234 protein-coding genes, 1 tRNA gene, 1 other RNA gene, 1 pseudogene, 3 riboswitches and 1 other annotated feature (1 of these 241 cut by a window edge) are annotated in these 230686 nt (G+C 57.1%); of the genes and pseudogenes, 181 read left to right on the forward strand and 56 right to left on the reverse strand.

What is annotated here, in order from left to right:
• The first annotated feature begins 1 nt into the window (after position 1).
• From DFG60_RS13845 to rlmD, 9 genes are all read left to right on the forward strand, one after another.
• Positions 2–145, forward strand: coding sequence for a zinc ribbon domain-containing protein (locus DFG60_RS13845; protein ID WP_114570023.1), 144 nt, complete (start codon positions 2–4; stop codon positions 143–145).
• A 186-nt stretch (positions 146–331) separates the two neighbouring features.
• Complete coding sequence (locus DFG60_RS01770) at positions 332–616, forward strand: HesB/YadR/YfhF family protein (RefSeq protein ID WP_114570306.1); 285 nt, start codon at positions 332–334, stop codon at positions 614–616.
• A gap of 146 nt (positions 617–762) precedes the next feature.
• Positions 763–2307: an L-glutamate gamma-semialdehyde dehydrogenase gene (gene pruA / locus DFG60_RS01775; protein ID WP_114570024.1), complete on the forward strand. Its 1545-nt coding sequence runs from the start codon at positions 763–765 to the stop codon at positions 2305–2307.
• Positions 2308–2374: 67 nt separating this feature from the next.
• Positions 2375–3892, forward strand: coding sequence for a sodium/proline symporter PutP (gene putP / locus DFG60_RS01780; RefSeq protein ID WP_269801282.1), 1518 nt, complete (start codon positions 2375–2377; stop codon positions 3890–3892).
• A gap of 227 nt (positions 3893–4119) precedes the next feature.
• Entirely contained in the window at positions 4120–4410 is a 291-nt protein-coding gene (gatC, locus tag DFG60_RS01785; protein WP_114570026.1) for an Asp-tRNA(Asn)/Glu-tRNA(Gln) amidotransferase subunit GatC, read from the forward strand.
• A gap of 13 nt (positions 4411–4423) precedes the next feature.
• Positions 4424–5866, forward strand: a complete 1443-nt coding sequence (gatA, locus tag DFG60_RS01790; RefSeq protein WP_114570027.1) for an Asp-tRNA(Asn)/Glu-tRNA(Gln) amidotransferase subunit GatA — start codon at positions 4424–4426, stop codon at positions 5864–5866.
• A 12-nt stretch (positions 5867–5878) separates the two neighbouring features.
• On the forward strand, positions 5879–7309 hold the full coding sequence (gene gatB, locus DFG60_RS01795; RefSeq protein ID WP_114570028.1) for an Asp-tRNA(Asn)/Glu-tRNA(Gln) amidotransferase subunit GatB: 1431 nt from the start codon (positions 5879–5881) through the stop codon (positions 7307–7309).
• A gap of 121 nt (positions 7310–7430) precedes the next feature.
• A complete protein-coding gene (locus DFG60_RS01800) occupies positions 7431–8393 on the forward strand; it encodes a diacylglycerol kinase (protein ID WP_114570029.1) in 963 nt (320 codons plus the stop codon).
• A 28-nt stretch (positions 8394–8421) separates the two neighbouring features.
• Positions 8422–9786: a 23S rRNA (uracil(1939)-C(5))-methyltransferase RlmD gene (gene rlmD, locus DFG60_RS01805; RefSeq protein ID WP_114570030.1), complete on the forward strand. Its 1365-nt coding sequence runs from the start codon at positions 8422–8424 to the stop codon at positions 9784–9786.
• Positions 9787–9903: 117 nt separating this feature from the next.
• Here the strand turns inward: rlmD and DFG60_RS01810 are convergent, their stop codons facing one another.
• Positions 9904–11058, reverse strand: coding sequence for a helix-turn-helix domain-containing protein (locus DFG60_RS01810; protein ID WP_232818589.1), 1155 nt, complete (start codon positions 11056–11058; stop codon positions 9904–9906).
• Between the two features lie 126 nt (positions 11059–11184).
• Complete coding sequence (locus tag DFG60_RS01815; protein ID WP_114570031.1) at positions 11185–13509, reverse strand: methyl-accepting chemotaxis protein; 2325 nt, start codon at positions 13507–13509, stop codon at positions 11185–11187.
• A 175-nt stretch (positions 13510–13684) separates the two neighbouring features.
• Here DFG60_RS01815 and DFG60_RS01820 point away from each other — a divergent pair, with 175 nt between their 5' ends.
• A complete protein-coding gene (locus tag DFG60_RS01820; protein WP_114570032.1) occupies positions 13685–14107 on the forward strand; it encodes a CBS domain-containing protein in 423 nt (140 codons plus the stop codon).
• Positions 14108–14231: 124 nt separating this feature from the next.
• A complete protein-coding gene (locus DFG60_RS01825) occupies positions 14232–17012 on the forward strand; it encodes a putative bifunctional diguanylate cyclase/phosphodiesterase (RefSeq protein WP_232818590.1) in 2781 nt (926 codons plus the stop codon).
• Between the two features lie 66 nt (positions 17013–17078).
• Here the strand turns inward: DFG60_RS01825 and DFG60_RS01830 are convergent, their stop codons facing one another.
• Positions 17079–18791: a M3 family oligoendopeptidase gene (locus DFG60_RS01830; RefSeq protein WP_114570034.1), complete on the reverse strand. Its 1713-nt coding sequence runs from the start codon at positions 18789–18791 to the stop codon at positions 17079–17081.
• 183 nt (positions 18792–18974) lie between these two features.
• Here DFG60_RS01830 and DFG60_RS01835 point away from each other — a divergent pair, with 183 nt between their 5' ends.
• A complete protein-coding gene (locus DFG60_RS01835) occupies positions 18975–19478 on the forward strand; it encodes a PTS sugar transporter subunit IIA (RefSeq protein ID WP_114570035.1) in 504 nt (167 codons plus the stop codon).
• 116 nt (positions 19479–19594) lie between these two features.
• Positions 19595–20239 (forward strand): helix-turn-helix domain-containing protein, encoded by a 645-nt coding sequence (locus DFG60_RS01840; RefSeq protein ID WP_114570036.1) that lies wholly within the window; start codon positions 19595–19597, stop codon positions 20237–20239.
• A gap of 216 nt (positions 20240–20455) precedes the next feature.
• On the opposite strand, the gene DFG60_RS01845 is transcribed toward DFG60_RS01840, so the two are convergent.
• The 3 genes from DFG60_RS01845 to DFG60_RS01855 form a co-directional block, all read right to left on the reverse strand.
• Positions 20456–20890 carry a hypothetical protein gene (locus DFG60_RS01845; protein WP_114570037.1) on the reverse strand — a complete coding sequence of 145 codons (435 nt, stop codon included), beginning with the start codon at positions 20888–20890 and terminating at the stop codon, positions 20456–20458.
• 64 nt (positions 20891–20954) lie between these two features.
• Positions 20955–22154 carry an ABC transporter permease gene (locus DFG60_RS01850; RefSeq protein WP_114570038.1) on the reverse strand — a complete coding sequence of 400 codons (1200 nt, stop codon included), beginning with the start codon at positions 22152–22154 and terminating at the stop codon, positions 20955–20957.
• On the reverse strand, positions 22144–23037 hold the full coding sequence (locus DFG60_RS01855) for an ABC transporter ATP-binding protein (RefSeq protein WP_114570039.1): 894 nt from the start codon (positions 23035–23037) through the stop codon (positions 22144–22146). Before DFG60_RS01855 ends, DFG60_RS01850 begins: the two co-directional genes overlap by 11 nt.
• A 175-nt stretch (positions 23038–23212) precedes the next feature.
• On the opposite strand from DFG60_RS01855, the gene DFG60_RS01860 reads away from it, so the two are divergent.
• Positions 23213–24151, forward strand: coding sequence for a ring-cleaving dioxygenase (locus tag DFG60_RS01860; RefSeq protein WP_114570040.1), 939 nt, complete (start codon positions 23213–23215; stop codon positions 24149–24151).
• On the forward strand, positions 24148–24747 hold the full coding sequence (locus tag DFG60_RS01865; protein WP_114570041.1) for an alpha/beta hydrolase: 600 nt from the start codon (positions 24148–24150) through the stop codon (positions 24745–24747). Before DFG60_RS01860 ends, DFG60_RS01865 begins: the two co-directional genes overlap by 4 nt.
• Positions 24748–25010: 263 nt before the next feature.
• Here the strand turns inward: DFG60_RS01865 and DFG60_RS01870 are convergent, their stop codons facing one another.
• The 3 genes from DFG60_RS01870 to DFG60_RS01880 form a co-directional block, all read right to left on the reverse strand.
• Positions 25011–25577, reverse strand: a complete 567-nt coding sequence (locus DFG60_RS01870) for a GNAT family N-acetyltransferase (RefSeq protein ID WP_114570042.1) — start codon at positions 25575–25577, stop codon at positions 25011–25013.
• A gap of 6 nt (positions 25578–25583) precedes the next feature.
• Positions 25584–26039, reverse strand: coding sequence for a MarR family winged helix-turn-helix transcriptional regulator (locus tag DFG60_RS01875; RefSeq protein ID WP_114570043.1), 456 nt, complete (start codon positions 26037–26039; stop codon positions 25584–25586).
• Between the two features lie 127 nt (positions 26040–26166).
• Entirely contained in the window at positions 26167–26634 is a 468-nt protein-coding gene (locus DFG60_RS01880; RefSeq protein WP_114570044.1) for a hypothetical protein, read from the reverse strand.
• 336 nt (positions 26635–26970) lie between these two features.
• Between DFG60_RS01880 and DFG60_RS01885 the strand changes: the two genes are divergently transcribed.
• Positions 26971–27822, forward strand: coding sequence for a metal-dependent hydrolase (locus DFG60_RS01885; protein ID WP_114570045.1), 852 nt, complete (start codon positions 26971–26973; stop codon positions 27820–27822).
• On the opposite strand, the gene DFG60_RS01890 is transcribed toward DFG60_RS01885, so the two are convergent.
• Both DFG60_RS01890 and DFG60_RS01895 read right to left on the reverse strand, forming a co-directional pair.
• Entirely contained in the window at positions 27819–28718 is a 900-nt protein-coding gene (locus DFG60_RS01890) for a TerC/Alx family metal homeostasis membrane protein (RefSeq protein WP_114570046.1), read from the reverse strand. The two genes, DFG60_RS01885 and DFG60_RS01890, sit on opposite strands and share 4 nt — an antisense overlap.
• 100 nt (positions 28719–28818) lie before the next feature.
• Positions 28819–29547 (reverse strand): SGNH/GDSL hydrolase family protein, encoded by a 729-nt coding sequence (locus tag DFG60_RS01895; protein ID WP_114570047.1) that lies wholly within the window; start codon positions 29545–29547, stop codon positions 28819–28821.
• Between the two features lie 146 nt (positions 29548–29693).
• Here DFG60_RS01895 and DFG60_RS01900 point away from each other — a divergent pair, with 146 nt between their 5' ends.
• Both DFG60_RS01900 and DFG60_RS01905 read left to right on the forward strand, forming a co-directional pair.
• A complete protein-coding gene (locus DFG60_RS01900) occupies positions 29694–30758 on the forward strand; it encodes an acyltransferase family protein (RefSeq protein ID WP_114570308.1) in 1065 nt (354 codons plus the stop codon).
• 56 nt (positions 30759–30814) lie between these two features.
• The gene (locus DFG60_RS01905; protein WP_114570048.1) at positions 30815–31147 is read left to right on the forward strand and encodes an Asp23/Gls24 family envelope stress response protein; all 333 of its coding nucleotides are present in this window, start codon (positions 30815–30817) and stop codon (positions 31145–31147) included.
• A gap of 37 nt (positions 31148–31184) precedes the next feature.
• Here the strand turns inward: DFG60_RS01905 and DFG60_RS01910 are convergent, their stop codons facing one another.
• Together DFG60_RS01910 and secA2 are read right to left on the reverse strand one after the other, a co-directional pair.
• Entirely contained in the window at positions 31185–32009 is an 825-nt protein-coding gene (locus DFG60_RS01910; protein WP_114570049.1) for an SLAP domain-containing protein, read from the reverse strand.
• Entirely contained in the window at positions 32002–34404 is a 2403-nt protein-coding gene (gene secA2 / locus DFG60_RS01915; RefSeq protein WP_114570050.1) for an accessory Sec system translocase SecA2, read from the reverse strand. Before secA2 ends, DFG60_RS01910 begins: the two co-directional genes overlap by 8 nt.
• Before the next feature lie 197 nt (positions 34405–34601).
• On the opposite strand from secA2, the gene DFG60_RS01920 reads away from it, so the two are divergent.
• Positions 34602–36245 (forward strand): N-acetylmuramoyl-L-alanine amidase, encoded by a 1644-nt coding sequence (locus tag DFG60_RS01920; RefSeq protein WP_114570051.1) that lies wholly within the window; start codon positions 34602–34604, stop codon positions 36243–36245.
• A gap of 219 nt (positions 36246–36464) precedes the next feature.
• Complete coding sequence (gene pgmB, locus DFG60_RS01925) at positions 36465–37142, forward strand: beta-phosphoglucomutase (RefSeq protein ID WP_114570052.1); 678 nt, start codon at positions 36465–36467, stop codon at positions 37140–37142.
• A gap of 84 nt (positions 37143–37226) precedes the next feature.
• On the opposite strand, the gene DFG60_RS01930 is transcribed toward pgmB, so the two are convergent.
• Positions 37227–37904: a carbon-nitrogen hydrolase family protein gene (locus DFG60_RS01930; protein WP_114570053.1), complete on the reverse strand. Its 678-nt coding sequence runs from the start codon at positions 37902–37904 to the stop codon at positions 37227–37229.
• A gap of 190 nt (positions 37905–38094) precedes the next feature.
• Entirely contained in the window at positions 38095–39852 is a 1758-nt protein-coding gene (locus DFG60_RS01935) for an SH3 domain-containing protein (RefSeq protein WP_114570054.1), read from the reverse strand.
• 297 nt (positions 39853–40149) lie between these two features.
• Between DFG60_RS01935 and DFG60_RS01940 the strand changes: the two genes are divergently transcribed.
• From DFG60_RS01940 to chrA, 4 genes are read left to right on the forward strand one after another with little or no spacing between them, the layout of a single operon-like run.
• Complete coding sequence (locus DFG60_RS01940; RefSeq protein WP_114570055.1) at positions 40150–40554, forward strand: Rok-like winged helix domain-containing protein; 405 nt, start codon at positions 40150–40152, stop codon at positions 40552–40554.
• 57 nt (positions 40555–40611) lie between these two features.
• Positions 40612–41655: a glycosyltransferase family 4 protein gene (locus DFG60_RS01945; protein WP_114570056.1), complete on the forward strand. Its 1044-nt coding sequence runs from the start codon at positions 40612–40614 to the stop codon at positions 41653–41655.
• A gap of 55 nt (positions 41656–41710) precedes the next feature.
• Complete coding sequence (locus DFG60_RS01950; RefSeq protein WP_114570057.1) at positions 41711–42850, forward strand: DUF418 domain-containing protein; 1140 nt, start codon at positions 41711–41713, stop codon at positions 42848–42850.
• An 18-nt stretch (positions 42851–42868) separates the two neighbouring features.
• A complete protein-coding gene (gene chrA, locus DFG60_RS01955) occupies positions 42869–44026 on the forward strand; it encodes a chromate efflux transporter (RefSeq protein WP_114570058.1) in 1158 nt (385 codons plus the stop codon).
• A 55-nt stretch (positions 44027–44081) separates the two neighbouring features.
• Here the strand turns inward: chrA and DFG60_RS01960 are convergent, their stop codons facing one another.
• From DFG60_RS01960 to DFG60_RS01970, 3 genes are all read right to left on the reverse strand, one after another.
• Positions 44082–44498, reverse strand: a complete 417-nt coding sequence (locus tag DFG60_RS01960; RefSeq protein WP_114570059.1) for a GNAT family N-acetyltransferase — start codon at positions 44496–44498, stop codon at positions 44082–44084.
• Positions 44473–45531, reverse strand: coding sequence for an LCP family protein (locus DFG60_RS01965; protein ID WP_114570060.1), 1059 nt, complete (start codon positions 45529–45531; stop codon positions 44473–44475). Before DFG60_RS01965 ends, DFG60_RS01960 begins: the two co-directional genes overlap by 26 nt.
• Positions 45532–45604: 73 nt before the next feature.
• On the reverse strand, positions 45605–46246 hold the full coding sequence (locus DFG60_RS01970; protein WP_114570061.1) for a YigZ family protein: 642 nt from the start codon (positions 46244–46246) through the stop codon (positions 45605–45607).
• Between the two features lie 90 nt (positions 46247–46336).
• On the opposite strand from DFG60_RS01970, the gene DFG60_RS01975 reads away from it, so the two are divergent.
• From DFG60_RS01975 to DFG60_RS02040, 14 genes are all read left to right on the forward strand, one after another.
• Positions 46337–47515, forward strand: a complete 1179-nt coding sequence (locus DFG60_RS01975; RefSeq protein ID WP_232818591.1) for a sensor histidine kinase — start codon at positions 46337–46339, stop codon at positions 47513–47515.
• Positions 47512–48207, forward strand: coding sequence for a response regulator (locus DFG60_RS01980; protein ID WP_114570062.1), 696 nt, complete (start codon positions 47512–47514; stop codon positions 48205–48207). The genes DFG60_RS01975 and DFG60_RS01980 overlap by 4 nt, the downstream gene beginning before the upstream one ends.
• 127 nt (positions 48208–48334) lie before the next feature.
• Positions 48335–49180 (forward strand): DegV family protein, encoded by an 846-nt coding sequence (locus DFG60_RS01985; RefSeq protein WP_114570063.1) that lies wholly within the window; start codon positions 48335–48337, stop codon positions 49178–49180.
• 181 nt (positions 49181–49361) lie between these two features.
• On the forward strand, positions 49362–50549 hold the full coding sequence (locus DFG60_RS01990; protein WP_198661528.1) for a DEAD/DEAH box helicase: 1188 nt from the start codon (positions 49362–49364) through the stop codon (positions 50547–50549).
• Positions 50550–50635: 86 nt separating this feature from the next.
• Positions 50636–51184 carry a ComF family protein gene (locus tag DFG60_RS01995; protein WP_232818592.1) on the forward strand — a complete coding sequence of 183 codons (549 nt, stop codon included), beginning with the start codon at positions 50636–50638 and terminating at the stop codon, positions 51182–51184.
• Between the two features lie 204 nt (positions 51185–51388).
• Positions 51389–51610 (forward strand): hypothetical protein, encoded by a 222-nt coding sequence (locus tag DFG60_RS13585; RefSeq protein WP_157964466.1) that lies wholly within the window; start codon positions 51389–51391, stop codon positions 51608–51610.
• A gap of 35 nt (positions 51611–51645) precedes the next feature.
• Positions 51646–51894 (forward strand): flagellar biosynthesis anti-sigma factor FlgM, encoded by a 249-nt coding sequence (flgM, locus tag DFG60_RS02005; protein WP_114570067.1) that lies wholly within the window; start codon positions 51646–51648, stop codon positions 51892–51894.
• A 94-nt stretch (positions 51895–51988) separates the two neighbouring features.
• On the forward strand, positions 51989–52396 hold the full coding sequence (locus DFG60_RS02010; protein WP_114570068.1) for a flagellar protein FlgN: 408 nt from the start codon (positions 51989–51991) through the stop codon (positions 52394–52396).
• 12 nt (positions 52397–52408) lie between these two features.
• Positions 52409–53923, forward strand: coding sequence for a flagellar hook-associated protein FlgK (gene flgK / locus DFG60_RS02015; RefSeq protein ID WP_114570069.1), 1515 nt, complete (start codon positions 52409–52411; stop codon positions 53921–53923).
• Between the two features lie 7 nt (positions 53924–53930).
• Positions 53931–54857 (forward strand): flagellar hook-associated protein FlgL, encoded by a 927-nt coding sequence (flgL, locus tag DFG60_RS02020; protein ID WP_114570070.1) that lies wholly within the window; start codon positions 53931–53933, stop codon positions 54855–54857.
• 12 nt (positions 54858–54869) lie between these two features.
• A complete protein-coding gene (locus DFG60_RS02025) occupies positions 54870–55445 on the forward strand; it encodes a DUF6470 family protein (protein ID WP_232818593.1) in 576 nt (191 codons plus the stop codon).
• A 6-nt stretch (positions 55446–55451) separates the two neighbouring features.
• Positions 55452–55892: a flagellar assembly protein FliW gene (fliW, locus tag DFG60_RS02030; protein ID WP_114570071.1), complete on the forward strand. Its 441-nt coding sequence runs from the start codon at positions 55452–55454 to the stop codon at positions 55890–55892.
• A complete protein-coding gene (csrA, locus tag DFG60_RS02035; protein WP_114570072.1) occupies positions 55892–56116 on the forward strand; it encodes a carbon storage regulator CsrA in 225 nt (74 codons plus the stop codon). Before fliW ends, csrA begins: the two co-directional genes overlap by 1 nt.
• Before the next feature lie 132 nt (positions 56117–56248).
• The gene (locus tag DFG60_RS02040; protein WP_114570073.1) at positions 56249–57073 is read left to right on the forward strand and encodes a squalene/phytoene synthase family protein; all 825 of its coding nucleotides are present in this window, start codon (positions 56249–56251) and stop codon (positions 57071–57073) included.
• A gap of 39 nt (positions 57074–57112) precedes the next feature.
• Here DFG60_RS02040 and DFG60_RS02045 read toward each other — a convergent pair whose 3' ends face one another.
• The 5 genes from DFG60_RS02045 to DFG60_RS02065 form a co-directional block, all read right to left on the reverse strand.
• Complete coding sequence (locus DFG60_RS02045) at positions 57113–57922, reverse strand: endonuclease/exonuclease/phosphatase family protein (protein WP_114570074.1); 810 nt, start codon at positions 57920–57922, stop codon at positions 57113–57115.
• Positions 57923–58046: 124 nt separating this feature from the next.
• Positions 58047–58940, reverse strand: coding sequence for an alpha/beta hydrolase (locus DFG60_RS02050; protein WP_114570075.1), 894 nt, complete (start codon positions 58938–58940; stop codon positions 58047–58049).
• A 41-nt stretch (positions 58941–58981) separates the two neighbouring features.
• On the reverse strand, positions 58982–59863 hold the full coding sequence (locus DFG60_RS02055) for a YitT family protein (RefSeq protein WP_114570076.1): 882 nt from the start codon (positions 59861–59863) through the stop codon (positions 58982–58984).
• 81 nt (positions 59864–59944) lie between these two features.
• A complete protein-coding gene (locus DFG60_RS02060; RefSeq protein WP_114570077.1) occupies positions 59945–62773 on the reverse strand; it encodes a sensor domain-containing protein in 2829 nt (942 codons plus the stop codon).
• Between the two features lie 131 nt (positions 62774–62904).
• Complete coding sequence (locus DFG60_RS02065) at positions 62905–63756, reverse strand: MurR/RpiR family transcriptional regulator (RefSeq protein ID WP_114570078.1); 852 nt, start codon at positions 63754–63756, stop codon at positions 62905–62907.
• Positions 63757–63890: 134 nt separating this feature from the next.
• Here DFG60_RS02065 and gnd point away from each other — a divergent pair, with 134 nt between their 5' ends.
• The 3 genes from gnd to gntK all read left to right on the forward strand — a co-directional run bounded on the left by gnd (position 63891) and on the right by gntK (position 67797).
• The gene (gene gnd, locus DFG60_RS02070; protein ID WP_114570079.1) at positions 63891–64772 is read left to right on the forward strand and encodes a phosphogluconate dehydrogenase (NAD(+)-dependent, decarboxylating); all 882 of its coding nucleotides are present in this window, start codon (positions 63891–63893) and stop codon (positions 64770–64772) included.
• 78 nt (positions 64773–64850) lie between these two features.
• On the forward strand, positions 64851–66233 hold the full coding sequence (locus DFG60_RS02075; protein WP_114570080.1) for a GntP family permease: 1383 nt from the start codon (positions 64851–64853) through the stop codon (positions 66231–66233).
• Positions 66234–66255: 22 nt separating this feature from the next.
• The gene (gene gntK / locus DFG60_RS02080; protein WP_114570081.1) at positions 66256–67797 is read left to right on the forward strand and encodes a gluconokinase; all 1542 of its coding nucleotides are present in this window, start codon (positions 66256–66258) and stop codon (positions 67795–67797) included.
• Between the two features lie 322 nt (positions 67798–68119).
• On the opposite strand, the gene DFG60_RS02085 is transcribed toward gntK, so the two are convergent.
• Positions 68120–69277: a DUF2680 domain-containing protein gene (locus DFG60_RS02085; protein WP_114570082.1), complete on the reverse strand. Its 1158-nt coding sequence runs from the start codon at positions 69275–69277 to the stop codon at positions 68120–68122.
• Between the two features lie 130 nt (positions 69278–69407).
• Between DFG60_RS02085 and DFG60_RS02090 the strand changes: the two genes are divergently transcribed.
• The 4 genes from DFG60_RS02090 to DFG60_RS02105 all read left to right on the forward strand — a co-directional run bounded on the left by DFG60_RS02090 (position 69408) and on the right by DFG60_RS02105 (position 72904).
• On the forward strand, positions 69408–70070 hold the full coding sequence (locus DFG60_RS02090; protein ID WP_114570083.1) for a response regulator transcription factor: 663 nt from the start codon (positions 69408–69410) through the stop codon (positions 70068–70070).
• Entirely contained in the window at positions 70067–71338 is a 1272-nt protein-coding gene (locus tag DFG60_RS02095; protein WP_114570084.1) for a HAMP domain-containing sensor histidine kinase, read from the forward strand. The genes DFG60_RS02090 and DFG60_RS02095 overlap by 4 nt, the downstream gene beginning before the upstream one ends.
• A 3-nt stretch (positions 71339–71341) precedes the next feature.
• Complete coding sequence (locus DFG60_RS02100) at positions 71342–71719, forward strand: hypothetical protein (protein ID WP_114570085.1); 378 nt, start codon at positions 71342–71344, stop codon at positions 71717–71719.
• Between the two features lie 81 nt (positions 71720–71800).
• On the forward strand, positions 71801–72904 hold the full coding sequence (locus tag DFG60_RS02105; protein WP_114570086.1) for a Fic family protein: 1104 nt from the start codon (positions 71801–71803) through the stop codon (positions 72902–72904).
• 68 nt (positions 72905–72972) lie between these two features.
• Here the strand turns inward: DFG60_RS02105 and DFG60_RS02110 are convergent, their stop codons facing one another.
• On the reverse strand, positions 72973–73476 hold the full coding sequence (locus DFG60_RS02110; RefSeq protein WP_114570087.1) for a hypothetical protein: 504 nt from the start codon (positions 73474–73476) through the stop codon (positions 72973–72975).
• A gap of 164 nt (positions 73477–73640) precedes the next feature.
• Between DFG60_RS02110 and DFG60_RS02115 the strand changes: the two genes are divergently transcribed.
• The 7 genes from DFG60_RS02115 (at position 73641) to DFG60_RS02145 (ending at position 81151) form a co-directional block, all read left to right on the forward strand.
• Complete coding sequence (locus DFG60_RS02115) at positions 73641–74111, forward strand: hypothetical protein (protein WP_114570088.1); 471 nt, start codon at positions 73641–73643, stop codon at positions 74109–74111.
• 57 nt (positions 74112–74168) lie between these two features.
• Positions 74169–74999, forward strand: a complete 831-nt coding sequence (locus DFG60_RS02120; RefSeq protein ID WP_114570089.1) for a GNAT family N-acetyltransferase — start codon at positions 74169–74171, stop codon at positions 74997–74999.
• A gap of 110 nt (positions 75000–75109) precedes the next feature.
• Positions 75110–75466: a hypothetical protein gene (locus DFG60_RS02125; RefSeq protein ID WP_114570090.1), complete on the forward strand. Its 357-nt coding sequence runs from the start codon at positions 75110–75112 to the stop codon at positions 75464–75466.
• A 127-nt stretch (positions 75467–75593) separates the two neighbouring features.
• Positions 75594–76385 carry an alpha/beta fold hydrolase gene (locus DFG60_RS02130; RefSeq protein WP_114570091.1) on the forward strand — a complete coding sequence of 264 codons (792 nt, stop codon included), beginning with the start codon at positions 75594–75596 and terminating at the stop codon, positions 76383–76385.
• 68 nt (positions 76386–76453) lie between these two features.
• Positions 76454–76693, forward strand: a binding site (T-box leader).
• Positions 76694–76785: 92 nt separating this feature from the next.
• The gene (locus DFG60_RS02135) at positions 76786–78285 is read left to right on the forward strand and encodes a peptide ABC transporter substrate-binding protein (RefSeq protein WP_114570092.1); all 1500 of its coding nucleotides are present in this window, start codon (positions 76786–76788) and stop codon (positions 78283–78285) included.
• A gap of 246 nt (positions 78286–78531) precedes the next feature.
• Positions 78532–79809 (forward strand): methyl-accepting chemotaxis protein, encoded by a 1278-nt coding sequence (locus DFG60_RS02140; protein WP_114570093.1) that lies wholly within the window; start codon positions 78532–78534, stop codon positions 79807–79809.
• Positions 79810–80011: 202 nt separating this feature from the next.
• Entirely contained in the window at positions 80012–81151 is a 1140-nt protein-coding gene (locus tag DFG60_RS02145; protein WP_114570094.1) for a flagellin N-terminal helical domain-containing protein, read from the forward strand.
• Between the two features lie 395 nt (positions 81152–81546).
• Here DFG60_RS02145 and DFG60_RS02150 read toward each other — a convergent pair whose 3' ends face one another.
• A complete protein-coding gene (locus DFG60_RS02150) occupies positions 81547–82377 on the reverse strand; it encodes an endonuclease (RefSeq protein WP_114570095.1) in 831 nt (276 codons plus the stop codon).
• A 122-nt stretch (positions 82378–82499) separates the two neighbouring features.
• Between DFG60_RS02150 and DFG60_RS02155 the strand changes: the two genes are divergently transcribed.
• From DFG60_RS02155 to DFG60_RS02180, 7 genes are read left to right on the forward strand one after another with little or no spacing between them, the layout of a single operon-like run.
• Entirely contained in the window at positions 82500–82856 is a 357-nt protein-coding gene (locus tag DFG60_RS02155; protein WP_114570096.1) for a flagellar protein FlaG, read from the forward strand.
• A gap of 28 nt (positions 82857–82884) precedes the next feature.
• On the forward strand, positions 82885–84450 hold the full coding sequence (gene fliD / locus DFG60_RS02160) for a flagellar filament capping protein FliD (protein ID WP_114570097.1): 1566 nt from the start codon (positions 82885–82887) through the stop codon (positions 84448–84450).
• Positions 84451–84467: 17 nt separating this feature from the next.
• Complete coding sequence (gene fliS, locus DFG60_RS02165) at positions 84468–84836, forward strand: flagellar export chaperone FliS (protein ID WP_114570098.1); 369 nt, start codon at positions 84468–84470, stop codon at positions 84834–84836.
• On the forward strand, positions 84800–85186 hold the full coding sequence (locus DFG60_RS02170; protein ID WP_232818595.1) for a hypothetical protein: 387 nt from the start codon (positions 84800–84802) through the stop codon (positions 85184–85186). Before fliS ends, DFG60_RS02170 begins: the two co-directional genes overlap by 37 nt.
• Positions 85187–85215: 29 nt before the next feature.
• Positions 85216–85386 (forward strand): hypothetical protein, encoded by a 171-nt coding sequence (locus tag DFG60_RS13715; RefSeq protein WP_198661529.1) that lies wholly within the window; start codon positions 85216–85218, stop codon positions 85384–85386.
• 55 nt (positions 85387–85441) lie between these two features.
• Positions 85442–86584, forward strand: coding sequence for a hypothetical protein (locus tag DFG60_RS02175; protein ID WP_114570100.1), 1143 nt, complete (start codon positions 85442–85444; stop codon positions 86582–86584).
• A gap of 3 nt (positions 86585–86587) precedes the next feature.
• The gene (locus DFG60_RS02180) at positions 86588–87016 is read left to right on the forward strand and encodes a hypothetical protein (protein ID WP_114570101.1); all 429 of its coding nucleotides are present in this window, start codon (positions 86588–86590) and stop codon (positions 87014–87016) included.
• Between the two features lie 24 nt (positions 87017–87040).
• Here DFG60_RS02180 and DFG60_RS02185 read toward each other — a convergent pair whose 3' ends face one another.
• The 7 genes from DFG60_RS02185 to DFG60_RS02215 form a co-directional block, all read right to left on the reverse strand.
• On the reverse strand, positions 87041–87709 hold the full coding sequence (locus DFG60_RS02185; RefSeq protein WP_114570102.1) for a DUF2225 domain-containing protein: 669 nt from the start codon (positions 87707–87709) through the stop codon (positions 87041–87043).
• A gap of 29 nt (positions 87710–87738) precedes the next feature.
• A complete protein-coding gene (locus tag DFG60_RS02190; protein WP_114570103.1) occupies positions 87739–88179 on the reverse strand; it encodes a YaaR family protein in 441 nt (146 codons plus the stop codon).
• Positions 88180–88192: 13 nt separating this feature from the next.
• Positions 88193–89080, reverse strand: a complete 888-nt coding sequence (locus tag DFG60_RS02195; RefSeq protein ID WP_114570104.1) for a flagellin N-terminal helical domain-containing protein — start codon at positions 89078–89080, stop codon at positions 88193–88195.
• Positions 89080–89475, reverse strand: a complete 396-nt coding sequence (locus tag DFG60_RS02200) for a flagellar export chaperone FliS (RefSeq protein WP_114570105.1) — start codon at positions 89473–89475, stop codon at positions 89080–89082. Before DFG60_RS02200 ends, DFG60_RS02195 begins: the two co-directional genes overlap by 1 nt.
• 1 nt (position 89476) lies before the next feature.
• Positions 89477–89764, reverse strand: a complete 288-nt coding sequence (locus DFG60_RS02205; RefSeq protein WP_114570106.1) for an EscU/YscU/HrcU family type III secretion system export apparatus switch protein — start codon at positions 89762–89764, stop codon at positions 89477–89479.
• Between the two features lie 10 nt (positions 89765–89774).
• Complete coding sequence (locus DFG60_RS02210) at positions 89775–91541, reverse strand: hypothetical protein (RefSeq protein ID WP_114570107.1); 1767 nt, start codon at positions 91539–91541, stop codon at positions 89775–89777.
• Between the two features lie 89 nt (positions 91542–91630).
• Entirely contained in the window at positions 91631–92140 is a 510-nt protein-coding gene (locus tag DFG60_RS02215; RefSeq protein WP_114570108.1) for a competence protein ComK, read from the reverse strand.
• 252 nt (positions 92141–92392) lie between these two features.
• Here DFG60_RS02215 and DFG60_RS02220 point away from each other — a divergent pair, with 252 nt between their 5' ends.
• The 15 genes from DFG60_RS02220 (at position 92393) to DFG60_RS02290 (ending at position 111467) form a co-directional block, all read left to right on the forward strand.
• Entirely contained in the window at positions 92393–92593 is a 201-nt protein-coding gene (locus DFG60_RS02220; protein WP_114570109.1) for a cold-shock protein, read from the forward strand.
• 279 nt (positions 92594–92872) lie between these two features.
• Positions 92873–93436 (forward strand): ribosome hibernation-promoting factor, HPF/YfiA family, encoded by a 564-nt coding sequence (gene hpf / locus DFG60_RS02225; protein ID WP_114570110.1) that lies wholly within the window; start codon positions 92873–92875, stop codon positions 93434–93436.
• A gap of 281 nt (positions 93437–93717) precedes the next feature.
• Positions 93718–96237 carry a preprotein translocase subunit SecA gene (gene secA / locus DFG60_RS02230; RefSeq protein WP_114570111.1) on the forward strand — a complete coding sequence of 840 codons (2520 nt, stop codon included), beginning with the start codon at positions 93718–93720 and terminating at the stop codon, positions 96235–96237.
• A 69-nt stretch (positions 96238–96306) separates the two neighbouring features.
• Entirely contained in the window at positions 96307–97407 is a 1101-nt protein-coding gene (gene prfB / locus DFG60_RS02235; protein WP_114570112.1) for a peptide chain release factor 2, read from the forward strand.
• 168 nt (positions 97408–97575) lie between these two features.
• Positions 97576–98079 (forward strand): GNAT family N-acetyltransferase, encoded by a 504-nt coding sequence (locus DFG60_RS02240; RefSeq protein ID WP_114570113.1) that lies wholly within the window; start codon positions 97576–97578, stop codon positions 98077–98079.
• A 98-nt stretch (positions 98080–98177) separates the two neighbouring features.
• Positions 98178–99047, forward strand: coding sequence for a YitT family protein (locus tag DFG60_RS02245; protein ID WP_114570114.1), 870 nt, complete (start codon positions 98178–98180; stop codon positions 99045–99047).
• Positions 99048–99148: 101 nt separating this feature from the next.
• Positions 99149–99490: a cytochrome c551 gene (gene cccB, locus DFG60_RS02250; protein WP_114570115.1), complete on the forward strand. Its 342-nt coding sequence runs from the start codon at positions 99149–99151 to the stop codon at positions 99488–99490.
• Between the two features lie 191 nt (positions 99491–99681).
• A complete protein-coding gene (gene ftsE / locus DFG60_RS02255) occupies positions 99682–100368 on the forward strand; it encodes a cell division ATP-binding protein FtsE (protein WP_114570116.1) in 687 nt (228 codons plus the stop codon).
• Positions 100358–101257, forward strand: coding sequence for a permease-like cell division protein FtsX (gene ftsX / locus DFG60_RS02260; RefSeq protein ID WP_114570117.1), 900 nt, complete (start codon positions 100358–100360; stop codon positions 101255–101257). Before ftsE ends, ftsX begins: the two co-directional genes overlap by 11 nt.
• A 24-nt stretch (positions 101258–101281) precedes the next feature.
• The gene (locus tag DFG60_RS02265) at positions 101282–102613 is read left to right on the forward strand and encodes a murein hydrolase activator EnvC family protein (protein WP_114570118.1); all 1332 of its coding nucleotides are present in this window, start codon (positions 101282–101284) and stop codon (positions 102611–102613) included.
• A 90-nt stretch (positions 102614–102703) separates the two neighbouring features.
• Entirely contained in the window at positions 102704–104125 is a 1422-nt protein-coding gene (locus DFG60_RS02270) for a S41 family peptidase (protein ID WP_114570119.1), read from the forward strand.
• Positions 104126–104143: 18 nt separating this feature from the next.
• Positions 104144–105298 carry a PDZ domain-containing protein gene (locus tag DFG60_RS02275; protein WP_114570120.1) on the forward strand — a complete coding sequence of 385 codons (1155 nt, stop codon included), beginning with the start codon at positions 104144–104146 and terminating at the stop codon, positions 105296–105298.
• 143 nt (positions 105299–105441) lie between these two features.
• Positions 105442–107409 carry an excinuclease ABC subunit UvrB gene (gene uvrB / locus DFG60_RS02280; protein ID WP_114570121.1) on the forward strand — a complete coding sequence of 656 codons (1968 nt, stop codon included), beginning with the start codon at positions 105442–105444 and terminating at the stop codon, positions 107407–107409.
• Position 107410: 1 nt separating this feature from the next.
• A complete protein-coding gene (gene uvrA, locus DFG60_RS02285) occupies positions 107411–110266 on the forward strand; it encodes an excinuclease ABC subunit UvrA (RefSeq protein ID WP_114570122.1) in 2856 nt (951 codons plus the stop codon).
• A gap of 97 nt (positions 110267–110363) precedes the next feature.
• Positions 110364–111467, forward strand: a complete 1104-nt coding sequence (locus DFG60_RS02290) for a DUF4097 family beta strand repeat-containing protein (RefSeq protein WP_114570123.1) — start codon at positions 110364–110366, stop codon at positions 111465–111467.
• A 91-nt stretch (positions 111468–111558) separates the two neighbouring features.
• Here DFG60_RS02290 and DFG60_RS02295 read toward each other — a convergent pair whose 3' ends face one another.
• Positions 111559–111957, reverse strand: a complete 399-nt coding sequence (locus DFG60_RS02295) for a hypothetical protein (RefSeq protein ID WP_114570124.1) — start codon at positions 111955–111957, stop codon at positions 111559–111561.
• Between the two features lie 115 nt (positions 111958–112072).
• Here DFG60_RS02295 and hprK point away from each other — a divergent pair, with 115 nt between their 5' ends.
• The 11 genes from hprK to DFG60_RS02350 all read left to right on the forward strand — a co-directional run bounded on the left by hprK (position 112073) and on the right by DFG60_RS02350 (position 121225).
• A complete protein-coding gene (hprK, locus tag DFG60_RS02300) occupies positions 112073–113011 on the forward strand; it encodes an HPr(Ser) kinase/phosphatase (protein ID WP_114570125.1) in 939 nt (312 codons plus the stop codon).
• The gene (gene lgt / locus DFG60_RS02305) at positions 113008–113844 is read left to right on the forward strand and encodes a prolipoprotein diacylglyceryl transferase (RefSeq protein ID WP_114570126.1); all 837 of its coding nucleotides are present in this window, start codon (positions 113008–113010) and stop codon (positions 113842–113844) included. The genes hprK and lgt overlap by 4 nt, the downstream gene beginning before the upstream one ends.
• The gene (gene ppaX / locus DFG60_RS02310) at positions 113841–114497 is read left to right on the forward strand and encodes a pyrophosphatase PpaX (RefSeq protein ID WP_114570127.1); all 657 of its coding nucleotides are present in this window, start codon (positions 113841–113843) and stop codon (positions 114495–114497) included. The genes lgt and ppaX overlap by 4 nt, the downstream gene beginning before the upstream one ends.
• On the forward strand, positions 114481–114963 hold the full coding sequence (locus tag DFG60_RS02315) for an acyltransferase (RefSeq protein WP_114570128.1): 483 nt from the start codon (positions 114481–114483) through the stop codon (positions 114961–114963). The genes ppaX and DFG60_RS02315 overlap by 17 nt, the downstream gene beginning before the upstream one ends.
• A 30-nt stretch (positions 114964–114993) precedes the next feature.
• A complete protein-coding gene (gene kapB, locus DFG60_RS02320) occupies positions 114994–115371 on the forward strand; it encodes a sporulation phosphorelay system protein KapB (RefSeq protein ID WP_114570311.1) in 378 nt (125 codons plus the stop codon).
• Positions 115372–115458: 87 nt separating this feature from the next.
• Entirely contained in the window at positions 115459–116943 is a 1485-nt protein-coding gene (locus DFG60_RS02325; protein ID WP_114570129.1) for a tetratricopeptide repeat protein, read from the forward strand.
• 55 nt (positions 116944–116998) lie between these two features.
• Positions 116999–117964, forward strand: coding sequence for a thioredoxin-disulfide reductase (gene trxB / locus DFG60_RS02330; protein ID WP_114570130.1), 966 nt, complete (start codon positions 116999–117001; stop codon positions 117962–117964).
• Between the two features lie 120 nt (positions 117965–118084).
• Positions 118085–118954, forward strand: a complete 870-nt coding sequence (gene rapZ, locus DFG60_RS02335; RefSeq protein WP_114570131.1) for an RNase adapter RapZ — start codon at positions 118085–118087, stop codon at positions 118952–118954.
• A complete protein-coding gene (locus tag DFG60_RS02340) occupies positions 118954–119952 on the forward strand; it encodes a gluconeogenesis factor YvcK family protein (protein WP_114570132.1) in 999 nt (332 codons plus the stop codon). The genes rapZ and DFG60_RS02340 overlap by 1 nt, the downstream gene beginning before the upstream one ends.
• The gene (whiA, locus tag DFG60_RS02345; protein WP_114570133.1) at positions 119949–120905 is read left to right on the forward strand and encodes a DNA-binding protein WhiA; all 957 of its coding nucleotides are present in this window, start codon (positions 119949–119951) and stop codon (positions 120903–120905) included. Before DFG60_RS02340 ends, whiA begins: the two co-directional genes overlap by 4 nt.
• An 83-nt stretch (positions 120906–120988) precedes the next feature.
• Entirely contained in the window at positions 120989–121225 is a 237-nt protein-coding gene (locus tag DFG60_RS02350; protein WP_114570134.1) for a type II toxin-antitoxin system CcdA family antitoxin, read from the forward strand.
• A gap of 119 nt (positions 121226–121344) precedes the next feature.
• On the opposite strand, the gene clpP is transcribed toward DFG60_RS02350, so the two are convergent.
• Positions 121345–121953 carry an ATP-dependent Clp endopeptidase proteolytic subunit ClpP gene (gene clpP / locus DFG60_RS02355; protein WP_269801285.1) on the reverse strand — a complete coding sequence of 203 codons (609 nt, stop codon included), beginning with the start codon at positions 121951–121953 and terminating at the stop codon, positions 121345–121347.
• Between the two features lie 160 nt (positions 121954–122113).
• Positions 122114–122189 (reverse strand) — tRNA-Arg (locus DFG60_RS02360).
• Between the two features lie 111 nt (positions 122190–122300).
• Between DFG60_RS02360 and DFG60_RS02365 the strand changes: the two genes are divergently transcribed.
• The 21 genes from DFG60_RS02365 to DFG60_RS02465 all read left to right on the forward strand — a co-directional run bounded on the left by DFG60_RS02365 (position 122301) and on the right by DFG60_RS02465 (position 142242).
• Positions 122301–123455, forward strand: coding sequence for an RNA polymerase factor sigma-54 (locus DFG60_RS02365; protein ID WP_114570136.1), 1155 nt, complete (start codon positions 122301–122303; stop codon positions 123453–123455).
• The gene (locus DFG60_RS02370; protein WP_114570137.1) at positions 123445–123696 is read left to right on the forward strand and encodes a glutaredoxin family protein; all 252 of its coding nucleotides are present in this window, start codon (positions 123445–123447) and stop codon (positions 123694–123696) included. The genes DFG60_RS02365 and DFG60_RS02370 overlap by 11 nt, the downstream gene beginning before the upstream one ends.
• A gap of 115 nt (positions 123697–123811) precedes the next feature.
• Positions 123812–124840: a sugar-binding transcriptional regulator gene (locus DFG60_RS02375; RefSeq protein ID WP_114570138.1), complete on the forward strand. Its 1029-nt coding sequence runs from the start codon at positions 123812–123814 to the stop codon at positions 124838–124840.
• A gap of 50 nt (positions 124841–124890) precedes the next feature.
• Entirely contained in the window at positions 124891–125898 is a 1008-nt protein-coding gene (gene gap / locus DFG60_RS02380) for a type I glyceraldehyde-3-phosphate dehydrogenase (protein ID WP_114570139.1), read from the forward strand.
• A 114-nt stretch (positions 125899–126012) separates the two neighbouring features.
• Positions 126013–127197, forward strand: coding sequence for a phosphoglycerate kinase (locus DFG60_RS02385; RefSeq protein WP_114570140.1), 1185 nt, complete (start codon positions 126013–126015; stop codon positions 127195–127197).
• Positions 127198–127221: 24 nt separating this feature from the next.
• Positions 127222–127974, forward strand: coding sequence for a triose-phosphate isomerase (tpiA, locus tag DFG60_RS02390; protein ID WP_114570141.1), 753 nt, complete (start codon positions 127222–127224; stop codon positions 127972–127974).
• Position 127975: 1 nt separating this feature from the next.
• Positions 127976–129520, forward strand: coding sequence for a 2,3-bisphosphoglycerate-independent phosphoglycerate mutase (gene gpmI, locus DFG60_RS02395; protein WP_114570142.1), 1545 nt, complete (start codon positions 127976–127978; stop codon positions 129518–129520).
• A gap of 69 nt (positions 129521–129589) precedes the next feature.
• Positions 129590–130882, forward strand: coding sequence for a phosphopyruvate hydratase (eno, locus tag DFG60_RS02400; protein WP_114570143.1), 1293 nt, complete (start codon positions 129590–129592; stop codon positions 130880–130882).
• A 91-nt stretch (positions 130883–130973) separates the two neighbouring features.
• Positions 130974–131288, forward strand: a complete 315-nt coding sequence (locus DFG60_RS02405; RefSeq protein ID WP_114570144.1) for a hypothetical protein — start codon at positions 130974–130976, stop codon at positions 131286–131288.
• A gap of 155 nt (positions 131289–131443) precedes the next feature.
• Positions 131444–132415, forward strand: a complete 972-nt coding sequence (locus DFG60_RS02410) for a LacI family DNA-binding transcriptional regulator (RefSeq protein ID WP_114570145.1) — start codon at positions 131444–131446, stop codon at positions 132413–132415.
• Positions 132416–132422: 7 nt separating this feature from the next.
• Entirely contained in the window at positions 132423–133304 is an 882-nt protein-coding gene (rbsK, locus tag DFG60_RS02415; RefSeq protein ID WP_114570146.1) for a ribokinase, read from the forward strand.
• A complete protein-coding gene (gene rbsD / locus DFG60_RS02420) occupies positions 133301–133693 on the forward strand; it encodes a D-ribose pyranase (RefSeq protein ID WP_114570147.1) in 393 nt (130 codons plus the stop codon). Before rbsK ends, rbsD begins: the two co-directional genes overlap by 4 nt.
• A gap of 15 nt (positions 133694–133708) precedes the next feature.
• Positions 133709–135187: a sugar ABC transporter ATP-binding protein gene (locus tag DFG60_RS02425; RefSeq protein WP_114570148.1), complete on the forward strand. Its 1479-nt coding sequence runs from the start codon at positions 133709–133711 to the stop codon at positions 135185–135187.
• A 1-nt stretch (position 135188) separates the two neighbouring features.
• Positions 135189–136163: a ribose ABC transporter permease gene (rbsC, locus tag DFG60_RS02430; RefSeq protein WP_114570149.1), complete on the forward strand. Its 975-nt coding sequence runs from the start codon at positions 135189–135191 to the stop codon at positions 136161–136163.
• 21 nt (positions 136164–136184) lie between these two features.
• On the forward strand, positions 136185–137099 hold the full coding sequence (gene rbsB, locus DFG60_RS02435; RefSeq protein ID WP_114570150.1) for a ribose ABC transporter substrate-binding protein RbsB: 915 nt from the start codon (positions 136185–136187) through the stop codon (positions 137097–137099).
• 200 nt (positions 137100–137299) lie between these two features.
• A complete protein-coding gene (gene secG / locus DFG60_RS02440; RefSeq protein ID WP_114570151.1) occupies positions 137300–137533 on the forward strand; it encodes a preprotein translocase subunit SecG in 234 nt (77 codons plus the stop codon).
• A 100-nt stretch (positions 137534–137633) separates the two neighbouring features.
• Positions 137634–138374: an alpha/beta hydrolase gene (locus DFG60_RS02445; protein WP_114570152.1), complete on the forward strand. Its 741-nt coding sequence runs from the start codon at positions 137634–137636 to the stop codon at positions 138372–138374.
• A 14-nt stretch (positions 138375–138388) separates the two neighbouring features.
• Positions 138389–140740 (forward strand): ribonuclease R, encoded by a 2352-nt coding sequence (gene rnr / locus DFG60_RS02450; RefSeq protein ID WP_114570153.1) that lies wholly within the window; start codon positions 138389–138391, stop codon positions 140738–140740.
• A 35-nt stretch (positions 140741–140775) separates the two neighbouring features.
• On the forward strand, positions 140776–141246 hold the full coding sequence (gene smpB, locus DFG60_RS02455) for an SsrA-binding protein SmpB (RefSeq protein ID WP_114570154.1): 471 nt from the start codon (positions 140776–140778) through the stop codon (positions 141244–141246).
• A 58-nt stretch (positions 141247–141304) separates the two neighbouring features.
• Positions 141305–141663, forward strand: a transfer-messenger RNA (tmRNA) gene (gene ssrA, locus DFG60_RS02460).
• 66 nt (positions 141664–141729) lie between these two features.
• Positions 141730–142242: a GNAT family N-acetyltransferase gene (locus DFG60_RS02465; RefSeq protein WP_114570155.1), complete on the forward strand. Its 513-nt coding sequence runs from the start codon at positions 141730–141732 to the stop codon at positions 142240–142242.
• Positions 142243–142261: 19 nt separating this feature from the next.
• On the opposite strand, the gene hisJ is transcribed toward DFG60_RS02465, so the two are convergent.
• Positions 142262–143056 carry a histidinol-phosphatase HisJ gene (hisJ, locus tag DFG60_RS02470; RefSeq protein ID WP_114570156.1) on the reverse strand — a complete coding sequence of 265 codons (795 nt, stop codon included), beginning with the start codon at positions 143054–143056 and terminating at the stop codon, positions 142262–142264.
• 102 nt (positions 143057–143158) lie between these two features.
• Between hisJ and DFG60_RS02475 the strand changes: the two genes are divergently transcribed.
• The 15 genes and pseudogenes from DFG60_RS02475 (at position 143159) to DFG60_RS02550 (ending at position 154917) form a co-directional block, all read left to right on the forward strand.
• A complete protein-coding gene (locus DFG60_RS02475; RefSeq protein ID WP_114570157.1) occupies positions 143159–143980 on the forward strand; it encodes an ATP phosphoribosyltransferase regulatory subunit in 822 nt (273 codons plus the stop codon).
• The gene (gene hisG / locus DFG60_RS02480) at positions 143981–144589 is read left to right on the forward strand and encodes an ATP phosphoribosyltransferase (protein ID WP_114570158.1); all 609 of its coding nucleotides are present in this window, start codon (positions 143981–143983) and stop codon (positions 144587–144589) included.
• A complete protein-coding gene (hisD, locus tag DFG60_RS02485; RefSeq protein ID WP_114570159.1) occupies positions 144589–145803 on the forward strand; it encodes a histidinol dehydrogenase in 1215 nt (404 codons plus the stop codon). The genes hisG and hisD overlap by 1 nt, the downstream gene beginning before the upstream one ends.
• Positions 145800–146771 (forward strand): pyridoxal phosphate-dependent aminotransferase, encoded by a 972-nt coding sequence (locus tag DFG60_RS02490; RefSeq protein WP_114570160.1) that lies wholly within the window; start codon positions 145800–145802, stop codon positions 146769–146771. The genes hisD and DFG60_RS02490 overlap by 4 nt, the downstream gene beginning before the upstream one ends.
• On the forward strand, positions 146744–147325 hold the full coding sequence (hisB, locus tag DFG60_RS02495) for an imidazoleglycerol-phosphate dehydratase HisB (RefSeq protein WP_114570161.1): 582 nt from the start codon (positions 146744–146746) through the stop codon (positions 147323–147325). The genes DFG60_RS02490 and hisB overlap by 28 nt, the downstream gene beginning before the upstream one ends.
• On the forward strand, positions 147322–147885 hold the full coding sequence (gene hisH, locus DFG60_RS02500; RefSeq protein WP_114570162.1) for an imidazole glycerol phosphate synthase subunit HisH: 564 nt from the start codon (positions 147322–147324) through the stop codon (positions 147883–147885). Before hisB ends, hisH begins: the two co-directional genes overlap by 4 nt.
• Positions 147882–148586 carry a 1-(5-phosphoribosyl)-5-[(5-phosphoribosylamino)methylideneamino]imidazole-4-carboxamide isomerase gene (hisA, locus tag DFG60_RS02505; protein WP_114570163.1) on the forward strand — a complete coding sequence of 235 codons (705 nt, stop codon included), beginning with the start codon at positions 147882–147884 and terminating at the stop codon, positions 148584–148586. Before hisH ends, hisA begins: the two co-directional genes overlap by 4 nt.
• Positions 148580–149332 (forward strand): imidazole glycerol phosphate synthase subunit HisF, encoded by a 753-nt coding sequence (gene hisF, locus DFG60_RS02510; RefSeq protein ID WP_114570164.1) that lies wholly within the window; start codon positions 148580–148582, stop codon positions 149330–149332. The genes hisA and hisF overlap by 7 nt, the downstream gene beginning before the upstream one ends.
• Positions 149326–149932: pseudogene (gene hisIE / locus DFG60_RS13775) on the forward strand (bifunctional phosphoribosyl-AMP cyclohydrolase/phosphoribosyl-ATP diphosphatase HisIE). Before hisF ends, hisIE begins: the two are co-directional and overlap by 7 nt.
• A gap of 154 nt (positions 149933–150086) precedes the next feature.
• Positions 150087–150797, forward strand: a complete 711-nt coding sequence (trhA, locus tag DFG60_RS02525) for a PAQR family membrane homeostasis protein TrhA (protein WP_114570167.1) — start codon at positions 150087–150089, stop codon at positions 150795–150797.
• Positions 150794–151468, forward strand: coding sequence for a TVP38/TMEM64 family protein (locus tag DFG60_RS02530; RefSeq protein ID WP_114570168.1), 675 nt, complete (start codon positions 150794–150796; stop codon positions 151466–151468). Before trhA ends, DFG60_RS02530 begins: the two co-directional genes overlap by 4 nt.
• Positions 151469–151552: 84 nt before the next feature.
• Complete coding sequence (locus DFG60_RS02535) at positions 151553–152470, forward strand: proline dehydrogenase family protein (protein WP_114570169.1); 918 nt, start codon at positions 151553–151555, stop codon at positions 152468–152470.
• 61 nt (positions 152471–152531) lie between these two features.
• Positions 152532–153263, forward strand: a complete 732-nt coding sequence (locus DFG60_RS02540; RefSeq protein WP_157964468.1) for an alpha/beta fold hydrolase — start codon at positions 152532–152534, stop codon at positions 153261–153263.
• A complete protein-coding gene (locus DFG60_RS02545; RefSeq protein WP_232818596.1) occupies positions 153256–154089 on the forward strand; it encodes a pentapeptide repeat-containing protein in 834 nt (277 codons plus the stop codon). Before DFG60_RS02540 ends, DFG60_RS02545 begins: the two co-directional genes overlap by 8 nt.
• 12 nt (positions 154090–154101) lie before the next feature.
• Positions 154102–154917: a DUF2785 domain-containing protein gene (locus DFG60_RS02550; protein WP_114570172.1), complete on the forward strand. Its 816-nt coding sequence runs from the start codon at positions 154102–154104 to the stop codon at positions 154915–154917.
• Between the two features lie 37 nt (positions 154918–154954).
• On the opposite strand, the gene DFG60_RS02555 is transcribed toward DFG60_RS02550, so the two are convergent.
• The gene (locus DFG60_RS02555; protein ID WP_114570173.1) at positions 154955–155584 is read right to left on the reverse strand and encodes a class I SAM-dependent methyltransferase; all 630 of its coding nucleotides are present in this window, start codon (positions 155582–155584) and stop codon (positions 154955–154957) included.
• 183 nt (positions 155585–155767) lie between these two features.
• Between DFG60_RS02555 and DFG60_RS02560 the strand changes: the two genes are divergently transcribed.
• From DFG60_RS02560 to DFG60_RS02690, 27 genes are all read left to right on the forward strand, one after another.
• Entirely contained in the window at positions 155768–158185 is a 2418-nt protein-coding gene (locus DFG60_RS02560; protein WP_114570174.1) for a 3-hydroxyacyl-CoA dehydrogenase/enoyl-CoA hydratase family protein, read from the forward strand.
• A gap of 17 nt (positions 158186–158202) precedes the next feature.
• Positions 158203–159393, forward strand: coding sequence for an acetyl-CoA C-acetyltransferase (locus DFG60_RS02565; RefSeq protein WP_114570312.1), 1191 nt, complete (start codon positions 158203–158205; stop codon positions 159391–159393).
• Positions 159390–161174, forward strand: a complete 1785-nt coding sequence (locus DFG60_RS02570; RefSeq protein WP_114570175.1) for an acyl-CoA dehydrogenase family protein — start codon at positions 159390–159392, stop codon at positions 161172–161174. Before DFG60_RS02565 ends, DFG60_RS02570 begins: the two co-directional genes overlap by 4 nt.
• Positions 161175–161252: 78 nt before the next feature.
• Positions 161253–161705, forward strand: a complete 453-nt coding sequence (locus tag DFG60_RS02575; protein ID WP_114570176.1) for a DinB family protein — start codon at positions 161253–161255, stop codon at positions 161703–161705.
• A gap of 37 nt (positions 161706–161742) precedes the next feature.
• Entirely contained in the window at positions 161743–162096 is a 354-nt protein-coding gene (locus DFG60_RS02580) for an arsenate reductase family protein (RefSeq protein ID WP_114570313.1), read from the forward strand.
• A 64-nt stretch (positions 162097–162160) separates the two neighbouring features.
• Positions 162161–162544, forward strand: coding sequence for a glycine cleavage system protein GcvH (gene gcvH / locus DFG60_RS02585; protein ID WP_114570177.1), 384 nt, complete (start codon positions 162161–162163; stop codon positions 162542–162544).
• A gap of 78 nt (positions 162545–162622) precedes the next feature.
• Positions 162623–162901 (forward strand): thioredoxin family protein, encoded by a 279-nt coding sequence (locus DFG60_RS02590; protein ID WP_114570178.1) that lies wholly within the window; start codon positions 162623–162625, stop codon positions 162899–162901.
• A 546-nt stretch (positions 162902–163447) separates the two neighbouring features.
• Positions 163448–164092: a class I SAM-dependent methyltransferase gene (locus tag DFG60_RS02595; protein ID WP_114570179.1), complete on the forward strand. Its 645-nt coding sequence runs from the start codon at positions 163448–163450 to the stop codon at positions 164090–164092.
• Positions 164089–164559, forward strand: coding sequence for an S-ribosylhomocysteine lyase (locus tag DFG60_RS02600; protein WP_198661531.1), 471 nt, complete (start codon positions 164089–164091; stop codon positions 164557–164559). The genes DFG60_RS02595 and DFG60_RS02600 overlap by 4 nt, the downstream gene beginning before the upstream one ends.
• A complete protein-coding gene (locus DFG60_RS02605) occupies positions 164556–165479 on the forward strand; it encodes a PLP-dependent cysteine synthase family protein (RefSeq protein WP_114570315.1) in 924 nt (307 codons plus the stop codon). Before DFG60_RS02600 ends, DFG60_RS02605 begins: the two co-directional genes overlap by 4 nt.
• The gene (locus DFG60_RS02610) at positions 165472–166635 is read left to right on the forward strand and encodes a bifunctional cystathionine gamma-lyase/homocysteine desulfhydrase (RefSeq protein ID WP_114570180.1); all 1164 of its coding nucleotides are present in this window, start codon (positions 165472–165474) and stop codon (positions 166633–166635) included. The genes DFG60_RS02605 and DFG60_RS02610 overlap by 8 nt, the downstream gene beginning before the upstream one ends.
• Before the next feature lie 59 nt (positions 166636–166694).
• Positions 166695–166798, forward strand: a riboswitch (SAM riboswitch).
• An 80-nt stretch (positions 166799–166878) separates the two neighbouring features.
• Entirely contained in the window at positions 166879–167901 is a 1023-nt protein-coding gene (locus DFG60_RS02615) for a methionine ABC transporter ATP-binding protein (RefSeq protein WP_114570181.1), read from the forward strand.
• On the forward strand, positions 167898–168560 hold the full coding sequence (locus tag DFG60_RS02620; protein WP_114570182.1) for a methionine ABC transporter permease: 663 nt from the start codon (positions 167898–167900) through the stop codon (positions 168558–168560). The genes DFG60_RS02615 and DFG60_RS02620 overlap by 4 nt, the downstream gene beginning before the upstream one ends.
• 23 nt (positions 168561–168583) lie before the next feature.
• Complete coding sequence (locus DFG60_RS02625; protein ID WP_114570183.1) at positions 168584–169414, forward strand: MetQ/NlpA family ABC transporter substrate-binding protein; 831 nt, start codon at positions 168584–168586, stop codon at positions 169412–169414.
• 77 nt (positions 169415–169491) lie between these two features.
• Positions 169492–170718 carry an MDR family MFS transporter gene (locus tag DFG60_RS02630; protein ID WP_114570184.1) on the forward strand — a complete coding sequence of 409 codons (1227 nt, stop codon included), beginning with the start codon at positions 169492–169494 and terminating at the stop codon, positions 170716–170718.
• A 158-nt stretch (positions 170719–170876) separates the two neighbouring features.
• Positions 170877–171659 carry a Fe-S cluster assembly ATPase SufC gene (gene sufC, locus DFG60_RS02635; protein WP_114570185.1) on the forward strand — a complete coding sequence of 261 codons (783 nt, stop codon included), beginning with the start codon at positions 170877–170879 and terminating at the stop codon, positions 171657–171659.
• Positions 171660–171677: 18 nt separating this feature from the next.
• Positions 171678–172955, forward strand: coding sequence for a Fe-S cluster assembly protein SufD (sufD, locus tag DFG60_RS02640; protein WP_114570186.1), 1278 nt, complete (start codon positions 171678–171680; stop codon positions 172953–172955).
• Complete coding sequence (locus tag DFG60_RS02645; protein ID WP_114570187.1) at positions 172955–174178, forward strand: cysteine desulfurase; 1224 nt, start codon at positions 172955–172957, stop codon at positions 174176–174178. Before sufD ends, DFG60_RS02645 begins: the two co-directional genes overlap by 1 nt.
• Complete coding sequence (gene sufU / locus DFG60_RS02650; RefSeq protein ID WP_114570188.1) at positions 174168–174602, forward strand: Fe-S cluster assembly sulfur transfer protein SufU; 435 nt, start codon at positions 174168–174170, stop codon at positions 174600–174602. The genes DFG60_RS02645 and sufU overlap by 11 nt, the downstream gene beginning before the upstream one ends.
• 32 nt (positions 174603–174634) lie before the next feature.
• Positions 174635–176032 carry a Fe-S cluster assembly protein SufB gene (gene sufB / locus DFG60_RS02655; protein WP_114570189.1) on the forward strand — a complete coding sequence of 466 codons (1398 nt, stop codon included), beginning with the start codon at positions 174635–174637 and terminating at the stop codon, positions 176030–176032.
• Between the two features lie 78 nt (positions 176033–176110).
• Positions 176111–176680, forward strand: coding sequence for a dihydrofolate reductase family protein (locus DFG60_RS02660; RefSeq protein ID WP_114570190.1), 570 nt, complete (start codon positions 176111–176113; stop codon positions 176678–176680).
• A 67-nt stretch (positions 176681–176747) separates the two neighbouring features.
• A complete protein-coding gene (locus DFG60_RS02665) occupies positions 176748–177119 on the forward strand; it encodes an iron chaperone (RefSeq protein ID WP_114570191.1) in 372 nt (123 codons plus the stop codon).
• A gap of 18 nt (positions 177120–177137) precedes the next feature.
• Complete coding sequence (locus DFG60_RS02670; protein ID WP_114570192.1) at positions 177138–177980, forward strand: DUF72 domain-containing protein; 843 nt, start codon at positions 177138–177140, stop codon at positions 177978–177980.
• 16 nt (positions 177981–177996) lie between these two features.
• Positions 177997–179313, forward strand: coding sequence for a bifunctional metallophosphatase/5'-nucleotidase (locus DFG60_RS02675; protein WP_114570193.1), 1317 nt, complete (start codon positions 177997–177999; stop codon positions 179311–179313).
• Positions 179314–179370: 57 nt separating this feature from the next.
• Entirely contained in the window at positions 179371–180270 is a 900-nt protein-coding gene (gene lipA / locus DFG60_RS02680; RefSeq protein WP_114570194.1) for a lipoyl synthase, read from the forward strand.
• Between the two features lie 98 nt (positions 180271–180368).
• Positions 180369–180737, forward strand: a complete 369-nt coding sequence (locus DFG60_RS02685; RefSeq protein ID WP_114570195.1) for a YutD family protein — start codon at positions 180369–180371, stop codon at positions 180735–180737.
• Positions 180738–180822: 85 nt separating this feature from the next.
• Positions 180823–181272 (forward strand): general stress protein, encoded by a 450-nt coding sequence (locus DFG60_RS02690; protein ID WP_114570196.1) that lies wholly within the window; start codon positions 180823–180825, stop codon positions 181270–181272.
• 84 nt (positions 181273–181356) lie between these two features.
• On the opposite strand, the gene DFG60_RS02695 is transcribed toward DFG60_RS02690, so the two are convergent.
• Both DFG60_RS02695 and glpX read right to left on the reverse strand, forming a co-directional pair.
• Positions 181357–181632 (reverse strand): DUF3055 domain-containing protein, encoded by a 276-nt coding sequence (locus tag DFG60_RS02695; RefSeq protein WP_114570197.1) that lies wholly within the window; start codon positions 181630–181632, stop codon positions 181357–181359.
• Positions 181633–181661: 29 nt separating this feature from the next.
• Positions 181662–182642 carry a class II fructose-bisphosphatase gene (glpX, locus tag DFG60_RS02700; RefSeq protein ID WP_114570198.1) on the reverse strand — a complete coding sequence of 327 codons (981 nt, stop codon included), beginning with the start codon at positions 182640–182642 and terminating at the stop codon, positions 181662–181664.
• A gap of 154 nt (positions 182643–182796) precedes the next feature.
• Between glpX and DFG60_RS02705 the strand changes: the two genes are divergently transcribed.
• Positions 182797–183240, forward strand: a complete 444-nt coding sequence (locus DFG60_RS02705; RefSeq protein WP_114570199.1) for a DUF86 domain-containing protein — start codon at positions 182797–182799, stop codon at positions 183238–183240.
• A 5-nt stretch (positions 183241–183245) separates the two neighbouring features.
• On the forward strand, positions 183246–184010 hold the full coding sequence (locus tag DFG60_RS02710; RefSeq protein ID WP_114570200.1) for a TIGR01457 family HAD-type hydrolase: 765 nt from the start codon (positions 183246–183248) through the stop codon (positions 184008–184010).
• A gap of 42 nt (positions 184011–184052) precedes the next feature.
• Here the strand turns inward: DFG60_RS02710 and DFG60_RS02715 are convergent, their stop codons facing one another.
• Positions 184053–184280 (reverse strand): NifU family protein, encoded by a 228-nt coding sequence (locus tag DFG60_RS02715; protein ID WP_114570201.1) that lies wholly within the window; start codon positions 184278–184280, stop codon positions 184053–184055.
• 111 nt (positions 184281–184391) lie between these two features.
• On the opposite strand from DFG60_RS02715, the gene DFG60_RS02720 reads away from it, so the two are divergent.
• A complete protein-coding gene (locus DFG60_RS02720) occupies positions 184392–184688 on the forward strand; it encodes a DUF1462 family protein (protein ID WP_114570202.1) in 297 nt (98 codons plus the stop codon).
• Between the two features lie 54 nt (positions 184689–184742).
• On the opposite strand, the gene DFG60_RS02725 is transcribed toward DFG60_RS02720, so the two are convergent.
• Positions 184743–185327 (reverse strand): hypothetical protein, encoded by a 585-nt coding sequence (locus DFG60_RS02725; protein ID WP_114570203.1) that lies wholly within the window; start codon positions 185325–185327, stop codon positions 184743–184745.
• Positions 185328–185354: 27 nt separating this feature from the next.
• Complete coding sequence (locus DFG60_RS02730; RefSeq protein ID WP_114570204.1) at positions 185355–186407, reverse strand: NAD(P)/FAD-dependent oxidoreductase; 1053 nt, start codon at positions 186405–186407, stop codon at positions 185355–185357.
• 93 nt (positions 186408–186500) lie between these two features.
• Between DFG60_RS02730 and DFG60_RS02735 the strand changes: the two genes are divergently transcribed.
• Both DFG60_RS02735 and DFG60_RS02740 read left to right on the forward strand, forming a co-directional pair.
• The gene (locus DFG60_RS02735) at positions 186501–186734 is read left to right on the forward strand and encodes a YuzB family protein (protein ID WP_114570205.1); all 234 of its coding nucleotides are present in this window, start codon (positions 186501–186503) and stop codon (positions 186732–186734) included.
• Positions 186735–186798: 64 nt separating this feature from the next.
• Positions 186799–187236: an HIT family protein gene (locus tag DFG60_RS02740; RefSeq protein ID WP_114570206.1), complete on the forward strand. Its 438-nt coding sequence runs from the start codon at positions 186799–186801 to the stop codon at positions 187234–187236.
• A 47-nt stretch (positions 187237–187283) separates the two neighbouring features.
• On the opposite strand, the gene DFG60_RS02745 is transcribed toward DFG60_RS02740, so the two are convergent.
• On the reverse strand, positions 187284–187832 hold the full coding sequence (locus DFG60_RS02745) for an ECF transporter S component (RefSeq protein ID WP_114570316.1): 549 nt from the start codon (positions 187830–187832) through the stop codon (positions 187284–187286).
• A 226-nt stretch (positions 187833–188058) separates the two neighbouring features.
• Positions 188059–188199, reverse strand: a riboswitch (FMN riboswitch).
• A gap of 117 nt (positions 188200–188316) precedes the next feature.
• On the opposite strand from DFG60_RS02745, the gene DFG60_RS02750 reads away from it, so the two are divergent.
• From DFG60_RS02750 to DFG60_RS02770, 5 genes are all read left to right on the forward strand, one after another.
• The gene (locus tag DFG60_RS02750; protein ID WP_114570207.1) at positions 188317–188667 is read left to right on the forward strand and encodes a HesB/IscA family protein; all 351 of its coding nucleotides are present in this window, start codon (positions 188317–188319) and stop codon (positions 188665–188667) included.
• A gap of 82 nt (positions 188668–188749) precedes the next feature.
• Positions 188750–189409: an SGNH/GDSL hydrolase family protein gene (locus tag DFG60_RS02755; RefSeq protein ID WP_114570208.1), complete on the forward strand. Its 660-nt coding sequence runs from the start codon at positions 188750–188752 to the stop codon at positions 189407–189409.
• A gap of 69 nt (positions 189410–189478) precedes the next feature.
• Positions 189479–190363 (forward strand): NAD-dependent epimerase/dehydratase family protein, encoded by an 885-nt coding sequence (locus DFG60_RS02760; protein ID WP_114570209.1) that lies wholly within the window; start codon positions 189479–189481, stop codon positions 190361–190363.
• A 213-nt stretch (positions 190364–190576) separates the two neighbouring features.
• Complete coding sequence (locus tag DFG60_RS02765) at positions 190577–191266, forward strand: ABC transporter ATP-binding protein (protein ID WP_114570210.1); 690 nt, start codon at positions 190577–190579, stop codon at positions 191264–191266.
• Positions 191260–193905, forward strand: coding sequence for an ABC transporter permease (locus DFG60_RS02770; RefSeq protein WP_114570211.1), 2646 nt, complete (start codon positions 191260–191262; stop codon positions 193903–193905). The genes DFG60_RS02765 and DFG60_RS02770 overlap by 7 nt, the downstream gene beginning before the upstream one ends.
• Positions 193906–194075: 170 nt before the next feature.
• Here the strand turns inward: DFG60_RS02770 and DFG60_RS02775 are convergent, their stop codons facing one another.
• On the reverse strand, positions 194076–195071 hold the full coding sequence (locus DFG60_RS02775; RefSeq protein ID WP_114570212.1) for an NAD(P)/FAD-dependent oxidoreductase: 996 nt from the start codon (positions 195069–195071) through the stop codon (positions 194076–194078).
• A 245-nt stretch (positions 195072–195316) separates the two neighbouring features.
• On the opposite strand from DFG60_RS02775, the gene DFG60_RS02780 reads away from it, so the two are divergent.
• From DFG60_RS02780 to ptsG (DFG60_RS02800), 5 genes are all read left to right on the forward strand, one after another.
• On the forward strand, positions 195317–196528 hold the full coding sequence (locus DFG60_RS02780) for an NAD(P)/FAD-dependent oxidoreductase (protein ID WP_114570213.1): 1212 nt from the start codon (positions 195317–195319) through the stop codon (positions 196526–196528).
• A gap of 87 nt (positions 196529–196615) precedes the next feature.
• Positions 196616–196933, forward strand: a complete 318-nt coding sequence (locus DFG60_RS02785) for a YuiB family protein (RefSeq protein ID WP_114570214.1) — start codon at positions 196616–196618, stop codon at positions 196931–196933.
• 88 nt (positions 196934–197021) lie between these two features.
• Positions 197022–197879, forward strand: coding sequence for a glucose PTS transporter transcription antiterminator GlcT (glcT, locus tag DFG60_RS02790; RefSeq protein ID WP_114570215.1), 858 nt, complete (start codon positions 197022–197024; stop codon positions 197877–197879).
• Positions 197880–198101: 222 nt separating this feature from the next.
• Positions 198102–199625, forward strand: coding sequence for a glucose-specific PTS transporter subunit IIBC (gene ptsG, locus DFG60_RS02795; protein WP_114570216.1), 1524 nt, complete (start codon positions 198102–198104; stop codon positions 199623–199625).
• Between the two features lie 121 nt (positions 199626–199746).
• Positions 199747–201834, forward strand: coding sequence for a glucose-specific PTS transporter subunit IIBC (gene ptsG / locus DFG60_RS02800; protein WP_114570217.1), 2088 nt, complete (start codon positions 199747–199749; stop codon positions 201832–201834).
• Positions 201835–201890: 56 nt separating this feature from the next.
• Here ptsG (DFG60_RS02800) and DFG60_RS02805 read toward each other — a convergent pair whose 3' ends face one another.
• Together DFG60_RS02805 and ptsP are read right to left on the reverse strand one after the other, a co-directional pair.
• Positions 201891–202895 carry a hypothetical protein gene (locus DFG60_RS02805; RefSeq protein ID WP_114570218.1) on the reverse strand — a complete coding sequence of 335 codons (1005 nt, stop codon included), beginning with the start codon at positions 202893–202895 and terminating at the stop codon, positions 201891–201893.
• 123 nt (positions 202896–203018) lie between these two features.
• The gene (gene ptsP, locus DFG60_RS02810) at positions 203019–204740 is read right to left on the reverse strand and encodes a phosphoenolpyruvate--protein phosphotransferase (RefSeq protein ID WP_114570219.1); all 1722 of its coding nucleotides are present in this window, start codon (positions 204738–204740) and stop codon (positions 203019–203021) included.
• 355 nt (positions 204741–205095) lie between these two features.
• Between ptsP and DFG60_RS02820 the strand changes: the two genes are divergently transcribed.
• Entirely contained in the window at positions 205096–206529 is a 1434-nt protein-coding gene (locus DFG60_RS02820) for a leucyl aminopeptidase (RefSeq protein ID WP_332871671.1), read from the forward strand.
• Positions 206526–206684, forward strand: a complete 159-nt coding sequence (locus DFG60_RS13590; protein WP_157964469.1) for a hypothetical protein — start codon at positions 206526–206528, stop codon at positions 206682–206684. Before DFG60_RS02820 ends, DFG60_RS13590 begins: the two co-directional genes overlap by 4 nt.
• On the opposite strand, the gene ytvI is transcribed toward DFG60_RS13590, so the two are convergent.
• Positions 206675–207799, reverse strand: a complete 1125-nt coding sequence (gene ytvI, locus DFG60_RS02825) for a sporulation integral membrane protein YtvI (protein ID WP_114570222.1) — start codon at positions 207797–207799, stop codon at positions 206675–206677. The genes DFG60_RS13590 and ytvI overlap by 10 nt on opposite strands.
• 84 nt (positions 207800–207883) lie before the next feature.
• Between ytvI and DFG60_RS13595 the strand changes: the two genes are divergently transcribed.
• Together DFG60_RS13595 and DFG60_RS02830 are read left to right on the forward strand one after the other, a co-directional pair.
• Positions 207884–208060 carry a hypothetical protein gene (locus DFG60_RS13595; RefSeq protein WP_157964470.1) on the forward strand — a complete coding sequence of 59 codons (177 nt, stop codon included), beginning with the start codon at positions 207884–207886 and terminating at the stop codon, positions 208058–208060.
• The gene (locus tag DFG60_RS02830) at positions 208035–208913 is read left to right on the forward strand and encodes a MazG nucleotide pyrophosphohydrolase domain-containing protein (protein WP_114570223.1); all 879 of its coding nucleotides are present in this window, start codon (positions 208035–208037) and stop codon (positions 208911–208913) included. The genes DFG60_RS13595 and DFG60_RS02830 overlap by 26 nt, the downstream gene beginning before the upstream one ends.
• A 91-nt stretch (positions 208914–209004) precedes the next feature.
• Here the strand turns inward: DFG60_RS02830 and DFG60_RS02835 are convergent, their stop codons facing one another.
• The 5 genes from DFG60_RS02835 to DFG60_RS02855 are packed head-to-tail and all read right to left on the reverse strand — an operon-like array spanning position 209005 to position 212017.
• Positions 209005–210186 (reverse strand): aminotransferase, encoded by a 1182-nt coding sequence (locus DFG60_RS02835; protein WP_114570224.1) that lies wholly within the window; start codon positions 210184–210186, stop codon positions 209005–209007.
• Complete coding sequence (locus DFG60_RS02840) at positions 210183–210680, reverse strand: Lrp/AsnC family transcriptional regulator (RefSeq protein WP_114570225.1); 498 nt, start codon at positions 210678–210680, stop codon at positions 210183–210185. The genes DFG60_RS02835 and DFG60_RS02840 overlap by 4 nt, the downstream gene beginning before the upstream one ends.
• Before the next feature lie 5 nt (positions 210681–210685).
• A complete protein-coding gene (locus DFG60_RS02845) occupies positions 210686–211477 on the reverse strand; it encodes a glycosyltransferase family 2 protein (RefSeq protein ID WP_114570226.1) in 792 nt (263 codons plus the stop codon).
• 52 nt (positions 211478–211529) lie between these two features.
• The gene (locus DFG60_RS02850) at positions 211530–211769 is read right to left on the reverse strand and encodes a NifU N-terminal domain-containing protein (RefSeq protein ID WP_114570227.1); all 240 of its coding nucleotides are present in this window, start codon (positions 211767–211769) and stop codon (positions 211530–211532) included.
• A 14-nt stretch (positions 211770–211783) separates the two neighbouring features.
• Positions 211784–212017, reverse strand: coding sequence for a DUF1871 family protein (locus DFG60_RS02855; RefSeq protein ID WP_114570228.1), 234 nt, complete (start codon positions 212015–212017; stop codon positions 211784–211786).
• 275 nt (positions 212018–212292) lie between these two features.
• Here DFG60_RS02855 and DFG60_RS02860 point away from each other — a divergent pair, with 275 nt between their 5' ends.
• From DFG60_RS02860 to DFG60_RS02895, 8 genes are all read left to right on the forward strand, one after another.
• Positions 212293–214560 carry a ribonucleoside-diphosphate reductase subunit alpha gene (locus DFG60_RS02860; RefSeq protein ID WP_114570229.1) on the forward strand — a complete coding sequence of 756 codons (2268 nt, stop codon included), beginning with the start codon at positions 212293–212295 and terminating at the stop codon, positions 214558–214560.
• 28 nt (positions 214561–214588) lie between these two features.
• Entirely contained in the window at positions 214589–215077 is a 489-nt protein-coding gene (locus tag DFG60_RS02865; RefSeq protein ID WP_114570317.1) for a flavodoxin domain-containing protein, read from the forward strand.
• Complete coding sequence (locus tag DFG60_RS02870; protein WP_114570230.1) at positions 215046–216089, forward strand: ribonucleotide-diphosphate reductase subunit beta; 1044 nt, start codon at positions 215046–215048, stop codon at positions 216087–216089. The genes DFG60_RS02865 and DFG60_RS02870 overlap by 32 nt, the downstream gene beginning before the upstream one ends.
• A gap of 225 nt (positions 216090–216314) precedes the next feature.
• Positions 216315–216707 carry a S1 domain-containing post-transcriptional regulator GSP13 gene (gene yugI / locus DFG60_RS02875; protein ID WP_114570231.1) on the forward strand — a complete coding sequence of 131 codons (393 nt, stop codon included), beginning with the start codon at positions 216315–216317 and terminating at the stop codon, positions 216705–216707.
• Positions 216708–216841: 134 nt separating this feature from the next.
• Positions 216842–218005: an iron-containing alcohol dehydrogenase gene (locus DFG60_RS02880; protein ID WP_114570232.1), complete on the forward strand. Its 1164-nt coding sequence runs from the start codon at positions 216842–216844 to the stop codon at positions 218003–218005.
• 104 nt (positions 218006–218109) lie between these two features.
• Positions 218110–219459 carry a glucose-6-phosphate isomerase gene (locus DFG60_RS02885; protein WP_114570318.1) on the forward strand — a complete coding sequence of 450 codons (1350 nt, stop codon included), beginning with the start codon at positions 218110–218112 and terminating at the stop codon, positions 219457–219459.
• A gap of 151 nt (positions 219460–219610) precedes the next feature.
• The gene (gene ytkD, locus DFG60_RS02890; RefSeq protein ID WP_114570233.1) at positions 219611–220084 is read left to right on the forward strand and encodes an RNA deprotection pyrophosphohydrolase; all 474 of its coding nucleotides are present in this window, start codon (positions 219611–219613) and stop codon (positions 220082–220084) included.
• Positions 220056–220814, forward strand: a complete 759-nt coding sequence (locus DFG60_RS02895) for an alpha/beta hydrolase family protein (protein ID WP_114570234.1) — start codon at positions 220056–220058, stop codon at positions 220812–220814. The genes ytkD and DFG60_RS02895 overlap by 29 nt, the downstream gene beginning before the upstream one ends.
• Before the next feature lie 37 nt (positions 220815–220851).
• Here the strand turns inward: DFG60_RS02895 and pckA are convergent, their stop codons facing one another.
• The gene (pckA, locus tag DFG60_RS02900; RefSeq protein ID WP_198661532.1) at positions 220852–222420 is read right to left on the reverse strand and encodes a phosphoenolpyruvate carboxykinase (ATP); all 1569 of its coding nucleotides are present in this window, start codon (positions 222418–222420) and stop codon (positions 220852–220854) included.
• A 232-nt stretch (positions 222421–222652) separates the two neighbouring features.
• Positions 222653–222794, forward strand: a riboswitch (SAM riboswitch).
• A gap of 123 nt (positions 222795–222917) precedes the next feature.
• Here pckA and metK point away from each other — a divergent pair.
• The 3 genes from metK to DFG60_RS02915 all read left to right on the forward strand — a co-directional run bounded on the left by metK (position 222918) and on the right by DFG60_RS02915 (position 225522).
• Positions 222918–224126, forward strand: coding sequence for a methionine adenosyltransferase (gene metK / locus DFG60_RS02905; RefSeq protein ID WP_114570235.1), 1209 nt, complete (start codon positions 222918–222920; stop codon positions 224124–224126).
• Between the two features lie 125 nt (positions 224127–224251).
• Positions 224252–224737 (forward strand): GNAT family N-acetyltransferase, encoded by a 486-nt coding sequence (locus tag DFG60_RS02910; RefSeq protein ID WP_114570236.1) that lies wholly within the window; start codon positions 224252–224254, stop codon positions 224735–224737.
• Positions 224738–224817: 80 nt separating this feature from the next.
• Positions 224818–225522, forward strand: coding sequence for an alpha/beta fold hydrolase (locus DFG60_RS02915; protein WP_114570237.1), 705 nt, complete (start codon positions 224818–224820; stop codon positions 225520–225522).
• A 461-nt stretch (positions 225523–225983) separates the two neighbouring features.
• Here DFG60_RS02915 and DFG60_RS02920 read toward each other — a convergent pair whose 3' ends face one another.
• Positions 225984–226556, reverse strand: a complete 573-nt coding sequence (locus tag DFG60_RS02920; RefSeq protein WP_114570238.1) for a class I SAM-dependent methyltransferase — start codon at positions 226554–226556, stop codon at positions 225984–225986.
• Complete coding sequence (locus tag DFG60_RS02925) at positions 226553–227503, reverse strand: TIGR01212 family radical SAM protein (protein ID WP_114570239.1); 951 nt, start codon at positions 227501–227503, stop codon at positions 226553–226555. Before DFG60_RS02925 ends, DFG60_RS02920 begins: the two co-directional genes overlap by 4 nt.
• 136 nt (positions 227504–227639) lie before the next feature.
• Between DFG60_RS02925 and DFG60_RS02930 the strand changes: the two genes are divergently transcribed.
• From DFG60_RS02930 to DFG60_RS02940, 3 genes are all read left to right on the forward strand, one after another.
• Positions 227640–228818: an MDR family MFS transporter gene (locus tag DFG60_RS02930; RefSeq protein WP_114570240.1), complete on the forward strand. Its 1179-nt coding sequence runs from the start codon at positions 227640–227642 to the stop codon at positions 228816–228818.
• A gap of 254 nt (positions 228819–229072) precedes the next feature.
• Positions 229073–230110, forward strand: coding sequence for a GNAT family N-acetyltransferase (locus DFG60_RS02935; protein ID WP_114570241.1), 1038 nt, complete (start codon positions 229073–229075; stop codon positions 230108–230110).
• 50 nt (positions 230111–230160) lie between these two features.
• Positions 230161–230686 carry the 5' portion of an HAD family hydrolase gene (locus DFG60_RS02940; protein ID WP_232818598.1) on the forward strand. The gene runs 116 nt beyond the window's last position, so only the first 526 of its 642 coding nucleotides appear in the window; the start codon lies at positions 230161–230163; the stop codon falls past the right edge of the window.

Raw genomic sequence — 230686 nt, forward strand, 5'->3', positions numbered from 1 at the left:
AATGTGTTCGTCTTGCGGATCCAGAAAGAAAATGCCCCTGCATGTAAGAACGTACGACTGTGAAAACTGCGGAAACAGCCTAGACCGAGATTTGAACGCAGCGATCAACTTACAGAACTCAAAAGAATACACGGTGTTGGTGTAAAAAAGGGAGAGTAACTGCTGGTAATACAACGCAACATATACGGCTTCAAATACGGTGGGCTACATCGGAATCTACGCCTGTGGACTATGGAGAAAACTCTCACAGGAGAGACATAGGACGAAGCAGGAACTTATCTAAGACAGGACGTGAACACGTTCGTATATGTTTTTAGTAGCAGTGGGAAAGATGAAAATCAAGATCACAGAAGAGGCATTACGCTATTTTAAAGACGAGATGGGCGCACAGGCAGGGGATACGATCCGTTTCTTCGCCAAATACGGCGGTTCGACCGACCTGACACAGGGATTCTCGGTCGGCGTCCACATGGAGGACGTCCCGCGTCCGGTCGCGGAGGAAGTCGTCGACGGCATCCGCTTCGCCGTCTCCGACCAGGATGAATGGCTCTTCCAGGGTGAGGATGTCAGCGTATCGGTCCATAATGAAGAAATCATCTTCAGTCAGGCGAAATGAACGATCGGCTGTCCCGAAACGCGGGGCAGCCTTTTTTCTCGAAAAATGTAAGGTGTTGAAAATCACAGGAACAATTGCGCGCGTGCCCCTGCCTTCGGTACAATGGAGAATGTAAGCGATCATAGGTCAGCAAAGGGGGAATTGAGATGATTCCGTACAAACACGAACCATTCACGGACTTCTCGCAAGAGGCAAACAAGAAAGCGTTCGAAGAGGCGCTTCAACTTGTGACAGGGGAACTCGGGAAAGACTATCCGCTCGTCATCGGCGGCGAACGCGTGACGACGGAGAGCAAGATCACGTCGTACAACCCGGCAAACAAAGAAGAGATCGTCGGGCGCGTCTCGAAGGCGACACAGGAGCACGCGGAGCAGGCGATGCAAGCTGCACTCAAGGCATTCGACACATGGAAGTTCGTCGATCCGGCCGTTCGCGCGGACGTCCTGTTCAAAGCGGCGAATATCATCCGCAAGCGCAAGCACGAGTTCTCGGGCTACCTCGTCAAGGAAGCGGGCAAGCCTTGGAACGAAGCGGACGCGGACACGGCGGAAGCGATCGATTTCCTCGAGTACTACGCACGTCAGATGCTCGAGCTCAAAGACGGCAAGAAGGTCGAAAGCCGTCCGGGCGAGTACAACCGTTATGATTACATCCCGCTCGGCGTCGGTGTCATCATCTCACCATGGAACTTCCCGCTCGCGATCATGGCAGGTACTGCTGTCGCAGCGATCGTCGCAGGGAACACGATCCTGCTCAAACCAGCTTCGACGACACCGGTCGTCGCGGCGAAATTCGTCGAAGTGATGGAAGAGGCGGGCCTTCCGGCTGGCGTCCTCAACTTCATCCCGGGACCGGGCTCAGAAGTAGGCGACTACCTCGTCGACCACCCGAAGACACGCTTCATCAGCTTCACAGGCTCACGCGACGTCGGTCTACGCATCAACGAGCGCGCTTCGAAGCTGAATGACGGCCAAATCTGGCTCAAACGCGTCATCGCAGAGATGGGCGGCAAGGACACGATGGTCATCGACGAGTCGGCTGACCTCGAGTACGCGGCAGAGATGATCACGAAGGCGGCATTCGGCTTCTCGGGTCAGAAGTGTTCGGCGTGTTCACGTGTCGTCGCGCTCGAGTCGGTCTACGACGAGCTCCTCGAGAAAGTCGTCGAGAAGACGGGCAAGCTCAGCATGGGTAACCCGACTGACGTCTCGAACAACGTCGGACCGGTCATCGATGCTTCTGCCTTCAAGAAAATCACATCGTACTTCGATGTCGCGAAGGAAGAAGGACGCATCGTCGCAGGCGGTACAGCGGATGATTCGACTGGATTCTTCGTCGCACCGACAGTCGTCGCGGACGTCGCACCGACGGATCGCCTCATGCAAGAGGAAATCTTCGGACCGGTCGTCGCCTTTACGAAGGCGAAGGACTTCAAGGAAGCGATCGACATCGCGAACAACACGGAATACGGCTTGACGGGCGCAGTCATCACGCAGGACCGGATGAACCAGGAGTACGCGCGGAAGAACTTCCACGTCGGAAACCTCTACTTCAACCGCGGCTGCACGGGCGCAATCGTCGGCTACCAGCCGTTCGGCGGCTTCAACATGTCAGGGACTGACTCGAAAGCGGGCGGACCGGACTATTTGACGCTCCACCTTCAAGCGAAGACGACTTCGGAAATGTTTTGAGATCAACCGGGCATACCTCACCGTATGCCCGTTTTTTCTAAATCAATAAGAGAAGCAAGAGGGGGAAATGAGATTGAACAGTATGTGGTTAGCGATACTCCTCTACCTCGGCCTGATGGTCGGCCTCGGTGTGATGGCGTATTACAGAACGAAGAACATGAATGACTACATGCTTGGTGGACGGACGATCGGTCCGGTCGTCACGGCGCTGTCTGCCGGGGCGAGTGATATGAGCGGATGGCTCCTGATGGGTCTGCCTGGTGCGATGTTCGCGTCCGGCATCTCAAGCGGCTGGATCGTCATCGGCCTGCTGCTCGGCGCCTATGCCAACTGGCTGCTCGTCGCTCCGCGCCTTCGTGCCTACACGGCGCACGCGCGCGACGCGATCACGATCCCGGACTATTTCGAAAAACGGTTCCATGATGAAAGCGGCGTGTTGCGTACAGTCTCAGCCGGAGTTATCTTAATATTCTTTACAATGTACGCTTCAAGCGGCTTCGTCGCCGGCGGCCGTCTGTTCGAGGCGGTCTTCGGACTCGAGTATACGACGGGGCTCTGGATTTTAGCAGGCGTCGTCATCCTCTACGTCTTCCTCGGCGGTTTCCTTGCCGTCAGCTGGACGGACGTCGTGCAGGGGATGATCATGGTCATCGCGCTCCTGCTCGTACCGGCCGTGACGATCTCGCTCAGCGGCGGCATCAACGGATCGCTCGAGACGATCCGGACGACGGACGCGACGATGCTCGACATGTGGAAGGGGACGTCGTTCATCGGCATCATCTCGCTTCTCGCATGGGGGCTCGGCTACTTCGGCCAGCCGCACATCATCGTCCGCTTCATGGCGATCCGATCGCTGCATGAGATGAAGGCAGCACGCCGCGTAGGGATGATCTGGATGACGTTCTCGATCGTCGGTGCGATGATCACGGGACTCGTCGGCTTCTCGTACTACACGCAGTTGTCCTCTGAGCTCAAAAACCCGGAGAACGTCTTCATTCAGCTGTCGCGCGACCTGTTCCCGGGCTTCATCACAGGACTCTTGCTCGCGGCACTGCTCGCAGCGATCATGTCGACGATCTCGACGCAGCTGCTCGTCTCGTCGAGCGCTGCGACGAATGACTTCTACCAGCGCTTCTTCAAGCGCAACGCGAGCGATAAGGAGCTGATGCTCGTCGGGCGCATCATGGTGCTCGGCGTCGCCCTCCTTGCGATCGCGCTGTCGTTCGGTGCGCAAGAATCGATCCTGACGCTCGTCGGGTATGCGTGGGCAGGATTCGGTGCCGCGTTCGGACCGGTCGTCCTGTTCAGCCTGCTCTGGCGCCGGATGAACAAGGTGGGCGCGCTTGCTTCGATCGTGACGGGTGCGCTCGTGACGATCGGCTGGATCGTCCTCGTCAAGACGGTCGACGGCCTGCCGACGTATGTCTCCGGCCTCTATGAGATGGTGCCGGCATTCATCGCCTCGACGATCGCGCTTTTCGCGGGAAGCTTGCTTACGAGCGAACCATCCGCTGCGATTTACCGCGAGTTCGATGAAGTACAGGAACAATTGAAAGGGACACGACAGGAACGGAAAGTCGTGTGACTCATTCGGACATCCACGTGGGGCGTGGATGTCCTTTTTTTCGGATGCAGGAAGTGCGCCTGACACGTTTTCGGTCATGCGCAGGGATGATTTGAAGGGAGTCGTTGCGTAGGAAGGACAATATGTTGGTATTCTCCCGACGTCCTCGTCTTTTTTGTGTCTGGAAAAGGTGTTATGATAAAAAATAGTGTGATTATCTCATATAGAGTTTTCGGAGGTGGAATGACATGGCAACGATCAATGAGGAACAAGTCCGCCACGTGGCGCATTTGGCACGCCTTGCCGTGACAGATGGAGAAGTGAAACAATTCACGGAGCAGCTCGAGAAGATCCTCGAGTTCGCGGAACAGCTGAATGAACTGGATACGACTGGCGTCGAACCGACGACGCACGTCCTTGATCTAAAGAACGTCCTGCGGAAGGACGAAGTGAAACCATCGCTTCCGCGCTCGGAAGTAGAACGACTCGCACCTGACTGGGAAGACGGACAAGTCCGCGTCCCGGCAGTGTTCGAATAAGGAGGAAACGGACATGTCGCTTTTCGAACATGGCGTAAAAAAGCTTCATACCCTCGTCAAGGATGGGGAAGTGAAGGTATCTGAACTGGTCAAGGAATCCTTCGACCGGATCGACAAGGTCGACGGGAAAATCGGCGCGTTCCTCGCCCTCAACGAGGATGCATTCGAGCAGGCGAAGCGGATGGATGATCTCGCGAAGAGCGAAGGCAACCCGCTGTTCGGCCTCCCGGTCGGCGTCAAGGACAACATCGTCACGAAAGGGATGACGACGACGTGCGGCTCACAGTTCCTGTCGAACTTCGTCCCGGCGCACGACGCGACGGTCGTCGAGCGTCTGCATGAAGCGGGTGCCGTGACGATCGGGAAACTCAACATGGATGAGTTCGCGATGGGCTCGTCGAACGAGAACTCGTCGTTCAAACCGGTCCGCAACCCGTGGAACACGAAACACGTGCCGGGCGGTTCGTCAGGCGGTTCTGCTGCCGCGGTCGCAGCAGGAGAAGTCCTGTTCAGCCTCGGCTCCGACACGGGCGGCTCGATCCGTCAGCCTGCAGCGTACTGCGGTGTCGTCGGGATGAAGCCGACGTACGGTCTCGTCTCGCGTTTCGGGCTCGTCGCGTTCGCGTCGTCGCTCGACCAGATCGGTCCGCTGACGCGTACGGTCGAGGACAACGCTTACGTCCTCAGTGCGATCGCAGGACACTGCGACATGGACTCGACGTCCGCGAACGTCGAGCCGACGGATTACACGAAGGCGCTGACTGGCGACATCAAAGGTCTGAAGATCGCCGTGCCGAAGGAATACTTCGGTGAAGGCGTCACGGAAGGCGTCAAAGAAAACATCAGGGCGGCGATCGCGAAGCTCGAGTCGCTAGGCGCGACGGTCGACGAAGTATCGCTCCCGCATTCGAAATATGCGCTTGCGACATACTACCTCCTCGCATCATCTGAAGCGTCGGCGAACCTCGCCCGCTTCGACGGCATCCGCTACGGCGTCCGCGCCGAGGCCGAGAACCTCGAGGACGTCTTCAAGCTGTCACGCGCGCAAGGCTTCGGTGACGAGGTCAAGCGCCGGATCATGCTCGGGACATACGCCCTCAGCTCAGGCTACTACGATGCCTACTACAAGAAGGCGCAACAGGCACGCACGCTCATCAAGAAGGACTTCGACGACGTCCTTTCGAAATACGACGTCATCGTCGGACCGACTGCACCGTCGCCAGCGTTCGCGCTCGGCGCGCAGATCGATGATCCGGTGACGATGTACGTCAACGACATCCTGACGATTCCGATCAACCTCGCGGGCGTACCTGCGATCTCGGTCCCGGCAGGTCTTGTCGACGGACTCCCGGTCGGTCTCCAAATCATCGGGAAACACTTTGACGAAGCGACGATCCTCCGCGCGGCTCATGCATTCGAGCTTGCGACAGGCGGATTCCAGCTTCCGAAGCTTTGAGGAGGTTTCAAGATGAACTTTGAAACGGTCATCGGCATCGAGGTCCACGCCGAATTGAAAACGAACACGAAAATCTTCTGCGGCTGCTCGCGCGAATACGGCGCAGAGACGAATACGCAGACATGCCCGATTTGCCTCGGTCATCCGGGTGTCCTGCCGACGCTCAACGAGAAGGCGGTCGAGCTCGCGGTCCGTGCGGCGATGGCACTGAACTGCCAGGTCGCGGACGAGACGAAATTCGACCGGAAGAACTACTTCTATCCGGACACGCCGAAAGCGTATCAAATCTCGCAGTTCGACAAGCCGATCGGATTCGACGGCTACATCGACGCCGAGGTCGACGGCGTGACGAAACGCTTCCGTATCGAGCGAGTCCATCTCGAGGAGGATGCGGGCAAGATGAACCATACGGGCGAGAACCATTCGGTCGTCGACTTCAACCGGACGGGCTCACCGCTGATCGAGATCGTCAGTGAGGCGGACATGCGCTCACCGAAAGAGGCGGTCGCCTACCTCGAACGTTTGAAGGAAGTCCTCCAGTACGCAGACATCTCGGACGTCAAGATGGAGGAGGGTTCGCTCCGTTGCGACTGCAACATCTCGGTCCGTCCATACGGACAGGAGAAGTTCGGCACGAAGACCGAGCTGAAGAACCTGAACTCGTTCGGGAACGTCCTGAAGGGTCTCGAATATGAAGAGGACCGCCACCGCAAGCTCTTGCTGTCCGGCGGCGTCATGCGCCAGGAGACGCTCCGCTTCGACGAAGCAGGCAAGAAGACCGTCCTCATGCGCGTCAAGGAAGGCGCGTCCGACTACCGCTACTTCCCGGAGCCTGACCTCGTCAAGCTCGTCCTCGACAACGACTGGAAGGAAGCGATCCGCGCCGGCATCCCGGAACTTCCGGACGCACGTCGCGTCCGCTATCAGGAAGCGTTCGGTCTGTCGCCGTACGATGCGAAGATCCTGACGACGACGCGCGAGACGGCCGAGTACTTCGAAGCGGTCGTCGCCGAAGGCGCGGACGCGAAAGCGGCAGCGAACTGGACGATGGGTGAGGTGCAAGGCCACTTGAACAAATCGGACGACACGTTCGAGACGCTCAAGCTGACGCCTGTCAAGCTGACGGCCCTGATCGGTCTGATCTCGGACGGGACGATCTCGTCGAAGATCGCGAAGCAGGTCTTCCAGGCGATCATCGACGAAGGTGTCGATCCGGCTGCTTATGTCGAGGAGAAAGGTCTTGCTCAGATTTCTGACGAAGGCTTGCTCCGCGGCTTGATCAACGAGTCGTTCGATGCACACCCGGAGGTGGTCGAGGAGCTCAAAGGCGGTCGCGACCGCAAGAAAGGCTTCGTCATCGGCCAAGTGATGAAGAAGACGAAGGGGATGGCGAACCCGACGCTGCTCGACGAGTTGTTCTACGACGAGCTCGCGAAGCGCTGATCCGTTTCATGAGAGGGGGGTCCCCTCTCTTTTTTTTGCCCTTTGTATTGTTCATGAACTTTGTGTAAAATAGAACAGTTAATGAAGAATCGAACGGAGACGCAAAAAGGAGAATACACTTATGAGACCGAGAGCGCGCGTGATCTACAACCCGACTTCGGGTAAAGAGATGGTAAAGCGTAATCTACCCTATATATTGGACCGGCTCGAAGGAGCAGGATACGAGACGTCCGTCTACTCGACGAAAGCTGTCGGGGATGCGACATTTGAAGCGGCACGGGCCTGCGAGGCAGGATTCGACCTCGTCGTCGCTGCGGGCGGTGACGGTACGCTCAACGAAGTCATCAGCGGCATGGCGCCGTACGCGAAACGTCCGCGACTCGGCGTGTTGCCGGTCGGGACGACGAACGACTTCGGGCGTGCGATGCGGATTCCGCTGACGATCGAAGGTGCGATGGACGTCATCTGCACGGGCCACGTCATGCCGGTCGACATCGGCAAGATCGAAGGCGCGAGCGGCACGCACTACTTCATCAACATAGCAGGCGGCGGCATCATGACTGAACTGTCGTACGAGGTTCCCTCGAAGCTGAAGACAGCGATCGGCCAGCTCGCCTACTACGTCAAGGGGATGGAGAAGCTGCCGCTGATTCGTCCGACATACGTCGAGCTCGAACATGAGCACGGCACGTTCAAGGGCGAGGTCATGCTGTTCCTGACGTCGAACACGAACTCGGTCGGCGGATTCGAGAAGCTGTCACCGAATGCGTCGCTCAACGACGGCCGTTTCGATCTGTTCATCCTGAAGAAGTGCAACCTCGTCGAGCTGATCCGCGTCATGCGCCTCGCGCTGCGCGGAGAGCACTTCAACGATCCGTGCGTCGAGCACGTCACGACGTCGTTCGTCCGGATGAAGGAGACGTCTGAGATGAGTCTCAACATCGACGGGGAGTTCGGCGGCATCTGCGAAGGGGAGATGACGAATCTCCGCTCGCACTTCGAGGTCCTTACCCCGAGATTCCGCATCGACGAGATGGAAAAAATCAATGAGCTGCTAGCGAAAGAAGAAGCGAACCTCGCGTAAGGCGCGAGGTTTTTTAGGAGGAAATGAAATGATCCCAGTACAAAAGAACGAGGAGCATGTCGTCGACATCGTCGACCTGACTCATGAAGGCGCGGGAGTGGCGCGAATCGACGGATATACGATCTTCGTCGAAGGCGCATTGCCGACCGAACAGGTCAAAATCAAGATCACGAAGACGACGAAGTCCTACGGGTTCGCCCGCATCGTCCGTCTGAAGAAGAAGAGCGAAGACCGTGTCGAGCCGCCTTGCCCGGTCTACACGCAGTGCGGCGGTTGCCAGCTGCAGCACTTGTCGTATGACGCGGAGCTCCGCTTCAAGCAGGCTCGCGTGCGCGACGCGTTCCAGCGCCTCGCAGGCCTCGAGATCCCGGTCCACGAGACGCTCGGGATGGAAGACCCTTGGCGTTACCGCAACAAGGCGCAGGTCCCGGTCGCGTTCCAGGCGAACAAGCTGATGGCCGGCTTCTACCAGAAGCGCAGCCATAAGATCATCGACATGGACTACTGCCTGATCCAGAACGAAGAGAACGACGTAGCGGTCCAGGCCGTCCGTCAGGTGCTCGCAGACCTCAAGGTCCCGGCGTATGACGAGAAGAAGAACAGCGGTGTCATCCGCCACATCATGGCACGCCACGGCTACCATACGAACGAATTGATGATCGTCCTCGTGACGAAGGTCAAGCAGCTGCGCGGCGTCGAACAGATCGTCGAACGGATCCGCAAAGCCGTTCCGAACGTGACGTCGATCCAGCAAAACATCAACCCGGACGAGACGAACGTCATCCTCGGCAAGCGAAACGTCGTCTTGTACGGCCCGTCTGTCATCAAGGATGAGATCGCAGGGCTGACGTTCGAGATCTCGCCGCACTCGTTCTTCCAGGTCAACCCGGTCCAGACCGAGAAGCTCTACGGCAAGGCGATCGAATACGCACAGCTGACAGGCGACGAAGTCGTCGTCGACGCCTACTGCGGCATCGGGACGATCTCGCTCTCGCTCGCGAAGCAGGCGAAGCACGTCTATGGTATCGAAATCGTACCGCAGGCGATCGATGACGCGCGCCGCAACGCGCAAGCGAACGGCATCGACAACGTCTCGTTCGAGTACGGGGCAGCCGAAGACATCATGCCGGCCATGCTCAAGAACGGCATCAAGCCGGACGTCATCGTCGTCGATCCGCCGCGTAAAGGCTGCGACGAGGCATTCCTCCGTGCAGCGGCGGAAGTCGCACCGAAGCGTATCGTCTACGTCTCATGCAACGCCGGCACGCAGGCGCGTGACGCGAAGCTTCTCGCATCACTCGGCTACCGCCTCGTCGAAGTGACGCCGGTCGATATGTTCCCGCACACGACGCACGTCGAGAGTGTCGCGTTGTTCGTCCAGGCTGAAGCGTAAGCAAAACCGAATGTCTGAATTCAAGGCGAAGTGCATCCGTTCCAGGTGCGCTTCGCCTTTTTTGATGAACAAAAAGCGTCCGACAGGTTCTAGACTGGAGAACCTGTCGGACGCTTTCTAATGTGGCTGCCGTTGCCGATACTGCGTCGGCGTCTCACCCGACACCTGCTTGAACGCCTGGCTGAAATGGCTTTGACTCGAGAAGTGGAGCTTGTTCGAGATGTCGAGCAGCGAGTCGTCCGTCGAGCGGAGCAGCCGCTTCGCCTCGCGGATCCGCTCCCGGATGACGTAACGGGCGAGCGGCAAGCCGGTCTCCTCCTTGAACAGGACGGACAGGTAGTTCGACGAGACGTGGATCGCCTGGCTGATCGAGGAGACCGAGAGCTGTTCGTACAGGTGATGCTGGATATAGCGAATCGCAGCGAGCACGTGCGGCGAATGCTCGATCGCCTGGATTTTCTTGACCTCCTCCGCGAAGGCGACGGTGATCCGGACGTGACGGTTGCGCAGGGCGGAGATCGTCTTCGCCTCCTCGATCTCGAGGATCAGCCGGTCGCTGAGCGCGAACGCATCCTCGGGTTCGACACCGCCGCGGATGGCGGCCCGGGCGGCGAGCAGGATCGTTCCGAGCAGCAGGTTCTTCTCGGCCCGAAGCGGATCGCGGCGCGCGAGCGTCCCGAACTCGCCGTAGGCGGGTAGCGCATACGTCGTCGCCAGGCGCTCGCTCTGACCGCCGGCGATCCAGTCGATGATCTGTTGCTCGCGGTGCCAGGCGCGGCGATAGGCCGTCTCGCTGACCGGCTCCGTCCGTTCGACCGGAATGATCTCTTCCGGCCTGACTTCAGATTCATGGCGGATTTCATTCGACGCGATATGTGTCCCGTTCAGCAGGCGATGTGTCAGGCGGGCGCACTGGACGAGCCGGTCTTCGGTCGTCCGGGGCAGGGATTTATAGAATTGATGGGCTTCCTCACTCTTGATATGGGCACGGAAGAGGGCACTCTGGAGCAGGGCTGGACCGATTCGAAGCTGTCCGAGCCTTTCGACTGCGAGATAGAGATAGGCCGTCCCGTCCTCGAGCGTATAGAGGAGCGGTGTCGCTTCTGCGACAGGCCATGATTCCTCGAGCGCCGTCTGCTTCGGATGCTTCGGCGCTTCGGGAGTCAGGTGAAGGAGACTTCCGTCTGCCTTCATGAACGAGACGAAGAAGCCTGTCGTCCCGAAGAGCGTCTCAGCGATCATCTCGATGTCGGTGAAGTCTTTAGCTGGCAAGCGGTCTCAGTCCTTTCGTGTGCATCTTTGTATACAGTTTAGAACGTTTCGGCTTAAATTGCACCGGTCGCGTCGATTACAAAAAAAGATGACATCGCGCGCGAGGCGGGATGTCATCTTCAAAAATCATTTCGGGTCTTCCGGCAGTTCGGCCGGATCATCCTTTTCTTCATGGACCGGCGTTTCCGGAGCGGCTGCTTCGTCGAGGATCGACGGTTCGTTCTCTTCTGCGTCAAACGAATCGAAGACGAGCTCGCGTTGTTCCTGCGCCGTCTCGAGCTGTTCGAGCGCTAGTTCCTCTTCCGGGTCGAGCATCGTGCTCGCGACGAGATCGAGCGGCGGAGCATCCTCCTGTTCTTCTTGTCCTGCAGGGGCCTCCTCCTCCTCGTCAAGTTCGAACTCGGTCGTCAGTGCGTGGAGTTGCGTCGCGATATCTGCCAAGTGTTTCGCGGCACCCGTGACGGCCTCGATCGTCGCGTTCGTCTCCTGGATGCTCGCGGCACTCGTCTCGACGCTCGCTGCGTTTTCTTCCGTCAAGGCGAGGATCGTGCCCATCGCCTCAGACACGTCCTCGGTCGCGACCGTCAGCTCGGCGATGTTCGTCGTCAAGTCCTCGGTCCGGCGGGAGACGTGCTGGACGGATCCAGCGATATGTTCGAAGTCGTCACCGGCCGTCTTGACCGACTCGAGCGACTGCTGGAGGTCACCCATGACGCCGTTCATCGCATCCATCGCGGTCTGCGTCTCGCTCTGGATGTTGTCGAGCAGCTGTTTGATCTGTTTCGCGGACTGGTCGCTCTCCTCGGCGAGTTTACGGACTTCGGAAGCGACGACGGCGAAACCGCGGCCTTGTTCTCCGACCCGGGCCGCCTCGATTGCCGCGTTCAAGGCGAGCAGGTTCGTCTGGCTCGCGATTGATTGGAGCGTCACGAGGATCTTGCCGATTTCGCCCGAGCGGTGGCCGAGGAAATCGGACGTGTTCTGGATTTCTCCTTCGAGCGAATGCGAGTGCTGCAGAAGCTCCTCGATCGTCCGTTTCGTCAATGAGGAGCCGCGCGTCGCGGCCGTCGCGACGGATTCGACCTCGGACAGCGCCGCGTCCGCCTGCTCCTTCATCTGGATCGTCCGTTCCTTGACGGAGTAGACGGCGTTCGCCGAACGTTCCGCCTGCTTCGTCTGCGTCTCGCCGGCGACAGCGATCTCTTCCATCGTGTTGCCGATCTGAACGGAAGCGTTCTGGACATGTCCGGCGTTCGTCGACAGGTCCTGCGATGCGTCGCGGACGATCGTCGCGGAATGCGTCATCGCGTTCAACGTCTGGCGGAGCTTCGCCCGCATCTCGTCGAAGTTGCCGGCGAGGTCGGTCAGTTCGTCACGCAGGAAGCGTTTCTTCCGCGGGCGGGAACGGAGGTCACCTTTTGAGATGGCGAGTGCCTCGCGGCGAAGCGCGAGCAAAGGCTGGTTGATCGAGCGTCCGATCAGCCAGGCGACGAGCGACGCGAGAGCGAGCGCGATGACGAGGTTGATCAGCGATTGCGTCAGCATGGCATCTTTCGCCGCATAGAGCGACGCATAGTCGAGGACGACGGCGAGCTTGAAGCCTGTCTTCGACGACAGCTGCCAGATGACGACGGATTTCTTGCCGCCGACATCCATGATGGCGGAGCCGGATTCCTGTTCGAGCATCGCCTTCGGTGTTTCGAAGTAGGCTTTTCCATCCGATTTGATTTGATCGAGTTTCTGGAAGAAGAAGTCCTTCTCCGGGTGCGTGACGACTTTTCCGTCCTTCGTGTAGCTGAAGACGAAGCCCTTCTGGCCGATCTCGATCCGTTTCATGTCCTCGGACAGGCGGCTGACGCTCTTGTAGACCGACAGGACACCTTTGATGTTCGCCTGATCGTCGAGCGTCGCCTTCGAGAAGCTGATGATCGAGAGCTTCGTCGCCTCATCGAAATACGGCTCGCTCATCGTCACCGTGCTCGAGGTCTCGAGCGCCTGTTCGTACCAGACGTCCTTGCGCGGGTCATAGCCCGGCGCGACGGCCTGTTGCGGCCAGTTCAAATATCCGCCTTCCGTATCGGCGTACTGTATGTAAGAGTTCTCGATTTTCGAAGAGCCGTACTTCTCGAGTACGCTGTAGATATCCTTCGCTTTTTGTGATTCGAGCATAGGAGGGGCTGCTTCTCCTGTCTGGTCCATATACTGTGGAAGATCGCCCTTTGCGCGGGCGAACGGAAGTCCGGCGAGGAGCGCCGTATCCTTCTTCGTGTCATCGATGATGCGGGAAAAAGATTGTTCGAGCTGTTTGAGGGCAGTCTCGGAAGTAGAGTCGACGAGGTTCTCGACGGTTTGGCTCGTCTGCTGGTACTGGAACCACGTCGATCCGCCGAGCGTCAGGGCGGGCAACAGAATCAGCCCGATGAACAGACGCCGGGTAATCGTAAGGCGCATATGAAATTCTCCCATCTAATGAAATGTATGAATTCTGGCTATTCTGAATATCGGACGGGTAAAGGTAAATGTTGAGTAAAATCCCATCGAATTTCATGAGTCTAGACATGAAGGCATTTCTGTTTCATGGTAAAATGAATGAGGTGTCACACGAGTGACTAGGAGGGAATCAAACATGAATATCGCTTTTTTCTTGTTGCCAAAAGATGAAGTCAAATACTTAGATCCCGAGTCGACGGTTCGCCAGGCGCTCGAGAAGATGAAGCACCATCGCTTCACGTCGGTGCCGCTCGTCGATGATAAAGGCCGTTACGCAGGGACGATGACCGAAGGAGATCTCCTGTGGGCGATCGCGCACAATCTCGAGCACGCGGAATACGACCAGGTCCTTCAGACACGACTGACGGACATCAAACAACGGGTACGCTACAAGCCCGTCTCGATCACTGCCCAGATGGAGGAGATGATCGAGGTCATCACGGACCAGAACTTCGTACCAGTAACGGACGACGCGAAACATTTCATCGGAATCATCCGTCGTCGCGATATCATCGACTACTTCGCGAAGAAGGTCAAGCGGGAAAACTACCAATATTGAGTAGAAAAGCGTTTGGAATCGCCATTTCGGTGAGGAAAAACGCTTTTTATTGACCTCTTTTCACTACATAGGGCAAGCGTTTTGGACGATATATAGACATAACGACTATTAGGAGGACTCTATCTTGCGACGCTTACTGGCAACGAAGATGATCGAAGCGTTCCGCAAGCGCTCATATCGGAAGATGTTCTCAAGGATGATCCTCACCCTCGGTATCGTCGCGTTGATCGTCGCGTCGCAGCAGCTGTATACGAACCTGCAGGGAAGCATCAATCTTGGGAAGTCGGTCGAGGCGCTGCATGTGCTCGATGAGATCAACGAATACGAGGCGCTTGCTTCGCGGTACCACTATGCGGTGCTGAATGAACGAGTCAATCCGAACGCCTCTCCGATCAGTGACATGCTTGAGAAGCGCATCATCGCGCAAACACCATATATCCGTGAACAAACAGACTTCTACGCGACGGACGGGCCGATCAAGGATGATTTCCTGAACGTCCTTGCGACGCTCGAGACGAAAGGGATAGAGGACGCAGAGCGCTTTTTCCTCGTCACGGGCGATATCAAGAATGACCTGACGTTCCACCATCTCGGCTTCAGCCGAAAGACGGGCGACTACTATAACCTCTTCAGCAACATGTTCCTGATGGAGGAATTGTTCGGTTCGATGGGACAGACCTTCGTCAAGGCGGACGTGAACGGACGGCTCGAAGCGACGGAGATCGACCAGATCCGAAAGAAGCGGGAAGAGATCAACATCCAGAACAACCAGCTCGCTAAAGCGCTGTATGCTTTCATCCCGAAAACGGAGGAATTGAAACACCGCCGCGTCAGCGAGATGCGGAATCAGATCTACGGCTATCTCCAAACGGTCGACGCTAATGTCAGTTCACCGAACTTGCGGCAATACAGCCGGCTCGATACGTTCGCCCTCGATTACCAGTACTCGATGTACAACCTGTTCGGCAGCGCAATCAAGCAGGCGCGTGCTGAAATCGAGGCGGAGAGACAGGCCGAAGCGAAGAACGCCTGGATTTCGTTCATCGTGACGACGGGAATCATCCTGTCGCTCATGCTGCTGACATGGCTTCTCCTCCGGGCGTTCCGCGTCGATCTTCATTTGCTGAAGGCGGAGGCGACGAACTTCTCGGAAGGCCAGAAATCGTCGAGTTATGACGTGCCGTACCGAAATGATTTCTATCCGGTCGCGCAAGCCTTCCGGACGATGACGACGATCATCTCGAACCTGCTCGACCGCAATCAGCAGAAGACGATCGAGCTCGAACAGAAGACGGCCGAGATCGAGTCGCTCTTCTCTCAGAACACGGACCCGATCCTGGCGCTCTCGAGCGACTTCCTGCCGATCAGCGGGAACGAGCGGATCATCGAGCTGCTCGGGACGAGTGAGTTGCCGCAGCTCGACGAACTCATCCATCCTGCCGACATCAATCGTTTTCGCAAGGCGCTTCGAATGGCGCTCGACGGGGGGAGCGGCAGAATCCGCTGCAAGATGACGCTCGGGGAAGAGATACGTCACATGTTCGTCAACATCGTCCATGTCACGTCCCGCAGTGAGAGCGGCGTCGCGCTCTACCTGACGTGTCATGATGAGACGGACCAGATCAAGCGGGAGGAGAAAATCACGCAACTCGCCCTCTATGACAGTCTGACCGGACTGTTGAACAGGAACGGCTTCGAGCGCAAGATGACGAGCGCGGTCAACCGTTCGGAAGCAGGCGAGCTCGTCACGCTCAGTGTCCGTCAGTTCCGCCGCATCAACGACATGTATGGGCACACCTACGGCGATGAGGTGCTCCGCCAGATGGCCGGACGCCTGCGCCGCTATTTCGTCGGGACCGCGTCGGCTGCCCGAATCGGCGGAGATGAATTCGCGATCCTCGTCTATCGTCAGGGCATCGTCGACTATGCCGACTTGAAGAATCAGATCGAGCTGCCTTACCTGATCGGTCAGGAACGGATCAATGCGACGATCAGCATGAGCATGATCCGCTATCCGGACGACGCCGTCGCCGTGACTTCGCTCCTGTCATCGGCCGATATCGCGATGCAACACGCGAAACGAAAGCAGGACGGGGCGCCGGTCTGGTTCGAGACGTGGATGAGCGAGGAATATCGTGAATCGGTCGTCCTCGAGACAGAACTCAGGGAAGCGATCAAGCACGACGAACTCAAGCTCTTCTATCAACCGCAGATCAATCTGCAGACGGGGGAGGTCGAGGGATGTGAAGCGCTCCTTCGCTGGTTCCATCCTGAGCGCGGCATGATCAGCCCGGGCGTCTTCATCCCGATTGCAGAGCGCTCGATGCTGATCGAGGAGCTCGGCATCTGGGTGATCGAGCATACGGCGAAACAGGCGCTCGACTGGGAAGACGGACCGCTCAATCATCTCCGGATCTCAGCGAACCTGTCCGTCAAGGAGCTCGTCTCCGGGCGCGTCGTCGATCTGCTCGACAGTATCCGGAAACGGCACCCGGGAATCGAGGAACGGATTGAGATCGAGATCACGGAATCCGTCGGTGTCTTCTCCGACAGCCGCGTCTTCGAGGCGCTCAACGAATTGAGCGCGATGGGGTACCGCCTTGCGATCGATGACTTCGGAACGGGCTATTCCTCGCTGTCCTACTTGAGCCGCCTGCCGATTCAGCGCCTGAAGATCGACCGCTCGTTCATCAGCGGCGAGGATGCCTGCTCGAACGCGCCACTGATCGCGACGATCATCAAGCTCGCGCACACGCTCAAGTATGACGTCGTCGCGGAAGGGATCGAGCAGCCGGAACAGGGGGAGAGCCTGAAGGAGCTCGCCTGTGAATACGGACAAGGCTTCTATTATTCGCCGCCGCTCCCGGTCGAGGAATTCGAACGATGGGTCGCTGCGAGAGCGTGATACTGAACAGCAAGGCAAAAGGTCGACCTTCCCTGACGGAAAGTCGACCTTTTTGTCATGTGCGGATCAGGCTTTGACGCGATCGAGCTCTGCGTCGTCGACCTGGTTCAAGTAAGCTTCGACTTGTGCGATTGCCTCTTCAACCGTGCCTTCTGCGAACGGAGACTTGAGACCCGCGCGTTTGACGAGGGCGAGGAAGCTCTCCGATCCGCCTGCCTGGCAGAGGTCGAGGTACGACTTCCACGCCTCTTCACGGTTCTCTTGCATCCAGGCGAAGAACTGGAACGCACAGACTTGCGCGAGCGTGTAGTCGATATAGTAGAACGGGCTGCCGAAGACGTGGCCTTGCTGGTGCCACCATGCGCCGCTCTCGAGGTAGTCGTTCTCCTCGTAGTTGCGGTGCGGCAAGTACTTACGCTCGACTTCACGCCACGTGTTCCGGCGTTCTTCAGCCGTCATCTCGGGCTTCTCGTAGACCCGGTGCTGGAACTCGTCGATCGCGACGCCGTATGGCAGGAACGTCACGCCGCCGGCGAGGTGGTTGAACTTGTATTTCGCCGTCTCGTCACCGAAGAACTCCTCCATCCATGGCCATGCGAAGTATTCCATCGACATCGAGTGGATCTCGCACGCCTCGTATGTCGGGAAGCCGTACTCAGGGACGCTGAAGTGGCGGCTCTCGTACACCTGGAAGGCATGACCGACTTCGTGCGTCAGGACGTCGATGTCACCGGCCGTACCGTTGAAGTTCGAGAAGATGAACGGCAGTTTCTCGTCCGCGACGTATGTGCAGTATCCGCCGCCAGCTTTGCCGGGCTTCGCCGTCAGGTCGAGTGCGCCGCGTTCGATCATGTAGTTGAAGAACTCGTCCGTCTCCTTCGACATCTCGCGGTACATCTTCTTGCCGCCCTCGATGATGAACGACTCTTCGCCCTTAGGCGTCGCGTTGCCCGTCTTGAAGGCGAAGCTCTCGTCATAATAGTAGAGGGAATCGACGCCGATCCGCTTCTGCTGACGTTCCTTCAGTTTCGACGCGAGCGGGACGATCCGCTCCTCGATTTGCTTGCGGTACGCCTCGACCATCGCCTTGTCGTAGTCGACGCGCTGCATGCGGGCGTATCCGAGCTCGACGAACGTCGGGAAGCCGAGCGCGTGCGCGATGTCCGTCCGGACGCGGACGAGCTTGTCATAGATCGCATCGATTGCGTCGCCATGCTCCTTCAAGTAGCCGTATCGGGCCTCAGAAGCCGACTTGCGGACAGTGCGGTCCGGAGACTGCAGGTAAGGTCCGAACTGCGACAGGTTGAGCGTCTTGCCGTCGTACTCGATCTGGGCTGCTGACATCAGCTTCGTGTACTCGCTCGACAGCCGGTTCTCTTCCTGCAACTTCGGGATGATCTCCTCAGAGAACGTCTTCAGGCTCGCCTCGGCGAGGAGGAAGAGCTGTGTTCCCCATTCCTTTTCGAGTTCCGCGCGAAGCGGATGCGTCGTCAGCGCCTCGTAATATTTCGTGACGAACCCTTGATAGATTGGACCGGCCTCGTCGAAGAAACCTTGCTCCGCTTCGTAGAACGCGTCGCGTGTATCGATCGTATGGCGAATCTCGACGATTTGGCTTGCAGTTTCGAAATGGTTCCGCAGGGTATTAATCTCATTGATGGCAGCGTTCGCCTCATCGAGCTGGTCTGCTTTTTTCAAACGTGTGATGGCTTCGTTCAAGGATGCTTCTAGTTTGGCCATTTCAGGCCGTACGTATGTAATTTCTGAAAATGTCGACATGTAAGCGCCTCCTTCTGATTTCTAATCATTATCACACAAAAAGACTTGCAAAACCAGAGGCACAAACGTATGCTTTTTGTGAGAACGTGAGCGAATGCACACTCTGGTCGCTCCAATAAAAAAGACGATCTTTTTCTGGATTTCAGAGGAAGCATCGGGGACAGAAAGTAGAGGGATAGTATCATGGGTTTCTTTAAAAAATTGTTTGGTGGCAATGACGCAGGAAACGACAAGATCGCAGCGGCTCTGACAGGTAAAATCGTCAACATCGAGAACGTGCCGGACCAGGTCTTCTCACAGAAGATGATGGGTGACGGAATCGCGATCGAGCCGACTGAAGGCAAAGTCGTCGCACCGATGAACGCGACAGTAGAAACGATCTTCCCGACGAAACACGCGATCGGCCTCAAGGGCGAGAACGGGATCGAGCTTTTGATCCACGTCGGCCTCGACACGGTCAACCTCAAAGGGGAAGGCTTCACGGCACACGTCCAAGCGGGCGACAAGGTCAAGGCGGGCGACGTCCTCGTCGAGTTCGACCTCGACTACATCCGTGCGAATGCACCATCGACGATCACACCGATCATCGTGACGAACCACGATCAGTTCGTGCTTTCAGATCGTCCGGCAGAAGGTACAGCCGTCGTCGCAGGAGACACGGAGCTCTTCAAAGCGAAACATAAATGATTCATCGGCCCTCTCCTTGCGAGAGGGTTTTTGCAACTCCAAGATGATAGCGCTTTCTGCATGGATGTATCTGTTCGTTGTTGAGTGGGTATAATGAAAGAAGAGGGGTGATCAAGATGCTGGAACACACACCATACCGCGGATACGGGGACCGGATCCGGATATTGCGCGAGAGGACCGGGATGTCGGTCGAATCGTTTGCTGAGCAGCTAGGCGTCGCACCGTACTTCATCCGCCGGACGGAGCTCAGCGAGGTCTATCCGACGATGCCGTATATCGAGGCGCTCGCAGCCTCCCTTGGAATCGATGTGAGTTACCTCGCCCGTCACATCTGGACGGGTGAATCGCTCAAGGCGCTGGTACGCGAGGAGACGATGCCGATCGATGAGCTGAGACAGGCGTACGAGCAGACGATCGGTCACGACGGTGTCTCCCTCGAGGATCAGCTCGAGGCGCGGATGCGGCTGTTCGATCTGATGTACGATGAGGACGTCAAGCGGATCGAGGCCGAGCTGGACCCGACGGAACAGCGCGTCTTCCATGAGCTCGTCGATGCCGTGATGGAAGCGGGTGAGCTCCAGCGGAAGAACGGCGAACTCGAGGAGTTCCGTCTGTTCAGCGATAAGCCGCGCGCGATGACGCAGCTCGACGAATATTTGAGCCGTTTCGTCACCGGGGAGAAGACCGGACAGATGGCGGAAGTCTATGATAAGTGGAAAGATGTGGTCGATCGCTCCCGCTATCACCGGGGGACGTTCTAAAAGAAGAAGGGAGTCCTGCGTTTCGTAGTGAAACGCGGGACTCCCTTTTTGATCAGAAATCATTCGCATGGATTCGATTAGCCGAAGATCCTCCAGACGGCACGGAGGAGACTCCTCATCGCGAGCTCGATACCGATGTCTGCGACGACATCGTACAGTCCGTGTTTCCATTTCTTCTGTTTCTTTTCCGACATACCGAACCTCCTCAAGAGATGATCAATTGTGCCGAATCGGTGTGTAGTGGTTCGGATTCCTGCGCGGATGCTTTCTTCCGATGATGAATCCGATCAAAGCATTTGCGATGACGAGTACCCAGCCGACGAAGCCGAAGTTGAGCGAGAGGCTCGCGAGCATCGCTTCCCATTGCAACACCATCGCGTAGTCGCCGCGGATAGCGAATCGTGCGACGCAGACGAGCAAAACCGTCGTTCCGGCGATGAAGACGCCGATCCAGCCCCCGAACAGGCGGGAAGACCGCTTGCGGACGACGACGAATGACCAAAAGAAGAGACTGACGATAAATGTGATCCCGGCGTAGGCGAGGACGAGTTTCCACGTCTCGCTTGCCTGGGGGAACTTCGTGAACATGACGAGTGACGAGACGGCGGCGACAGCAGTGAAGATGATGGCCGCTAATAAACGAGAACGCATAAGGTGGTTCCTCCTCTGACTTTTTCAACCTAACGATAGCGGAAACGTCATAGGATGTAAACTGCTATTCGCGCGAGGCGAGGATGCGGCGGAGCTGTTTGACCGGGTTCGAACCATAGAACAGGACGCCCCCCCGGTAGAAACGTGTGCCGATGAAGACGGCGAGGGCAATGCTCGCGACCATCAGGACGAGCGACAGGCCGACCTGCCAGGCAGGAACGTCCGTCAGCATGACGCGAAGGAACATCACCATCGGAGTAAAGAACGGCACGAACGAGAGGACGGTGACGGCCTGGTTCGCCGGTGAGTTCAGACTGAACATCGAAATCATGAACGCAGCGACGAGCAGCATGATGACAGGTAGCGTCACCTGCTGTGCATCCTCGACCCGGCTGACGAGCGACCCGAGTGAAGCGAGGATCGTCGCATACAGCAGGTAGCCGAGCAGGAAGAAGACGAACAGATAGATGAAAGTGCTCACGCTGAGTGAATCGAGCGACAGGTTGTCGAGCATCCCGGTCCTTGATGCACTATAGTAGCCGAACGCGACGAAGAGCGAAAGCTGGATCAGACTGGCCGTTGCGATCGACAAAATCTTCGCGAACATGTGCTCGATCGGACTCGCTGCGGAGATGAGCAGCTCCATCACGCGCGACGATTTCTCATTCGCGACCTCAGTGACGATCATCCCGCCGTAGAGGGCGATCGTGAAATACATCAGGAAGATCAGCACATAGACGAGTCCGGAAGCAGCGAACAGTTCCTCTTCGCTCTTGCCGCCGGTCGCAGTCAACGTCTGCTTGACCGGGACGGGGTTCGCGATCTGTGCGAGGACCTCAGGAGCGATCCGCGCCTCCTCGATGATCTTTGCGTCCTTCAATTGCTTCAGCGCGGCAGAGAGCTGGGACTGGATCTCGCCTTCCGGGCTCTTGCTGAGCAGGTTGGCTGCGAACGGCTCCCCTGATATGATCGCGACGGCATCGGCTTCATCTTTCATGACGGCAGCCCTTGCCTCGCTTTCCGTATAGCTCTCCTTAACGATCTTCCCGTCGTAGCCGGCCTGTTTCAACAGCGGCGCGATGTCGGTATCGAGGTTTGAGACGACAGCGAGCGTCGGCTCGTCCTGGAACCAGTCGACGATCCGTTCGAAGTTGCTGAAGGCGGCGACGAACAGGAGCATCAGCACGGTGGTGATCAAAAAACTCTTCGCCTTCAATTTTTGAGTCAGGTTGAAACGGTACATCGTCCAAAATTTACGGCTCATAATGTTTGCCGACCTCCTCGATGAAGATATCGTTCAGCGACAGCTGCTCCCACATGAAGCGCTCGACGCGCGCACCGCTCGTAACGAGCTGACGCAGGATTGCATCCGCGTCACCCTTCGAGGCGACTTGCAGCTTGTAGCCTTCCGCTTCCTGGCTGACGGACAGGATGCCAGGGAGATGCTGCCACTCGGAAGCGTCCGCGTCCGTCGTCAGCAGGACGTTCGCTTTGCCGTAGCTGTCCTTGATGTCCGGGAGGTAGCCGGCGACGACAGGACGCCCCTTGTCGAGGATCGCCAAATATTCGCACAGCTCCTCGACGTGATCCATCCGGTGGCTCGAGAAGACGATCGTCGTCCCGCTCGAGGAGAGGTGTCTGACCGCGCCCTTGAGCTGTTCGACGTTGACCGGGTCAAGACCGCTGAACGGCTCGTCAAGGATGAGCAGGTCCGGCTTATGCAGGACGCTCGAGATGAACTGGATTTTCTGCTGATTCCCTTTCGACAGTTGCTCGACGCGCATCGTCTTGTACTGCGGTATCTGGAAGAAGTCGAGCCATTCGTCGAGCGAGGCCTTCGCGTCCTTCCGTCTCATGCCGCGGAGTTCCGCGAGGAAGACGAGTTGTTCATCGACACGGATCTTCGGATAGAGACCGCGCTCCTCGGGCAGATAGCCGATCTTCGATAGCGGGATGGCCTCACCCTTCCACGTGATCGTCCCTTCGTTCGGCCGCAGAAGGCCGAGCAGCATCCGGAACGTCGTCGTCTTGCCGGCCCCGTTCGCGCCGAGCAGACCGAATATCTGTCCGGGCGGCACCTTGAACGATAAGTCGTCGACGGCCGTATAGTCCCCGAACCGCTTCGTGATTCGTTGCAATTCCAGCATCTTGTTCACTCCTGACATTTTCTAATACTTTCCAATCTCATTATAGTCTACGGAAGGACCAGGATTTGGTTCCGAAAATCAGGGGAATCGGAAAACGATGGAGCATATCTATTTACTTTTAGTAAGTAAGTTACTATGATTGGGACATAAGCTGATTCAAGAGGAGGAAATTTCAATGAAGACAAAAGGCATTCACCACATCACGGCGATGGTCGGGGACGCACAGGAGAATCTCGCCTTCTACGGCAAGCTGCTCGGACTCCGCTTCGTCAAGAAGACGGTCAACTTCGACGACCCGGGGACGTATCACTTCTATTTCGGCAACGAATCCGGGGCACCGGGGACGATCATCACGTTCTTCCCGTTCAAAGGCATTCAGAAAGGAACGGTCGGGACGGGACAGGTCGGCGTCACGGCGTATGCGATTCCGGAAGGCAGCTACCTGTTCTGGCAGAACCGTCTGTCTGAGCATGGGGTTTCCTATGAAGAGACAGAGCGGTTCGGCGAGCGGTACATCGCCTTCGAGGATCCGCACGGTCTGAAGATCGAACTCGTCGAACGGGCGAGCGGCGAGAACAGCCGCTATGAGATCGACAGCATCACGACGGACGTCGCGCTTAAAGGGTTCGCAGGCGCGACGCTCTACTCGCATGAACCGGTCGAGACGGCCCGACTGCTGTCGGAAACGTTCGGATTGAAGCGGACGAAGCGGACCGAGACGATCGACCGCTATGAGTCGGACGGTGAACTCGGAAACACGGTTGACGTCGCTCATGGCAATCTGCCGATTGGACGGCCAGGGATGGGTACGGTCCACCACATCGCGTGGCGGGCAGACGACGAAGCGGACCAGATCGAGTGGATGAAGGAAGTGAACCGGTTCGGTTTGTTGACGACGGAAGTGAAGGACCGGAACTACTTCACGTCGATCTACTTCCACGATGCCGGTCGCATCCTGCATGAGATCGCGACGGATACGCCAGGGTTCGACGTCGACGAGCCGTTCGAATCGCTCGGTGAGTCGCTCAAGCTGCCGGAGCAGTTCGAGGTTCACCGCGGGGCGATCGAGGCGCATGTCGAGCCAATCACAGTCGAAAAGGGGACACTCGTATGATTCATCTATTCGAACAGCCAAAAAAGAACGGCGCACCGATTTTCCTGTTCCTGCACGGGACGGGCGGTACGGAGGAGGACTTGATCGGCTTGACGGAGCTGCTTCATCCGGGCGCCGGTTACCTGTCCGTCCGCGGTGAAGTGTCTGAGAACGGGATGCCGCGCTTCTTCAAAAGGCTCGCTGAAGGCGTGTTCGATCAGGAGGACCTCGCGCTTCGGACGGACAAGCTGATTAGCTTCATCAAGGAGAAGGCGGAGGAGTACCAGTTCTCCGTGCAGGAGCTGATTCCTGTTGGCTACTCGAACGGGGCCAACATCGCTGCTAACATGCTGTTCGAGGAGGCGTTGTTCGCAGAAGCGATCCTGCTTCATCCGATGGTGCCGCGGCGCGGCGTGAAGCTTCCGGACCTCTCGAGTGTGCGGGTCTTCATCGGGGCAGGTGCGAACGATCCGATCTGCCCTGCATCCGAGACGCATGATCTTGAACAGCTCTTTAAGGAGGCAGGCGCAGAGGTGACTGTCGAATGGTCGCATCACGGGCACCAGCTCGTCATGCCGACGATCCAGAAGGCGGCTGCGTGGCTGAGCAGGAACTAAGTGAAAGTGAATTGAAAGAGGGTGACTCAAAAGTCATCACTCGTCCTTCACTCGTTTTCCTCAGGCGAGACACAAGCCGCGGTTCCCAGCCCATCCTGAGCAGGAAGCCGGGTCTTGTCTGTCTCTGACAGCGCGATGAATCGCGCTTTTTCCTGCAGGAGTCGAGTGGAACGAGTGATGTCGTCTGAACGAGAAAACGGGAGTGGATTCGAAGTCCACTCCCGTTTTTCGTTTACTGATCGACTTTTGAGTCATCCTCTTTTTCATCGTACAGGATTCGCATCAGAGGCGATGCCGTCTTGAACCGTCATGCCCTCAAGCGGGCGCTCCATGATGAAGTCGATCTGCTCCTCATCACCCATGTAAAAGGAATGGGCACCGGTCCTGGTGAACCCCTTCTTTTCATAAAAACGGATGGCGTTTTCGTTCTTCTCCCAGACGCCGAGCCAGATTGTCTTTTTACCGAGCGCGACGGCATCCTCGAACGCCTTGTCCATTAACACTTTGCCGAGTCCTCGCTTCTGGAAATTTCGAAGGATGTAGATCCGTTCGATCTCGAGCGCGTCACGGCCCATCGCTTCGCTTTGAGCTGAATCGACATTGACCTTCAGATAACCGGCGACCTGATTGTCGCAGCAGACGAAGTAGAATCTTGAATCTTCTTGTGTGAGCTCCTGTTCCATCTGTGCATCGTTGAAGGCGCGCTCGAGGTATCTGGCGATATTTTCCGGGGAATTTTGCTGGCCGAACGTCTCCAGAAACGTCTCGATGCTGATTGCCTGCAGTTCCTTCAAGTCATCAATGCTGCATGTTTTGATCATCATATTCACTCCTTTTCAATAACTTCGCTTGTTCCCTTTTTTGACGAACTCCCAGTCGACCTCGATGTTACGTCGGACCTTTGTAAGGAGGGAGGCGAGCATCTCTGCTTCCTGGTCCGTCAAACCGGACAGCGCAACGCCGTTCGAGTAGGCGTTCTCCCGTTTGATGAACGGATAGGCCGACCGTCCTTTGTCCGTCGGATGGAGCTTCTTGATTTTTTTGTTGAGCGCGTCGTCACGCTTTTCAATGAAGCCGGCCGCTTCGAGCTTCTTGATGGCACGGGACGCTGTCGTCCGGTCGACTTTGATCATCTCGGCCAGCTTTTCCTGGATGATGCCTTCGTTCTCACAAATCCGGACGAGATAGGAGTACTGGCCTTTCGTCAGATCGAGCTCTTTGAACTCGATGTTGCTGATTGAATCAAGGGCCCGCGAAATCATGCCGATCTCGTAGAGTATGTCGTCCTTCATATAGGTGTTCGTCCTTTCTTTGCCAATCGAGCCACAACGGTCGTTCATAAGGAAAACATACGATGTTTTTGTTGCATTTGCAATAAAAAACATTGCGGAAATAAACCGCTCGGAGAGAGCGGCTCTTTCAAGCAGGATGATCACTCTTCGGACGGCAGTAGACGATCAGGACACCGCGTTCGACGAGGTGTTCCGCGAAATGCCGTTTCGCTTCTTCCGGTGCTTTCGTCCGTTCGATCATGTGATAGAAGAGACGGAGTTGGCGTCGCATCGGCTTGCGCCAGAGCCACATGCTGTCGACGATCAATGCCCATGTCTCGAGCGTCTCGCGGCCTACGTAGAGGGCGGTCTGGCGTTCGAGGTAATGGAGCCACCATTCGTCGCGGGCGAGCTTGAGCGCGATGCCGAGGCCGATCGCTGTGACGAGGGAGAGGGGAATCAACCAAATCAAGGACAGCGAGGAGATGAGTTGACGCGGGACGAACACGGCGTTGATGATGCCGATGACGACGGTACCCATGACGACCCAGTAACCGAAATTGAGCAAGCTGCGTTGCGTCGGCAACGCATGATGATTCGTAAATGGCGAGACCATATCCTCCACCTCCTGAGTTGAAGATTGAATTTTCTGATAATTTGTAGGTACTTCTAACTATAGTTACTTTTTCCCCGAACGTCCAGCCTTCATGCAGGGAAAATGTGTTTCTTTCTTGAAGAAAATCGTGTACCCTAATAAGAGGAAGTGAACGGTTACATTAAGGGGGAAATCAAATGGTGGATTCAGTAGTATGGATCGCTGTCGGCATCGTCGCTATCGCTGTATTCTCGGCGTCGAGCGTTGCCGCCTATATGGGCGTCAAAAACCAAGAAGACTAATACGCGAGGCCCCGTGAGCGATCACGGGGCCTTTTTTGACTTAGGGGGAATAGTTGTGGATACATTGACTCACGGTTTGTTCGGCGTTGCCATGTATGCGGCCGCGAAGACGCCGGACCTGTCGAAGCGGGAACGTCTCGTTCTCCTCGGATCGCTCGTCTTCGCGAACCAGGCACCCGACCTCGACGTGCTTGCCGGCGTGACGGAGACGGGACGGACGATGATGCAATCATGGCATCGCGGCCTGACCCACAGCATCGCGCTCGCGCCGCTGATCGCCTGGCTGATTTGGCTCTTCGCACGCCTCGGATACAAGCGGAAAGGACTCTATCCGCTCTTGCTTGGGGGCGTCGTTCTACACGACACGATCGATCTTTTCAACACGTGGGGGACCGGCTATCTCGAGCCGTTCTCCGACATCCGGGTGACGTTCGGGACGGTCCCGATCGTCGATCCGGTCATCTGGCTGATATTCGCGGTCGCATTCTTCTTAGGGCGCAAAATCGGTCAGCGGAAGGCGATCCGCGGTGCGTTCGTCGGATTGCTCGTCTGGGTCGCCTTTAGAAGCGTGCTCGGCGCCTTCTACCTGATGGAGGAGGCGAAGAGATATGACGAGGTGGCACTCGCTGCCGGCTTCGCACCGGGCGTCTATGACGTCATCGGGCGGGACGGGGACGACGTCGAGGTCGTCCGGCGAAGTGTGTTCGCAGAACGCGACGTGACGAGAAGCTTCGTGTCCGATCCGAGCGTCAAGGAAGAACTGTTCGCGCAAAACAAGAAGGCAGAGGTGCTTGCCGGCTGGTCGCCGTTCGTCGTCTACGGAAGCACTGAAGATGGTCCGTTCGTGTTCGACCCGCGGATCTGGCAGGGGGATGAGCCGCTCCTGATCGAGCGGGCGTTCGATTAACGCCGCGTCTTATAGAAGCTGAACAGGATGCTCGAGACGACGACGAGGACGATCGCACCGAGCGACACCGCGAGCGGCATCTTGTAGAAGTCGGACAGGACCATCTTCAAGCCGATGAAGACGAGCATGAAGCTCAGGCCGTGCTTGAGGTAGTGGAAGCGGGAGATCATCCCGTCGAGCACGAAGTAGAGGCTGCGCAGGCCGAGGATCGCCATGATGTTCGCGTAGAAGATGACATATGGATCGTCTGAATAGGCGAAGCTTGCCGCTACCGAATCGACGGCGAACAGGATGTCCGAAAGCTCGATGAAGAGGAGCGCGATGAAGAGCGGCGTGACGAACCATTTACCCGCCTTCTTCAGGAAGAGCTTGTCGTCTTCGAGATTCGGTGTGACCGGCAGCGTCCGGTTGAGCCACCCGATCAATTTGTTTCCTTCGAGCGACGGAGGTGCAGAGATCGCCTTGAACATCAGATAGCCGGAGTAGATCAGGAAGGCGCCGAACAGGTAGTAGATCCAGTCGAAACGCGTGAGGAGCGCGCTGCCGGCACCGATGAACAGGGCACGGAACAGGATCGCGCCGATGATGCCGTAAAACAGGACCTTATGCTGATACTGTCTCGGGATCACGAAATAGGCGAAGACGAGCGAGAAGACGAAGACGTTGTCGATCGCGAGCGCCTTCTCGATGAAATAGACGCTGAAGTATTCGGTCGCCGTCCCACTCCCCTGGTTGAAGTAAAGAAAGACACCGAACAGCACGGCGAGGGCGATCCAGATGGCTGACCAGCCCCATGCCTCACGGAGCGAGACTTCTTTCGCCTTCCGGTGGAATACGCCGAGGTCGAGCGCGAGCAGGGCGAGAACGACGAGCAGAAAGATGAACAAGAGTGTCATTGGTTTCCTCCTTTTTAGGGTCAAATGAACTTATCTATATATTGATTGTAAAAGGAGCGTCGTCCTGCCGTCAAGTGTCCAACTGCAAAAAAAATCGACCTCACTTGCTCGCGGTGAGGTCGATTTCTTCTGTATAAGGGAGGAGCGCTTTCTGCCAGCGGAGGTATCCGCCTCCGACGAGATGGATGCCGTCGTAGGTCAGACGATTCTGGAGGTATCCTTGTTCATTCGTCAATGCAGGGCGCAAATCGACGAACGGGATGTCGGCTGATTGCGCGAGCTGCTGCAAGTTGCGGTTCAACGCCTCGATCTCACGATTGACGCGAACCGAGTCCGAGTACTTCTCTGCCACCGGGATCGTCGACTGGAGGACGACCTCGATGTCGTTCTTCTTGAGCGTCGTGACGATTTCGGTCATCCGTTCCGTGATCAGCGGGACAGGGGTGAAGTGCCGGATATCATTGACGCCGCCCATCAGGAAGACCTTCTTCGGCTTCATCTCGAGAATCAGGTCGAGTCGCGTCAGGAACCCTTCGGTCGTGTCGCCTGGAATGCCGAAATTGACGATCGTCTCGTCCTTGAGGAGGATGTCCCAGTCAGCAAAATGCGTCATCGAATCACCTAACATGACAGCATTCGGAGAATCTGGGTAATCATAAGTATGGAAGAGACTGTTGAGACGGATGTAGTTCGTGTTCTTCGTGTATTGGAAGGTGCTGACGATCGGTTTCGTCGCACTTGGGACGAGCGAGCTGACCTCTTCCTTCTGGAAAAGGAAGTAGGCGAGAGCTACGTTCGCCGCGAGGGACAGATAAAGGACTTTCTTCATAGAACGGTCTTCCTTTCAAAAGGTATTAAAACGTAGTATAGCATGAGGGAGCCGTTCCGTGTAGCGGGCCGGTCCCGGTATGGAAGAAGCAACAATTCAGCTGAAAGGAAGTGAAGCGCTACCATCCGAGCGGTGGTGCGCACTCGATGAATCGTAATCCATGGTTCGACAACATCAAAGGCGTTCTCGTCATCCTCGTCGTCCTCGGTCACCTCCTGACCGATGTCCGGTTCGACTATGACGGCAAATTGCTTGAAATCATCTATCTGCTGATCTATTCCTTCCATATGCCGCTCTTCATCATCTTGAGCGGCTATTTCTTCCGCGAGAACAAATACCTCCGGGTCATCCAGCTGTTCGCCGTCTATTGCGTCTGGCAGTTGCTGATCGGCTCCTGGTATACGTTCCAGCAAGGCGAACCGCTGCTGTCCGGGCAGAACATCGGCCTCCACTGGCTGCAACCGTACTGGGCGCTCTGGTACTTGTTCGCGATGGTCATCTGGTACATCCTGACGCCGTACGTCATCCATCTTCGGGGTTACGTTCTGTTCGGATTGCTATTCGCGCTCCTGTACGGATTCGAGCTCGAGAACACCGGTTTCCTCGGGCTACGCAAGCTCGTCATGTTCTATCCGTATTTCCTGATAGGATACTATCTGTCGGAGCATGAGGTCATCCGGATCTTCGAGATGCCGAAGAACTTCAAGAAGCGGATGCGGGTCCGTGTGCTCGGGACGATCGCTTTCCTGTCGGTCATCGCGTTTCTCCTGTTCGAGTCGCTGAACGATCCGGCGAGCGACATCATCGCGCTCGCGAACGCCTTCAAGCACCGATTCCCATATGAGGTCCAGTACGCGAGCGACACGTGGATCAGCGTCATGAAGCACGCCGCGATCTATCTCATGTCGATTACGGTCGCACTCGGTTTCCCGATGCTCGTCCCGATGCGACGCCTGCCGCTCATCACACGGGCCGGCGAGCTCAGCCTATACGTCTATCTGCTCCATGTCTTCTTCGTCATGGCATGGCGCCAGTTCGTCACGGGTGCGTTCGTCCCGGAAGCGTGGCAGGCATTCCTCGTCCTGACGGCGGTCGCTGTCGGCATCGTCGCGCTGATCATCCATCCGGCGATCGTCCGGCTGATGCGTCCGTTGATCGAGATCGACATCCGGCCGATCGTCGAGGAGCGGGAAGAACTTTCAAAAAGCTGATAAATGCTATACACTTTGGTTAGACTGTATTATATAGACGAAAGGCGTGGAATAGAATGTCTTACAACTTAAACAACGAGGACGGCGCGGTCAATGTGTCACAGCAAGTGATCGAGGTCATCGCAGGTGCGGCAGTCAAGGAGACGGCCGGCATCGCATTCACGCAGGACGACTCGAAGCTGCAGGAGAAGCATATGGTGAAGCTCGTCAAGGTCGAGAACACGGACGGCGAGATCACGGTCAACCTCTCGGTCTACGTCAAGTACGGCGAGTCGATCGTCAAGGCGGCGAGCAAGGTCCAGGAGCGAATCGTCCAGGACATGGAGAACATGCTATCGTTCCAGCCGAAAGCGGTCAACGTCCGCGTCGTCGGTCTTTTGACGGCATAAGAAAATCCTCTTTCCCGAGCATGGGAAAGAGGATTTTTTAGTTTTGCGGGATATGAATCCGGTAATCCGATCCCTCGTGTTCTGCGAGCATCTCGCTCGGGAAGAGCAGTTTGATCGGTTTCGCTGATTGTGCCGGGACGGTCAGCGTCATCTTGAACTGCGCCTTCGCGAGCGGCGTCTCGCCTGCGAACAGCTCGACCGGGAGCGACTCGAGACGGATCTCCTGCTCGTACCCGTTACGGACGAGGACGGTGACGGCGAGGTGTCCTTCGGCTCTGTACGTGTGGACGAGTAGGATGTTGAGCTCAGGCGTCGTCAAGGCAGGAGTCGAATAGGCGATCCGTTCGATCCGGCGTCGTTCCTGCAGGTCGAACTCACCTCCGATGTCGATTCCTTGCGGCGTATCGAGGCTGAACAGCAGACGAATCCGTTCAGGGAAGGCTTCGCCTTCCTCGACGAAGACTTCGTGCTCCTCGAAGTGGAGCCACCAAGGCATGCTCGTCATCGGGACGAACTCGTGGATGTCCTCGTCCGTCAATTCCTTACGCGCGACGAGACGCCCGGACTCGTCGAGGACGAGCAGCGGCAAGCCGTTGACATGGAACGGACGGTCGAGCGTGTTCCGGAACAAGGCGATGATCGCGACCGGATCATCACTTTCACCGGCATCGACCTGGAGCGGCTCGACCGAGAGCTGGTTCGCCTCGAGCGGCGGCAACGCCGTCGCATGGAAGCGGAACATGTACTCGTCCTCCTTGTTGATCGCCATGTCTTCCGTGAAGACGAGGCGAGGTCTGATCTTTTTCGTCCCTTGCTCTTCGATGATCTGCTCCTTCGGCAGTGATTTCGTGCGATTAAACATCCGCCTCTTCCTCCTTGATCTCGATCTCCGGTACTTCACTCGTCTCTTCGACGTCGAACGCGAGGTATTCCTCGAGACGGCTCAGTACATAGACGACTTGGTACTCGATCTCTCCATACGTGTAATTGAAGATTTCAAGACCTTCCTTCTCATAGACGCGGGACGGGTCTTCCTGTCCGTAGCCACGGAGATGGATGCCTTCCTTGAGCGTGTTCATCGTCGTCAGATGTTCCGTCCAGTGCTCTTCGATCGAGACGAGCAGCTGGTGACGGACGAGTTCAAGTGCCGCGTCGCTCTTCATCTGTGCCGCAGCCTGCTCCGTGATTTCCGCGATCAATGGTGCGAAGGCGAGCTTGACCTCCTCGCGCGTCGTCGCATCAGCCGGGAAGATGATGTCGCGGCCCGTCAAGTGTTGCAGCTCGGTCAGAAGCTCCCTGACGTACCATTCTTCCGGTACGAGGTCGTCCGAGACATGGCCGTCGATCAGACGATGGATTGTCTTCTCGATCATCGGCAGGGTCGCGCCTTCCATGTCGGTCGAGTCGACCGCTCGGTTGCGGATTTCATAGATGACGAGACGGTGCTGATGGAGCACCTCGTCGAGTTTGACGAGCTGTTCACGGACGCTGTACCCTGTCCCCTCGCACGTCTCCTGGGCGAAGCTGACGAGGTTCGTCGCTTCCTTCACCGTGACCGGACCGTCCTGCGGCTTATTCTTCTTCAGGAACTTCTCGAGCCGGTCCTTCGCGAAGCGGCGGACGAGGTCGTCCTCAAGCGAGATGTAGAATGCCGTATGGCCCGGGTCACCTTGACGGCCGGAGCGGCCGCGCAACTGGTTATCGATCCGGACGGATTCGTGGCGTTCCGTCCCGAGGACGAGCAGACCGCCGAGTTCTTCGACGCCTTCGCCAAGTACGATGTCCGTGCCGCGTCCTGCCATGTTCGTCGCGATCGTGACCTTTCCGAGTTGTCCGGCGTTTGCGATGATGTCGGTCTCCTGGTCGACCGTCTTCGCGTTCAACACCTCATATGTCAGGTTCTCTGCGTCGAGCGCTTGCGCGACCTGCATCGACTGTTCGATCGAGGTCGTCCCGATCAAGACGGGCTGTCCCGTCGCATTTGCGTCCTTCGCCGCCATCGCGACGGCGGCGTATTTCGCATCCTTCGTAAAGAAGACGAGGTCCGGAGCGTCCGTCCGCAGACGCGGGCGGTTCGGCGGTACTTGGACGACGTCCATGCCGTACGTCTTCAGGAACTCTTGGCGCGACGTCTGCGCCGTACCCGTCATCCCTGAAATCGTCGGGTACATGCGGAAGTAGTGCTGGATCGTCACCTGAGCCGTCGTCTTGTTCTCCTCGGTCACCTCGATGCCTTCCTTCGCCTCGATCGCCTGGTGCAGACCGTCAGAAAGGCTGCGGCCTTCCATGATGCGTCCTGTGAACAGGTCGATCAGCTCGATCTTCCCATCCTTGACGATATAGTCGACGTCACGGGTGAAGATGGCATGGGCGCGGAGCGCCTGGACGACGTAATGATAGAGGACCTGGTGCTCGGCCGCGAACAAATTGTCGATCCCAAAGCGTGCCTCGACGGTCTCGATGCCTTTGTCCGTCAAGGCGACGGCCTTGATCTCCTCGTCGAGCGTGAATTCCTCGTCACGCTTGAACGCTTCGACGACCGAGCGGACGATGCGCTGAAGTCCTTCATGGACGTTCGCTTTCGCCGCCATGATGAGCGGTGTCTTCGCCTCATCGATCAGGATGCTGTCCACCTCATCGATGATCGCGAAGTGGAACGGACGCTGTACGCGGTCGCTGGCCCGTGTGACGAGATGGTCACGCAGGTAATCGAATCCGAACTCCGTGCCGACGCCGTATGTAATATCAGATGCATAGGCGGCGCGCTTCTCTTCTGGTGAGATCTCGGGTACGTTCAGTCCGACCGAAAGACCTAGGAAACGGTGGATTTTACCAATCTGTTCCACATCACGGCGCGCAAGGTAGTCGTTGACGGTGATGACGTGGACACCTTTACCGAGGAGTGCTTGCGTAAAGCTCGGCAGGGAGGCGACGAGCGTTTTCCCTTCACCGGTCGCCATCTCGGCGATATGTCCTTCGAGCAGGGCGAGTCCGCCGATCAGCTGGACGTCGTAATGGCGCATCCCGAGCGTACGCACGCTCGCTTCGCGGACGAGGGCGAATGCCTCGATGGCGACTTCCTCGATCGAGGTGCCGCCAGTGACGAGATCCTTCAACCGGATCGTCTCCGCCTTCAAGTCTTCATCGGAAAGTTGCTGTAAGCGAGGCTCGAGGGCATTGATCGCCTTGACTTTCTTCTCATATTGTTTGAGACGGCGAGCCTGTTCGCTCATCGCTTGTTTCATAAGTTGGAACACGAGGGTTTCTCCTTTCCTCAACCTAAAGATTGAGCCGCAAAATAAATTTCATTCCTCCTGATTATAACAGTTAAAAATTGGCACGAGAATAACCCCTTAAAAAATTTGCGGAAAATCATTGCCCTGGACGCTCGAAATGCCGATAAGTCTAGTGAGATCCATTTCCATTGAATTGAAAGAGAGAGGGAGGGAAGAGGATGAAGACAGTTCAACGTATGACTGCTGCACTATTGCTCGGTTGCATGTGCGTCAGTCCGCTTCAGACGGAAGCGGCGTTTTCCCCATTTACGGGAAAGGCGACCGATTCGCTTAACGTCCGCGCGACGCCGGAAATCAAATCGGGGAACATCGTCTCTCATTTGAATGAAGGAAGTCAGGTGAAACTGACGGGGGAGAAGAACGCGTTCTACAGCTTCACCTCCGGAAAGAAGACCGTCTGGGTGGCGAAGGCCTACATACAGAAGGTGGCGAAGTCACAGCCGAAGCCGAAGCCTGATGCGAAACCGCTCGAGAAGGTCTCGGTCACACCGCTCAAATCCTATACCGCGACGGTGAACGTCACGGGGACGGACCTGAACGTCCGGAGAACACCGACGATCTCCATCCCGTCGGCCGCGAACGTCGTTGCGAAGTTGAAGCATGGGACGAAGGTCGTCGTCACGGGCAAGGCGAAGGGCGACGGGATGGACTGGTTCCGGATCGAGGCGGGTACGACGAAGGGATATGTCGCAGCGAGTTACCTTCGGAAGGTGACGACTTCAAAACCGGTGCCGAAACCTGGCGCGAAACCGGAAGAGACGGTCGCTGTCACACCGCTCAAGTCGTATGACGCGACTGTGAACGTCACAGGGACGGACCTGAACGTCCGGCGAGCACCGAAGTTCCCGACTCCGATGAGCGCGAACATCGTCGCGAAGCTGAAGCACGGGACGAAGGTCGTCGTCACGGGCAAGGCGAAGGGCGAGGGGATGGACTGGTTCCGGATCGAGGCGGGTGCGACGAAAGGATACGTCGCGGCCAGCTATATCAAGAAGGCCAAGGCAACCGGCACGATCGACTGGACTGGGACGACGCTCTATTCCCGACTCAAAGGAGACACTCTGACCGTTCATGCGGCACCGAGCTATTCGAGTCCGAGCGTGGCCGAGGTGCCATACGGCGGGACGATGAAGCGCCTCAGCCCGCTTCCGATCGGAAGATACTTCTCGAAGGCTGCGAATAATTACTGGTATCAGGTCGAGGTGGACGGTGTCATCGGATACGTCAGCCTGCCGTACGTGTCGATCACGAAACCGCTCGACAAGCGCCTCGTCGTCCTTGACGCGGGGCACGGCGGAAGCGATAACGGGTCGAGCGGCAGCGGTCTCGGTGAGAAGCGGGTGACCTTCGAGGTGACGCGCCGCGTCGCTGAGATCCTCTACGGACAGGTCGATGTCCAGTTGACGCGTTTCGCTGACATACGGATGGGGGCGAGTCAGGTCGAGGACCTGCGGACGCGTCTCGAGATGACGAACGCCGTCGCGGCGGAGACGTTCGTCAGCATCCATGCGAATGCGCATACGAGCGTGACGGCTGCCGGGATCGAGACGTTCTACTCGAGCAACGGCAAGTCCTATATGCTTGGAAAAAGCATCCATGACCGGATGATCGCAGCTTTCCCGGCGGCAAAGGACAGGGGCGTCAAGACGGAGGCGTTCTACGTCATCCATGCGACGCCGCGCCCGTCTGTATTGATCGAGCTCGGGTTCCTGACGAATCCGACGGACAGCGCGCGCTTCTACTCGGAGACTGAGCTGAACAAATACGCCCGGGCGATCGCCGACGGGATTCTTGCACAGTGATTCCGAGTTCTTTCGGCAGAAGATGAGCCAGTCCGTGTCCCGCAACTGCGGGATGCGGACTTTTTTGGTGTGGAAAGGAGAAGATATCATGAGAACGCTTGCAAAAATATCGGAGCACAGGTAAAATAATCAGTGGAGCAAGTGCAATCGTTTGCGCAAATGAAACGGCAATGTGCTTGCTACCCATGCACCACGATGTGAAGGAAGGATGGATGACGAATGGCACCGACGATCGAAGCGGTCATTTTTGACTTGGACGGCGTAATCACCGATACGGCAGAATATCATTTTCTGGCGTGGAAACAACTTGGCGAGGAGCTTGAGATCCCGTTCGACCGGGAGTTCAACGAAACGCTCAAAGGCGTAAGCCGGATGGACTCGCTCGACCGCATCCTCGCACTCGGCGGGAAACAGGACGCTTTTTCCCCTGAAGAGAAGGAAGCGCTCGCGGCGAAGAAGAACGAGCATTACGTCGAGTTGATCCATCACATCTCAGCGAAGGACCTGTTGCCGGGAATCACCGATTTCCTCGACGAGATCCGCGCTGCCGGTCTGAAAATCGGGATGGCGTCTGCCTCGAAAAATGCGTTCACGGTCGTCGAGGCACTGGGAGTTCGTCATTACTTTGATCACATCGTGGACGCGGCGACAGTCGCCCAGTCAAAACCACACCCTGAAGTGTTTTTGCGGGCAGCTGAAGCGTTGCATGCGGAACCTGCGCACTGCATCGGCGTCGAAGACGCAGCCGCCGGAGTCACAGCCATCAAGGCTGCCGGTATGTATGCTGTCGGCGTAGGACCAGCCGAGACGCTAGCGGAGTCCGACTACCGGGTCGACTCGACGGATCAACTCTCCCTGACGAAGATCCTCGCGCGCGTCTCAGCGAGCGAAGCGTAAACCTTTCCCTGAAGGTGTACGCCGAACTGAATCATTTTCCATGTGCTTGAGAGGACCTCGGTCCTCTCCTTTTTTTTATGGTTGTTACTTCAGCGCCTCTTCCTGATCCGTTCGAGCTGGACTTTCGACTACGCGCACGGAGCGATCTACAGTGTCGATGATGCGGGTGCGCGTGTCGTTTTTCGAGAGTAGAATCTCGTCACCGTTCTCGTCGAAGCAATACGCGATCGGAATCGAGAAGCCGCAATTCCTGTATGAGCCGTCCGCGTGACTCGTCCCAAGTATCCATGAGTTCTGCTTGACGGCAATCTGTTTCGCTTCGTTCGTCCAGTCCTCGTACTGCTCCTCACTGAACATGCCGACGCCGATCGGGTTGAAGATGAAATTGGTCGACTCAAGGAGAGGCAAATCATCTAATCCGAGGAAAATCTCTCTGCAAAGAAGATAACCATACGTCCCGCCTTCATACTCGACCGTCGATGGGGAGTACAGGTTCACTGATTCAGGGGTTTTGGGTCTAGTGAGAAGGACATTGCCGTCTCGGCCGATGATCATCGCCTGGTCTGATCCTGCCGCGTTCTTGCTGCCGAGCACTATTTCCGTCCCGTGTGCCCGGGCAAGTTCTTGCAGGACTTCCACATCCGTCTCTGAGCAGTAACCTTCAGGATATAACACTAAGTCGATCCCTTCGATGCGCCGCAGTTCGTCTATCAGCTGTGCGCACGCTTTTTCACGTATAGGTTGGCCAATCAGGATCTTCATTTCAAAATATTCCTCCCGTCCATGATGTAAAACAGAGACTCATTGTAACATGATTAATTTGAATTTTCCGTCATTTGCAACAAGGACTTTAGTTCGCAAAATTTCTGTCAGGCAGGAATCGCCGTGATCGGCCGTGTATGCGAAAAAAGCTCGAATCCGTTTTTGGATTCGAGCTTTTCATATCGCCTGATCAGAGCGATGCAAGGATACCTTCTGCGATCGCATCTGCATAACGGTCTTGATAGTAAGGACTGACGAGCTTCGCGCGGTCGCTCGCATTCGAGAGGAAGCCGAGCTCAGCGAGGACGGCCGGGGCGTTCGTGTTGCGGAGCACCGACAGATTGCCTTGCTTGACGCCGCGGTCGACCATACCCGCGTACGAGACGAAGCGCTTCTGGATCTCTTTCGCGAGGGCGATGTCCTTCGTACCGGAATAGTAGAAGTTCTCTGCACCGATCGCCGCAGTCGCTTCCGCAGCGTTGACATGGATGCTGACGAACAGGTTCGTCGCATGTGCGTTCGACATGACGCTCCGGTCAGTCAGCGACGGATAATAGTCGTTCGTATAGCGTGTGAATGTCAGGTCGACCTTGCCTTTGAGGCGGTCAGCGACCTTCTTCGCGACAGAGAGGACGATGTCTCGTTCGTGGATGCCGTTGCGCGTCGCGCCGACATCATGGCCGCCGTGACCCGGGTCGATGACGATGAGCGGGCGGTATGAGGCGGAAGGCTGCCAGAGCGACAGGTACGTCGCGCTGACGTAACCACGGTCGCCGCCAGACGTCTCGACCTGAACGAAGTCTTTCGTCTTATGTGTGTAGTTGTTGAGGACGCGAACCTTCTCGCCGCGGGCGAGTCGTGTGATCAGCGAACCGCTCGTGCTCGCCGTCGCGCGCAGCGCAAGCGAATCGCCGATCGGAACGAGTACGTACATCGTTCCCCCCGTGTAGTCGGCACCGGATCCCGTGACGACGTTCGTCACAGGCGGGACGCTGACCGTCGTCGCCTTCTTCAGGTAGCCACCGGCGACGTAACCCGTCTTGCCGGAATACGTCACTTTGTACCACGAGCCGATCCGGTAGCTTGACGTGACCGTCTTGCCTTTAGGAATGGTGACGAGAAGCTTGCCTGACGTGCTTGCTGAAGAACGGACGTTCAGATTATCTGTCGTGACGTACTTCGTCGAAGTGAACGATGTGCCGGTGACTGTCGGTGCTTTCTTCAGATAGCTGCCGGCGACGTAACCCGTCTTGCCGCCGTATGTCGTCTTATACCAGTTACCGATCCGGTAGCCCGATGTGATCGTCTTGCCCTTAGGAATCGTCAAGTACAGCTTGCCTGAAGAGCTTGCCGTCGAGCGAAGATTCAGATTATCCGTCGTGACGTACTTCGTCGAAGTGAATGATGTGCCGGTCGCCGTTTTGACCGTTGTGATTTCCTTGATGTAGCTGCCGGCGACGTAACCCGTCTTGCCGGCATATGTCGTTTTATACCAGTTGCCGACACGGTAGCCTGACGTGATCGTCTTGCCTTTCGGGATGGTGACGAGGAGTTTCGCTGTGGCACTCCCTGAGACGCGGACGTTCAGGTTTTGAGTCGTGACGTAGGTTTTTGATGCGAACGACACGCCGGCTGACGCCTTCGTCACTGTGCTGACCTTCGTCAGATAACTTCCGCTGACATAGCCCGTCTTTCCTGAATAGGAGACTTTGTACCAGTTGCCGATGCGGTAGCTCGATGAGAGGATCTTGCCCTTAGGGATCGTCAGCAGGCGGGCTGAACTCGCCGTTGCACTCTTGCGCAGGTTCAGGTTGTCGGTCGTCTTATAGGAAGCCTTGGAGAAGGACGTTCCAGTCGCGGCTGCGGCGGACCCTTGGCCGATCGACCATGTCCCGATAAGTAAGAGGAAAACTATTGCAAGAGAGCATAATTTAGTCAGTTTGTTCATTTATTTGCCAATCTCCTTTTGAGTGGATTCATGGGTGCGATAGGATATGTCGTCAAATATGAAATACTTCTGGAATAATTTAATGAATAATTTCTATATTGAATTTCTCTCCTTTCTGTTAAGATGAAATGTAGTGAGTTCTTGCGTATTTTGACATTTTTAAATATGACAAAATAATTAAATTTATAAGAAAATTATATATTACGTTGTAAAATAATATGCGAGACAATTTCAAAAATAATACATTTGAAACATTTTTGAAATACAAATGAGAAAATTAGGAAAGTAGGGTAATGAATGGGAACGAGTGAACATATTTATCGAGAGCTGATGGAGATCGAAGAGGAGTACCGGCGTCTGCAACGGCGGGCAGAATACTTGATCGGGGAACTCAGCCGTCAAACGACATCAGATACGCACGGTGAGATCGCCGTCGCGCAAGAGCGTCCGCTCAAGCAACGCCGCGTCAATCAGCGATACCCGCTCGAAGTCTATGTCCATCAGATCAGCGACCTGATGCGTGAGCGTGAATCGATGTCGGCGCGTGACATCCAGATGGAGCTCGAGCTCCGCTACCGTCACCAAATCAGCAACATCTACCAGTTGATGGCAAAGGTCGAAGCGGCCAATCCGGCGATCAAGAAAGTCGGTCGCGGCATCTATACATATGATCCAAGCGCAGAAGTCCCGATCTTCATGTGAGCCGCTCGTCGGCTCTTTTTTTGTATGTTATAATTCGCGCAGGAGAGTGAAAAAAATATGTTATGGACTGCATCCGTCGTCTGCTTTATCGCGGCCCTGCTCGTCACGCCTGTCGTCAAACGCTTCGCCGTTGCAGTAGGTGCCGTCGACAGTCCGGACGCCCGAAAAGTACACGTACGCATCATGCCGCGCCTTGGCGGCCTCGCGATATATATCGCCTTTTTAATCGGATACTTCATGCTGCAGCCGTCGAGTCCGTATGCGACGCATATCCTCGTCGGAGGATTCGTCATCATCCTGACAGGAGCGCTCGACGACCGTCTGCAGCTCAACGCGCGGCTCAAGCTGATGGGTCAGATCATGGCAGCGGTCGTCGTCCTGAACGGCGGCATCCGGATCGAGTTCATCAACCTGCCGTTCGATCAGCAACTCTATCTCGGTTGGTGGAGCGTGCCGATCACCTTCCTTTGGATCGTCGGCATCACGAACGCCGTCAACCTGATCGACGGCCTCGACGGTCTTGCGGCCGGTGTCTCGAGCATCGTCCTGCTGACGATCATCAGCCTCGCCGTCATCCAGGGGAACGTCTACGTGACGATCGTCGCCATCCTGCTCCTCATGAGCACGCTCGGCTTCCTCGTCCACAACTTCTACCCGGCGAAGATCTTCATGGGGGACACGGGTGCCTTGTTCCTCGGTTACATGCTCGGCGTGCTGTCGCTGCTCGGCTTCAAGAACGTGACATTGTTCTCGCTCGCCGTGCCGGTCATCCTGCTCGGCATCCCGATCTCGGACACGCTGTTCGCGATCATCCGGCGCCTGTTGTCCGGACAGCCGCCCTTCGCACCGGACAAGGCACACTTGCATCACCGGTTGCTTGACCTCGGCTTCACGATGCGCCAAGCGGTGCTCGTCATCTACGGATTGTGCGCCGTGTTCGGCATGACGGCGATCCTGTTCTCCCAGACGAACTCGCTCGGCGCGGTCATCTCGCTGATTCTGCTGCTGCTCGTCCTCGAGGTGCTCGTCGAATCGCTCGGCCTGCTCGGAGAGCGTTACCGGCCGCTGCTCAACCTGTTCTCGAGATTCAACACGAAATGAACGAACGGCCGCCTTGCTCGATGAAGGCGGCCGCTTGAATATAGGGAGGAACATCATGGAAGCGACTGCTCTGAACAAACGCATCGCCTATCTCGACGTCTTGAGAGGGTTCGCGCTCTGCGGCATCCTGCTCGTCAACATGCCGACCTTCATCGGCGAACACCGGGTGCTCGACATGCCGGAGCCCGACCGATACATCCGGCTCGTGTTCGACCTGTTCATCCAGACGAAGTTCTATACGCTCTTCAGCGTCCTGTTCGGAGCCGGTTTCTATCTGTTCACGGCGCGATTGAAGGAGCGGGGCGACTCGCTCGTCATATTCGCGCGGCGCCTGCTCGTCCTGCTATTGTTCGGTCTGCTGCACCTCGCCTTCTTTTGGCGGGGCGACATCCTGCACACGTACGCGTTGACCGGCTTCCTCCTGCTTCTGTTCGTCAGGGCGGGACCGAAGAGTCTCATCTTCTGGGCCATCGTCTCGCAACTCTACATCGCCTTGCTCCAGCTGTCGCTCTTGATGATGGCGCTCTCTGAAGGAGATTCCTCGATCGTCTCGGCCGATTCCGAGCTCGCCCGCCTGAACCAGGAGCGCGACCTGTTCGGACTCCTGCTGCACCATATCCAGGTCGAGTTGCCGGAGGCGCTGTCCGGAACGGCGATCATCTGGCCGGAGATGCTGTCGCTCTTTTTGGTCGGTGCCTATCTGATGCGTCGTTTCTATCTCAAGCCGCCGAGCACGCGCTTCCTCTGGGTGACGTTCTCTGCCAGCCTCGCGCTGTCGCTTCCCTCGCTCGCCGTCATCGTGATGCGTCATCAGGATGTCGCGACGGCTGACGGGTACATCAACTACGTCTTCGTCTGGCTGTCAGGCCGGACGCTCGCCGTCACGTACGCCGCGATGATCGCGATTCTGCTGCGCAGCGGCTTGAGGCTCGGTGCGTTCGCGAGCCTCGGCCGGATGGCGCTGACGAACTATCTCGCGCAGACGGTCGTCTTTACGAGCTTTGTTTTCGCGAGCGGGAAGTTCAATGAGATTCCGCTCTGGTTCGGTCTCCTCATGTGTCTCATCTTCCTGCCGATCCAGGCCGCCTTCTCGCGCTGGTACCTCGCGCGACATGCGCAAGGGCCGTTTGAAGCGGTGTGGCGCCGTTTGACTTACGGCTCACAGCGGGAAGTGGAGAAGAGGAAAGCGAACTAATCTGAGAGAAAGAAGTGATTGAATTTGCGTCATCTGAAAGAAATCTTCCTCGTCTCGACGAAGCTCGGGCTGACGTCGTTCGGCGGACCTGTCGCCCACCTCGGCTATTTCTACGACGAATACGTCAAACGGAGGAAGTGGCTTGACGAGAAGGCATATGCCGACCTCGTCGCACTCTGTCAATTCCTGCCGGGACCGGCCTCGAGTCAGGTCGGCATGGGCATCGGGCTGATGCGCGGCGGGATTCCCGGCGCGATCATCTCGTTCATCGGCTTCACGTGGCCGTCGAGCCTCGTGCTTGCGCTGTTCGCCTTGCTTGCAGCCCAGTTCGATCTCGCGGACGCCGGCTGGATCCATGGGCTGAAGCTCGTCGCTGTCGCTGTCGTCGCAGACGCGGTGCTCGGAATGGGGATGAAGCTCGTTGCCGGGCGCGTCCAGATGCTCCTGATGCTCGGGGCGCTCGCTGTCGTCCTGTTGATTCCCCACCCGCTGACGCAGGTGCTCGCTCTCGTCGCCGCCGGGGTGATCGGCCTGTTCGTCTTCAAACGTGAGGGTGAGCCCGCGGAACGCCTCGCGATCCCGGTCTCCCGGAAGCTCGGAGCCGTGTCGCTCGTCTTGTTCGTCCTGCTGCTCGCCGGACTTCCGTTCCTCGGTGCATTAGTCGAGAAGGGACAGGTCGTCAGTGCGTTCTACCAAGCCGGAGCGCTCGTCTTCGGCGGCGGACATGTCGTCCTGCCGTTCCTGCAGCAGTCGCTCGTCCCGGACTTCATCGGCGGTGACTCGTTCCTAGCCGGGTACGCCGCGGCGCAAGCCGTGCCGGGGCCGCTCTTTACGTTCGCGACGTATCTCGGGACGGCGATCGGCGGAATAGGCCTCGGCCTGCTCGCGACGCTCGCCATCTTCCTGCCCGGCTTCCTGCTCGTCGTCGGTGTCCTTCCGTTTTGGGACCGTGTCCGCTCGAACGCGCGTGTCCAGGAAGTGCTCGTCGGCGTCAACGCGGCGGTCGTCGGGATTTTGCTCGCGGCACTATACGACCCGATTTGGACGTCGAGCGTCAAGGAGTCGGCGGACTTCGTCGTCGCACTCATCCTGTTCATCCTGCTCCGCTTCTTCAACCAGGCACCGTGGCGGATCGTCGTGCTCGGTGCGCTACTCGGCAGTTTGATCAGTCTGTGATTGAAAATGAAGAACGCTCCGCTTGTCACGAGGACAGGCGGAGCGTTTTTGGTGTTCAGTTCCGTTTTTCGAGATGAAGGATACGGATGCCGTCCCGTTCGGTGAACCAGGCTTGTTCGAAGCCGAACGACTCGTAGAGCCCGATCGCAGGCAGGTTCGCCTCGCCGGTCGAGACGAAGCGAATCGTCTCGTGGGCAAGAAGGTGCGAGACGAGCTGTCGTCCGATGCCGCGCCGGAACGCCTGAGGGGCGACGACGAGCCGTGTGATCGTCGCGTCTTCATAGGTGATTGCGCCGATGAGGCCGCCTTCCTCGAAGACATAGCCGGCGGGGCGTTCCTCCTCGATGTCGGAAAGCGTCTGCGCGAGCGGCGGAAAGACCGTCACCCCGAGGAGATCGGCTTCGATTCGGTACGAGGCGCGTTGCAACTCGAGCAACGCCTGCGCGTCACTCGTCTGCAGGGGCCGGATCACCGGATTCTCCCGGGAGGTCGGTCGTCTCCGTCTCGGCGCCGGTCGAACCGGTGTCAGCAACCAGGCCGAGCTGCGCCTTCAGTTCCTGTTTCGTCTGTTCGAGTGACGTCGGGTCGATCTGGTAATAGTAGCCGCCGTTGATCTTCGTGTCGGCACCTTTCAGTTCGATCCGCGTCACTTGGTTGAGCGACTTGATGAACGGCTGGAGCTGCATCGCTTCACTCAGCGACATGTTCGTCTGGAGGTTCTCGCCTGCGGCGTCTAGCAGACCGTTCAGCTTCGTGATCGAGCTGAGCGACGTCGACTTCTCGACGATCGCCTGGATGACCTGCTGCTGGCGCTTCGTCCGGCCGATGTCGCCTTCCGGGTCCTCGTAGCGCATCCGCGCGTAGGCGAGCGCCTCCTCGCCGTTCAGCGTCTGGAGGCCGGGCTCGAGCTGGATGCTCTGGCGCTTGTCGTTCGAGTCGAGCGTGTTGATCGGCAGGAGGACATCGACCTCGATGCCGCCGAGCGCGTCGACGATCGTGACCACGCCGTTGAAGTTGACGAGGGCGTAGTAGTCGATTGGGATGTCGAGCAGGTTCTCGACGGTCTCGATCGTCGCGTCGATCCCGCCATGAGCGAACGAATGGTTGATCTTGTCCTCACGCTCGACATACGGGATGTAGACGAGCGAATCGCGCGGTATGCTCAGCATGCTGACCTTCTTGCCTTGCTTGTTGAACGTCGCGACGATCAGGGTGTCGGCACGTGAGCTCGTGTCGCCTGGGCGGGCGTCGGTTCCTGCGAGCAGGACGGAGAAGTGGTCCTTCGTCAGGTCGACCGTCGTCTCGCGCTTGTCGGATTTGTCGCCGCGTCGCAGTTCCGTCTGCGTGCCGTTCGCCGTCTGGAACGTCTTATAGGTGACGTAGGCGAAGGCGCCGCCGCCGGTGAAGAGGACGAACAGGACCGTCCAGACGAGGACACGGACCCACGTCTTCCTCGGTTTTTCGGTTGTCCGCTTATGGCGCGAACGGGGTGTCTTAGGATCCACAGGACATGCTCCTTACTTCTTCATGAAAGTTATTAGAAAACTTTGAGATTTCTTTACCTTTCAGTATAGCAGGTCAGGAATTTATGTCACGCTCGACATATGTTTGCGACTGTGTGGAAATGTGGGCTTGACCGTTCGTCATATCCGTCATCCAGGCAGTGAAGCGTTCCGTCTCGCCTGTCTCGACCAGGACGTCGAGGGCGACCTGTTCGAGATAGTGGATCTCCTTGATCATGTGATCCGATCCGCGGAGCTCGTTCTCGAGCTTGCCGAGCCATGTGTAGTTGACGCTGACGCGGACGACGTCATGAAGGACCCGTTCGACGACGCCGACAGCGTTCAACGCTTCGGATACGCTCGACCCGTACGCCCGGATCAGTCCGCCGCCTCCGAGTTTGATCCCGCCGAAGTAGCGGGTGACGACGACTGCCGTGTCGCGCAGGTCGCGTTTCTTCAACACCTCGAGCATCGGCACGCCGGCCGTCCCGCTCGGTTCGCCGTCATCGTTCGCCTTCTGGATCTCGTTGCGCTCGCCGATCACGTAGGCGGAACAGTTGTGGTTCGCGCCGTGGTGCATTTTTTTGATGCTTTGGATGAAAGTTTGCGCCTCTTCTTCCGATGAGACACGTGAGAGATACGTGATGAATCGCGACTTTTGGATAAGGATTTCGTGGAAACCGTTTTCTTTTATTGTATAATAATGAGATAACGTCATAACTTGAGAGTTTCCTCCTTCTATAGGGGTTTTATAAAGCATACCGACGAATTGGCAGAGAGACAACTCACGAGCGCAGGGAGTGGAGGAATGAACATGACGAACGGGACGCAGGACGAGCTTTCGCTGAACGACATCGTACATAATATCATCGGTGTAGTCGAGGAGAGCCGGGAGGAGATCGTCCGGATCACGGAGAGCTCACGCGAACAGTACGCGGAGATCCAGCAGGAGCTGCAGGAGCTGAAACTGAAGGTCGAACACTATATAAAAGAGGCGGAGCGCCTTGAACGGCTGGTCCGGGACGCGAAAGCACGGCTCGTCCTCGTCAGCAAGCAGTTCTCGAGCTACAGCGAAGAGGACATCCGCAAGGCGTACGAGACGGCGAACCAGCTGCAGCTCGAGCTGTTCATCAACGAGCGGGACGAGGCGGGCTGCCGGAAACGGCGGGATGAGCTCGAACGGCGCCTGATCCATCTCGACGAGACGATCGAGCGGGCGGACGTCCTGATCGGCCGCGTCTCGGTCATCCTCAACTTCCTGACGGACGACATGCAGGCGATGAACGAGAAATACGAGAAGGCGATGATGAAACAGCAGATGGGACTGAAGGTGTTCCAGTCGGCCGAGAACGAACGGCGCCGTCTCTCGCGCGACATGCATGACGGTCCGGCCCAGACGCTCGCGCACGTGTTGATCCGGGCCGATCTGATCGAGAAGATCCACCAGCACAACGGGGCGGAGGCCGCCTTCGAGGAGATCCACCGTCTCCGTTCACTCATCCGTGACGGGCTCGCGGACATCCGCCGCATCATCTACGACCTGCGTCCGATGACGCTCGACGATCTCGGGTTCGTGCCGACGCTCGAGCGCTATCTGCGCCATATCGAGGAGATATCCGGGATCCCGGTCCACTTCACCTATCGCGGCGGAGGCGAACGGATCAACTCGACTTACGAGGTCGCCGTCTTCCGGATCGTACAGGAAGCGGCACAAAATGCGGTAAAACATTCCAAATCGACCGAGATTCGTATTATCATAGAACAATACCTCCATTCCATCCGCATCCATGTCAAGGACAACGGCGTCGGCTTCGACTACGACGAAGCGACGAAGTCGTGTGACGAATCGTTCGGACTTGTCGGCATGCGCGAGCGGATCGAGCTGATCGACGGCGAATTCGATGTCGTCACATCGCCTGGGGAGGGTACAGTCATCAAGGTAAAGATTCCGATCGAGGAATCAGACGTGAGAGGGGAAACACTGTGAATAACGAGCAAGTGAAAGTAGTAATCATCGACGATCATCAGCTGTTCCGTGAAGGGGTCAAACGAATCCTTGATTTCGAGAAGGAGTTCGACGTCGTCGCGGAGGGGGAGAGCGGGGCGGAAGTCATCGCGCTCGTCGAGGCCCATCAGCCGGACATCGTCTTAATGGATATCAATATGCCGCAAGTCAACGGCGTCGAGGCGACGAAACGACTGATGGAGGTCTATCCGGACGTCCGCGTCATCATCCTGTCGATCCACGATGACGAGACCTATGTCATGCACGCGCTCGGCGCGGGCGCGGTCGGTTATCTCCTCAAGGAGATGGCGACGGACGAGCTCGTCAACGCGATCCGTTCCGTCTACCGGGAGGGCGGGTACGTCCATCCGAAGGTCACGCCGAACCTGCTTCAAGAGTATCGCCGCCTGATGAAACTCAAACAGAGCACGGCGACGCAGACGGCAGTCGCCCGGACGGCGGAAGCTCCGCTCCACGTCCTGACGCGCCGCGAGTGCGAAGTGCTCCAGCTGCTCGCTGACGGGTTTTCGAACCGGGCGATCAGCGATACGCTCTTCATCAGCGAGAAGACGGTCAAGAACCACGTCTCCTCCATCTTACGCAAGATGAACGTACCGGACCGGACGGGTGCGGTCGTCGAGGCGATCCGCCGCGGATGGGTCGTCGTCGTGTGATCAAGGACGGAAGTGCTCCTTCCGTCCCTTTTTTCTAGTGTCAAAGTTATGCTAAAATAAATACCGATTGCAGTCACGGGGAAGCCGGCGACTGCGACGTAACTATCAAAAGCGAGGACATTTCCGAATGAGTCAGATTGAGATCTTAACGGATAGCACTGCCTATCTGCCAGCAGCGTATTGTGAACAACATCAAGTGAACGTCGCTCCGCTCAGCGTCATCTTCGATGGGACGTCCTACCGCGAAGGGCTCGACATGACGGTGCCGGAGTTCTATGAGCGGATTCAGACAGGCAGCCTTCCGACGACGTCGCAGCCGAACATCGGCGGGGTGGTCGATTTCCTCGAGACGCTGCCGGCTGGGACGGACGTCATCGCGGTCTCCTTGTCGAGCGGGATCAGCGGCACGTATCAGGCGCTCCACACCGCCAACATGATGGTCGACCAGGTCACGGTCCATCCGGTCGATTCACGGATCTCCTGCATGCCGCAGGCCTTCCTCGTGATGGAGGCGGTCAAGATGCGCGACGCCGGACATTCGGCGGAAGCGATCGTCCGTCGGCTCGAGGAGCTCAAAGGGAAGATCCGGGCGTATTTCGTAGTTGATGATCTCGAGCACCTCCAGCGCGGAGGGCGCCTCAGCGTAACGCAGGCACTCGTCGGATCACTCCTGAAGATCAAGCCGGTCCTTCATTTCGTCGACGGGAAGATCGTCCCGTTCGAGAAGATCCGGACGTTCAAGCGGGCAGTCCGCAAGATCGAGGAGATGATGAGCGAGTCGATCGAAGGGGACGGGAAGGGCTACGTCATCGGTGTCATCCATTCGGAAGACCCGGCGAAGGCAGAGGCCGAGATCGCCTCCCTGAAAGAGGCATATCCGGCAGCTCGCTTCGAGATGAGCGTGTTCGGTCCCGTCATCGGGACGCACCTCGGTCCGGGCTCGCTCGGCATCACGTGGTACTGTGAGGACTAAAAGGTCTTCTTCGACGTAACAGAACAGGAACGGGAAGGTTTCATTCCGCGAACGAGCGGGACTGAGGCCTTCCCTTTTTCGTTCCCTCAGCCGCGGGGGCGCCTGAGGACGGGCCGGCAGGCAGGAGAAGCGGCGGACTGGGCGAATCCGTCTCTTGAAGATGAATGAAAGGAGAATTCCTATGCTGAGAGGACGACTCGTCCGCCATACCGGGCCTCATCCGGGCCTCATCCGTTTCAAAGCCGTCACGTGGAGATGCCGTCGTTGCGGCGGGCTGCCGACGCCTGCACCTTGCACCTGTGGACCGTTCTGCCGCTATTGCCGCCACTGCCTGGCGCTCGGTGTACTCCGCTCCTGCGATACGCTCGCGACCGACCCGCGGCCGCTCGATCCACCGAAGCCGGCGCGGCTCATCCCGAAGGAGCTGACGCCTGCGCAGGAGCGGATCTCGAGCCGGATCGAGCAGGCGATCGCGACAGGTTCCCGCCTGCTCGTCCACGCCGTCTGCGGCGCCGGCAAGACGCCGATGCTTGACCGCGGCATCGAGACGTCGCTCCGTCTCGGAAAGCGGGTGCTCGTCGCCGCCCCGCGGACCGACGTCGTCCGTGAGCTCGCCCGTCATTTCGAAGCGGCATTCCCGGACGCCGACATCAAGGTCCTCTACGGCGGCTCGAGCGACCGCCTGCAGGTCGGCGACATCACGATCAGCACGACCCACCAGCTCTTCCATTACTACCGCTGTTTCGACACCGTCATCGTCGATGAGATCGACGCCTTCCCGTACCGGTTCGACTACCGTCTGCGCCGCGCCGTCCGCCGCGCGGCGAAGCCGGGTGCTTCCCGCATCCTTCTGAGCGCGACACCGGCGCGCCTCGACCGTCTCCTTCCCGTCGTCACCTTGTCCCGCCGCTACCACGGTTTCCCGCTTCCCGTCCCGCGCCTCCATCTCGGCTATCGTTTCGATGACGTCAAGGCGTTTATCCTCGACCATCCGGACGCACCGCGCCTGCTGTTCGTCCCGCGCGTCTCCCAGCTCGATGTCTGGCAGCGCAAACTGGCTGAAGTTGGCATCACGGCCGAGACCGTGCATGCCGCGGATCCGGCACGTGCGGAAAAGGTCGAGCGCTTCCGGACGTCTCGCGGCATCCTGCTTGCGACGACGATCTTAGAGCGCGGCGTGACGATCAAAAACGTCCAGGTCGCCGTCTGCGAGGCCGACCGCTTCACGGAGTCAGCCCTGATCCAGATCGCGGGACGGGCCGGACGGAGCACGGATCATCCGGACGGGGACGTCGTCTTCTTTGCGGATGACCGGACGAACGCCCTGTACGGGTCGATCGACGCGATCAAGCGGGCGAACCGCGGATGAAGTGCCTCCTCTGTGCGGAACACTTCATCCCGGTCTGGACGCCTGAGAACTTATTCACTAGCCAACGAACCTGTCCGGACTGTACAATGAAATTTGTGAAATCAGGGGAATGCGCTGACTGCGGAAAGCCTGGAAGAACCCTGTGCGCGGACTGCGTAAGGTGGCGTCTGAAGGGAGAAAAGCTCGTCACCCGGACGCTCTACCTGTATGATGCGGCGGGGAAGGACTTCATGCGCCGCTTCAAGTTCCTTGGCGATCCTGTGCTGATCGAGGTGTTTCGAAGCGACCTGAAACAGGTAAGAATGAAAGTGGACTGGATCGTCCCGTTGCCGCTGAGCGCGGAGCGGATCGCAGACCGGCGCTACAATCAGTCTGCGCTCATCGCGAAGCGGATTCGAGGACGGAAGCGAAATCCCCTGTCTCGAATCGACCTGCCGGCGTCGAGCGGACTGACGAAGGCGGAACGGGAAGGGCGGGAGAATCCGTTCCGTCTCGAGAGACCGTGCGCCGGAAAACGGATCCTGCTCGTCGACGATGTCTATACGACCGGGACGACGCTCCATCAGGCGGCCTCCGTCTTGCGCGCAGCAGGCGCCGCGGAAGTTTGTGCATTAACTTTGTTTCGGAGTGTTTAAGAATTCATGATTCGTGCCGATACTCTCTATGAGGTGAAGGAAATGGATGTCATGAACTGCACGAAATGCGGGAAATTGTTTGTTCGTCAATCAGGAGGCTTATGCGCGGACTGCGTACGTCTGGATCATCTGGACTTCGAGAGGGTGCGTGATTTCCTGAGAGAACGGCGAAACGTCAAAACCTCACCGAAGGATGTCGAAGTGATGATCGGCGTCAAGGCTGATACGGTCATCCGCTACATTCGAGAAGGGCGCCTCCTCGTCTCAGAGATCTCAAAGATCGAGATGGAGTGCGACAGCTGCGGCAAACCTTCGTCAGACGGCACGATCTGCCGCAATTGCCGTGATGAGATGCGACGCGAGCTCACGAAAGCGATGACGAATTCTTCTTCTGGCACTTCGAAACCATCGACGTATCGAACTTGAACAAGAATAGCGTGATCTAGAAAGCAGGTGTTCACATGCGAATTGATTCTTCGAAATGGGTGCATATGCCCCAAGCTTACGAACGAACTCAAAAAGTAGAAGGAACAGACCAAAAGAAAAGCGGCAAGGTCGACCAGGTGTCGATCTCGAGCGAGGCACGTGCCCGCTTCGAGGACACGGAGACGAGCCGCTCAGAAAAAATCAATGCTCTTCGCCAAGCGATTGAAGACGGAACTTATAAACCGGACCCAGTGAAGATTGCGGAGCGGTTTCTACGCTTGTGAGGGCGGATGAACAAAAGTTTGAGGCGACTCGGGGCAAGGATGCGCGGGTCGCTTTTTATATGAAGTAAAGTCAACGGGACAGGAGTGAGGAACGATGGAGACGATCAAGCAGTTGAACGAAGCGCACGAGGCGCTGCTCGCGCTTGCACGCGAAAAGACGGAAGTATTGATCAGGAACGATATGCCGCGGCTATCTGAAATCGTCAAGGAGGAGCCGGTGCTCGCGAAACGGATCATCAGTCTCGAAGAGGAGCGGATCGCGATGATGGGTGCCGTCTCGATGACGGAATGGCTCGCGGATCATCCGGAGAACACGGACGTCCTGCGCGACCTCGTGCGGACGCTCGGTGAACTGAAGCGGATCAACGAGCTGAATGCGGAACTTCTGACTCAGTCGCTTCATTATCTCGACTGGCATCTCCAGCTCCTCATCCCGGAGGCAGACGATTTTACATACGGGCAGTCGGCGATCGACAAAGCTCATTTCAACCGAAACGCGTAAGGAGGAGACATCATGGGATCGACATTCATGGGGCTTGAGACCGGGCGCCGGGCGCTGACGACACACCAGTGGGCGCTCCAGGCTACGGGGAACAACGTCGCGAACGCGAGCACGGCCGGCTATTCACGCCAACGGCTCATCATGGCGACGACGGAACAATTGACGCAATCGATCGGCAGCGGAAAAGTCGCGCAGTTCGGGACAGGCGTCCGCGGCGAGATGATCGAGCGGATGCGCGACTTGATGGTCGACAAACAGTACCGCGACGAATCGACGAAGGTCGGCTATTACGGCGCGAAGATCGAGGCGTTCGGCCGGATGGAGGACATCATCAACGAGCCGTCCGACACGGGCCTCGCACAAGCATTCGACGGCTTCTGGGAGTCGCTTGAGACGCTTTCGACGAACCCGCAGGACTCGGGCGCGCGCAGCGTCGTCCGCCAGAAGGCGGAGACGCTCAGCCAGACGTTCAACTACATGGCGACGTCTCTCGAGAAGGTCCAGGGCGACATCAAGTCGGAAATCGAGGTCTCGGTCAAGAAAGTCAACGACCTGCTCGAGAAGATCCACAACGTCAACAAGCAGATCCACGAGATCGAGCCGATGGGCGTCCTGCCGAACGATCTGTACGATGAGCGGGACCGCTACTTCGACGAGCTGTCGGAGTATATCGACTTCGAGAAGAAGCCGATCGACACGGAAGCGATCACGTCAGGAAACATGGGCAACGCCGTCAAGACGGCGGAAGGACGGGTTGATATCATCCTGAAGACACCTGATCCGGCAAGCGACTACGTCATCGAGCTGTCAAAAGGAGTGTCCAGATTCGACATTTCGTCGATCGGTACGGCTACGGACTTCAAAGTAGGGACGACGACACTTGCGATCAAGGACGGACTGATGAACGGCAAGCTGCGCGGTCTGCTCGAGATGCATGGATATCCCGGCAGCAGCACCGACGTCAGCTATGCGACGATGCTGACGAAGCTCGATACGCTCGCGAGTGAATTCGCGACGGCGTTCAATACGAAGCATAAGGAAAACAGTGTGATTTCCTCGTCAGGTGCAACACCGACACCTGCGTCGGACTTCTTTGCGCCTGCGACCGGGGCGACAATCTCGGCGAAAACGATCAGTCTGAGCAGCGCAATCAAGGCGAGCGTCTATAACATCGCGACATCGAAAGACGGCAACATCGGTGACAGCACAGGCGCACTCGCTCTCGCGGACGTAAAAAAGGACAAGGTAATCGACGGCAACAAGACGACGGTCGGTTCCTACTACCAATCGATGATCGGCGACATGGGTGTCGCAGCCGACCAGGTCGGACGCCTCGGCAAGAACGCGGCAGTCCTTCTTGAGAATGCGGACCAGCGCCGCATGTCGGTCTCGGCCGTCTCGATCGATGAGGAGATGACGCTGATGATCCAGTATCAGCACGCTTACAATGCGGCAGCACGAAATATTACCACTGTCGATGAGATGCTCGATAAGATCATCAACGGCATGGGACTCGTAGGACGGTGATGATTAAATGCGCGTGACACAGACGATGTTGACGAAGACGAATATCGGACACCTCTCCTCAAGCTACCAGAAGCTGAGTGTGCTCCAGGAACAACTGATCAGCGGCAAGAAGATCCAGCGTCCGTCCGAGGACCCGGTCGTCGCGATGCAAGGGATCCGCTACCGGACCGAGGTCCGGGAAGTCGACCAGTTCAAGAAGAACATCAGCGAGGCGACGGGCTGGATGGACTTGACGGACTCGGCGCTCGACGAGGCCTCGTCCGCGATGCGCCGGATCCGCGAGCTGACGACGCAGGCGGCGAACGATACGTACGACGCGACGCAGCGCCAAGCGATCCAGAGCGAGGTCGGGCAGCTGATCGAACACATCGGGACGCTCGCGAACACGAAGTACAACGAGAAGAGCATCTTCAACGGGACGAAGACGGACAAGCCGCTCGTCGACATGGACGCTTTGAAGGACTACCTGAAGAACGGCGGGGCGACGTCGTCGATCTACAAAGACGCGACGATCGCGGACCAAGCCATCGAATACGAGATCTCTTCCGGCATCAAGGTCGATATCAACGTCAAACCGGATGAAGTGTTCGGAACAACAACTTTCGAGAAGTTGAAAGCTCTCTATGACAAACTCGGTGAAAGTGTTCAAAACAATGGGGAAGAGCTTTCGGGCATGCTTGAATCGATCGATGACATCCTCGACAAGACGGTCGAGACGCGCGCCGATCTCGGTGCCCGGGTCAACCGGCTCGAGTTGAACGCGTCGCGGCTCGACGATCAGGAAATCATCGCGAAGGCGATCATGTCGAACAACGAGGACATCGACGCAGAGAAGGTCATCATGGAACTGAAGTCTTACGAGACACTTCACCGTGCCGCCCTCAGCGCCGGTGCCCGCGTGATCCAGCCGACATTGCTCGACTTCCTGAGATAAGGAGCTGATTGTTTGAACGCTCGTCTTGAGATGCGCCAAACCTACGCGCAGATTGGAATGGACAGCTCGCGTCCGCATATCGAACAGAAGCAGGCACCTGCCGAGCTGTCGATCGAGCAGCCGAGAGGCCGCCTTGAGATCGAGACGCAGGCCGCGGTCCTCGAGATCGACTCTTCGCGGGCATGGAGTGAGATCGGGCGCGTCCCGCCGCTCGAGAGCGGGAAGAACTTCGCCGAGGCGGCGAAGCAGGCCGGACGGGAAGGCACGTCGAGGATGGCCGCCGAAGGCGATCAGTTGATGCGGATCGAGAACGGCGGCAACGCCGTCTCCCGCATCGCGAAGTCCTATACGACGCCGCCCGCCGAGGTGACGCAGTTCGGCTTCACGCCGCGCAGCCTCGATCGGGTCAAGATCAACTATACGCCGGCCGAGGTCCGCGTGAACTATACGGCGGAACGGCCGCGAATCGACGTGAAGGTCAATCGTCCGGAGCTGACATCAGCGCCTTGGACGACGGACATCTACCTGCGGCAAAAAAATCAACTGGATATGTGGCCGGTCGGCGGCATATACGACGGGAAAGGGTAAAACGACATGCAAATCGAAACTGATTTTTTTGGTAAGGTCGACGTGAACGAATCGGAAGTCATCACGTTCGCCTCCGAGGTGCCGGGCTTCCCGGAAGCGAAGCGCTTCCTGCTCCTGCCGTTCGGGGACGACGTCCCGTTCTGGTCGCTGCAGTCGGTCGACCAGCCGGAGTGCGCCTTCATCGTGACGAACCCGTTCTGGATCGATGCGGGCTACGCGTTCGAACTTCCGGAAGTCGCGAAGGAACAGCTCGAGATCGACGACGCCGCGCAGGTCGCCGTCTACACGACGGTCACGCTGCGTGAGCCGTTCGACTCCTCGACGACGAACCTTCGTGCGCCGTTCGTCATGGAGACGAAGGGACGCAAGGCGAAACAGATCATCCTCGACGAGAAGTTCCCGAACCGCCAGCCGGTCGGGAAGCTCACTAAAGCGGGTGAACGCTGATGCTCGTCTTGAAACGAAAAGAAGGCGAAGCGATCCAGATCGGGGACGACATCGAACTCGTCATCCTCGGGATTGATGGTGACCAGGTCAAGGTCGGCATCAATGCGCCGCGCCATATCGATGTCCATCGGAAAGAAATCTACTTGACGATCCAGGAGGAGAACGCGGAAGCTTCCCGTTCGGCCGGATTGATGGAAAGACTTTTGAAACAGCGTTCGGAATGACTTCTTGAGGCGGATGCCTCAGGAAGTTTTTTTGTGCCGTTCATCCCGGGAAATCATGCTCAGCCGGCCGGAATCGTGTATAGTAATGGAAGAATAGTTAAGGTCATGTACAAAAATGGAGGAGTGGCGCTGATGAACGAGACGAAGCAACTGAAGAAGGACGCGGACCGCGTCTTGAAGGAGACGAGCCGGACGTTCTACATACCGATCAGCCGCTTGTCGACCGAGTTGCAGGAAGCGGTCGGGGCTGCTTACCTTGCGATGCGTGCGATCGATGAGATCGAGGACCATGAGGAGCTCGCGAAGGACGTCAAGAGCCGCCTGCTCCGCGAGACGGCGCTGCTTCTGCGTGGGACGTTCGACACTGCCGCATACGGTGCGCTCATCGCCCCGTACGCTGATCTGTTGCCTGAGGTGACGATACGTCTCGGGGACTGGGTCGACTACTGTCCGGAAGGGATCCGCTCGAAGGTGCTCGATTCGACGGCCGAGATGGCGGAAGGAATGGCAGCCTGGGCCGAGCGTGACTGGCTCGTCGAGACGGAGGCGGACCTTGACGAGTACACGTACTACGTCGCGGGACTCGTCGGCGTGATGCTGTCGGACGTCTGGGAATGGAAGGCGGGCATCGTCACGGACAAGGAGCAGGCGATCGGTTTCGGCCGCGGACTGCAGGCGGTCAACATCCTGCGGAACCAAGGGGAGGACGCGGAACGCGGCGTCGGCTATTTCCCGCCGGGCTGGACGACGGAGGACATGTTCGCCTATGCGCGGGCGAACCTCGCGCAGGCGGATGCCTACCTCGCCTCGATTCCGAAAAAGACGACGATCCACCAGTTCTGCAACATCCCGCTCGCGCTTGCGCACGGCACGCTCGACGCGCTCAGCCGGGGCAAGGAGAAGCTGAGCCGGCCGGAAGTGTTGAAGATCGTCGGCGGTGCGATGCTCAAAGGGTAAGGGAAATCGGATGAAAACAAGAAACGGATTGCTGTCCTGTCAGGAGGACACGCGATCCGTTTCTTTTTCGTGTTCTAAAGTGATGTCCGCGAACACTCCGTAATGGTCGCTCGGCAGGATTTTCACTCCGGTGACTGGCATATTCCCGAATACGTCAACCTTATCGATGGACGGGAGGTTCTCACCTTTCTTTTGACATAAGATCCAATCATAGCGGACAGGCCGCTCGAAATTCGAACCGTTCCTCAAGTGCGGATTATCGACGGGATCGAGCGTGGCTTGAGCTTTGATGCCATGCTGTTCCTCTTGAAGCTGGGCGACATCTGACCACAGATGACCAGTCAGGTAATGGTGAACCGGTGAATCCGGATCATCATTGAAATCACCACAAAGAATCTCAAACGCTGTAGTACCATCGCCTTCGAAGATCCAATCGTGTACGGATTTCATCTGTTCTTCCCTTGTCGCGGAAGAACGCCAATTGAGATGGACGTTCGTCAGACCGAATGTAATATCACCCATTTCGAAAGTGATCCTAATCGCACAGTAATTCGATTCCTTCGTATCCGTATACCAAATCGCATCTTCCGTAGAAATCGGATATTTGCTCAAAAAAGCCAGCCCCTCGTCTGGAGAATCAGGATACTCCTTGAAGACGCAAAAGGGGAAGCCGGTCTTCTGTGCGATATGCCGGGCGACATTCATGCCTTCTTCACCGTTCATATAAGTTTTGACTTCCTGGAGCGCAAGGAAGTCCGGATTGACACGTGTCACTTCTTCACAGATCGAATCGATCCGCTCAGCCCATGAGGACGGATTGTTCCAAATGTTGAAGGTGGCGATTCTCATCATATCCCTCCTTTCGCAAGGTCATTTCAGCAAAGGTTGTTCTCCCTCGTAAAGATGCAGACAATCCTAAAAAAACAGCCTCGACCCTTGTCATACAGGGATCGAGGCTGTCTGGCCTGGACGGTCAGCGAATGTCCTCGAGGTAGGTGAGCACCTTCTCCTCGTATGCCTTCCGGTCATGTTTATACGACTGGACGTGTCCGCCGTTGTTCGTCACCCAGAGGATGCTCTGGCGGGCCGCCTGATGGATCTTCTCGTTCTCCCGGACAGGGATCGCGTCGTCGCCCTTGCCGTGGATCAGAAGGACCGAGTAGTCGAGACGCCGGATCGCCTCGACCGGTTTGACGCGTTCCGGGTTCAATCCCGTCAGGAACGGCGTCACCTGCAGGATGACCGGCGTGAACGGGATGTTCGGCAGGCCGCTCCAGACAGGCAGGTTCGTCTCGAGGTAGTCCTTCAAGTCGCTGAACGGGCTGTCGGCGATGACGCCAGCGACGTCCGCTTTCGGTGCTGTGACGAGCGAGGTCGCTGCCCCCATCGAGATGCCATAGAGGACGACCGGTTTTGACGATCGCGACTTCGCGTAGCGGACGGCGGTCAGGAGGTCATCCTGTTCCTTCGCCCCGACCGTCACCCGGTCACCCTCGGACTTCCCTGAGCCGCGGAAGTCGAACGTCAGGACGTTGTAGCCCGCGTCATGGAACTTCTTGAACAGCGGCAGGACGGGGATGTCCTCCTGTTCCCGGTTCTTGCCGTAGCCGTGGGCGAAGACGATCGTCAGCTTCGCGTCCTCACGCGGAATCCACCAGCCGGACAGGCGCGTCCGGTCCTTGATCGAGCGGAAGCTGACGTCCTCATACTTCAGGTTCTCTGCCTTGAGCGGGTTCGTCGTCAGCTTCTCCCGTTCAGGCGCTGTCAGGTTGAGCCCGACGTAGGAGGAGAGACCGACGATTCCGACGACTGCGACCGTCAGCAGCGTGATGAGTGAGACGATGATTTTTTTCTTGTGTTTCTTCAAGCGGGTTCCGTCCTTTCGCGCAAGGAGCGCTTCGAATGAAATCAGTGGATATCCTTCTTCTTGAACCGTCCGCCGTGGACGTCGTGGATGTTGCCGATCGCGATGAACGCCTCCTTGTCGAAGTCGGTGACGATCTCCTTGAGCTTCGTCTCCTCGAGGCGCGAGATGACGCAGAAGATGACCTTCTTGCCTTCGCCGGTGAACGCTCCTTCGCCGTCGAGGTAGGTCAGGCTGCGCCCGAGCCGGTCCATGATGGCGGAGCCGATCTCCTCATAGTTCTCCGAGATGATCCAGACGCTCTTCGACTGGTCGAGCCCATCGATGACGACGTCGATCGTCTTGAAGGCGATGAAATAGGTGATGAGCGAGTACATCGCCCGGTCCCAGCCGAAGACGAAGCCGGCAGCACCTAGGATGAAGACGTTGAAGAACATGACGATTTCGCCGACCGAGAACGGCGTCGACCGGCTGAACGAGACGGCGAGGATCTCCGTCCCGTCGAGCGATCCGCTCGAGCGGATGACGATCCCGACACCGATCCCGAGCAACAGGCCGCCGAAGACCGTCGCGAGGAGCGAGTCGGTCGACATCGGTACCATCCCTTCGAACAGCTTCGTCGCGACCGCCATGGCGAAGATCGCGTACAGCGTCGACAGGGCGAACGTCTTCCCGATCTGCTTGTAGCCGAAGAAGATGAACGGGATGTTCAGGAAGAACAGCCAGAGGGCGAGCGTCGTGTCGGTCAGCGTCGACGAGATGATCGAGATGCCGACGATGCCGCCGTCGATGATCTGGTTCGGGACGAGGAAGCCTTTCAGTCCGAGCGCGAACAGGACGGCCCCGAGCGTCAGGAAGACGAGTCGTTTGAATATCTGTCCCTTCCGTGTCCTTCGGTGTTGTTTTAAATTCGCTGCAGCTTGCATGGAATTCCTCCTTCAAAATCATAATCTTCCTAAAGTATACCAAAAAAGCACCGGGACGTTATCGGAACGTCCCGGTGCTGCTCATTCGTAAGGTAACCGCTGGAAGTGGCGCATCAGGCGATCTGCGTCGTATTCGGACATATAGGATGCCTCATACAAGTCACCATCCTTCGATGTGACGCGGACGGAGCAACGGATGTCATCCTGCTTCGTCGGCACGACGACCTCGAACGATCCCGCTTCGATTGGAAGGAGGGCTTCGGTCGAGAAGAAGAGTTTCGTCGTACTCGTCTGATGGATCTTGATGTCGGACGAACCGATCTCGACCGGTCTCTCGTTCAGCGACTGCAAGGTGATTCGTGCCGCGATCGAGAAGCTCGGCACCTGGTCCGCTGCCAGCGAGCATGCCTCGATCGGATGGAGCACCTCGCGCGCGAGGAACTGGCAAAAAACGTTCGGCGCGACCGGGCGGCTGAACAGGAAGCCCTGGATGCCCGGGCAGTTGAGCCGGCAGAAGGCGGCGAGCTGGTCGTACGTCTCGATGCCTTCCGCGACGACCATCAGATCGAACTCGCGCGCCATGTAGAGGATGCTCTTGACGATGGCGTTCGCCTTGCGGTCCGTCGCGATATGAGTCGCGAACTGGCGGTCGATCTTGACGACGTCGATCGGGAAGCGCTGCAGGTAGGCCATCGAGGAATAGCCTTTTCCGAAATCGTCGAGCGCGATCCGGACGCCGAGCGCGCTTAAACGCTCGAGCATCTGGCTGACATGCGGGTCCTCCGAGACGAGCGTCGCTTCCGTGATCTCGAGCTCGAGTTGATTCGGTTCGAGCCCGTGCTTCTTGAGCGTCTGGCTGACGAAGCAGTCGAAGTCCGGCTGGAGGAAACGTTTCGGCGAGACGTTGACCGAGACGGGGACCGTCCGGACGCCTGCTGCCTGCCAGGAGGCGAGCGTCTTGCACGCCGTGTCGACGACCCAGTCGCCGATCGACAGATGGAGCGCGCTCTCCTCGGCGAGCGGGATGAAGTCGTTCGGCGGAATCCGGCCCCATTCCGGGTGCTGCCAGCGGATGAGCGCCTCCGAACCGATGATCGTCCCGGTGAACCCGTCGACCTTCGGTTGGAACTCGAGGAACAGCTGCTCGCGCTCGATCGCGTAATGCAGGTCCTGTTCGAGCTGATAGCGGCGGTACAGGTCGATGTCGAGGTTCGAGGCATAGAGGTGATAGCTGCTCTTGTCCTCGCGTTTCGAACGCCGGAGCGCCGTGTAGGCGTGCTTCATCAGGAGCGCAGGCTCGCTTCCGTTCTCCGGATGGCTGCTGACGCCGACCGAGACGCGGGCGAACAGGCTGTAGGAATCGATCGGGATCGGCTGCTCGCCGAGCGAGACGAGCAGCTCCGCGCAGTGGCGGATGTCGACCGTCGACTTCGTCGGGACGAACATCACGTATTCGTCGCCGCCGAGTTGGGCGAGGAAGACGTCTTCCCGTCTGATTCGCTCGAGCAGGAGACTCGTCTGACGAATCCACTCGTCTCCCGTGTCGTGACCGAACGCGTCGTTGATCTCTGTGATCCGGTTGAAGGCGACGGTGACGACGGAGAAGCGACGTTTCTCTGCGATCCACTTCTCGAGCGTCTCCGTCGCGTGTGTCCGGTTCGGGATCCCGGTCAACGGGTCGTGCATCGCGAGATGGTGCAGGCGCTGCGCATATTCCTCCCGCAGCGTCACGTCGTGCATGATGCTGTTCGTGTAGAGGAGCGTCCCTTCCGCATCGAGGACGGGGATCTGTTTGTCCTCGACCCATTTGATCCGGCCGTCCGGGAAACGGAGACGATAGGTGATCGTCCCGCCCTTCCCGTCGCGCAAGCTCTCGGCGAATGCTGCGACGCGCGCGAGGTCACGCGGGTCGATTCGTTCGGACAGGAAGTCGCCGCCGATCAGCATGTCGTCCGGAAGTGTCTCGAAAATGTTCTTGAAGCCCGGGGAATGGAAAAGGATCTCGCCCGTCGTCAAGTCGAGCTGGGAGATGGCGGCGTCGAGCGCCTCATAGATCTCCTTCGCCTGCTGGCGCTCCGACTCGAGTTCATGGCGTGCTTTTCTCACCTCAGTCAAATCATAGAGGACGACGGAAATCCGTGCTGAGCTACCGGGGTCCTTCCGGCGTGCCGCCTTCATCAGCAGGAGCTGGTACTCGCTGCTTGCGTTCAGGATTCGGATCTCACACTCGTAATGCGAGATGTCGCCGACGACGATCCGGAGAATCTCGCGGTGGAAACTGACGACGTCGTCCGGATGGATCCGGGCGAGCAACTGCTCGCGCGACAGCTCGGACAGCAGGTGCGGCGGGATGCCGAGGAACGTCCCGAGCGAACTCGAACGCTCGACGCTCTGCGTCTCCGGGTCGTAATGGAACAGGACGATCTCCGGGATCTGTTCCGTCAGCTCGAGTTGGAAACGGATCTCTTCGATATGCTCCTTCATCTGGATGTCTTCGGTCACGTCGCGTGCGATGCCGTAGACGCCGACGATTTCGCCGTCCTGATAGATCGGCATGTTCGTCAGGGCAAGCGTCAACGGATAGCCGAGCCGATGGAGCGCACGTGCCTGATAGTGGACGGTCTCGCCGGCGACAGCCCGCTTGAATTGCCTTTCGATTTCCGGAAGCTCGTCCGGATCGGTGAACGTATGGAACGACTGATAGAGCGCGTCAGCCGGATAACCGATTATCTTCGGCAGATTCTGATTGAAATGGACGATCTCGCCTTCGAGCGTGAAGAAGAAGATCGCATCCGGATGTCCCTCAAAGAAAGCGTGTGCCGTCTCGGGGCGCGAAAGTTCGAGACCGCCGATCGTCAGCGGTGAATCGGAAGAAAGGCCAAGCTGTTTCGTAGCTTTGATAAAGGTCATCGCAAAAACTCCTCTTGGTGGTTCGCTTCTTATATAGACATTATCGGTCAATGCGTGGCGGGATTCCATTTCTTCAAGAAGAGATAGACCTCTTTTCAAAAAACGCCCTCCTGGAAGGAAGGCGCGAACGGTCACATGCGTTTGATTTCGAGCGCTTGACGGATGCGCTGGAGCGATTCCTGTCCTTCCTGTCCGCGCGCCCGCATCAGGTTGACGAACAGGGCGTCGAACAGGCAGAGTTCGGCGAGGCGCGACGCCATCGCCTCCGTCCGGTAATCGGTCTCATCGGACGCCGTATAGAGGACGTGGTCGGCGAGACGGCTGAGCGGCGACTTCGCGTAGCTCGTCAGGACGATCAGCGCGACGCCGCGGACTTTCAGCAGCTCCGCGATCTGCAGCATGTCCATCGTCGCCCCGGAGTGGGAGATGACGATCGCGACGTCGCCCGCCTGGAGCTGGGAGGCGCTCATCAGCTGGATGTGCGTATCGAGCGTCGCGAAGACGGGCAACCCGGCCCGCATCCATTTATGGTAGGCGTCCATCGCGACGAGTGCGCTGCCGCCCGCGCCGTAGATCTCGATCCGCCGTGCACCGATCAACGCGCGGACGACCTGTTCGAGCGTCGTCTCGTCAAGCAGCTGTTCCGTGTCCGTGAGTGCTTTTTGCGAGGCGTGGAATACTTTGCGCGCGACCGTCCGGACGTCGTCATCCGGCGTGATCTCCTCGTGGATCTGGTGGAGCGGACTGACGATTTCGGCCGCGAGGGCGATCTTCATCGCTTGGAAGCCTTTGAAGCCGAGGCGCTTGCAGAAACGGAAAATCGTCGAGTCGGCGACCCCGAGCTGCTCGCCGAGCCCGCTGATGCTCGAATGGATGACGTGCTCGGGATGTTCGAGCAGCAGATCGGCGATCTTCTTCTCGATGTCGCTGTAGCTTGCATACCCCGCACGGACGCGCGCGAGGCAGGCGGTAGGTTCTGTCATGGTGTATGCTCCTTCACGTTTTCTCTTCCTCCATTGTACAAAGAAAAATATTTTTTTGAAAGCGGTTGCTTAAGGAAAAATATTCTGTATAATCAAGGTGTGGAAAGAAAAAAATTCGATGGCGGGTGAAGGATATGCAACTAGGATTAATCGGACTCGGAAAAATGGGACTCAACTTGGCCCTGAACGCGCACGACCACGGACACGACGTCTTCGCGTTCGACGCGGCAGGCGTACAGGAAGAGCGGATCACGGTGAAGGAGTCGATCGAAGCGGTCGTTGCGTCGATGGACGCGCCGCGAACGATCTGGATGATGGTACCGGCAGGGGACGCGACGGAGGAAGTCTTCAAGACGCTCCTTCCGCTGCTTCAGGCGGACGACATCATCATCGACGGAGGCAATGCACGCTTTACGGATTCGAAGCGACGCGACGCGGAAGCACGCGAGCGCGGCGTCCACTTCTTCGACTGCGGCACGAGTGGCGGGACGAGCGGTGCGCGCGAAGGGGCCTGCCTGATGATCGGCGGCGAGAAGGACGCGTTCGGCCGGATCGAAGGCTTGATCGCTGACCTCGCGCTTGAGAACGGCTACCTCTATACGGGACCTGCCGGCAGCGGGCATTACCTGAAGATGATCCATAACGGAATCGAGTACGGGATGATGCAGGCGCTCGCCGAAGGGTTCGAGATGCTCGACAAGAGTGAGTTCGACTACGACTACGAGCAGGTGGCCCGGGTCTGGAACCATGGATCGGTCGTCCGGTCGTGGCTCGTCGAATTGCTTGAGCAGGCGTTCAAGGAGGATTCGAACCTGGATGCGATCAAAGGCGTCATGCATTCGTCAGGCGAAGGCAAATGGACGGTCGAGACGGCGCTCGACATGCAGGTCGCAGCACCGGTCATCGCGCTCAGCCTGATGATGCGCTACCGGTCGCTCGAAGAGGACACGTTCAGCGGCAAGGTCGTCGCGGCGCTCCGCAACCAGTTCGGCGGCCACGCCGTCGTCAAGAAGTAAGAGTCACATAGCGGGCGGTGCGTGGGGACGCGCCGTTTTCCGCTACATAACAATGAAAACGTTTACGGGGGTTATTACATGTTCGATCTGTCAAATCTCGTCGGAGTGTCCAAAGAGACGCTCCTGATCCTGGTCGCAGTGGCCGGGATCTTCGCACTGTTGTTCTTCGTCATGAAGACGAAGCTGCACGCGTTCGTCGCGCTGCTGCTCGTCTCGCTCGTCGTCGGTGTCCTTGCCGGGATGCCGCTTGAGCAGGTCGTCGCGTCCGTCCAGACCGGGATGGGCGGCACGTTAGGATTCGTCGCCGTCGTCGTCGGTCTCGGCGCGATGTTCGGTCAGATGCTTGAAGTATCGGGCGGCGCGGAGCGTCTCGCCCAGACGATCATCAAGAAGTTCGGGGAAGAGAAGGCGCCATGGGCACTCGGCATCACGGGTTTCCTCGTCGCGATCCCGGTCTTCTTCGACGTCGGTTTCATCATTCTCGTCCCGATCGTCTACGGTCTCGCGAAGAAGACGGGCCGTTCGCTTTTACACTACGGGATTCCGCTGCTCGCTGGACTTGCCGTCACACACAGCTTCATCCCGCCGACACCGGGCCCGATCGCCGTCGCTGACTTGATCGGCGCGGACATGGGCTGGGTCATCCTGTTCGGTACGGTCGCCGGTATCCCGGCGATGATCCTCGCAGGTCCGATCTTCGGCCGCTGGATCGCGAAACGCATCCACGTCTCGACACCGGACTACATGGAGTCGAACGATGAGATCGCCTACACGAAAGATCTGCCGAGTTTCGGCTTGATCGTCAGCTTGATCATGATTCCACTCGCACTCATTCTATTGAATACCGTCTCCGGCGTCCTGATCGATGACAAGGAGAGCATCATCCGTCAGGTGTTGACGTTCCTCGGACATCCGTTCGTAGCCCTGACGATCGCGACGCTCCTGACATTCACGTTGCTCGGCACGAAACGCGGCTACACGCGCCAGGAAGTCCAGGACATCGCGACGAAGGCTTTAGAGCCTGCCGGGATCATCATCCTCGTCACCGGTGCCGGCGGCGTCTTCAAACAGGTTCTGATCGACTCGGGCGTTGGCAAGGTGCTCGGCGATATGATGGCGGGTTCACCGCTTCCGCCGATCCTGCTCGCGTTCCTGATCGCGATGGCAGTCCGGATCGCACAAGGTTCCGCGACGGTCTCGATGGTCACGGCTGCAGGACTTTCTGCGCCGCTGATCGACACGCTCAACATCACGGGTCCATACCTTGGGCTCGTCGTCATCGCGATCGCATCCGGTGCGACGGTCTTCTCGCACGTCAACGACTCCGGCTTCTGGCTCGTCAACCGCTACTTCGGTCTCGACGTCAAGGACACGCTCAAATCATGGACGGTCATGGAGACGATCATCGGCTTCACGGGACTCGCCGTCGTCGCGACGCTTGGCGTCATCATCGGCTACTAAGTACAACTAGGGGGAAGTCACCATGCGCTATCTGTTAGGAATCGATATCGGAACGACGAGCACGAAGGCCGTCCTGTTCGCCCGGGACGGCAAGCTCGTCCACCGGGCGGCGGCGGACTACCCGCTCCACTCACCGGAGCCGGGCGTCGCCGTCCAGGACGCGGACGAGATCTTCCGCGCCGTCCTGCTCGCCGTCCGAAAATGTGTCACGGGGAGCGGCGTCGCAGCGCGCGAGATCGGGTTCGCCTCGTTCTCGTCCGCGATGCACAGCGTCATCGCTGTCGACGCTGAAGGTGATGCCATCTCACCGGTCTATACATGGGCCGACAACCGGAGCGCCCGCTATAGCGAACGCTTGAAGCGGACGAACGGGATGGACATCTACCGCCGGACCGGGACACCGATCCATCCGATGGCGCCGCTCTCGAAGCTGATGTGGCTGAAGAGTGCGGAACCGGAACTGTTCGGCCGCGCGAAGAAATTCATCTCGATCAAGGAATATGTCTTCCATAAATGGTTCGGCGACTACGTCATCGACCATTCGATCGCGTCCGCGACCGGGATGTTCAACCTGAACGACCTCGACTGGGACGCAGAGGCGCTTTCGCTTGCCGGCGTCACGCCTGTTCAGCTGTCCCGTCCCGTCAAGACGACCGAGGTATTTCGCGGCATCCGCGCGGATTACGCCGAGGCGATGGGAATCGATGCTGATCTGCCCGTCGTCATCGGTGCGTCCGACGGCGTGCTCGCGAACGTCGGCGTCGGGGCGCTCGAGCGCGGCGTCGTCGCGGTGACGATCGGGACGAGCGGTGCCGTCCGGACCGTGACCGACCGTCCGGTGACGGATCCGAAGGGGCGGCTCTTCTGTTACGCCTTGACGGAGAACCACTGGGTCGTCGGCGGTCCGGTCAACAACGGCGGAATGATCTTCCGCTGGGTCCGCGACCAGATCGGCGTACCGGAGATCGCCGAGGCGCGGGCGCGAAACATCGACCCGTATGAACTGCTGACGGAGCTCGCTGCGACGGTCCCGCCTGGAAGCGATGGACTCCTGTTCCATCCGTTTCTTGCAGGGGAGCGTGCTCCGCTCTGGGACGCGAACGCGCGCGGGTCATACTTCGGACTCGGGCTGCACCATACGCGGGCTCATCTCGTCCGCTCCGCGCTCGAAGGCATCATCTACAACCTCTATACGGTGCTGCTCGCGCTCGAAGAGGTATCGGGCACACCGAAGCGGATCGAGGCGACGGGCGGATTCGCCCGTTCGGCCTTCTGGCGCCAGATGATGGCGGACGTCTTCGACCAGCCGGTCAACATCCCGGAGAGCATCGAGAGCTCGTGCTTCGGCGCGGTCGTCCTCGGGCTGTACGCGCTCGGCGAGATCGACTCGCTCGACGTCGGACAGGAGATGATCGGAGGGGTGCATGCGCACACGCCGGAGCCGGAGGCGACGCAGCTCTACCGCGAGCTCTTGCCGGTCTACATCCGGCTCGGCCGTCTGTTGACGGAGGAATACGCGGCGATCGCCCGGTTCCAGGAGAAGCACACGAAATCAGAAGCATGAGACGGGCGCACAGTCACTGACTGTGCGTCTTTTGATGTTTCTATACGCAGTGTCCTGTCGCTTCGACTGCCCCGCTTTCCGCGGACAAGCACCGGAGCCGCTTCGGACTTCGTCCTGCAGGGTCTCCGCTCCTTGTTTTTCCGCAGGAGTCGGGGCGTCGCGCTTCAGGACTGGATGGATCGAAGAGCAGAAAAACCAACAGACCAAAAGACAAAAAACATAAAGACCTGAAGTGACGAAAAACGGAACGCCCGATATTGGAATGACCGGCAGGACGACGCAAAAAACCAGACCACTGGGGGGAGTGGTCCGGCTGTACGTGTTAGATGGCGGTCGCTTCCGTCGCGACGTCATCGTCTGAATCCGTGCTTGAATCGGAGTTCGAGTCTTGGTGCATGCCCGGGCCGAAACCACCGTGACCTCCCGGACCGCCGTGGCCGCGTCCCGCTCCGCCGAAGCCGCGTCCTTCGCGTCCCTGAATATCGTCGTAGCTGTTTTGTTCAGCCGCGTGCTCATCGATGTGCGCCTTCATCTCGGTCGCCTGCTTCTCCGTGATTTTGCCGTCCTTGACGAGCTGGTCGATGTCCGCTTTTTGTGCTGCGACGAGTGCCTTCTCGAACGCTGCGTACTTGACGCCTTCGCTTTCCGCGAATGCATGGAGCGACTTTCCCGATTCCTCGAACTTCGCTTCATCGAGTCCGAGTGCCTTCAGGACGTCCGTTGCCGAATCACCCATCATGCCGCGCATCCCGCCGCGTCCTTTTTCCTGCTCGAGATCATCGTAGCTCGTCGCCTCGGCGAACTTCGCCTCGATCCGCTCCGTGATCTGTGCCGCCTGCTCCTCGGTGAGTTTGCCGTCCTTGACCTGCTGTTCGAGTTCCGCCTTCTGCGCCGCGAGGAGCGCCTTCTTGAAGTCGGCGAACTTCACTTGCTGGCTGCGGGCGTACTCGGCGAGCGACTTGTTCGCTTCCTCGAACTTGTCCGCGTCGAGGCCGAGTGCCTTCAGGACGGCCGGGATGATGCTCTCCCCGAAGAATCCGCCAGGGCCGTGCATCCCGCGTTTCATGTCGCGGTCGGGCAGGTCGCCGTAGCTCGTCGTGTCCGCGAAGCGTTCTGTGTGACGCTCAAGCATGTCCGCCGCCTGTGTCTTCGTCAGGTCGCCCGATTCGACGAGCGCGTCGAGTTGCTCCTTCGCCGCCGCGAGCTCCGCCTTCTTGTAATCGGCGAACGGGATGCCTTTCTCCTCTGCGAGCTCGGCGATCGTCTTGCCGGCCGTGCGTGCCGCCTCTGCCTCCGCTGTCGTGATGCCGAGCTTCTTCAGGAGAATCGTTTGGTCGAAATGTCTTCCTTTATCCGCGTGATGCCATTTCGGTGCGTTTCCTGTCGTGTCGGTCGTGTTCGATGCCGCCCAGACCGACGTGCCTCCTACTGTGAGTGCGCTGATCGCGAGTGCTGTGATCCATTGTTTTTTGTGTTTCATGATTGACCACTCCTTTCACCTTTCATATTAACGGGGCTGAAAACGGAAGTTGTGAGGAAGTTGCAAAGAATTCGCAAAGACAGGATGCGACATGCGAAAAGGCGGTACACTGAATATGGAGGGATGAACGATGAAGATACTATTGATCGAAGATGAGAAGAAGCTCGCGCAGGTGACAACGCGTTTCCTCGAACACCACGGGTACGAGGTGACCGGTGCCGAGACGCTCGCGGACGCGAAGCGCCTGCTGAGCGAGACGGTGTTCGACGCGGCGCTCGTCGACGTCCGCCTGCCGGACGGGGACGGATGGTCGATCGTCCCGCAATTGAAAGGGATAGCAAATCCGCCGGTCGTCTTCATGATGACGTCGCGCGGCGAGGCGGACGACCGCGTCTTCGGGCTTGAGCTCGGTGCGGACGACTACCTCGTCAAACCGGTCGTCTTGAAGGAACTCGTCATCCGGCTCGAACGCTGGCTGAAGATGCGCACGCTTGAGACGAAGAAGCCGGGCCTCGGCGCACTCATGCTCGACGAGCGGGCGCGCATCGTCCGGGACGGGGAGGCGGATCATCATCTCGCGAAGATGGAGTTCGAGCTGCTCAGCTATTTTCTCGAGCACTTGAACGAGGCGCTGTCGCGTGATCAGATCCTCGACGACGTCTGGGGCTATGCGTTCGGCGGTGACACGCGGACGGTCGACACGCACGTCAAGCAGCTGAGAGACAAGCTGCCGACGGTCAAAAGCCAACTGAAGACGGTCCACCGCGTCGGGTACCGTTTGGAGGCGCTATGAGCAAAGTGATGAGAAAGTTCCTCCTGGCGGTCCTCGCGCCGCTCTTCGTGATGGCACTGCTCAGCTTCGGTCTGACGGCCGTCCTCGTCAATCGCTTCGCTGAAAGCGAGCGGTACGATCAGCTCGCACGCGAGGCGAACATCATCCAGTCGGCGATCGAAGGCGACGGGGATGCCCCGCGCGAGATCCAGGCGTTCCTGACGGTCGGCGAGGAGACGCGTCTGATCGGGCGCGGACCACGGATGGCGTTCGACGCGCCGGACTTGTCCCGCTTGAAAGAAGAGGACGTGATCGAGTTCGACGGCAAGAAGCAGCTGACGTACCAGCTGAAGACCGATGACTACACGATCACGACGTTCCGTGAGGCGCCGCTCGCCGGGCGCGCCTTGAACGGTGTCTATCTCGCGATTGGCGTCGCGCTGCTCGTCACGCTCGTCTTAGCTTCACTGCTTGCCTATTTCGTCGGCCGGAACTATACGCGGCCGATCACGGAGCTCCGGACGGTCGCCGAGAAAATCGGGACAGGGGAGGCCGAGGTTACGCTGCCTGTGCGGCCGAACGACGAGGTAGGAGAGCTGATCGACTCGGTCGGGGCGATGCACGCGCAACTGAAGGAGAAGGAGACGATGCAGAAGTCGTTCATCGCAGGCATCACGCATGATTTGCGGACGCCGCTCGCGATCATCCGCAACGAGACGGAGGCGCTCGCTGCCGGCATCATCCCCGTCTCTGAATTAAGTGAGGTCACCGGCAGCATCATCGAGGAGACGGACCGGCTCGGCGTCCTGATCGACGAGACGCTGCTCTACTCGAAGCTCGCCGGCAAAGGGATGCCGCTTTCGCGCGTCGAACTGGATGTATCAGAGCTCGCGAAGCAGACGGCGGAGCGCTTAACGGAAACATTCGCTGAGAAGGGTGTGACGCTCGCGCTGCGGCTTGAGCCGTCGATTCATTCGGTCGACGAGCGGGCGTTCGAGCGGGTGCTCGTCAACTTCCTGATGAACGCGCTCGCCGCTGCGCCGGAAGCGAGCACGGTCGAGTTCGAGGTGACAAGGGACATGCTCAGCGTCTCGGACGCAGGAAGCGGCGTGCCGATCGACCAGCGCGACCGTATCTGGGAGATGTACGTCAAGCATGACGGCAGCCAGGGCCACGGGCTCGGTCTCGCGATCAGCCGTCTGATCCTCGAGAGCCACGGCTTCGGTTACGGGGTGGGCGAGAGCAAATTAGGCGGGGCGAGCTTTTATGTCAAATTCAAGGGGGAATAAGTTATGCAGACACGAAGGATGATGTTCGCGCTCGCGGCGACATTAGTGTACGCCGCGCCATATGGATTTTTTGCGCTCTATCTCGACTGGACGACCGGGACGATGATCGGATATCTCGGCTTGCTCGCGCCGCTTGCGATCGCCTATGCGAGCGGACGGGTCAAGACGCTGACGCCGCTCGTCCTCGGCAACGTCCTGTCGTACGCGATCTCCTACTATGAAATTGGACGCATGGGGGACGAATGGGCGGGCTACTTCAGTCCGCTCGCGCCGGAGACGCTACTGATCGTCCTGACGCTCTTCGGAGTGCTGATCCAGGCGTTGATTTGGCTGTCCGCCTGGTCACGCGAAAAAGTGAAGCAAACAAAAATGCCGTCCTGAGCAGGGCAGCATTCAAGATATTGAAGAATATGAGTAAAGAAAAGAAGTGATAATGTGCCTATCAATCGATTGGGAAAACTTATGGTTGAAGTAGAACTCGACAAGGCAATCAAAATCCTTGAGACGCTTGCCATGGTGAACACGAAACTTGGAAAACTGGAGAGCGAGTTTCGTCATTCTGTCGCGAGTAAGCAGCTGATTCAACTCTTCTCCCTGCAAGAATCTGTCGAGTCTTCTCGAATCGAAGGGACACAGGTCACGTTCATCGATATGATGGAACAGGCAACGGTCAAGTCGCCTCGCTCGGAAGTCGTCGAGGTCAGGAATTACTTCGACGCGCTGAACATGGGATATGAAGCAGTCCGGAATGGCTATCCGGTGTCGACGCGGATGATCAAACAGCTGCACGAAGTATTGATGGCAGGTTCTCGCGGCGAGGTTTCGTCGGCCGGGCAGTTCCGAAAGATCCAGAACTTCATCGGACCGACGAACCGAATCGAGGATGCGTCCTATATTCCAGTCCCCGTCAACGAGATCGATGCCTACATGGAAAACCTCGAAGTGTTCATCAACACGGATGCCTATGGCAGGATGTTGCCGACGAATCACTTGAAAGGAGCCAGTTATTGTTTCGATGAGGATTCAGCTCCTCTCATCAAGACAGCGATTCTGCATGCGCAATTCGAGTCGATTCATCCCTTCCTTGACGGAAATGGACGGCTTGGTCGGATTTTGATCGTCATCTATTTGCTCCAACAGAAAATCATCAACATCCCGGTCTTCTTCGTCAGCGAGGAGCTCGAGAAGGAGCAAACACGCTACTATGACATGCTGAACGGCGTGCGCGGGGAGAACCCGGACTGGGGAAGTTGGATTTTGTTCTTCTTGAATGCCTGCAGCCGCATGGCGGACAAGCTGATCCGAAAACTCGAGAACGCGGAACGGTTGGCGCAGGAAGGGAACGAACGCCTGACGAAAGAAGCGGAGCGTCTCATCTGGCTCAACTCGTTCGAGGAACCAGTCACGACGGCAGCATCGATGAGCAAACGGACGGGCTACAGCATCGCGACGACCCGCCGTATCCTGAACGATCTCGTGGACAAAGGATTGCTCTACGTATCGCCGAGCGAGATCCGCAACAGGAAGTACCGAAACTACGAGTTGATTCGTCTGCTCGCAGATTAGCAAACAAAAATGCCGTCCTGAACTGAACAGCTCTGAGGGAGCTTATCAGATCAGGGCGGCATTCCGTCTTATTTCTCTTCCTTGTCGTATGCGAGGCTCGGTTTGACGAGCGTGTAGAACTCGTCGCTCATCCCGACCTTGCTGCCGAGCTGACAGACGAGCTCGAGCGTCTCTTTGTAGAACTCCGAGACGAGGCCGTGGTTCTTTATGTGCATGTCCTTCATCGCCTTCTCGACGCCGAGGACGACCTTCGCGATCTGCTCGTCCGCGTCGTTGCGGACCGGGACCATGTTCTCAGGGAGCTTGACTTCCTTCTCGTAGTCGTTGAAGCGGAACGATGCGCCGAAGCCGAGGTGCTCGAGGAAGAAGTGCGGCAGGAGCTTGCTCGCGAAGAACTCGTGCCATGCGCTCTCCTTCATCGCTTCCATGTCGCGCTTGAACGACGTCGTCGCGAGCGCGTAGCGGTCATGCGTGTCCTCCATGAATTTCTCGATCACCGGCACCTGCATCGCGAACGCGTTCTTCAGTAGATTGTCGAGCTCTTGTTGCGTCAATTGTTTCTGTTCAGCCATCGGACTAACCCCATTTCGTTTCGATACCTCTATCGTAAGAAATTTAGATAATTCCGTCAAATCTTTTCCGAGTATAAGGTTTACCTATTTCACGAAAAGGAAATAGTTCACTATTACAAACGGCATCGTCCTGGTGAAATGGGTTACATATGGGGAGGTCCATCATGAAAAAGTTGATCAGCGGAGCGCTCACGGCAGTGCTTCTCGTACCGGGAACGGCGTCGGCGGCAGTCGCCTATCAGGGCGGCATCATCAAGAACGACAGCTACGGCTACCGCGTCAAGACGACGGCATCGATCGAGAAGGCGATTCGCGACAAGAAGGTCGTCGTCGTCAAGAACAAGGACGTCAAGTCGAAGTACGGCTACATCACCCGCAAAGGGACGTTCTCTCTATATTACAAGGTGAAGGGGCAGGACCAGATGCTCGTCAACCTCGAGTATGAGCCGAAGAAGCTCTCGAAGGCGGTGTTCAAGCGCGAGGTCGGTTACGGGACGTACCTCGGCGTCCGCGGCAACAAGACGTACTATTACGTCCTGCCGACGGGACCGGTCGAAGGCGCGCTCGGCAACGCGCGCATCGAGAAGCTGATCAACGACGTGCCAAGCATGATGAAGACGTTCCGACTGCGCTAGCATTCGCTAGTGCTTTTTCTTCGGACTGTGGATATAGTTAGGATGAGGTGAAGTGAAATGGAATGGACAATCGAAAAAGTGAAACAGAAGACCGACGTGCTGCAGTTAGAGAAGTGCGTCAACGACCATGACAAGATCGAACTGAAGGTCGCAAGCGACTGGATCGGCGAGAAGGACTACGCGATCTACGACGGCGACAGCCTGGTCGGCTACTTGCAGGCGTTCGCCTACTTGCCGACGGAGTGGGAGATCAACGCCTTCGTCGACCCGGACTACCGGAAGCAAGGCGTCCTGAAGACGCTCGTCGACGCGGCGAAAGCGGACGCGAAGGAAGCTGGCGTCGAAGCGTTCACGTTCGTCTTCGATGAGAACAGCAAGTCGGGCGGCGGCGTCCTCGAACACTGGAACGCCGAGTACCGGATGACCGAGTACAACATGACGCTCAAGAAGGCGCAGCTCTTCCTGAAGGCGGACCCGGACTTCGAGCTGCGCGAGGCGACCGACGCCGACCGTCCGTTCATCGTCGAGACGCTCGGTCTCGCCTTCGGCAACGCGCCGGAGGAGGCAGAGGCGATCTACCAGGCGATCGAGTCGGAGGACCGCATCACCTACATCGGCGTCGCGCACGGCAAGCCGGTCGGCGTCATCCGCGCCTTCCTCGCGAGCGAGACGGCAGCGAGCATCCATGCCTTCGCTGTCCGTCCGGAGGAGCAGGGCAAAGGGTACGGCAAGAAGATGCTCAAGCTGATGGTCCAGGCGTTGTTCCGGACGGGCCGGACGCAGATCGAGCTCGATGTCGAGACGGACAACGACCTTGCACTCGAACTCTACAAGGACGCCGGATTCGCCGTCGAACGCGGCTATCATTTCTACATTCTCGAAATCTGAGAGCAAGGCGAAGGGGCAGCGGCTCCTTCGCTTTTTTGTTCTGAAAAAGTGAAACCTAGTCGCACCCCGTGCGTAAAGATAGTCATGAGACAAATGAGGAGGAACAAAAGATGACGGAACAACAACGGGCGCTTCAGCCGCTCAAATGGGTCACAGGCGGGCTCGAGGCCTTCCTCGGAATCCCGGTGCTCGGCGGGCTCTTCATCATGGGGACGGGTTATACGCCGCTCTTCGTCATGCTCGCCTTCCATATCATCGTCGTCGTGTTGACGGCGCGGGCAGGGAAGGTGTCTGCCGGGAACATCGTCGGGATCTGCGCCTCGACGATCGGATTCATCCCGGTCGTCGGCATGTTTTTGCACATCTCGGCAGCGATCGTCCTCCTGATCGACGCGGCGCGCGGTCAGATGCAGCCGGTCGTCCGGGCACGGACGCAAGCGCGTCGCGAGGACGAGCATCCATTCTAAGCAGGTTCGACAGACCGTCAGCGCGTTTCGTGCTGGCGGTCTTTTCGTATGCAGTCGAAGCGTTTCGAACTCCTGCCCGGGGGAACAGACAGGAAGATTGTCAAAATCGAATGTAGGAGGAAACAGCATGGGAAAATGGATTCAATCACAAGGGACGAACATCTATGTCGAGGACGTCGGTCGCGGGGAGGCCGTCGTCTTCCTGCACGGCTGGCCGGCGAACAACGACATGTTCGAATATCAGAAGAATGCCCTGCTTGACGCAGGCTACCGGTACGTCGGGATCGACTTCCGCGGCTTCGGCCGCTCGGACGCGCCGAGTACCGGCTACGACTACGCGACGATGGCGCGTGACGTCCATGCCGTCGTCGAGGAACTGAGGCTCGAGGACTTTGCGCTGCTCGGCTTCTCGATGGGCGGGGCGGTCGCGATCCGGTACGCGTCCGAGCATCCGGTCAAGAAGCTGATCCTCGCCGGCGCCGCGGCGCCGGTCTTTACGCAGCGCGACGACTATCCGTACGGGATGAAGAAGGAGGAAGTCGACGAATTGATCGCGAGCACGAAGCAGGACCGGCCGTCGATGCTGAAAGGCTTCGGCAAGCAGTTCTTCGCAAAAGACCATCCTGAGCCGCTGCTCGACTGGTTCCACCACGTCTCGCTCGTCGCGTCTTCGCAAGGGACGATCAACGCGGCGATCGCGCTCCGCGACGAGGACTTGCGCGACCGGCTCGGACTCGTCGATAGCGAGACGCTGATCATCCACGGCAAGCAGGACGAGATCTGCCCGTTCGAGTTCGCGCTCGAGATGGAGAAGGGAATCAAAAATGCCCGAATCGTCCCGTTCGAGGAGAGCGGGCACGGGACGGTGCTCGACGAGATGGACAAGTTCAACGAGACGCTGCTCGCGTTCCTGCGCTAAAAAACTTGAGGCAAACGTGTTGACAGGTTCGATTCATGCGTGTAAAGTTGTCAACAAGTTAGCCATACGATAAATCAACGACGCGGAGTAAGTACCGGCGTGACTGCTGCCAAAGCGAGCTAGGGAAGGTGAGAGCCTAGCGCAGTAAGACGACACGGGAATGGACCGCTGAGAGCCTGTTGAAAGCAGAGTAGACAGGACGGACGCCCCCGTTACCGGGCTAGCTGGTTGTTGGACCAGCGATCGAGAGGGAGAGATTCGTTCTTTCCAATCAGAGGTGGCACCGCGCGGATACAAGCGTCCTCTATACATAGCTCAGGCTGTGTGTAGAGGGCGCTTTTTGTTGTAGCAAGAGGGCCGAACCATCCAACGCATTCATTTTTCTCAGGAGGAATCAGACATGAAGAAGACATTGATCGCGGCGGCAAGCACGGCCTTCCTGCTCGCAGGATGCTCGACAGGGGAACAAGAGGAGACGAAGACGGACAAGAAGGTACTGCACACGATGGAGAGCTATGACTTGCTGTCGGTCGACCCGGCGGACGCCATCACGTCGAACATCTTCAACCAGATCTACGAAGGACTGTACCGGTTCGACGAGAACAACGAACTCGTCCCGGCAGCGGCGAAGTCGCACACCGTCTCACGCGACGGAAAGACGTATACGTTCAAGCTCGACGAGAAGGCGAAATGGTCGGACGGCAAGGCCGTCAAGGCACAGGACTTCGTCTATGCCTACAAGCGGGTGCTCGAGACGAACTCGCCGTTCGCCTACCTGATGGAGCCGGTCGAGAAGACGACGGCGCTCGACGGTCAGACGCTCGAGATCAAGCTGAAGCGTCCGACGCCGTACTTCCTCAGCATGACGACGTTCGGGACGTACATGCCGGTCCGCTCGGACGTCGTCAAGGAACAGGGCGACAAGTTCGGCACGGATCCTGCGACGAACGTCTACAACGGACCGTTCACGTTCAAGTCGTACAAGGCGGAGCAAGGCTACGTCCTTGAGAAGAACACGCAGTACGCGGACAAGGAAAACGTCAAGATCGACGCCGTCGACGTCAAGATCATCAAGGACCCGATGCTCGCGATCAACCTGTTCGAGTCGGGCGAGCTCGACGTCGCGCCGCTCAACTCGGAGAACGTCGTCAACTACAAGGGCAAGAAGGAATACAACACGTTCAGCGACTCGCGGATGTTCTTCATCCGGATGAACGAGAAGAACCCGGCGCTCAAAAGTAAGAAGACGCGCCAGGCGATCGACGCGTCGTACGACAAGCAGGGGCTCGTCGACACGCTGCTCGGGAACGGCTCGCTCGCGGCCGACTACATCGTACCGAAGGAGCTCGACCCGAAGTATGACGAGGGTCGCGAAATCGCGCCGTCGTACGATCAGGCACAAGCTAAAGAAGTGCTCGGCAAGCAGAACCTGAAGCTCGAGATGATCATCGAGGACGACGACGTCTCGAAGAAGGTCGGCGAGTACATCCAAGGGAAGCTGAAACAAGCCGGCGTCGATGTCAAGCTGCTGCCGCTGCCGAAGAAGGAACGGCTCGCGCGTGAGACGTCAGGGGAGTATGACCTGTCGCTCGCGAGCTGGGCGCCGGACTATCAGGACGCGACGACGTACCTCAACCTGTTCATGACGGACAACCCGTTCAACATGATGGGCTACTCGAACAAGAAGTACGACGCGCTCCTGAAGCAGGCGGAAAGTGAACTCGACGCAGGCAAACGGCTCGACTTGCTGCGCCAGGCGGAAACACTGCTGCTTGACGACCAGGCGATCTCGCCGGTCTACCAGCGGAAGAACGCCTTCCTGCAGGACACGCGCGTGACGCATCTCGCACGCCACAACGTCGGGACGGATATCTCCTATAAATATGTAGAGATTAAGTGAACGATTGAAGACCAGAAAGCCGGACGCACGTCGTCCTTGCTTCCTGCAGAATAACAAGTAAGGGAGACCCTGCAGCACGAGAGTGCGAAGCGGCTCCATTGCTTGTCTGCGGAAGCGAGGGCGGGGCGTCCGGCTTTTTTTCAGGGAGATTTCTCACACCACGCGTCATCAGCCGTTCATTAAACGTTCGATAGAAGTTGCCGATAATAAATTGTAGTCATCTTATCCATGAAGGGGAGTTTCACGATGAAATTCTTACGGCAACATCTTAAAATCCGGCTGTTCGTCTGGGTGCTCGGGATCTCAGTCGTCACGGGCGCGGTCGCGACACAGCTGACGATCTACTTGATCCAGCACATGAACATGCAGGACCAGGAAATCGTCCTGATCGGCGGCGGTATCGGTCTTGTCCTTTCGTTGATCGGGGCAGGGTTGATCCAGTTCCTGATCCGTCAGCCGATCAAAGCGATCGAACAGGCGACGCAGACAGCGCGTGAAGTCGCGAGCGGCAACCTCGACGTCGACTTCGAGGAGGCGCAGCGCGGCGACGAGATCGACCAGCTGATGCACGAGCTCGAAGTGATGGTCCTCCATATCCGCAAGCAGGCGCACGAGATGGCGAACTCGAGCGACAAGCTGACGGCGTCGGCCCAGGAAATCGCGGCGGCTGTCCAGGAAGGCAACGCGTCGGGCGAGAACATCCGGACGTCGATGGAAGGACTGTCGCAGATGATGACGGACAACGTCGACCATGCCTATACGTCGATGGACGCGCTCGGTGCCGTCAAACGGACGATGGAGAACGTCCAGTCCGAGATGAACGCGGCGCTCAAGTCTGCGACCGTCATGCAACAGGAGGCGGAGAACGGCAAGGTGCTCGCGACGGATTCGGTCGAAGCGATGCATACGATCTCAAGTAAGATGGAACAATCGGCGACGCTCAACGCCCGCCTGACCGACATGACGGGCGAAATCTCGCGCATCACTGATGTCATCAGCGACATCTCGGCACAGACGAACTTGCTCTCACTCAACGCCTCGATCGAGGCGGCACGGGCCGGGGACGCGGGACGCGGCTTCGCGGTCGTCGCGGCCGAGGTCAAGAAGCTCGCCGAACAGACGGCGAATTCGACACAGGAAATCACCGACTTGATTAGCGGTGTCAAACGCCTCGTCACCGAGACGGCGACGGCGATGACGGACGTCCGTAAAGAAGTCGAGACGGGCGTCAGCCTCGTCGAGCAGGCGGGTTCTTCGTTCGAGGAGATCCACCAGTCGACGGAGCAGGTCTACACACGCGTCCAGTCGGTCGACCAATTGATCACGAAATCGGATCAGGAGATCGACAAGGTCGGCATCACGACGGCGAACATCCTCGCGATGGTCGAGGAGGCGTCGAAGGCGGCCGAGGAAGTCACGCTCGCGTCAGGCCATCAGGCAGCATCGCTCGGTGAAGTGAACGGAGCGATGGAGGAACTCGTCGCGGTCGCGGAGCAACTCCAGGCGGAGACGGTACGGCACTAAAAAATAATTCTGCACATCAGGTCAATGATGTGCAGATTTTTTTATTTTGCTGTAAACCTTTCGCTAGGGATTCCGATATATAGGGTGGAAGCAGTCATCGACTACAACCACCGCGTCACTCTTGGGCCGGCCAGGGGACGCATCTCGGAGAAGAAGGATCTTCGAAGAGACAAAAAATTCATTCCTATGGAGGGAAACTAAAATGATTATCAATCACAACATCACTGCACTTAACACGCACAACAAACTCTCGAGCGCTTCTGCAGCTCAAGGTAAATCAATGGAGAAACTTGCTTCAGGTCTTCGCATCAACAAAGCGGGCGACGACGCAGCTGGTCTTGCGATTTCTGAAAAAATGCGTGCGCAAGTCCGTGGTCTTGACCAAGCTTCACGTAACGCACAAGATGGTATCTCATTGATTCAAACTGCTGAAGGTGCTTTGAATGAAACGCACGATATCCTTCAACGGATGCGTGAACTAGCAGTTCAGTCTTCAAACGATACGTCTACAAATGATGACCGTAAAGAAATGCAAAAAGAAATTAACCAATTAGTTGATGAAATTGATAGAATTTCATCTGATACAGAGTTTAACACCCAAGCACTTCTAGATGGTAGTTTTTCAGGGAAGAAATTCCAAATTGGATCTAATGAAGGACAAGAAATGACTCTCTCTATCAGTGCGATGGGTAGTGCGAATATGGGAACTGCAGGTGTGACTAGTGCTTCTGTCACAACAACTGGTCTCGATTTCTCGACAACTAACTCAACATTGACAATCGGAGATACTTCAATTGTCATTGATGAAGATTATACTGGTGATGCAGCAGGGTTGGCGGCTCGATTGAACCAAGCATTTTCAGATACTGAGGGTGTAAAAGTAACGGCAAATGGAGCGGATATTGTTTTTGAGGGTAGTGCGGCTTTCACCGTAACTGCAGGTGCAGACAATAATGGATTCCTTGCAGCAGGAACAGCTTCAGCGGGAGCGACTACAGGAGCGGCAATCAACACCTTGAAAGATGCAGGGCTAGCTGGTGCTACAGGTCTTCAAACCCAACTAACTGCAAAAGCAGCCATCACTTCAATTGATAACGCAATCAAGACGGTTTCTTCGGAACGATCTATGTTAGGTGCATCACAAAATCGTCTCGATCACACGATCAACAACCTCAAAACATCGTCTGAAAACTTGACAGCTGCGGAATCACGTATCCGTGACGTTGACATGGCTAAAGAAATGATGAACCAAACGAAGAACTCGATTCTTGCACAAGCTGCACAAGCAATGTTGGCTCAATCGAATCAAACACCGCAGGGCGTACTTCAACTCCTTCGATGATTGATTCCACCGGGCGTCTGATCGGGTAACCGTTCAGATCATGACTGGGTGAATTGCTGGAACTCCTGAGAGCCCTGCGTACGACAACGTGGCTGGAAACGGCGGGCGTGACCGTTCTGAAAAACGCAAAGGATTGGACAATCAGCAGCCAAGCACCTGTAGGGAAACCTTGGTGAAGGTTCAACGACTAGGATAGACGGCCTAATGGATTCGTCCGATGGCTATGAAATCCGTACTCCGTAAACGGCGGGGGAAGTGCCCAGCTCCTCGATAAAGAGGATGAAGATATAGTCTTATCACTTGCGAAAGCAAGTGCGCGTAGCAAGCGAACCAACAGCCGCAAGGCGTTCTCCAGTTGCTCCGTTAATCGCAATTGGCACAATCGATTTTTCAGGTCATGGACTTCTGTCCATGGCCTTTTTTAATTGTCTGAGTTTGTAGACGACTGACCAGTAAGAACGTCCGAGGGTAGTTGCGATTTCCTGATCAGTAAGGCCTTGCTGTTTCAGTCTGGTGAGAAAGTTGCACTCCTGTTCAGTATATGGACGTGCCGGCAGAGAAGTGATTAAAGTGGAATGCGGAAAATCAGATTGAATGGCTTCGAGACGCGTCTCCCAGTCAAGCTTATATGCGAAATCAGGGAGCTCTGCGATATAACACTTCATCTTTTTTAGAAATGATAGCGTATCTTCCACTTTGGTCGTCTTTAAGAAGTGACCGTGACCGGATGGAATTCCGGAGAGCCTGAACTTCACGTCGAAGGTCTCATTCAACCATTCACTAAAAGTCACCAGTACGTCTTTAGGAAAGGACTGGAGATAAAGTGCAATAGATGGCGTTACGTAAAGCTGATTCTTTTGGTTCAATCGTTTTGAAATCATTAGTGAGCCATCATCAAGATAGAGGACAAGCAGGAAGAGGGGGTGAGTGCAGCGAGTCAATAAGTCGAAAGGAATCGTCTTTTTATCGAGCGGATAATAGTGAGGGAAAAGTTCAGTGAAGAGGGGCAATGATTTAGAGACGAGATTTTTTGTCCTTATATACAACAATTCAGGCAACGCTTGCTGTTTCCATTCCCGGTAAAAACGCTGGTTCTCACCGAAGTGTTCCCGGTAGCTGTTGTTCTTGCGCCTCGAACCCGGATAACACTTCGTGATTTCTCCGTCGGCGAGGATGCTGGCGAGCAGGATTGCTTGCTGTTCAGTCGTCAATTCATCAATCAGCATGGTCCAACTCCAAATATGTCTTTTAAATCGATTCCCTTTTTGAAAATGTTGAAAGCGTCGTTCAGAAATTGAGTGTGTTGTCCGATAAAAGAAGTAGAGAAAATTCAAGGAGGAACAAAAGCATGAATTCGATCAACACGGAAGTGCGTCTTCATCTCCCTCCTGCTGTGCTCCCTTATGAGCAAACCCGAAACGTGTTCGTTGAAGCGAACCAGACTGAACTCCAAGAAGAAGGCATCGTCGTCTTGCCTACACCTCAACACGTAACGAAACTCGAGGAAGCGATTGAGCAGGCGAACGTCAAACTGGAACTGCAACGGACCGGCTTGAAGTTCATCAAACACGAGAAACTAAATGAATACTATATCCAAGTAGTCGATACGAACAACAATGTCGTCAAGGAGATTCCGAACAAGAAGGAGCTTGACTTCTTTGCGGCCTTCATGGAGTTCAATCAACTGATCGACAAGCGTATCTAAACAAGGCTTTTATGAAAGGAATGATTCGATGGCAGGAATACGACTGAGCGGTCTCGCGAGTGGGATCGACACGGAGACGATGATCAAACAACTGATGACGGCAGAGCGTGCGCCGGTCGATCGTCTCGCACAAAAGAAACAGACATTGACGTGGCAACGCGATGCGTATCGGGAAATCAACCGTGCGTTGCTCGATTTCCGGACTGCATCGAGTGACATGTTGCTGTCAAAGAACTATATGTCAAAGGCAGCTACTTCTTCTGACAGTTCGAAAATCAGTGTGACGGCTAGTCCGTCGGCTAACGCGGGATCTTTGACTATTGACTCGGTGACACATCTCGCTTCTTCTTCTTCATTGACGATGGAACGCAATGGAGGGGCGAGTGGTACGATTACAGGCAAGACGACACTTAAGGACAGTGGAATCGTCGGAATAGATGCAGCGACACAAAAGACCAATCTAGAACTGACGACATACGCTGCGGACGGATCAGGAACGGCAAAGACTGTTAAATTGGAGCTTAGCGAAACGGCGACAATCGAGGACCTTGTCAATCAAATCAACAGCAACAAGGAACTCGGATTAAGTGCTGTGTTCAATGATTTGACTGGGAAGCTGGTCTTATCACGTCAAGCGACAGGGAAGTTGAAAGCAACAGATGAAATCGTCTGGACTGATAATGGGAGTATCGCACTTGCACCTGTGAAAACAACGCAAGCTGGGGCGAATGCGGAATACACAATTGGTGGCACAACGCTTGAACAGACAACAAACATGTTTACACAGAACGGTGTGTCAATCACATTAAACACCATTACGACAGCACCGGTTACGATTACTACAAAGAACGACATTCAAGCAAACTTCGATTCAATCAAAAAGTTCGTTGATAAGTATAACGACTTAATCGATAAGATGAACAAGAAGGTCAGAGAGGAAAAATATAGCGATTATAAACCGTTGACTGATGCTCAGCGCAAGGAGCTGAGCGAAGACGAGGTCAAGAAGTGGGAAGAGAAGGCAATGAGCGGAGTACTGCGCAATGACAGTTATTTGCGCAGTACGATGCAAGATCTTCGGAGTACGCTCTCGAATAAAATCGAATCGGGATATACTTACGTCGAAGACAACAAAACGATTGGTCTTCAATACATGTCTCAAATCGGCATCACGACGACGAGCGACTTCCGTGACGGCGGCAAGCTGAAAATCGATGAGACGAAATTGAAGAAGATGCTTGAGGAACATCCAGATGGCGTCTATAAGTTGTTCACGGCTACGGCGCCACCACCTCCGCCATTACCGGCTACTCCTGATCCGAACATCGGGAAGGATGGATTCGCTCGACAGCTTCAAACGTTTGCAACGGCATCACGTACGAAAATATCTCAAGTCGCAGGTCTTGATGGAGCTGTTGCGACAACGTATCGTCTAGGGAAAAGCCTAGCTGAAGTTGATAAAAGTATCATGACATGGGAAGACAAACTTCAACGCAAAGAAGACGCCTACTACCGCCGCTTCGCCGCGATGGAACAGGCGATGAACCAAGCGAACAGTCAGTCTGCGACGCTCGCAGGCTATCTCGGTCAATGAATCAAGGAGGAAACACGATGAACCCATATGCCACCTATCAGACGAACGCCGTCACGACGGCCACACCCCAAGATTTGACGCTCATGCTCTATGAGGGACTCATCAAGTTCACCTTGATCGCGAAGCGCAGCATCGAGCAAGGTTTGATCCAGGAGAAGAACACGAACATCCAAAAGGCGCAGGCGATCATCACCGAACTTCAGATCACGCTCAACACGTCGATCGCAATCGCGAACGAAATGAACGTGCTCTATGACTACATGCAGAGCCGCCTGATCGACGCGAACATCAAGAACGATACCGTCGCACTCGACGAGGTCGTCGGCTTCGCTGAGGAATTCCGTGAGACGTGGAAAGAAGCGATGAAGCTCGCGCGCACGCGATGAGTCCGCTCAGCCCGCTCCTGCTGAAGACGAAGCACTTGATCGATTTGCTCGAACAGGTGCCGGAGGAAGACAAATATGACGTCTGGATGGAGCGCGTTCAATCGCTATTGAATGAACGGGAACAGTTGCTCCAGGCGCACTCAGCCGACCTGACGATCGCCGATCAGGACGTCATCCGAAAACTCGTCGCTGACAGCCGCTCGATCGACTTGAAATTATCGGTGGAACACGCTAGATTAGGGGTACAGATGGGACAGATGCGTCAGACGAAGTCGACGCGCAAGTCCTATGTCGATCCTTACGACGAAGTGGAAGGCAGTTTTTCACCTTATTTCGATTCGCGTCAGTAGACTTTCCGATTTCAAAGGAGGGGAAGGGCATGGCACGACAGGAGAAGAAGGACATCGAAAAACCAATCTATCATGCAGACGGCACGTACGAGGAAATCATCGAGCCGGATCCTGAGCTCGAGTCATGGGAAGCGGCGGAGAAGCCGGTGACGGAGGAACCCGACGCGTACGAGGAAGAGAAGTACAGAAGAGAATCATGAATCGAGGCGTCGCTCAGAGATGAGCGGCGTTTTTTAAAGAGAGAAGGCGAGTTAGATGGATATCGAAGAGTTGCGGAAACGTCGGGAACAACTCAAGGGTGAAGCAGAAAAGGTCGTTTCGAAGATGGAAGCGACACGGATGGAGACGGAGCGGGTCGCAGGTGTTGCCAAAAATGCGGAAGTGCACCTGGCTGATCTCGAGCGACAGTTCGCCGCGCAGACGGGACTGAACAAGACGGACCTCGGTTTCCTGTTCTTTGCGGTCGCACTCCAGTGTGTGCGTCAGTATGTGCTGACGCCGTTCGAACAGCGGCTGAACGACGCCGATGCCGCGAAGAAGGTGAAGAACGGTGTCAAGGAGGCGAGCAACCGAACGTCCGGTCTCTATCAGCCAACGTTGCCGGAAATCATCTCGAACCCGGTCCCGTATGACGCGATCTTCGGCAGTCCGACGTTCAACTTGAACTTGAGCGGCCACTCCCATCGTTACCGGACGCTTGGCCACGATCCGCTGCTCGGCTGGGTATTCGGCACGTCGAACATCTTGACGAGCACGCTGACGACGTGGGACTTCCAGTCGTACCATGTCCGGACCGGGCGGACGATGCGGGGGGACGCGCGCGATTTGATCGCATCGCAAGCCGAGACGCTGCAAGTGCTCGACAATCTGAAACGCCAGCTGCTCGACGAAGGGAAGGAAGGCAAGGCGATGGTCGCTGCCGCGTTGATCAAGCAAGGTATCCATTACAAGTCGGACATGCATTCGACGGCAGGGATCCCGCTTCCTGTGATCAGTACGCTCTCCCCGCAGTTCGCACAGCAAGTCGCGAAGTACGGTCTCGATTTCGCGAACGTCCTGACGGTCGGGAAGCAAGCGGCCTATGCCGCGACGATCAACATGCTGATCGCGATGGTCCATCGCCTTTGCTTTGACGCGGCACGGGACGGGAGCGAGCGAATCTACGAGGTGAAGACACGGAAGATCCTCAGCTATTCGAACTTGATCGCTTCGACGAGCAATGTGCTATACGTGGCGCTCCAAGCATACGCTGGTGATAAATCACAGGTAAAATATCTCGACATCGGCGGCCTTATCGTGACGATCCATCGCCTGCTCAGCGACGCCGCTTTCATTCAGCAGGTGAAAGAAGAATTTGTGTTCGGCGGATTCAAAAATAAATTGGACGGGGTGGAGTAAATCATGGGAAGCATGAAGCGATTGATTCGGCGTGCGGCTTTGCCGCAACTGCACGCAATCGAACTTGGTCAAAACATCGTCAAGTACGGTTTCAAGGCAGGCGTGACGATACATAAGGCAGAAATGGAAGCGGACATCGAACTGGCGATCAGCAAGACGTCGCTGTACAAGAAAGGGCAATATCGAGGGAAGAAGGATGGGTATGTCGAGGCCTCGAACGCATACGCCGAAAAGTTGAAAACGCAAGCCCGCCACTTCCAAGACCATCAGGAAGTGGCGATCTCGAAGTTCACGGAGTATGAAGACTTGATCTCTGAATATGAGCGCTACATCGATTCACTGAAGCAGAAGTCTCCCGAAGATGCGGATGCCGGTCAGAAGCTTGAAGTTGCGCTACAAGACTATTCGAACCTGAAGGCGTTGAAACAATAAGAAATCAAACAAGAGACGCGTGCCTTAACTGGCATGCGTCTCCTTGTAGTCGTTCCAATGTTCCCGTGCCTGTTTGCGTGTCGACTCCGATACTTCCTTGTTCGCGAAGATCAGGCTGTACCAGCGTTTCGCGTTCTCGTACTGGTTGAGTGACGCGTAGAGATCGGCAAGGCGGAGCAGGAGCGTATCGTGCGTGATCCCGCTGCGGACCGGATCCGAGTAGTCGAGGTAAAGGGCTTCGTACTTCTCGGCCGTCCGTTCGAGCCAGAGATGCTCGTTCTCCGCGTCGCCAAGCATCCGGTAGAGCCAGGTGATCCGCATCCCGAGCATCGCCTGGATCGCGTCCTTCTGGTGCGACAGCTGCGCCGTGTAGAGGCAGAGCTTGTAGAGGTGGAGCGCCTGCTCGAGCGTCCGTTCTGTCCGCGCGTACGGCAGGAGTGGGAAGAAATTCGTCACCTTCTCCTCGAGGACCGGACGATCCTCCTTGCGCAGCTTCTCGAACGACTCGTGGAAGAGGAAGTGGCAGTGTTCGCACTGGACGGGTTCATAGAAATAGACGTTCTCGCCCGTGTAGTGGATGAAGCCGTCGAACTCCGTCTTCTCGATCCGGACATGGCGCGACAGGACGCGTTTCGTCGTCGTCTCCTTTAAGCAGTAGGGACATTTGCATTTTTTTAGAAACAGGTCAGACATAAGTAAGACATCCTTTCAAAATAAGACGGTCAGACGAAAACGTTGACGAGCATCCCGCGGATCTCGCCGACCTGGTCGAGTATGTCGAGGCGACGTGATTCGCCGGAGATGACGGTGTCGGTCAGGGCGAGCAGCTTCGCGTCGACCTGCTCGACGACCTTATAGATTTTCGTGCGGCCGCGGCGGTTGAAGCCGCGCTTTTCTTCCAAGCTGAGCGACTGGTCGAGCGCGTCCTTCAGGAAGTCCTTGATCTTCTCCTTGTAGGACTCGAGGTTCTCGATCGTCTGGCTCTCGGCGAGCAGTTCGCCCTGTTCCTGGACGAGCGTCAGCTTCTGCTGGAGGCGCTCGTAGCCTTTATGCTCACGCTTCTCCTGCATGAGCGCGGAGAAGGTCGTCGCGGCCTCGACTTCGCGCGGTCCGCTCTTCGGTGTGTCGATTCGTGATGTCTGCTGGATGCGTCGAATATCCATCGTGTTTCCCTCCTTAGTTGAGCAGCTGCAACACGCCTTGCGGCAGCGCGTTCGCCTGGGCGATCATCGCCATCCCGGACTGGTTCAGGATGTTGTGCTTCGCATATTCCATCATCTCGCGTGCCATGTCGGTGTCGCGGATCCGTGACTCGGACGCCGTCAGGTTCTCACGGCTGATGCCGAGGACAGAGTTCGTCGCCTCGAACCGGTTCTGGACGGCACCGAGCTTCGCGCGCTGCTGCGAGACGGTCTCGATTGCCTTCGAGTATGCTTCGATCGCATTGTTCGCGCCGTCCGTCGTCAGGACGCTCAGCGCGTATTCCGGCGCTGCGTCCGATTTGTTGACGAGCTCCTTCGCGCCCGTGTAGGTCGTCGTCGTCGAGATGCCGAGTTCAAGAGCGCGCATGTCTCCGATGTTCAGCTCGAGTCCTTCCATGCTGCCGGCACCGGTCTGGAAGAAGAGCGACTCTGCGCCTTCCTTGTAAGCACCCGTCAAGAGCGTCTTGCCGTTGAACTGCGTCGTGTTCGCGATGCGCGAGACTTCGTCGGTCAGCTGGTTGATCTCTTCCTGGACAGCTGCGCGGTCGCTCTCTGCAAGCGTCCCGTTGCCCGCCTGGACGGCGAGTTCGCGCATCCGCTGAAGTAGCGCGTGCGTCTCGTTCAAGCCGCCTTCGACCGTCTGGACCATCGAGATGCCGTCGAGGACGTTCTGTTCTGCCTTGTCGAGCGCCTTGAGGCGCGTCCGCATCTTCTCCGAGATGGCGAGTCCGGCCGCGTCGTCCGCCGCCCTGTTGATCTTCTGTCCGCTCGACAGTTTATCCATGTTGCCTTTGATGTTCAGTTGGTTCGCCGTCAGGTTGCGATAGGCTTTCAGCGCCTGGACGTTGTTCGTGATCCGCATCAGTAGCTCATCCCTTCGTAGATGGAGTGGTGGGCGCCTCTCGCTGCTGGAACCGTGTTCTCGCAAGCGGTGCGCCATGTATCGTGTAGTTGTGCCGCGTCATCCTGGAGCGACGCGATCGTATCCGCGTCCTTCGTCACGGCCGCTTCGACCGTCAGTTGGCCGAGGTACGTATAGAGGTAGTCGAGCTGGCCTGCGATGATGCCGCCGTCGTCGCTCAATCCTTCCTGAAGCTTGACGAGCAGGCCGTACGCCTTCTGCAGGCGCGCACTCGTCTCCTCAAACCGGTTGTCCTGCCGTGCTTTCAAGGCGCGGGCGTACTGGAGGACGAGCGCCTCAAGCATCGTCGTCGTCAGTTCCTGGGGCGTCATCGCATAGAGTTGCTGTTCGGTCATGTCACGTCCGTCCTTTCGCGTTGTCGAGTTCTTCTATCAATAATAACAGTTCCGCCATCACGTCGTAGAGCTGGGGCGGGATCGCCGTCCCGAGGTCGAGGTCGAGCAAGTGGCCGAGCAGCGACGTGTCGTGCTCGACCTGGATGCCGCTCTTGCGTGCCTCCTGCAGGATCCGCTCGGCTGCCGCGCCGCTGCCGAGCGCGACGACGACCGGCGCGTTGCCGGACGCCTCATCGTAGCGGAGGACGGCCGCCGTCTTGCGCTGTTTCAAGTCGATTTTCTGATACATCGTGTCCTCCTTAGATGCGGTAGTCGTATCCTGTTTCTTCCTGCTGCTTCGGCTTCGGAGCATCGATTGCTTCGCGCGTGAAGGCGTCGAACTTGATCCGGACGTCTTCGTAGCCGGTCGCGCGCAGCGCTTCGGTCGTCCGCTCGAGGAACGGCCCCGCGAGGCGCTCAAGCAGCGGGAAGTCGTTCTCGATCGTGATCTGCATCTTCCGGCTGACCGTCTCGACCTTGATCCCGATGTCGCCGAGCCGCGGCGTCTCGAGCTGGACGTAGAGCGTGTTGTTCTCCCAGTCGATCACTTCGTCCGGGCGCTTGTTCTGGATGTGGACGTGGAGACCCGCCGTCTGCTCGACGATCTGGACGGGCAGGCTGAGGACGAGTTGCTGGAGCTGGTTGTTCTCCGGCTTGTTGATCTGCTGTTGCGTCGTAAGAAAAGACTGCAGTCGGGCTGCCTCCGGCGTCGCTGCCGGCGTCACCTTCAGTTCGGTCGACTGGAGCTTCAGCTGCTCCGTCTGCTGCGTCACGCGCTGGACCGTCTCCTGCAGGACACGCGCGCTGTTCTCGCGCGGCTGGTAGGGGACCGGCTTGTCGTTCAGCTCTGGCAGGTAGGTCGTCCGGACGTTCGCCGGGGCGAAGCGGAACGCTTCAAGGAAGACGCGTGCTTCCGTCAGGACGACTTTCGCTTCCGCTCCTCGTCCGGCATAGGCGAGCTCTGTCCCGCGCTCGAGCTTCGAGAGCACCTGGATCAGCTGCTTCTCGTCCTTCATGCTGACGTGGAGCGTCGCGTCCGTCTGCTGGAGCGTCTGGCGAAGCCGGTTCGCCGTGCTCTCGATCACTTGCGCGACTTGGAGTGGGCGCGTCTCGACGAGCGTCTCGACCTGGCGGAGCTGGGAGACGATCGTCCGCTGGTTGCTCCGGAAGTCGTTCGTCACTTCGGCGAGCCGAGGTGTCACTTCGCGGACCTGGACGAGCTTCGGCTCGGTGATCCGTTCGTTCCGTAAGATGCTTGCCGGACGTTCTTCCGGGAAGCGGGCCGCGAGTTCGGTCCGGACCGTGTTGTCGCCGCGCTCGATTCGCGCGAGCAGCTCCGGGCGCTCATGCTCCGGCAGTTGCTGGACGAATGTTCGCAGCGCCGGTTCCGGCGCATCAAAGACGTCCTGCTTGATCGGCGTCGCCGCGCGTACGGCGTCTGCCGCGATCACGTTCGGGAGCGTCGGGTCCTGCTTCGCCGCCTTGAACTCGGGCAAATCAAGTACCTGTTCGCCGTCTGCAGCGAGCAGCTCGAGCAGCAGTTCCTTGACGTCGACCGGCAATGCGCTGTCGGACGGGCTGCTGACGAGCGCGAGCAGGACGTCCTTATGTACGCCTTGCAGGACGGCGACGAGCCGGGCGACCGTCTCCGGCGTCTTCTCGATGCCTGAGTTCAACAGGCGGGCGATCGCGTTCTTCAGCTCGGGCGGGACGTCCTCAAGCAACGCCGCTTCGCCTTTCGTCGCCGTCTTCGTCTCTTCCGTCGCCTGAGTCTCGCCAGTCTCCGCCGTCTCGGTCACCTGCTCGATCAGGTAGCCTTCCGTCGTCTGTCCCTTCACCTGGAACTGGAAGCTGCCTTCCGGGACGTCGCCTGCGAATGTCATCTCGACCTTGTCGCGTCCGACCTGGACGAGCGCCGTGTTCGGTCCCGTCTGCTCGAGGACGGTGCCGCTGTAAGTCTTGTTCGGTGCGAGCGGGGCATTCTTCGTCGCTGCTGCAGGGGCCAAGGTGTTCATCTGTACGTTCATCTGCATCCCTCCTCGATTCATCTCATCCTATCTATTATCGGCAAAATTAAAAAAGGATTGAGCAAAATCGCCCAACCCTTTCTCTTTTGTTACGATTTGACGGCATTGAAGCGTTCTTCTAATGTCATCGTGTTCAGTTGTTGATAGCGCGCCATCAGTTCTCCGGTCGCTTTCATTTGGTTGCGGACGATGTAGGGAGAAGCGTTCACAGGAAGGATCATGCCGTTGCGCGTCTTCAGCTTCGTCTGGCCGTCAGCCTCGACGATCACTTCAGTCATGTGGCTCCAAGCATACCACTCGCAATCATCACGTTTCGGTGATTTCGTAGGGAAGAATACGAGGCCAAGAGATGGTTCGATCACGACCGGCACCTTGCCTTTGACCGGCGCCACGCGCTTCGCGGTGACGATGCGCTCCTCGATCGAGCTGTTGTACTGCCGGCAAGACAGTTGGAGCAGCTGATACGGGCGAAGCGGCGTCGTGATGGTCGTCCCGTCCTCGAGTACGATCATCGACTGCTTCATCACGTCGTAGCAGGGCAGGATGGCCACGGTACGTTTCGTGATCCGGTATTTCTCGTCATTATGGAATTGTCGCATTCGACAGCATCCTCCTTAACAGGACAATGGATAAAATAGGTAGAAACTAACGATATAATACAATACATGGAACTGTAATGACAATGTAATTTTTTGAAAACCATAACAATGAATAGTTCTTCAGTAGGAGAGTGACAAAAATCATATTTGAATTGTCAGAATTTTTAATTGTCAATAATTCCTTCTTTTGATAGACTTATCCGTAGAGAGCTTGCTCTCGACTCTGGTTTTGCGAAGGGAACGTGAAAAGAGATGCAACAAGGTAAAGTAAAATGGTTCAACGCTGAAAAGGGTTATGGTTTCATCGAAACCGAGAACGCGAAAGACGTTTTCGTCCACTTCTCAGCAATCCAAGCAGACGGCTATAAGTCACTTGAAGAAGGCGAAGAAGTGGAATTCGAGATCGTTGACGGAGACCGCGGTCCACAAGCGGCGAACGTCACGAAGCTCTAATCCAACTGCAGCCACCACCGTTTTTAGGCCATCCGCCTAAAAGCGGTTTTTTGTTTTGAATGGATGCACTGAGGGTAATACTCCTAATATCCAAAGCACGAAATATTATAGTACGTAAGCATTCAGGAAGATGTTCAACGGATGGTCACCATTCACGTTTCATCTGACCGCTTATCGTGGTATAATAATCATGAATCAAAAGAATTCAAAATCTTCTGAAGGAAACGGACGAAGGATGGAGAATTCATAGGTTCAACCGGTCACTAAGGAGGAGTTCACATGATTTACAACATTCGCGGTGAAAACTTGGAAGTCACAGACGCTCTCAAGGATTACGTCGAGAAGAAGCTTGAAAAGTTAACTCGGTATTTTACGACTCCTACGGAAGCGCAGACAGCATACGTCAACCTGAAGGTGCACAACGAGAAGCAGAAGGTCGAAGTGACGATCCCGATGCCGAACCTCCTGCTCCGCGCAGAGGACATCAACGGAGACATGTATGCAGCGATCGATCTCGTCGTCGATAAGCTCGAGCGCCAAATCCGCAAGCACAAAACGAAAATCAACCGTAAGAGCCGCGCGAAAGAAGGCGGCATCGGCGAGTACTTCAAGACTCTGGAAGGACCGGAAGCAGACACGGCCGTCTATGAAGAGGACGAGGCAGAACTCGAACTCGTCCGGACGAAGCGTTTCACGCTCAAGCCGATGGACACGGAAGAAGCGATCCTCCAGATGGATATGCTCGGCCACACGTTCTTCGTCTTCGCTGACGCAGAGACGGGCAACACGAACGTCGTCTACCGTCGTAAGGACGGACGTTACGGCTTGATTGAACCAGAATAATGAAATCGACAGGGGCGCCTCCTTCGGGAAGCGCCTCTTTTAGTTATGCTTATAAACTATTATCCGCGAGAGAACCTGAAATTCGGCGTGACGTCCCTGGCGCTCCCCGACACAGAGCTGACACATTTCAGGTCCGCCGTAAGACTTCCGGCGGCGGATTGACGGGCACGGTACGGCGCAAGTTGAAATTTGACCCTATCTTCGATACACTGGATAAAGGAAAAATCTCGGTATTCTGACTGGCGTCAATGCCAGTAGAGGAAGTAAGGGGACTAGCAGGCATGGCTAACTTTTTGAAAGAACTATTCGCACCGACGAAGCGCGTCTTGAAGAAGGCGAACGCGGCGGCAGACGCCGTCGAGTCGTTCGCTGACGAGATGGCCGCATTGTCGGACCAGGCTTTAGAAGAGAAGACACTCGAGTTCCGTTCGCGCCTTTCTGCCGGCGAGGATCTCGACGACATCCTGCCGGAGGCGTTCGCGGTCTGTCGGGAAGTCTCGACACGCGTGCTCGGCATGCGCCACTACCGTGTCCAGCTGATCGGGGGATACGTCCTCCACAACGGAGACATCGCGGAGATGAAGACAGGGGAAGGGAAGACGCTCGTCGCGACGCTCCCGGTCTACCTGAACGCACTCGCTGGCAACGGCGTCCACGTCGTCACCGTCAACGAATACCTCGCGAAGCGTGACCGCGACATCATGGAGCCGCTCTATGCGGCGCTCGGCCTCTCGGTCGGGCTCAACCTGTCGAGCATGTCACGCCCTGAGAAACAGGCGGCGTACGGCTGCGACATCACGTACGGGACGAACAACGAGTTCGGGTTCGACTACTTGCGCGACAACATGGTGCTCTACAAAGAGGACCGCGTCCAGCGTCCGCTCAGCTATGCGGTCGTCGATGAGGTCGACTCGATCCTCGTCGATGAGGCGCGCACGCCGCTCATAATCTCGGGTTCTGCCCAGAAGTCGACGGCGCTCTACGCGCAGGCCGACCAGTTCGCGAAGATGATGAAGATCGACGAGGACTACACGGTCGACATCAAGACGAAGTCCGTCCTCTTGACGGAGCAGGGGATCGACCGGGCCGAGAAGTACTTCGGCATCGACAACCTGTTCGGTCTCGAGCACGTCGCCCTCAACCACCACCTAAGCCTCGCGCTCCGCGCGAACGCCGTCATGCACCTCGACGTCGACTACATGATCCGGGACGGCGAAGTCATGATCATCGACCAGTTCACGGGCCGCGTCATGGAAGGCCGCCGCTACTCGGAAGGGCTGCACCAGGCGATCGAGGCGAAGGAAGGCGTCGAGATCCAGCGCGAGTCGATGACGCTCGCGACGATCACGTACCAGAACTTCTTCCGCATGTACACGAAGCTTGCCGGGATGACCGGTACGGCGAAGACGGAGGAAGAAGAGTTCCGTAACATCTACAACATGCACGTCGTGCCCGTCCCGACGAACAAGCCGATCGTCCGCGACGACAAGCCGGACTTGATCTTCAAGTCGATGAACGGGAAGTTCGCGGCCGTCGTCAACGAGATCGAACGCGCCCACCGCGAAGGCCAGCCGGTCCTCGTCGGTACGGTCGCCGTCGAGACGTCCGAGCTCCTGAGCGGCCTGCTCAAGAAGCGCGGCATCAAGCATGAGGTGTTGAACGCGAAGAACCACGCCCGCGAGGCGGAGATCGTCGAGAACGCGGGGCAAGCGAACGCGGTCACGATCGCGACGAACATGGCGGGCCGCGGTACCGACATCAAGCTCGGGGACGGCGTCCTCGAGAAGGGCGGCCTCTACATCCTCGGGACGGAGCGCCACGAATCACGCCGGATCGACAACCAGCTCCGCGGCCGTGCCGGTCGTCAAGGTGACCCGGGACGCTCGCAGTTCTACCTCTCGCTCGAGGATGAACTGATGCGCCGCTTCGGCTCGGATTCGCTCCAGTCGATGATGGACCGCCTTGGGATGGACGACACGCAGCCGATCGAGAGCCGGATGGTGTCACGCGCCGTCGAATCGGCCCAGAAACGGGTCGAAGGGAACAACTTCGACGCGCGGAAACAGGTCCTCGGATACGACAACGTCATGGCCGACCAGCGGAAGGTCATGTATGGCGACCGGGCGATGATCCTGGATGCGGAATCGGTGTCGGACATCGTCAAGACGATGATCGAACGGACGATCGAAGCAGGCGTCTACCAGTACACGCCGGTCGAGTTCGTGCCGGAGGAATGGAGCATCGGCGCACTCGCCGACTGGTCGAACCAGACGCTCGCCCTCGAGACGCCGGTCTCGGAGCAGGAACTGTTCGGCAAGGAGCGCGAGGAGATCATCGAGCTGCTGCATGAGCGCACGTTCGCGCACTACGACCATAAACGGAGCGAAGTGCCGGATGCGGCCTTCAACGAGTTCGAGAAGGTCATCGTCCTCCGCGCCGTCGACCAGCACTGGATGAACCACATCGACCAGATGGACCAGCTGCGCGAAGGGATCCACCTCCGCGCTTACGGCCAGAACGACCCGCTCCGCGAGTACCAGTCGGAAGGTTCGCAGATGTTCGACGCGATGAACGCGGCGATCGCCGAGGAAGTGACGCAATTCGTCCTCCGCGCGGACCTCGACCCGAACCTGAAACGCGAGAAGGTCGTCAAGGACGAGGTCGCGGTCTCCGGCAAGGAAGACAAGGCCGTCAAGAAACAGCCGGTCAGAAAGAACGCGAACGACCAGATCGGGCGCAACGACCCGTGCTGGTGCGGATCAGGCAAAAAATATAAGAACTGTCACGGGCGCCAAGCGTAAGCCCGTTAGGAATTGACTGAGAGAGGCAGGGCTTCCTGCCTCTTTTGGCGGAAAGAGATGGTGAGTTACATGGAATTAGCAGAAATTCGCAACCAGGCAGAGTGGATGGCGAAGAAACTCGAGGAATACAAGGCATCGCTCGACCTCGAAGCGAAGATGTCACGGATCGAGGAGCTCGAGAACGAGATGACGTACCCGGACTTCTGGAATGACCAGGAGTCGGCGCAGAAGGTCATCGACGAGTCGAACGGACTGAAGACGATGGTCGACAAGTACAAGTTCCTCGAGGACGGGCATGAGAACATCGCCCTGACGTACGAACTGATCAAGGAAGAGCCGGACGCGGAGATGCAGGAGGAGCTCGAGAGCGAGTTGACGGAGCTCAAAGGCAAGTTCGACGAGTTCGAGCTCCAGATCCTCTTGAACGGGGAATACGACGCGAACAACGCGATCCTCGAGCTGCACCCGGGTGCAGGCGGCACCGAGTCGCAGGACTGGGCATCGATGCTGCTCCGGATGTACCAGCGCTTCTGCGACAAGCAGGGCTGGAAGGTCGAGACGATGGACTATCAGCCGGGCGATGAGGCAGGCGTCAAGTCGGTCACGCTCCGCATCCAGGGACATAACGCGTATGGCTACCTGAAGGCGGAGAAAGGGATCCACCGTCTCGTCCGGATCTCGCCGTTCGATTCGTCAGGCCGCCGTCACACGTCGTTCGTCTCGTGCGACGTCATGCCGGAATTCGATGACAACATCGACATCGAAGTGCGGACGGAAGACCTCCGCGTCGACACGTATCGCGCGTCAGGCGCCGGCGGTCAGCACATCAACACGACCGACTCGGCCGTCCGGATCACGCACGTGCCGACCGGCGTCGTCGTCTCCTGCCAGCAGGAACGTTCGCAGATCAAGAACCGCGAAGCCGCGATGAAGATGCTCAAAGCGAAGCTCTATCAGCGCGAGATCGAAGAGCAGCAGAAGAAGCTCGACGAGATCCGCGGCGAGAAATCGGACATCGCCTGGGGCAGCCAGATCCGCTCGTACGTCTTCCACCCGTACAGCATGGTCAAGGACCACCGGACGAGCTATGAGGTCGGGAACACGTCCGGCGTCATGGACGGCGACATCATGGGCTTCATCGACGCATATCTCCGCATGATGAACATGTAATAGGGATTCGTCTTAGACCGGAACGGAAGCTGACAGCGTATGTCGTCCGCTTTCCGCGGGCAGCTCGGTCCGACTAGGCGAATAAGGCAGACATCCTGCCGCTTCATAAAACAGATCAGCGGGTGCAGCGATGCGCCCGCTTTTTTCATCCGAAGAGGAGGAAGAAACATGCAAATCAGACCAGAGAAGTTCAAGGACGCAGCAGGCATCCGCACCGTCCATCAGTCGGCGTTCGGCCAGGCGGCCGAGGCGAACCTCGTCGAGGCGATCCGCGAATCGGACGGATATATTGCGGAATTCTCGCTCGTCGCGGTCAGCGAGCAGGGGGAGATCGCCGGGCACGGCATGCTGAGCCGGATCACGATCGACGGCATCCCGTCACTCGCCCTCGCACCGGTCGGCGTCAAGCCGGCATGGCAGCGCAAAGGCATCGGCGGCGAGCTGATCCGCCGGATGATCGAGGCGGCGACGGAAGCAGGCGAGCAGCACATCATCGTCCTCGGGCACGACAGCTACTATCCGCAGTTCGGCTTCGAACGGGCGGACCGCTACGGGATCATCCCGCCGTTCCCCGTCCTGCCCGAGGTGTTCATGGTGCTCGCGCTCGAGCGCGGTGCGCTCAAAGGCGTCTCCGGCACGGTCGAGTATCCGGAATCCTTCAACACGGTATAACGGTGAGTTGTTACGACCGTCTAGGCGGCATTCCCCGTTTCCGCTAGAATGAAAAACGGAGCCTTTTTGGCATACGTATACATTTTGGGGGAATCATGATGGAGAACACACGCGGGGAAGTCGTACGCGACTACCTCTACCTACTTACCGGATCGGTCTTCGTCGCGAGCGCGTTCAGCCTGTTCCTGGCACCGAACCAGCTCGCCTCAGGCGGCGTCAGCGGCCTGTCGATCATCCTGAACGACATGTTCGGCATCTCGCCCGGGCTGTTCCAGCTCGTCGCGAACGTCGTCCTGCTCGGCATCGGTTGGATGATCCTCGGGCTCGGCTTCGGCGTCAAGTCGCTCGTCGGCTCGATCTTCCTGCCGGGCGTCATCCTGCTCTATGAACGGTTCGACGTCGCGCCGGCTGTCGAGAACCCGATGCTCGCCGCGATCTTCGGCGGAGCAGGCGTCGGGATCGGCCTCGGGCTCATCTTCAAGGGGCGGGCATCGACCGGCGGGATGGACCTGATCGCCCAGATCCTGCACCGCTACACGAAGCTGCCGCTTCACCTCTGCATCGCCCTGCTCGACGGGACGATCGTCCTGACGGCGGCGCTCGTCTTCTCGTTCGAGATCGGCCTGTACGCGCTGATCGCCTTGTTCATCACGATCAAGATGATCGACATCGTCCAGCTCGGGATCACGAACGACAAGCTCGCCTACATCATCTCGGACAAGAAGGACGCGCTCGTCAAGGAGATCTTCGAGACGCTCGACCGCGGCGCGACCGAGATCGAGGCGGCCGGCGCCTTCACACGGAAGAGGAAGCCGATGCTGATGGTCGTCGTCCGCCAAGGCGAGATCACGACGCTCAAGGAGATCGTCAAACACATCGATCCCGATGCCTTCCTCGTCGTCAGCGAGGCGCACGAGGTGCTCGGTCTCGGCTTCACGGACGACAAGCGTTACCGCAACGTGCCGTGAACAATTCGTGAAGAATTTGTGAAATCAAGCATGAAAACCCTTTGGAACGGCTATACTAGTTACATACTTAACAGCCAGACAATTCGATAGGGGGTCCATTCATGAAAACGAAGAAGTTCTTACTTGCGCTCGGTATCGGCGCGACGCTCGTCCTCGGCGCATGCGGCGGCGATGATGAGAAGGAGTCGACTTCATCCGATGAAGGCACGAAGACGGAGACGGCCATCGACGCGGAGAAAGTATTCGCGAACAACTGTGCGGCATGTCACGGCCAGAACCTTGAAGGCGGAGCGGGTCCTGACCTGACGAAGGTCGGCGCGCGACTCTCTTCAGCCGAGATCCAGGAGATCATCAAGAACGGTAAGGGAGCGATGCCGAAGGGCGTCATCCAGGACGAGGAAGAAATCGTCGCCGTGGCCGACTGGCTTGCATCAAAAAAATAAATGTGGGATAGTATGGGGCAGGAAAAGCAAGACACGGTGCGTGTCATGCGATTTCCTGCCCCTTTTCTGCGTTTTGCGCTGGGGAAATGAAACGTCGTTGTAATGGTTAGGACTTTTGAACCCTGCTATAATTGATGGCGGCAGAAACGTGCTGCCTGATCACCGATTAATTGAATAAGGATGTGAAGCAAGTGATCAAGATGCAACAAGTAAGCAAGATCTATCCGAACGGAGTCACCGCGCTCCGGGAAGTGAACCTAACAATCAATCAAGGCGAATTCGTCTATATCGTAGGCCCGTCTGGTGCTGGTAAATCGACATTCATGAAAATGATGTACCGCGAGGAGAAACCGACCAGCGGTTCATTTTTATTTAAAGGGCTCGAAGTCGGGAAACTGAAAAACCGTCAGATTCCTGAACTGCGCCGGCAGATCGGCGTCATCTTCCAGGACTTCAAGCTGTTGACGTCGTTGACCGTCTATGAGAACGTAGCGTTCGCGCTCGAGGTCGTAGGCGAGGACAAGGAACAGATCCGCAAGAAGGTCATGGAAGTGCTCGACCTCGTCAAGCTCAAGCACAAGGCGCGCAACTACCCGAACGAACTGTCGGGCGGGGAGCAACAGCGGATCTCGATCGCACGGGCGATCGTCAACCGTCCGTCGCTCGTCATCGCCGATGAGCCGACCGGGAACCTCGACCCGGATACCGCGTGGGAGATCATGGAGGTATTCGAGGAGATCCATCGCCGTGGGACAACGGTCGTAATGGCGACGCACAACCGCGACATCGTCAACAAGATGCGCCATCGCGTTCTCGCGATCGAGGGTGGAAAAATCGTCCGAGACGAAGAGAAAGGAATGTATGGCTATGAAATTTAATGGATTCCGTCACTTGCGTGAAGGCGCGAAGGGGCTCGTCCGGAATGGTTGGATGACGTTCGCGTCGATCAGCGCCGTCACCGTGACGCTCCTCCTCGTCGGTATCTTCGCGATGGTGATGTTCAATGTCAACAAGATCTCAGAGAACGTCGAGAAGGACGTCGAGATCCAGGTGTTCGTCGACCGCGAGGCAGACCAGGCGAAGATCGATGCCGTCGGAAAGCAGCTCGAGCAGATGCCGGGCGTCGCATCCGTCGAGTACAGCTCGAAGGAGCAGGAACTCGACCGTTTCAAGGAACAGCTCGGAGAAGGCTCTGAGGCGTACCAGTCGGTCGAGAAGGACAACCCGCTCCACGACCGTTACGTCGTCAAGGCGACTTCGCCGGATGAGACGGAAACGATTGCAAAATCGGTCGAAAAAATGGAAAATATAGATAGCGTCGAATATGGCGAAGACTACGTCGAGAAGATGTTCAACTTCCTTGACGGTGTCCGGGTCGGCGGCATCATCCTGATCGTCGGTCTGACGTTCATGGCGATGTTCCTCATCTCGAACACGATCAAGGTGACGATCTTCTCACGCCGCCGCGAAATCGAGATCATGCGTCTCGTCGGGGCGAAGAACGGCTTCATCCGTGCGCCGTTCTTCATCGAAGGATTGCTCATGGGTATTTTCGGGGCACTCATCCCGATCGCCGTCGTCATCTTCGGATACGAAGCGACGTATGGCGTGCTGCAGCCGCAGCTCATGTCAGTGAACGCGTCGATCTTCTCGCTCATCAAACCGAGCGAACTGTCGGCACAGATCGCGTTGATCCTGCTCGGACTCGGTGCATTCATCGGTGTCTGGGGCTCGACGACATCACTCGGCCGCTTCCTCAAAATTTAATCATGTAAAGGAGAGTTGTTCCGTATGCGTCTCCGCTTTACGCCTTTCCTCATCAGCTTGACCCTGATCGGGTCGAGCCTCCCTGTCTACGCAGTGTCGAAAGAAGAGTTGTTGAAAGAACGGCAATCGCTCGAATCGCGTCTACAGGAGAGCGAGAAAGTGCGAAGCGAGACGTCGGAACGTCTCACCTTGACGAAACAGGAACGCAAGCAGGTAGAACAAAAACTCGAGGCGGTCAACGACCGGCTCAACGTGCTCGCGCAGGACATCGCCGATCAACAGGCGACGATCGACGCGGCACGGGACCAGCTCGACGGCGTCCGGCTCGATATCCTTCTGACCGAGGACGACCTCAAGCGACGCGAGGAGCGGGTCGGCGACCGGTTGCGGGCTGTCCAGCGCAGCGGTGACGTCAAGTACGTCGAGGTGTTGCTCGGCGCGAAGGACTTCGGTGACCTGATCTCTCGTTTCAATACGGTCTCGACGATCATCGCGCGGGACGACGCCGTCCTTCGCGAATACCTCGGCGACATCAGGCGCCTGAACGAACGGAAGGCGGAGCAGGAGCGTCTCCTCGACTCGTTGAAGCGTGGACAGCTGAAGCTGCTCGGCTTGCGCCGTCAAATCGATGCGGAAGCCGCCGAGAAACGAAGTCTGCTTGAACAGCTCGACCGGGAAGTCGGTCAGCTCGAACAGGAGCGCCTGACGGAAGCCGAGGCTGCCGAGGTGCTCGCTGCTCAGGCCGAGCTCGTCTCGAAGCAGCTGAAGCAGCTTGAAGAGGCGGAGGCGCTCGCGAAAGCGAAGGCAAAAGCGGAAGCGGCAGCCCGCGAAAAGAAGGCTGAAGCAGAGGCAAGAGCCAAAGCGGAAGCGAAGGCGAAGAGCAGGGACGAGAAGCGCGATCAGCCGCCCTCTCCAGCTCCGGCAGAACAGCCGATCGAGGAGACGCGGACGTTCGTCCTACCGGTCCAAGGCTACGTCTCGAGTCCGTTCGGTCCGCGCAACAATCCGCTGTCGGGGAAATCCGAGATCCACACGGGTATCGACCTCGTCAACGCGGAAGGGACGCCGGTCGTCGCGGCCGCCGCGGGCGTCGTCCTCCGTGCCGGCAGCGCGACCGGGTACGGCAACGTCGTGATGGTGACACACCTGATCGACGGCGCGATCTGGACGACCGTCTATGGGCACCTCAGCGGGGTCTCCGTCAAGGCGGGCCAGACGGTCGCACCGGGACAAATGGTCGGCACGCTCGGCTCGACAGGGTGGTCGACCGGACCGCACCTCCATTTCGAAATCCACAACGGACAGTGGGCGCCGGGGCAACCGAACGCGGTCGACCCGGCGGCATATCTGTTCTGACATACGAGTTTTGCAAAAGATAGGGCAACCTATCTTTTTTTGCTATACTGAGAAAAATAGAAGGTCTCACACCAGAAACGGGGAATACGCTTGAAGAAATCAACGACAGCAGTGATCGCCGTCAGCACGTTCGGACTCGGGCTTGGCACCGGGGCCGTCGGGATGCTCGCGGCAGGCGGGACGGAGACGACGAGTTCGTCGAAGAGCGCCGACATGCAGGGCGACTGGCAGAAGGTCGAACAGATCCGCCAATTGATCGCAACGAACTACCTGGAGGATGTCACGGACAAGGAGCTGCTTGACGGCGCGTTGACAGGGATGGCCGAGGCGCTCGACGATCCGTACTCCGTCTATATGGATGAATCGGATACGGCCCACTTCAAGGACAACCTGAACTCGAGCTTCGAAGGAATCGGGGCGACGCTCGAACAGAAGGGCGAGGCGATCGTCATCGTCTCCCCGATCAAAGGCTCACCGGCCGAAAAAGCAGGACTGAAGCCGGGCGACATCATCGTCGAGGTCGACGGCGAATCGATGAAGGGGAAGAAGACGGACGAGGCGGTCAAGCTGATCCGCGGCAAGAAGGGGACGGACGTCGTCCTGACGATCCAGCGCGGCAGCCAGAGCCCGATGAAGATCACGATCACGCGGGATACGATTCCGATCGAGACGGTCTACTCGGAGACGGAGAACGTCGGCGGCAAGAAGATCGGCGTCCTCGAAGTGACGCAGTTCTCGGAACCGACGGCCGAAGAGTTCGAGACGCAGCTCGCGAAGCTCGAAGCGGACGGGATCGACGGCCTCGTCATCGACGTGCGCGGCAATCCGGGCGGCCTGCTTCCTGCGGTCGCGGACATGATTGCACCGTTCATCCCGAAGGAGACGCCCGTCTTCCAGATCGAGAACAACAAGGGAGAACGCCAGCAACAGTTCGGGGCGGCGAGCGACAAGAAGCCGTACAAGGTCGTCGTGCTCGAGGACGAGGGATCGGCATCGGCGTCCGAGATCCTCGCAGCAGGCCTGAAGGAAGGCGCGGGTGCCGAGGTCGTCGGCGTCAAATCGTTCGGTAAGGGGATTGTCCAGAACGCCTACGACCTCAAGGACGGAAGCGACCTCAAGCTGACGACGAGCAAGTGGCTGACGCCGAACGGCAACTGGATCCACAAGAAGGGCGTCAAGCCGACGGTCGAAGTCAAGCAGCCGGACTACTACGCCGTCACGAAGATCCTGCCGGAGGACAAGCCGCTCAAGGTCGGCTCGTACGGCAAGGAGGTCGAGAACGCGCACCTCGTATTAAAAGCGCTTGGTTTCGATCCGAAAGGGCAGGACGGTTATTACGGCGACACGATGAAACGTGCCGTCGAGGCGCTCCAGAAGGACGCGAAGCTCGACGTCACAGGGGCGATCGACGTCGAGACGGCGACCGAGATGGAGACGCGCCTGCTCAAGATGCTCGATGAAGAGAAGAACGACGTCCAGCGCAAGAAGGCGCTCGAGGTCGCAGCAAACTAACGAGAGGTAGGTCAGGACGTGGGAACACTTGAAGCAATCGGCTTCGCGGCGCTCAGTCTCGCCGCAAGCCCCGCATTATGGTTAGGAGTCTTACTCAGTTTTTGGATCGGCGCGCGCCGGATCAAGCGGGAACGTAACCTGTTCCGCTCGCGGACGCGCGGCAAACGGACGGACGTCCTCGAGACGCTCCTGCCGGGTCTTGCGATCGGTGCCTTCCTGTCGGTCGTAAGCGTCCTGCTCGGGCTGACCGTCACGCCTGTCTTCCTCATCGTATTCACTGCTGTCGCGTCACTCATCCTCCTTGCAGGAGTCGTCCGGCTGTCGAATCCGCTCTGGCCGCTCACCGCAATCGCGGTGCTGCTGATCGCGGGAGTCGCGATCCCGTCACTTGGTGAGCTCGGCGAGGTGTCGGTGTTCACGATCCTTGCGATCACGGCGCTCAGTCTGATCGGCGAGGTCCTCCTCGTCCGGATGCGCGGAACGAAGCGCCTGTCACCATCGCTCGTCCTCTCGAAACGGGGGCGCTTCATCGGTGGACTTGCCGCGAACAAGCTCTGGCTCGTCCCGCTCGTCCTGTTCGTCCCGGGCGAGTCGCTCGGCTTCCTGCCGTTCGACTTGCCGGCAGTCGTCCCGGTCGTGCTCGTCATGCCGATCGGCTTCAGCTTCCTCTTCACGGGAGACTTGCCGAAGGTGCTGGTCCGTCCACTCCTCGCCGGACGCTTCGCGACGGCAGGGCTGTCGCTGCTGCTTGCGCTCGGCGCGTACTTCCTCGACCGTGTCGAATGGCTGTACGGCCTGCCCGTGCTGCTTGCGCTCCATCTCTTCCTCCATCAACGGGCGAAGCGCCTCAACCGGCAGAAGACGCCGCTCTTCTCGAACGGCGAACGCGGCGTCGTAATCCTCGGGACGCTCGCCGGGAAACCGGCCGACTCGATGGGACTTGTCGCAGGGGAGGCGATCCACAAGGTCAACGGCGACTTCGTCGACTCGGAGCGTGCGTTCTATGAGGCGATTCAGCGGCACAAGCCGTATCTCCGCCTCGAGGTGATGAACCATAACGGCGACGTCCGGTTCGCCCAGCGTGCGTTCTATGAGCAGGACCACCACGAACTTGGGATCCTGTTCGTCAACGAGCCGGCGCACCAGCGGACGAAAATCAAACAGTTGCACTGAAAACAAGGCATGGTCTGCGGATCATGCTTTTTCGTTTTCTGAAAAAAGGGTAACCCTATTTAGAGGAGCAAAATCATCGAATGTTTGTTCGCTAAGTGGTACAATTAAAGAAGATTTTTTCAGAGAGACAGGGGGAAGTATTGATGGATTTTCAGCTCGTATCACCGTTCGAGCCGGGCGGCGACCAGCCGACGGCAATCAAGGAGCTCGTCGAGGGGATCAAGCGCGGACAGCGCCACCAGACGCTGCTCGGGGCGACCGGGACCGGTAAGACGTTCACCGTATCGAACGTCATCCAGGAGATCAAGCGTCCGACGCTCGTCCTCGCCCACAATAAGACACTCGCTGGTCAGCTCTACTCGGAGTTTAAGGAGTTCTTCCCGAACAACGCGGTCGAGTACTTCGTCAGCTTCTACGACTACTACCAGCCGGAGGCGTATGTGCCGTCGACCGATACGTTCATCGAGAAGGATTCCTCGATCAACGACGAGATCGACAAGCTGCGCCACTCGGCGACGTCTTCCCTGTTCGAACGGGAGGACGTCCTGATCGTCGCTTCCGTCTCCTGCATTTACGGCCTCGGTAACCCGGAAGAGTACAACAGCATGGTGCTGTCGCTCCGGGTCGGCAACGAGATGGGGCGGAACGAGATGTTGCGTAAGCTGATCGACATCCAGTACGAGCGCAACGACATCGACTTCCAGCGCGGACGTTTCCGCGTCCGCGGCGACGTCGTCGAGATCTTCCCGGCGTCACGCGACGAGCACTGCATCCGCGTCGAGTTCTTCGGCGACGAAATCGACCGGGTCCGTGAGATGGACCCGCTGACCGGCGAGATTATCGCCGAGCGCGAACACGTCTCGATCTTCCCAGCATCTCACTTCGTCACGCGTGAAGGAAAGCTCAAGCAGGCGATCGCGAACATCGAGGCGGAACTCGAGGAACAGCTCGAGATCATGCGCGAGGAAGGACGCCTGCTCGAGGCGCAGCGTCTCGAACAACGGACGAACTACGACCTCGAGATGATGCGGGAGATGGGCTATTGCTCCGGGATCGAGAACTACTCGCGCCACCTCAACCTGATGCCTGCCGGTGCGACACCTTACACGCTGCTCGACTACTTCCCGAAGGACTTCCTGCTCGTCGCCGACGAGTCGCACGTGACGCTGCCGCAGATCCGCGGGATGTACAACGGCGACCAGGCGCGCAAGCAGGTCCTCGTCGACCACGGCTTCCGCCTGCCTTCGGCGAAGGACAACCGTCCGCTCCGCTTCGAGGAGTTCGAGGAGAAGGTCAGCCAGGCGATCTATATCTCGGCGACGCCGGGACCGTATGAGATCGAACATTCGCCGAAGATGGTCGAGCAGATCATCCGTCCGACCGGCTTGCTCGACCCGACCGTCGAGATCCATCCGATTTCGGGTCAGATCGACTACCTGATGGACAACATCCGGGACCGCGTCAAGGTCGGCGAGCGCGTCCTCGTGACGACGCTGACGAAGAAGATGGCGGAGGACCTGACCGACTACCTGAAGGAGAACGGGGTCAAGGTCAACTACATGCACTCCGAGATCAAGACGCTCGAGCGGATCGAGATCATCCGCGACCTGCGGCTCGGCAAGTACGACGTCCTCGTCGGGATCAACCTGCTGCGGGAAGGGCTCGACATCCCGGAAGTGTCGCTCGTAACGATCCTCGACGCCGACAAGGAAGGGTTCCTCCGTTCGGACCGTTCGCTCATCCAGACGATCGGCCGGGCGGCACGGAACTCGAACGGGCACGTCATCCTGTTCGCGGACAAGATGACCGACTCGATGCAGCGCGCGCTCGACGAGACCGAGCGCCGGCGCAACATCCAGATCGCCTACAACGAGGAACACGGCATCACCCCGCAGACGATCCAGAAGGACGTCCGCGGCGTCATCCGGGCGACGATCGAGAGCGACGACACGGTCGAGAAGCTCGAGCGGTTCAACAGCCTGAAGAAGCCGGAGCGCGAGACGCTCCTCGAACAACTGGAACAGGAAATGAAGCAGGCGGCCAAGGACATGCAATTCGAGCGTGCGGCCGAGCTGCGTGATTTGATCATAGAACTGAAAGCAGGTGCCTAAGTTGGTAGAAAAGAAGAATGCAATCGTCATCAAGGGCGCTCGCGTCAATAATTTGAAGAACATCGACGTCGAGATCCCGCGCGACCAGCTCGTCGTCCTGACGGGCCTGTCGGGCTCCGGGAAATCGTCGCTCGCCTTCGACACGATCTACGCCGAAGGACAGCGCCGGTATGTCGAGAGCCTGTCCGCTTACGCGCGGCAGTTCCTCGGCCAGATGGACAAGCCGGACGTCGACACGATCGAAGGACTCAGTCCGGCGATCTCGATCGACCAGAAGACGACGAGCAAGAACCCGCGCTCGACCGTCGGGACGGTGACAGAGATCTATGACTATCTCCGACTCCTGTTCGCGCGGATCGGCAAGCCGATCTGTCCGAACCACGGCATCGAGATCACGAGCCAGACGATCAGCCAGATGGTCGATCAGGTGATGGAGCTGCCGGAACGGTCACGTCTCCAGATACTCGCCCCAATCGTCTCGGGCAAGAAGGGGACACATGCCAAGGTATTCGAAAGCCTGAAGAAGGAAGGGTTCGTCCGTGTCCGCGTCAACGGCGAGACCGTCGATTTGACGGACGACATCGAGCTCGAGAAGAACAAGAAGCACTCGATCGAAGTCGTCGTCGACCGGATCGTCGTCCGGCCCGACGTCGAGGCCCGGCTCGCGGATTCGCTCGAGACGGCACTCCGCCTCGCTGACGGGCGTGTGCTCGTAGACAAGATGGATGGGACGGAGCTGCTCTTCAGCGAGCATCACGCCTGCCCGATCTGCGGCTTCTCGATCGGTGAGCTCGAACCGCGGATGTTCTCATTCAACTCGCCGTTCGGCGCATGCAGTAAGTGCGACGGGCTCGGGACGAAGCTCGAGGTCGATGCCGACCTCGTCGTGCCGCACAAGCAGAAGACGCTGAACGAAGGGGCGCTTGTCGCCTGGGAGCCGACGAGCTCGCAATACTATCCGCAGCTGCTCGCGGCCGTCTGCAAACATTTCGGGATCGACATGGACACGCCGTTCGAGGATTTGCCGGACGAACACCGCGACATCGTCCTGAACGGGAACGCGAAGGAAGAGATCTCGTTCCGCTACGAGAACGACTTCGGGATGGTCCGCAACACGAAGATGTACTTCGAGGGCGTGCTGTCGAACATCGAGCGCCGCTACAAGGAGACGTCGTCCGACTACATCCGGGAGCAGATGGAAGGATACATGGCGAAGAAGCCGTGCCCGGCCTGCAAGGGACACCGCCTGAAGCCGGAATCGCTCGCCGTCAAGGTCGTCGGCACACATATCGGCGAGGTGACGAAGATGTCCGTCAAACAGGCCGTCGTCTTCTTCGACGAGTTGCCTGCGAAGCTGTCTGAGAAGGACCAGACGATCTCACGGATGATCGTCCGCGAGATCCATGAACGTTCGTCGTTCCTCGAGAACGTCGGGCTCGACTACCTGACGCTGTCGCGTGCAGCAGGGACGTTGTCCGGCGGGGAGGCGCAGCGGATCCGTCTCGCGACACAGATCGGATCGCGCCTGACCGGCGTCCTCTACGTGCTCGACGAACCGTCGATCGGGTTGCACCAGCGCGACAACGACCGCCTGATCGACACGCTCAAGACGATGCGAGACCTCGGCAACACGCTGATCGTCGTCGAGCATGACGAGGATACGATGATGGCGGCCGACTACCTGATCGACATCGGTCCCGGCGCCGGCGACCATGGCGGCATGGTGACCGCTGCCGGCAAGCCGGAGGAATTGATGGAGGACGAGGCTTCCTTGACAGGGAAGTACCTGTCCGGCAAGAAGTTCATCCCGGTCCCGACCGAACGGAAGGAATCGGACGGCCGTTACCTGACGATCCACGGGGCGACGGAGAACAACTTGAAGAACGTCGACGCGGAGATTCCGCTCGGCCTGTTCGTCGCCGTGACGGGCGTCTCGGGATCCGGGAAATCGACGCTGATCAACGAGATCCTCTACAAGACGATCGCGCACGAGATGAACCGGGCGAAGGAGAAGCCGGGGGCACACCGGGGAGTGACGGGGCTCGACTTGATCGACAAGGTCATCGACATCGACCAGTCGCCGATCGGCCGGACACCGCGCTCGAACCCGGCGACCTATACGGGTGTCTTCGACGACATCCGCGACGTCTTCGCCTCGACGAACGAAGCGAAGCTGCGCGGCTACAAGAAAGGACGATTCAGCTTCAACATCAAGGGCGGACGCTGCGAGGCGTGCCGCGGGGACGGCATCATCAAGATCGAGATGCACTTCCTGCCTGACGTCTACGTCCCGTGCGAAGTCTGTCACGGGAAACGCTACAATCGCGAGACGCTCGAAGTGAAATATCGCGGCAAGACGATCGCCGACGTGCTCGGGATGACGGTCGAGGATGCGCTCGAGTTCTTCGAGAACATCCCGAAGATCAGTCGGAAGCTCCAGACGATCGCGGACGTCGGGCTGACGTACATGAAGCTCGGCCAGCCGGCGACGGAGTTGTCGGGTGGAGAGGCGCAGCGCGTCAAACTCGCATCCGAGCTCCACAAACGCTCGACCGGCAAGACGATCTACATCCTCGACGAACCGACGACGGGTCTGCACGTCCATGACATCTCGCGTCTGCTCAAAGTGCTCCAGCGCCTCGTCGACAACGGAGACACGGTGCTCGTCATCGAGCATAACCTCGACGTCATCAAGACGGCCGACTACCTGATCGACCTCGGTCCGGAAGGCGGGGACGGCGGCGGCATGATCGTCGCGACAGGCACGCCGGAGAAAGTCGCCGAAGTGAAAGGCTCGTATACGGGTCGCTACCTGAAGCCGGTCCTCGAGCGGGACGCGGCGAGATTGAACAACTGACGAAACTTTTCGCAAGGACGATTCGTAGGAAGCTGTTAGGGGAAAACCCTAATGCAGCACGACCTGTTTTCCATTGAACATAAGGGAGGAATTACGGATGAAGCAAGATATGCGTCAACTGATTCTCGAACAAGTCAAGGAAGGCAAGCTGACGATCGATGAGGCGCTCGATAAGCTCGAACGGCTCGAGTCGATCGACACCCATGAATCGAAACCAACGAACAAGTTCGTCGAACCGGCGCCGGAACAATACGAGCGGGTCGACAGCTATAACGTCGAATCGCTGACGTCGAAGGTGATGTCCGCGATCGACGGACTCGTCACGCGCCTCAAGGACAGCGACATGTCGTTCAGCCAGGCGACGGGACCGAACGTCACGTACGTCAAGCGCTTCCCGTTCTCGGGCGATTCGGTCACGCTCGACCTGTTCAACGCGAACATGATCGTCGAGCCGTCGGACGACGAGGAATGCGAACTGACGGTGACGGGACGTCCGCTCCGCCAAGTATCGGAGGAACAGGCGCTCGAGCAGCTCCAGGCGTCCGTCCAGCATTCCGTGACGATGAACGCGCTGCACGTCCGCCTGAAGGACCGCCGTGTCCGGGCGACGGTCCAGCTGAAGATTCCGCGCCGCCACTATGAGTCGTTGAACGCCCAGACGCTCAACGGTGAAGTGACGGTCCATTCGCTCGACGTCTCATCGCTCCGCCTGATGACGGCGAACGGACGGATCCTCGTCCGCGACGTGATCGGCGACGACTTCAAGCTGTCGACTGGCAACGGCACGATCGAACTCGAGGCATCCGAAGCGCACAAGCTCGGGGCGAAGACGGCGAACGGTCAGATCATCGTGAGCGGCGTCTACCAGAAGACGGACCTGAAGACCGCGAACGGTAACATCCGTTGCGAGGTCAAGACGGCGCACGACGCGAAGATCGAGGCCTCGTCGCTCGCCGGAAGCGTCTCGATCATCCTGCCGCACGGCGCGGAAGTATACGGGGAGCTCGAGACGAACTTCGGCGGGCTCAACTGCAACCTCGACGACATGGAGCTGATCCGCAACCAGAAGGAGATCGCGAGCCAGAAGCTCCATTTCATCTCGGGTCGCGGACGCACGCCGAAGATCGAGGTCGAGGCGGAGACGCGGACGGGGACGGTCTCCGTCACCCACGGGACGCATCTCAGCCCGCTGACGATGTAATCTGAGTAGACGAATGAAGCGGCCCCCTCATCATGAGGGAGCCGCTTTTTGCGTCGTCTTCTGCTGGCGCGAACGCCAGAGCACGCGCTCTTTAGATATCGTAGCCATCCTGGTTCATCGGCATGTGCGGATCGTTGTAGATGTCCTCCCAGTTCGACATGTCAAAGCCGAGCTGCAGCATGAAATAGACGAGCAGGATCGTCAGGACGATCGAGGCGAGGATCAGCAGGATGCCAATCAGGCGCTTGCCGCGTCTGCGGCGCCAGTAGAAGATGATAGCGAGGATGAGCGAGATCAGGCCGCCCGTGAAGATGAGTCCGGCAAGCGAGATGATGAAGAAGAGCAGCGCGTTCTGGTCCTTTTCCCGAGAGTATGCCTTCCACATGTCGATCAGCGAGACGATCACGTAGATGAACGTCGCGAGCGCGATGACGAGTAGCAGGATCGCCGTGATTGCGAGGCCGGTGCTGCCGTTAGTTGTCATCATCATTGGTTTTCCCCCCTTTCCATTTCTAAGGCTATTCCCAGTATTCGCCGTGGTTAGTCCGACTCCTTGAAAACCGTAAAAATATGGTACAATACTTACCGTGAAAGGAGTGGTTCGCTTGCAAGCAAAAGTACGTACCGCTGAAATCGTAAAACAGTTCAATCTAAAAATCATCACGGGGGAAGAGGGGCTCCACCGTCCCATCCTGACGGCAGACCTCTGTCGGCCGGGCCTCGTCCTCGCCGGCTACTACGCCTATTACCCGGCGGAACGCCTGCAGGTGCTCGGGAAGACGGAGCTGACGTTCTTCAACAACCTGACGTACGCGGAACAACGCGAGCGGGCGAACATCCTCTGTACGGACGAAACACCGGGCATCCTCGTCACGCGCGGTTTCGAGGTGCCGAAGGCGATCATCGAGGCGGCGGAGGAGGCGAACGTCCCGGTCCTCGTGACGAAGGGGCACACGACATCGGTCGAATCGCAGATCACGAACTTCCTCGAGGCGGAGCTCGCGCCGACAACGGCCATGCACGGCGTACTTGTCGATATCTACGGCGTCGGCGTCTTCATCAAGGGGGCGAGCGGCGTCGGTAAGTCGGAGACGGCGCTCGAGCTCGTCAAACGTGGTCATCGCCTCGTCGCTGACGATTCCGTCGAGATCAGACAGACGGGCGACGGCATCCTCGTCGGGACGGCGCCGAAGCTGATCCAGCACCTGCTCGAGATCCGCGGAATCGGCATCATCGACGTGATGACGCTGTTCGGTGCGGGAGCGGTCCGCTCCCACAAGAAGATCAGCCTCGTCTGCAACCTCGAACTATGGGATCAGACGAAGGTGTACGACCGGGTCGGGCTCGACCAGGAAGTGCTCAAGATCATCGACACGGAGATCCCGTTCCTGACGATCCCGGTTCGCCCAGGGCGTAACCTTGCCGTCATCATCGAGGTCGCTGCGATGAACTACCGCCTGAAGAACATGGGCATCAACACGGCGGAAGAATTCGCCGCTCGTTTGGCGCAAGCCATCGAGGATGGGAATGGAGGCATTTTATGAAGTCGCTCGCTAGTGTCCAGCCGACGTTCGACCGTGTCGCGATCGAACTCGGACCGATCCCGATCTACTGGTACGGGGTCGTCATCGCCTTAGGAGCCATCCTCGGCCTCCTGATCGCGATCTATGAATCGAAACGGATCGGCTTCAACGAGGAATACGCGGTCGACGTCGTCATCTGGTCGATCCCGATCAGCATCCTCTGTGCCCGCATCTACTACGTCATCTTCGAGTGGGACTACTACGGTCAGCATCTCGACCAGATCATCAACATCCGCCAGGGCGGAATCGCGATCCATGGCGCCATCTTCGGCGCCCTGCTGACGGTGTTCCTCTACACGAAGAAGAAGAACATCTCCTTCTGGCAGATCACGGACATCCTCGCGCCGTCGCTCCTGCTCGGACAGGCGATCGGCCGCTGGGGGAACTTCTTCAACCAGGAAGCGCACGGGGGCAAGACGACGTGGACATTCCTGCAGGATACGCTCCACCTGCCGAAGTGGATCGTCAATCAGATGTACATCGACGGCAGCTACTACATCCCGACGTTCCTCTACGAGAGCCTCTGGAACATCCTCGGCGTCATCCTGCTGATCGTCTGGCGGATGGTCGGCAATCCGCGCCGCGGGTACATCTTCCTCGGCTACCTCGTCTGGTATTCGATCGGACGCTTCTATATCGAGGGACTCCGGACGGACAGCCTGATGGTCGCCGGAGAATTGCGGACGGCACAGCTCGTCTCGATCGCCTTGTTCGCGTTCGGCCTGATCATGATGTTCATCCGCCGTTCGGCGCCGCGTTATCTTGACGGAACGAAATTGGAGGGATCGAAGTGATCACGACACTCTTGTTTGATCTTGACGGGACGCTCATCGATACGAACCCGCTCATTTTGAAGAGTTTCGAGCATACGCTCGGCTACTATTATCCGGACCGGACGTTCTCGCACGAGGAACTCCTGCCGTTCATCGGACCGACGCTCGAGAAGTCGTTCTCGGAGATGGACGCGGAGCTCTGGCGCGAGATGGTCGCCTTCTACCGCAGCTACAACATCGCCATGCACGATGAGCTCGTGCTCGAGTACCCGGGCGTCCTCGACGGCCTGCGCGACCTGAAGGAGCGCGGGTACAAGCTCGCGATCGTCACGTCGAAGAGCGGGCGCGTCGCGCGCAAGGGACTCGAGCTGTTCGGCCTGACACCACTCTTCGACGCCGTCATCGCGGCGGACGACGTGACGATGGAAAAGCCTGCGACCGAGCCGTTCGAGAAGGCGATGGCGCTGCTCGGCGCGACACCTGAGGAGACGATCATGGTCGGGGACAACGACACGGACATCCACGGCGGCAAGAACGCCGGCCTGAAGACGGTCGCCGTCGGCTGGGCGATCAAGGGGCGTGCCTATCTCGAGGCGCTCGAGCCGGACTTGATCATCGATTCGATGAAGGATCTCGGCGACTGGCTGGAGCAGCAAAATGGCACGGCGCACTGACCGGTATCGCCTGAAGGGGGCGAACCCGCTCTGGCAGATGTACCGGACGGTCTCATTCTTCAAGGTGATGTGGTGTTTCGCCGTCATCACGATCGGCAGGTACTCGCCGTCACTCGCCTTCAAGAACGCGCTCTACCGCAACCTGCTCGGGATGCGGATCGGCAGGGAGACGGCACTCGCCCTGATGGTGATGCCGGACACGATGTTCCCGGAGAAGATCACGATCGGTGACAATACGATCATCGGCTTCAACACGACGATCCTATGTCACGAATATTTGACGGACGAGTACCGGCTCGGTGACGTCATCATCGGCAACAATGTCCTGATCGGTGCGAACGTGACGATCCTGCCCGGCGTGACGATCGGTGACGGCGCGGTCATCGGTGCCGGATCGGTCGTCCACCGCGACGTCGCCCCGGGCGAGCGTGTCTCGAGCCAGCCGCTGCGCAGTCATGAAATGTGACGAAATTGTGAGCGAAGGAGGGGAATGAATTTGAACCATATTCGTTTTACTTATAAAACAGGAAAGTATTTCGGAAGATTATTCGCAGAGCGTCCGCAAGGTCTCGTCGTCGAGGTCCTCGCCGTCGAGAAGCATCCGACGCAAGGCGATCTGCACAATCCGCGAGCGGTCGACGTTCCGCTCTTCCACGTCCGACAAGCCCTGCATGAGCACGAAAAGGTCGTCGTCCCGCCGTCGGTCGTCTATGCATACGACGGTGAGATTCCTTCCTATAAAGAGAGTCTCAAGAGCGCGTACGACAGCGCGGTCGAGAAGCTTTCGGCACAAGCGGACGGAATGGATGTTTTTGCGGAAAAATGCTTGAATAATTATCGGGAACTGGAAACGATCTACGCGAAACGCTGGTGAAAATCACCGGCGTTTTTTTGGTTGCAACGGCTGGATAGATGCGCTATCCTTTTCAATGCAACTAAGAACTGATGTGGGGGCTTGAATATGGAACTACAAGAAAAGATCAATGACCCCTTCGCGATCACGACGCGTCAGGCGGAGCTTTTTTATTTCCGCGGACGTAAGGCGCACCGGGAAGGGAGACTTGAGGAAGCCGTGTTCCATCTCGACGAGGCGACGACGCTTCAGCCGAATGACGCACGCTACCTCATGCGCTATGCACGGGTCCTGTTCGAGACAGGAGAGGTCAATCACGCGAACGACATTTTGAAGCGTGTGATCGAGATCGATCCGCTAAACACGGAATCCCTCTATTACCTTGCTAACAATTACGCTCACGTTTCACTATATGAAGAAGCAAAACGCTTCGCGCTCGATTACCTCGAAGCTGCTCCGCAAGGTTTCCACGCGGAAGCATCGGCGGCACTCGTCGAACTGATCGATCTCGAACAGGAGATGGAGGACGACGACGAGGACGAACTGATCCGTCTGCATGCACAGGCGCAGAAGCAAATCGACAAAGGCATGCTGTTCGCGGCACAGGAGACGCTCCAGTCGCTGATCACGCTCTACCCGACGTTCTGGCCGGCCTACAACAACCGGGCGATCGTCGAATTCTATCTCGGCGAGAACGAACAGGCCTTCCGGACCCTCGAGCAGGTGCTCGCAGGAAACCCCGGGAACCTGCACGCGCTTTGCAACACCCTCGTCCTGCTGCACGAGATGGGACAGGACGAAGAGGCGTACCGGCTTTCGAAAAAGCTCGAGAACGTCCGCCCGGTCCAGCTCGAGACGCGCTATAAGGTCGCCTCGACACTCGCTATCATCGGACGTCATGACCTCGCCTACACGGAACTGAAGATGCTCGAACGCCGCGGCTATCGGGGCGACCCGCTGTTTGGCCACTGGCTGAGCATCTCGGCCTTCAAGACAGGGCACGTCGAGGAAGCGACGGAGTTCCTCCAGTCGGCGGAAGCGAAAGCGCTCCGCGAGGAGAAGGACCCGTACGACATCCGCTATAACCTGCAGTTCCGCGCGGCGCTGATCCAGACGCTGAAGACGGAGGACGATATCTCCCGGATCTTCGCTGCATTGCTCCTCGCGAAGCTGAACGACGACGAGGCGCGCCTCGCGCTCTCGATGATGCCCGAGGTGACGGATAACAAGGACGTGCTTCTGCTTACGGAGCAGGTGACGCACGAGATGGACGGAACGCAAGTGGTCGTAGATGAACGCATCAACCGCGCCTTGCAAACGATCCGTCTGACGGAACGATTCATCGAGGAAGAAGACCGGATGAGTCTGGAAGGAGACTTCTACGAGCGATTCGCCCGTCTCGTCCTGAGCGGAGAGGAGTTCCGTGATATCGACGCTGCTGCCGCCGCCTTGATCTTCCTGTTCAGCGAAATTCGGGAGCCTGTGTTGATCGAGGACGTCAGCCAGCTGCTTGGTACTTCTTTCGACCGGACAGCCGGGCAAATCCGGGATTTCAAGCGGATGCTTGCCGCTGAAGCATGTGCAAAGTGTTAATCGGTTGTCTGTGATATACTCAAGTCACGAATGAAATTTCAAATGAGGTGAAAAGATGTCTCAGACAACAGAAGAAAAAATCTATGACGTCATCATTATCGGTGCAGGTCCGGCCGGAATGACGGCGGCACTCTACGCATCACGCGCGAACTTGTCGACTCTCATGATCGAACGCGGTATCCCGGGCGGCCAGATGGCCAACACGGAAGATATCGAGAACTATCCGGGATACGACAGCATCCTCGGTCCGGACCTTTCGGAGAAGATGTTCAACCACTCGAAGGCGTTCGGAGCGGAGTACGCTTACGGCGACGTCCGCAGCATCGAGGACGGCAAGGAATACAAGATCGTCCATGCTCACAACAAGGACTACAAAGCCCGTGCGATCATCATCGCTTCAGGTGCGCAGTACAAGAAGATCGGCGTACCGGGCGAGGACGAACTCGGCGGACGCGGCGTATCTTACTGTGCGGTCTGTGACGGTGCCTTCTTCAAGGAGAAGGAACTGTTCGTCATCGGCGGAGGAGACTCTGCCGTCGAGGAAGGCGTCTACCTGACGCGCTTCGCGAAGAAGGTGACGATCGTCCACCGTCGTGACGAGCTCCGTGCGCAAAAGATTCTTCAGAAGCGCGCGTTCGACAACTCGAAGATCGACTTCATCTGGAATCACACGGTCAAGCAGATCAATGAGACGGACGGCAAGGTCGGTTCGATCGACCTGATCGACACGAAGACAGGCGACGTGACGACGCATGCGATCGATGGCGTGTTCATCTACATCGGCATGAACCCGATCACAGGGTACGTCACGGACCTCGGCATCTTGAACGACCAGGGCTATGTCGTCACGGACGAAGGCATGGAGACGAAAATCAAAGGGATCTTCGCAGCAGGCGACGTCCGCGAGAAGACGCTCCGCCAGGTCGTCACGGCTACGAACGACGGTTCGATCGCTGCACAGAACGCGCAGCACTACATCGAGGCGCTGATCGAAGAACTGCAGGAATCAACAAAAGCATGAACCGATACCAGCTTCATTTGAAGGAAGAGACTTCAATGAAGCTGGGTCTTTTTTTATGATACAATCAGTAGGAAACGAAAACACACACGGGACAGTTGTCCGAATTTGGGGGTCAGAAGGATGGAAGACAATCAACCGCAATTAGTCATCATCACCGGTATGAGCGGCGCCGGCAAAACGGTCGCAATGAACAGCTTCGAGGATCTCGGCTATTTCTGTGTCGACAATCTGCCGCCGACGCTTCTTCCGCATCTGATCGAAGTCATCGGACAAGTGCGCCCGAAGATCGCCGTCGCGATCGATACGCGTGCGCGCGACTTCATCGACAGCTTCTTCGTCGTCTTCGAGGACCTGAAGAAGACGAACATGCAGATCCACATGCTCTACCTCGATGCACGCAATGACGTGCTCGTCCGCCGCTACAAGGAATCGCGCCGCTCGCATCCGCTCGCACCGACGGCGAGCCCGCTGATCGGGATCGACCGGGAACGGACGCTGCTCGAAGGCTTCCGCGACAAGGCGCAGACGCTGATCGACACGAGCGACATCAAGCCGCTCGTCCTGAAGGAGAAGATCCAGAAGGAGTTCGGCGGAGCGGAACGGATCCCGTTCACCGTCAACATCATGTCGTTCGGCTTCAAGCATGGGCTGCCACTCGACGCTGACCTCGTGTTCGATCTGCGCTTCCTGCCGAATCCGTTCTACATCCCGGAATTGCGGCCGCTGACCGGGCTTCAGGAGGAAGTGTCATCGTACGTCCTGCAGTGGCCGGAGGCGAAGGTGTTCTACAAGAAGCTCGTCGATCTGCTCGAGTTCCTGATCCCGCAGTACGAGCGGGAAGGGAAGTCGCAGCTCGTCATCGCGGTCGGCTGCACGGGCGGAAAGCACCGCTCGATCACGTTCGCCGAGGCGCTGACGAAGGAATTCAAGAATCAGTATCATGTCGTCACGACGCACCGTGACCTGCAGCTCGCGAAGGAGGAAAAGTGATGAAATGGGAACGCAAAGTCGTCGCCATCGGTGGCGGAACGGGCCTGTCGACCCTCCTCCGGGGTCTGAAGCACTATCCGCTCGACATCACGGCCCTCGTCACGGTCGCTGACGACGGCGGGAGCTCCGGCCGCCTTCGCGAGGAATTCAACATGCTTCCTCCAGGCGATATCCGCAACGTCATCGTCTCGCTGTCGAAGTCGGAGACGCTGATGGACCGGATCATGCAATACCGGTTCGAAGGCGGGGAAGGGCTCGACGGACATTCGCTCGGGAACCTGATGCTGACTGCCGCGACGAAGCTCTGCAACGGCTCGTTCGTCGACGCGATCGGCGTGATGAGCCAGCTGCTCAACGCGGAAGGGAAGGTCTATCCCGCGACGGAGCGGACGATCACGCTCTGCGCCGAGTTCGAGGACGGGACAATCGTCCGGGGCGAATCGAACATCCCGAAGGTCCGCAAGAAGATCGAACGGCTCTATCTCGAGGAAGAAGACGTCCGTCCGGTACCGGAGGCGATCCGGGCGATCGAAGATGCGGACGTCATCGTCCTCGGACCTGGCAGCCTCTATACGAGCATCATCCCGAACGTGCTGATCGATGAGATCCGCGAGGCGATCAGTCAGTCGGTCGCACCGGTCGTCTACATCTGCAACGTCATGACCCAGCCGGGCGAGACGACGTCCTATACGGCGAACGACCATCTCGAGGCGCTCGAACGCTACCTCGGACCGGACGTCGTCGACACGATCATCGTCAACAACGAGTCGATCGATGCGAGCTACCTGAAGTCGTACCGGGAGGACGACGCGGACATCGTCACCTACGACGAGGAAGCGTTCCTCCGTGCCGGCATCGAGGTGCTCGCTGACGACATCGTCGATTATAACCATCACTTCATCCGTCACGATTCAGACGCCGTCGCAAGTCTCGTCATGCGCAAGGTGCTGTCGATCCGGCGGATGCGCCATATGGAAGGAAAGGAGGAGACGCTGTGAGTTTCGCTTCCGAAGTCAAAAAAGAACTGACCCAGATCGCGATGACCGACCACGACGTCAAGGCCGAGCTCGCCGCCATCGCGCGGATGAACGGCTCGATCTCGTTCGGTCTCGGACGCGGTCTGACACTCGACATCTCGACGGAGAACGCGGCGATCGCGCGGCGCATCTACTCGCTGCTCAAGAAGGCGTATGACGTCCATCTCGACCTGCTCGTCCGTAAGAAGATGCGATTGAAGAAGAACAACGTCTACATCGTCCGCATCAAGCAGCATGCGGAGAAAATCCTGCGCGACCTCGGTATCCTCGGGGAAGGGTTCGAGATGATCCGCTCGATCAGCGATGAGATATTAAACGACGACAGCCGGGCGCGCGCCTACTTGCGCGGCGCATTCCTCGCCGGGGGTTCGCTCAACAACCCGGCGACGTCTTCCTATCACCTTGAGATCTTCAGCCTGTACGAGGAGCATAACGACGCCTTGCGTGACCTTGCGAACCGGTTCGAGCTGAACGCGAAGGCGATCGAACGGAAGAAGGGGCACATCCTCTACGTCAAGGAAAGCGAGAAGATCTCCGACTTCCTGAAGCTGACGGGCGCGACCCAGTCGATGCTCCGCTTCGAGGACGTCCGGATCCTGAAGGACATGCGCAACTCGGTCAACCGGCTCGTCAACTGCGAGACGGCGAACCTGAACAAGACGGTCGGGGCTGCGCTGCGTCAGGTCGAGAACATCAAGTTCCTCGACAAGACGGTCGGGCTCGACGTCCTGCCTGACAAACTGAAGGAAATCGCCATCCTGCGCGTCACCCACCAGGACGTGACGCTCCAGGAACTCGGGGAGATGGTCGAAAGCGGCGCCATCTCGAAATCCGGGATCAATCATCGCCTGCGCAAGATCGATCAGATCGCGGACAAGGTCCGGGCGGGCGAGTCGTTGACAGGGGTTCTCTGACAGGAGACCTTGCAGGAATTTTCATTGTCTACTATAATATATAGTCGAGCTACCAAATGGACGAATTAAGGAGTTTTGATGATATGGCTAATGAAAAAAAGCGGATTTCGCTGACAGTAGATGCAGACTTTGACCAGCTCTTGACGAAGAAGGCGAAGGCGATCGGTGTTCCTAAGAGCACGCTCGTCACTTTCGCGACATCTTTGTTCCTCAAGCAGCTTCAGGCTGAAGAGATCCTTTCGCCGAACGCGAACGGCATCTACTCGCTGATCCGCCAAAACCATGACATCGTCTCAGACATCAAAGAGATGATGGACTGACCTCTCCTTTACACGGGAAGTCGACGAAGAACGCATGCCAACGACGGCATGCGTTCTTTTTTGTCGATTCCGAATAAAAAAACGGTGTCGCCTGTTTAGGGCAACACCGTTCTAAAGATTTAAGCGCGTGCCATGACGCGGTCGATCAAGCCGTAGTCGGCAGCTTCCTGAGCAGACATGAAGTTGTCGCGCTCCGTGTCGCGCTCGATGACTTCAAGCGGCTGCCCCGTGTTCTCTGCCATGATCTTGTTGAGGTGCTCACGCATCTTGATGATACGTTCTGCGTGGATTTTGATGTCCGACGCCTGGCCTTGCGTGCCTCCGAGCGGTTGGTGGATCATGATTTCAGCGTTCGGAAGCGCGAAGCGTTTTCCTTTCGCGCCGGCCTGGAGCAGGAATGCACCCATCGAAGCGGCCATCCCGATGCAGATCGTCGAGACTTGCGGCTTGATGAAGTTCATCGTGTCGTAGATCGCCATCCCGGCAGTGATCGATCCGCCCGGGCTGTTGATGTAGAGCGAGATCTCCTTATCTGGATCCTCTGCAGCGAGGAAGAGAAGTTGAGCGACGACAGAGTTCGCGACGTTATCGTCGATCGCGCTGCCGAGCAGGATGATCCGGTCCTTTAAAAGACGCGAGTAGATATCGTAAGCACGTTCCCCGCGGTTCGTTTGTTCAATGACTGTTGGAATTAGCATAGTCTTTGCCTCCTTATGATAGGTATGTATTGCTACATTCGACTTACCCTTATCATAATCCTTTGGTCAATATTGGTCAAAAGATACGATGCGGCTTCTAAGTATTTTTCCAGAAAACGAACGCCTGAAACCTGATAGCACGCAAACAAAAAAGCAGCGGCAAGAAGCCGCTGCTTGAGTCAGTAAAATATGGTACACCCGGAGAGATTCGAACTCCCGACACCTGGTACCGGAAACCAGTGCTCTATCCCCTGAGCTACGGGTGCATGTCTGTACTGAACATTACTTAGTATAGCGACATTTTTGCAGGAAAGCAATAAGGAAACGGGAACTTCGCCCAAAAAATTTAGTACACTCAAGGTGAGGAGGGCGGGGCGATGAGACAGGATCAGCAGCAGCAACAACTGCAACAGCAACGCATGTCGATTGCGCAACAGGCACAACTCGAGGTGCTCGAGGAGACGCGGCTCGAGGCGAAGGAGCGGCTCTACCGGATCGTCCGGCGCTTTTCGGGCGGAGGGACGGGTTTGCGGGGCGCGGACTTCGACCGGATCGCGGGACGCGTCGCCTCGATCGAAGAGGAGCTGAGACGGCAGATACGTTTAGAATCAGTCAGACAGGAAATAGGATATATGGTGGAACAAATCGTAGAGTATCTCGACGCGGACGGATTGCTCCGGACGCCTGATACGGTGCTTGCACGTGCGCTCGGCGCACCGGTTGCCCTCGTCACGGAGGCGCGGGACGTCCTTAAGCGTTGCGAGCCGACCGGAATCGGGGCGCGGGACGAGTGGGAGTGTCGCCTGCTCTGTGCCGAGGAACAGGAGGATCAGTTGCTCATCAGTGTCCTCAAGGAGGTGCTTGCCGGACGGAAAGTAAAGGAAGCGATCGACGAACGGGCTGCAAACGCAAAAGAAAGAGCCTTGTTGAAGCGCAGGATCGACCTGTTGCCGAAACGACCGGCGATAGTGGAAGAGGACGCGAACCTCTATCCCGAAGCGGACATCAAATGGGACGGGAAGGCGCTCACGGTCGAATGGTACGATGAAATCGAAACGGATGCGGCATGGACGTCGCTGCCGGAAGCGAAGCACTTCCTGTCCGCGTATGAACGGCGGGGGGAGACCCTTCGTGCGATCGTCGATGTGCTGCTCGTCCGGCAGGCCGACTGGTTCAAAGGAGAGCTCTCGCTCGAGGCGTTGACGAAGCGGGAGGTGGCCCAGGCGATCGGGCGACATGAGTCGACGGTCGGCCGCGCGCTCGCGGGAAAGGCGATCCGGACGGTGAACGGGACGATCCGCTTCGACGAGTTGTTCGTCTCGCGGACGAAATCTGGGCAGTCGAGCTTCAGGATCAAAGCACGGATGGCCGAGCTGATCCGGACGCGACCCGAGATCAGCGACCAGCAACTCGTCCATCTGCTTGCCGCGGAAGGGCTTCACGTCGCGAGGCGGACGGTCGCGAAATACCGGGACAACCTCGGGCTGACACGAAATAAGATGGGAAGAGGACGAGACAGGGATGATGGATAAAAGATTGACGCTCTATATAAGGAATGGCTGCTCGCTTTGCGACGAGGCGGAAATACTGCTCGAGTACGTGCTCGAGGAGTTCCCGGGCTGGTCGTTTGCGCAGGTCGACATCGATACTGACGAGGTACTCGCCCTCCGCTATCTCTACGAAGTGCCGGTTCTTTCTTATAAAGAAGAAACGTGGATTTGTGGCAAATTCGAGACGGATGAGATAAGAAAACGCTTACTTGAAAAAAGTTGAGCAGTCGGGGTTGAAACGGTTGTCAGACATTGCTATGATGACAGTGTACCAAGTGGGACAAGAAATGACATGCGGGACAAAAAGTGTCCAGCGTTTTCGAGGGGAGCGGGAAAAGATGATTCGGCAACTGGTTCGGATCCAAAAACGAATCGTCCCTGATCTGCTTGAGGAAATGCAGACGCGGTATGACATTCTCCACTACGTCCGGCTCATGCAACCGATTGGGCGGCGGACACTCGCGGCGAGCCTCGGCTTGACGGAGCGGATCCTCAGGCGGGAAGTCGAATTCCTGAAGGATCACGGTCTGCTCGAAACAGCGACGCAAGGCATGTCGCTGACGGATGACGGCAGGAACGTCCTCCGCTCGATGCACGCCATCATGGCGGAACTCGCCGGTGTGACGGACATGGCGAAGGCGCTCAAGGAGAAACTCGGTGTACGCGACGTGATCGTCGTCCCGGGCGATTCCGACGAGACGTTCTGGGTACAGCGCGACCTCGGTCGTGCCACGGTGACGCGGCTCAAAAGGGAACTGTCAGCCGAGGAACATAACACGATCGCCGTCACAGGCGGTACGACGATGGCCTCGGTCGCCGCAATGATGTCTCCGGACAAAGAAGGGCGCAAGATGACGTTCGTCCCTGCCCGGGGCGGACTCGGTGAGACACTCGAACTTCAGGCGAACACCGTCTGCTCGAGAATGGCGAACCGGGCCGAGAGCGACTACCATCTGCTTCACATTCCGGATGAGGTGAGCACCGAGACTTTCGTCAAGATGGTCGAGGAGCCGAGCATTAAGAATGTATTACAGATGATTAGAGACGCCTCGATCGTGGTACATGGAATTGGTGAGGCAAAAACGATGGCGAAACGCCGGAGTGCCTCCCCGGAACTGCTGGCTCAGCTCGAAGCGGAGCAGGCGGTCGCTGAAGCGTTCGGCTATTACTTCGATCGCGATGGACGGATCGTCCACCGCGTCCAGACGGTCGGCCTTCAGTTGAAGGACTTGAAACGCGTCAAGCACGTGCTCGTCGTAGCGGGCGGTCATTCCAAGGCAGAGGCGATCATCGCCTATGTCAAACAGTCCCCGGACGTGATCCTGATCACGGACGAAGGGGCTGCAGCAACGATTTTGAAAGGGTAGCCCCCTTTTGAATAATAGATAATGGCTTTAATTAAAAGGAGGAAATTATCATGGCAGTAAAAGTTGGTATTAACGGTTTTGGACGTATCGGTCGTTTGGCACTTCGTCAAATCATTCAGTTCCCAGGAATCGAAGTCGTCGCAATCAACGACCTCACAGACACGAAGATGCTTGCACACCTCTTGAAATATGACACGACACAAGGCCGTTTCGACGGTGAAGTTGAAGTACACGACGGTTACTTCCTCGTCAACGGACAAGAAATCAAGACACTCGCGAACCGCAACCCGGAAGAACTCCCATGGGGCGAGCTCGGCGTGGACATCGTCCTCGAATGTACTGGATTCTTCACTGACAAAGAAAAAGCTGAGCTTCACTTGAAAGCCGGCGCTAAGAAAGTCGTCATCTCGGCTCCAGCTACTGGCGACATGAAGACTGTCGTCTACAACACGAACCACGAGATCCTCGATGGTACGGAAACGGTCATCTCTGGTGCTTCTTGTACGACGAACTGCTTGGCGCCAATGGCGAAAGTTCTTCAAGACCAGTACGGAATCGTCGAAGGTCTCATGACGACGATCCACGCTTACACTGGCGACCAGAACACGCTTGACGCTCCACACCCGAAAGGCGACTTCCGCCGCGCTCGTGCAGCAGCAGCGAACATCGTTCCTAACTCGACTGGTGCAGCGAAAGCAATCGGTCTCGTACTTCCAGAACTCAAAGGTAAACTTGACGGTTCGGCACAGCGTGTACCAGTTCCAACAGGTTCACTCACTGAGCTCGTGACAGTACTCGAGAAGACAGTCACTGTAGAAGAAGTCAACGCAGCGATGAAAGCAGCAGCTAACGAATCTTACGGTTACACTGAAGATGAAATCGTTTCTTCTGACATCGTCGGAATCACATACGGTTCACTCTTCGATGCGACACAAACGAAAGTCATGACAGTCGGCGACAAGCAACTCGTCAAAACAGTAGCTTGGTACGACAACGAAATGTCTTATACTGCACAGCTCGTCCGTACACTCAAACACTTCGCAGAAATCGCTAAGTAATTCGAGTAATTAAATAGCAATTAAATAAGAGCGGAAACGATTAAAGTCTTCCGCTCTTGTTGTGGAAAAAAGCCGAAACGGGACAGGCTCCCGTAAAGATGGAGGATGAATTGCATGAACAAGAAATCAATTCGCGACATCGATGTAAAAGGAAAACGCGTCTTCACACGCGTCGACTTCAACGTACCGCTCGAAGATGGACATATCACGGACGACACGCGGATCCGCGCAGCGCTCCCGACGATCAAATTGCTCGTCGAAGGCGGTGCGAAGGTGATCCTCGCAAGCCACCTCGGACGCCCGAAAGGCGAGAAGAAGGCTGAATTCTCACTCGCTCCTGCAGTGGAACGCCTCGGCGAACTGCTCGACCGCGACATCAAGCTCGTCGAAGAAGCATACGGTCCGGTCGCAGAAGAAGCAGTCGACGCGATGCAAGAAGGCGACATCGTCGTTCTTGAAAACGTCCGCTTCTACCCGGGCGAGACGAAGAACGACCCTGAGCTCGCACAAGGTTTCGCGAAGCTCGCAGACGTCTTCGTCAACGACGCGTTCGGCGCGGCACACCGTGCCCACGCTTCGACGGAAGGGATCGCGCACAACGTCGACACGGCTGTCGCTGGTCTCTTGATGGAGAAGGAACTTGAAGTTCTCGGTAAAGCCCTCTCGAACCCTGAGCGCCCATTCACGGCCATCATCGGCGGATCGAAAGTAGCGGATAAGATCGGTGTCATCGATCATCTCCTCGACATCGTCGATACGCTCATCATCGGTGGCGGTCTCTCGTACACGTTCCTGAAAGCTCAAGGATACGAAGTCGGGACTTCACTGCTTGAAGAAGATAAGATCGAACAGGCGAAGGAATTCATGAAGAAGGCAGAAGACAAAGGCGTCAAGTTCCTCATGCCGGTCGACTGCGTCATCACGAAGGAATTCGGCGAAGAGACATACGTCGGACCAGTCGCAATCGATCAGATCCCGGCTGACCACATGTCGCTCGACATCGGACCGAAGACGGTCGAACTGTACGCGGAAGCGATCAAGAACTCGAAACTCGTCGTCTGGAACGGACCGATGGGCGTGTTCGAACTCGATAAGTACGCGAACGGTACGAAAGGCGTGGCGCAAGCCCTCGCTGACAGCGACGCTTACTCGATCATCGGCGGCGGCGACTCGGCTGCTGCAGCTGAGAAGTTCGGTCTCGCAGACAAGATGAGCCACATCTCGACAGGCGGCGGAGCAAGCCTCGAGTTCATGGAAGGCAAAGCCCTTCCAGGAGTAGAAGCACTTAACGACAAGTAATCAGTTCACGAAGGAGTGTAGAAGATGCGTAAACCGATCATCGCAGGAAACTGGAAGATGAACCTCACCCTCAAGGATGCAGTCGCATTCGCAGAGGAAGTCAAAGGCAAGGTGCCGGCAGCGTCTAAAGTCGACGCGGCAGTCTGCGCACCCGCTGTATTCCTCGCTCATGTGGCGGAAGCGGCGAAAGGCACTGACCTTAAAATCGGTGCTCAGAACATGTACGACAAGGAAAGCGGAGCTTACACTGGCGAAATCAGCCCGGTGATGCTCAAGGAACTCGGCGTGACATACGTCATCCTCGGTCACTCTGAGCGCCGCGAGTACTTCGGCGAGACAGATGCCTTCATCAACAGCAAAGCGAAGAAAGCGTTCGAACACGGACTCGTCCCGATCGTTTGTGTCGGCGAGACGCTCGAAGAGCGCGAAGGCGGCAAATTCGAAGACGTCATTCGTGAACAGACAGCGAACAGCCTCAAAGGCCTCACTGTCGACCAGGTGAAAAACCTCGTCGTCGCTTACGAGCCTGTCTGGGCAATCGGAACAGGCAAATCGGCGACAGAACAAGATGCACAGGATTCTTGTAAGTTCGTCCGTGACGTCGTCGCGGCTGAGTTCGGTACGGAAGCTGCAGAAGCCGTCCGCATCCAGTACGGCGGCAGCGTCAAGCCGGAGAACATCAAGGAATACATGGCGCAGCCGGACATCGACGGAGCACTCGTCGGTGGAGCAAGCCTAGAGACTGCTTCGTTCCTCAAACTGTTGGAGGCGATCTGACATGAAGAAACGCCCAGTCGCGCTGATCATTCTTGATGGTTTCGGTATGCGGGACGAGGAGTTCGGGAACGCCGTCAAAGCGGCGAACAAACCGAACTTCGACCGGTACTGGGGACAGTATCCGCATACGTTGTTGAATGCGCAAGGGGAATACGTCGGTTTGCCGGAAGGTCAGATGGGGAACTCGGAAGTGGGCCATCTGAACATCGGTGCAGGCCGCGTCGTCTACCAATCGCTATCCCGAATCAACAATGCCATCAAGGACCGCTCGTTCTTCTCGCGTCAAGCGATGAACAACGCGGCAGGTCACGTGAAGAAATACGGTTCTGCCCTGCATATCTTCGGTCTCGTGTCTGACGGAGGCATCCACAGCCACATCAACCACCTGTATGCGGTGCTCGAATTCGCGAAGCTTCACGAGATCGAGAAAGTCTACGTCCATGCCTTCACAGACGGACGGGACTGTGATCCGAAGTCTGGCGCAGGGTTCCTGCGCGAGACACAAGCGAAGATGACGGAGCTTGGCGTCGGCCAGTTCGCTTCCGTCTCTGGACGCTATTACGCGATGGACCGCGACAACCGCTGGGAGCGCGTCAAGAAGGTCTATGACGCGATCACGTTCGGTGAAGGTCCAACGACGAAAGACCCGATCGCGACAGTCGAGGCGTCTTATGAGAAGGACGTCACCGATGAATTCATCGACCCGACCGTCGTCGTGCAGGAAGACGGCACACCAGTTGCGCCGATCCACGACAACGATGCGATCATCTTCTTCAACTATCGTCCGGACCGGGCTATCCAGCTCGCGAAGGTCTATAAGGAGAAGGAAGGCTTCAACGGTTTCGAGATCCCGGAGAATGCGCCGAAGAACCTGTTGCTCGTCTCGATGACGAAGTATTCGGACGCTATCGATACGGATATCGTCTTCCCGCCTGAAGAAATCAAGAATACGCTCGGCGAGACGCTTTCGAAGCAGGGTCTTCAGCAGCTTCGCATCGCCGAGACGGAGAAATACCCGCACGTCACGTTCTTCTTCAACGGCCAACAGGAACAGCCATATGAAGGAGAAGACCGGATCCTCATCCCTTCGCCGAAGGTCGCGACTTACGACCTGAAGCCTGAGATGAGCATCTATGAAGTGACGGACGCGCTTCTCCAAGCGATCGACACGGACAAGCACGACGCGATCATCCTCAACTTCGCGAACCCTGACATGGTCGGTCACTCGGGTATGCTCGAGCCGACGATCAAGGCGGTCGAAGCGGTGGACGAGTGCCTCGGCAAAGTCGTCGATAAAATCATCGGCAAAGGCGGCGCGGCCATCATCACGGCTGACCACGGGAACGCGGACATGGTCCTCAACCCGGACGGCAGCAAGATGACGGCGCACACGACAGAACCGGTCCCATGCATCATCACAGTCGATGGTGTCGAAGTGAAAGAGCCGCTTACAGGCGTGCTCGCTGACCTCGCACCGACTGTACTCCACCTGCTCGGCGCAGAACAACCGGCTGAGATGACAGGTACGTCGATCGTTTTGAAATAATCCCGTCGATCGACGACGCAACACCAGAGGCAACACAAAAATCCCTTATTCACGAAGGAGCGAATTTTCATGTCAATGATCACAGAAATTTACGCACGCGAGATTCTCGATTCACGCGGTAACCCAACGGTAGAAGTAGAAGTATATACAGAAGATGGCGGTTTCGGCCGCGCTCTCGTCCCATCAGGCGCATCGACTGGTGAGCACGAAGCAGTAGAGCTTCGCGATGGCGACAAGTCACGTTACCTCGGTAAAGGTGTCTTGAAAGCAGTCGACAACGTCAACGAGAAGATCGCACCTGAGATCATCGGTTACGACGTCTTCGACCAAACGGGCATCGACAAGAAGATGATCGAGCTCGACGGTACGAAAAACAAAGGCAACTTCGGCGCTAACGCGATCCTCGGTGTCTCGATGGCAGCAGCTCGCGCAGCAGCGGATGAGCTCGGTCTCCCACTCTACACGTACCTCGGCGGATTCAACGCGAAGACGCTTCCGACTCCGATGATGAACATCATCAACGGTGGTTCGCACGCGGACAACAACGTCGACTTCCAAGAGTTCATGGTAATGCCTGTCGGCGCGCCGACATTCAAAGAAGCGCTCCGCATGGGTGCTGAAATCTTCCACGCTCTTAAAACGGTTCTTTCAAAACGCGGCCTCAACACAGCTGTAGGTGACGAAGGCGGCTTCGCACCGAACCTCGGTTCGAACGAAGAAGCGATCACGGTCATCCTCGAAGCAATCGAGAACGCTGGATACAAAGCGGGCGAAGATGTCTACCTCGCGATGGACGTCGCTTCGTCTGAGTTCTACGACAAAGCAGCTGGCACATACAACCTCGCTGGCGAAGGTAAAGTCCTCACGACTGCTCAGCTCGTAGACTTCTACGCTGAACTCGTCGAGAAATACCCGATCATCTCGATCGAAGATGGTTGCGACGAAAACGACTGGGAAGGTCACAAACTTCTCACGGATCGTATCGGACATAAAGTCCAGCTCGTCGGTGACGATCTGTTCGTAACGAACACTGAGAAGCTTGCACAAGGTATCGAGCAAGGTATCGCGAACTCGATCCTCATCAAAGTAAACCAAATCGGTACGCTCACAGAAACATTCGACGCGATCGAAATGGCGAAAAAAGCTGGTTACACAGCAGTCGTATCGCACCGTTCTGGTGAGACTGAAGATTCGACGATCGCTGACATCGCTGTTGCGACGAACGCTGGTCAAATCAAGACAGGTTCGCTCTCGCGTACAGACCGTATCGCGAAGTACAACCAACTTCTCCGCATCGAAGACATGCTTTCAGACGTCGCTGTCTACGACGGAATCAAATCGTTCTACAACCTCAAGAAGTAATTCTTGCGGCACGACCGTCAGTCCTAGGGGCTGGCGGTTTTTTTGTATTGGTTTTCGGGAAAAGTAGGGGGAAGAAAAGGGGGCTTCGCGCATGATCATGCGTTATCTGTTTCCATCCACCGTCTCGTCGCTCAGTGATATCGGTCTGAGGATGACCTACTTCGTCGAGCTGCTGCTCTTCGTCGGTCTCTATCTGATCATCGAGGACTTCTCACGGCGCAGTCTGTTCATCAGTTTCATCCTTCTCTCCGGAGGTCTCGTCGCCTTGGTCCCGGGACTGATCTATATTTGGCGCAATGATCCGGTCGGGGCCGTCATCGACATCCCGTTTTTGCTCTTATATATCATCGAGCCGCTAGCGATCCTGTTGTTCCTCTGGTCGCTGATCAAACGAATACGCGCGTGACGCGTGACAGGCTGTCTTTCAATCAGGGGGCGGCCTGTCGCTTCGTCTCAGGTCGCTCGACCCGGAACAAAAAGTAAAAAGGGGGTTGATGTGTAACCGGTTACATATTATGATAACTTATGTAAACGGTTACACAACGAAATTGAGGTGAGGTCATGGCGACGATCCGAGAAGTGGCGAAGCAGGCGAACGTCTCTGTCGCAACCGTCTCACGTGTCATCAACCAAAAGGGTTATGTCAGCGAAGAAGCACGGACAGCGGTCCTTCAAGCAATCGAGAAGCTCGACTACCGCCCGAACCGGGTGGCGCGGTCGCTCTATCAGAAAAAATCGGGATTGATCGGGTTGATTCTGCCGGACATCACGAACCCGTTCTTCCCGCAGCTCGCACGGGCAGTCGAGGACGTAGCGAACCATCATGGGTATCAGGTCATCCTCTGCAACACGGACGAGCAGTTCCAAAAGGAGGAGGCGTACATCCAGGCGCTCGAGTCGATGCACGTCGATGGATTGATCATCACGACGAACTACTCGGACAATCCGAACTATGCGAACACGGACGTGCCGATCATCGCGCTCGACCGGGTATTGCAAGGCGCGATCCCGACGGTCTCCTCAAACGGGTATGCAGGCGGAAGACTTGCAGCCGAGTGGCTGATCGGACACGGGGCGGAAAGACTAGCGATGATCACGGGACCGGCGAAGTTCCCGACGATCCGCAAACGCCACGAAGGATTCGAGGAGGCAGCGGGCGACCGGCTCGTCGCGAGCATCGAGTCGATGTTTCACTTCCAGGATGCGCTGAAGGCGGCTGAGAAGTTGTTCAGTCAGCATACGTTCGACGGTTTGTTCGCAGCGAACGACGTCATCGCGGCAGCAGTCATCCAGGCGGCCAAGCAGCGGAACATAGCGGTCCCAGAGCAACTGCAGGTCATCGGCTACGACGGCATCGAGCTTGGCGAGATGATCACGCCGCCGCTGACGACGATCGCACAGCCGATCTATCAGATGGGCGAGATGGCCGCGAAACTATTGATCGAACGAATCGAAGGCGGACCGATCGAAGCATCGCACCATGAGCTTCCGGTCCATGTGATCGAGAGGGAAACGACAAAGAAAAAAGGGTGAGTGAAACATGAAGGACATTCGAGTCATAGGCAGTGTATCGATGGACCTCGTCGTCGAGAGCGAACGTCGTCCCGGAGCAGGTGAGACGGTGATCGGCTCCGCCTTTCACACCGTACCAGGCGGAAAGGGCGCGAACCAGGCCATCGCGATCGCGAAGCTCGGCGGAGACGTCGAGATGATCGGCTGCATCGGAGACGATGCGAACGGTGATATCATCCGGAAGAACTTCGAATCGAACGGGGTCGGCACGGCGGAACTGCGGACGGTCGCGAACGAACGGACCGGGACGGCACATATCGTGCTCGCAGAAGACGACAATTCGATCATCGTCGTCCAGTCGGCGAACCTGCATGTGACGTACCCGGAAGCCGAGCTCGCAAGACTCTTGCAGGGAGCGAAGATCGTCCTGCTCCAGCTCGAGATTCCGATCGAGACGGTCAAGGCGATCGCGCGTCACGCGAAGAGACAAGGCATCCCGGTCATCCTGAATCCGGCGCCAGCCGTGCTGCTTGATCCGGAATTGATCGAGGACGTCACGTACCTGACGCCGAACGAACACGAGTGCGAGCTGATCTTCGGCGGCGGTCCGGTCGAGAAGTGGCTCGAGGCATACCCGAACAAGCTCGTCCTGACGGAAGGGAGCCGGGGCGCACGTTTCCATGACGGGACGCAAGTCGTCACGGTCCCTGCGATCAAGACGACACCCGTCGACACGACAGGTGCGGGCGATACGTTCAACGGGGCGCTCGCCGTCGCATTGACGGAAGGGAAGACACTCGAAGAGGCCATCCGCTTCGCGAACAAGGCGGCAGGCATCTCGATCCGGAAACTCGGCGCGCAAGGCGGCATGCCGACACGAAGCGAACTCGAAGCGGAGGGAATCGAATGAAACGACACGGAATCTTGAACAGCCACATCAGCAAGGTGCTCGCGGATCTCGGCCATACGGACACGATCGTCATAGCGGATTGCGGTCTTCCGATACCGGGTGGCGTCGAACGGATTGATCTCGCGCTCAAGCTCGGGACGCCGTCCTTCCTCGACGTGCTCGAGGTCGTAGCAGGCGACATGGCAATCGAGAAGATGACGCTCGCCTCGGAAATCAAGGAGCTGAACCCGGGAGTCGAGCAGGCGACGATTGAACTGCTCGACGTTCCCGTCACCTATGTCAGCCACGAACAATTCAAGGAAGCGACGCGCGAGGCGAAGGTCGTCATTCGGACTGGTGAAGCGACACCATATGCGAATGTCATCCTGCACGCAGGAGTCATATTCTGAAACGGAGGGGAACAGATGCGCATTCAAATGAACGGAATCACGAAGGCGTTCGGGGCTGTCCCTGTCCTGAAGGGAGTCGACTTCGAACTCGCACCAGGTGAAATCCATGCGTTGATGGGCGAGAACGGGGCAGGCAAGTCTACACTGATGAAAATACTGACAGGCGTGCACGAGGCGGACAGCGGGGGCATTCAGGTCGACGACGTCGAGACGCGCTATGCGAATCCGAAACAGGCGGAAGAGGCGGGTATCGCCTTCATCCATCAGGAGTTGAACATCCTGCCTGATTTGACCGTCGCGGAGAACCTCTACCTCGGACGGGAGCTGAAGAACCGGTTCGGCGTCCTGAAGCAGGGCGAGATGAAACGGCACGCCGAGCAGCAGCTCGCGGAACTCAACGTCTTCATGGACGTCGAGCAGCTCGCGCGAAACCTGTCCGTCGGGCAGCAACAGATGATCGAGATCGCGAAGGCGCTAATGACGGACGCGAAGGTCATCATCATGGACGAGCCGACGGCAGCGCTGACGGAGCGGGAGATCCGCGCGCTGTTCAGCGTCGCGACGGCGCTTCGAGCGCAAGGCGTCTCGATCGTCTACATCTCGCACCGGATGGAGGAGATCTTCGAGCTGTGCGACCGGATCACGGTGCTGCGGGACGGTGTGTCCGTCTCGACGCACGACATCACGGAGACGACGTTCGAACAGATCGTCCGCGAGATGGTTGGCCGTGAAATCGGCGAACGCTACCCGGGGCGCACTCCCCGGATCGGGGAGACGATCCTCGCCGTCGAAGGGGCGAGCGGAAAGGACTTCGAGGACATCACGTTCGAGGTACGGGCTGGAGAGATCGTCGGTTTCTCCGGCCTGATGGGCGCAGGGCGAACAGAGACGATGCGCGGCCTGTTCGGCGTCGACCGGATGAAGCAAGGCAAGGTGCTCCTCGACGGGAAACCGGTCAAAATCAAGACGCCGTACGATGCGATCAAAAACGGTATCGGTTTCCTGACGGAGGACAGGAAGGGAGAAGGCCTCTTCCTCGACTTCTCGCTCCGGGAGAACATCTCGATGCCGGCGCTTGGCGGGTTGTCGAAAGGGTCGGTCATCAAAGAGAGTGAGGAGAAACGATTCGCACAGAACTACCTCGAATCGCTCCAAGTACGCCATCATTCGATGGAACAGCCGGCGAAGTCGTTGTCCGGAGGAAACCAGCAGAAGGTCGTACTAGCGAAATGGCTCGGGACGAAGCCGCGCGTGCTCATACTCGATGAACCGACGCGGGGCGTCGACGTCGGCGCGAAGAAGGAAATCTACACCATCATGAATCAGCTCGCCGAAGAAGGCGTAGCGATCGTGATGATCTCATCCGACCTCCCGGAGGTGCTCGGGATGAGCGACCGCGTCTATGTGATGCGGGAAGGACGGATGAGCGGCATGCTCACACGTTCGGAAGCGACGCAAGAAGGAATCATGACGCTTGCGACAGGGGGACAATGAGATGGAATTGATGCAAGGAAAGCTGGAACAACAAAAAACGAAGAAGGTCGGACTCGGCCAGAAGCTCGGACCGCTGATCGGATTGCTCGCGATCATCATCGTCGTGACGATCCTCGAACCGGGCTTCCTGACCTTGCCGAACCTGTTCAACATTCTGCGGCAGGTCTCGATCAACGCCCTGATCGCTTTCGGCATGACGTTCGTCATTTTGACCGGCGGGATCGACTTGTCGGTCGGATCGATCCTCGCGTTATCATCCGCGTTCGTCGCAGGGATGATGACGGACGGGACGTCGGCGATCGTCGCCGTCCTCGCCGGTCTGATCATCGGCGCCGTGATGGGTGCGCTCAACGGGATGGTCATCTCGCTCGGTAAGGTCGCACCGTTCATCGCGACGCTCGCGACGATGACGATTTTCAGGGGATTGACGCTCGTCTACACGGACGGGAAGCCGATCACGAGTCTCGGCGATTCATCGTGGTTCGAGCTGTTCGGCCGCGGTTATCTCTGGATCCTGCCGGTGCCGGCCGTGACGATGCTACTCGCCTTCTTCGTCCTGTTCTTCATCCTGAAGAAGACGACGTTCGGCCGCTATACCTATGCAATCGGCGGAAACGAGGAAGCGGCGAAGCTGATGGGGATCCAGGTCAACAAGGTGAAGATCATGATCTACTCCCTGTCAGGACTGCTCGCGGCACTCGCCGGCATCATTCTGACGTCCCGCCTCAACTCGGCACAGCCGACGGCAGGGACATCGTACGAACTCGACGCGATCGCTGCCGTCGTCCTCGGAGGCACGAGCCTCTCAGGCGGCCGGGGCTGGATCGTCGGGACATTGATCGGCGCCCTGATCATCGGGACGCTCAACAACGGACTCAACCTGCTCGGCGTGTCTTCTTTCTTCCAACTCGTCGTAAAAGGTCTTGTCATCCTGTTCGCCGTGCTCGTCGATCGCAAGCAAGCGAACGCATCATAATTTAACCAAGGAGGAACTACGATGAAAAAACTGCTCGCACTGCTCATGATGGCGATGATGGTATTCGCCGCCGCCTGTTCGTCGGAACAGCCAGGAAGCACGGATGAAAAGGAGACTAAGACGAAGGACTTCAAGATCGGCCTTTCGATCTCTACGTTGAACAACCCGTTCTTCGTCGCCCTGAAGGATGGCGCGGAGAAGGAAGCGAAGGCGCAAGGCGCGACGATCACGGTCGCGGACGCACAAAATGATGCGGCGAAGCAAGCGAGCGACGTCGAGGACATGATCCAGAAGAAAGTCGACTTGATCATCATCAACCCGACGGACTCGGCTGCAGTAGGTGCTGCGGTCCAAACGGCGAACGATGCGAACATCCCGGTCGTCACGGTCGACCGTAACGCAGAAAGCGGAGAAGTCGTCGCGCACATCGCGTCAGACAACGTCGCGGGAGGCAAGCAGGCTGGCGAACTCATGATCGAGCTGGTCGGCGAGAAGGCGAAGGTCGTCGAACTCGAAGGTATCCCGGGTGCGTCAGCGACGCGCGACCGCGGAGAAGGGTTCCACGCGGCAGTCGACGGCAAGCTCGACGTCGTCGCGAAGCAGTCGGCGAACTTCGACCGCGCGCAAGGTCTCTCGGTCATGGAGAACATCCTGCAAGACAACAAGGACATCAAGGCCGTCTTCGCGCACAACGACGAGATGGCGCTCGGTGCAGTCGAAGCGCTCCAGGCAGCTGGACTCAAGGACGTCAAAGTCATCGGCTTCGATGCGACGGACGATGCGATGAAGGCAGTCGAGGAAGGCAAGATGGCGGGGACGGTCGCCCAGAAGCCGGCTGACATCGGCAAGATGGGTGTCGAGGCGGCGATCAAGCACCTCAAAGGCGAAGAAGTCGAGAAGAACATCCCGGTCGAACTCGAATTGATCAAGAAGTGACGCGAAGCAATGTCGGCGCAAAAGCCGTCTGACTCCGTCAAGGGAACGAGGAAGGCACATATTTCGGCGTGATTCGCCGGATATGTGCCTTTTCTGTCCCTTTCGACAAGGGCTTGATACGTTTATAGAGAGGATTGACTTGTTCCCTTCCAGATTTTTCTCTATAATGAAGGGAGCGTATATTTGAAGGAGGAACACCGATGATCATTCAAAACGTGGCTCTTGTCGGCCTCATCATCGTTTCAGTTCTCCTCATCATCGTCGTGCTGCTCATGTCTGGCCGTACAGCTGGACTCGGAGCGCTCACTGGTGGGGCAGAACAACTATTTGGTCGCCAAAAAGCTCGTGGCTTGGATGCGGTACTCAACCGTGTGGCGTCAATTCTCGGCGCTTTGCTCTTTATCTTGGCGTTGATCGTCGCTTTCTATAAGTGAGCATCGAAACGACAGTTGCGAGTAGGCGCTGTCGTTTTTTTGTACTTGCCGGTCTAAAAAGAAATACTTTTTGGGTATAGATTTAGAGGGGGATTTTGCAATGAAAATCAGTCTACCGAAACCATTCTACTTCGAAGGCGGGGAGCGTGCGGTCCTGTTGCTGCACGGCTTCACGGGCTCGAGCGCGGACGTCCGGATTCTCGGACGTTACCTGCAGAAGAAGGGCTATTCGTCGCTCGCGCCGCAGTACAAGGGACACGCCGCGCCGCCGGAGGAACTGACGAAGACAGGACCTGCCGACTGGTGGCAGGACGTGCTTGACGCCTACGCGGAGCTCGAGGCGAAAGGGTACGCTGAGATCGCGGTCTGCGGACTGTCGCTCGGCGGCGTCCTCTCACTGAAGCTCGCGACGGAGAAGCCGGTCAAGGCCGTCATCCCGATGTGTGCTCCGGCCTACATCAAGAGCGAAGAAGTGATGTATGCAGGTGTGACGGAGTACGCCCGCGAATTCAAGAAGCGGGAAGGCAAATCGCCTGAGCAAATCGAGGCGGAGATGGCTGAGTTCGAGCCGATGCCGACGCTGAAGGACTTGCAGCGGCTGCTCGAAGAGACGCGAGACTCGCTCGGTGAGATCTATTCGCCGACGCTCGTCGTCCAAGCGAGAGACGACCATATGATCAACACGGATTCAGCAAATATCATTCACGACGGGGTGAACGCGTTCCAAAAGGAACTGATCTGGTACGAGGAATCGGGTCACGTCATCACCCTCGACAAAGAAAAAGACAAGCTCCACGAGGACATCTATCATTTCCTCGAGTCCCTCAACTGGAGCAACTAACTGGAGGTGCAACGTTGGATTTAAGAGAACGTATACTCGAAATCATCAAGGCGGACGAGCGTCCGCTTTCGATCGATCAATTAACGACGAAACTCGAACTGAGCGATACGGCTGAGTTCAAAGAACTGATCAAGACACTGAATGTACTCGAAGACGAGGCACTCATCGCACGCACGCGTTCGAACAAATATGGCACGCTGCAGAACATCGGGCAGGTCGCGGGAAAGATTTCCGTCCACCAGCGCGGGTTCGGTTTCGTCTCGCCTGAAGACGGTTCTGTCGGCGACATCTTCCTGCCTGCGAACGAGCTCGAGAACGTCTACAATGGGGACCGCGTCCTCGTCAAGGTGTTCGCCGAGTCACGCGGCGGAGACCGCCGGGAAGGCAAGCTGCTCAAGATCCTGTCACGAGGACCGGCCGATTTCGTCGGAACGTTCATCGTGCCAAAAGGCCGACTCGAGTCGCTCGCCTATATCGAGCCGGACGACACGAAGCTGAGCTTCCTGCCGGTCGTCGCGCCGGAAGAGACGCTTGGCGCCGTCGACGGGCACAAGGTGCTCGCACGGATCACGAAGTATCCGGACGGACGTTTCGCCGGTACGGCGAAGGTCCTCCAGATCATCGGACACAAGAACGACCCTGGCGTCGACATCCTGTCGATCGTCTATAAGCATGGCATCAACACGGAATTCTCGAAGGAGGCGATTGCTGAGGCGAACGCCGTACCGGATGAGATCGACGAGAAGGATCTCGTCGGACGCGTCGACCTGCGCAAGGAGACGATCGTCACGATCGACGGCGCGGACGCGAAGGACCTCGATGACGCGGTGCACGTCAAGCGTCTCTCGAACGGCAACTATGAGCTCGGCGTCCACATCGCGGACGTCTCGCATTACGTCAAGGAGAACTCGGCACTCGACGAGGAAGCGCTCGAGCGCGGGACGAGCGTCTATCTCGTCGACCGCGTCATCCCGATGATCCCGCACCGCCTGTCGAACGGGATCTGCTCGCTCAACCCGCACGTCGACCGCCTGACGCTCAGCTGCGTCATGGAAATCGACGGCAACGGGACGGTCGTCAACCATGAGATCTTCCAGAGCGTCATCAAGACGGTCGAACGGATGACCTATACGGACGTCCGCAAGATCGTCGAGCGCGAGGACGAGGAAGTGATCGAGCGCTACAAGGACCTCGTCGACAACTTCGACGAGATGGCAGCACTCGCAGCGATCCTGCGTGAGCGCCGCTCGCGCCGTGGGGCGATCAACTTCGACTTCCCGGAAGCGAAGGTCGTCGTCAACGAGGAAGGCAAGACGAGCGACATCCTGCTCCGCGAACGTTCGGTCGCCGAGAAGCTGATCGAGGAGTTCATGCTCGCGGCGAACGAGACGGTCGCAGAGCACGTCCAGCGCCAGGAGTTGCCGTTCATGTACCGGATCCACGATGAGCCGAAAACGGAACGTCTCGACACGTTCTTCCAGTTCATCGCGAACTTCGGGATCAACATCGAACGTAAAGGCGAATCGGTCGCACCGAAGACGCTCCAGAAGATCCTCGACGCGGTCGAAGGCGAGCCGGAAGAGGCCGTCGTCAGCACGGTCATGCTGCGCTCGCTCCAACAGGCGAAATATGACGTCGAGCCGATCGGCCACTTCGGTCTGTCGACGGACTACTATACGCACTTCACGTCACCGATCCGCCGTTATCCGGACTTGATGGTCCACCGTCTGCTCCGTCAATACGTCATCTTCGGAGACAAGTCGGAGTCGACTCGGGCACGTTACGCGGAGACGCTTCCTGAGATCGCGGACCACGCCTCGAAACGGGAACGCCGTGCCGTCGATGCGGAACGCGAGACGAACGCGCTCAAGAAGGCGGAATATATGGAGCAGCACATCGGTGACACGTTCGAAGGTGTCGTCAGCGGCGTGACGAACTTCGGGATGTTCGTCGAACTCCCGAACACGATCGAAGGACTCGTCCACATCCAGGCGATGACGGACGACTTCTACCGCTACGATGAAGCGAACTATCAGCTGATCGGTGAGCGGACGAAGCAGCAGTTCCGGATCGGCGACACGGTCGAGATCAAGGTGACTGGCGTCAACATCGACGAGAAGACGATCGACTTCGTCGTCGTCGGCATGCCGGAACGCGAGAACAAGCGCCGCTTCGAGTCGAAGACGATCCGCTCGAGCGGAGGACGTCCGGGTCAGAAGCGCGACGATAAGGACGGCAAGAAACCACGCGGACGCGGCGGCAAGCCGAAGGACCAATCGAAGGGCCGCGGCTTCGCGAAGAAGGATGCGAAGGACAAGCCTCCGTTCCATAAAGGTGTCTCAGGCAAGAAGAAAAAGAAGCGCTGATAAGCGCTTCCGTCAAGAAAAGTGGTGTATCTGACATGGCAAAGAACAAGGATTCGAACGTGCTCGCGAACAACAAACGGGCATCGTTCGACTACGCGATCGAGGACACGATCGAGGCAGGTCTCGTCTTGACGGGCACGGAGATCAAATCCGTCCGTAAAGGCAAGATCAGCATCGGGGACGCGTTCGTCCGGTTCGACAATGGCGAGGCGATCCTCTGGAACGCGAACATCGCCCATTTCGAACAAGGGAACCGCTACAACCATGAACCGCTCCGCCCACGCAAGATGCTGCTCCACAAGAAGCAGATCGAGCAATTGATGAGTTCCGTGACGCGCGACGGCTATACGGTCGTTCCGCTCAAGGTCTACATCAAGAACGGGTTCGCGAAATGTCTCATCGGCCTCGGGCGCGGTAAGAAGAAGTACGACAAGCGGGAAGACCTGAAGAAGAAGGACGCGAAGCGCGAGATCGACCGGACGCTGCGCGACAAGCAGAAGTATTGAAGCCGTAACGTTTTTCTGGTACAGTATAACTAAGCCGGAAGGCCCCATTTTCTATCATGGGGACGTTACGGATTCGACGGGGGTAGTTCGGTCTTCTGTGGCGTGTCGAGGGGTCGGCCTCGTTAAAACGCACCAGCCATAACTGGCAAAACTAACACACAACTCGCAGCAGCTTAATTGCCGCTACGGATCCTAGCAGCCGTCGCCTGGTCGGCTGATTTCTAGGGTCTCACTCTAAACAGGCTACGCTCGGACCTTTCCGTCTGTAGGGAATGAGAAGAGATTGAATCAGACTGGTCGGATGGACGCCTGTCAATTGGCAGCCTGACGACGAGACTTCAATAAATTGACTACACACGTAGAAGCTTAAGAATACGATGCCTTCGGACGTGGGTTCGACTCCCACCGTCTCCACTACCGAATAGGCGCTCTCGATATCGAGGGCGTCTTTTTTAGACATTCTTTTTGAAAGGGGTTACATCGATGATCAGAAAAGCGACACTTGCCGACAGCAAGTCATTCGCGGAACTGTTGCGGCGGATCGACCGCGAATCGAAGAACATGTTGCGCGAACCGGATGAGCAGACGCTCTCGAGCGAGCAGGCCGAGGCGATGATCGAGAAGTTCGGCCAGTCGCCGAACTCCTGCATCCTCGTCGCGGAAGAGGATGGACAGCTCGTCGGCTACTGTTTACTCAGCGGCAGCGACCTCGCACGGACCCGCCACGCGACCCGGCTCGTCCTCGGTGTCATGCAGGCGCATTCGGACAAAGGCATCGGGACGGCGCTGCTCAAGATGGCGGACGAGTTCGCGGCGACGGCCGGGATCCACCGGACCGAGCTGACGGTGCGCAAGGACAATGCGCGCGCGATTCACCTGTACCATAAGATGGGCTTTGAGATCGAAGGGACGAAGCGCGACTCGCTCCTGGTCGACGGTGAATATGTCGATGAACTGTATATGGCGAAGTTGTACGAAACAGACCCGGAACGCTGAATGCGTCCCGGGTCTTCGTTTACCAATTGAAATCGAAATCAGCCGCGACGTCCTGCGCGAGATGGGCGTCCGATCCATAGACGAGCGGAATTCCGAGAGACTGCGTGACCGTCAGCAGTTCAGGGTATGGATAAGGAAGGCCGCAGAGCGGTTTGCGGAATCCAGCCGTGTTGACGTCGAGTGAGAAGTCGACCTGGCGCACCTTCTTGATCGTCTCGATCAGGTTGTCCGGTTCCGCCTCGAGCGGGAAACGTTTGATGTACTTCGTCGGCAATGTCAGGTGTCCGAGACGTTTCGGCTGATGTTCGCCGAGGTTCGTCATGAGGAGCGCTTGGATGCCTTCGTAATAGCGCTCATGCGCCTTCTTGACGGAGCCCATCACCTCGACGATTTCAGCGAACGTATCGTCGCTGTAGTCGACCGAATAGTAGCGGTCACCGATCCAGAGATAGTGGAGCGAGAGGATGCCGTCAGTCAGCCGCGGCGCATAGCGGGCGATGATGTCACGCGTCCCGTCGACGTCGTTCTCGAAGTAATCGAACTCGAGACCGATCCTGATGTCGATCTGATCCTTATATTCTTCGCGAAGTGCGGTCAATTCCTCGATGTAACGTTCCGCATCCTCGAACGTCATGCCGGAATCCTTTTCCGGAGCCGGGTCGTCGAGACCTTCCGGCAGCGGGGCGTGTTCGGTGAAGCTGATCCGCTCGAGCCCGCGGTCAAGTGCGGTCTCGATGTACGATCTCAGGGAATCCTTCGTTCCGTGCGGGCAGTAGGGGGAGTGCACATGGCCATCCCATTTCGTTAGTTGCATAAAAAAATCCTCCTTCGGCTTGACAGCATGGTCCAAAACACGATATCTTATCAGTAAATATTTTAGTGTGGTAAAGTGATAATAAGTTAAAGGGGTGGGACGATGCAATCATTTTCTACGATTCGACTAAAAAGCGGGGCGACCGATCACGTCGGAAAGTCGGCTGAGCGCCTGCAGCGCGTCATCCGTCAATTAGAGGACGGCCTCCATAGTCATGACTATACCCGTTTGATCACGCCTTTAATAGAAGAAGTCGGCGGACGGGAACAGATTCGGATGGATTTCACGACGAGTGTCGCCCGAGCGCTGTCTGAGCGCGGACGTGAACAATATAAGAAGGTATTCTACAGCGGTTCCGTCTTCCAGCCGGAGGAGAAGTTCCAGGTCGGCTTCGAGGAACGGGGCGACATCGATGAGAAGAAGGCGATCAGCCTCGCCGTCGAGCTCGTCGAGGAGCTGACCGGCAAGAAGGTGACGTTGTCGATCGGGGACGCGGGGTTGATCGAGCAGCTGCTTGCGGCGCACGTCAAAGACCATCATCTGCGCGAACAGGTGACGGAGATGTTGCGCCAGCGGAACGTCATCGAACTGAAGCGCGTCGCGAAACAGCTCGGGGACCCTTTGCTCGGCAAGTTGCCGATCCTGTTCGGGCGTGAAGGCGCGGAACTGATCTTGCCGCACGTCGACGAGGAACGCTTGAACCAGGTCATCGCTCTCGCGGACGACTTGCAGGCGGATCTCGACTTCGGTCAGATGGGCTTGCAGAACTATTATGACGGGGTCACCGTCCACGGCTTCATCGACGGCGTGCCGGAACCGGTGCTGATCGGCGGACGGTACGACCGGCTGTATGAACAATTCGGACAAGAACAACGGGCGTTCGGCATCGGGTTTTCCGTCGAACGGCTCGCGGAGGTGCTGTAAATGCGGATCGGAATCACGAAAGGCCGGCTCGCGAAGTCGACCGAACGCTATCTGAAACAGGCGGGAATCGAGACGTGGGGAGAAATCGAACGTGAACTGATCGTCGAACGCGGCGGTCATGAGTTCGTCTTCATGAAAGGATCCGACCTGATCCCTTACGTGGCGCAAGGTGTCCTTGACGTCGCGATCACGGGGAGTGACATTCTGCTCGAATCGGACCAGGAACTGTCGGAACTCGCGGAACTGCCGTTCGGGCAGTGCCGGATGTCGGTTTGCGCGAAGCAGCCGCTTCAATACGAAGGCGGACGGCGTGTCCGGATCGCGACGAAGTATCCGCAGATCGCACGCCGCTACTTCAGCGAACTCGGCCTCGACGTCGACATCGTCCCGTTGAACGGTTCGGTCGAACTCGCCCCGATCCTCGGCCTTGCCGACGCAATCGTCGATATCGTCGAGACGGGGGAGACGCTCCGGGCGAACGGGTTGAATGAATACGAGAAAATCATCGATATCAGCGCCCGCTTCTTTACGAGCGAATGGACGCTGAAACGCAAGCGCGTCGAAGTGATCGCGCTGCTTGAGCAACTGACGGAAGAGGTGACGCCGTGATGGCGAAGAAATTGAATCGGGACCGCAACACGGAAGAGGCCGTCAAGGTCATCCTCGACAACGTGGCGGAGACAGGGGACGAAGCACTCCAAACCTATACTGAGAAGTTCGACGGGGAAAGCGTTTCGAACTTCCGGCTTGAGGCGGAACGGATCGAAGCGGCCTACGCCGCTGCGGACCCGAAGCTCGTTGAAAGCCTGAATGTGATGGCGACGCGGCTCAACGCGTGGCATGAACAGGAGCTGCCGAGCGACATCGAGCTCGTCGAGGCGAACGTGACGCGCCGTCAACGGTTCGTCCCGGTCGACTCGGTCGGCATCTATGTGCCGGGCGGCGCTGCGAGCTATCCGTCGACCGTCCTGATGAACGCGATCCCGGCCCGTGTCGCGGGCGTCAAGCGGATAGTCATGGTGACACCAATCACGGGACTGACGAAAGAAGTGTTGACGGCAGCGAAAATCGCCGGTGTCGACGAGATCTACACGGTCGGCGGGGCACAGGCAATCGCGGCGTTGACGTTCGGAACGGAAACGATTCAGCCGGTCGACCTGATCGTCGGCCCCGGCAACCGGTTCGTCGCCGAGGCGAAGCGCCAGGTCTACGGCATCGTCGGCATCGACTCCGTCGCGGGTCCGTCCGAGGTCGTCATCATCGCGGACGACTCGGCCCACCCGGACCGGATCGCGGCTGACTTGCTCGCCCAGGCCGAACACGACGCGGACGCCGTCTGCATCGCCTTCGTCCCGACACGTGAGATGAAGGAAGCGGTCGACGCGGAACTCGAGCGGCGCCTGTCACAGTTGCCGCGCGAGGAGATCGCGCGCGCCGCGATGAAGAACGGCGGGGTCATCGTCCTGCCGCTCTCAGAAGCGGTCAATCAGGCGAACCGGCTCGCGCCGGAGCATCTCGAGCTCGCCGTCCGCGACCCGCTCGAACTCGCGAAATCGATCCGCCATGCCGGGATGATCTTCCTCGGCCATGAGACGCCGGAGACGCTCGGCGATTACGTCGCCGGAACGAACCACGTCCTGCCGACGTCAGGGACGGCGCGCTTCGCGTCTGGTCTCTCGGCACGGACGTTCCTGCGCAGCCAGACGATGCTCGAGGCAAACGCGGCGGGACTTGCTGAACTCGCGGAAGCGGCGAAGACGGTCGCCCGCGTCGAAGGACTTGAAGCACACGCACAAGCGATAGAAGTGAGGGAATCCTTATGAGACTGCACCAGAATGAACGATTCACACCACATAGCAAACTCGGCCTCGAGAAGGTGAAAGGGCTGATTGACGCGTTCGAGCTGTCCCACTATCCGGAACAGGCGATCGAGGACCTGAAGGAATCCTACGCGCGGTATGCCGGCGTCAAGCCGTCCGAGCTCCTCGTCGGCAACGGATCGGACGAGCTGATCGGCTATCTCTGCTCGCGATACGGCGGGCCGGACGCTCCGGTCGTAGCGCCGATGCCGGACTTCACGATGTACCGGTTCTACGCGGACCGGGCACGGGCGCCGTTCATCCAGGTTCCGCTGACTGAAGGAATGGAGCTCGACGTCGAAGGGTTGATCGAAGCGCCGGGGAACATCATCTTCTTCAGCCACCCGCACAATCCGTCCGGTCTGCTCCGGACGGAGAGCGACGTTCGCCGTCTGCTCGATTCCGGCAAATACGTCGTCATCGACGAGGCATACATCGACTTCGCACTCGAACACTCGATGATCCACCTGCTCAAGGAATATCCGAAGGCGATCATCTTGCGGACGCTGTCGAAGGCGTTCGGCCTTGCCTCGCTGCGGCTTGGTCTGTTGATCGCGAGCGAAGACATCATCCGGGAAGTGTCGGAAGTCAAATCGCCGTACAACGTCTCCGAGCTGTCGGCTGCGGTCGGCGTCGCGATGATGGAAGAAGCAGAGCTTGACCAGGTCATCGATGAGACGCGGGCAAGCCGGCGCGTCATCGAACAGCTCGTCGCACCGCTCGGCAAGACCTATCCGAGCGCGGCGAACTTCGTCTATGTCGAGTATGCCGAGCCGGAACGCTTCAAGGCACGCTGCGAGCAGGCGGGCATCCAGGTGAGAGCGTTCGACGGTGCCTTCCGGGTCAGCTGCGGCTCGAACGAAGCGATGGAGATATTAGCAAAATGTGTAGAGGAGGAGCTTAGATGCGACGCGGAACAAGCGAACGGTTAAGTAACGAGACGGAGATCACGGTACAGGTCGACCTCGACGGCGGGAACGTCAAAATCGAGACGGGCGTCGGCTTTTTCGACCACATGCTGACGCTGTTCGCCTTCCAGGCGCGGATCGGCCTTGAGATCAAGGCGAAGGGCGACCTCTGGATCGACGCGCACCATACTGTCGAGGACACGGCGATCGGTCTCGGCATCGCCTTGACAGAGGCGCTCGGTGCGAAGGCAGGGATCGAGCGGTACGGCGAGGCGCGTGTACCGATGGACGAGACGCTCGCTTCGGTCGTACTCGACTTCAGTGGACGCCCGTTCACCGTCTTCAAGGCGGACTTCAAAAATCCGAAGCTCGGTGATTTCGATACGGAGCTCGCGGAAGAGTTCTTCCAGGGGCTCTCACGGAGTGCCCGGATGACGATCCACGCCGAGGTGATGTACGGGTCGAACACCCACCACATGATCGAAGGACTGTTCAAGGCGCTCGGACGAGCCGTCCGCCAGGCAGTCGCCGTGACCGGCCAAGGCGTCCCGTCGACGAAGGGACTGATCGACGGATGATCGCAATCGTGGATTACGGTGTCGGGAACATCGCGAACATCGAACGGGCGCTGAAACAGGTCGGGGAGGCCGTCATCGTCACGAGCGACCGCGAACTGCTCGAGCAGGCGGAAGCGCTCGTCCTGCCGGGCGTCGGAGCATATCGCCCGGCGATGGCGAGGCTAGAGGAGACGGGGCTCGTCGACTTCCTGAAGGAGCAGGCGAAGAAGAAGCCGTTCCTCGGGATCTGCCTCGGCATGCAGCTCCTGTTCGAATCGAGCGCGGAGGATGGCCGGACGGAAGGGCTCGGCATCCTGCCCGGGACGGTCGAGAAGCTGCCGGAGACGGTCCGGCTGCCGCACATGGGCTGGCACAAGCTGAAACAGCATCAGGAAGCCGTCTATTTCGTCCATTCGTACGGAGCAGTCTGTCCGGAAGAGATCATCGTCGACGCGGTCGACTACGGCCGGACGGTTCCGGCAATCGTCCGAAAGGGGACGGTGACGGGGATGCAGTTCCACCCCGAGAAGAGCGGAGAAGCAGGGCTTGAACTACTTAGAGAATGGAGGGCGAACACATGATACTTTATCCGGCAATCGATTTGATGAGCGGGCAGGCGGTCCGCCTGAAGCAAGGGGACTTCGAGCAGCGGACGCTGTTCGGGGATGCGTTGACGATCGCGCGTCGCTTCAAGGAGGAAGGGGCGACAGCGATCCACCTGATCGACCTCGACGGCGCGAAGGAGGGCGAACCGCGACACCTCGACGTCATCGCCGAGATCAAACGTGAGACCGGGCTGTTCGTCGAGGCGGGCGGCGGCATGCGAAACATCGGGACGGTCAAGGCGTATCTCGACGCCGGCATCGACCGTGTCCTGATCGGAACGGTCGCGCTCGAGGACGAGGCGCTGCTCGAAGAGATGATCGGGCTTGCGGGCGATAAGCTCGGCGTCGCGCTCGACGCGCAAAACGGCATCGTCAAGACACGCGGCTGGCTCGAGGAGAGCAAATGGACGCTCGAGGCGGCGATCGAGCATTTGATCGGCAAAGGGGTCAAGACGTTCCTCTACACCGACATCTCGCGCGACGGGATGATGCAGGGACCGGACGTCGACGGACTTGACCGCTTGAAGCGGGAAGGCATCGAGCTGATCGCCTCAGGCGGCGTGACGACGCTCGAGGACATCGCACGCCTCAAGCAGATCGGGATGGACGGGGCGGTCGTCGGCCGTGCCTTCCTCGACGGCTCGCTCTCCTTGAAGGAGGCGCTTCGCCTATGTTGATGAAACGGATCATCCCGTGCCTCGACGTCAAGGAAGGCCGCGTCGTCAAAGGGGTCAAGTTCCAGAATCTGCGCGACCTCGGCGACCCGGTCGCCGTCGCGAAGCACTACTATGAACAGGGGGCGGACGAACTCGTCCTGCTCGATATCTCGGCGACCCAGGAAGGGCGCGACACGATGCTCGACATCGTCGAACGGGTGGCGGAGGTCATCTACATGCCGTTCACGGTCGGCGGCGGGATCAAGACGGTCGAGGACGCGAAGCGGCTGATCCGGGCCGGAGCGGACAAGGTGTCGCTCAATTCGTCCGCCCTCAAGGATCCGAACATCATCCGTGAGGTCAGCCAGATGTTCGGTGTCCAGGCGACGGTCGTCGCAATCGACGCGAAGCGGACCGGAGATGGATGGGGCGTCTTCTCGCACGGCGGGACAGTTCCTGTCGGACGGGACGCGATCGAATGGGCGAAGGAGGCCGTCGCGCTCGGCGCGGGCGAACTGCTCGTCACGTCGATGGACGCGGACGGGACGAAGGACGGATATGACCTCGACCTGATCAGGGCGCTCCGCAAGGAAGTCAACGTGCCGGTCATCGCCTCCGGCGGCGTCGGAACGCTCGAACACTTGGCAGAAGGACTTGAGGCAGGGGCGGATGCCGCGCTCGCTGCATCGATCTTCCACGAGGCGACGTACACGATGCCCGAGACGAAGGCATATTTGAAGGAGAGAGGAGTCGAGGTCCGGTGCTGAACTTCGAAAAAGGACTTGTCGCAGCCGTCATCGTCGACGACGCGACGGGTGACGTCCTCATGCTCGGCTACATGAACCAGGAAGCATACGACAAGACGCTCGCGACCGGACTCGTCACGTTCTTCTCCCGGACGAAGGACCGTCTCTGGACGAAGGGCGAGACGAGCGGACACACGCTCGAGCTGCGCCGCATGTGGATCGATTGTGATCAGGACAGCCTGTTGATCCGCGTCAAAGCGAACGGTCCGACGTGTCACACTGGCAATACAAGCTGTTTCTACACGGAGGTGGATATCGATGCTGCACGAACTTGAGAAGACGGTCAAAGAAAAAGCGGCTGCCGGTGAGGAGTCGTCCTACACGAACTACCTGCTGAAATCAGGCAGGGAGAAGATCGCGAAGAAGTTCGGAGAGGAGGCGTTCGAGGTCGTCCTCGCGTCGGACGATACGCTTGCGGAGGAGACGGCCGACCTGCTCTATCACTTGACGGTCCTCCTGCATGAGCGCGGCGTGTCATATGACGATGTCGGGCGAATTCTCGAGGAACGCCACGGTAAGGCCTCCTCGTTCAAGGACCGCCCGGATGTCGAGAAGTGGTGAAATTGCCCTGTGCTCCTTGCGCAGGGTTTTTGTGTACAGAAAAACGGGAATATTTCACATGACAGTTTGTCAGAATATTCCCATCGCCTTTTTCAGGGGAAGAGGCGTATAATCATTTAGGTAGCATGTCTTTGAGAAGAAAGATGGTGAAACCATGGCAAATCAAACACTTAAAGAAAGCGTGAAAGAACACGCGAAAGAAACGCTGGATGAACTACTCGCCAAGGGCGATACATTGAAGGAAGAGATCGCGAGCGCGATCACGCACGGACTCGGGCTGATCTTCAGCATCACGGCGCTCGTCCTGCTCGTCGTCGCGGCGGTCGATTCCGGCAGCGCCTGGAACGTCACGGCCGTCAGCATCTTCGGAGCGACGATGATCCTGCTCTACCTGTTCTCGACGCTGATGCATTCGCTCATGTTCACACCGGCGAAACGCGTGCTCCAAATTCTTGACCACGCGGGTATCTACTTACTCATCGCAGGAAGCTATACGCCGTTCGCTCTCGTCACTTTGCGCGGACCGCTCGGCTGGACGCTGCTCGGGATCGTCTGGGGCGTCGGCATCCTCGGTATCATTTGGAAGCTGTTCTCGGCAGGCAAGTACGTCTGGATCTCGAACGTCTCGTACCTCGTGCTCGGCTGGTGTTGCTTGTTCGCGATCAAGCCGCTCTACCTCGAGCTTGGTTTGCAAGGGTTCCTTCTGTTGCTCGGCGGCGGGCTTGCCTATTCGCTCGGCGTCATCTTCTACGTCTGGGCGAAGCTGCCATACAACCATGCGATCTGGCATCTGTTCGTCCTCGCGGGTAGCGTGCTGATTTTCCTGTCGATCTTCCTGTACGTCGCACCGAACGCGATGTCATGAAGGAGCTTAAAATCCGGGATTGGTTGCCCTTTACGGTCTATCTGTCGCTCGGCGGATTGATTCTGCTCTACCTGCGCCTGTCCGGACGACTCGAGACGATCGACATCCCGGCGCTGTCGGACTGGATCGCGTCGCAAGGGATACCCGGCATGTTCCTTTATGTCCTCGTCTATGCGATTCGTCCGCTCTTTTTCTTTCCGGCCAGCCTGCTGACATTGTTCGGCGGCTATACATACGGACCGTGGCTCGGGATGTTGCTCGACGTGGTAGGGGCGGGGACGGGCGGACTGCTCAGCTTCTGGATCGCCCGGCTGCTCGGACGGCGCGGTGTCGAGAAGCTGACCGGAAACGGGCGGATGAACGACTGGGACGAGCGGATTGGACAGAACGGATTTCTGCTCGTGCTGCTCGTCCGCCTGATCCCGTTCATCCCGTTCGATGCGATCAGCTATGCGTCCGGCCTGTCGAAAATCCGCTTCAGGCAGTTCGCGGTCGCGAACTACCTCGGGATCATCCCGGGTGCATTCGTCTACAACAACATCGGGGCAAACCTCCGGGATCCCTATTCGTGGCGTTTCGCCGTCGCGATTCTTTTGTATGTCCTGTTCTTCATCGCCGGATTCTTCGTTCAGCGAAGGGTACGGAAAAAACAAAATTCAGACCATTTGTAAGCGCTTTATGTCATAATATCATTGCAAGGATGTTACCGTGTGACGACACACGTCTGAAAGTCTATTTAGGGGGAGTAATGAGTGATGGAACGAGTATTACGAGATGGATTTATCTTTTTATCCCAGAACAAGACGTTGAACGGTTTGGCTAAGAAATACGGGCTGAAGTTCGGCGCATCACGTTTTGTGGCGGGGGATTCGCTGGAGGCCTCGAAGCGGGCGATACAGAAATTGAACGCTGAAGGACTTTGCGTAACGATGGACCATCTGGGTGAGTTCATCTCGACGGTCGAAGAGGCAGAGATGATGACGCAGGAATGTATCCGTGCCGTCGAGATGATCGCGGAAGAAAAGCTGGATTCGCAGCTTTCACTCAAACTGACGTCACTCGGACTCGATATCTCGGATGAGCTGATCCGGGAGAACATGACACGCATCGTCAAACGGGCGAACGAACTCGGCGTCTTCGTCACGATCGACATGGAGGACGTCCCGCGTTGCGAGAAGACGATCGTCCTGTTCGAGGAGTTGCGCCAGCAGTTCGACAACATTGGTACGGTCATCCAGTCGTACCTCTATCGTTCGGAGGATGACATCAAACGCGTCGGTCGCTTCAAGACGAATCTCCGGATCGTCAAAGGGGCATACAAGGAGCCGGCGACGGTCGCCTTCCCTGAGAAAGAGGACGTCGATTATAACTACATCAAGCTCGTCAAGCTCCAGCTGTCGCTCGGCAACTATGCGGCGGTCGCGACGCATGACGACAACATGATCGAACAAGTCATCCGCTATACGGAAGAGAACGGCATCCCGCGTGACCAGTTCGAGTTCCAGATGCTCTACGGCATCCGGACGGAACGTCAGCTCGAGCTCTCGCGCCTCGGCTACAAGGTCCGCGTCTACGTCCCGTACGGCCGTGACTGGTACGGCTACTTCATGCGCCGTCTCGCAGAACGTCCGGCGAACGTGGCATTCGTCCTTAAAGGAATGGTAAAATCTTAATAGACAGTATGCGAACGCTCCGACGCTTGTCGGGGCGTTTTTTCGTGGAGGGATGAAGGCGATGATATATGAGACAAACCTGGGAAGGCGCTATGCGCAGACGGCGGGACCGGAAGAGGGGACGGTCGTCGTGCTCGAAGCGGGATACGGCAACGACTCGGATGTCTGGTCGGGTGTCGCAGGATTACTCGCGAAAGAGGCACGGGTGATCACCTATGACCGGGCTGGAATCGGCAGGAGCGAAGCGGTCAAGTCGCGCCGGACGAGCGGCGAGATGGTCGAGGAGCTGGCGGAACTGCTTCGCGAAATGGACGTAAAAACGCCCTATGTCCTCGTCGGTCACTCGTTCGGCGGGATCAACGTCCGCCTGTTCGCAGCACGCTATCCGGAGAAGGTGGCCGGACTCGTGCTCGTCGACGCGACGCCCGAGATGTACCAGGAGGAGTTTTTGCCGCACATGCCGCCTGCGTTCCGGGACGCTTATTTCAAACAGTTCACGCGGGAAGGGAACGCGGATGAGTTCAGGGAGAGTCTCGAGCAGATTCGGAGCAACCCGCAACCGCCTGACATCCCGCTTCTCGTGCTTTGCGCAGGCAGGAAGGATCACTACTCGATCGAGACGCAGGAACGGTGGAACAGGCTGCAACGCGAACTCGCACTGACCTCGACAAGAGGAGAATTCATCCTCTTTCAGGAGAGTGCCCATTTCATCCAGCACGATGCTCCGGATGAGTTCGTTCGCGCGGTCGGGAACTTCATCAAAAAATTGCGAGGGGGAAACCATGATGAGTAACGTTGGACAGGCACGCAGTCGACTGAAGGCGGATTGCGCGAATTGCTTCGGTCTCTGCTGCACCGCGCTCGGCTTCATGAAATCGGCGGATTTCGCGCTCGACAAGGCGAACGGGGTGCCGTGCCCGAACTTGCAGGACGACTACCGCTGCGGCATCCATCGCGAGTTGCGGACGACAGGATTCAAGGGGTGCACCGTATATGATTGCTTCGGTGCCGGGCAACATGTCTCACAGCGGACGTTCGCAGGACGGGACTGGAAGACGGACAAGGAGACGGCCGAGGCGATGTTCGCCGTCTTCCCGCAGATGGTCCAGCTGTTCGAGCTGCTCTGGCTGCTCGAGGAAGCGCAAGGCAAGACGTCGCGTCCCGAGTTGAAGGAGCAAGCCGAGCGCTTGCTCGGGAAGACGCGCGCGATGACGGACTTAAGTGCGCAGGAATTACGGCGACTGCAGATCGGCGAACACTGGCGGGAGGTCAACGATGTGTTGCTCCAAGTGAGCGAAGAAGTACGTGCCGGCATCGCTTCCGCTAAAAAACTGAACAAGAAGTTCGGGCGCGGCGCGGACCTGATCGGGGCGAAGCTGCAGGGGACGGACCTGTCGGGGGCGAATCTAAGGGGAGCATACTTGATCGCAGCGGACTTGAGAGAGACGCGTCTCGACCGGACAGACTTGGTCGGAGCGGATTTCCGTGACGCGGACATCAGGGGCGCGGATTTGAGCGGAAGCTTATTTTTGACCCAAATCCAGATGAACGCAGCTAAAGGCGACGGACGGACGCGATTGCCGGAAGGAATCGAGCGCCCGAGCCATTGGTGCGAATAAGGGGATAACTTCATGACGACGACAGGATTGAAAGAACGGTTGCAGGCGTTCGATAAGACGGACTTCGAACGGATGACGCCAGAGGAACGAAGCAGATTCACCTTGGATCTTGCCGGACAGATCGGTTCGACGGATGCCGAGTTGCGCGACAAGCTGATTTTCAAGGTGTTCTTCGAATTGATCCAGGCGGAGCTGATCGAAGAAGAAGAGAAGCGGAAGCTGTTCCGGTTCGCGACTGGACCGCAAGGCATTTTCTACAAAATCAAGGAAGCGGACGAGGACGCCGTGTTCACGCGCGCCTTCGCGAGTCTGTGGCTCGCGCTCCTGCTCTACTCGGACCGCAGCAAACCTTATCTCGGGACGTTGACCGATGGATTGAGCGAGACGTTCCTGCGCTACCTGGACGAGGAGCAGGACGTCCGCGGATTTGTCGACGGCAAAGGGTGGGCACACAGCACGGCGCACATCGCCGATGCAATCGATGAGTGGTTCCTGCATCCGGCGTGTGACCTGGAGCAACAGCAACTCGTCGAGCGCCTGGTCGCAACGGTCTGCGGCACTTCTCTCTACACGGACGAGGAGGACGAACGGGTCCTCAATCCGCTCGAGGCCCTGCTCAGCCGAGGTTATCCGCAAGAGAGGCTGATTGCCGTGATCGAGTCGCTGCCGTCGCGGGAGATGGATGGAGCGTCGACAGAAGAACGCTGGCATGCCTATCTCAACACGAAGCAGTTCCTGCGGACAGTGTTCTTCCGGTTCAAGGACTCGAATCATGAAGCGGTCGCGAAGGCGGCGGAATCGGTACTCAAACAATTGAAGAGCCATTAAAAGAAGAGGAATCCGGCGACGGATTCCTCTTTGGCTTCTAACGCGTCTTGAAGGCGAACACCGTCGAGAACGCCTGTGCCTGATCGAGCAGCCGGTCTCCGGTCAGGACGGCCCCTTCCTTCATGACGTTCTCGGAACCGAGCAGCGTCCAGCCGAGCTGACTCGCGAGCTGTTCGAGTTCCCACGGCATCATCGTATTCCCCATCGGCGCGTCCGACCCGAGCAGTCGGTCGAAGCTGTTCGCCCGCGGAGCCGCCGTCGGACCGAGCAGGCTGATGATCGCAAGCGGGGCGACGCGTGTCATCTCGTGGAGTGCGCGAAGCGGCCGGTCTGTCCATTCGAGCGAGTTGACGGCGAGGATGACGTCGAACGCCCCGTCCGAAAACGGTAAGGCGTCGAGGGATCCTTCGACGAACGTCGCGTGCGGTGTTCGCGCACGCGCGATTTTCAACATCTCATGTGACACATCGATTCCGGTCACCTCGAAATCGGTCAGCAGCCGGCAAGCGGCACCGTCGCCGCAACCGAGGTCGAGCAGGCGTCCTTGCTTGATGAAGCGGCGCAGGAACGGCAAGATCGTCTTCCGGCTGCCGCTCATCCACATCTCATCGGACTTCGCCGCCCAGGTCGCGGCGTATTCGTCCCACATCCGTATCGTTTCGTCCATGATGAACTCACCTCCACCTCCAGTCTAACAGGAAAATTCGACCATCGGAGCGATTTCCTGTTGCCACTGAATGGTTATTCATTTATGATTGAAGTGTAGAAGGGGCGATCGTTCGAACGGAAGCTTCTTTTTTTGTCAGTATAATGAATGGTTGTTCATTCAATTCAGGTCAGGGGGTAAATCATGACGAGTCAAATCGGTCAGGAGACCAAGCTACACGTGACGAAAAATATTCAGTTCGCCGTGATCATCGGTTCAGGGGTGATGGGGGCGGGGATTGCCGCACACCTCGCGAACGCAGGCATCCGGACGCTCATGCTTGATATCGTGCCAAAGGAATTGACGGCGCAGGAAGAAAAACAGGGTCTTACGCTCGAACACCCGGCAGTCAGAAGCCGGATCGCCCGCGAAAATCGCTTGAAGCTGCTTAAGCAGAACCCGGCACCACTCGCTGCGAAACATCTGATCGACTTGATCGAGGTCGGGAACCTCGAAGATGATCTCGAACGTCTGAAGGAAGCCGACTGGGTCGTCGAAGTCATCGTCGAGCGGCTCGACGTCAAACAAAAGCTGTTCACAGCAATCGAACCGTTCATTCGGGAAGACGCGATCGTCAGCTCGAACACGTCCGGCATCTCGATCGAGGCGATGTGCGAAGGGCGCTCGGAATCGTTCAAATCGCGTTTCCTCGGTACACACTTCTTCAATCCGCCGCGCTACCTCAAACTGCTCGAGCTGATCCCGACGAAGGAAACTCACGAGGATGTCATATCGTTCATGAAACAGTTCGCGGAAGAACGTCTCGGCAAAGGTGTCGTCATCGCGAAGGACACGCCGAACTTCATCGGCAACCGGATCGGGACGTATGGTCTGCTCGTGACGATGGACGAGATGGTCAAAGGCGGCTATTCGATCGGTGAGGTCGACTCCGTGACAGGACCGCTGCTCGGACGTCCGAGCTCGGCGACATTCCGGACGCTCGACGTCGTCGGCATCGACACGTTCGTCCATGTCGCGAACAACGTCCATGACCTCCTGCCTGAAGGCGAGGAGAAGGACATGTTCCGCGTGCCGGAAGCGATGCAACGGCTCGTCGCGCAAGGATCGCTCGGTGCGAAGAGTGGACAAGGCTTCTACAAGAAGGTAGGCAAGGAGATCAAGGAACTTGATCTTACGTCATTCGAATACGTCGAAAAGAAAGCGCTTACTGAACCGTCGATCGGACAGGCGAAGGCATTGCCTGGCGCGAAGAACAAGCTGAAGGCCGTCGTGTTCGCGAAGGACCGGGCCGGTGCGTTGCTCTGGCCGATCCATGCGAAGACGCTCGTCTATTCGGCGCAGCTGACAGGTGAGATCGCAGACGACATCAAGGCGATCGACGAAGCGATGAAATGGGGCTTCGGCTGGAAAATGGGACCGTTCGAGACGTGGGACGCGCTCGGTGTCGAGAAGACGGCTGCGAAGATGAAGGCGGACGGATACGACGTACCGGCATGGGTCGACGAGATGCTCGAGAGCGGACACGCTTCGTTCTATGACGCAGAAGGAAACCACTACGATTTTAAGACGAAGACATACGTGGCACCTAAACGTAATCCGAAAGAAATCAACCTGACTGCCGTCCGCAAGTCGAACGGCGTCATTCTCGAGAATAACGGCGCGCGCCTGATGGACCTCGGTGACGACGTCGCCGTCCTCGAGTTCACGTCGAAGAGCAACGCGATCGGCGTCGATATCATGCAGATGATCGAACAATCGATCGACAAGGTGGCGGAAGGACACCGCGGTCTCGTCATCGCGAACGACGGCAAGAACTTCTGCGTCGGCGCGAACCTCGCCATGATGCTGATGGAGGCGGAAGACGAGAACTGGTTCGAACTCGACTGGATCATCAACAAGTTCCAGCAGGTCATCCAGAAGATGCGTTACGCATCTCGTCCGATCGTCGTCGCACCGCAGGGCATGACGCTCGGCGGCGGAACGGAGATTTCATTGCCGGCAGCGCGTCTCCAGGCGGGGCTCGAGACATACATGGGACTCGTCGAAGTAGGAGTCGGTCTGATTCCTGGCGGCGGCGGAAACGTCAACACGTATCGCCGTCTGCTCGAGAACACGCCGGACGGTCTGCAGAACCTCGAGAAGGCTGCACAGAAGACGTTCCAGAACGTCGCGATGGCGAAAGTATCGAAGTCGGCGTTCGAGGCACGTGAGCTCGGATATGTCCGAAACGTCGACGGCATCTCGATGAACCGTGATCACCTGACGCATGATGCGAAACAGATCGTCCTCGAACTTGACCGCAAAGGCTACACGCCTCCGGCTCACGCGAAGATCCCGGTCGTCGGCCGCGTCGGCAAGGCAGCGCTCGAACTCGCTGTCTATGAGATGTTCTATGGCGGGTACGTCTCGGAACATGACTTGAAGATCGCGAAGAAGCTCGCCCACGTCATCTCGGGCGGAGACGTCGCGTTCGGCACGGAAGTCGATGAGCAGTACATGCTCGACATCGAGCGCGAGGCGTTCCTCAGCTTGATTGGTGAAATGAAGACACAACAACGGATGCAGCACATGCTTGTCAAAGGCAAGCCGCTCCGCAACTGAACGGGGGGAATCGGATGATGAAGGAAGCAGTGATCGTCGCCGGCGCACGGACGCCGGTCGGCAAGGCGAAAAAAGGGTCATTCAAGGCGATGCGCTCGGACGAGCTCGCGGGAATCGCGATCGCAGAGACGCTCAGACGGGCGAACTATACGGGTGAGGTCGATGATGTCATCCTCGGGTGTGCGATGCCGGAGGCGGAGCAGGGGATGAACATCGCCCGTTACGCGGCGGTGCGCGGCGGCTTGTCGCACGAGGTCCCGGCCATCACGATCAACCGGTACTGCTCGTCAGGTCTCCAGTCGATCGCGGATGCGGCGGCGAAGATCATGACGGGACAAGCGAAGGCGGTCATCGCCGGCGGACTCGAGACGATGAGCCTCGTGCAAATGCCGGGGCACGTCGTCCGGCCGAACCCGGAAATCGTCAAGACGGAACCGGAATACTACATGAGCATGGGCCATACGGCGGAACAAGTCGCGTCGACGTACAACGTCTCGCGCGAGGACCAGGATGCGTTCGCGCTCAAGAGCCATCAGAAGGCGGCTGCGGCGATCCGGGAAGGGCGTTTCCAGGATGAGATCGTCCCGGTGACGGTGACGGAGCACGTCGTCGGACCGGACAACAAGGTCAAGGAAGTGACATGGACGGTCGAGCACGACGAAGGCGTCCGTGAGGATTCGACGATCGAAGGACTTGCGAAGCTGCGTCCGGCGTTCAAGCTCGGCGGAAGCGTCACGGCAGGGAACTCGTCGCAGACGTCTGACGGCGCGGCAGCCGTGCTCGTCATGGAACGGGAAGAGGCGGAGCGTCAAGGCCTGACGCCGCTCGCGAAGTTCAAGTCGTTCGCGGTCGGAGGAGTCCGTCCGGAAGTGATGGGCATCGGACCGGTCGTCGCCATCCCGAAGGCGCTTGAACTCGCAGGCATCACACTCGAGGATGTCGGTCTGATCGAATTGAACGAGGCATTCGCTTCGCAGTCGATCGGCGTCATCCGCGAACTCGGATTGAACGAGGAAATCGTCAACGTCAACGGCGGCGCGATCGCACTCGGGCATCCGCTCGGTTGTACTGGAACGAAACTGACGCTGTCGCTCATCCATGAGATGAAGCGGCGCGGAACGAAATATGGCGTCGTCTCGATGTGTATCGGCGGCGGAATGGGCGCAGCAGGCGTATTCGAATTGATCGAAGGAGGAAATGGACAATGAGCCAAACGACAAACGAAATCATCAAAGGTGGCAGCTTCGTACTTGATTCACTCGCACCGGAACGTCTCTTCACACCGGAGGACTTCACGGAGGAGCATAAGATGATCGGCGACATGACGGCGAGCTTCGTCGAGGACCGTGTCGTCCCGGTACTTGAGCGGATCGAGAAACACGAGTTCGAGCTGTCGGTCGGCTTGCTCCGTGAAGCGGGCGAGCTCGGTCTCCTCGGCGCGGACGTGCCGGAAGAGTACGGCGGCTTCCAGATGGACAAGATCTCGTCTTCGATCATCACGGAGAAGTTCGCGCGCGGCCGTTCGTTCGCGCTCAGCTACGGGGCGCACGTCGGGATCGGTTCGCTGCCGATCGTCTTCTTCGGAAACGAAGAACAGAAGAAGAAGTATTTGCCGAAGCTCGCGTCGGGCGAGTGGATCGCATCGTACGCCTTGACGGAGCCGGGCTCAGGTTCTGACGCGCTCGGCGCGCGTGCGACTGCGGTCTTGAACGAGGCAGGTACGCACTATATCCTGAACGGGGAGAAACAATGGATCACGAACGCCGGCTTCGCAAGCTTGTTCGTCGTCTACGCGAAGATCGACGGCGAGAAGTTCACGGCCTTCCTCGTCGAAGGATCGTACCCTGGCGTCTCGACAGGTGTCGAGGAGCAAAAGATGGGAATCAAAGGTTCGTCGACTCGTACGCTGATCCTCGAAGATGCGGAAGTACCGGTCGAGAACGTCCTTGGTGAGATCGGGCGCGGCCACGTCATCGCCTTCAACATCCTGAACGTCGGACGTTACAAGCTCGCGATGGGCGCGGTCGGTTCCTCGAAACGCGCGATCGACCTCTCGGTGCAGTACGCGAATGAGCGCAAGCAGTTCAAGACGCCGATCAGCTCGTTCCCGCTCATCCAGGAGAAGCTCGCGACGATGGCTGCGCAGACGTATGCGATGGAGAGCTCGGTCTACCGGACAGGCGGCCTCTTCCAGGACAGCCTCGATCAGCTGAGCGAAGAGGAGAGCAAGGACGGCAAGAAGATTGCCGACGCGATCGCTGAATACGCGATCGAATGCTCGATGAACAAAGTGTTCGCGTCTGAGACGTTCGACTACGTCATCGACGAGGCGGTCCAGATCCACGGCGGATACGGCTTCATGGCAGAGTACGAAGTCGAGAACATGTACCGTGACTCGCGAATCAACCGGATCTTCGAGGGGACGAACGAGATCAACCGTCTGCTCGTACCGGGCACGTTGCTCAAGAAGGCGATGAAAGGTGACTTGCCGCTCCTCGCTGAGGCGCAGAACCTCCAGCAGGAAGTCATGAGCTACATGCCGGCTGAAGTCGGCAACGAGCCGCTCGACCGCGAGCGTCACCTCCTTTCGATGATGAAGAAGATCTTCCTCTTGACGGCAGGTACGGCTGTCCAGAAGTACCAGGACAAGCTCCAGGGCGAGCAGGAGATCCTCGCGAACGTCGCGGACATCATGAGTGCGATCTATGCGCTCGAGTCGGCCATCGTCCGTACGGAAAAGGCGATCGCTGCGAAGGGTGAGGAGAAGAACGCACAAAAAATCCTCTACACGGAAGTGTTCGCGCAGCAGGCGTTCGAGGAAGTCGAACAGCACGCGAAAGAGACGCTCTACGCCTCTGTGAGCGGAGACAATCTCCGGATGCTGCTGTCGGCGCTGAAGAAGTTCAGCCGCTATCAGCCGATCAACATGATCGGAACGAAACGCCAGGTCGCGAAACGTTTGATCGAAGCGAACAAGTACGTCGTCTGAAGTGAGGTTTAACGGTTCGCCTTTGCAGGAAATTCTTCTGTGAAGGCGAATTTTTTCTTTGTGAGGAGGCGAAGCGCTGTGAGACAGGAAGTGAAGGAGCTCGCTTTTGCAATCGAGTATTACAAGTCGCTCGAGAAGCTGAAGGATGCGGAGTGGAACGCGCCGCTCAAGGAAGGGAGCTGGACGATCGCTGAGTGCGTCGGCCATCTCTATATGTGGGACCGCTATTACTACGACCATGCGATCTCGAAGCTGCCGCACGAGAAGCTGACGCTCGTCGAGCATGACTACGATGAGTTCAACCGGCTCGCGGCGGAGTACGCCCACCATATCACGCAGCATGACTTGCTGAAGAAAGCGGTCGAGGTCCGGCGTGACATCATCGAGAAGCTCGAGAAGCTGTCTGATGCAGAATATGAGAAGAAATATGAGGACCGTTTCCGGCCGAAGGGATTTGCGATCTCGTTCTCCGATCACGACACACACCATCAGGATCAGATCGACGCCGCGCTCGCCCGCTTGAATGGCTGACGTGCGTTCTGATACGCTAGAGGGCGAGGTGATGGAAATGGTGACAATGTATGGGTATCCGAAATGCAGCACGTGCGTCAAGGCGAAAAAGGCGCTCGAGGCGAACGGTGTCGAGGTCGACTACAAGCATATCGTCGAGGAGACGCCGGACGCCTCCCTGCTGAAGGAGCTACAGCAAAAGAGCGGTGTTCCGCTGAAGAAATGGTTCAACACGAGCGGACAGGTCTACCGCTCCCTCGGGCTGAAGGACAAACTTGACGGGATGACGGAACAGGAGCAGTACGCGCTCCTCGCGAGCGACGGGATGCTGCTCAAGCGGCCGATCGTGACGGACGGCCATCAGGTGACGCTCGGCTTCAAAGAAGAGACGTTCGCCGAAAAATGGTACTAATCCTATACGCCCGTTTGGTATACTAGAACAGTCAGTACATCATTCGCACAGGGGGAATCAGACAATGAGTCAAATCAAGGACAACCTACGCTACTCGGAAGAACACGAATGGGTCGAAGTGAATGGCAACAAGGCACGCATCGGAATCACGGATTTCGCGCAACACGAACTTGGGGACATCGTCTTCGTCGAACTTCCGGAAGTCGGCGCGACGATCGCTGCGAACGAGCCGTTCGGTTCGGTCGAGTCGGTCAAGACCGTGTCGGAACTTTATGCCCCGGTTTCAGGCAAAGTCGTCGCGATCAACGAATCGCTCTCTGACTCACCGGAACTCGTCAACGAATCGCCGTTCGAAGGCGCATGGATGATCGACATCGAACTCTCTGATGAGTCTGAGCTCGACGGTTTGATGGATGCTGCTGCCTACAAATCGATGATCAACGAATAATACTTACCGGGACTTGAGCATGGGGCTTTCCATGCCGGGTCCTTTTTTGTATTCTTCATTTAGAGAGGGAGTGAGCGAATGCTGGAAGTACAACATGCCCCGTCCGACGGAATTTTGTATGTCTATGCACCGATGTGCGGGACGTGTGCAGTCGCGCGCCGGATGCTCGAGGTCGTCGAGGCGGTGAAGCCCGACATTACGGTACACTCGGCGAACGGGAACTTCATCCCGGACTTCATGGAACAAGAGCGCATCATGAGCGTCCCGGCGCTGCTCAGGCTGGAGCAGGGGCGTGTCATCGAGCGTATATACGCCTTTCAATCGGTGGAAAACGTTCTCCTGTTTTGCCAAAAATGACAAGAGTGTGACGAGTTCACACTCTTGATTTTAAATTGTCGGAATATTTACAATAATCCGTTGACAATGATAATTTGTGAATGGTATATTCATAACAACTTCAAGAAATGCATCACATAGGAAGTCTGGCAGAGTCCCGGACCTCCTTGTCTGAAACAGTCGGACCCGTTTCAAGCATCTGTCGTCCCTCTTCATCTCATCCCTTAAGTCGTCCCCCAAAGACGAAGCGATGACTGGAGAAGGCGGCTCGATCGAGACGGAGGGAACCGCTGTATACGGCAAGGACAGACGGAATTCGAAAGGGCACCGTTCCTCTGTTGCGACGAGCGAATAAGTTCGTTTCAGAGCTGGGTTTTCCTTCCCCGCATTTCTTACCACATTATTTGCGTCGCTGGTCTCCAGCGGCGCCTTTTTTTGTGCGCTTTTTGGGATTTGCGTGCTTGCTATTGAAGAACGAGCCTGCTAGTATGATGGATAAGTAAAATAAACTTAAATTCATATCCGTTTAGTCGGAATTAAATTTTAGCGGTTGGGGGAATCAACGAAATGACGATTCGATTCATGGATGTCTTCACGGAGTGGGCAGCTTCTTATGACGAGGCGGTCACGGGGCATGACCCGCAATATAAGGATGTATTTCTGCGGTATGACGAAATCCTCGATGCCGTGGCGGAACGGGCGACGACGCCTGTGACCGAGTTCGGTGCAGGGACGGGTAATTTGACAGGGCGTCTCCTCGCAAGAGGGATCGAAGTGACCGCGGTCGAGCCAAGCCCGGAGATGCGGGAAATCCTGATCGACAAGATCAAGGATGTCAACGTCCAGGACGGTCATTTCCTCTCGTTCGACGCGGAAGGGACGAACAGCTTCGTCTCGACCTACGCGTTTCATCATTTGACGGACACGGAGAAGGGGGAGGCGATCGGACTGATGGCGGACATCCTCCCGGTCGGAGGGAAGATCGTCTATGCCGACACGATGTTCTTGACGGAGCAGGAACGACTCGATGTCATCCGCGAAGCGCGTGAGAAACAATTCGACGCACTCGCTGACGATCTCGAGCGCGAGTTCTACCCGATCATCCCGGTCGTACAGGATTTGTTCGAGAAGCAGGGGTTCAACATATCGTTCGAAAGACAAAATAAATTCGTCTGGCTCGTAGAAGCCGAGAAAATGGAGGAATCAGCATGAGTGTCGAACTGAAGAAAATGAACGTAGAGAGTTTCAACCTGGACCATACGAAAGTCGTCGCACCTTACGTCCGCGTCGCGGGATATAAAAAAGGAACAGTCGACCAGGTCGTCAAATACGATATCCGCTTCACGCAGCCGAACGTCGAACAGATGCCGATGCGCGCGATGCACACGCTCGAACATCTCCTTGCCGAGAACATCCGCAATTACTCGGACGACGTCATCGACGTCTCGCCGATGGGATGCCAGACAGGATTCTATATGGCGATGATGAACATGGATTCTGTCGAGAAGATGAGCGAGCTCGTCGAACAGACGCTCGAGGACGTCCTCGCGGCGACAGAGATTCCGGCGCAAAACGAAGTCCAATGCGGTTTCGCGATCGCGCACGACCTTAAGGGAGCGAAGCATTATGCGGAAAAAATGCTCGAAGGACGCGATTCATGGGGAAGCGTCTTCGGATGATCGTCAAATCAGTCAGGGAGCTCGTCGGCAATACGCCACTCTACGAGATCACTTCGCTCGATTTGCCCGCTGGTACGCGCATTCTGGCGAAGCTCGAATGGATGAACCCTGGTGGCAGCGTCAAAGACCGCCTCGGTATCCAGTTAATTGACACGGCGATCGAGCAGGGGCTCGTGTCGCGCGGGGGAGTGATCATCGAACCGACCGCCGGCAACACCGGCATCGGACTCGCGCTCGCAGCAAAAGAACACGAGCTCGACGTCATCTGTGTCGTCCCGGAAAAATTCAGCATCGAGAAGCAGACGCTCATGCGCGCACTCGGTGCGACGGTCATCAACACACCGACGGAGCTCGGCATGCAGGGGGCGATTGACGAGGCGAGAAGGCTCGGCGGATCGACACCGAACAGCTATGTCCCGTTGCAGTTCGAGAACATGGACAATCCAGTCACTTATCAGCGGACACTCGGTCCTGAGCTGATCGCAGACGTCGAGCAGATCGACTGGTTCGTCGCAGGTTGCGGATCAGGCGGGACGTTCGCCGGCACGGCAGCCTACCTCAAGGAACGGATGAACACACGGGCGGCGATCGTCGAGCCGGAAGGATCCGTGCTGAACGGTGGAGAAGCCGGTCCACACCGGACGGAAGGCATCGGGACGGCCTCCTGGCCGGTCATCGTCGAACGTAGTCTCGTCGATGAGATTCACACGATCACGGACCGTGACGCATTCAGCCACGTCCATCTTCTCGCCGAACGGGAAGGACTGCTCGTCGGCAGTTCGTCGGGAGCTGCGCTCGCGGCAGCGATCGATATCGCGAAGCGGCATCCGGGCGCGACGATCGTGACGGTGTTCCCGGACAGTGCAGAACGTTACCTCAGCCAACAAATCTTTGAAAAGGTGGACGATATATATGCGTAAGAAGACAGCACTCATTCACGGAGGGACAGGCGTCGACCAGGCGACGGGCGCAGTCACGCCGCCGATCTATCAGACGAGCACATACAAGCAGGAGAAGATCGGCAAGCTGAAGGGGTATGAGTACTCACGTACGGCGAACCCGACCCGGACGAGCATCGAGACGCTGATCGCAGACCTCGAAGGAGGCGTGCGCGGCTTCGCGTTCGGATCAGGGATGGCAGCCATCCATGCTGTCTTCCAGCTCCTCTCGTCAGGCGACCATATCGTCATGACGGATGATGTCTATGGTGGGACATACCGTCTGATGAAACGTGTCCTGCCGAAGTTCGGCATCGAGGTGACGTTCGTCGACACGACGGACCTCAAGGCGACGGAAGAGGCGATCCAGCCGAACACGAAGATGCTCTACCTCGAGACGCCGACGAATCCGCTGCTCAAGGTGACGGACATCGAAGCCGTATCGCATCTCGCTAAATCATATGAGCTGACGGTCGTCGTCGATAACACGTTCTCGACGCCGTATTTCCAGCAACCGCTCGCACTCGGAGCGGATATCGTCCTCCACAGCGCGACGAAATACGTCGGCGGGCACTCGGACGTCGTCGCAGGTCTCGTCGTCGTCAAGGACGAGAATCTCGGAGAGGATCTCCACTTCATCCAGAACTCGACAGGCGGCATCCTCGGACCGCAGGACAGCTTCCTGCTCGTCCGCGGTCTCCGGACGCTCGGCATCCGGATGGATGCGATCGAGGAGACGGCACACGCGCTCGTCGATTTCCTGAAGACGCAAGACAGCGTGACGAAGATTTTCTATCCGGGACTTGCCGATCATCCGGGCCATGCGACGCAAGCGAAGCAGGCGACGGGGTTCGGCGGTATGATCAGTTTCGACGTCGGCTCGGCCGAGAACGCAGAACGTCTCGTCGAGGCGACACGCTACTTCACGCTCGCTGAGAGCTTAGGGGCGGTCGAGAGCCTGATTTCGGTCCCTGCCCGGATGACGCATGCGTCGATCCCGGCGGAGCGCCGCGCTGAGCTCGGCATCACGGACGGCCTCGTCCGGATCTCGGTCGGCCTCGAGGACGTGGAAGACTTGAAGGAAGATCTCGAACAAGCCTTTTCGCTTCTAACGAAATTTTCTGAGAAAAACGTTTGACAAGCGAAAAAACCCCTGCTAATATTCAGATTATATTAAAAATAACTTAATACCGATTACTCTTATCGAGAGTGGTGGAGGGACTGGCCCGATGAAACCCGGCAACCGCGGATTATTCCGAAGTGGTGCTAATTCCAGCAGACAAACGTCTGGGAGATGAGAGCAAATGGTTTTGTGCATGAAAGTGCGCGCGTTTGCTCTAAAACGTGCGCGCTTTTTTTGTATATTTTGGGAGGGAAAGTCTTGATTCGTCTACAAAATCTCGCGAAGGTCTACAAGACGCGTCACGGTGCGATCAACGCCGTGACGGACGTCGACTTGACGATCGAACGCGGAGAAATCTTTGGTATCATCGGCTATTCTGGAGCCGGTAAGTCGACGTTGATCCGTCTGCTCAACATGCTTGAGACGCCGACGAGCGGCAGCATCCAGATCGACGGCGTCGAAATGACGACGCTCAAGCCGAAGGAACTCCGGGGCGTCCGGAAAAACGTCTCGATGGTGTTCCAGCACTTCAATCTGCTTTGGTCGCGGACGGTCGAGGAGAACATCGCCTTCCCGCTCGAGCTCGCAGGTTATCCGAAAGCGAAGCGCGCGGAGCGTGTAGCGGAACTCGTCCAGCTCGTTGGTCTCGACGGACGGGAGAAGAACTATCCGTCACAGCTGTCGGGCGGTCAGAAACAGCGGGTCGGCATCGCACGTGCCCTCGCATCGAACCCGGACGTCCTGCTGTGCGACGAGGCGACGAGCGCGCTCGATCCGAAGACGACGGACTCGATCCTCGACCTGCTCGTCGACATCAATCAGAAGCTCGGGCTGACGATCGTCCTCATCACGCATGAGATGCACGTCATCCAAAAGATCTGTCATCGCGTCGCGGTCATGGAAGGCGGAAAGATCGTCGAACAGGGTCCTGTTCTGCAGGTGTTCCGTCATCCGGAGCAACCGATCACGCGTGAGTTCGTCAAGCAGTTGACGACGCCGAACGAGAATGAGCTGACGTTCAGCCACCTGCGCGAACGTTATCCGACCGGCCGGATCGTTCAACTGACGTTCGTCGGAACATCGGCTGAGAGCCCGATCCTTGCCGAGGTGATGAAGGACGCAGACGTCCTCTTCAACATCATCGGGGGAAGCGTCAGCCAGACGCAGGACGGCGCGATCGGCACACTCTTCGTCCAGTTGATCGGAGAAGCGGACAAAGCGGATCATTCGATCGCGAAGCTTCGGGAGAATGGCGTCGAAGTGGAGGTGGATGAGCGATGAAATGGTTTGAGAACATCGATTGGGTCCAAATGTGGGAAGCGACGCAAGAGACGCTCTACATGACGGGCATCGCGGGACTGTTCACGTTCGTCTTCGGTCTTATTCTAGGTCTTCTGCTGTATGCGACGAACGAGGAGCTGCTCTTCAAGAACCGGACGGCTTACAGCGTCCTCAGCTTCTTTACGAACATCTTCCGGGCGATCCCGTTCATCATCCTGCTGATCCTGCTCTTCCCGGTGACGAAGATCATCACCGGTTCGATCATCGGATCGGAAGCGGCACTACCGGCGCTCATCGTCGGGGCTGCACCATTCTACGCGCGGATGGTCGAACTCGGCCTGCGTGAAGTCGATAAGGGAGTCATCGAAGCGGCCGAATCAATGGGCGCTACGAAGCTTCAAATCATCTTGAAAGTACTCATCCCGGAGGCGCTCCCGGCGATCGTTTCCGGAATCACCGTCACGCTCGTCGCACTCGTCGGCTACACGGCGATGGCCGGTGTCGTAGGCGGCGGCGGGCTCGGGAATCTGGCCTATCTCGAAGGCTTCCAGCGCTCTCAAAACGATGTGACGGTCATGGCGACGATCCTCGTGCTCGTCATCGTCTTCGTCATCCAATTCATCGGCGACATCCTCGTCCGGTCGATCGATAAACGCTAATCACACACTAGGAGGAATCATTCATGAAACTTTGGAAGAAATTCGTAGGAACAGCGGCAGTATCCGTCCTCGCAATCAGCCTCGCGGCATGCGGAGGAGAAGAGGAGTCGGCAGGCGACGACAAGACGCTCGTCATCGGTGCGTCGAACGTACCGCACGCTGAGATCCTCGAGCACGTCAAGAAGGAGTACGAAGCGAAGGGCTACAAGCTCGAAATCAAGAAGTTCCAGGATTACGTCCTGCCGAACAAGGCGCTCGCCGACGAAGAGATCGACGCGAACTACTTCCAGCACCAGCCGTACCTCGATTCGCAGATGGCAGAGAACAAGTCATATAAATTCGCGAAAGCAGGCGGCATCCACATCGAGCCGATCGGCGTCTATTCGAAGAAATACAAGTCACTCGCGGAGCTTCCTGAAGGCGCGCAAATCCTGATGAGCTCGTCAGTCGCTGACCACGGCCGCATCTTGACGCTCCTACAAAACGAAGGATTGATCAAGCTCGCGGACGGCAAGACGACGGACGCGCAAGTGAAGGACATCGTTGAGAACCCGAAAAACCTCAAGTTCAAGGCGGACATCGAAGCGTCGCTCTTGCCGCAAGCATACAAGAACGACGAAGGGGACGCGGTCCTCATCAACACGAACTACGCGATCGACAACGGCCTGAACCCGCTTAAGGACGCGATCGCCCTTGAAGACAAGGATTCGCCGTACGTCAACCTGATCGTCACGCGTAAAGGCGACGAGGACGAGAAGAAGGTCAAGGCGCTCGTCGACATCCTCCACGAGAAGAAGAACCAGGACTGGATCCTTGAAGAATACAAAGGTGCAGTCGTACCGGTCAGTGAATAATTAATCCAGGGAAGTAGCGTGTTTCTCCTATATAATGGAGGAATGCGCTACTTTTTTATTTCAAAGGGGGGATACATATGCAGCAATTGCGGACGCTCCACCCGCTCGCGCTCGGCGTGTTGTTCGGAACGTTCTTCTCGCGCCTCGCGACGTTCGTGACGATGCCGTTCTTCGCCATCTATCTGTCGATGGTGCTCAAGTTCGATCCGCTGTCGATCGGCTACATCATGAGCGTATCGGCCATCGCCGGTCTCTTGATGAGCTTCATCGGCGGCACGCTCTCCGACAGATACGGGCGGCGTGCGATGATGCTTGCCGGGACGTTCGGCTACGCGATCGTCTTCTTCGGTCTCGCGCAAGCCTCTACCTTCCTCGGCTTCTTCCTGCTCAGCTTCATGAGCGGGGTCTGCAAGTCGATATTCGAGCCGTCCGCCCGTGCCTTGATGAGCGACACGACGGACGAGGCGAACCGGCTGTTCGTCTTCAACCTGCGCTATACGTTCATCAATATAGCGGCTGCGATCGGTCCGGGGATCGCGCTATTGCTCAGCGCCGGGAAGACGTCCGTGACGTTCTATATCACGGCAGCGGTCTACGCCATCTACGGGGTGATGGTGTTCTGGATGTTCCGGCGCTATCCGTTCGAAGAGACGCACGGGGGCAAGAAGGTGTCGTTCGGGGCGACGATCGCCTTGCTCAAACGGGACACAGCCTTTACGTTCGCGCTCGCAGGCATCATCTTCGGTGTGTTCGGCTACAGCCAGTTCAACTCGACGTTGCCGCAGTTTTTGACGAACACGACGTTGATCGACGGCGGGACGGGGCTGTTCGCCATCCTGATCACAATCAACGCAGTGACCGTTCTCATCGTCCAGTATCCGGTGATGAAGTTCGGTGTCCGGACGTCGCCGCTCGTCTCGATCACGGCCGGCATCGCGACGGTCGCAGTCGGACTGTTCCTGATCGGGAACGCATCAAGCGCACTTTTCATGGTGTTCGCGATGTTCATCTTCACATGCGGGGAAGTGATGATGTTTACGATGACCGACATCCTGACGGACCGTTTCGCGAGCCCCGAGCTCCGCGGAAGTTATTTCGGGGCGATGGGCTTGACAGCGATCGGTCAATCTGTCGGGCCGATCGTCGGCGGCCAGTTGCTCGCGAGCTACGGTGCAGGCGCACCGCTCCCGGTCTTCGGATTCCTTGCTCTCATCACACTCCTCGGCATTCCGCTGCTGCTGTTGTCACAGAAGGTCCACCGCAAGACGGAGTCGGAAGCGGAAGAAAAAGTCGTCAACTTGTGACCTCCTATTCTCAAAATGGGAGGTTTTTTTGAGAAAAAAGCATAAGCGATGTCGCTTGAATAATGTGGTATGATTCTTTAAGATTAGAATGATACTAAATTAGTAACGCTCATGACCTGATTCGTCAGGCATGAAATGAATAGATGGAGGGATTCCAAATGACGGCTTCACACTTGAAGATTGAAGATCTGCACGTTGCCATCGAAGGCAAAGAAATCTTGAAAGGCGTAAACCTTGAAATCAAAGGCGGCGAAATCCACGCGGTCATGGGACCAAACGGGACTGGTAAGTCGACACTTGCTTCGGCACTGATGGGTCATCCGACATACGAAGTGACTTCGGGGAAAGTCACGATCAACGGAGAAGACGTCCTCGACATGGAAGTCGACGAGCGCGCACAAGCAGGTATGTTCCTCGCGATGCAGTACCCGAGCGAAATCAGCGGTGTGACGAACGCGGACTTCCTGCGTTCAGCGATCAACTCGCGCCGCGAAGAGGGAGACGAGATCTCACTCATGAAATTCATCCGTGAACTCGACTCGCAAATGAACTTCCTCGAGATGCCGGGCGAGATGGCGCACCGTTACCTCAACGAAGGATTCTCTGGCGGAGAGAAGAAACGTAACGAGATCCTCCAGATGATGATGCTCAAGCCATCGATCGCGATCCTTGACGAGATCGACTCAGGTCTCGACATCGATGCGTTGAAAGTCGTAGCAAAAGGTGTGAATGACATGCGTTCGCCTGAATTCGGCTGCCTGATCATCACACACTATCAGCGCCTCCTCAACTATATCGAGCCGGACTTCGTCCACATCATGATGAACGGTAAGATCGTTCTCTCTGGTGGTAAAGAGCTCGCACACCGCCTCGAGGCGGAAGGATACGAATGGGTCAAGACTGAGCTTGGCATCGAAACGGAAGAACCGACAGAAGCGTAATCAGAGGGAGGAAGCATGATGACTGTAGAACTGAATCTTGCAGTAAATCGCGATGCAGTGGCAGAACGTGCGACTCGCCTCGGGGAGCCAGCATGGATGATCACGAAGCGTCAGGACGCGCTTGATCTCGCCCCGACGCTCGCGTTGCCAAAAGTAGAAAAAATCAAAATCGACGGATGGAACTTCACGGAAGGCTCGACTGAGCTCGAGAACGTGACGGGCCTGACTGCTGATATCGAAACACTCGTCGGTGAGAACCGCGACCACCTGCTCGTTACGCGCAATGGACAAGTCGTCCACGCGCAAAACAGCGAGGCGGCGAACGGTGTCATCTTCACGACTCTCGAGGACGCGCTCAAGAACCACGCGGATCTCGTCGAGAAGTACTTCATGACGGAAGGCATCCAGGTGAACGAGGACCGCCTCGCCGCACTGAACGCCGCACTCATGAACGGCGGTACGTTCCTGTATGTGCCGAAAGGCTTGAAGCTGACGGTGCCGATGCAGGCAATCTATACGCTCGAGCAGGAGCACGGCGCACTCTATCACCACGGCATCATCGTCGCCGACAAGGACAGCGAACTGACGTACATCGAGAACTTCGTCTCTTACGGCGATGCTCCGCACAACGTCAACGTCGTCACGGAAGTGTTCGTCGAAGACAACGCGAAGGTCCTCTTCGGCGGCGTCGATACGCTCGCTAAAGGTGCGGTCACGTACATGAACCGCCGCGGCGTCGTCAAGCAGGGCGGCAAGCTCGAATGGGCGCTCGGCCACATGAACGACGGTCACACGGTCACGGACACGAAGACACACCTCGTCGGGAACGATGCGTTCTCGGACACGAAGGCAGTCACGGTCGGACGCGGCGACCAGAAGCAGAACTTCAACGTCCGCACGGACCACTTCGGCAAGGGGACGGAAGGCTTCATCCTCATCCATGGTGTCATGAAGGATTCGGCGACATCGATCTTCAACGGGACGTCGATGATCCACCACGGCGCTTCGAAATCGAACGGTGTCCAGACGGAACGCGTCCTGATGCTGTCGGAGAAGGCACGCGGCGACGCGAACCCGATCCTCTTGATCGATGAGGACGACGTCATGGCAGGCCACGCAGCATCTGTCGGCCGTGTCGATGAGCTTCAGCTCTATTACTTGATGAGCCGCGGTCTCTCGCGCAAGGAAGCGGAACGACTCGTCGTCCATGGCTTCCTGCAGCCAGTCGTCTCTGAGCTCGCGATCGACTCAGTGAAGGAACGCCTCATTCAGGTCATCGAAGGGAAAGTTAAGTAATGAAAATCGATGCATCCATCCGGGATCAGTTTCCGATCCTCGACCAGACGGTCAACGACCGGAAACTCGTCTATCTAGATAGTGCAGCTTCTTCGCAAAAGCCGCTCGTCGTCATCGAGGCGATCGAGAACTACTATAAGACGACTCACTCGAACGTGCACCGCGGCGTCCATACGCTCGGCACACGTGCGACGGATGCGTATGAAGGCGCGCGCGAGAACGTCCGACGTTTCATCAACGCGCAGCACCAGGAAGAAATCGTGTTCACCCGCGGAACGACGACGGCGATCAACATCGTCGCGCAGAGCTACGGGATGGAACACGTCGGGGAGGGCGACGAAATCGTCGTCACGTACCTCGAACACCACGCGAACCTGATTCCGTGGCAGCAAGTCGCGAAGCGGAAGAAGGCGAAGCTCAAGTACGTCGAGCTGACTCCGGACGGCCGCGTCACGATGGAAGCTGTCCGCGCCCAGGTGACGGACCGGACGAAAGTCGTCGCGATGGCGCACGTCTCGAACGTCCTTGGCACGATCAACCCGGTCGCTGACGTCGCGACTCTCGTGCACAGCGTCGGAGCAGTGCTCGTCGTCGACGCGGCGCAGAGTGCGCCGCACCAGAAGATCGACGTGCAGGCGATCGATTGCGACTTCCTCGCCTTCTCGGCCCACAAGATGTGTGGTCCGACGGGCATCGGGGTACTGTATGGCAAGAAGGCGCTCCTGAACGCGATGGAACCTGTCGAGTTCGGAGGCGAGATGATCGACTACGTCGGTCTCGAGGACTCAACGTTCAAACCTTCACCGTACCGCTTCGAAGCAGGGACGCCGATCATCGCAGGAGCGGTCGGCCTGTCCGCTGCGATCGACTTCCTCGAGTCGATCGGTCTCGAGAACATCGAGGCACACGAGCGGGCACTCGCCCGCTACGCGATGGATCAGATGCGCGATATCGAGGGGCTGACGATCTACGGACCGGAGGAACGCGTCGGTCTCGTCACGTTCAACCTCGGCGACGTCCACGCGCACGACGTGGCGACGGTCCTCGATATGCAGGGCATCGCCGTCCGCGCCGGACATCACTGCGCCCAGCCGCTCATGCGCTGGCTCGGGGCAAGCTCGACGGCACGCGCGAGCTTCTACCTCTACAACACGACGGAGGAAGTCGACGCGCTCGTCACAGGTCTTCGCCAAACGAAGGAGTATTTCAGTCATGGATTTTAACAATCTCGATCTCTTGTACCGACAAGTGATCATGGACCACTATAAAAACCCCCGCAACCGCGGGGCGATCGAAGGCGGCGTCACGATCGACATGAACAACCCGACGTGCGGGGACACGATTCGTCTCCAGCTCGCGATCGAGGACGATATCGTCAAGGACGCGAAGTTCGACGGGGAAGGCTGTTCGATCAGCATGGCATCCGCCTCGATGATGACGCAGCTCGTCAAAGGGAAGACGGTCGAAGAAGCGCTCAAGCTCGCCGACATCTTCTCTTCGATGGTGCAGGGCAAGGACTATGACGACGAGACGTTCGATCTCGGAGACATGGAAGCACTGTCCGGCGTCACGAAATTCCCAGCCCGCATCAAGTGTGCGACGCTCGCATGGAAGGCGCTCGAACGCGGCGTCGAAGAAGGCGAGTGACTTCGGTCAGCAAGCTAGAGGAGGAAAACAATATGGCTAAGAACATGCCGGAAATCGGCGATTATAAATATGGCTTCCACGACCGTGACGTTTCGATCTTCCGCTCAGGACGCGGACTCACGCGTGAAGTCGTCGAGACGATCTCGAAAATGAAGGAAGAGCCGAAATGGATGCTCGACTTCCGCCTGAAGTCGCTTGATATCTTCAACAATCAAGCGATGCCGGCGTGGGGGGGAGACCTCTCGGAACTCAAGTTCGACGACATCACGTACTACGTCAAGCCGTCTGAACGTGCCGAGAAATCATGGGACGAGGTGCCTGAAGAAATCAAGCGCACGTTCGACAAGCTCGGTATCCCGGAAGCAGAACAGAAGTATCTCGCAGGTGTCTCGGCTCAGTACGAGTCAGAGGTCGTCTACCACAACATGAAGGAAGACCTCGAGGCGCAAGGCATCGTGTTCAAGGACACGGATTCAGCGCTCAAGGAGAACGAAGACCTCTTCAAGGAGTACTTCGGCAAGCTGATCCCGCCGACGGACAACAAGTTCGCTGCGCTCAATACGGCCGTCTGGTCAGGCGGATCGTTCATCTACGTCCCGAAAGGCATCAAGATGGATACACCGCTTCAAGCCTACTTCCGCATCAACTCGGAGAACATGGGTCAGTTCGAGCGGACGCTCATCATCGTCGACGAGGACGCTTCAGTCCACTACGTCGAAGGATGTACGGCACCGGTCTACACGACGAACTCGCTCCACTCGGCTGTCGTCGAGATTTTCATCAACAAGAACGCCTACTGCCGTTACACGACGATCCAGAACTGGGCGAACAACGTCTACAACCTCGTCACGAAGCGTGCGATCTGTGAAGCTGGCGCGACGATGGAATGGGTCGACGGGAACATCGGCTCGAAGCTGACGATGAAATATCCTGCGGTCATCCTCAAAGGCGAAGGTTCGCGCGGCATGACACTGTCGATCGCGATCGCCGGTAAAGGCCAGCATCAGGACGCGGGCGCGAAGATGATCCACCTCGCACCGAACACGTCGTCGACGATCGTCTCGAAGTCGATCTCGAAGCATGGCGGGAAAGTCACGTACCGCGGAATCGTCCACTTCGGACGCAAAGCGACGGGTGCCCGCTCGAACATCGAGTGCGACACGCTCATCATGGACAACCAGTCGACGTCGGATACGATCCCGTACAACGAGATCCTAAACGACAACATCTCGCTCGAGCATGAAGCGAAAGTCTCGAAGGTATCGGAAGAGCAACTCTTCTACCTGATGAGCCGCGGCATCTCGCAAGAGGAAGCGACTGAAATGATCGTCATGGGCTTCATCGAGCCGTTCACGAAGGAACTGCCGATGGAGTACGCGGTCGAGATGAACCGTCTCATCAAGTTCGAGATGGAAGGTTCGATCGGATAATATGGCTACCCCTGTCACGCATCGTGGCAGGGGTTTCTTTGCAGCTGTGTCAGTCCTTCTAGAAAAGGAGTGGGGACAATGCGAAAGATCATCTTTTCGATGCAGATGTCGCTTGACGGGTACATCGAGGACGCGAACGGTTCGATCAGCTTCACCAATCCGGACGACGAATTGCACAGCTACTTCAACGACCGCGAGCGGGAGAACGACACGCACATCTACGGACGTCGGCTGTATGAGACGATGAACGACTTCTGGCCGACGGCGGAACAGAATCCGGACGCCGGCCGCGTGACGGTCGAATACGCACTGCTCTGGAACGCGCTCGATAAGATCGTCTTCTCGCGGACGCTGACACATGTAGAAGGACGTGCCCGGCTCGCCCGTGACATCGAGAGCGAGGTCCGGGAGTTGAAAAGCAAGCCGGGTAAGAACATCTCGCTCGGCGGGGCGGAGCTCGCCCGTGAGTTCATCGAACGCGACCTGGTCGACGAATACCACGTCGTCATCTATCCGATCCTGCTCGGAGCAGGAAAGCGGATGTTCGGGGAGTTCGCGGAGAAACTCGACCTCGTTTTGATTGAGACCCGAACCTTTGCGAGCGGTGCCGTCTTACTCAAGTACGCACGTCATTCGGACACCAAATGAGCTGCGGTTTGGTATGATGGAGAGTAGCAGGATGCGTCGAAGCGTCCGAAAAAGGGAGGCGTCTCTAGTGGAAGTATTCAAGGAGTTTCTCGATAAAATCGATCATCCGGATCACCGGCTGCGAACGGAAGAGGTGCTCGGCTGGGTAGCGAGTGAATTTCCGGAGCTCGCGCCGCGTCTCGCCTGGAACCAGCCGATGTTCACCGACCACGGCACGTTCATCATCGGCTTCAGCACGTCGCAGAAGCATCTCGCCGTCGCGCCGGAGCGGGCAGGGATCGTCCGCTTCTCAGATGAAATCATCAAAGCCGGATACGAGCACAGCAAGATGCTCGTCCGCCTGCCTTGGGAAAAACCGGTCGATTATGACTTGCTTCGTAAGATGATCGAGTATAACCGGACGGAGAAGGCCGAGTGTACGACATTCTGGCGGAAATGATTTGGAGGAGGGGTTCAGATGATCTATGTCGGAGTGACGGGATGGGGCGACCATGATTCGCTCTATCCGACGCCGCAGGACCGGAAGGAGAAGCTGAAGGCGTATGCCGGACACTTCCCGGCCGTCGAGGTCGACTCGACGTTCTACGCCATCCAGCCGGAGCGCAACTACCATAAATGGGTGTCGGAGACGCCGGACGCGTTCCGCTTCATCGTCAAGGTCCACCGGGCGATGAGCGGGCACGACCGGGAACATAAGGATCCGCTCGGCCCGATCTTCGAGGAGTACATCCGGTCGATCCAGCCGATGGTCGAGAGCGGGAAGCTTGCCGCGATCCTCGTCCAGCTGCCGCCCTGGTTCGACGTCAGCAAGAAACACATCGAATACTTGCGGACGATCCGTCTGTCGCTCGCGAACCTGCCCGTCGCGATCGAGTTCCGCAATCCATCCTGGTACTCGGCAGGCTACCGGGAGCGGACGCTGAACTTCCTGAAGGAGCAGAGTTTCATCCATACGATCTGCGACGAGCCGCAGACCGGGGACGGGTCCGTCCCGTTCGATCCGGTCGTCACGCACGAGACGGCCTTCGTCCGGCTGCACGGTCGGAACAAGGAAGGCTGGCTGAAGAAGCCGGGTCAGAGCTCGGACGCCTGGCGCAAGGTCCGCTGCCTCTACCGCTACTCGGAAGAGGAACTGCAGGAGCTCGCCCGCTCCATTCGAACACTTGCCGAAGAGGCGAAAGACGTGTATGTTTTCTTTAACAACAACTCTGCCGGAGATGCGGCGCCGAACGCGAAGCGACTGATCGAGATCCTCGGTCTGAACTATGAGCTCGCGCCTCGCCAAATCTCCCTGTTTTAACGAAAGGAGCGATCTAGTGAAGCTGCATGTGATCCATTACAACGACCTGCATTCGAACTTCGACATGTGGCCTCGCTACCTGTCGTTCGTCAAGCAACACCGGACATACGAGACGCTCGTCTTCGACCTCGGAGACCACGCGGACCGGGCCCATCCGGCGACGGAGGCGACGCGGGGGCAGATCAACACCGGCCTGCTGAACCAGCTCGCCCCGACGGCCGTGACGATCGGCAACAATGAAGGCATCACCTTCCCGCATGACTGGCTCAGCGCGCTCTACGCGGACGCGGATTTCCCGGTCCTCGTCTCGAACCTCGACGCACCGTTCGCACGTGACGGGATGATCGTCGAGACGGCGGAAGGACGCGTCGGCCTGTTCGGCCTGACGGCGCCGTACGAGCAGTTGTACAGCCTGCTCGACTGGGAAATCGAGGATCCGTTCGCAGCTGCCCGGCGCGAAGTCGAGGACCTGCGCGGACAGGTCGACGTCCTGATCTGCCTCAGTCATCTCGGATACTATCAGGACGAGGAACTCGCAGACCGTTTCCCGGAGCTCGATTTGATCGTCGGGGCACACACCCATCACGTCCTTGACGACGGTGTCGTCCGCAACGGCGTCTTGATCGCACAAGCTGGGAAGCACGGGCAATATGCCGGTGAAATCTACATCAACACGGACACAGGGGAGAAGCATGCGCTCCTGCATCCGCTGCGTGCCTATGAGCCGGACGATGAGACACTTTCGTTTCTCGAACGGGAAGTGCACTCGGCAGAACGTGATATGAAGGAATCCATTGGTAGGACATCAGGTCTAGCGAATGACTGGTTCTCGAGCTCACCGTTCACACAGCTCCTTACGGATGTCATGCAACAGTGGTGCGAAGCAGACATCGCTTGCGCACCGGCGGGCATCCTGCTCGGCTCCTTGCCGCCAGGAGACGTCACGCGACATGACCTGCACCGTCTCTGTCCCCATCCGATCAATCCATGCAAGCTGACGCTCAGCGGCACGGAACTGATTCAACTGATCGACCGGTTCGAAGCGAATGATTTCAGGCAGCTCAAGGTGCGTGGTCTCGGCTTCCGCGGGAAACTGATGGGAAAGATGCACTATGCAGGTATGACCGTCGATCGAGACATCCGGATTGCCGGAAAATCGATCGATCCATTAGGCACCTATACGCTCGCGACGCTCGACATGTTCACGTTCGGACCGATTTTCCCGGAACTGAAGGACGTGCCGAAGGAGTATTTCCTGCCCGAGCTGTTGCGCGACCTGTTGGCGCAGGAATTGACAGAAAAGAGCAAAAAAGTCCGAATCGACGCAACATGACCGTTCAGGTTTGGTATACTTGAACGGAAAAAGTGAATGGCATAGGGGGATGACTAAATGGGACGCGGGGAGATTCAACGCAAACCGGAATGGTTAAAAATCAAGCTAAACACGAACGATACGTACACAGGCCTGAAGAACATGATGCGGGAGAAGAAGCTGCATACGGTATGTGAGGAAGCGAAATGTCCGAACATCCACGAGTGCTGGGCGGTACGCCGGACGGCGACGTTCATGATCCTCGGCAGCATTTGCACACGCGCCTGCCGTTTCTGCGCCGTGACGACGGGACGTCCGAACGAGCTCGACCTCGAAGAGCCGCAACGCGTCGCGGAATCGGTCCGATTGATGAACTTGAAGCATGCGGTCATCACGGCCGTCGCGCGCGACGACCTGAATGACTTCGGGGCAGGCGTCTACGCCGAGACGGTCCGTGCCGTACGCCGGATGAATCCGGAGACGTCGATCGAGGTCCTGCCGTCCGACATGGGCGGGAACTTCGAGGCGCTCAAGACGCTGATCGACGCAGAACCTGACATCATGAACCACAACATCGAGACGGTCCGCCGCCTGACGCCGACTGTCCGGGCGAAGGCGACGTACGACCGCACGCTCGAGTTCCTGAAGCGTTCGAAGGAGCTCAATCCGAACATCCCGACGAAGTCGAGCCTGATGGTCGGCCTCGGCGAGACGTGGGAGGAAATCCTTGAGACGATGGACGACCTGCGTGCGCACGACGTCGACATCATGACGATCGGCCAGTACCTGCAGCCGACGAAGAAGCACCTCGACGTCATCAAGTACTACCATCCGAAGGAGTTCGCCGAGCTGAAGGAGATCGCGCTCTCGAAAGGCTTCTCGCACTGCGAAGCCGGTCCGCTCGTGCGTTCGTCCTATCACGCTGACGAACAGGTCCGTTCCGCGAAGCAGAACAAGACGGCATTGCCGATCGACTGAACGGTCTAAACAGCTCTTCCGGCTTACGGAGGGGCTGTTTTGTTGAGGTGCAGAAAGCCGGGAATATGCTATTATATAAGAAGCAGGAGGTGGGAATAATGATTCAAGTCAATCAGGAACGATATGAGGTCGTCGAGGAGAAGCGCGAAGGATTCAACGAGGAAGCCTTCATCGGCCGTTTCAGCGACGTCCTCGAGAAATATGACTACATCCTCGGTGACTGGGGACACGGGCAACTGCGGTTGCGCGGTTTCTATGAGGATGATCATGAGAAGGCGACATACGAGACGAAGATTTCGCATGCCGCGGATTATCTCTATGAGTACTGCAATTTCGGTTGCGCCTACTTCATCGTCAAGCGGGTTGAGCCCGCGGAAGGGGAAGAAGCACCACCTCGCTTCGACGGCTCCTCCGCCAATACGCTGAAGCTGAAGCGGAAGTTTTCCGCCAAACAAGAAGAAGAATGACCATGGGTCGTGAAAAATAGCCGTTTTCCTTTCGGGGAAAACGGCTATTACTATACTATCACGCAAACTATAGGGGGACATGGACATGAGAATCGTTGGCATCTATAAGACCGTACCGGAAGTAGTAAGCGCAGTATATGATCTGCGCGTAGCAGGCGTCATCCCGACTGACCTGAAAGTCGTCGCGAAGGACGAGTACGACCTCGAGCGGATCGAGGAGATGGCGGACCTCGATAACCAGCAGACGGCAACGAAGCTGTCAGTCCAGGATCACCGCAACCTCTGGGATGAGATCAAAGGCATCTTCAAGAAGGATGAGCATGTCGCTTCGCATCATGAGTATCTGGAGGCGAACGGCTTGTCGAAGGAAGACATCCATCGCGTCAATACAGCCGTCAAGCACGGTGAGTTCGCGCTCCTCGTTCGCGACGACGCGGATGAGCACGCGAACCGCAAAGCGCATGACGAGTCGGACAACACGAACGTCTTCAGTGGTCCGAACACGCTCAACGAACGTAACGACCGGTTGATTTAATGAAGGCTGGGACCTTGCCCTCGGGTGAGGTCTTTTTTCGTGGGGACGAAAAAGTGCCCGCCTCAAAGGGCGAGCACTTTCGATTCATAATCCGATATATTCCTTCAAGTATCCTTCGAGCTCGTCTGCCGCGTCCGTCTCGAGGTCGAACGCCTGGGCGATGTAGCTCGGTTCGTCGAAGTCGTCAGCACCGATGATGGCGAAGCGGTTCGACAGCAGGTTCAAGACGAGGATCTTTCCGAAGAAATGTTCGGAATGGGTGATCGCAAGGTCGAACCGGCTCGATTCCCCGATCCAGCTGACGAAGCGTGTCTTCGTCTGTTCGACATCGTCATAGAGATAATCCCGTTCTGTGTACATGGCGCAACTCCCTTTCCTCTAAGGATAGATTAAAGGGTTTGCGGCACCTTTTGCAAGTAAGGCTTGCGTGAGAGGCTGTGCTCCGCGATGACCTTGCGGATCGTCCGTGTCTTCGAGCGCATGACGAGCGATGTCGTCTCGACGATGTCGTCCGTCAGGAAACGGACGCCGTCGAGCATCTCACCCGTCGTGACACCTGTCGCTGCGAAGATGCAGTCGTCGCTCTTGATGAGGTCGTCGAGCGTCAGCAACTGATACGGATCAGCGAGGCCCATCCGGATGACGCGTGCCTCTTCCTCGTCGTTCATCGGATGGAGACGGGCCTGCATGTCGCCGCCCATCGCCTTGACGGCCGCTGCCGTGATGACGCCTTCAGGGGCACCGCCAGTGCCGATGAAGATGTCGATGCCGGTCGCCGGCGAGAGCGGAGCGATTCCTGCCGAGACGTCTCCGTCCTCGAACAGGCGGACGCGGGCGCCCATCCGCATCGCTGCCTCGCGGAAGTGATCGTGGCGCGGGCGGTCCTGCATGATGACCGTGACTTCCTCGATGCGTTTGTTGTTGTACTTCGCGGCCTTCTCGATCAGCGTCTCGAGTGAATCGTCGAGCGATACCTTGCCTTTCAAGTTCGGACCGACCGTCAATTTATCCATATACATATCCGGTGCGTGGAGGAGAGCGCCTTTGTCCGCGACGGCGATGACGACCATCGCGTTGCCGAGACCTTTCGCGACGATGTTCGTCCCTTCGAGCGGATCGACCGCGATATCGACGACTGGACCGTTCGACGTGCCGACTTTTTCGCCGATGAAGAGCATCGGTGCCTCGTCGAGCTCACCTTCGCCGATGACGACCGTACCGCTCATGTTGACCGTGTTGAGGACTTCGCGCATCGCAGTCGTCGCTGCGTCATCCGCCTCGTTCTTCTTGCCCCGACCGATCCATTTCGCTGAAGCGAGCGCTGCCGCTTCCGTTGCCCGTACGATTTCCAGTGCCAATTCGCGTTCCATACTCTATTACCTCCAAGTCACGATATGTGACATACTATTTTAGTCAAAAACACTACGATGAGGATAACACATTTGAAATTAGGACGCAAACCAGCAATATCCTTTCATCAGTCCGGTGAGAGCGCTAAAATAGAAGACGTGAGGGGGAATCACTATGTATTTTGTAGACCGTGAAAAAATAGAGCAGGCATTGAAATGTTACGAAGCGGGATGGGCGAAGCGTGCTGTCTTGTCGGGGGACGAGACGACGCGTGACCTCGCCGTCGAGCGAATCGGGTTTTTGTTGATCGAGAGCGTCATCGACGTCGGCAACAGCGTCATCGACGGATTCATCATGCGTGATCCGGGCAGTTACGAGGACATCATCGAGATCCTCGAGGACGAGAAGGTCGTCGACGGACCGCTCGCAGAGAGCCTGAAGCGGCTCGTCGCCCTGCGGACGCTGATCGTCCGGTCGTTCGTCGAGGCGAGTGCCGGACGCGTTGACACAGTGCTTGATATGAACGAACAGCAGCTGAAGCGATTCCCGCAGGAAATCCGGCGTTATCTCGAGACAGAACTCGGGCCGGTCTCAGCGTTCTTGCCAATTGAGGAGTGAATAGGATGAAAGCAAAAGGTTATTTGTTTGATTTAGACGGTACGATGTATCACGGTGTTCAGCCGATTGCAGAGGCGGTCGCATTCGTCAACCAGCTGCAGGAAGAGAAGATCCCGTACCTGTTCGTCACGAACAACGCGTCTATGACGCCGGAAGCGGTCGCTTTGCGTCTGCAGGAGATGGGTGTTCATTGCACGGCTGAGAACATCCTGACGAGTGCGATGGCGACGGCGCGTTATATCCGCGAGATGGATCCGGGTGCTGACGTCTACATGATCGGTGAGGAAGGTTTGCGTCTCGCACTCGAAGACGAAGGATTGTCTGTCGTCGACGGCGAGCAGGCGGATTACGTCGTCATCGGGCTCGACCGGCAGATCACATATGAGAAACTCGCGAAAGGGGCGCTCGCCATCCGGAACGGCGCCCGCTTCCTCTCGACGAACGGCGACATCGCCATCCCGACGGAGCGCGGACTGCTCCCGGGGAACGGGGCGCTGACGTCGGTCCTGCGCGTGACGACCGAGAAGGAGCCGTTCTTCATCGGCAAGCCGGAACCGGTCATGGTCGACATCGCAGCCGAGATGATCGGACTCGATAAAGAGGACCTCATCATGGTCGGTGACAACTACCATACGGACATCCTGTTCGGGATTGACGGCGGCATCCGGACGCTTCACGTCAACTCGGGCGTCCACGGACCGTCGTTCGTCCGGGAACAGGAGAAGCAGCCGACCTATATGGTCGAGTCGCTCGCCGAGTGGACACTATAAGGCAAAAAAAGAGGACCGAGCGATTCGCTCGGTCCTTGTGTATTAGAAGACTTGTTCGACTTCGACGACGCCTGCTACTTCTTCAAGCAGCGCGCGCTCGATGCCGGCCTTCAATGTGATCGTTGAACTTGGGCAGCTGCCGCAAGCACCCATCAAACGGAGTTTGACGATACCATCTTCAACATCTACGAGTTCAACGTCTCCTCCGTCGCGGAGAAGGAACGGACGCAATTTGTCGAGTACTTCATTGACTTGATCGAACATTTCCATGCGTATGCACTTCCTTTCTTGATAGTTTCATTGTATCAGGGTTGAAAAATGTTCTCAATCGGGAAAACTTAGTATACTGAAAGGTGAAGGAAAAGAAGAGGGGGAACGGGGATGGAAATGAGAGTCTACGGGGCACAGGCGACGTGTCCGAGTTGTGTCGGGGCACCGAGTTCGGAAGAGACCTACAGTTGGCTGAAGGCCGTCATCGAGCGGAAGTACGAGGTGCCGGTGACGTTCCGGTATATCGATTTCGAGAAGGATGAGCGCGACGCCTTCGTCGAGGCGCTCGAGGCGGACGAATATTTCTATCCGCTCGTCGTCCTGGACGGCGAAGTGATTGATGAGGGGTACGTCCGCTTGAAGAAAATCACGGACGCGATCGACGCGAAGCTCGGGCAGACTTCCTGAAATACGAGCGTAAGGCCCGTTCCCGGCATAAGTCGGTGAACGGGCCTTACATCGTCATATGTTAGATACCACATCTCGGATCGCGTTCGTGAGCGCTTCTTCGTCGATGTCTTGCACCTCATGAGCATAAACGATTTCTCCGGTGGTCAAATGATCGAACCAACCCTGCAGGAGCAACCGATATATTGTGTCTACGTCAGGCAGGCTGTCACCCGCGATGAACGTCTCCAGGCGGACAGGATAGCCCTCCAGAAGTGATCGTTCGAGCGGTAACAAGTGAAGAAACCCATCGAAATCAACGACCAAGGCGCTGTTGATCCGTTCATCTCGTTGTATGAGCAGTGTCTTCAGTTCGCTTTTGGAAAACACAGGTTGACTAGGCTTCGAGTTCCGGTGCGGACGGATGATCAGTACAGGGTCTTCAAAAGAAACAGTTGCCGGGCAGGTGAGATAAGCCTTTCCGCCCAGTGTGTAAGATTCGTTCTGCTCGAGCCATTCTGTTGCAGCGGCATACGACGCGAAGATGAAATCATCTCGAGATGGCTCGCCGTATGGTGCGGCCAGCTGACCGAAGGAACCGTTCTGCTTCAGGCGGTGTGTGTAAATGGGACTGCAGTGCACATCAATCGTAAAGTTCATGGCATGCCGTCCTTTCGAAATCAGATGTTATTTGATTTTCTTATGCTTCCAGAGCACGCCGGATTTGAGCAGGCGCGGCACTTTCCCCGTCAGCGCCTGTTTCCCCATGACGATGCCGAAGCCGTCGCTCTTGCCGAGTGAGCCGAGCATGCCGCGGAGCTTGATCTCCGGCAGGCGCGGAAGTTTCTTGCCTTCCCATTTCGCCTCGAGCACGTCGATGACCTGGTCCGCCTGGTGCTCTGCGAGCTGACCGCTCGGTGCGTAAGGTAGGCTTGCGCAGTCACCGATCACGAACACGTCCGGGTAACCCGGAACGTGATGGTGTTCCGTCAACTTGATCCGTCCGCCGCTGTCCGCCTCGAAGCCGAGATCGCGCACGACCTTGACCGGTTGTGTCCCGGCCGTCCAGATCGTCAGGTTCGATGGATAGACGTCCTCCCCATTGTGGACGCCGTCCGCCGTGACGAGTGTGACGTTCGAGTTGTTGACGACATCGACGTCATGCTCCTCGAACCATCCCTGGACGTATTTCGAGACCTTATCTGACAAGAATGACAGGACGGATGGTCCGCGGTCGAACAGGCGGACCTTCAAGTCTGAACGGCTCTCGTGCAGCTCGCTCGCGAGCTCGACGCCGGACAACCCTGCGCCGACGATCGAAACGACAGAGCCCGGCGGCAGGCCGTTGATCGCCTGTTGCGTCTTGCGTGATTCCTCGAGTGTCTGGATGCTGTACGTGAACTCCTGCGCTCCCGGGATGTTATGATACTTATCTTCACAGCCGAGCGCGATGACGAGATCATCGTACTTGATCTCGCTTCCGTCAAGCAGATGGACGACTGCGTTGTCCGGGTCGATCTTGACGACATGTCCATATTGATATTTCAAATGCTCTCCTTCAGGAAACGCTATCCGGACGTCCCGGTCCGACAGCGTCCCTGCTGCGAGTGCGTAGTATTCTGTTTTCAATGCATGATACGGCAGGCGGTCGATCAGCGTGACTGCGACTTTCTCGTCCTTCAGACGTTCACAGATCCGCATTCCCCCATAACCCCCACCAAGTACGACGAGTTGTTTCATAGACAAAAAATCCCCCTTGTTCCCCTAAATCAGTCTGACCTAGTATAATACGACATGAGGTACCGTAATTCCTGCTAAGAGGAGGAGAATATTTTGAATCCGATCATCGAATTTTGCATCAGCAACCTCGCGAACGGGACGCAGAAGGTCATGGAGGCGCTCGAGCGCGACCCGAACGTCGACGTCGTCGAGTATGGCTGTCTCGGTTATTGCGGCATCTGCTCGCTTGACCATTTCTGTCTCGTCGACGGAGAGACGGTCGTCGGAGAGACGCCGGAAGAATTGCTTGAGAAGATATACGAAAAAATCGAAGAGAACGAACTATGAGAAAGGGCCACCAAGCAGGAATGCAGGGTGGTCCTTTCGAATAAAGTTGAGAAGGGGGATGAAAATGAACCAGAATAAAGAGTGCTTAGGATGCCGGCTCGCGAACAAGGAGCTGCCGGTCCATGTCGTATATGAGGATGAACATGTGACGTGTCTTCTCGACATCGAGCCGTTCAACGAGGGGCATGTGCTGATCCTGCCGAAAGCACATGTCGAGGAGCATCATGAACTAGGGGCAAGCGCTCACGCCGTGCTCGAGGCATCGATGTTGTTGAGTCAAGTCATAACAGAGACGTTCCGTCCGGACGGTGTGACGATGTGCCAGAACGGGGGCGTCTTCAGCGACCTCGGGCATTACCACCTGCATCTCGTGCCGCGGTACGAAGGCCAGACGTTCGCGGACTTCTACTCGGATGCAGAGATCGAACGTGAGTTGCCTGCGCTTGACGTGACGGCGCAAAAATTGAAACGGAAAATAGAAAAAGCGCTAGCGACGAAGTGAAGTCGCTAGCGCTTTTAAGTTAGATCCAGCCGGGCGCGGCATCGGAATCAGGCTGCTTGTTCGCGTCGAGCAATCCAAGGCTTGAGCTTCAGGAACAGCGGTACGAAGAGCGCTGAGATGAAGATCGCTTTGATGACGTTGAACGGCAGGATACCTGCGATGATCGTCGTCCATTTCACTGACGGGTCGAGCATGTAGTCCATTCCGAAGAACCAAGCGTATGCTGGAAGGATCAAGACATAGTTGAGGATCGCGAGGCCGAGCGCCATCGTGATCGTACCTGCGACAAGACCAGTCGCGAGGCCTTTCGTCGACTTCTTCTTATGGTAGAACCAGCTGACTGGCAAGATGAAGGCGACGCCCGCCGCGAAGTTCGCCAGTTCGCCGACTGGGACACCGCTGCCGCGGAAGATATAGTAAAGAATGTTCTTGAGTGCTTCGACGATGACGCCTGCTGCCGGAGTGAACATGATGGCTGCGATGAGCGCCGGGACGTCGCTGAAGTCGATCTTCAGATAGTTCGGCAAGAACGGTAAGGGGAAGTTCAGTAGCATGAGTACGAATGAGATCGACCCGAGCATCGACAAAGTGACCATGCGCTGGGTGTTCTTCGTCCGCTTCGCACGAGGCGAAGTGTTTTGAGTTGTTGCGGTTGCATTGCGTTTCATACGAGTATTTCTCCTTTTTGCTCGTTCCTCTCGATGAAGTATTGGCATCCTTGCATCATGAATAAACCCCTCCTGAATGGTGTTCAGAAGGGGAGAAGTCCGCAAGAAACTAAGCATGTCGAAATCGTGCAGATTTCGAAATACGAAGTGATGCCGCCATCTTCTCCCATCCAGACTGTACTGTCGGCTCCCGAATTGCACGGAATCAGCAAATAGCGCCCTATTCGCTCGCGGGCTTAAGACGTTTCGTCTTTTTACCGCCGGTCGGGAATTTCACCCTGCCCCGAAGATGGAACGATATTTTATTTTTTGTTACACTCTCTTTATACACTGAATCGCCATTCATTACAAGCAGGTTGCTTTTGTAACGGGATGAAGTTGCGTATACTAAGGGAAGAAAGAAGGTGATACGATGATCCATTTGACGGAAGCAGCAGCACTCCAGGTGAAAGAGATGATGCAGCAGACAGCAGAAGACGAACGGAATCTCCGTGTCCTCGTCCAAGGCGGCGGATGCAGCGGCCTGTCGTACGGAATGGGATTCGATAGCCAGAAGGAGCAGGATCTCTCGTTCGAACAACATGGCGTCAACGTCATCGTCGAAGAGAAGGACTATCCGGTCGTAAAAGGTCTCGAAATCGACTACAAGCAGTCGATGCTCGGCGGCGGTTTTACGATCAAGAATCCGAACGCGATCGCGACGTGCGGTTGCGGGACGAGTTTCCGGACGGCGACGAACGCCGGTACGCCTGGCGGTTGTTAAAAGTAATGGAGCGTTTCCTCTACTATAAAGAGGGGACGCTTTTTTCGTTTGGCGGGTATAGAGAAGGAAAGGGGGAGGAAAGATGGAAAGATTTGAACGGACGTATGAAGGAGGCACATGGCTGACACTGGGGGACTCGATCACGTGGCAGGACAGCAAACCGTACAAGGAGGACAAAACGATCGCACGGGGATATCAGACGCTTGCGCGGGAAGTGCTGGGTTTTTCTGAAATCGTCAACAAGGCGGTTCCTGGTGATACGATGGCGGAACGTGACGGTGCGGAAGGATCTGTCGTCCGAACAGGTCTGGCGCAAGATTATACAGTCGATTTGGTGACAATCTTCGCCGGGACGAACGATTTCAAACTCGGGACGCCGCTCGGACGAATCGAATCAGAACGGTTCGATACGACGACGTTCTGCGGAGCCTACCAGACGCTGCTCGAACATATCCTAAAGGAGAATCCGGAGCAGCGTATCTTCCTGATGACACCGCTCCAGCGGGACAAGGACGGGCATACGATCGATTCCATGAACAAGAGTGGACACCGTCTGATCGATTATGTCGAGGCGGTCCGGTCGGTCGGTGAACGATACAGCGTTCCGGTGATCGACCTCTTCAAGGAGAGTGGGCTGACGAAACTCAATCTCGAAAGATACACCTGGGACGGGCTGCATCCGAACGATGCGGGATACGAGCGGATTTCCCGGGTGATCATCGGACAATTGCTTGCGAAATGACAGGAAGTATCAAGGCGAAGGTGGAAGTAGAAAGGTGAATGATCCATATTCCATTCGGGAGGGATTCAGATGCGAAAGGTATTGATTTTCGGAGGGACAAGGTATTTCGGACGGCGACTCGCGCTCAGGCTCGCCGATGCAGGGGACGACGTCACAATCGTCACGCGGGGGGAACATACACCGCCAGTCGCAAAAGGGTTGACGTTCTTCAAAGGGGACCGGACGTCCTCGAGCACGATGCAGGACCTCGGGACGAAGAACTGGGACGTCATCTATGACAACATCTGCTATTCGCCGTACCAGGCGAAGCTCGCCGTCGATGCGTTCGAAGGGCGCGTCGGGAAATACATCCTCACCTCGACGATGTCCGTCTATGACAAGGGTGGGGCGAATCTGACGGAGAAGTCGTACAATCCGTTTCCCGGGAAATACGACCTCGAACGCGAGCATGACTACGGTGAAGGGAAACGTCAGGCTGAGAGCTACTTCTTCCAGCGTGCGACGTTTCCAGTCGTCGCTGTCCGCTTCCCGGTCGTGCTCGGCAACGACGACTACACGGAGCGCCTCGTCTTCCACGTCAAACGGGCGCTGACCGGGGAGCCGGTCGTCGCGCAGAACGTCAACGCCAGGATGGGGTACATCTCGAGCTATGAGGCGGCGAGCTTCCTCGAATGGTGCGGTCGCGCCGACATCACAGGTCCGATCAATGCGGCGAGCGAAGGCGTGTTGACGATCAAGGAGCTGATGGCGAAGATCGATGCAGCGGCGGGGACGCATTCGACGTTCGCAGACTCGGGAGAGCCGCATTCACCGCTCGCTCCGGAAGACGATTTCTATATGGATACGTCGGAAGCGAAGCGGGCGGGCTACCGGTTCATGCGCGTCGAAGACTGGCTCGATCGCCTGATACTTGAGGAAATCAGGAATCATCGTGAAGGGCGTCTGCCGCTTTGAACGGGACAGGGAACTAGCGTATTCGAACGGGTCGAATCCTGAAAGGCGGGCGAGGGAAAACCTCGTCACCGCCGATCGGGATTTTTTGTCTGTTTGTGAGTGGGAAGGGGCCAAGAGGATTTGGATTTCCCCTTTGTACAAAACTAAAATAGACAAAATATTCGAACAACTATACACTAAATGTTACCTTATTTTGTAAAAAGGAGCGATTTCATGGAGATCACGATCAAGGATGTGTCGCATTCGTTTCAACAAGGCGGTCTTAAAACGCCCGTATTGGATCAACTGAATTGCCAGTTCCGGCCGGATGAGTTGACAGCGATCGTCGGGGCGTCGGGGTCAGGGAAGTCGACCTTCCTCAGCTTGATCGGATCGCTCGATCGGCCGACGTCCGGAGAAATCCACTATGGCGAAAACGACATCACGAAGTGGAAGAATCGGCAGCTTTCCGCGTTCCGTTCAGAGGAAATCGGCTTCGTCTTTCAGCAATTTCATCTCCTCCCTTCCTTGACGGTAAAGGAGAACCTGCTCATCCCGCTATTGAAACAAAAGGATGCAGGTGACAAAGAAGCGCGTATTCAATACATACTCTCGAAAGTGGGTCTTCTCGAAAAACAGCAGGCATTGCCTTCTCAACTTTCCGGCGGACAACAACAGCGTGTCGCAATCGCCCGGGCGCTGATCAACCGACCGCGCTGGATCCTTGCCGACGAGCCGACCGGGAATCTCGATTCGGTCAACGGAGAGAACATCTTTCAGCTACTGCTCGAACTGCACCGCGAAGAGCAGTGCGGTATCCTCTTCGTCACGCATGACTTGGAGCTCGCGGAACGGGCCGACCGGATCCTGTTCATGCAGGATGGCCGCATCGTCGAGGACAGAAGGAAGGTGGGCATATGCTGAAGTTCGTCCTCAACAACTGGCGCAGGCAGCGTTATAAGTTTCTTTTGACGTTGATCGGTGCGCTCGTCATCAGTGCCGGGCTCAGCCTGATGTTCAACTTGACCGATAGCAGCCAAGGGACGGTCGAAGCGACGCTGCAAAAGAAGTGGTCGTCTGCCTATGACATCGTCGTTCGACCGAAGGGGAGCATGGCTGCGACGGAGTCCGAAAATCTGCTTGAGCCGAATTATTTGAACGGAATCAACGGGGACATCTCGTTCAACCAGTATGAACACATCAAACGAATGCAAGACGTCGAGATCGCGGCGCCGGTCGCCGTTCTCGGATATACTCAGCTCGGACTCGACGTCCCGGACAAAATTCACTTGCCGAATGACAAGGGGATCTACCGGGTGACACAACGCCAGACGGATGAGACCGGTTTTGGGAAGGAAGTGATCTCGGAACTTTCGGCATACCTGGTCAGAGGCGGGGTGGCCGAAGAGCCGGATGTCCCCGCTATGTTTTCCGCGGACAATGGGGACAACAGCTACATCTTGCCGCGCATGTACAGTATGATCGTCGCCATCGATCCCGAACAGGAGGCGCGACTCGTCGGACTGGATGAGAGTGTCTTCAAAGGAAAAGGGAAACATCGTTACTTCAGTCGCGAGGACCGTGCGACGTATGTGGATGGCGACAAGAACTTCACGGAACTTCCGGTTCTGATCAATCCGAACTCCTTCAATCGAGGAACCCTTGAATTCGTCGTCGAGCGGCTGGACGTCCCGTTCGAGGTAGAAGAGGACCAGCGCGCGTTCTATTCCAAGATTCCGTCAGGCGAGAAGGGACGGGAGGTGCTAGCCGCGACGAAGAGTCAGGAACTGCAGCACATCACGATTCCATCGAAGGACGTCGAGCAGACGTATTTCAATCTCCTTTCGGGAAACAAGACGTCCGCTCCCCTCTCGAAGGATCTCGAGGGGGCGAAGGTGCTGGATTTCGCCCAGCTGGCTGTCCAAACGGATTCCTTGTCCTATCAGGAAGAGACGAGTCCGTATCCGAAGCGCTGGCAGAAGGCGTACTCCATCGCGAGCAACAAGGTGAAGGTGACGAATCCTTGGATCCTTGACGGCATGCTGCCGCAAAACGGCTACCGCACGGCCCATTCGCTTGAAAAGAAGACGTGGGACGATCTGTCGGAAGGGTGGGCCTACTTGAGTCCGAGCGTCCGCTTCAATATCATCGGTCTCTATGATCCGGATAAGATTCGGGTATCAAAAGACCCGTTGAACGAATTGCCGATGGAAACGTACCGGCCGTCATCTGCTGAGCTTGTACTCGATGAGGCGGGACAGCCCGTCAATCCGGCACGGCCGATCAATACGTCCGGCAACCCGGTCGGCCTGCTGACGAACTCGCCGAGCATCCTGACGACGATCGACAGTGCGAAGATGATTTACGGTGACAAGTCGATTTCGTCCATTCGTCTTAAAATCAAGGGAAGCGCGAAGGTCAGTGAAGAATCCGAACGCATCCTGCAGCAGGTCAAGCAGACGATCGAACGCGAGACCGGACTCGTTGCGACGATCACGAAAGGTTCCTCTCCGCAACCGGTCGTCACGAAAGTCATTGAAGACGGGAAGGCGCTCGGCTGGATCGAACAGCCATGGATCCATATCGGCGCTGCCATCACGATTTTCCGTGAAACGAGTGTCGGCTTCTCGAGTGTCATCTTCGCGATGCTCGCCGTCGCTGTCGTCTACGTACTCGCGACGAGTTATGTCTCGATGCTTGCGCGGCGGAAGGAATTCGCCGTCCTGCTTGCACTCGGCTGGCGGACGCAGGACCTATACCGGGTCGTCGCGCTGGAAGCGCTGCTGCTCGCAGGATTCGTCTCGTTCGTCGCGACGCTCGTCGAAGCCGTATTCTCCTACATCCAGCAGGAAAGGATGAATCTTGGCAGTCTGGTTCTGATCGGGGCGTTCAGCCTCGCCATCTATCTGACGGGAGCGGCATGGTCCGCATGGACGATTCGCCGCATCTCCCCATATGAAGCGATCAAGACTGGAGAGTACGCGCGGGCATCCCATCTGAAACTTGCGCTGCGCTCAACCTGGACGCTTGCCCTTAAGGAGATCTTCGGCAAATGGAAAAGGAACCTCCTGTCGGTCTTCTCGATTGCTCTCCCGACGGCACTCCTGACCTTCTTTCTCTTCGTGACGTACCATCTGCAGGGCGTGCTTTATACGTCTTGGCTCGGTCAGTTCGTCGCGCTGCAGGTCGGACCGATGCATTATGTGACGATGGGGGTCGCGATCGCCATCGCCATTTTGACGACGGGGGAGATCATGTGGCAGAATGTTTCCGATCGCCGGCAGTCACTGGCCGTCTTGAAGGCCGTCGGGTGGTCGAATCGCTCGGTCCGTCATCTGATCGTCCTCGAAGGAACGGTGGTCGGGCTCGTATCCGGCATACTCGGCCTGTCGCTCACCTATCTGTCGATCTACTTCCTGTATGATCTCGTTCCTTGGGACAAGCCGTTGTTGATCGGCGTATCCTTGTTGCTCCCGATTCTGTTTGGGATCATCGCGTCGCTCTTGCCTGCTGAGATCGCCTCACGCGTCAATCCGTATCAAGAGTTGAAAGAGGCAGGGTGACGGGAAGGAGGCATATAAAACAGAACGACACGAACTCCGCCTGAGGATGAATCCGGCGGAGTTCGTTTTTTCTTGTGTTGTCGTCATACAGGGCGGCATAAAAAAGCCCGACGAACGCGGCGCGTACTCAGGTGCCGGTTCGTCGGGGGTATTCAGGTCGTTTCGAGCAGTCAGACGTTCTTCACTTTTTCGAACAGGCTCGTCGAGTGTTGCGGATGACGGGCAGCCGGATCGACGATAAGCTTCGCCTGATTGACGGCGATCGGCGCTTCACCGAAGCCGGTCGCGATCAGCTTGACCTTCCCGTCGTACGTCGCGATGTCGCCGCAAGCAAAGATGCCCGGTATGGCCGTCTCCATCCGCGAGTTCACACGGATCGAATTGCGTTCGAACTCGACTTCCCACTCCTTGAGCGGACCGAGTGACGATACGAAGCCGAAGTTGCAGACGACGTCGTCCGCCGCGACGACGATGACATCATCCGTCTCGGCGTGCTTGAACGTCAAGGTTTCGATTGTTTCCTCTCCGGTGATAGACTCGAGCGTATACGGCGTCATCACCTGGACGGAGGACTGGTTGAGCAATTCGACCGAATGTTCATGGGCACGGAACTTGTCCCGGCGATGGACGAGCGTGACCGATTTCGCGATCGGCTCGAGCATGAGTGACCAGTCGACAGCCGAGTCGCCGCCGCCGAGCAGGACGACTTGCCGGTCACGGAAGCGTTCCATCTCGTTGACGAAGTAGTGGAGATTGCTCGACTCGAACCGTTCAGCGTCAGCGACGCCAAGCGGACGGGCAGCGAACGATCCGTTTCCGGCCGTCAGGATGACCGACTTCGTGAAGTGTTCTCCTTTGTTCGTGACGAGACGGAACGTCCCGTCCTCGAGACGTTCGTATGCGACGACGGTTTCACCGAGGACGTAGGTCGGATCGAATTCGTTCGCCTGTTCGAGCAGACGGTCGACGAGGTCCTGGGCCTTCACTTTCGGAAAGCCGGCGATGTCGTAGATATATTTTTCCGGATAGAGCGTCGCGAGCTGGCCGCCGAGCTGTGGCAGACTCTCGATGACCTTCGTCTTCATCTGACGCATTCCGGCATAAAACGCGGTGAACAGACCGACGGGGCCGCCCCCGATGATCGTTACATCATAAGTTTCGCGCATGTGTCTTCCTCCTATATGGTTGGATGAGTCCATTATATAGGAAGTGAGAGCCGTTCGTACAATCCGGGAAACGTTCTGATTTTTTGAGTGATTGCGCATTTTTCTTTTGCAATCCGTTATGGAAAATGGTTCAATGTACGTATAGAGATGTGAACATTATTTGAACAAAGTTTCAAGGCACTCATCTGTTTTCGAATGTGAAAGGAATCACAACAAAACCATCATCTAGTAAGGAGTATTAGACAATGAACACACCTAACATCGTTATTCTTGGAGCCGGCTACGGTGGACTCATCACAGCAGTCAACCTCCAAAAGAAGCTCGGCGTGGACCAAGCGAACATCACGTTGATCAATAAACACGACTATCACTACCAGACGACGTGGCTCCACGAGCCTGCGGCAGGTACGATGTCGCCGGAACAAGCACGCATCTACATCAATGATGTCATCAATCCATCACGCGTCAAACTCGTGAAGGGAATCGTCCAAAAGGTTGATACAGCTGCGAAGCAAGTCGTGCTTGCAGATGGTGCTACTGTTTCTTACGACTACGTCGTCGTCGCGCTCGGCGGAGTGCCTGAGACGTTCGGCATCAAAGGTCTGAAAGAGAACGCGATGACGATCAGCTCGCTCAACAACGTCCGTAAGATCAAGGAGCACATCGAGTACTCGTTCGCTCAGTACAAGACGACTGGTTCAGTCGACCGTTCCCTCTTGACGATCGTCGTCGGTGGCGCAGGGTTCACAGGAATCGAGTTCATGGGTGAGCTCGTCAACCGAATCCCTGAGCTTTGCAAACAGTACGACATCCCGCGCGAACTCGTTCGCATCGTCAACATCGAGGCAGCTCCGACGGTCCTCCCAGGATTCGACGCGGATCTCGTCAACTACGCGCACAAATGGCTCGAACGCCAAGGCGTCGAGTTCAAGCTCGGAAACGGCATCAAGGAAGCGGCTCCAGGCAGCGTGACGTTCGGTCCGCTCCAAGGCGAGACGACTGAGACGATCGAAGCGGCGACTGTCATCTGGACAGGCGGCGTCAGCGGTAGCCCGGTCGTAGCGGAATCAGGTTTCGAAGCGGTCCGTAACCGCGTCATGGTACAGGAAGACCTCCGCGTACCGGGCCACGACAACGTCTTCATGATCGGCGACTGTTCAGCGGTCATGGATCCGGTCTCGAACCGTCCATACCCGCCGACAGCTCAGATCGCGACGCAACAGGCGCATAAGGTCGCTGAGAACATCGCGGCGCTCATCGCAGGCCGTCCGACATCGAAGTTCACTTACGAGAGCAAAGGTACTGTCGCTTCGCTCGGCCATAAGGACGGAATCGGCATGGTCTTCGGCAAGAAGATCTACGGCCGCAATGCTGCCTTCATGAAGAAAGTGATCGACAACAAACACTTCCTCGAATTGAAGAAGGTCGGACTCGCGTTCAAAAAAGGTAAATTCTAAGTTCATACTTTAGGCAAATGTACAGTCGTGCATTTGCCTTTTTTGTCGGGTATACTGGATGGAGAGTTTTGTTTAGGGGGATACATCATGCATATCATTCAAGCCGTGATCGGTAGCGTTCTCTACCTGGTCATGTTCTTCAGCATCGGCTTCATCTTGAACATGCTGCTCCGCAGCACATGGATCATGCTCGTCGTCTATCCGGTCATCATCATCATGATGATCGACAACCAGTCGACAATCGACTACATCACGAAATCAAGCACGGCCTTCGCGAATCTCGGTGACCGTTTCAGCGGGCTGCAGACTGCAGATGTGCTGATGTTCACAGCTGGACTTCTCGGAATCGTCGCGGCCGGGCTGTCGATTCGCTTCCTGCGTAAGAGCGGATACCAAATGTTCTGAAGTCTACTCTTATAGTAGGCTTTTTTAGTGGCTTAAAAAACAGTATACTGAAAAGTAGCACCCATCAATTGAGATTGGATTGAAGCGAATGGATAAACAAATGTACCACGTTATAAAAGTATTGAATAATAATGTCGTCATTTGTTCGACTGGTGAAGACCAAGAAGTCATCGTCCTCGCGAAAGGAATCGGCTTCGGGAAGAAGCCGGGCGATCAATTGACGGACCTTGAGAAGCTCGAGAAGGTGTACACGCTCAAGGACAAGGAAGAACAGGCACAGTACAAGGCGCTCGTCGGCCAGGTCGATGAAAACTTCATCGCCATCATGAACGATATCGTCTCGATGATCGAGACGCGTTTCGGTAAACGGGTCGACGAGCATATCCATATCGGTTTGACGGATCACTTGACGTTCACGTTCAAGCGGCTCGAGCAGGGGATGGAAGTGACGAATCCGTTTCTCTCCGAGACAGAGGCGCTCTATCCGGAGGAGTTTGCTCTCGCAGAGGAGATCGTCGAATTCATCGGGGCAGAACTCAACTTCTACCTGCCGCCTGCCGAGGTCGGATTCATCGCGCTTCATATCCATTCGGCGACGAACTTCAAGGATGTCCTTGAGGTCAACCGGCATCATCAGCTCGTCGGATTGATCGCTGGACACATCGAACAGCGGCTCGGCATCAAGATCGACCGGAAATCGCTTGATTACAAGCGCTTGATCAGGCATCTCCGTTCGGCCATTGAAAGGGTTTCCAATGGGGAGTTTCTAGAGGCTCCAGAAAAAGTAGAAAACCTATTGCGGGAAGAATATCCCCTGTGCTATGATACTGCATGGGAGCTGATGTCCATCATGGAACGTCAGCTGAAGAAAGCAGTGCCGCGAGGCGAGGCGACGTATCTTACGATGCATCTGCAACGCTTGGTGCAGTACGATTCAGGTAAATGACCGCACGGACTACGTGTTACTGATACGATCAGGCATGAGTGGTAAGTCGGACGAAATGAAAGGGACGTTGGTGAGACATCATCGACGGGACCAGTCTATTTTGTCTACTTCCTCTTGTGCCTGATTTTTTTATCCGTAAAAATCGGTCGGATGTCTGACTTTTTTCGTACCCGTCGTCGGTATTATTCCTTATTTCATTCATTCAAAGAGGAGGAAACACAGATGTTCAAACAGATTTTTGCCGTCCTTCAACGTGTCGGTAAAGCGTTGATGCTGCCAGTCGCAATCTTGCCTGCAGCAGGGATCCTGCTTGGATTCGGTAACGCGATGCAAAACCCGAACTTGACTTCACGGCTCGAGTTCCTGAAAGCGGATGCGATCATTCGTATCGCAAAACTCATGGAAGCAGCTGGAGACATCATCTTCGGTAACTTGGCGCTTCTATTCGCGGTCGGTGTCGCGATCGGTCTTGCAGGAGACGGCGCAGCCGGACTCGCTGCGATCGTCGGATTCCTGATCATGAACAAGACGATGAGCGTATGGCTCGGCGTTACACCAGAGATGGTCGCTAACGGTCAAGGCTACGCGAACGTCCTCGGTATCCCGACGCTTCAAACAGGTGTATTCGGAGGTATCATCGTCGGTCTTCTCGCAGCATGGGCCTACGGAAAGTATCACAACCTCGAATTGCCGCAATTCCTCGGCTTCTTCGCTGGTAAGCGTTTCGTACCAATCGTGACAGCAGTCGTTTCATTGTTCGCAGGTCTCGTGCTCGTATTCGTCTGGCCTTTCGCGCAAGACGGATTGAACACATTCTCGCACTTCATGATGGAGAAGAACCCGACACTCGCGGCGTTCGTCTTCGGTCTCATTGAACGTTCATTGATCCCATTCGGTCTTCACCACATCTTCTACGCGCCATTCTGGTTCGAGTTCGGTTCGTACACGAACGCGGCTGGAGATGTAGTCCGTGGTGACCAGGCGATCTTCTTCGCGCAGTTGAAAGACAACGTCGAGCTCACAGCTGGTACGTTCATGACTGGTAAATTCCCGTTCATGATGTTCGGTCTTCCAGCAGCAGCACTCGCAATGTACCATGAAGCACGTCCAGAGCGTCGCGCGGTCGTCGGTGGTCTTCTTGGATCAGCGGCACTCACAGCGTTCCTTACAGGTATCACGGAGCCGATCGAGTTCGCGTTCCTCTTCGTCGCACCGATCCTGTTCGCAGTCCACGCGGTCTTCGCTGGTCTTTCGTTCATGACGATGCAGTTGCTCAACGTCAAGATCGGTATGACGTTCTCAGGCGGTCTGATCGACTTCCTCCTCTTCGGTGTTCTTCCAGGACGCACGCAGTGGTGGCTCGTCATCGTCGTCGGTCTCGTTCTTTCTGTCATCTACTACTTCGGTTTCCGTTTCGCGATCCGCAAGTTCAACTTGAAGACGCCAGGCCGTGAGGACGAAGTACAAGAGACGTCAGGCGCACAAGGTTCTGAACTCGCTGAAGGCATCCTTGACGCACTCGGTACGGAGTCGAACATCAAGCACCTTGACGCATGTATCACACGTCTTCGTGTCGAAGTACTCGACAAGTCGAAAGTAAACAAAGACGAGCTCAAGAAACTCGGTGCAGCCGGTGTCCTTGAGGTCGGTAACAACATCCAGGCAATCTACGGGCCGAAATCAGACAACATCAAGTCTGAGATCCAATCGGTCATCGCTTCACGTAAATCAAGCAAGACTGTCTAATGGACACGGGCCCTCCTACTTCTTCAAGTGGGAGGGCCTTTTTGTGTCTCCATGTCGTTTCGTTTATGAACTTTTCTGGGTAAGAAGTAAGTAGTTTGTATAAAAAGGAGGGGAACGACCAATGTGGAAAAATGTGTTTGGCGTCCTGCAGCGGATCGGGAAGGCATTGATGCTTCCGGTAGCGATCTTGCCGGCAGCGGGGCTTTTGCTCGCGTTGGGTACGGCGTTTCAAAACCCGAACCTGACACAGTATCTGCCATTCCTTGAGAATGACGCCCTCGTCGTCATCTGGCGCATCATGCAGGATGCGGGTGACATCATCTTCGCGAACTTAGGTCTCCTGTTCGCTGTCGGAGTCGCGATCGGCCTTGCGAACGGAGAAGGGGTCGCAGGGTTGGCTGCAATCGTCGGTTTCTTGATCATGAACAAGGTCATCAGTTCTTTCCTCAAAATCACGCCGGAGAAAGTCTCGGAAGCACAACAGGCGAGTGACTTGTCCTATGCGACGGTCCTCGGGATACCGACGCTTCAAATGGGGGTATTCGGAGGTATCATTGCCGGGCTCATTGCAGCCTACAGCTATAATAAATATTTCAAGATCAAACTACCTGACTTCCTTGGCTTCTTCGCCGGGAAACGATTCGTACCGATCGCTACGGCGCTGTTCAGTCTCATCGCCGGTTTTGCGCTGTCCTTCGTTTGGCCGCCGATCGGTGACGGGATCAACACGTTCTCTAAGACGATCATCGAGTCGAACGTCACAGTTTCTGCCTTCATCTTCGGTCTCATCGAGCGTTCACTCATCCCATTCGGTCTTCACCATATCTGGTACTCGAGCTTCTGGTTCCAGTTCGGCCAGTACACGAGTGAGGCGGGCGATATCGTCAACGGGGATCAGCGGATCTTCTTCGCTCAGCTGAAGGACGGGGTACCATTCACTGCCGGGACCTATATGACCGGGAAATATCCGTTCATGATGTTCGGTCTTCCGGCTGCCTGTCTCGCGATGTACCATACGGTCGCCCCTGAGCGACGCAAAGCCGTCGAAGGTCTCTACTTCTCGGCAGCCTTGACGTCTTTCCTGACGGGTATCACGGAACCTGTCGAGTTCTCGTTCGTGTTCGTCGCACCTCTCTTGTTCGCAGTCCACGCCGTCTTCGCTGGTCTCTCGTTCATGATCATGCACATGCTGAACGTCAAGATCGGGATGACGTTCTCAGGCGGACTGATCGACTATACGTTGTTCGGTATCCTGCCGAACAGGACGGACTGGTGGCTCGTCATCCCGGTCGGTCTCGCCTTCGCCGTCATCTACTACTTCGGTTTCCGCTTCGTCATCAAGAAGTTCGACCTGAAGATTCCGGGTCGCGAGGACTTGAAGGAAGGTCCTGCCGCGCAAGGCGCGACTGCCGGGGAGCTTCCTTATGAAGTGCTCCAGGCGTTCGGCGGAGCATCGAACATCAAACACCTCGATGCGTGTATCACGCGCCTCCGGATCACGGTCAACGACCGGACGCAAGTCAACAAGGATCGTTTGAAGGAACTGGGCGCTGCGGGGGTCCTCGAGGTCGGGGAGAACGTCCAAGCGATCTTCGGACCGAAATCCGATGCGTTGAAATCGGAAATCGCAGACATCATGCGTGATCCGAACTACAAGCCTCCGGTCAAACCGGAAGCGGACCCGATGCCGCAAGTTCCGACCGGTGATGAGGAACGCCGCGGTGGCACAGGTGTCTCGCCGGTCGAGGCGCACACTCCGTTCGCCGGATTCGTCTCACCGCTCAGCGGTGTGATCCGTTCGCTCGACGACGTGCCGGATCAGGTCTTCTCCGGACGCATGATGGGTGATGGGTTCGCGATCGAACCGACTGAAGGGTATGTCGTTTCGCCGGTCGCCGGTGAGATCACGACCTTCTTCCCGACGAAGCACGCGATCGGCATCCTCGCGGACAACGGTGACGAGATCCTGATCCATTTCGGTATCGACACCGTATCGCTCGATGGAAAAGGATTCGAGGCACTCGCGAAGCAAGGCGACCGGGTAGAGCCGGGTACACCGCTCCTGAATGTCGACCTTGAACAAGTCCGTCCGCTCGTCCCTTCGATGCTGACGCCGATCATCATCACGAACAGCGGGGACCGCAAGGCGGTCGTCGATGTCGGCAAGACGGTCGAAGCAGGGGAGCAGATGTCGTTCGATATCAAGTGAACACCGTAATCAAAAAAGCCTTCTCTTCCATTTACGGAGGAGAAGGCTTTTCGTCGTCAAGTGAAGCTGACGTGATGCCCGCGATCGCTGCGTTTCGCAGCACGACGGAAACCGTCCCACGAATCGAGTGCAGCGACGGTGACGGTGATGAAGATGATCGTCATGATCGGGATCCGGAATATCGTCTCGCCAAGACCGCTGTTGCTCGCAAGAAGGTCGGTGAAGCGTTGGTCGAACAACCGGTCAGATGTCAGGAACAGGATGAGCAAGGTAGAGAAGAGGACGTTGTAAAGGAGGTTCACGGTCGCGAGCGGGTACGTCCAGTGGCCTTTGATCCACTTGTAGACGGCCATGCCCACCTCACAGGCGACGAGCAGCAGGACGAAGTAGAGCAAGGAATCCAAAAAGCTTTGGTTGAAGATCGGCGAGACGGTACGGAATCCGTCGTTCGTCGACTCGACGACACGATTCAGACGGGCGGAGTTCAGATAGATCATGAACCAGGTGATCGTCCAGATGAGGCCGACGATGATGCTCCATTTCGGTATCCGGTTCTCCTTGAACGATTTTTGCGTCGAGCGAAGCCGTTCGACCTTCCACGGATGTTTCGTGTCGAACTCTTCCCCGGCAAACCGCTCAATCAGGAAGAAGACGAGCGTGACGAAGAAGACGAGCTGGATACCGACGTTCCACAGCACTTCGAACAGACTTGCCGTGAACGAGCGGATGGCCGGCAGGAGCGGTCCGCTGTAGGTCATGAACTCCGCGAACAGCAAGGTGAACGTCATGACGAGCAGGACGACCGGCACAAGGATTTTCAGCAGGGCGACGTATTTCGGGAACAACACGGGTCCGATCAAATATGACTTCCTTCCACTGAACGTTCCGGCATAATAGACGGGATCCCCTAAATCTGCGAGAACCTGTTTGATCTCGGATTCGGTCGGATCGTTCGGCAAGCGTTCCGCTATCGTCTGCCGCAGTTCGCTCTCCGCCTTAGGACGGTTTGCTCTTGGGACATGGCGGATGGCTTCGTACACGTACAAATCAATCCAGTCCATGATGAATCCCTCCTTATTCGTTTGGCAATCGGCAGCTCTCTCTAGTAGTCTATTCAGCGGTCTCAGAAAAAATAAACCTGTTCTCAACAAAAAGCCCCTCCGAATTTCGGAGGGGAAAAGAGCTTACTTCTTGATATCGAACGTCGTGCTGAGGAAGTTGACGACATCTTCAGCCGTATCCATGTCGAGTACTTGTTCGACGATCGCTTCACATTCCTGCTTGTTCAATCGTTTCATCAGGCTGCGCGCGCGCAGGACCGATGAAGCCGACATCGAGAATTCGTCGAGACCAAGACCGAGCAGGATCGGGATCGCAAGCTCTTCGCCTGCCATCTCACCACACATGCCGACCCATTTGCCTGCTTTGTGTGCTTCCGTGATGACGTTGTTCAAGAGACCGAGGATTGCGGGGCTGAACGGCTGATAGAGGTACGAGACCTTCTCGTTCATCCGGTCTGCTGCCATCGTGTACTGGATCAAGTCATTCGTACCGACCGAGAAGAAGTCGACTTCCTTCGCGAATTGCTTCGCCATGACCGCTGTCGCTGGGATCTCGACCATCATACCGATTTCGATGTCCTCTGAGACAGTGACGCCTTCTGCGATCAAGTTCGCTTTTTCCTCGAGGAGGAGAGCTTTACCTGCGCGGAATTCTTCGAGCGTCGCGATCATCGGGAACATGACAGCAAGCTTGCCGTATGCACTTGCGCGAAGCAAGGCACGGAGTTGCGTCCGGAAGAGATCCGTCTGATCGAGGCAGAGACGGATCGCCCGGTATCCGAGGAACGGGTTCATCTCATGCGGGAGGTCGAGGTAAGGGAGTTCCTTGTCCCCGCCGATGTCGAGTGTCCGGATGACGACCTTCTTGTCGCCCATCGATTCGAGGACGGTCTTGTAGGCGTTGAACTGTTCTTCTTCCGTCGGGAACGTCTCCGCATCCATGTAGAGGAATTCCGTCCGGTAGAGACCGACTGCTTCAGCACCGTTCTCGAGGACGCCTTTGACGTCGTTCGGCGTACCGATGTTCGCAGCGATTTCGACGTGATGACCGTCCGCTGTGATCGTCTTCTCGTTTTTCAGTTTCTTCCATTCTTCTTTTTGAGCGAGGAACGCTTCGCGCTTCGCTTCGTACTCTGCGACCTGCTCGTCAGAAGGATGGACGATGACATCGCCTTCCGCGCCGTCAAGGATGACGAGATCCCCGTGCTTGATTTCCTGAAGGACGACCTTCGTACCAACGACAGCCGGGATCTCGAGGGAACGGGACATGATTGCCGAATGCGATGTCCGTCCGCCGATGTTCGTCGCGAACCCTTTTGCGTATTTACGGTTGAGTTGTGCTGTATCAGAAGGCGTCAAGTCTTCTGCGATGATGATGACTTCTTCGTTGATTTGAGCAGGTGTCACGAACGTGATGCCGAGCAGGTGGGCCATGACGCGTTTCGTGACGTCACGGACGTCAGCTGCGCGTTCACGCATGTACTCGTTATCCATCGATTCGAAGATCATGACCATCATCTGTGCGACTTCGTCGAGTGCTTTTTCAGCGTTGACCTTCTCGTCGATTTTCGCGTTGACCTGGCTGATGATCTCCGGGTCTTCCAGGATCAAGAGGTGGGCAGAGAAAATCTCTGCTTTATCCGGACCGAGTTGCTGAAGCGTGTTCTCACGGATGATCTCGAGTTCACCCTTCGATTTTGCGATAGCTGCCTGGAATCGTGCCTTCTCGGCTGCTGCGTCCTCGATTGTTTTCGTTGGAATGTCGAATACTGGCGTCTCCATCACGAAAGCCTTTGCGATCGCGATACCGGCAGAAGCGCCGATTCCTTTAATGTGTTGTGCCATTTGCATTACCCTCTTTTCAGATAATTTTTTTACCTCAGTGACACCGTTTCTACGCTACCTATGGTATTACCCATAAACGCTTTTCTCTTAACGGGTCGACTCAGGCCTCTCCCAAAATGAAAACGTAGACATTTTATTCCATGCTGCAAGTCGTTCTTAAAGCGCTGTCGCCATTTCCACTCGTTCATCCTAACATACTCGTAAACCGTCCAACAATCGTTTGAAATCAAGCAATTCGACAATTCCTCGAACACTTTCAGATGATACCGCTTACAAATGGAAAGGGGTTTTTTCTTGGAAAACATATCACATTTCTTCATACTTATAAGGAGAAGTCTGAAGGGAGATGTTCAGCATGGAAAAGAAGGTCGACTATACGCAGCAGACAGAGGTACTCGTAGCAGGTATTTCTGGCAACGGCAAAATCAAGGAGGAGTTGCACGCGCTCTATCCGGATCGGCTCGAGGAATGGATGCGTGCGGGGGACGTCTCGACGAAGCAGGGCGAGCTGCGCCTGTTGCCGACACTTTCAGGAGAGGTGAAACGTGTCCTCTTCGTCGGACTCGGTAAGGCGGACAACCTGTCGCAAGATGAGGTCCGGCGTCTGATCGGGAAAGCGGCACGTTACTTGATGGAGCGGGGACTTGCTGATGTCGCGGTCGATGCGACGACGTTCCCGGGAGAGCCGGCTGAGATGGTTGCCGAGACGTTTTTGCTCGCGACATATGAAGTGGAACATTACAAGACAGGCAAGCAAGTGACGCCTTACGAACTTGAGCTGTCGATTTGGACGGAGCAGGGCGCGCGGGTCGACCGCGGCGAAGCGCTCGCGGCCGGAACAAATCTCGCACGCCGTCTCGTGACGATGCCGGGCAACATCCTGACAGCGCCGAAACTGGCCGAAGAAGCTGGTTTTCTCGCCGAACGGCACGGCTTCAAGCTGAAGGTTCTCGATAAGTCGGAGATGGAAGAACTCGGGATGGGCGCGTTGCTAGCCGTCAATCAAGGTTCGACCGTCCCACCGAAGTTGATCGTCCTCGAATACAACGGAGCGGGGGATGAAGACCCGATTGCGCTCGTCGGAAAAGGAGTGACGTTCGACACGGGCGGCTACTCGATCAAATCCAAAGTCGGGATTGTAGGGATGAAGGGAGACATGGGCGGAGCCGCGACCGTATTCGGCGTGTTCGAGGCGCTCGGACGTCTGAAGCCGGCTGCCAATGTCATCGGCGTCATTCCGGCGACGGACAACATGATCTCGGGCAACGCGTTCAAGCCGGACGACGTCATCACGTCGATGGCCGGGAAGACGATCGAGGTGCTCAACACGGATGCGGAAGGACGTCTCATCCTGGCTGACGCCGTCACATATGCCAAGGAGTTCGATCCGAGGATGATCATCGATATCGCAACGTTGACTGAAGGTGTCCTCGTTGCGCTGGGGATGGAAATCACAGGCGTTCTTACGAACGATCAGGAACTCTATCGCCGCTTCGAAGCGGTCACGCAGGAGACGAATGAGATGGTCTGGCAGATGCCGTATGTCGATCAGTTCATCAGACAGGTGCGCCGTTCGGAAGTCGCGGACCTCAACAACTCGCCGGGGCGGATGGGCGCCATGATCTTCGCCGGGTCATTCATCGGGGAGTTCGTCGGAGAGACGCCATGGCTCCACCTCGATATCGCCGGCACGTCGGAACAGAACACAGCGAGCGAACTCGGACCGAAAGGCGCGACAGGTGTCATGGTCCGCAGTCTCTATCGTTTCATCGAGCGTGAGGCGCAGTGAAGCTTCTTCCTTATTACGCGCTGACTATACTCAGTTACGCAGTCTACGACCGCTCGGAGTCGAGGCTGACGCTCGGTCTGCTCGTGTTCGCGGCCATCTTCGCCATTTTGATGACGCTCAAGACGCTGCATGAGAAAACACCCCGTCAACGATAAGTCGACGGAGTGCCTTTGACGAAGTCCCACATGTAATGGAAGACTTGTGCGTTGTAGAGTGCTTTGATGACGACGGCGACGATCGGTCCGAGAATCAGTCCGATGATTCCGAAGAATTGGACGCCGACGTAGAGGGCGGCGAGCGCCGTGATCGGGTGGATGCCGATGTTGTCGCCGACGATCTTCGGCTCCATCACGTTGCGCTGGACGAGGACGACCGCATAGAGGATCGAAAGACCGACGACCATCGTCGTGTTACCGGTGATGATCGAGTAGACGATCCAGGGCAGGAAGACGGAGCCGGTCCCGAGATAAGGCAATATGTCGAAGAATGCCGCGATGAAGGCGATCGTGAACGGGTGCTCGACCGGCAAGATGAGCAATCCGATCAGGACGATGACGAACGTGATCGAAATCAAGGTGAGCTGAGCCCGCGCGTATCCGAACAGTGCCCGTCTCAAGCTCGAGAAGACAGTGTCGAACCGGGCGAACCATGGTTTGAGCTCGAAGCGACGCATCCGCTCCTCATAGTTCGTCCAGTCCTTCGCGATGAAGAACCAGGCGAGCAGGACGATGATGAGGATGAGGGCGATCGAAGGGAGCGTCGCGAGGACGCTCTGCAACGTCCCTGCGATGCTCTTCGATCCTTCTGCGATCAAGCGTGCAAGCGAGCTGCCGAGCGTCTGGATGCTGTCCTGGACCGTGTTCTGCTGGGACGGTTCGAGCGTCTTGAGCGCATCCCATGCGTCGCTCCAGATCGGAGCCAGTTTCTCATTGTAGAGCTTTTGGAAGAAGAGCGACAACTCCTGAATCTGGCCAGGCAGCTGATTCGCCACGAAGACGAGTCCGCGAATCAGCTGCATCAGGATCAGGACGAGCGCACCGATGAGCAATCCGCTGATCAACGTGATCGACAGGAGTGAACTTGCCCCGCGCTTCAGCTTCAGCCTCTTTTGGAAGAAGTCGACGAGCGGTCGGCTGAACATCGCGAGCAGGAATGCGATGACGAACGGGTAAAGAAGTGTAGCGAGCCGGAGCAGGACCCAGCCGGTCAGGATGACCGCCGCAATCACGCCGATGAATCGCACGAGCTGCCATAAACGCTCGGATGACAATAGGATCACCTTCTCTAATATGTAGTATGACAATCATATCACGAATATTTGATAATGACGCTTTCCGAAAGAGGAGGAAATGTGATGAACCGAAAAGGACTTGGAACAGTCGCGGCACTTGCCGCGGCAAGCATCGCAGCCGTCTATGAATGGCGGAAGACGAAGGCGTTCAGCCGGACGCACAAGGAGAAGGCCGAACAGATTCTGATCAAAGAAATCGCGGAGGGTGAGACGGATGGACGAACTGCAACGAAAGATTGATGCGACGATCCGGACGCTCGGCGGATACTTCCGGCCGCTGTCCGGCCTCGCGCGCTTGATGGAAGAGATCGGGGAGGTCGGGGAAGCGCTCGAGACGAAGGATGAACAGCTGCTCAAGGACGAGCTCGTCGACGTGCTGATGATTTCGACGTGCCTCGCCAATCAATACCGGGCGCGCCTCGGCTTCCTGCACGAGTCCCTCGGGACGTTTTCGGACGAGGAGGCGCCGTCCTTCTACCGGATCGTCCACGAGGCGGGACAAGTCGCCCGGACGATGAACGGATATGAAGGGGACAAGCCGCCGAAACCGGACGATGAGATCGTCCCGATCGGACTGTCGCTCGCCCGCCTGCAGCGGGAGCTGTTCCGCTTCGCCCGGCAACTCGGCCTCGACTTGATGGTCGAGATCGATCAGACGAACGCGAAGAACGTCGCCCGCGACAAGGAACGCTTCGCTCTGACACGCGATCCAATCACTGAAGAGACGATCGACCACTTCAAGAGTGCGACCGGCAGCGAGGAGCTGCTTTGGGGAGCGCCTGTCTACGAGTCGGATCGAACGCTTGAGGAGAACGTCCGTCTCGCCTTGCCGTCGCTCCGTCGCTTCCTGCGCTGTGCGCAGGTCGAAGGAATCGACGGGTTCGTCCTTGAGGCACCGATCGACCGGACCGATTCCCTGTTGACCGTCAAGGAGCGGGCCGAGCAGATGGGGCGGATCATCAAGGAGGAGACACCGCTCTCGTTCAAGGGGGCACCTTATCGCCTTGAGGTCTATGCACCGCAGCTTGGTGCCGTCTCACCGTATCATTCGGAGGATGCCAACCGTTTGTTCCTGTTGCTTGAAAGTGAATGAGAAAAAAAGAACCGCGACGCCCGTCTTCTTTGGACAAGACTCGACACATCGTGTCTTCCTGTCCCTTGAAGTTCGGACTTCGCGGTTTTCATCATTTCTTGATGACGTGTTTCGGTGCTTGAGGCAACTGGGCCATGAAGCGGTCGATTCGGCGAATCGCTTCCTGGAGATGCTCCATCGAACTGGCATAGCTCGCGCGGACATATCCTTCACCGGACGTCCCGAACACATTACCCGGGACGACAGCGACCCGCTCGGTCATGAGCAGGTTCTCGGCGAACTCCTCGCTCGAGAGACCGGTATGGCCGACATACGGAAACGCGTAGAAGGCGCCGCCAGGCAGATGCGTCGGGAGTCCCGTGTCGTTGAGTGCCTTGACGAAGTAGTTTCGGCGTTGCCGGTAGCTCTTGACCATCGGCGGGACGGTCCGCTCGCGCGAACGGAGTGCTTCGATACCGGCGAACTGGACGAGCGTCGGTGCACACATCATGCCATACTGGTGGACTTTGAGCATCGCGCGCGTGACGTCCGGCGGGGCGCACGTGAAGCCGAGTCGCCAGCCGGTCATCGCGAACGCCTTCGAGAAGCCGTTGATGATGATCGTCCGCTCCTGCATGCCCGGAAGAGTGGCGAAGCAGGTCGCCTTCTCCTCATAGGAGAGCTCCGCATAGATCTCATCGCTGATGACCCATAGATCGTGTTTCTTCGCAATCAAGGCGAGGTCTGCCAGCTGGTCGCGCGACATGACGGATCCGGTCGGATTCGACGGGAAGCAGAAGATGATCGCTTTCGTCCGCTCCGTGATCGCGGCTTCGATCGTCTCGGCCTGGACGGTGAATCCGTCCTCCGGCGCACAGGACACCGGGACGGCGACGCCGCCTGCAAGCTCGATCAGCGGACCGTAGGAGACGAAGGCGGGCTCGACGACGAGCACCTCGTCTCCCGGATCGACGAGCGCACGGAAGGCGAGGTCGAGCCCTTCGGATGCACCGGTCGTGACGATGATCTCGTCTTCCGGGCGATAGGAGGCGCCGAACGTCTTCATATAGGAACTGATCTCGCGCCGGAGTTCGAGTAATCCGGCGTTCGCGCTGTAAGCCGTATATCCTTGTTCGAGTGCGGCGAAGCTCGCTTCGCGCACGTTCCATGGTGTGACGAAATCCGGTTCTCCGACGCCTAGCGAGATGACGTCCTCCATCGAACCGGCGAGGTCGAAGAAACGGCGGATGCCTGACGGGGCGAGTCGTTCGACGCGGTCTGCGAGCGGCTTCATGGCGTTACCTTCAGACGTTTGTCATCGTCGTCCTTGCTGAACAGGACGCCGTCGTGTTTGTACGTCTTGAGCCGGAAGTGGGTCGTCGTCGAGATGACGGAGTCGAGCGTCGACAATTTCTCCGAGACGAACTGGGCGACTTCCTGGAGCGATTTACCTTCGATGACGACCTGGAGATCGTAGGCGCCTGACATCAAGTAGAGCGATGTCACTTCGGGGAAGCGGTGGATCCGCTCAGCGACCTCGTCGAAGCCGCGGCCCCGTTTCGGTGTCACCTTGACGTCGATGAAGGCCGTCACGCCCTGGTGTGAATGGATTTTCTGCCAGTCGATGACGGCGGTGAAACCGAGAAGGACGCCGTCCGTCTTGAAGCGTTCGATCGAATCGATGACATCCTCCTTCTCGAGTCCGAGCATCTGAGCGGCGAGTCCCGGATCGATCTGTCCGTTCGTCGCGAGTAGTTCAAGCAGTTCAAGCTGTTGTTCTGTATACATGACGTTCACTCACTTTCTAAAAGGCGGCCATCGAACGAGCGCCGGGTATCGCGGCGTTTTCCCCGCCGTTCGGCCTGGACGATGTGGAAGTTTTTCATTTCGGTGGCGGGCAGTTCGTGTTTTCGGCAGAGCAGATTGAAATACTCGCGCCGCTTCTCATCCTGTCTCGCCGATTCATGATTGCCCTCCGGATGGAAGGCATAGAGGATCGTCGCGCGTGCAGGGTGCAGCACGAGGTGCTTCTCACCGACGCGAAGGATCCAGTCCCAGTCCCAGTAATTATAGACGTCTTCGTCGAACAGACCGAGTTCGTCATGGAGGGAACGACGGTACATCGCACCCGACGGGATGAATGTCGAATCGACGCGCATCTCTTCTTTATCATAGGGGTAGGCGAACGGCTCGAAATGGGTCACGAAGCGCCGTCCGTCCTTGACGGTATATTCGAACAGTTCGGCGTCCGTATAGGAGAGGTCTGCACCGGCGTCGAGGTCGCGCACGAGCTCCTCGATATGTGTCGGCAGCAGGACGTCATCGTCGTCGAGCAGCATGATATATTCACCCCGGGCGATCGTGACGCCGTGATTTCGTGCGCGAACGTGATGATTCTCGCCGATCGAGGCGATTGAAATTGGGAACGGATCGTTTCGTTCCGTGATCCAGTCGAGGGTGCCTTCGCCGTTGTTGACGACGATCACCTCGAACGGCGTGTAGGTCTGACGCGCGAGCGAGTCGAGCGCGTCGCGCAACTCGTTCTCGCGGTTATAAGTAGGAATGACGACAGAGACGTTAGTCATGTTTTCTCCTCCTTGCACAAAGACACCTGACGCGTCAGGTGTCTTTTGCTCATTACATGCGTGATTCGATCGTCGGCAACAGGGCGTTCCAATCGGCAGTCTCTTCCTTCGTGACCGTCACGAAGTCGCCGTATGCGAACAGGTTGTCGACACCGTCGAGCGTGATGAGGGCGGCGAGCAGCTGGTCTTCCGGTGTATCGCCTTTTCTGACACTCGTGCTTTTCGCGCCGAAGCGGTTTTCCGCGAGCGTGATCTTTACTGCGTTAGGGTTTGGTGTGTAATCGACTTGCATATTGTAAGCTCCTCTCAAAGTGCGCAGGAATCCTCGCAAGCAAGCAACTTCGCCGCAAGCGTCTCGAGTTCCTGCCGATCCGGGGATTCCCCGAAAGATTCCTCGAATACATCCGCCATCGCGGCGGCAAGTGGAGCGGCCGCGTCGTGGATGGTGAGTAGGTTCAGTATAGCAGACATTTCGGTGTCATAATTACCTTCCCCTAGGTGAAATGGATCATATTTATTTAAAAGTTCTTTTGACCTCATAATGTTGATTTCTCCTTATCTCAAAATATCTCAAAACGCGACACAGCGCCTTTTTGAATTTGTTTGACCTGATTTTCAATGCAAGGGGTAACTTTTATCTTTTTCAGTGATAACCTATATCTTGTACATAAACAGGTTTTAAAACGGGTAAAACGTCTATATATAGAGTATTGAAAAATACGTTCTTTCCATATATGGGCGTCCTTTTCTTAGTTTAGCCGATTTTTTGATCACAGGCGAACCTGTCGAACGAAACAGGATAGGAGTGGTTCATAGTGGCATCTCCACTGAAGACAGTACGCATCTTTACAGGTGCGATGACAATCGAAGACGTATACGAACTAATCGGGCAAGTCACCGCCTCATTCGAAGGACTCGACGTCGAACGTTACACAGAACGGGCGATTCGGGCACTTGAGGGGAAGACGCTCCAAGCTGACCACGTCTATGAACTGCTGACGATGCACGCACTCGACATGCTCAAGGCGGAGGAGCCGGACTGGACGTTCGTCGCGACCGCCCTCTACCTCAATCGCCTCTACCTCGACGCAAGCCGAAATCGCGGCTATGCACCGGAAGAGCGTTACGGTTCGCTTCATGGTCTGATCGAGAAGCTGACGGACAAGGGGATATTTGCACCGGCCTTGATCGAGGCCTATACGAAGGAGGAGGTCGATGAGCTCGCCCTCGCGATCGATCCGTCGCGCGATCTTTTGTTCACGTATATCGGGCTTCGGACGCTCGCGGACCGCTACCTGGCCCGTGACCATGTCAAGGAACTATATGAGTTGCCGCAAGAGCGCTTCATGGTCATCGCGATGACCCTCATGCAGAAGGAAGCGAAGGAGCGACGCCTCGGACTCGTCAAGGAAGCCTACTGGGCGCTCTCGAACCTCTACATGACGGTCGCGACGCCGACGCTCTCGAACGCGGGGAAATCGTACGGACAGCTCTCGTCCTGCTTCATCGACACGGTCGACGATTCGCTCCGCGGCATCTACGACTCGAACACGGACGTCGCGACACTCTCGAAAGGCGGCGGAGGCATCGGTGTCTACATGGGCAAGATCCGCTCCCGCGGATCCGACATCCGTGGATTCAAAGGTGTCTCGAGCGGTGTCATACCGTGGATGAAGCAGCTCAACAACACGGCGGTCTCAGTCGATCAGCTCGGCATGCGCCAAGGGTCGATCGCCGTCTATCTCGACATCTGGCATAAAGACATCCTCGAGTTCCTCGACGCGAAGCTCAACAACGGAGACGAGCGTCTCCGTACGCATGACATCTTCACAGGGGTCTGCCTGCCCGACCACTTCATGCGCCAAGTCGAGGCACGCGGCGACTGGTGTCTGTTCGATCCGCACGAAATCCGCACGGTGATGGGCTTCAGCCTCGAGGATCATTTCGACGAGACGGAGACGGGCGGCAGTTTCACGGAGAAGTACCTCGCTTGTGTCAACGAGCCGCGACTCAGCCGGACGACGATTCCGGCGATCGATCTCGTCAAGCGCTACATGCGCTCACAGCTCGAGACAGGGACGCCGTACATGTTCTTCCGCGACGCCGTCAACCGAGCGAATCCGAACAAACATGCCGGGATGGTCTACAGCTCGAATCTCTGCTCGGAGATCATGCAGAACATGAGCCCGACGACGGTCGAGGAGGAGTACACGCGGGACGGCAAGATCGTCGTCACGAAGACGCCTGGCGACTTCGTCGTCTGCAACCTCAGCTCGATCGCGCTCGCGCGGGCCGTCAGAGCGGACGTGCTCGAACGCCTCGTACCGATCCAGATGCGGATGCTCGACAACGTCATCGACCTCAATACGATCGACGTGCCGCAAGCCGAGATCACGAACAAGAAGTATCGTGCGGTCGGTCTCGGGACGTTCGGCTGGCACCACCTGCTCGCCCTCGAGGGCATTCGCTGGGAGTCGGTCGAGGCGGTCCATTATGCGGACAAGCTATACGAGAAGATCGCCTACCTGACGATTCAGGCTTCGATGCGGCTCGCGGAGGAGAAGGGCGCTTATGACGTCTTTGAAGGTTCGGAATGGCAGACGGGCGAGTATTTCGCACGGCGCGGCTACCGCAATTCGGATGAGCTCGACTGGGAGGGGCTGCAGGCCGATATCCGGACGAACGGGATGCGTAACGCCTACCTGATGGCTGTCGCACCGAACTCGTCGACCGCGATCATCGCCGGCAGTACGGCTTCGATCGACCCAATCTATAAGAAGGTCTATGCGGAAGAGAAGAAAAACTACAAGATCCCGGTCACGGTCCCGGATTTGACGCCGGAGACGAACTGGTTCTATAAATCAGCGTTCGAGATCGATCAGCTGTGGAGCATCCGCCAGAACGCGGCACGAGGCCGCCACATCGATCAATCGATCAGCTTCAACCTGTACGTCAAGAACAACATCAAGGCGAAGGAGTTGCTCGCGATGCATCTCGAGGCATGGCAGCTCGGCATGAAGACGATCTATTATACGCGCTCGACGACGGTCGAAATCGACGAATGCGAGTCGTGCTCGTCTTAACGAAACCAAGAGAAGGGAGACGATGGGGATGAGAGCAGCGATCGTCTATGCATCGATGAGTGGAAACACGGAGGAAGCAGCGGAGCTCGTCGCACGTACGTGCGAGGAAGCCGGCCTGCGGACGAAGCTGTTTCTTGCGGACGAAGTCACGAAGCGATCGCTCGCCGGATTCGACATCGTCTACTTCGGATCCTATACATGGGGCGACGGGGAGTTGCCGGAGGAGATGCGCGACTGTCTGCGTCTTCTCTTGAAGGACAATCCGAACCGGATCGAGCAGGCCGCCGTCTTCGGCACGGGCGACAAGATGTTCGTCAAGTATTGCCGTGCCGTCGACGAGATGGCCTACCATCTAATGAAACACGGCGTTCCGCTCGCATCGGACCTGCTGAAGATCGAGCAGTCCCCGAGAAGCCGTCCGTACGTCGTCAAGGACTGGACGCGGCGCGTCATCGCACAACTACAGCACGAGGGAGTCGAAAACAATGGAGCAATTACAGAAAATCAAACTGCTTGAACCAAAAAGCCCGAACCGTTCGACGGCGATCATCGGAGGCGAGACGAGCGCGATCGTCAACTGGAACGATATCGCCTATCCGCAGTTCTACTCGATCTATAAACAGTTGCTGTCGAACTTCTGGATCCCGGATGAGATCTCGATGTCGAAGGATATGCAACAGTGGAACCAGCTGAACGAACGGGAACAGGATGCCTTCAAGCGGATCATCGGTCTTCTGTCGATCCTCGACTCCGTGCAGACCCGTTACATCCTCGAGTCGGCCCTGTTCACGTCGGACGCTTCCGTTCACGCGATTCTCGCAATCGTCGCCCAGCAGGAGGTCGTCCACAACCAGTCTTACAGCTACGTCTTGTCGAGTCTCGTTCCGCTCTCGGAGCAGAACCGGATCTTCGACATCGCGAAGGACGACGAGATGGTCATGAAACGCAATACCTTCATCATCGATCTCTATGAGAATTTCCGGTCGGAACAGACGCCGGAAAACTTCGCTAAGGCGCTCGTCGCCTCGATCGTCCTCGAAGGAATCAACTTCTATTCAGGATTCGCTTTCTTCTATAACCTGGCCCGGCATCAGAAGATGGTCGGGACGTCGACGATGATCAGCTACATCCAGCGCGACGAGCTTCAACATTCCTACTTCATCAGTCAGCTCCTGCGCGCCGTGCTCGCGGAGCATCCTGAGATCGACGCCGACGGTTCGTTCACGCAGTTCACGTACGATACGTTCGCCCGTGCCGTCGAACTCGAGACGGAGTGGAGTGAGTACGTGCTGCGCGACCTCGACGGGCTCGATGTCAGCGAGATGCATGATTACGTCAAATATCTCGCGAACAAGCGGCTGCGTGTCATCGGCTTGAACGATCTGTATGAGGGGCATGATGAAGATGTCATGCCATGGATCCGTGCGTATTCGGATGAATCGATGAATGCGACGAAATCCGACTTCTTCGAGCAGAAATCACGTTCGTACGCGAAGGTGACGGATGCGAACGGATTCGACGATCTTTGAGCAGACGGGACGCTTTCCTTCTAAAAAAGAAGGGAAGCGTTTTTGCGCAAAAAAAAAGGCCGGACTTCCGTGGAAGTCCGGCAGAATCAGGGGGAATACTTGAAGTCTTGCTTATCAAAAATGTTCCCTTACTGAAGAAAAATGAAACAAATTCAAAAAAGTTTTTTTACAACCGGAAAAAATGTGTTATTATAAGTTGATGAATTTAGTTAGGGGTGTAAAACCATGGCAAACTTTGCAAAAGACCAAATCGTTACTGGTAAAGTAACGGGTATCCAAAACTTCGGTGCTTTCGTAGCACTCGATGATCAAACACAAGGTCTCGTCCACATTTCTGAGATCTCACACGACTACGTAAAAGATATCAACGATTACGTTAAAGTCGGCGATGAAGTGACTGTTAAAGTCCTCGACATCGATGAAGAAAAAGGTAAGATGAAACTTTCGATCAAAGCGACGCAAGAAGCACCAAAACGCGAAGCTCGCGCGAAAGGCCCACGCAAAAACGCTGGTCGTCGCAACGAAGGTCCTGCTTTCAAACAAGAAGAAGCTCCTGGCTTCAACGTGTTGAAAGGCAAATTGGAAGAGTGGATCGAGAAATCGAACTTCCAGAAGTAATTCCCACACGAGAGAACCGGCATTGGTCGGTTCTCTTTTTTTTGTTTTCAGAAGCATCGTGAGCGTTAGATTAGAGGCGGAACGGGAAAGTGTGGATAATGTAAGGTGTTCAACTACTTAGGAGGTCGAGAGAAATGGAAAACTTCGAATATCGTAATCCAACGAAACTGATTTTTGGCGAAGGACAAGTCGATAAGCTTTCAGCTGAGCTTGAGGCGCTTGGCGCGAAGAAGGTCATGCTCGTCTACGGTGGCGGCAGCATCAAGCGCAACGGCGTCTATGATGACGTGACGCGTGAACTGAAGGCAGCCGGGATCGAGTACGTCGAATGCGACGGTGTCGAGCCGAACCCGCGTCTGACGACGGCGGAACGCGGCGTGAAGATCGCCCGTGAGGCAGGTGTCGACGCATTGCTCGCACTCGGCGGCGGATCGGTCATCGACTGCACGAAATTGATCGCGGCAGCGATTCCTTATGAAGGCGATACGTGGGATATCGTCGTCCGCAAACATATCCCGACGGAAGTCGTTCCATTCGGGACGGTCCTGACGCTTGCTGCGACAGGGTCCGAGATGAACTCGGGATCGGTCATCACGAACTGGGAGACGCAGGAGAAATACGGCTGGGGCAGCCCGCTGACGTATCCGACGTTCTCGATCCTCGATCCGAACTACACGGTCACGGTACCGAAGGATCAGACGATCTACGGCATCGTCGATATGATGACACACTGCCTGGAGCAATATTTCCACCCGGCGAACGCACCGGTCCAAGAGCGGATGACGGAAGGCGTCTTGAAAGCCGTCATCGAAGCTGCGCCGAAACTCGTCTCGGACCTCGAGAACGTCGAGCTGCGCGGCACGATCCTGTTCGCAGGGACAATGGCACTCAACGGCGTCCTGCAGATGGGCGCACGCGGTGACTGGGCGTCGCACAACATCGAGCACGCCGTCTCTGCTGTCCATGACATCCCGCACGCTGGCGGACTCGCGATCCTCTATCCGCACTGGATGCGCCACGTCCTCGACGAATCGAACGCGCATCGCTTCGCGACACTCGGCGAGAACGTCTTCAACCTCGAGCGTCAGGACGACCTGATGAAGATGGCGAACGATACGATCGACGCGCTCAGCGCGTTCTGGACATCGCTCGGTGCGCCGACGCATCTTGCGAACTACGACATCGACGCATCGACGGTCGAACCGATCGTCAAAGCCGCGATGTCGCGCGGTGATTTCGGAAACTTCAAGTCGCTTGGTGAGCAAGACGTCCGTGACATCGTGACGGCATCACTCTAAAATTTGCGAACTATTTCACAATAAACTGTTGAATGACCTTCCTTCTTGCGCTTTAATGGAATGGAAGGTCGCACGACAGGTGCGCAATTGAAGGAGGACGATTGATAATGACGACAGTAAAATTCGATTATTCAAAAGCGTTGCAGTTCGTCGGACAGCATGAAGTTGACTACATGACGGACACGGTCAAAGGTCTCCACGCAGCGATTCACAACGGAACGGGCGCAGGAAACGACTTCCTCGGGTGGGTCGACCTCCCGACGAACTACGACAAAGAGGAGTTCGCGCGGATCGAAGCGGCGGCGAAGAAGATCCAATCGGATTCGGACGTCCTGCTCGTCGTCGGAATCGGCGGATCGTATCTCGGAGCGCGTGCGGCGATCGAGATGCTCGGTCATTCGTTCCACAACCTGCTTTCGAAAGAAGAGCGCAAGGCGCCACAAATCATTTATGCCGGCCACAACATCTCGTCGACATACATGCATGATTTGTTCGAAGTGCTCGAAGGTAAGGATGTGTCTGTCAACATCATCTCGAAGTCGGGGACGACGACTGAACCTGCGCTTGCGTTCCGTCTTCTGAAATCGTTCATGGAAGAGAAGTACGGCAAAGGCGAAGCGAAGAACCGGATCTACGCGACGACGGACAAGGCGCGCGGCGCACTGAAGACGCTCGCGGATTCCGAAGGGTACGAGACGTTCGTCATTCCGGATGACGTCGGCGGACGCTTCTCGGTCTTGACGCCAGTCGGATTGCTTCCGATCGCAGCTGCGGGCATCGACATCAACGAACTCATGAGCGGCGCGCGAGACGCACAGGTGCGCTTCGCTAACGAGAACCTGGCAGAGAACGAAGCGTATCAGTATGCAGTCGTCCGTAACGCCCTCTACAACAAAGGGAAGACGATCGAGTTGCTCGTCAACTACGAACCGGCACTTCACTATGTCTCGGAGTGGTGGAAACAGCTCTACGGAGAATCGGAAGGCAAAGACTTCAAAGGAATCTTCCCTGCGGCTGTCGATTTCTCGACGGATCTCCACTCGATGGGCCAATACGTCCAAGAAGGGCGCCGCGACCTGTTCGAGACAGTCATCAAGGTCGGTAAGGCGCGCCATGAACTGACGATCGAGAAGGACGCGCAGGACCTTGACGGTCTGAACTTCCTTGAAGGCAAGTCGGTCCAGTTCGTCAATGACAAGGCTGCTGAAGGGACGCTCCTCGCACACACGGACGGTCAAGTGCCGAACCTCGTCGTCGAGCTTCCGGAGATGACGCCTTATCACCTCGGATTCCTGTTCTACTTCTTCGAGAAGGCGTGCGCGATGAGCGGCTACCTCCTCGGAGTCAACCCGTTCGACCAGCCGGGCGTCGAGGCGTACAAGAAGAACATGTTCGCACTCCTTGGAAAACCTGGATTCGAAGCACAAAAAGCAGAACTCGAAGCACGTCTTTGATTCATTCAGGCACCCCGCGGCAGCGGGGTGTCTTTTTGTCGTTCAAGGCTCGCCGATTTTTCTGAAGAAAGGGAAGGCGCAGTGTTTCACTTTTAGAATGGCTGAGAAACAGGTAAAGTGGAATTAGAAGAAGAAAAGAGGTGCGCGCGACGTGATCACGTTTTTAGATTTCTATCAAAATCCAGTCGAACTGAGCTTCGAAGATCATCCGTTCTCGCAGCGGCCGCTCCACGTATGGGTGATTGCGGTCTATGAGGGGAAATGGCTCTTGACGCGCCACAAGCAGCGGGGCTATGAATTTCCGGGCGGTAAGGTCGAGCAGGGCGAGACGGCCGAGGAGGCCGCGCGCCGGGAAGTGATGGAGGAGACGGGCGGACGGATCGACGAGATGCATTACATCGGTCAGTATCGTGTCCGGGGACGCGGTGACACCGTCATCAAGAACATCTACTTCGCGAAGATCGCTGCACTCGAGAAGCATCTGGCCGTCGACGAGACGGACGGTGCCTTCCTGTTCGAGCGCCTGCCGAAGCGCCTCGAGCAGAACAAACAATACAGCTTCATGATGAAGGACCGTGTCCTTCCGGAGACGCTGCGTGTACTCGCCGAACGCCGACTGGTTTGAACTGCCGCCACAGGGCCCGCACCGGACGTTTCGCGTCTGGTACCATACTTCGGACGGCGAGAGGGTCGGCGCCTACGTCGTCTTCCCGCATGAACCGAACGGTCAGGGGCTGCTTTACCTGAGAGGCGGGACGCGTGGGATCGGGATGGTTCGCCGTGCCAGGCTGATGGCATTCGCGCATGCCGGATTTCTCGTGATGGCCCCATTTTATCGAGGCAACTTCGGTGGCAGCGGGAAGGAAGACTTCGGAGACCAGGATCTGCTCGACGCGACAGGTGCTTACGATTGGCTCGCGGAACGGACGGAGCGCGTTTCGGTCTTCGGATTCTCCAGAGGCGGTCAGATGGCGCTGCTGCTCGCTCACCATCGGGACGTCGCGCGGACGGTCTCCTGGGCCGGCGTGACGAACCTCGCCTGGACGTATGAGGAACAGCGGACGATGCGCAAGATGCTGAGGAAGTATACAGGCGGGACGCCGGATGAGGTCCCGGATGCATACGCGGTCCGCTCGCCGATCGGATATGAACCGAACGGTGAGGTGCTGTTGTTGCAAGGGCGCGAAGATCGGAACGTCACAGCCCGGCATGCCATCGCCTATCATGATGCGTACCCGGAGAGGACGAAGATCATCCTTTATCCGTTCGCCCATCAGTTCCCATTTTTTGAAAAGCAGGCCGTGACCCGGCTTGCCCTCGAATGGCTTGAAAACGGAAAGATCGCCTCCCCGTGAGTCAGTGGGAGACGATCTTTTTTAGTGCATCAGGCGATCAAATCTTCGGACCGGCCTGTTTGATTTTTTCATCGGCACTCGCGAAACGGGCGAAGTTCTTGCTGAATTTCTCTGCCAGACTTCTTGCCTGTTCTTCGTAAGAAGCTGCATCGGACCAGACGCGGACCGGATTGAGCAGTTCGCTCGGAACACCGGGGACCTCGAGCGGCATGTGGAGTCCGAAGATCGGATGTTCCTCCGTCGGAATGTCTGCGAGCGTGCCGTTGACCGCTGCGTTGACCATCGTGCGTGTGTAAGAGAGCTTCATCCGGTTGCCCGTACCGTAGGCGCCGCCAGTCCAGCCTGTGTTGACGAGGTAGACTTTCGCATCGTGCCGGTCGATCAGGTCGCCAAGCATCGTCGCGTATCGCTCTGGTGCGAGCGGGAGGAACGGGGACCCGAAACAAGTCGAGAACGTCGCCTCCGGTTCCGTCACGCCGCGCTCCGTCCCTGCGAGCTTCGATGTGTAGCCTGACAGGAAATGATACATCGCCTGCTCCTTCGTCAGCTTGCTGATCGGAGGAAGGACCCCGTATGCATCTGCCGTCAAGAAGACGATCGTCTTCGGATGTCCGGCGAGTGAAGGGACGGCGATGTTATCGATCGCTGTGATCGGATAGGCGGCGCGTGTGTTCTCGGTCAACGACGTGTCATCATAGTCCGGTGTCCGCTTGTCGTCGAGGATGACGTTCTCGAGTACTGTGCCGAATCGGATCGCATCGAAGATTTGCGGTTCCTTCTCGCGAGACAGGTTGACGGTCTTCGCGTAACAGCCGCCCTCGATGTTGAAGACACCTTCCTTCGCCCAGCCATGCTCGTCGTCACCGATCAGCTTACGGCTATCATCGGCCGACAGTGTCGTCTTGCCCGTTCCGGACAGGCCGAAGAAGAGCGCGACGTCACCCTCGTGACCGACGTTCGCTGAACAGTGCATCGACAGGACATCGGCAGTTGGAAGCAGGTAGTTCATGACGGAGAAGATCGATTTCTTGATCTCTCCCGCATATTCTGTTCCACCGATCAAGACGATCCGATGGTCGAACGAGACGGCGATGAACGTCTCCGAGTTCGTGCCGTCGACTTCAGGGTCTGCCTTGAAGTGTGGTGCGTAGACGACAGTGAATGGTTCGAACGCGGCATCCGTCAATACTTCGCGAAGGAAAAGCTGCTTCGCGAACAGGTTATGCCACGCGTATTGCGTGAGGATCCGTACCGGGAGCGCATGACGCGAATCGGCTCCCGCAGATGCTTCCGTGAAATAGAGGCGGTCCGTCTCGCTCATGAAGCGCAAGACCTTCTGGAGAAGTTGCTCGAATTGCTCAGGTTCCATCGGCTGGTTGACATTGCCCCAATCGATGTCTGCCTCGCATGATGCCTCGCGGACGATGAATTTGTCCTTCGGCGAACGGCCTGTGAAGTTCCCCGTCTCCACAGCAAGCGCTCCGTTATCAGCAAGGACGCCTTCTTCGTTGCGAATCGCATGTTCGACTAGTTCAGCAACTGAGAGTTGTTTGAACACATGCTCCTTCTTGAGTAGTTCTTCGATATTCAGGACCGTCATCGGCATCCTGACCCCACCTTTCCCCACGTTGGTTTGGCTCTTAGAATAGTATGACATATTCATTATATATGACATACTAAATAAGGAGCAATGTTTTGTTGATGTGCTGATCTCTTTTTATTTGGTAACGCTTTCAGCATAAACAGTTTAACATCTCGCGCGAAAAGTTTCGACTAGAAATTGAATCCTCACTTGACAGGGGGAGTACAACTTTATATTATGTAGTTCGTAACGGATACTCTTATTCTGAGCAGGTGGAGGGAACAAGGCCCGAAGAAACCCGGCAACCGTCCTTTTTTTCACAGCGTATGTTTTTTGCGCTGTTAAATGAGGGAAAAGGTGCTCTCCTGAAGCGAAGTAAACACTTCGAACGATAAGAGGGTAAAGGAAGAACGCTCACCTTTCCCTGACCAACTATGGCCATGGAGAGGTTTTTCATTTTACCGTCCCACTCAACTAGGGGAAATGAGTACCGTCAAATTCTTTTTTGGGAGGGTCAATTAATGACAAACCTTAATCGCCGACTTTTCACGTCGGAATCAGTAACAGAAGGACATCCGGATAAAATCTGTGACCAGATTTCAGATTCGATCCTCGATGCCATCTTGGCAGCAGATCCAAACGCTCGCGTAGCGGCAGAAACATCTGTCACGACAGGACTCGTCCTCGTCGCAGGCGAAATCACGACATCGACTTACGTGGATATCCCGAAAGTCGTCCGTGAGACAATCCGTGAAATCGGCTACACTCGCGCGAAGTATGGCTTCGACGCGGATACGTGTGCCGTCCTCACATCGATCGACGAGCAATCGGCTGACATCGCACTCGGTGTCGACCAGGCGCTTGAAGCACGTGAAGGCAGCATGTCAGATGAAGAAATCGACGCAATCGGTGCAGGGGACCAGGGTCTCATGTTCGGATACGCGACGAAGGAAACGCCTGAACTCATGCCGCTTCCGATCTCACTCTCGCACCGTCTCTCGCGCCGCCTCGCGGAAGTCCGCAAGAACGGCCAACTCGACTACCTCCGTCCGGACGGAAAGACGCAAGTCACGGTCGAGTACAATGAGAACAACGAGCCTGTACGTGTCGATACGATCGTCATCTCGACACAGCACTCTGAAGACGTCACACTCGAGCAAATCCAAGCGGACCTCAAGGAACACGTCATCACTCCGGTCATCCCGTCTGAGTACATCGATGCTGAGACGAAATACTTCATCAACCCGACTGGCCGCTTCGTAATCGGTGGACCACAAGGTGATGCCGGCCTCACTGGCCGTAAGATCATCGTCGACACGTACGGCGGATACGCTCGCCACGGCGGCGGCGCTTTCTCTGGTAAAGATCCTACGAAAGTCGACCGTTCAGCTGCTTACGCAGCACGTTACGTCGCGAAGAACCTCGTCGCTGCAGGACTCGCTGATAAAGCGGAAGTCCAGCTCGCCTACGCGATCGGCGTCGCGCATCCGGTTTCGATCGCAGTCGACACGTTCGGCACAGGAAAACTTCCTGAGGCACAGCTCGTAGAACTCATCGCTGAGAACTTCGATCTTCGTCCTGCCGGAATCATCAAGATGCTCGACTTGCGTCGCCCAATCTACAAACAGACAGCTGCCTACGGCCACTTCGGCCGTACGGACGTCGAACTCCCATGGGAGCAGACGGACAAAGCTGCTATCCTCGAAGAACAAGCGAAGCGTTTCGCATGATCTTCAAGCCCGAGGCCCTGATGCCTCGGGCTTTTTTTGTCTGTTGGTCTGTCTGGAAGGAAGATGAATGTTTTTTGCCGAAAGGGGTAAAGGAAATACAGTCTGAATAATTAGGGGGGCTCTTCATGAAGATTCGAGAAGCTGTACCGACTGACGCAAGGCGTATTCATGATATCGCGATCGCCTCTTGGATGGATGCGTACCAAGAAATCTATTCCTCTTCTTCCCGCACCCATTTCATGAACGAGGCTTACCCGCAGGAAGAGGTCGTCCGTGCCATTCGGATGGCGGAAGAGTCCCGCGGTGAGTACTTCATTGTCTCGATGATCGATGACGAGATCGTAGGCTTCGCTCACGCGATGGAGGTCGATGGAGTCTGGGAGATCATCCGCCTGTTCGTTCTGCCTGACTATCAGCAAAACGGAATCGGCCGAAAGATGATCAAGGAGCTTGAACAACTCGGTGCAGCGCCGCTCGAGGTCTATGTGGAATCTCGTAACTACCAGGCCCGAAATTTCCTGATCTCTTACGGCTTTCAAGAGGTGAGCGAGTCATCGGAAGAAGTATTCGGGCAGACCGAACCTGTCGTCCGCCTGATGCTGACGCGTTGAAGATCTCGGTCCTCAGACTGTATACGGAAGAGGGCCGCTCCGCCATACTGGCTATATATCGTGCAAAGAGGTGAAGGTTCATGGAAGAACAGTCAAAAGGAGTCGTCGTACTCGTCTATCCCCTTCAAATCCATGCGCGTCCGAGTGACGCGCTTATTCGTGTTCTGGAGGAATCCTATGAGGTCATCCCGGTCGAGTCACCGCGGAAGATCTCGATCCCGGAACATCTGGGCCTACTCAAGGATGCACTCCGGGAAGCCGGAAAGCGCAAGGCGCCGATCCACGTCGTCGCCTGCAGCATGGGCGCACTCGTCGTCAACCGCCTGCTTCAGGAATATGAGGTCCCGGTCGCGAGCGTGACATTCATCTCACCGTTCTTCGACTGGCATCAGTCGAAACAGCTCGGCGGGATGCGCCAAGTCGTCGCGAGTGCGTTCGACCGCTTCCGGCCGGACGCACCGCTCGGCCAGCTTCCGTTCGCGCAGATGAACGAAGAGGCGGGACGGATCGGTGAGCTGACCTATGCCGAATATCGGGAGATCGAAGAGGAAATCGTCGCGCACGACGAGGAACGCAAGAAGCTCCCGCGTGTATCGCTTGCCTGCTTTTATGCGCCGGATGATCAGTTCGCTGACGTCAAGCTGACGCTCGAAGTGTGCCGGAAGATGGGCGGCGATCAGATCTATCTTCACCGCCTCGAAGGATTCCCGCACTTCAGCTTCGAACGCCTGAACACGAAGTTCGCAGAGAAGCTCGTCCTCTTCCTCAAGATGATCGAGGATTGAGGCGACTTCCTCGACGAATATGAAAAGGAGGGTGACTCATAAGTCGTCCTGAAATCACTCTTCGCAACGGGCAGTTCCGTCGCCCTTGCTTTCTGCGGGCGGGACGCAAGCCGCGGCCGGCTGCACTCCCTTCGGCCGTGCCGGGTCTTGCCTGTCCCTGACTGAAGCGCTGGCCGCGCTTCATCTTCCCGTCAGAGTCGAGCGGCGACTGTGCCTGCCCTGTCCGAGCAAAAAATCCGATCGGCCGATTTTTTCTCGGCTAATCGGATTTTTTCTATGAAGGGGCCACCCTGGAGTTCGGACTGGTAGCCACCGCACATAACCTCCGATCAGGGGAATGGATTGAAAAAGAAGCAAGGCAAGGAAAAAGACAGTACGTTTTCGAGAAAAATCCTCGAAAACGTGCTGTCTTTCATTCATTACAGCGAGGAGACCATTCTACTTTTGAGTCACCCTCTTTTTCATGCCTTCTTCTCGATCGCGACGATGAACGGTGGATCGTTCTGCTGATTCAAGAAGCGGTACTCGAGAACGGCGAACTCCTTTTGCGGGAGTTCTGATACATACTGGAGGACCGCATCCCGTTCCCGCTTGCCTTCCGGATGACCGTGATAGATGACGAGGACGACAAGACCGCCCGCGACGAGTGACGGGATGAGGGCACCGAGCGCCTCGAGCGTGTCCTCCCCGGTCGTCGTGACGGATTTGTCACTGCCCGGAAGGTATCCGAGGTTGAAGACGCCGGCACGGACCGGGCGTCGCTCGCCTGAGAGACGGGCGCCGACGTGGATATGACTCTCTTGGTAAAGATCGACCCACTGATCGACGTTCGCGGACGAAAGGCGCCGTGCGGTCTCCTCGATCGCCTGTGCCTGCACGTCGAAAGCGACGACGCGACCGCTCGGTCCGACACGCTGGGCGAGGAAGAGCGTATCATGGCCATTTCCGGCCGTCATGTCGACGACACAATCCCCTTCATGGATGACCGATTCCAGCAGTTCTTTTGCGTAGGGGAGTACTCTTGCTAGACTCATTGTTCAACACCTGCTTTGTGATTTTTTCCTTGCCAACTGTTTCTTCGTAACAGTTCATCCCTGATTGCGTTCAGGACGACGAATTTTTTTGCGCTCCACATCGGGCCGATCAACAGGTCAGCCGGTCCGTCACCTGTCAGGCGATGGATGCCGACATCCGGAGGAAGGAGCTCGAGTTGATCGCATGTGACGCTGACGTAATCCTGCTGCGTCATCAGTTCGAATTCTCCTTTCTCGAGTTGTTTCGCCATCGGTGTTCCTTTCAGGACATGCAGCAGATGAATCTTGATGCCTTGGACATCGAGCTTCGCGACCTGGCGCGCCGTCTCGCGCATCATCTCCGGGGTTTCGCCCGGCAAGCCGTTGATGATGTGCGAACAGACACGGATGCCGCGCGCGCGGAGCTTTTCGACACCTTCGATGTAGCTCTTGAAGTCGTGCGCCCGGTTGATACGACGTCCCGTCCCGTCGTGGGCGGTCTGGAGACCGAGCTCGATCCAAAGGTAGGTCCGCTCGTTCAACTCGCTCAAATAGTCGAGGACGTCGTCCGGCAGACAATCTGGACGCGTCGCGATCGACAGACCGACGACGCCTTCCTCCTCAAGGACGCGTTCGTACAGGCCGCGAAGGACTTCGACCGGTGCATACGTGTTCGTGAAAGCCTGGAAGTAGGCGATGTACTGTCCGTCCTTCCATTTCCGTTTCGTCCGCTCCTTGATGTCGCGGAACTGGACCTCGATCGCATCAGCCCGGTTGCCGGCGAAGTCGCCGCTGCCGGAGGCGGAACAGAACGTACAACCGCCGTATGCTGCACGTCCGTCGCGGTTCGGACAGTCGAATCCGCCGTCGAGCGGAATCTTGATGATTTTCGTCTCGAATGTCTGGCGGAACTGGTCATTGAGACTGAAATAACGTTTTTCTCCGAAGTGGATCGGCATTTCGTTCATAGACGTTCTCCTTTCACTCATTCGTCCCTGATTGTATCATCTTGCGAATCGCCGCGAAAATGAAAGATTCTTGACAGTTCGATTCGTTTTTTCGTACAGTAGCAAGGTTGGAATCAAGAGTAAGGAGGATGTCGTCGTGCCGAAGTTACCGAAAGCCGTCTGGATTCTCGTCTTCGCGATGGCGATCAACACGACGGGATCCTCATTTTTATGGCCATTCAATACCATATATATTCATGAATATCTCGGGGAATCGATGACGAAGGCGGGAGTCGCGCTGTTCATCAACTCGGCCCTTGCGATCGCCGGGAACTACATCGGCGGTAAGGCGTTCGACCGCATCGGTGGTAAACGGACGCTATCGTTGAGTGTCGGCGGACTGATCCTCGCCTCGGTCGCCCTCGTCCTGTTCCATGACACGTTCATCGGCTATGTGCTGACGCTCGGGGCGATCGGCTTCGTCGGCGGGATGGTCTTTCCGACCGTCTACGCGCTCACCGGCGTCATTTGGCCCGAAGGCGGAGGGCGTGCCTTCAATGCCGTCTACGTAGCTCAAAACGTCGGAGTCGCGATCGGTACGGCGGCAAGCGGTCAGATCGCCGCCATCGACATCAAGCTCATCTTCACGGCGAACCTGTTGCTATATGCGCTCTTCGCCCTCGTCCTCGGCTTCGGGATGCGGTACATCGGACCTGCGATGCCGCACCATCATGCTGCTGACGAGACGGAAGAGGCACGGAGTCCACTTTCGAAGGAAGCTGTCCGGACGATGTTGTACGTCGCAGTCGGCTATGCCCTTCTTTGGTTCGTCTATGTGCAATGGCAAGGGACGATCGCCGTCCATACGAAGTCGCTCGGCGTGACGATTTCCGAGTACTCGGTCCTCTGGACGATCAACGGTGCGCTGATCGTCTTCGGTCAGCCGCTCCTTGCGCCGGTTCTTCGCTGGTTCGAGGATGACCTGAAGAAACAGCTGCTGACAGGGACGTCGATTTTCCTTCTTTCGTATCTGATCGTCCCGTTCGCAGGCGACTTTCAGATGTTCCTCTTCGCGATGGTCGTCCTGACCATCGGGGAGATGTTCATCTGGCCGGCGGTGCCGGCGTTCGCAGCTCGGCTCGCCCCGATCGGCAAGGAAGGCGAATTCCAAGGATACGTCAATATCGCTGCCTCTGCCGGACGAATGATCAGTCCGACGGCGGGCGGATTGATCTACGATCTGCTCGGGATGCAGGCAGTGTTCCTGACACTCGTCCTCCTCATCATCCTGTCAGGCATCATCTTTGCGATGTCAACGAAAAAACGGACTGTTTGAAGCAATCGGCTCCCTGAAGAGGGAGGTCCGGTCGCTTTTTTTAAGCAACGGGTATTTTCCGGATTAGAACGAAGGCAACGGGGTAAGGGATAATAATAATATTAAGAGATGATTTTTGGAAAAAATGGAATTGTTAATAAAGTATCTTTCTCTATTTAAAATATCTAATCAAGTGAACTATCCACATTACAGGATGGAGGTGAATCTGCCGCTGGGGCGAGAAGTCATCATGTCGCTGTCACGGCAGGACGAACATGGGTAAATGGCAGTTCGTACGGGAGAGGAACAGGTGGACGGAACATGTCGTCGGAGAAGGACTCGACGTCTTCTACGGATATGAGTATGTCGACCTCAACGGCCGGCAAGGGGAGACGGCGGAACTGTTTTTGTATACGGGAAAACGGGGGAAGCTGTTCTATCCGTATCTAAGACGAAACGTCTATGATACAGACTATCAAGACTTGATCACCCCATACGGATACGGAGGACCGGTCGAGACGGGACAGTTGACTGACCGCGAGATTGCTGAGGCCCGTTCCGTTTTCGTGGAGTACGCCAAACAACAGAAAATCATCTGCGAGCTGATTCGCTTCCATCCCTTGAAGAACAATGTGGTCCTCGGCAGGAAATGGACGGAATGCGAGTTCATCCGCCATACGACGAGCATCGATCTTCGACCGCCGCTGGAAGAGATTTTCAGGAACTTCCATAAGAAGACGAGGCTGCTGATCCGGAACTCGATGAAAAGCGAACTGACGGTGCGCGAAGGGGAGAAGGCGGATTTGCCGCTCTTCGTCGAACTCTACCGGGAGACGATGCGGCGCAAGCAGGCAGCCCCGAGTTATTACTTCAGTGAAGAATACTTCGAACGGATCTTTGAGGAGAACGAGCTCTGTGAGCCGGTCCTGTTGCTTGCGGAGTGGAACGGTGAAGTGCTCGGTGCCTACCTGTTGCTGTTCGGCGAACAGTATGCCCACGGTCACCTGATCGGCTCGCGTCCGGACGAGATGAGGTTCTATCCGAACCAGCGACTCGAGTATGAGGCAGTTAGAATCGCAAAGGAACGGGGGCTGCTCGAGCAACACCTGGGCGGAGGCTACAAGGAGAGCGACAGTCTGTTCGAGAGTAAGTGCCGCTATACGGGGAAGCGTCTGTTCGAGTATCATCAAGGAAAGAGTATCTTCATGCCTGAGGTGTATGATGACATGTGCGAAAGATACGGAGAAGAGACCGGATGCGGCTTCTTCCCGCGTTATCGCGCGACGGGAAAAGCATCTTTGTTGAGCCGCTGAGCCATCACCTCGGGAAATCACTCTTTTTAGACGAAGCGAGGTGTGAAATGATGGACAGAGGATTGATATTTGATATGGACGGCGTCATTCTCGATAGTGAGATTCGTTATTTCGAGGCGCATAAAAAGATGTTCGAAGAACTTTCCGTGACGATTCCGCATGCACAGTACGCGACATTCATGGGGAAGACGGGCGATGAGATGTGGGTCGAAATCATCGAAGGGAACGGTCTTCCCCACACGGCTGAAGAGTTGCTTGAAATCGAACATGAGATGTTCCAGCATTATGCGAAGGCGGAAGAGTGCGGCATCAAGGACGGGGTTCGTCAGCTGATCGCGAATGCGAAGGAAGCCGGCTTCAAGGTCGCCATCGCCTCGTCGAGTGCGAAGGAGAAAATCGAGCGGGTCATCCGTCACTATGGACTCGACGTCGAGATCTACACGAGCGGCTTCGAAGTGCCGCGCTCAAAGCCGGATCCCGCCATCTTCCGACTGACAGCCGAGCGGCTTGGCGTCTCTCCTGAGCGGTGCATCGTCATCGAGGACGCGGCGAATGGGATGATCGGGGCGAAGCGTG

Origin of the sequence: Exiguobacterium flavidum (assembly GCF_003344535.1) — a bacterium.
In the GTDB taxonomy this organism is placed as follows: domain Bacteria; phylum Bacillota; class Bacilli; order Exiguobacteriales; family Exiguobacteriaceae; genus Exiguobacterium_A; species Exiguobacterium_A flavidum.

Coding starts and splice junctions, on each gene's coding strand:
- DFG60_RS13845 (WP_114570023.1), top strand. CDS start 2: ATGTGTTCGTCTTGCGGATCCAGAAAGAAAATGCCCCTGCATGTAAGA.
- DFG60_RS01770 (WP_114570306.1), top strand. CDS start 332: ATGAAAATCAAGATCACAGAAGAGGCATTACGCTATTTTAAAGACGAG.
- pruA (WP_114570024.1), top strand. CDS start 763: ATGATTCCGTACAAACACGAACCATTCACGGACTTCTCGCAAGAGGCA.
- putP (WP_269801282.1), top strand. CDS start 2,375: ATGAGATTGAACAGTATGTGGTTAGCGATACTCCTCTACCTCGGCCTG.
- gatC (WP_114570026.1), top strand. CDS start 4,120: ATGGCAACGATCAATGAGGAACAAGTCCGCCACGTGGCGCATTTGGCA.
- gatA (WP_114570027.1), top strand. CDS start 4,424: ATGTCGCTTTTCGAACATGGCGTAAAAAAGCTTCATACCCTCGTCAAG.
- gatB (WP_114570028.1), top strand. CDS start 5,879: ATGAACTTTGAAACGGTCATCGGCATCGAGGTCCACGCCGAATTGAAA.
- DFG60_RS01800 (WP_114570029.1), top strand. CDS start 7,431: ATGAGACCGAGAGCGCGCGTGATCTACAACCCGACTTCGGGTAAAGAG.
- rlmD (WP_114570030.1), top strand. CDS start 8,422: ATGATCCCAGTACAAAAGAACGAGGAGCATGTCGTCGACATCGTCGAC.
- DFG60_RS01815 (WP_114570031.1), bottom strand. CDS start 13,509: ATGCGCCTTACGATTACCCGGCGTCTGTTCATCGGGCTGATTCTGTTG.
- DFG60_RS01820 (WP_114570032.1), top strand. CDS start 13,685: ATGAATATCGCTTTTTTCTTGTTGCCAAAAGATGAAGTCAAATACTTA.
- DFG60_RS01830 (WP_114570034.1), bottom strand. CDS start 18,791: ATGTCGACATTTTCAGAAATTACATACGTACGGCCTGAAATGGCCAAA.
- DFG60_RS01835 (WP_114570035.1), top strand. CDS start 18,975: ATGGGTTTCTTTAAAAAATTGTTTGGTGGCAATGACGCAGGAAACGAC.
- DFG60_RS01840 (WP_114570036.1), top strand. CDS start 19,595: ATGCTGGAACACACACCATACCGCGGATACGGGGACCGGATCCGGATA.
- DFG60_RS01845 (WP_114570037.1), bottom strand. CDS start 20,890: ATGCGTTCTCGTTTATTAGCGGCCATCATCTTCACTGCTGTCGCCGCC.
- DFG60_RS01850 (WP_114570038.1), bottom strand. CDS start 22,154: ATGAGCCGTAAATTTTGGACGATGTACCGTTTCAACCTGACTCAAAAA.
- DFG60_RS01855 (WP_114570039.1), bottom strand. CDS start 23,037: ATGCTGGAATTGCAACGAATCACGAAGCGGTTCGGGGACTATACGGCC.
- DFG60_RS01860 (WP_114570040.1), top strand. CDS start 23,213: ATGAAGACAAAAGGCATTCACCACATCACGGCGATGGTCGGGGACGCA.
- DFG60_RS01865 (WP_114570041.1), top strand. CDS start 24,148: ATGATTCATCTATTCGAACAGCCAAAAAAGAACGGCGCACCGATTTTC.
- DFG60_RS01875 (WP_114570043.1), bottom strand. CDS start 26,039: ATGAAGGACGACATACTCTACGAGATCGGCATGATTTCGCGGGCCCTT.
- DFG60_RS01880 (WP_114570044.1), bottom strand. CDS start 26,634: ATGGTCTCGCCATTTACGAATCATCATGCGTTGCCGACGCAACGCAGC.
- DFG60_RS01890 (WP_114570046.1), bottom strand. CDS start 28,718: ATGACACTCTTGTTCATCTTTCTGCTCGTCGTTCTCGCCCTGCTCGCG.
- DFG60_RS01895 (WP_114570047.1), bottom strand. CDS start 29,547: ATGAAGAAAGTCCTTTATCTGTCCCTCGCGGCGAACGTAGCTCTCGCC.
- DFG60_RS01900 (WP_114570308.1), top strand. CDS start 29,694: ATGAATCGTAATCCATGGTTCGACAACATCAAAGGCGTTCTCGTCATC.
- DFG60_RS01905 (WP_114570048.1), top strand. CDS start 30,815: ATGTCTTACAACTTAAACAACGAGGACGGCGCGGTCAATGTGTCACAG.
- DFG60_RS01910 (WP_114570049.1), bottom strand. CDS start 32,009: ATGTTTAATCGCACGAAATCACTGCCGAAGGAGCAGATCATCGAAGAG.
- DFG60_RS01920 (WP_114570051.1), top strand. CDS start 34,602: ATGAAGACAGTTCAACGTATGACTGCTGCACTATTGCTCGGTTGCATG.
- pgmB (WP_114570052.1), top strand. CDS start 36,465: ATGGCACCGACGATCGAAGCGGTCATTTTTGACTTGGACGGCGTAATC.
- DFG60_RS01930 (WP_114570053.1), bottom strand. CDS start 37,904: ATGAAGATCCTGATTGGCCAACCTATACGTGAAAAAGCGTGCGCACAG.
- DFG60_RS01935 (WP_114570054.1), bottom strand. CDS start 39,852: ATGAACAAACTGACTAAATTATGCTCTCTTGCAATAGTTTTCCTCTTA.
- DFG60_RS01940 (WP_114570055.1), top strand. CDS start 40,150: ATGGGAACGAGTGAACATATTTATCGAGAGCTGATGGAGATCGAAGAG.
- DFG60_RS01945 (WP_114570056.1), top strand. CDS start 40,612: ATGTTATGGACTGCATCCGTCGTCTGCTTTATCGCGGCCCTGCTCGTC.
- DFG60_RS01950 (WP_114570057.1), top strand. CDS start 41,711: ATGGAAGCGACTGCTCTGAACAAACGCATCGCCTATCTCGACGTCTTG.
- DFG60_RS01970 (WP_114570061.1), bottom strand. CDS start 46,246: ATGACGTTATCTCATTATTATACAATAAAAGAAAACGGTTTCCACGAA.
- DFG60_RS01975 (WP_232818591.1), top strand. CDS start 46,337: ATGAACATGACGAACGGGACGCAGGACGAGCTTTCGCTGAACGACATC.
- DFG60_RS01985 (WP_114570063.1), top strand. CDS start 48,335: ATGAGTCAGATTGAGATCTTAACGGATAGCACTGCCTATCTGCCAGCA.
- DFG60_RS01990 (WP_198661528.1), top strand. CDS start 49,362: ATGCTGAGAGGACGACTCGTCCGCCATACCGGGCCTCATCCGGGCCTC.
- DFG60_RS01995 (WP_232818592.1), top strand. CDS start 50,636: ATGAAATTTGTGAAATCAGGGGAATGCGCTGACTGCGGAAAGCCTGGA.
- DFG60_RS13585 (WP_157964466.1), top strand. CDS start 51,389: ATGATCGGCGTCAAGGCTGATACGGTCATCCGCTACATTCGAGAAGGG.
- flgM (WP_114570067.1), top strand. CDS start 51,646: ATGCGAATTGATTCTTCGAAATGGGTGCATATGCCCCAAGCTTACGAA.
- DFG60_RS02010 (WP_114570068.1), top strand. CDS start 51,989: ATGGAGACGATCAAGCAGTTGAACGAAGCGCACGAGGCGCTGCTCGCG.
- flgK (WP_114570069.1), top strand. CDS start 52,409: ATGGGATCGACATTCATGGGGCTTGAGACCGGGCGCCGGGCGCTGACG.
- flgL (WP_114570070.1), top strand. CDS start 53,931: ATGCGCGTGACACAGACGATGTTGACGAAGACGAATATCGGACACCTC.
- fliW (WP_114570071.1), top strand. CDS start 55,452: ATGCAAATCGAAACTGATTTTTTTGGTAAGGTCGACGTGAACGAATCG.
- csrA (WP_114570072.1), top strand. CDS start 55,892: ATGCTCGTCTTGAAACGAAAAGAAGGCGAAGCGATCCAGATCGGGGAC.
- DFG60_RS02040 (WP_114570073.1), top strand. CDS start 56,249: ATGAACGAGACGAAGCAACTGAAGAAGGACGCGGACCGCGTCTTGAAG.
- DFG60_RS02045 (WP_114570074.1), bottom strand. CDS start 57,922: ATGAGAATCGCCACCTTCAACATTTGGAACAATCCGTCCTCATGGGCT.
- DFG60_RS02055 (WP_114570076.1), bottom strand. CDS start 59,863: ATGCAAGCTGCAGCGAATTTAAAACAACACCGAAGGACACGGAAGGGA.
- DFG60_RS02060 (WP_114570077.1), bottom strand. CDS start 62,773: ATGACCTTTATCAAAGCTACGAAACAGCTTGGCCTTTCTTCCGATTCA.
- DFG60_RS02065 (WP_114570078.1), bottom strand. CDS start 63,756: ATGACAGAACCTACCGCCTGCCTCGCGCGCGTCCGTGCGGGGTATGCA.
- gnd (WP_114570079.1), top strand. CDS start 63,891: ATGCAACTAGGATTAATCGGACTCGGAAAAATGGGACTCAACTTGGCC.
- DFG60_RS02075 (WP_114570080.1), top strand. CDS start 64,851: ATGTTCGATCTGTCAAATCTCGTCGGAGTGTCCAAAGAGACGCTCCTG.
- gntK (WP_114570081.1), top strand. CDS start 66,256: ATGCGCTATCTGTTAGGAATCGATATCGGAACGACGAGCACGAAGGCC.
- DFG60_RS02085 (WP_114570082.1), bottom strand. CDS start 69,277: ATGAAACACAAAAAACAATGGATCACAGCACTCGCGATCAGCGCACTC.
- DFG60_RS02090 (WP_114570083.1), top strand. CDS start 69,408: ATGAAGATACTATTGATCGAAGATGAGAAGAAGCTCGCGCAGGTGACA.
- DFG60_RS02095 (WP_114570084.1), top strand. CDS start 70,067: ATGAGCAAAGTGATGAGAAAGTTCCTCCTGGCGGTCCTCGCGCCGCTC.
- DFG60_RS02100 (WP_114570085.1), top strand. CDS start 71,342: ATGCAGACACGAAGGATGATGTTCGCGCTCGCGGCGACATTAGTGTAC.
- DFG60_RS02105 (WP_114570086.1), top strand. CDS start 71,801: ATGGTTGAAGTAGAACTCGACAAGGCAATCAAAATCCTTGAGACGCTT.
- DFG60_RS02110 (WP_114570087.1), bottom strand. CDS start 73,476: ATGGCTGAACAGAAACAATTGACGCAACAAGAGCTCGACAATCTACTG.
- DFG60_RS02115 (WP_114570088.1), top strand. CDS start 73,641: ATGAAAAAGTTGATCAGCGGAGCGCTCACGGCAGTGCTTCTCGTACCG.
- DFG60_RS02120 (WP_114570089.1), top strand. CDS start 74,169: ATGGAATGGACAATCGAAAAAGTGAAACAGAAGACCGACGTGCTGCAG.
- DFG60_RS02125 (WP_114570090.1), top strand. CDS start 75,110: ATGACGGAACAACAACGGGCGCTTCAGCCGCTCAAATGGGTCACAGGC.
- DFG60_RS02130 (WP_114570091.1), top strand. CDS start 75,594: ATGGGAAAATGGATTCAATCACAAGGGACGAACATCTATGTCGAGGAC.
- DFG60_RS02135 (WP_114570092.1), top strand. CDS start 76,786: ATGAAGAAGACATTGATCGCGGCGGCAAGCACGGCCTTCCTGCTCGCA.
- DFG60_RS02140 (WP_114570093.1), top strand. CDS start 78,532: ATGAAATTCTTACGGCAACATCTTAAAATCCGGCTGTTCGTCTGGGTG.
- DFG60_RS02145 (WP_114570094.1), top strand. CDS start 80,012: ATGATTATCAATCACAACATCACTGCACTTAACACGCACAACAAACTC.
- DFG60_RS02150 (WP_114570095.1), bottom strand. CDS start 82,377: ATGCTGATTGATGAATTGACGACTGAACAGCAAGCAATCCTGCTCGCC.
- DFG60_RS02155 (WP_114570096.1), top strand. CDS start 82,500: ATGAATTCGATCAACACGGAAGTGCGTCTTCATCTCCCTCCTGCTGTG.
- fliD (WP_114570097.1), top strand. CDS start 82,885: ATGGCAGGAATACGACTGAGCGGTCTCGCGAGTGGGATCGACACGGAG.
- fliS (WP_114570098.1), top strand. CDS start 84,468: ATGAACCCATATGCCACCTATCAGACGAACGCCGTCACGACGGCCACA.
- DFG60_RS13715 (WP_198661529.1), top strand. CDS start 85,216: ATGGCACGACAGGAGAAGAAGGACATCGAAAAACCAATCTATCATGCA.
- DFG60_RS02175 (WP_114570100.1), top strand. CDS start 85,442: ATGGATATCGAAGAGTTGCGGAAACGTCGGGAACAACTCAAGGGTGAA.
- DFG60_RS02180 (WP_114570101.1), top strand. CDS start 86,588: ATGGGAAGCATGAAGCGATTGATTCGGCGTGCGGCTTTGCCGCAACTG.
- DFG60_RS02185 (WP_114570102.1), bottom strand. CDS start 87,709: ATGTCTGACCTGTTTCTAAAAAAATGCAAATGTCCCTACTGCTTAAAG.
- DFG60_RS02190 (WP_114570103.1), bottom strand. CDS start 88,179: ATGGATATTCGACGCATCCAGCAGACATCACGAATCGACACACCGAAG.
- DFG60_RS02195 (WP_114570104.1), bottom strand. CDS start 89,080: ATGCGGATCACGAACAACGTCCAGGCGCTGAAAGCCTATCGCAACCTG.
- DFG60_RS02200 (WP_114570105.1), bottom strand. CDS start 89,475: ATGACCGAACAGCAACTCTATGCGATGACGCCCCAGGAACTGACGACG.
- DFG60_RS02205 (WP_114570106.1), bottom strand. CDS start 89,764: ATGTATCAGAAAATCGACTTGAAACAGCGCAAGACGGCGGCCGTCCTC.
- DFG60_RS02210 (WP_114570107.1), bottom strand. CDS start 91,541: ATGAACGTACAGATGAACACCTTGGCCCCTGCAGCAGCGACGAAGAAT.
- DFG60_RS02215 (WP_114570108.1), bottom strand. CDS start 92,140: ATGCGACAATTCCATAATGACGAGAAATACCGGATCACGAAACGTACC.
- DFG60_RS02220 (WP_114570109.1), top strand. CDS start 92,393: ATGCAACAAGGTAAAGTAAAATGGTTCAACGCTGAAAAGGGTTATGGT.
- hpf (WP_114570110.1), top strand. CDS start 92,873: ATGATTTACAACATTCGCGGTGAAAACTTGGAAGTCACAGACGCTCTC.
- secA (WP_114570111.1), top strand. CDS start 93,718: ATGGCTAACTTTTTGAAAGAACTATTCGCACCGACGAAGCGCGTCTTG.
- prfB (WP_114570112.1), top strand. CDS start 96,307: ATGGAATTAGCAGAAATTCGCAACCAGGCAGAGTGGATGGCGAAGAAA.
- DFG60_RS02240 (WP_114570113.1), top strand. CDS start 97,576: ATGCAAATCAGACCAGAGAAGTTCAAGGACGCAGCAGGCATCCGCACC.
- DFG60_RS02245 (WP_114570114.1), top strand. CDS start 98,178: ATGGAGAACACACGCGGGGAAGTCGTACGCGACTACCTCTACCTACTT.
- cccB (WP_114570115.1), top strand. CDS start 99,149: ATGAAAACGAAGAAGTTCTTACTTGCGCTCGGTATCGGCGCGACGCTC.
- ftsX (WP_114570117.1), top strand. CDS start 100,358: ATGAAATTTAATGGATTCCGTCACTTGCGTGAAGGCGCGAAGGGGCTC.
- DFG60_RS02265 (WP_114570118.1), top strand. CDS start 101,282: ATGCGTCTCCGCTTTACGCCTTTCCTCATCAGCTTGACCCTGATCGGG.
- uvrB (WP_114570121.1), top strand. CDS start 105,442: ATGGATTTTCAGCTCGTATCACCGTTCGAGCCGGGCGGCGACCAGCCG.
- DFG60_RS02290 (WP_114570123.1), top strand. CDS start 110,364: ATGAAGCAAGATATGCGTCAACTGATTCTCGAACAAGTCAAGGAAGGC.
- DFG60_RS02295 (WP_114570124.1), bottom strand. CDS start 111,957: ATGATGATGACAACTAACGGCAGCACCGGCCTCGCAATCACGGCGATC.
- lgt (WP_114570126.1), top strand. CDS start 113,008: ATGAAGTCGCTCGCTAGTGTCCAGCCGACGTTCGACCGTGTCGCGATC.
- DFG60_RS02315 (WP_114570128.1), top strand. CDS start 114,481: ATGGCACGGCGCACTGACCGGTATCGCCTGAAGGGGGCGAACCCGCTC.
- DFG60_RS02325 (WP_114570129.1), top strand. CDS start 115,459: ATGGAACTACAAGAAAAGATCAATGACCCCTTCGCGATCACGACGCGT.
- trxB (WP_114570130.1), top strand. CDS start 116,999: ATGTCTCAGACAACAGAAGAAAAAATCTATGACGTCATCATTATCGGT.
- rapZ (WP_114570131.1), top strand. CDS start 118,085: ATGGAAGACAATCAACCGCAATTAGTCATCATCACCGGTATGAGCGGC.
- DFG60_RS02340 (WP_114570132.1), top strand. CDS start 118,954: ATGAAATGGGAACGCAAAGTCGTCGCCATCGGTGGCGGAACGGGCCTG.
- DFG60_RS02350 (WP_114570134.1), top strand. CDS start 120,989: ATGGCTAATGAAAAAAAGCGGATTTCGCTGACAGTAGATGCAGACTTT.
- DFG60_RS02365 (WP_114570136.1), top strand. CDS start 122,301: ATGAGACAGGATCAGCAGCAGCAACAACTGCAACAGCAACGCATGTCG.
- DFG60_RS02370 (WP_114570137.1), top strand. CDS start 123,445: ATGATGGATAAAAGATTGACGCTCTATATAAGGAATGGCTGCTCGCTT.
- DFG60_RS02375 (WP_114570138.1), top strand. CDS start 123,812: ATGATTCGGCAACTGGTTCGGATCCAAAAACGAATCGTCCCTGATCTG.
- gap (WP_114570139.1), top strand. CDS start 124,891: ATGGCAGTAAAAGTTGGTATTAACGGTTTTGGACGTATCGGTCGTTTG.
- DFG60_RS02385 (WP_114570140.1), top strand. CDS start 126,013: ATGAACAAGAAATCAATTCGCGACATCGATGTAAAAGGAAAACGCGTC.
- tpiA (WP_114570141.1), top strand. CDS start 127,222: ATGCGTAAACCGATCATCGCAGGAAACTGGAAGATGAACCTCACCCTC.
- gpmI (WP_114570142.1), top strand. CDS start 127,976: ATGAAGAAACGCCCAGTCGCGCTGATCATTCTTGATGGTTTCGGTATG.
- eno (WP_114570143.1), top strand. CDS start 129,590: ATGTCAATGATCACAGAAATTTACGCACGCGAGATTCTCGATTCACGC.
- DFG60_RS02405 (WP_114570144.1), top strand. CDS start 130,974: ATGATCATGCGTTATCTGTTTCCATCCACCGTCTCGTCGCTCAGTGAT.
- DFG60_RS02410 (WP_114570145.1), top strand. CDS start 131,444: ATGGCGACGATCCGAGAAGTGGCGAAGCAGGCGAACGTCTCTGTCGCA.
- rbsK (WP_114570146.1), top strand. CDS start 132,423: ATGAAGGACATTCGAGTCATAGGCAGTGTATCGATGGACCTCGTCGTC.
- rbsD (WP_114570147.1), top strand. CDS start 133,301: ATGAAACGACACGGAATCTTGAACAGCCACATCAGCAAGGTGCTCGCG.
- DFG60_RS02425 (WP_114570148.1), top strand. CDS start 133,709: ATGCGCATTCAAATGAACGGAATCACGAAGGCGTTCGGGGCTGTCCCT.
- rbsC (WP_114570149.1), top strand. CDS start 135,189: ATGGAATTGATGCAAGGAAAGCTGGAACAACAAAAAACGAAGAAGGTC.
- rbsB (WP_114570150.1), top strand. CDS start 136,185: ATGAAAAAACTGCTCGCACTGCTCATGATGGCGATGATGGTATTCGCC.
- secG (WP_114570151.1), top strand. CDS start 137,300: ATGATCATTCAAAACGTGGCTCTTGTCGGCCTCATCATCGTTTCAGTT.
- DFG60_RS02445 (WP_114570152.1), top strand. CDS start 137,634: ATGAAAATCAGTCTACCGAAACCATTCTACTTCGAAGGCGGGGAGCGT.
- smpB (WP_114570154.1), top strand. CDS start 140,776: ATGGCAAAGAACAAGGATTCGAACGTGCTCGCGAACAACAAACGGGCA.
- DFG60_RS02465 (WP_114570155.1), top strand. CDS start 141,730: ATGATCAGAAAAGCGACACTTGCCGACAGCAAGTCATTCGCGGAACTG.
- hisJ (WP_114570156.1), bottom strand. CDS start 143,056: ATGCAACTAACGAAATGGGATGGCCATGTGCACTCCCCCTACTGCCCG.
- DFG60_RS02475 (WP_114570157.1), top strand. CDS start 143,159: ATGCAATCATTTTCTACGATTCGACTAAAAAGCGGGGCGACCGATCAC.
- hisG (WP_114570158.1), top strand. CDS start 143,981: ATGCGGATCGGAATCACGAAAGGCCGGCTCGCGAAGTCGACCGAACGC.
- hisD (WP_114570159.1), top strand. CDS start 144,589: ATGGCGAAGAAATTGAATCGGGACCGCAACACGGAAGAGGCCGTCAAG.
- DFG60_RS02490 (WP_114570160.1), top strand. CDS start 145,800: ATGAGACTGCACCAGAATGAACGATTCACACCACATAGCAAACTCGGC.
- hisB (WP_114570161.1), top strand. CDS start 146,744: ATGCGACGCGGAACAAGCGAACGGTTAAGTAACGAGACGGAGATCACG.
- hisH (WP_114570162.1), top strand. CDS start 147,322: ATGATCGCAATCGTGGATTACGGTGTCGGGAACATCGCGAACATCGAA.
- hisA (WP_114570163.1), top strand. CDS start 147,882: ATGATACTTTATCCGGCAATCGATTTGATGAGCGGGCAGGCGGTCCGC.
- hisF (WP_114570164.1), top strand. CDS start 148,580: ATGTTGATGAAACGGATCATCCCGTGCCTCGACGTCAAGGAAGGCCGC.
- trhA (WP_114570167.1), top strand. CDS start 150,087: ATGGCAAATCAAACACTTAAAGAAAGCGTGAAAGAACACGCGAAAGAA.
- DFG60_RS02530 (WP_114570168.1), top strand. CDS start 150,794: ATGAAGGAGCTTAAAATCCGGGATTGGTTGCCCTTTACGGTCTATCTG.
- DFG60_RS02535 (WP_114570169.1), top strand. CDS start 151,553: ATGGAACGAGTATTACGAGATGGATTTATCTTTTTATCCCAGAACAAG.
- DFG60_RS02540 (WP_157964468.1), top strand. CDS start 152,532: ATGATATATGAGACAAACCTGGGAAGGCGCTATGCGCAGACGGCGGGA.
- DFG60_RS02545 (WP_232818596.1), top strand. CDS start 153,256: ATGAGTAACGTTGGACAGGCACGCAGTCGACTGAAGGCGGATTGCGCG.
- DFG60_RS02550 (WP_114570172.1), top strand. CDS start 154,102: ATGACGACGACAGGATTGAAAGAACGGTTGCAGGCGTTCGATAAGACG.
- DFG60_RS02555 (WP_114570173.1), bottom strand. CDS start 155,584: ATGGACGAAACGATACGGATGTGGGACGAATACGCCGCGACCTGGGCG.
- DFG60_RS02560 (WP_114570174.1), top strand. CDS start 155,768: ATGACGAGTCAAATCGGTCAGGAGACCAAGCTACACGTGACGAAAAAT.
- DFG60_RS02565 (WP_114570312.1), top strand. CDS start 158,203: ATGAAGGAAGCAGTGATCGTCGCCGGCGCACGGACGCCGGTCGGCAAG.
- DFG60_RS02570 (WP_114570175.1), top strand. CDS start 159,390: ATGAGCCAAACGACAAACGAAATCATCAAAGGTGGCAGCTTCGTACTT.
- DFG60_RS02580 (WP_114570313.1), top strand. CDS start 161,743: ATGGTGACAATGTATGGGTATCCGAAATGCAGCACGTGCGTCAAGGCG.
- gcvH (WP_114570177.1), top strand. CDS start 162,161: ATGAGTCAAATCAAGGACAACCTACGCTACTCGGAAGAACACGAATGG.
- DFG60_RS02590 (WP_114570178.1), top strand. CDS start 162,623: ATGCTGGAAGTACAACATGCCCCGTCCGACGGAATTTTGTATGTCTAT.
- DFG60_RS02595 (WP_114570179.1), top strand. CDS start 163,448: ATGACGATTCGATTCATGGATGTCTTCACGGAGTGGGCAGCTTCTTAT.
- DFG60_RS02600 (WP_198661531.1), top strand. CDS start 164,089: ATGAGTGTCGAACTGAAGAAAATGAACGTAGAGAGTTTCAACCTGGAC.
- DFG60_RS02605 (WP_114570315.1), top strand. CDS start 164,556: ATGATCGTCAAATCAGTCAGGGAGCTCGTCGGCAATACGCCACTCTAC.
- DFG60_RS02610 (WP_114570180.1), top strand. CDS start 165,472: ATGCGTAAGAAGACAGCACTCATTCACGGAGGGACAGGCGTCGACCAG.
- DFG60_RS02620 (WP_114570182.1), top strand. CDS start 167,898: ATGAAATGGTTTGAGAACATCGATTGGGTCCAAATGTGGGAAGCGACG.
- DFG60_RS02625 (WP_114570183.1), top strand. CDS start 168,584: ATGAAACTTTGGAAGAAATTCGTAGGAACAGCGGCAGTATCCGTCCTC.
- DFG60_RS02630 (WP_114570184.1), top strand. CDS start 169,492: ATGCAGCAATTGCGGACGCTCCACCCGCTCGCGCTCGGCGTGTTGTTC.
- sufC (WP_114570185.1), top strand. CDS start 170,877: ATGACGGCTTCACACTTGAAGATTGAAGATCTGCACGTTGCCATCGAA.
- sufD (WP_114570186.1), top strand. CDS start 171,678: ATGACTGTAGAACTGAATCTTGCAGTAAATCGCGATGCAGTGGCAGAA.
- DFG60_RS02645 (WP_114570187.1), top strand. CDS start 172,955: ATGAAAATCGATGCATCCATCCGGGATCAGTTTCCGATCCTCGACCAG.
- sufU (WP_114570188.1), top strand. CDS start 174,168: ATGGATTTTAACAATCTCGATCTCTTGTACCGACAAGTGATCATGGAC.
- sufB (WP_114570189.1), top strand. CDS start 174,635: ATGGCTAAGAACATGCCGGAAATCGGCGATTATAAATATGGCTTCCAC.
- DFG60_RS02660 (WP_114570190.1), top strand. CDS start 176,111: ATGCGAAAGATCATCTTTTCGATGCAGATGTCGCTTGACGGGTACATC.
- DFG60_RS02670 (WP_114570192.1), top strand. CDS start 177,138: ATGATCTATGTCGGAGTGACGGGATGGGGCGACCATGATTCGCTCTAT.
- lipA (WP_114570194.1), top strand. CDS start 179,371: ATGGGACGCGGGGAGATTCAACGCAAACCGGAATGGTTAAAAATCAAG.
- DFG60_RS02685 (WP_114570195.1), top strand. CDS start 180,369: ATGATTCAAGTCAATCAGGAACGATATGAGGTCGTCGAGGAGAAGCGC.
- DFG60_RS02690 (WP_114570196.1), top strand. CDS start 180,823: ATGAGAATCGTTGGCATCTATAAGACCGTACCGGAAGTAGTAAGCGCA.
- DFG60_RS02695 (WP_114570197.1), bottom strand. CDS start 181,632: ATGTACACAGAACGGGATTATCTCTATGACGATGTCGAACAGACGAAG.
- glpX (WP_114570198.1), bottom strand. CDS start 182,642: ATGGAACGCGAATTGGCACTGGAAATCGTACGGGCAACGGAAGCGGCA.
- DFG60_RS02705 (WP_114570199.1), top strand. CDS start 182,797: ATGTATTTTGTAGACCGTGAAAAAATAGAGCAGGCATTGAAATGTTAC.
- DFG60_RS02710 (WP_114570200.1), top strand. CDS start 183,246: ATGAAAGCAAAAGGTTATTTGTTTGATTTAGACGGTACGATGTATCAC.
- DFG60_RS02715 (WP_114570201.1), bottom strand. CDS start 184,280: ATGGAAATGTTCGATCAAGTCAATGAAGTACTCGACAAATTGCGTCCG.
- DFG60_RS02720 (WP_114570202.1), top strand. CDS start 184,392: ATGGAAATGAGAGTCTACGGGGCACAGGCGACGTGTCCGAGTTGTGTC.
- DFG60_RS02725 (WP_114570203.1), bottom strand. CDS start 185,327: ATGAACTTTACGATTGATGTGCACTGCAGTCCCATTTACACACACCGC.
- DFG60_RS02730 (WP_114570204.1), bottom strand. CDS start 186,407: ATGAAACAACTCGTCGTACTTGGTGGGGGTTATGGGGGAATGCGGATC.
- DFG60_RS02740 (WP_114570206.1), top strand. CDS start 186,799: ATGAACCAGAATAAAGAGTGCTTAGGATGCCGGCTCGCGAACAAGGAG.
- DFG60_RS02745 (WP_114570316.1), bottom strand. CDS start 187,832: ATGGTCACTTTGTCGATGCTCGGGTCGATCTCATTCGTACTCATGCTA.
- DFG60_RS02750 (WP_114570207.1), top strand. CDS start 188,317: ATGATCCATTTGACGGAAGCAGCAGCACTCCAGGTGAAAGAGATGATG.
- DFG60_RS02755 (WP_114570208.1), top strand. CDS start 188,750: ATGGAAAGATTTGAACGGACGTATGAAGGAGGCACATGGCTGACACTG.
- DFG60_RS02760 (WP_114570209.1), top strand. CDS start 189,479: ATGCGAAAGGTATTGATTTTCGGAGGGACAAGGTATTTCGGACGGCGA.
- DFG60_RS02765 (WP_114570210.1), top strand. CDS start 190,577: ATGGAGATCACGATCAAGGATGTGTCGCATTCGTTTCAACAAGGCGGT.
- DFG60_RS02770 (WP_114570211.1), top strand. CDS start 191,260: ATGCTGAAGTTCGTCCTCAACAACTGGCGCAGGCAGCGTTATAAGTTT.
- DFG60_RS02775 (WP_114570212.1), bottom strand. CDS start 195,071: ATGCGCGAAACTTATGATGTAACGATCATCGGGGGCGGCCCCGTCGGT.
- DFG60_RS02780 (WP_114570213.1), top strand. CDS start 195,317: ATGAACACACCTAACATCGTTATTCTTGGAGCCGGCTACGGTGGACTC.
- DFG60_RS02785 (WP_114570214.1), top strand. CDS start 196,616: ATGCATATCATTCAAGCCGTGATCGGTAGCGTTCTCTACCTGGTCATG.
- glcT (WP_114570215.1), top strand. CDS start 197,022: ATGGATAAACAAATGTACCACGTTATAAAAGTATTGAATAATAATGTC.
- ptsG (WP_114570216.1), top strand. CDS start 198,102: ATGTTCAAACAGATTTTTGCCGTCCTTCAACGTGTCGGTAAAGCGTTG.
- ptsG (WP_114570217.1), top strand. CDS start 199,747: ATGTGGAAAAATGTGTTTGGCGTCCTGCAGCGGATCGGGAAGGCATTG.
- DFG60_RS02805 (WP_114570218.1), bottom strand. CDS start 202,895: ATGGACTGGATTGATTTGTACGTGTACGAAGCCATCCGCCATGTCCCA.
- ptsP (WP_114570219.1), bottom strand. CDS start 204,740: ATGGCACAACACATTAAAGGAATCGGCGCTTCTGCCGGTATCGCGATC.
- DFG60_RS02820 (WP_332871671.1), top strand. CDS start 205,096: ATGGAAAAGAAGGTCGACTATACGCAGCAGACAGAGGTACTCGTAGCA.
- DFG60_RS13595 (WP_157964470.1), top strand. CDS start 207,884: ATGAACCGAAAAGGACTTGGAACAGTCGCGGCACTTGCCGCGGCAAGC.
- DFG60_RS02830 (WP_114570223.1), top strand. CDS start 208,035: ATGGACGAACTGCAACGAAAGATTGATGCGACGATCCGGACGCTCGGC.
- DFG60_RS02835 (WP_114570224.1), bottom strand. CDS start 210,186: ATGAAGCCGCTCGCAGACCGCGTCGAACGACTCGCCCCGTCAGGCATC.
- DFG60_RS02840 (WP_114570225.1), bottom strand. CDS start 210,680: ATGTATACAGAACAACAGCTTGAACTGCTTGAACTACTCGCGACGAAC.
- DFG60_RS02845 (WP_114570226.1), bottom strand. CDS start 211,477: ATGACTAACGTCTCTGTCGTCATTCCTACTTATAACCGCGAGAACGAG.
- DFG60_RS02850 (WP_114570227.1), bottom strand. CDS start 211,769: ATGCAAGTCGATTACACACCAAACCCTAACGCAGTAAAGATCACGCTC.
- DFG60_RS02855 (WP_114570228.1), bottom strand. CDS start 212,017: ATGAGGTCAAAAGAACTTTTAAATAAATATGATCCATTTCACCTAGGG.
- DFG60_RS02865 (WP_114570317.1), top strand. CDS start 214,589: ATGAGAGCAGCGATCGTCTATGCATCGATGAGTGGAAACACGGAGGAA.
- DFG60_RS02870 (WP_114570230.1), top strand. CDS start 215,046: ATGGAGCAATTACAGAAAATCAAACTGCTTGAACCAAAAAGCCCGAAC.
- yugI (WP_114570231.1), top strand. CDS start 216,315: ATGGCAAACTTTGCAAAAGACCAAATCGTTACTGGTAAAGTAACGGGT.
- DFG60_RS02880 (WP_114570232.1), top strand. CDS start 216,842: ATGGAAAACTTCGAATATCGTAATCCAACGAAACTGATTTTTGGCGAA.
- pckA (WP_198661532.1), bottom strand. CDS start 222,420: ATGCCGATGACGGTCCTGAATATCGAAGAACTACTCAAGAAGGAGCAT.
- metK (WP_114570235.1), top strand. CDS start 222,918: ATGACAAACCTTAATCGCCGACTTTTCACGTCGGAATCAGTAACAGAA.
- DFG60_RS02910 (WP_114570236.1), top strand. CDS start 224,252: ATGAAGATTCGAGAAGCTGTACCGACTGACGCAAGGCGTATTCATGAT.
- DFG60_RS02915 (WP_114570237.1), top strand. CDS start 224,818: ATGGAAGAACAGTCAAAAGGAGTCGTCGTACTCGTCTATCCCCTTCAA.
- DFG60_RS02920 (WP_114570238.1), bottom strand. CDS start 226,556: ATGAGTCTAGCAAGAGTACTCCCCTACGCAAAAGAACTGCTGGAATCG.
- DFG60_RS02925 (WP_114570239.1), bottom strand. CDS start 227,503: ATGAACGAAATGCCGATCCACTTCGGAGAAAAACGTTATTTCAGTCTC.
- DFG60_RS02935 (WP_114570241.1), top strand. CDS start 229,073: ATGGGTAAATGGCAGTTCGTACGGGAGAGGAACAGGTGGACGGAACAT.